Genomic DNA, 177,722 nt, shown 5'->3' with positions numbered 1-177,722 from the left:
GCGAACTGGTTGAGTTTGCAACTAAATCGGACATGCCGGTGATCGAGAACGGTGTGTATAACGAACTGTATTTCGGCAATGCGCACCCGAGCGCGCTGAAGTCCTATGACCGCAACGGGATCGTGTTGCACTGTGCATCGTTCTCGAAGAGCCTGACGGCGGCCTACCGGATCGGCTGGGCGTTGCCGGGCCGGTATCGCGAGCAGGTCGAGAAGCTGAAATTCCTGAACACGCTGGCGACGCCGTCGCCACCGCAGCTCGCGATCGCCGAGTTTCTCGAACGCGACGGTTACGAACATCACCTGCGGCGGATTCGCAAGGCGTATGCGCAGCAGGCGAACCTGATGCGCGCGATGGTGTCGCGGTTCTTTCCGGAGGGCACGCGCATCTCGAGTCCGGCCGGCGGTTACGTGCTGTGGGTCGAGTTGCCGGCGCAGGTCGATGCGATGCGGCTGTACCAGCTCGCGCTGGAGCAGGGGATCACGATCGGCCCCGGCTACATGTTCTCGATCGCGGATACCTATCGCAATTTCATCCGGCTGAACTACAGCAGCCCGTGGTCGCCCGGGATCGAGCAGGCGATCGTCACGGTCGGCAAGCTCGCGGCATCCTGCATGGACTGACGGCACGCGGATTGCCCGGGCCGCCAGATACCTCCGCACGCGCATCCCGCGCGTGTTGCACCGCAACGTTGATGACGTCCCATGCCGGTCGTGGACCGCATCCCGGCCACGGTCCGTGTTTGCGTGCGCTGCGGGGGCGTCTGTACCTGTTCTTTTCAGGACGGACGCCGATAATGGGATCGTCACCTCACACCTCGGGAGTCACGCCATGTCAGGAAGCGACGCCTCGTCTTCACGTCCCGATCTCGCGCAGGGCATCGCGCTCGACGACATCGCCGACGGCGCGATGATCGAGGGCCAGGTCGGCGACGCAACGGTGCTGCTGGTGCGCCGCGCCGACGAATTGTTTGCCGTGGGCGCGCAATGCCCGCACTACGGCGCGCCGCTGGCCGACGGGCTGCTGGTCGGCGACACGATCCGCTGCCCGTGGCATCACGCGGCGTTTTGTCTGCGCACCGGGGAACTGCAGCGTGCGCCGGCGCTCGACGGCCTGCCGTGCTGGCGCGTCGAGCGCCGCGACGGCCGCGCGGTCGTGCTCGATGCGCGGCCCGCTGCATCACCGCCCGCATTGAAGACGGCCGGGCTGCCCGACTCGGTGGTGATCGTCGGCGGCGGCGCGGCCGCGATCGCGGCGGCCGTGACGCTGCGGCAGGAAGGCTATCCGCACACGATCACGCTGCTGAGCGCGGACAGCGAGCCGCCGTACGACCGGCCGAACCTGTCGAAGGATTATCTGGCCGGCACGGCCGAAGCCGACTGGCTGCCGTTGCGCGGCGCGTCGTTCTATACCGGCCAGCGCATCGACGTGCGCTGCGGCACGCGCGTCGCGCGGATCGATCCCGCGCAGCACGCGGTCGAACTCGCGGACGGCAGCCGGGTCGGCTACGGCGCGCTGCTGCTTGCGACCGGGGCCGAGCCGAACCGGCTGACCGTGCCGGGCGCCGATCTGCCGCACGTGTGCGTGCTGCGCTCGCGCGCCGATTGCGATGCGCTGATCGGCAAGCTGAAGACGGCGCAGCGCTGCGTCGTGGCCGGCGCGAGCTTCATCGGCCTGGAAGCGGCCGCCGCGCTGCGTACGCGCGGGCTTGACGTGCAGGTGGTCGCGCCCGATGCGCATCCGATGGCGCACGTGCTCGGCGAAGCGCTCGGCGACACGATCCGCGTGCTGCACGAGTCGCGCGGCGTGACGTTCCATCTCGGCGCGACGCTCGCGCAGATCGCACCGGACAACGTGTCGCTGTCGAACGGCGACGTGCTGCCGGCCGACGTCGTGGTGGTCGGCATCGGCGTGCATCCGAACGTCGCGCTCGCGCAGGACGCCGGCCTGGCCGTCGATCGCGGCGTGACGGTCGACCGTTTCCTGCAGACGAGCGCACCGGACATCTATGCGGCCGGCGACATCGCGCGCTGGCCCGATCCGTTGACGGGCGAGCGCATTCGCGTCGAGCACTGGGTCGTCGCGCAGCGGCAGGGCATCGCCGCGGCGCGCAACATGCTCGGCCAGCGGCGGCCGTTCGACGCGGTGCCGTTCTTCTGGACCCAGCACTACGACCTGACGGTCCGCTATGTGGGGCACGCGGAGCAGTGGGACCGCGTCGAGATCGACGGCGACCTGCGCGCGCATGACGGTTCGGTGACGTACTGGCGCGGCAATGCGCGGCTCGCGGTCGCGACGATCGGCCGCGATCTCGACTGCCTGCGCGCGGAAGAGGCGCTCGAACGGCAGGGTGCGGCGCATGAGTGAATCGGGCGCGATGGTGCGCCGCAGCGTGGTCGCACGGCGGGAGTGTGCGCCATGCGCGCATGTGCGCGCGCTGCGCGTTGGCATCAGCGGCTACGGCGTGCCGTGAACCTTGCGCGCGACGCGCTGCAACAGCGCGTCGAGCACCGCCATCTCGACCGGCTTCACGAGGTGATCGTCGAAGCCCTCGCTCGAGGTGCGTGCAAGGTCGGCAGGGCGCGCATGACCGGACAGTGCGACGCAGGTCATGCCGGCCAGCGCGTCGATCGTGCGGAGTTCGCACAGCAGCGTGAAGCCGTCGACGTCGGGCATCGACAGGTCGATGAGCATCAGGTGCGGAATGGTGTCGCGCGCGAGCGCCAGCGCATCCTGCGCGTTGTACGCGACGCGCGGCGCGTGGCCCTTCACCTGCAGCAGCACGGCGAGCGTGTCGGCGGAGTCGCAGTTGTCGTCGACGACGACGATGCGCAGCGGCGCACCGGCCGGCTGCTCGGGGGCGCGCGGCACGGGCGTGTCGACGGGCGTCATGCGCGCCGCGTGCTCGATCGGCAACCGCACCGTGAACGTCGCGCCGCGGTCGGGGCCGTCGCTTTCGGCGGAAATCCTCCCGCCATGCAGCTCGACGAACGACCGGCAGATCGCGAGACCGAGGCCGAAGCCGTCGGACGGGCGCCGGCCCGGCACGCCTTCCTGCTCGAACAACTCGAAGATCGATTCGAGCGAGCCGGCGTCGATGCCGACGCCGTGATCGGTTACGCGAATTGCGACGACAGCGCCTTCGACACTGGCGCCGATGTCGATGCGCGCGCCACACGGCGAGCATTTCGACGCGTTGTCGAGCAGGTTGTGCAGCACCTGCACGAGCCGCACGGCGTCGCCGCGCACCACCACCGGATTGGCCGGCAGGTCGACGCGAATGTTCTGTTCGCGCGCGGCCAGCGTCGGCTGGATGCCCTCCACACCGCGGCACACGACGTCGCGCACCGTCACCGGCGCGTTGTCGAGCTCGACCTTGCCGGCCGTGATGCGCCCGACGTCGAGCAGGTCGTCGACGAGCCGCGTCAGTTGTCCGACCTGGCGATGCACGGCGTCGCGGCATTGCGCGAGTGGCGGCGCCGGATCGGGCAGGCTCTGCAACACGCCGACCGAGTGGCGCAGCGGCGCGAGATGGTTGCGCAATTCGTGCGCGAGCATCGCGATGAACACGCTCAGCCGGTGCGTCGACGCTTCGAGTTCCGCGAGCCGCTTGCGCTCCGTCATGTCGCGCGTGATCTTGATGAAGCCGGCCAGCGCTCCCTCCTGGTCGCGCACGGCCGTGATCGTCACGTTGGCCCAGAACAGCGTGCCGTCCTTGCGCACGCGCCAGCCTTCGTCCTCGAAGTGGCCATGCGTGACGGCCTGCCGGAGCCCGAACGCGGGCCGGCCGGCCAAGGCCAGGTCGGGCGGGTAGAAGCGCGAGAAATGGTTGCCGACGATCTCGGCGGCGCGATAGCCCTTGATGCGTTCCGCGCCGCGGTTCCACGTGGCGACGTTGCCGTGCGGGTCGAGCATGAAGACTGCGTAATCGCTGATTGCGCCCACGACGGTTTCGAAGCGGAACTCGGCGAAGCGGTGTAGCAGGTCCCGCGCGTCGGCTGGCCCGAGCGGCGGGTGAGGATCGGAAGTGGCGTCGTCTTTTTTCATCGGAACGGCCAGTCAAATGCGGGCGCACGAAGCGCGCCCTGCCGCCGCCACTGGCCGAGCCGGCGGCGACGATGCTGATTCAAATCGGATGGATCCCTTCGAACGCTTCGCAAGCGTAAGGGAACTCGATTCGCCTGATCAATGGGTGCGCATTGCCTGTGCCGAGCGTCACCCGGATCGGATCCGGCTCCGACCGGGCAGATCGCGACGCGATTGCCGGCCGCCTGGCATGTCGATTGCCCTGTCGCGTGACGCGCACACGCCGCAGCCCGCCAGGCGCGGCGGCTTGACGCCACACGAGGACCCCGCCATGAACAGCACACTGAGCCCTGACAGCGAACCGGCCGGCCCGGACGATGACAACACACGCCGCGGCCGCGACGGGCGCGCGCTGGGGCCGAGCGACTCGTCAGACAGCGGTAGCGACACGGCCGGCGCGCGGCGCTATCCGTTCGACGTCGATTCGCCGCTCGACGCGCACGCGCTGGAGCGCGGCGACGCATCGCTCGACAGCGATACGGACCGAGCGGGCACCGGCGAGCGTGCGTCGGCGGACGGAGATGCGGGGCTCGAGGAGGGGGCCGACATCGAGCCGGACCGCACGGAACGGCTGAGCGAACCAGGCGGCACCGACGAACCGGACGCCCCCGAAAAACGGGGTGCGGGCGACGTGTAGCGTCGCGGCGCGGCCGCGATCTGCGCAAAAACTGCAATCGCGTTGCAGATAGGAGCACCCGGCCAGGGACGCTTGATCGCGTGCACGGAATCAGGACGTTCGACGACGGCCCGCCCTCGCGTCGCACGCGAGCTCGCGCCGATTCCGCACGCGGCACGCGATTTGCAACGACTCGACCGACGCGCGCCGCGACGCGGCATCGGGCGGTGCGCGGCACAGGTGAGATCGAGGAGAGACATCATGCAACGACGATATCCCGGACGGCAAACCGAACGGAGCGGCTCGCCCGACTGGCAGGAACGCAGCGAACGCGCGTACCGGGGCGCCGGCGTGCGCGAGTATCGGGGCGACGAATCCGGGCGGCTCGATGCCGACTATGCATCCGCCTATCGGCGTTTCGCGAGCGAGGACGTCGGCCCGGAGGACTGGGGTAGCGAGTGGAGCGAACGTTCGGCACGCTCGTTGGCCGAGCAGCGTCGGCGCGATCCCGCGTGGGAAGCCGAGCGAGGCTACGGCAACCCCGGTCGTCAGGGTGAAGGCCGCGAAGGACGCTACGGCGGCGACCAGCCGGGGTTCCGCGGCCATCACCGGATGGCGTGGTACGGCGGCGAGCGCGACGATCCGCACGGCCCCGACGCGGCCGCCCCGTCGCGCGTCGGTGGCGATCCGCGGCGCGAGGCAATGCGCCATCGCAGCGGGCCGAAGGGCTATACGCGCACGGACGAGCGGATTCGCGAGGACGTCTGCGAGCGGCTCACGTATGCGCTCGACATCGACGTGAGCGACGTTACCGTGCAGGTGCACGACGGCTGCGTCGAACTCGACGGTACCGTGCCGTCGCGCTGGATGAAGTACGACATCGAGGACATCGCCGACGGCTGCATGTGCGTGCGCGACGTCGAGAACCGCGTGCGCGTGCGCCGCGACGACGAGCACGCTACGGGGTTGGTGCTGCATCCGGAGCAGCGGACCGTCACGCCGACGCAGCCACCCGCGCGCGATCCCGAACCCGGCAGCGGCTCAGGCCGCGACCGCAAGTCGCGCCATTGACGGCGCGATGCACGGGACGACCCGGCCACCGGCACGAGCCGCGCGCGCTTGACGATCGGCAACGACGACACGCGACAGGTTCGACAGGCGCGGCAACCGCGCATGCCGTGCGGCCGTCCCGGTGCCGCGAGCGCTTGGCGCAGTACACGCCTGACGCCGTCGCATGTCGTCGCATGTTGCCGAGATGATCGTCACGTCGATCGCGATTCCGCCCATGTCGCTGTACTGGCGCTTGCGCGGCGCGCTTCACTTACGGGTGTTCTTGCCATGATGCTCGATTCCGCTCCGTCGTCCGCTCCGATGCGCATCGCGGTATTCCGCGCGCTGCAGCTCGGCAACATGCTGTGCGCGGTGCCCGCGCTGCGCGCGCTGCGGCGCGGCGAACCGGATGCGCGCATCACGCTGATCGGGCTGCCGTGGGCGCGCGAATTCGCGTCGCGCTTCTCGGACTACATCGACAACTTCATCGCGTTTCCCGGCGCGCCGGGCCTCGGCGAACAGCCGGGAGCCGACCCGGCAGCACGGGAAGCGTTCGTCGCGGAATGCCGTGCGCGCGACTTCGATCTCGCGATCCAGCTGCACGGCAGCGGCGCGCGGACCAACGCGATCGTCGCATCGCTCGGCGCGACGCGCATCGCCGGCTTCGTGCCGCCCGACGGCGGCACGACCGCGCTCGACTGTTCGGTCAACTGGCGTGACGGCGAATCCGAGGTCACGCACTGCCTGTCGCTGACGCGCAAGCTCGGCTATCCGGACTGGGGCGACTATCTGGAATTCCCGCTCGGCGGCCTCGACTACGCGCTCTGGCATGTGCTGTGCGATGAGCACGCGCTCGATCCGGGTCGCTACGTGATCGTCCATCCGGGCGCGCGGATGGCGTCGCGGCGCTGGCCGGTCGAACGCTTCGCGCGGGTCGCGCGACAGCTTGCCGACGATGGCTGGCAGATCGTGCTGACCGGCACGCGTACCGAACTCGCGCTGGCCAGCGCATTCACCGGGCAGCTCGGGCGGCCGTGCGTGAATCTGTGCGGCCGCACGCCGCTCGGTGCGCTGGCCGCGCTGATCGGCCGTGCACGGCTCCTGTTGTGCAACGACACGGGTGTGTCGCATGTCGCGGCGGCGTTCGGCACGCCGAGCATCGTCGTCGCGTGCGGCAGCGACACGGCCCGCCGGGCGCCGCTCGACACCGACCGTCATCGCGTGCTGGCGAACGACCCGGCGTGCCGGCCGTGCCGGTTCGACACCTGCCCGTACGGGCACGAATGCGCGACGGCGATCGGCGTCGACGACGTGATCGGGCGGGCGGGCGAACTGCTCGCGAAGGAGAGACGTCATGTCACGTGAGCGGTTGCGCGTGCTTACCTGGCACGTGCATGGCAACTATTTGTATTACCTGTCGCAGGCGCCGCACGATTTCTACATCGTGACGAAACCGCAGCATCCGCCCGGCTATGCGGGGCGGGGCGGCCACCTGCCGTGGGGCGGCAACGTGCACGAGGTGCCCGTCGAGTGCGTGCGCGACACCGAGTTCGACTGCGTGCTGTACCAGCATCACCGTCACTACGAACACGACCGGATGCGGCTCCTGAGCGATGCGCAGCGCATGCTGCCGGCGCTGTTCGTCGAGCACGATCCGCCGCGCGAGCATCCGACCGACACGCTGCATCCGGTACAGGACCCGAACGTGTTGCTGGTGCACGTGACGCCGTTCAACGCGCTGATGTGGGACAACGGCGTCACGCCGACGCGCGTGATCGAGCACGGCGTGCTGCTGCCCGACGGTATCGAGTATCGCGGCACGCTGCCGAAGGGCGTGACGGTCGTGAACCACCTCGCGCGGCGCGGGCGGCGTCTCGGCGCGGACCTGTTCGAGGTCGTGCGTCACAGCGTGCCGCTGGACCTGATCGGGGTGGGCTCGACCGAACTCGGCGGCATCGGCGAAGTGCCGAACCCGGCGCTGCCGCAGTTCCTGTCGCACTACCGGTTCTTCTTCAATCCGATCCGCTATACGAGCCTCGGGCTCGCGGTGATCGAGGCGATGATGATCGGGATGCCGGTCGTCGCGCTCGCGACGACCGAGATGGCGCAGCTCGTGCGGAGCGGCCACAACGGTGTCGCCGATACGCGGCCCGCCGCGCTGATCGACGCGATGCGCCTGTTGATTCGCGATCCGGAACTGGCGCGCGAGTGGGGCGCGGCGGCGAAGCGCGACGCGTGCGAGCGGTTCGGGATCGAGCGGTTCGTGCGCGACTGGGACAGTGTGTTGCGCGACGTCGCGTCGTAGACGACGCGGCTGCCGACGTGCCGCGCTTACGGGTTCGGTGCGCCAGGCGCCGCGGGGCTGGCGGCATCGGCGGTGCCACTGGCGCCCGGCGTCGGCGCGGCCGCGCCGCTCGCCGCGTTGCGCTCGTGTTCGGGCAGCAGCGCGAGGCGGTTGTACAGCGTCTTCAGGCTGATGCCGAGCGCCTTCGCGGTGCGCGGCTTGTCGCCGTTGAAATGTCGCAGCGACGCGACGATGAAGCGCTGCTGCGTATGCGCGAGCGTCGTGCCGATATGCAGCGTCATCGCGTTGTGACGCACTTCCTCGCGAGGCGGCAGCCGGCGCGGCAGTTGCAGCTCGATCTGTTCGTCCGCGAGGATGAACGCGCGCTCCAGCGTGTTGCGCAACTCGCGCACGTTGCCGGGCCACGTGTACGCGCGCAACGCCTTCATCGCCTGCATCGACAGGCGCTTGCGCGTGCGGTGCCGCGCGTTCAGCCGATCGACGATCTGCAGCGCGATGTCGCCGACGTCGTCCTCGCGCTGCCGCAGCGCGGGGACATGCAGCGCGATCGTCGCGATCCGGTAGAACAGGTCTTCGCGCAGCCGTCCGCTGCGCACGGCCTCGACCGGATCGTGATGGGTGGCCGCGACGATCCGCACGTCGAGCGGAATCGCTTCGTGGCCGCCGACGCGCATGATCGTGTTCGATTCGAGCGTGCGCAGCAGTTTCACCTGCAATTCCGCCGGCATTTCCGCGATTTCGTCGAGAAACAGCGTGCCGCCGCGTGCGGCCTCGAACATGCCCACGTGTTGCGCAACGGCACCGGTGAAGCTGCCTTTTTCATGTCCGAACAAATGCGATTCCGCGATGTCCTTCGGGATCGCACCGCAATTGACGGGCACGAACGGCCCGCGCCGGCGCGGGCTCATGTCGTGGATCAGCCGCGCGACGATGTCCTTGCCGGCACCGCTTTCGCCGACCACCAGCACACTGACGCGCGTCGCGGCGACGCGTGACACTTTCAGCAGCAATTCCTGGATCGTTCGCGAGCGGCCGAACAGTCGCGTGCCGTCATCGTCTGATTTCGACATGAGTGGGATCGTGTTGGGGTGTTTTGACCGAAATCGGCGAGGCAAGATGAAAAAATGACGTGGTGCGCGCCGTTTTTCACGTAGAAAGCATACCTTTTACACCGGTCCGGCCGGATTGAATCTGGCAATGTGACCCGCGCGAACGGATAGATTTATTCGATGAGCGGCGGATGCGCGACACGCTTCTTCTATACTGCTAATCATTCGCTGATCAAGGGCAGGACAGCTTGTCTGCTCATTCGTGTGCCATGCGGGGTCTCGCTGAGTGCCCGGCGTACCCCGCATCGCATACCGTCCGCGGTTCCGGCCGATGCTTGCGCCGGGCCGCACACCAGGAGCCTCGATGCCTTACGTCCTGATCGTCGAAGACGATGCCGATACGCGCGCGATGCTCGCGGCGCTCGCGCAAGCGCAGCAGCTTACGTGCGACACGGCCGCGACGCTCGAAGAAGCGCGCACGCTCGTCTCGACGCACACTCCCGATCTCGTGCTGTGCGATCTCGTGCTGCCGGACGGCAACGGGATGGACCTGTTCGATGCATTGCCCAAGCGCGGGCATTGCGAAATCGTGCTGACGACCGGCCATGCGAGCCTCGAAACCGCGATCGACGCATTGCGGCGCGGCGCGACCGACTACCTGGTGAAGCCGATCAACATGCAGCGGCTGAACAGCATCTTCGCGCGGGTGCCGCGCACCACCGCGCTGCACGAGGAAATCGCCGAACTGCGCTCCGAGCTGAAGCGCCTCGGCCGTTTCGGCCGGATGCTCGGCAACTCGCCCGCGATGCAGGCCGTCTACGACGCGATCGGCCGCGTCGCGCGTACCGAAGCGTCGGTGCTGCTCACCGGCGAATCGGGCACCGGCAAGGAGCTCGCTGCCCAGACGGTGCACGACCTGAGCCTGCGCCGCCGCGGCCCGTTCCTCGCGGTGAACTGCGGCGCGATCGCCGCGAACCTCGTCGAAAGCGAGATGTTCGGCCACGACCGCGGCAGCTTTACCGGCGCGGAGCGGCAGCACAAGGGTTTCTTCGAACGCGCGGACGGCGGCACGCTGTTCCTCGACGAAATCACCGAGATGCCGGTCGAATCGCAGGTCAAGCTGTTGCGCGTGCTCGAAACCGGGCGGCTCACGCGGCTCGGCTCGACACGCGAGATCGACGTCGACGTGCGCATCGTCGCGGCGACCAACCGCGATCCGGAAGCCGCGATGGCCGACGGCAAGCTGCGGCCCGACCTCTATCACCGGATCAACGTGTTTCCGATTCCGCTGCCGTCGCTGAGCGAGCGCGGCGACGACATTCCGATGCTCGCGGACGCCTTCCTGCAGGGCTACAACGAGGAAAGCGGCCGCAACCTGCGCTTCGCACCGGCCGCGCGCGAAGCGCTGAGGTCCTACGCATGGCCCGGCAACGTGCGCGAACTGCGCAACTTCGTGCAGCGCGCGAGCATCTTCAGCGACACCGACGTGATCGACACGCTGCCGCCGCCGATCATGGACGAGCTGTCGAGCATGGTCGATTCGCATGAAGATCGCGTGACGGTGCCGTTCGGCACGCCGCTCGAGGAGGTCGACCGCAAGCTGATCCTCGGCACGATCGCACAATGCGGCGGCGTGAAGGCGCAGGCGGCCGAGGTGCTCGACGTCAGCCTGAAGACGATCTACAACCGGCTCGCGCAACTGGAAGACGAAGCGGAGAAGCCGGATACCTGATGGCGCGCCCGCCGCGCTCATGCGCGCCCCCCGTTGCGTGCCGGTTCGTCAATCGGCATGTCGGCACTCCGCGCGGGAAGCAGCACGCCGGTGCACCGAAAAATTTACAAAGGGTTGGATGAAAGAGCGTCCGGTCGCCGTGCTGCGCGACCGCGCGGCGTGCTGCGCGCGGCACGCGACTTGCGCCATGCGGATACCGCCGGCCATGCCGGCCTCACGAAAGGAGGTCACGATGAAGGTCTTTCCGCTGCAAGCCCGCGCATCGCGATTCCGTCGTCATCCCGCGAAGCGTGTCGGCATGGCGGTCGCGATCGCCGCGGCCGTTGCGTGCCTGGTCGTCGCGCCGAACGTGTTTTCCGCCGGCGACGACGGCTCGTCATCGTCATCCATGTCATCGTCGTCGTCGCATTCGAGCACCGGCACGAAGATCCGCGACGCGACCATCACGACCAAGGCGAAGGCCGAACTGGTCGGCACGAACGGCCTGTCGGCCGGCGACATTCACGTGAAGACGCGTCACGGCATCGTGATGCTGACCGGTAGCGTGCCGGACGAACGGCAGCGCACGCAGGCCGTCGGCGTCGTCAAGCGCATCGAGGGCGTCCAGGACGTACGCGACCAGCTGACGATCCGCCCGGAATAACCGCGGCGCCGGAAGGAGTCCAGTGATATGAACCGCATGCTCAAACCGGTCGGCGAGCAGACGATCGTGATCACGGGCGCCACGAGCGGCATCGGCCTCGTCACCGCGCGCAAGGCGGCACGGCGCGGCGCGAAGCTGGTGCTGTTCGCGCGCAACGAGGGCGCGCTCAATACGCTGTGCGAGGAAATACGCCAGCATGGCGGCCTCGCGGTGCCGGTCGCCGGCGACGTCGGCAACATCGAGGATCTGCAGCGCGCGGCCGCGAAGGCGGCCGATACCTATGGCGGCTTCGATACCTGGGTCAACAACGCGGGCGTATCGATCTTCGGCACGGCGGCCTCGGTGCCGCTCGAGGATCAGCGCCGATTGTTCGACACCAACTACTGGGGCGTCGTGCACGGCTCGCTCGTCGCGTCGGACCATTTCCGGCGCAAGAGCGATTTCCACGGCGGCGCGATCATCAACATGGGCAGCGAGGCGTCCGATGCGCCGGTGCCGCTGCAAAGCGCGTACGCGGCATCGAAGCACGCGGTGAAGGGCTTCACCGATTCGCTGCGGCTCGAGCTGGAGTCGGATCACCTGCCCGTGTCCGTCACGCTGATCAAGCCGGCCGCGATCGACACGATGTTCGTGATGCACGCGAAGAACTACATGAACGTCGAGGCGAAGCTGCCGCCGCCGATTTACGACCCCGATCTCGTCGCCGACGCGATCCTGTTCGCGGCCGCGCATCCGCGCCGCACACTCTTCGTCGGCGGCGCGGCGAAGCTCGCGTCGGCCAGCGCGTATCACGCGCCGCGGCTGTTCGATCGCGTCGCGGCCACGCTGTTCTCGCGCGGCCAGCGCACGGTGCGCCCCGCGCGGCCGCGCGATGACAACGCGCTGTACGAATCGCGCCACGCGCTGCGCGAGCGCGAAGGAATGGAGGGGCCCGTGCTCCGCGGCTGCGCGTACAACGCGATGGTGCAGCGGCCGAAGCTCGCGGGCGCGGTCGCGCTGGGCGCAGCGGCGCTGGTGGTCGCCGCGCTCGCGCGCTCGCGCCGCACATCGACGTGATCGCATTCCGTTGCGTTTTTCATTCGAAGGAGGCTTCCATGTCATCCCGACAACATACGGGGCATGAATACAGCCACTCGCGCGCGCACGAAGGCGAGCGCGTACAGCAGGACCACGACAAGGGCGGCCACCAGACGGGGCACGGCAAGGCGCCAAGTCCGTTCGACGTGCAGAAGGCGCTGAAGGGGATGGACTATCCGGCGAGCAAGTCGGACGTCATCCAGTGCGCGGAACGCTCGCATGCGGACCCGGGCATGCTCGACATGCTCCGGCAGATCCCCGATCGCGAGTACAGGACGCCGGCATCGGTCTCGAAGGAACTCGGGCGGCTGATGTGAGCGCCGCCCGTCACGCCGTGCGCGTCGTCGCGTGCACGGCGCGTCACCGTCACGAGGAGCACGAGCATGGCGATGATCGTCGCAGGCCGTTTCACGACGTTCGATGAAGCGGAAGATGGAGCGCGCCACCTTTACGAGCGCGCGTTCGGCCCGGATGACGTGTCGATCTTCTTCCTGAACCCGGGCGGCCAGCACGCGCGCTTTCCGATCGGCGGCGACGTGTATGCCGATACGGCCGCGAAGCCGGGCGGCCGCGGCGCGATGATCGGCGCGCTGCGCGGGCTGCTGATCGGCGCGATCGTCGGATGGATCGCCTATGCGATCGGCGTGCGCTACTGGTTCGTGCCGGCCGCCGGCGCACTCGCCGGCGCCTATCTCGGCGCGTTCGGCGGTGCGCTCGGCCGGATGCGCGGCGAGCAGGCCGAAGGCACGGGCACGCTCGCGCACACCGAAACCGGCGTGATCCTGGCCGCGCGCGTGACGGCGACGACCGCGGCAGCCGCGGAAGACGTGCTGCGCACGACCGGCGCGCAATCGATCGAGCGCGTCGAAGGCGACTGGCAGGACGGCGAATGGCGCGACTTCGATCCGGTGCGCCGGCCGGGCGGCACCACGCGGGGCCGCCCGCGCTGAGCACGCCATGTCCGCACGGGCCGACAACGTGGTGTGCGGCTCGACCCGCGTAAGCGCGGCCGGGCCGCACACCGCGCGGCGTGTCGTTTGCGACGTCTCGCGGACGCCCGTTGAAGGAGGAACCCGGCCGGCACGGTCGCGCTCGTGACGATGGGCGACAGCGGGTTCGGCCGCGCGGCCGCGATCGGCTGCACGACGGAGGACGCGGATGTCGTGCCCGTATGCCTGAACGAAGCGAAGCGCCTGATCGAGCAGGCCGGCCGCCGTTGCGAGGCGTGTCGCGTGCGACGTTGCGCGATGACGTGCGGCGGACGGGTGTATTACCTGGTGCTTGAAAGACGGTGCCGTGCGGCGCGTCCGGCCGCGCACGCCAGCGCGCCGGCGACGGCGAGCAGCGCCGCGCTCATCGTGAACGTCGCGCGATAGCCATGCAGGTCGTACAGCAGGCCGCCCGTCGTCGCGCCGAGCGCGATCGCGAGCTGCACGACCGCGACCATCAGCCCGCCGCCGGCTTCCGCGTCGTGCGGCAGCGTGCGCGCGAGCCATGTCCACCAGGCGACGGGCGCGGCCGTTCCGGTCAGGCCCCACAGTGCTAGCAGGCATGCGGTCGCCGCGGTCGATGCGCCGCCCCCTGCGAGCGCGACGGCGATCGCCGCCATCAGCAGGGGGGTGACGACGAGCGTCCGATACAAGCCGTTCTTGAGGAACGCGCCGATCAGGATCGTCCCCGCGACCCCGGCCGCGCCGATCGCGAGGAGCATCAGCGACAGCGCGGCATTGCCGACGTGCGTCACCGTTTCGAGGAACGGGCGCAGGTACGTGAACAGCGCGAACTGCCCCATGAACAGCAGGCTGACGGCGGCCATGCCGAGCGCGACCGGCGGGCGGGCGAGCAGCTTGAGCGCATGGGCGGGCGCCGCGTGTGACACGGCCTTCATCGGCGGCAGGCTCACGAGTTTCCAGCCGAACGCGATCGCCGCGACCGGCACGACGCAGAAGAACGCCCAGCGCCAGCCGACGATACCGCCGAGAAAGCTGCCGAGCGGCGCGGCGACGACGGTCGCGAGCGCATTGCCGCCGTTCACGATCGCCAGCGCGCGCGACACCTGGGCAGCGGGCACCAGACGCATCGCGGTCGCGGCCGACATCGACCAGAAGCCGCCGATCGCGACGCCGATCAGTGCGCGTCCCGCAATGAAGGCGAGGTAATTCGGCGCACATGCGACGACCGTTCCGGAAACGATCATCACCAGCGTCAGCACGAGCAGCAGCCGTTTGCGGTCGCGCCTGCCGGCCAGCGACGCGATGAACAGGCTCGTCACGAGCGCGAAGGCGCCGGACACGGAAATGGCCTGGCCCGCCTGGCCTTCGCTGACATGCAGGTCACGCGCGATCGGCGTGAGCAGGCTGACCGGCATGAATTCGGACGCGACGAGCGCGAACGCGCCGAGCGCCATCGCGACGACGGCGCCCCATGCGGCGCGGTAAGCGGGTGCGTGGCCGAGATCGGAAGTGGAAACGGCTTGCATCGATGGAATCGGGGTGGGTGGGGTGGAAGCGTGGCGCAAACGCGCGTCAGTCGCAGCGGGCGCCGGCCGTGCCGCGATCGGCCACCTGGGCGCGACCGTCGGCATCGCGTGCGGCCGTCACACGTGCGGATGCTGCCTGCACATCGTCGACCCACGTGCGCGGATTGGCGCGCGCCGGATTGAAGCCGGCGGCTTCGTAGCGGATCATGTCCTCGCGTACCTGCTCGCGCGTCAGGCCCTGCGCGTGGGTGAGCAACGGACTGGAAACCGCAAGTGCGACGACGAACGGGCGAAGAAGGGATTTCACGAGACGGGCTCCGGGAAGAACGCATGGAGGGTTCCCGAGGCCGGCGGCCGCGTGGGAACCTGAAGGCTTCGCAGTCTATCGGCGCGCAATCGATCGATTAAGTCGCCCGGCGCGCTTGGACTTATAAGCTGGGGCGATGAATCGACGCCGGCCGCACCGGGCGGCGCGGGGCGGTGCCGGTGCTAGGATGGGCGTCCGTTTCGACAGGAGCCGCCCGACATGCCGCGCGAAAACCTCAACGATCTGCTCGTGTTTCTCGCGGTGGCGCGCGACCGGAGCTTCACGCGCGCGGCGGCGCGCCTCGGCGTGTCGCAATCGGCGCTGAGCCAGACGGTTCGCGATCTCGAAACGCGCCTCGGCGTGCGGCTGCTGACGCGTACGACGCGCAGCGTGTCGACGACCGAAGCGGGCGAAGAACTGTTTCAGGCCGTCGCGCCGCGCATCGACGAGATCGAGATGAAGCTCGCCGCGGTGTCCGATTTCCGTGACAAGCCAGCCGGCGTCGTGCGGATCACGGCCACCGAGCATCCGATCGACACGATCATCTGGCCGAAGCTCAGGAAGGTGTTGCCCGATTACCCCGACATCCGCGTCGAGCTGTCGGTCGACTACGGGCTGTCGAACATCGTCGAGGAGCGCTACGACATCGGCGTGCGCTACGGCGACCAGGTCGCGAAGGATATGATCGCGGTGCGCATCAGCCCGGACATCCGGATGGCGATGGTCGCGTCGCCGGCCTATCTCGACGGCCGCAAGCCACCGAAGACGCCGCAGGACCTGCTCGATCACGACTGCGTGACGCTGCGGCTCGCGACCGCGAAGGGCATCTATGCGTGGGAACTGAAGAAGGGCAGGAACGAGATCCAGGCGCGCGTGAGCGGCCGGATCACCTGCAATACGCAACCGCATCTCGTGCAGGCGGCGCTCGACGGATTCGGGATCGCGTTCGTCACCGAGGACATCGTACTCGACCACGTGCGCAGCGGGCAGCTGCGGATCGTGATGCCGGACTGGTGCCCGGTGTTTCCCGGCTATCACGCGTACTACCCGAGCCGCCGCCAGGCATCGCGCGCGTTCTCGATCGTGATCGATGCGCTGCGGCATCGGGCGTAGCGGAGCGTCGGAGCCGGGCATCTCCCGGCTGGGTGTGCTTGCCCGGATCATGCAAAATACGCGGCATCTGAGATGCGGAGACTTGGCCCGTGGGAATCAACTTCGATTTGACCGACTTGCAGGCGTTTCGCGCGGTGGTGGAGCTGGGAAGCTTCCGAAAGGCCGCCGAGGCGATCAGCATTTCGCAACCCGCGTTGAGCCGCCGGATCGACAAGCTGGAGGAAGCACTCGGCGTGCGCCTGTTCGAGCGCACCACGCGCAGCGTCACGCTGACCACGGTCGGCCGCGTGTTCGCGCCGAGCGCCGAGCAGTTGCTGGACGATCTCGACGTGGCGCTGCTCGGCATCCGCGACGTTTCGTCGAGCCGTCTCGGTCACGTGACGATCGCGTGCGTGCCGTCGGTGGCGTACTACTTTCTGCCGAACGTGATCGCGAGCTACCATCGCCGCTTTCCGCGCATCAGGGTCAAGCTGCTGGATGCGAGCGCGAACGAGGTGCTCGGCGCCGTCATCAGCGGCGAGGCCGATTTCGGCGTGAGTTTCATGGGCAGCCAGGAGCCCGAGGTCGAGTTCAAGCTGCTGCTGCAGGAGCGGTTCGTTGCCGCGTGCCGGCGCGACCATCCGCTCGCGCGCAAGAAGCGCGTGACCTGGAACGAGCTTTACGAGTACGAGTATGTGTCGGTGGACAAGACTTCCGGCAACCGCCTGTTGCTCGACCAGGCGCTGACGACCGTCGCGCCGCGTGCGCCGAGCGTGTGCGAGACGCGCCACGTGACGACGATGCTCGGGTTGATCGAGGCGGGGCTCGGCGTCGCCGCGGTACCGTCGATGGCGATGCCCGGACATGACCATCCGCTGCTCACGAGCGTGCCCCTCGTCGAACCGGTGGTCAAGCGCCGGGTGGGCATCGTGAAGCGGCGCGGACGCCCGCTCACGCCGGCCGCGGAGGCGTTTCACCGGGCGGTCGTCGACGCGAAGCGCGGCGGCGCCGCACCCGGCGACGCGTCGAAGTGACACGTCCAGGTGACGCATACGACGAACACAACGAACACAATGAACCCAACAGGACCATCGAGGAAGACCGCATCGTGAGGCTGGCAAGACCGCTTCGTTCGCTCTACGTGCAGGTTCTGCTGGCGATGGTGCTCGGCGTGGGCGTCGGCCACTTCTGGCCGTCGGCGGGCGCGATGCTCAAGCCGCTCAGCGATGCATTCGTCGGTCTCGTGCGGATGATGATCGCGCCGATCGTGTTCTGCACGATCGTCTCGGGCATCACGTCGCTCGCGAACGGAAAGGCCATCGGACGCACGATCGTCCGCGCGCTGGTGCTGTTCTATCTGCTGACCGCCGCCGCGCTCGCATTCGGGCTCGTCACCGCATTCGTGCTGCGGCCCGGCGCCGGCATGCACGTCGACGTGCGTCATCTCGATTCGAGCATCCTGGCGCAATACGTGCAGCATGCGCAACCGCACGGGCTCGTCGAGTTCGCGCTGAGCGTGATCCCGGACACGATGCTCGGCGCGTTCCAGAAGGGCGAGGTGCTGCCGGTGCTGCTGCTGTCGCTGCTGTTCGGCTTTTCGCTGAACGCGTATCCGCAGGCCGGGCGGCCCGTGCTGGCGCTGATCGACGGGGTCGCGCAGATCGTCTTTCGCGTGCTCGCGATGATCATGCGGCTCGCGCCGCTCGGCGCATTCGGCGCGATGGCGTTCACGGTGGGCCGCTTCGGCATCGGCTCGGTCGGCTCGCTTGCGCGGCTGATGGCGTCGTTCTACGTGGCCTGCGTGCTGTTCGTCGCGCTGGTGCTCGCGCCGCTCGCACGGCTGCACGGCTTCTCGCTGTGGCGGCTGTTGCGCTACATCCGCGAGGAATTGCTGATCGTCCTCGCGACATCGTCCACGGAGCCGGTATTGCCGCGGCTCATCGTCAAGCTGGCGTCGCTGGGTTGCGACAAGGGCGTCGTCGGGCTCGTGCTGCCGGCCGGCTATTCGTTCAACCTGGACGGCACCGCGATCTACCTGACGCTCGCGGCATTGTTCATCGCGCAGGCATGCGACGTGCCGCTTTCCGCACCGCAAGTCGCGGCGATGCTGGCCCTGATGCTGCTGACGTCCAAGGGGGCGGCCGGCGTGTCCGGCAGCGGGCTCGTCGCGCTCGTCGCGACGCTCGCGGTGATGCCCGACCTGCCGGTGGCCGGCGTCGCGCTTCTGGTCGGCATGGATCGCTTCATGTCGGAGGCGCGCGCGCTGACGAGCGTGATCAGCAATGCGTGCGCGGTGATCTTCGTGTCGTCGTGGGAAGGGGCGTGCGATCGTGCGCGTCTCGCACGGATGTTGAGCGCGGCCGGGCCGGCGGGCCTGGACGGTATCGACGACGCCGGGCGCGACGGGAAGGCTGTCTGACGCACGCCTTCCCGGGGTTCGTGCTCAATGAGCGGAGACTGAATCCAGCCCGGTCGATTTCACTTCCGCCTGCACGTCGGGCGATGCGAGATAGTCGAGGAGCGCCTTCGCTTCCTTCGGATGTTGCGCGCCGACAGGAACGCCGGCGGCGAAGCGCGTGATGGACTGCAGCGATTCGGGAATCTTGCCGACGAAGGTCGCGCCCTTCACGGGCAGCAGTTCGCTCACCTGCTGGAAGCCGATTTCGTAGTCGCCGTTCGCGACCACGGATGCGACGGGAATCCGCGGAATCATCTTCGCCTTCGCGCTCACCTGCTCGTCGATGCCGAGCTTCCTGAACAATTCCCGCTCGATGTAGACGCCGCTCGCGCTGTCCGAGTAGGCGATCGACTTCGCATGCAGCAGCACCTGCCTGAGGCCCTCGGCCGTGCTGATGTCGGGATTCGCCGCGCCGTCGCGCACGACCATGCCGATGCGCGAATCGGCCAGCTCGACGCGCGACCCGGCGATCACCTTGCCTTGCCTGATCAGTTCGTCGAGCGCGTAGCCGACCATGATCACCGCGTCGGCGGGCTCGCCGCGCGCGAGCCGGTTCGGGATCGCTTCGGGCGACTTGCCCATCGACGGGCCGAGCGCGGTGTCGAGCGTGTTGCCGGTGTGCGACGCGAACTGCGGGCCGAGCAGCTTGTAGGCGGCGGTGAAGCCGCCCGAGCTCATCACGTGCAGGTCGGCGGCCTGCACGTTCGCGGTGACCGCGGCGGTGGCGACGAGCGCGGTCGCGCACAGTTTCAGAAGCAGTTTTTTCATGGTCGTGATCTGGTCGTGCGATGTCGGGGCAGGTTGTTCGGCCTGACGCTTTAGTGCGCTGGCGTCAGCGTCACCGGCCGGCGGCGATAGAGCGCGAACGTCGCCAGCAGCGCGCACACCGCGGCGAGGCTCATCCAGTAGCCCGGCGCGGCCTTGTCGCCGGTCATATGAATGAGCGCCGTCGAGATCGCGGGGGTGAAGCCGCCGAACACGGCCGTCGCGAGGCTGTAGGCGAGCGAGAAGCCTGCCACGCGCACCTCCACCGGCATCACGTCCGTCAGCGCGACGACCATCGCGCCGTTGTAGATCCCGTACATGAACGACAGCCACAGGAGCACGAGGAGCATGTTGGTGAACGACGGCGCATGAGCGAGCAGCGACAGCGCGGGATAGGCGGTCGCGATCGCGAGCAGCGTCATGCCGACGAGCAGCGGCCGGCGGCCGATGCGATCGGACAGCGCACCACCGATCGGCAGCCACACGAAGTTCGACACGCCGACGCACAGCGTGACGAGCAGGCTGTCGGCGGTGCTGAGGTGTAGGACCGTCTTGCCGAAGGTCGGCGCGTAGACGGTGATCAGGTAGAAGCTCGTGGTGGTCATCGCGACCAGCATCATGCCGGCGACCACGACGCCCCAGTTCCGCAGCAGCGTGCCGAACACTTCCTGCATGCCCGGACGATGCCGGCGCGCCTTGAACTCCTGCGTTTCCTCCAGGTTGCGACGCAGCATGAAGATGAACGGCACGATCATGCAGCCGACGAAGAACGGCACGCGCCATCCCCACGCGGCGATCGCCGATGCGCTCAGCCAGTGATTGAGCGCGAAGCCGAGGCCGGCCGCGACGACGATCGCGACCTGCTGGCTGGCGGACTGCCAGCTCGTGAAGAAGCCCTTGCGGCCGGGCGTGGCCATCTCGGCGAGATAGACCGACACGCCGCCCAGCTCCGCACCCGCCGAGAAGCCCTGCAGTAGCCGCCCGATCAGCACGAGCGCGGGCGCGAGCAGGCCGATCGTCGCGTAGCCCGGCACGAACGCGATCAGGATGGTGCCGCTGGCCATGATGGCCAGCGTGACGATCAGGCCCTTGCGGCGGCCGACGTCGTCGATGTACGCGCCCAGCACGATCGCGCCCAGCGGCCGCATCAGGAAGCCGGCGCCGAATACGGCGAACGTCATCATCAGCGAAGCGAACTCGCTCGCGGCGGGAAAGAACACGGCCGCGATCTGCGTCGCGTAGAAGCCGAACAGGAAGAAGTCGAACTGCTCGAGGAAGTTGCCGGCCGTTACGCGGAATACCGCGGCGGCCTTCGAACGTCCGGTCGGAAGGCTGGGCGAGGGGTGCATCAGGGTGTCTCCAGGGAATCGGAAAATGCGCGGGGAGCGGTCGATTGTCGTTTCGGCAATGGTCGCCCGGAGACGGAGAAACGATAAGTGCAATTTTTGGAAGGATTGATGTTGTCTGGTTATCAATGAGAGCGAGTCCGCCCCGGCACGCGGAATGGGGCGGATCCGGGCACGGGGCGAGTGGCGGCATCCGCGGCGATTCGTCCGGAAGCAAAAAAAGCCCCGCATTCGCGGGGCCCGTCGGCCAAACCACCACCGGCAAATCGTGATCGATCAATGATGCCCGCGCGTGCGCGGATCGTTCAGCTCCTCGGTCGGGTCGGTCAGCCCGACCTCGTCGCCCGCGCTCCAGTACGGCGCGCTGCCGTAGTACTCGTGCAGCGGCTCGGCCCATTGCGGGTCGGCCATCGCCGGCCAGTGGTCCCTGTCGAAGCCGGGCGCGTTCTTGATCCGCTCGGACGACACCGACAGCAGGAAGCACTTGCGTTCGGTATCGAGCGTGAGCGCGCTCCATGGAATCGCGAGCAGCTTGTCGCCGATGCCGAGCAGGCCGCCGCTCGACAGCACGGCATACGCGATGCGGCCCGAGCGCACGTCGAGCATGATGTCCTTGATCTTGCCGACGTCGTCACCATCGGTCGTATAGACCTTGTCGCCTGCCAGCGTGTCGGCCGCCATCACGTCCGGGCCGGGCCCGGCTGCCGTCGCGGCGCCCTTGCCGATGATGCGGGTTCGTCCTTGATCGGGAGTCTGCATGGTTGTCCTCCTGGCTGCGTGGGTGCGACCGTGCCCGGGATGGGCCCTGCGGGTCGCGCGGGTTGTCGGGCGGGGCGCGGATCGCCCCGTCACGTCCGCTTCGGTTGCGACACGCCTTCGAGCGTGTTCGCGACTTCGTCGCGCGCGGGGCCGGTCGTGCGCGTCGCGATGTCCGCGAGCGACAGCATGCCGACGAGGCGATTGTCGTGATCGACGACCGGCAGGCGGCGCAGTTGCGCGTCGGCCATGTAGTGCTGGATCTCGTCCAGCGAATCGTCCTCGAAACACCATTCGATCGGGCTCGACGCGACTTCGTGGATCCGCGTCTCCGGCGGCTTGCCGGCCGAGATCGCGCGCACCGCGAGGTCGCGGTCGGTGACCATGCCGATCAGCCGGTCGTTGTCGCACACGGGCAGCGCGCCGATGTCGTAGCGCTCCATCAGTTGCGCTGCATGACGGATCGAGTCGGTCGGCGCGATGCGCACGACGTCCTGCGACATGATTTCGTTGACGCGAGGCATGAAGTCCTCCTTGCGGGTTGAAGCGGGGCCGTCCGGTTCAGCAAGCAGCGTGCCGTATCGGCCGTCATTCGTCGTGGCGTTTGGCCGGGTCCTGCCACGGGCCGTCGTCGTGCGTGCCCGGCGGCGTGTCGGGCTCGATGCGCGTGACGCGGCCGGTCGCGGGCGGATCGCTTGCGGGGAACGTGTCCTCGAGCTGCTTGTCGATATGGCGCTCCGAGTGGCGCGTCTTCGTCTGGTCCTGGTGCTTCAGCGGCGGCGACGGGGCGGGAGGCAGTTCGTGCGCCGGCGCATTGCGGCCGGACCGGGTCGAATCCTTCATGGCGAGCCTCCGTGTCGGTGACGATGATGCGCTGATCGCGCAACGACCATGCCCGCTGCGTGCAGGCGGCACGCGACTTGCCGCTTCGGTGGACGACGACGACAACGCGCGGCGCAGCCCGCCGCACGCACACGCAGATCAAGCGGGAGGCACGATGACGATTCCGAAACGACGGCCTGGAGTGCGCTATGAAGTCAACGTATGCGGCGGCGGGTTCGATTCGGTGAAGAGCCATTTCCGCGCGTGGAAACAGGAGCCGCTGATCTACCGGCCCGATCGCCGGATGTTCGATGGCAAGGCCGACGTGCGACCGCTCGACGAGACATTCGGCTCGACCGAGCGGGCGCGGTTCGCGCTGCAGCGCGCATGCGAGCCGGCCGATCCGTATGCGCTCGCCGCGCGGGTGCGCGACGACGGCCGCGAGCTGTGGCTCGTGATGGCCGCATACGAAGGGTAGCGCCATGCCCTTGAAAGAATTGCAGCGCGCGGTGTAGCGAAGGCACGGCGCACCGCGCGTCGGCGTGCGCGGCCGTGCGGGGCGGGGCCGTACACGGACGGCACGCGTCTTGCTGCCCATGTGTTCGTCGACCACCGAGCGGCCCATGCGCGCCGCGCAGCCGCCCCGATCCCGTGAGGATACCGCAACGATCGCATGCCCATGAACCCGCACCGCACCCAGTCGCTGCACCGGCCCGAACCGCCGGTGCCGCCCGACGTCAACCCGGATTCCGAGCCGCCCGTGCCGGACGACTTGCCGCCCGGCACGCCGGAACCGTATCACGATCCGGAGGGCGACCCGCCGGAGCGGCCGCCACCGGAACGCGAGCCGCCGACGCGGGAGCCGCCGATTCACGCGCCGCCGACGGGCGTGCCGCCGGCGGCGTTCATCCCGTCCACGGAGGGCCCACGATGAGCATCAGCGTGAAACCCGGCATGCTGCGCGACGTGGCCGAGACGCTCGGCCGCCATTTCGAGGTGCGCGCGCTGCCGTTCCATGTCGAGGAGCAGCCGGCCGGCGCACTGCATTTCGGCTTCCGCGTCGACGGCCATCCGGCGTCGCTGACCGTCACGTTCGACGCCGACGCGTTCGCGGCGCTCGAACAGGCCGATGTCGAGCGGCAACGCGACGCATTGACGCGCGTCGCGGCCGAGTTCGACACGATGATGGCGCACCGCGCGCCGACCGCGTATGCGGGCGATTTCCATTTCAAGCGGCTCTGAGCCGTGCCGCCACGACCGGGCCCGGCGCCGCCGACCCGACGGAGGATTTCGATGAAACCGATCCAGACGATACGCGTGGGCGCCTGTGCGTTCGCCGCCGCGTGCGCGCTGGGCGCATGCACGCAACCGCAGGCCACCTACGGCGCACGCGGTGCACCGCCGGCGCCGCCGGACGGCCATGGCGCGTCGCCGACCACGACGATGCCGGACGCGAACACGCGCTACGACACGCGTCGGTCGCCGTACAACACGCTGCCGGCGGACGCAGGCGGCGGCGAACCGGTCGACGTGCCGCCGCCGGGCACGCCGCCGCCGATGCAGTACTGACGCGCTGCCGCGGCGTGACGTGGCAGGAGGACCGCGATGGCGAACCCGCACGCACACCTGGAGGACTGGCTGCGCGATGCGTATGCGATGGCACGCCAGGCCGAGACGCTGCTCGATGCGCAGGCGAAGCGCGTCGCCCACTATCCGCAGTGGCAGGATCGCCTGCGCCTGCATCTCGACGACACGCTCGGCCAGCAGGCGCTCGTCGAGGCGTGCCTGCAGCGGCTCGGCACGACGCCGTCCGCGATCAAGGATCTCGCGGGACGGATCGCGGCGTACCGGCAGGTGGCGGGCGAGATGCTGGCGAGCGACGAGGTCGTGAAGGGCGCGATGGCCGTCTACGCATTCCAGCAGGTCGAGATTGCCGCCTATACGGCGCTCGTCGAGGCCGCGCGCGCGACCGGCGAGGAAGAAATCCGCGCATGCTGCGCGCGGATCCTGCAGCAGGAGCACGACATGGCCGCGTGGCTGCTGCATCATCTGCCGGCGCTGACGACGGCGTTTCTCGATCGCTCGGCCGTCGATCGCATCGATGCGAAACGATGAGCGCGGAGGCCGCCCGTGCGCAGGCGGCGACAACGTGTCGACGCCCGGACACCGCGCGGCCCTGCGCGAATTTCGTGCCCCCTAACTTTCCGCCGCTTGTAAAAAAGCGGTCCTGACGCCCCCCGATAACGGGGTGCGAATCTGCGGGAACCGCGCCGGACGGCAATTCGCCGTCTTGGCATGGAAGCTGCATCGATTCCCGCATACGCATTCCGCACACCGTCAGGAGGGCATCGATGTCCGTTACGCTTGCGCTCCAGATGCGACAGCATCTGGCACTCACGCCGAGGCTTCAGCAGTCGCTTCGCCTGCTGCAGTTGTCTTCGCTCGAATTCCAGCAGGAATTGCGGCAGGCGCTCGACTCGAATCCGTTTCTCGAAGATGGCCAGGGCGACGACGAGGCCGCCGCCGACGACGCACCCGAACGCGCGGCCGAAGCCGCGACGCCCGAGCCGGAGCCCGAGCGTGACGACGTGCGTCCGCCGGAGGGCGACGTGTCGTACACGGCCGCCCCGGCGCAGCGCGGCACGGGCCACCAGGCCGACGACGCGAGCGACCTGTCGCCCGGCGAATGGATGGCGGCGGAACCGTCGCTGCACCAGCAACTGCACGACGCGCTGCGGCTCTATCCGCTGAACCGGCGCGACCGCGAGGCCGCGCGCATCGTGATCGACGCGCTCGACGAAGACGGCTACCTGCGCCAGGAACTGGCGGAGCTGCTGGTCGCGGCCGATCCGGCGCTGCTGCTGTCGGAACAGGATCTCGTGGTTGCGCTGCGGCTCGTGCAGATGCTCGACCGCCCGGGCATCGCCGCGCGCTCGCTGTCCGAATGCCTGGTGCTGCAGCTCGACGCGATTCCGGCCGGCACGCCGGCGCTCGCGGAAGCGAAGGCGATCGCGCGCGAACACCTCGAACGGCTCGCGCGGCGCGAAACGGCGGAGATCCAGCGGCGCGTCGGCTGCAACCAGGCGACGATGCATGCCGCGTGCGCGCTGGTACGCGGGCTCGATCCGCGTCCCGGCAACCACTACGGCAGCACGCGCGGCGACTACGTGGTGCCCGACGTGATCGTGCGCCAGGTACGCGACGAATGGATCGTGACGATCAACCCGGCCGTGCTGCCGCGCGCGCGGCTGCACGAACGCTATGCGACGCTGTTCGCGCAGTCGAGCGGCGAGCGCGATTCGCCGCTCGGCCAGCAACTGCAGGAAGCGCGCTGGCTGATCCGCAACGTGCAGAAGCGCTTCGACACGATCCAGCGGGTCGGCGAATGCATCGTCGCACGGCAGCGCGATTTCTTCCGCTACGGCGAGATCGCGATGAAGCCGCTCGTGCTGCGCGACATCGCCGAAGCGCTCGACCTGCACGAATCGACCGTGTCGCGCGCGACAGGCAACAAGTACATGGCCACGCCGCACGGCACGTTCGAGTTCAAGCACTTCTTCCCGCGCAAGCTCGAGGCGGCCGGCAAGGGCGTGTGCTCGGCGTCCGCCGCGAAGGTGCTGATCCGCGACATGATCGCGGCCGAGCGCCACAGCGAGCCGCTGTCCGACGTCGCGCTCACGCAGAACCTCGCGGGGCGCGGCATCCTTCTTGCGCGTCGTACGGTGACCAAGTATCGCCAGGCGATGAAGATTCCGCCGGCCGAACTGCGCCGGCGCGACGCCGCATGACGATACGGTCCGAACCGCGCGCGGCCCGCGAGCCGCGGTGCTCGCGCGCGCCACCGAGAGGAGGAAAGCCATGCCCGCCAAGTCCCAGGCACAGCAGCGCGCCGCGGGGGCCGCCCTGTCGGCCAAGCGCGGTGAAACGAAAATGAAGGACCTGAAGCCGCCTTCGAGGTCGATGGCGAAGTCGATGAGCGAGAAGGCGCTCGAGAAAATGGCGTCGACGCCGGTCCGCGGCAAACCCAAGCACAAGCACGATTCTTGATCGGCGGCGGCACGCGTCGACGCTCGCCGTTCTCCAGGACCCAGGAGGAATTCATGCTTCGATACGCCATCATCTTCTTCGTCATCGCGATCGTCGCCGCCGTGCTCGGCTTCGGCGGCATCGCGGCCGGCGCGGCCGAGATCGCGAAGATCCTGTTCTACATCTTCGTCGTGATCTTCCTGGTCACGCTGCTGCTGGGTGTCGTGCGACGATGACGGTCACCCCCGACCGTTCGCAGCGCATCGCGGAACTCGAAAATGCGCTCGCGAACGGATTTCCGTCGCAGTCGACCCTCGTCGTGCATGCGGACGACGCATCGGGGCGGCTGACGATCCAGGTGTCGTGGGTGCGCGTGCCGGCCGATGAAAGCGCGCGCACGTGGCGTTGCGCGGTCGACCTGCGCTTCGACCCGGACGTGCTCACGCGCTATGGGTCGCTGGGCGCGGCCGACCGGCTGCGCGTGCGCACCCGGCTGTGCGACCTCGCGCGGCGCGCGGTGGACGAACAAAAGCCGCGCGTCGAGGACGCCGGGATCGAATGCAGCGTCACGCTCGACGTGACGCGCGCCGAACTCGATCGCGCATTGCGCGCGCCCTGACGCAACTGCCGCAGCCTGCAGCGACACCGCGGCCGGGCCGCGTCGGCACGCCGCGCGGCGCGTCCGTTTCCCGTGACGGCGCTGGGGCCCCGCAACGCGCTCGCGCACGCCGCCGCCCTTCACCGACCCGATGCGAGGACGTGCCGGCGTAGCGCCGCGCGGGGCGTCCGCCGCTTCGGGCGGCGGGCACACACGCAGCAAAGGAGGACAGGCATGGCACCCCGGATGATATGGAAAGGCGCGATCAGCTTCGGACTCGTTCACGTGCCCGTGCAGCTGTTCCCGGCGACGCGCACCGTGAAGCCGTCGTTCCGGCTGCTCGACAAGCGCTCGATGGATCCGGTCGGCTACCGGCAGATCAACAAGCGCACCGGCAAGGAAGTCATGCGCGAGGACATCGTGCGCGGCTATGAGTACGAGAAGGAGCGCTACGTCGTGCTGACCGACGAGGAAATCCGCGCGGCGAACCCCGAGTCGACGCAGACCGTCGACATCCTGACCTTCGTCGACGAGGACGCGGTGTCGTTCCTGTATCTCGACACGCCGTACTACCTCGTGCCGGACCGCAAGGGCGAGAAGGTCTACGCGCTGTTGCGAGACGCGCTGAAGGACAGCGGCAAGATCGGCATCGCGCTGGTCGTGATGCGCGACCGCCAGCATCTCGGCGCGCTGATCCCGGTCGGGCCGCTGCTCGCGCTCGACACGCTGCGCTGGCAGGAAGAGTTGCGCCCGCTCGACGAGCTGTCGGTGCCGGCCGGCGATGCGAAGCACGCAGGTGTGACCGCGCGCGAACTCGGGATGGCCAGGAAGCTGATCGACGACATGTCGGGCACATGGACGCCCGACGAGTATCACGACACGTTTCGCGACGACATCCTCGAGCTGGTCGAGCGCAAGGTGCGCGCGGGCAAGATCGAGGAGATCGAGGAACGGCCTGCGCTGACGGCACGCACCGCGACCAACGTGGTCGACCTGACCGAGCTGCTGAAGCGCAGCCTGAAGGGCGGTGGCGGCGCGCGTGCTGCGGACCTGCGCGATGCGGGCGAGGACGATGCGGATGGATCGCCCTCGACGTCGCGCGGCGGCGGGCGCCGCAAGCCGGCTGCGAAGACGGCTGCGAAGACGGCGCCGAAGGGGGCGGCCACGAAGACCGCGGCGAAACGGCTGGCCGCAAGACGTGCCGCGGCGGGCACGCATGCGGAGAAGAAAACCGCCGTGTACCGCAAGCACGCCGCATGATGCCGCGCGATGCGAGGTGACGCGATGGCCGCCAAGCTCGATCCGTATCGCCGCAAACGCCACTTCGGCGCGACGCCGGAACCCGAAGGGGCGCATGGGTGGCGGCGTGCGAAGGCGGGCGCGAAGCCCGACGCGCGGCCGGCTTCGCACGCCCGTCATCCGCTGCGCTTCGTGATCCAGGAACACCACGCGCGGCGCCTGCATTACGACTTCCGGCTCGAACTCGACGGCACGCTGAAGTCGTGGGCCGTACCGAAGGGGCCGAGCGTCGATCCGTCGGTGAGGCGCCTCGCCGTGCATGTCGAGGATCATCCGCTCGAATACGCGTCGTTCGAAGGCGAGATTCCGGCCGGGCACTACGGCGCCGGGTCGGTCGTCGTGTGGGACGAAGGCACATGGACGCCCGACGGCGGCGTCGCGCAGGCGCGCGACGGCTACCGCGCGGGCAAGCTGACGTTCCGGCTCGATGGCGAGAAGCTGCACGGCGGCTGGGCGCTCGTGCGCACCGGCCGGCAGCAGGGACGGCAGGAGCAGTGGCTGCTGATCAAGGAGCGCGACGACGATGCGCGCGGCACGGCTGAATTCGACGTCGTCGGCGAGCGGCCGGGGAGTGTGCATGACGGCGCGGCAACGTCGGCGCGGGCGCGTTCCGACGGCGGTTCGACGCGTGCGCGCGGTACGCCGCGCGACCGGGGCGACAAGGCCGGCGAACGTGAAAAACGCGGCAAGCGAGACAAACACGGCAAACGCGCCGCACGACATGACGACCCGGCCCGCCCGCCCGCCGATCCTTCCGATATCGAAGGCGCGGTGCGCGCTGCGCTGCCCGAACGCGTCGCGCCACAGCTCGCGACGCTGGTCGACGGTCCGCCGACGCAGGGCGACTGGCGCTACGAACTGAAGTTCGACGGCTACCGGATCCTCGCGCGCATTGCCGGGAAGGGCGCGCGCCGGCATGTGAAGCTGATGACGCGCGAAGGCCGCGACTGGACCGCGAAGCTGCGCGCGCAACGCGACGCGCTCGCGGCGCTCGACGTCGACGGCGCCTGGCTCGACGGCGAGGCCGTCGTGCTCGGCGCGAACGGTCTTCCCGATTTCCAGGCGCTGCAGAACGCGCTCGGCGCAGGGCATTCGGACGCGGTCACCTGGTTCGTGTTCGACTTGCCCTATCTCGACGGTTACGACCTGCGCGACGCACCGCTCACCGCGCGCCGCGCGTTGCTCGAACCGCTGCTCGCCGACAGCGACCCCGCGCGGCTGCGCTTTTCGCCCGATCTCGGCGACGACGTCGCCTCGCTGATCGCGAGCGCATGCGATACCGGCCTCGAAGGGCTGATCGGCAAGCGCGCGGAGTCGCGCTATCGCGCCGGACGCTCGCCGGCCTGGATCAAGCTCAAATGCCGGCGCCGGCAGGAGTTCGTGATCGGCGGCTATACCGAGCCGTCCGGCAGCCGCCACGGTTTCGGTGCGCTGCTGCTCGGCGTGCATGAACCGGCGCCGGACGGCAAGCGGCGGCGCGGGCCGGTGCCGCTGCGCTACGTCGGCCGTGTCGGCACGGGCTTCGACACGAGGATGCTCGACCGGCTCGCCGCGATCCTGCGCAAGCACGAGCGCGACACGACGCCGTTCGATCCGCCGCCACGCGAACGCACGCGCACGCGCGTGCACTGGATCGAGCCGACGCTCGTCGCCGAATGCGCGTTCGCGGAATGGACCGGCGACGGCATCGTGCGGCAGGCCGCGTTCATCGCGCTGCGCGACGACAAGCCGGCGGCGCAGATCGTCCGTGAAGTGCCGAAGCAGACGGAAACGGAGGTGACGATGGAGCAGCGTCAAACCGCGCACCACGACAAGCGCAAGCACGCGTCGCCCGCCGATCGCGATACGCGCGGCCGCAAGCACCACGCGCGTTCACGCGCATCCGCCCGCGCCGCGGACAACGATAGCCCCGGCCTGCTCGGCCGCGTGCGCATGACGCATCCCGATCGCGTGCTCGATCCGCGCAGCGGCACGCGCAAGATCGATCTCGCGCATTACTGGCAATGGGTTGCGCCGTGGCTGCTGCCGGACCTGAAGGGCCGGCCCGTGGCGCTCGTGCGCGCGCCCGGCGACATCGCGGGCGAGCTGTTCTTCCAGAAGCACGCGAAGCGCCGCGAGATCCCGTTCGTCACGCAACACGCGGGGCTCGATCCGGGCCATGGCCCGCTGCTGTCGCTCGACAATGTCGACGCGCTGCTCGGCGCCGCGCAGATGGGCACGATCGAACTGCATACGTGGAACGCGCACGCGTCGAACATCGAGCGACCGGACCGGATCGTGTTCGACCTCGATCCCGATCCGGCGCTGCCGTGGAGCGCGATGATCGAAGCCGCGCAACTGATGCGCGGGCTGCTCGACGAACTCGGTCTCGCATCGTTCTGCAAGACGAGCGGCGGCAAGGGGCTGCACGTCGTCGTGCCGATCGCGCGGCACACGGGATGGGACGACGTGAAGGACTTCTCGCGTGCGGTCGCGCAGCATGTCGCCAATGCATTGCCCGATCGCTTCACCGCGACGATGGGGCCGAAGCACCGGCGCGGCAGGATCTTCATCGACTATCTGCGCAACGGCCGCGGCGCGAGCACGATCGCCGCGTATTCGGCGCGCGCGGCCCGGGATGGGCGTATCGGTGCCGCTGCGCTGGGACGAGGTGCCCGACACGACGGGCGGCGCGCAATGGACGATCGACACGCTGCACGAACGCCTCGACCGGCTCGAGCGCGATCCGTGGGAAGGCTATGCCGGCACGCGCCAGCGGATCACCGCGCGGATGCGCGCGCGGCTCGGCTCGACATGACATGACATGACACCGTCAGCGCCGGTGCTGCAGCCGGTAATACCAGTCCATCAGCGGCGTCGCCGATATGCCATGCGCGATCACCGATGCCGACACGACGGCGAGCACCGGTGCCGCGAGCGGCCGCACCGCGCTGGACGGCCCGTGTTCGAGCGCGAACAGCAGGTAGTAGAACGAGCCGATTCCGCGTATGCCGAACCAGGCCATCAGCCGCCGTTGCGCATGCGTCGCGCGCGAGCCGGTGAGCGTCAGCAGCACCGCCGCGGGCCGCACGGCCAGGAACAGCACGACCGACAGCGCAACCGCGCCCCACGTGACGAGCGGAGCCGACAGCGTCCCCAGCACGCTGCCGATCATCGTCATCACGAGCGCTTCCGCGATCCGTTCGAGCTCGATCGTGAAATCGAGCACCGATTCGGCCATGAACGCGTGGACTTTCTCCGGATGTTTCTCGGTTGCGGCCACGTCTTCCGAATCGATCCGGCCGATCACTTCGCGCGGCCGGCGCTCGCCGCTCGCGCGATGCTCGACGCGTCGCATCGCGACGCCCGCCGCGAACGTCGCGATGAAGCCGAACGCATGCGCGCGCTGCGCGGCGCCGAACGACAGCACGATCAGCGCAAGCGCGAAGAAGCCTTCGAAGCCGAGCGCCTGTGCATGGCGTGTGCGCAGCCAGCCGATCGCCTGGGTGGTGGCCGCGCCGAGCACGCCGCCGATCGCGGCCGCGCCCGCGATGCCCCACAGCGCGGCCAGCGCGAACGTGCCCGACAGCGCCGGCCGCACGTGCGGCGTGTCGGGCGCGCCGCACAGCGCGAGGCCCGCGAGTGCGAACGGCAGCGCGATCCCGTCGTTCAGCCCGCCTTCGCCGGACAGCGCGAAGCGCACCAGGTCGCGGTCGCCGGGATCGTGCACCTGCACGTCGTGCGCGAGCACCGGGTCGGTCGGCGCGAGGATCGCCGCGAGCAGTAGCGCGGGACCCCAGCCGAGACCGAGCGTCAGCACCGCGCAGCCGGCGAGCAGCGGCACCGTGACGATCATCGCGAGCAGGCCGAGCCGGCACGGCACGAGCCACAGTGCGTCGGACAGCGGCACGCGCAGCCGCAGCCCGATCGCGAACAGCGACACCAGCAGCGCGACCTCGACGATCTCGCGCAGCAGTTGCGCGTCGCGCGCGATGTCGAGATGCAGGAGGCCGGCGCCGGACGGGCCGAGCGCGATGCCGAGCGCCAGATAGACCATCGCGGTGCTGCACGGCAGGTGACGCAGCGCCGAGGTCGCGACGCCCATGGCCATCAGCACCGCGCCGACGATCAGATACCACAGCGTTTCATGCATGAGGGCGGGCGGAGCAGGTCGATACGGAGCAGGCGGGTGCCGTCATGGCTTGCGGCCGAACGCCTCGCGCAGTTTGCGCTTCGCGCGTTCGAGCGTCGCACGGCGCGTTTTCGGCAGGTTACGGCCCGCGCGGTTCACGTAGAAGTTCAGCATCGACATCGCCGACTGGAACGGCGACGCCTTGCGGCGGCGGCTGCGTTCGGCCGAGCGCTTGAGGGAGGCTGCGATCGCGCCCGGATCGTCGGACTTGAAGATCTCGGGCTCGAGGTCGAGCGCATCGCTTTTTTGCATCACGTCGGCGGACCAGCGCTTGCGGTGATGCGGATCGTTGCCGCGCGCACGGCCCGGGCGGCGTGTCGCGCGTTTGCCTTGCGGACGGGAAGCGGAAGCTGACGACATCGCAGGACTCCGTACGGGATCGGGATGGGGCGTTGGTCATGGGCGCCGCAAGCCGCATGCCGCGCATCGCTGACGGCACGGGCCTTGCTGAACCGTACGCGCGGGAAATGCCACGACCGCGGTTCCATTGAGGGAGAACGTTCCATGAAGGCAGCATCCGAATCGAAATCCGTCGCGCGCCGGATCCTCGCGTGCGCGGCCGTCGCGGCCGTCGCGCTCGTCGCCGCGGCGCCGGCCGCGTGGGCACAGAACTCGCAGCGTCCGGACGAGGGCACCGGCGCGCCGATCCTGTCGCCACCGGATACGTCGGCACAGGGCACGGGCGGCCTGTCGAACGGGAATGCCGCAGCACCGCCGCCCGCGACCCGCATGCGGGAGCCGCGCGGCCCGCGCCCGCCCGTGCGGACCAAGCCGGGTGGCCCGACCGGTGCCGGGACCGGCGGCAGCGGTAGCGCCGGCAGCGCCGGAAATGGCGGCATGGGCGGTGCCGGCGGCACGGGTTCCAGCGGTTACTGACGATCTCGGTGTCGCGCCGGCACGGCCGGCGCGGCGCGATGGCGGCCGCCGCATGCCGCATGCCGGGTGCCGGGTGCCGGGTGCCGGCCGCCGGCCGCGGGGCCGGCACGCCGCCACCACGCAGGAGGACATCATGCAATCGAATTCCCGGATCTCGCTCGACGACAGCGAGCTGGACACCGAAGCGGTCGATACCGACGATCTCGATACGACGGTGCATCTCGACGTCGCGACCGGCAGGATCACGTTTCATGCGGCGTGGGCGCGCGCGTCCGATGCGCCGCCCGATGCCGCGCGGCACGCGGTCGTGCTCGCGCTGGACTGCGACACGATGGAGCGCTATGCGGACCTCGACGACGGCGCACGGATGCGCGTGCATGTGATGCTGCACGAAAGCGTGCAGGCGACGCTCGACTCGCTGCCGGACGTGACCGAGGACCTGACGCTGACGGTCGAGTTGACGGACGCGATGCTCGACGCCGCGCGTCACCTGCAGTGAGCGTGGCGTGGCAGCTCGCGCGCGCAGCCTCGCACGAAGCCCGCCGGCGGTTCCGCTGAATGCGGACGCGTTACACATCCCGTTGAAATCTTTGCAGACGCCGCGCGGCGCGGTGTGACGCGGCCCGCCGCGCGCACCACGTGGCGGCACACGTACGCGCCATCGTCTGGCGATTGCGGGTCGCGCCCCGCCGAAACGGGGTCGTACGGCATGAATCCATCGAGGCGCGGCACGCCGATTGCTGCGCGACGGGCATGGCACGACCGGTGCCGCAACGACAGGGAGCGTTCCATGATCGGCAAGCTGGATCGATGCAAGGTAGCGATACTCGCGGTCGACGGCTTCGAGGAAGCCGAACTCGTCGAACCGCAGCGCGCGCTGACGGCCGAAGGCGCGCACGTCGACGTGATTTCGCAGAAGCGCGGCGAGATCCAGGGATTCAGGCACGTCGACAAGGGCGATCGCGTGAAGGTCGACCGCACGTTCGACGACGCACGCGAAGGCGATTACGACGCGGTCGTGCTGCCGGGCGGCGTCGTCAACGGCGACGCGATCCGGATGCTGCCGGCCGCGCGCGAGTTCGTGACCGCGGCCGTCGGCGCGGGCAAGCCCGTCGCGGCGATCTGTCACGGCGGCTGGCTGCTCGTCTCGTCCGGGCTGGTGGACAGCCGCACGATGACGAGCTGGCCGAGCCTGCAGGACGACATCCGCAACGCGGGCGGCAAGTGGGTCGACCAGGAGGTCGTGCGCGACGGCAACCTGATCACGAGCCGCAAGCCCGCCGACCTGCCCGCCTTCAACGGCGCGCTGGTGCAGTGCCTCGCGTCGCGGGGAGCGTGAGCGATGCCGGCCGATTCCGTTCATCACGTGACGCTGACCGATGCTCCGCCCGAGTTCGACGGCGCGGTGCTGCAGATGCGCTTCGTCGTCGAGGTCGACGGGAAGCCGCTGATCTGCGCGATCACGGTCGAGGCGCTCGAGGATCATTTCGGCGCAAGCTCCGCGCTGGAAGCCGATCTGCGCGACGCGTTCGACCGCGGCCGCGCGCGCATCGAGGCCGCGTGCGAGGAAGTGCTCGCCGACGGCAAGGGCGGCGTGGAACTGCAAGCGGCTACTTCCGGGTGCGCGACAAGGCGGCGGGCAAGACAGCGCGCGCCGGGCTGCTCCGCTCGCGGAAGTCGTGATTCGCGCGGCGCGGGTGGCGCGCGTGCCGCATCGTGCCCCCTTGGCGCGCCATTACACGCCGTTGAAAACTTTGCAGCACCTCCCGCTCGGCCTGAAGTGACACATCGCGCCGCGCGCCGGCTGCTCACGGGGCTTCTTCGTCCCACATACCGGCACGCTCCCTGCATGTATCCCTTATTGCGGCGCACGATTCGCACCCGCGCCGTCGCGATGCCCCGCCGCATCGCGTCAAGCCGTCAATGGGAGGAGACAACATGCTGACAGCACATGAATTTGCCGCACTGTTCCTGGTACATCGCGCACCGGAACAGATCCAGCCCGACAGCGACGACGTCGTCGCCCTAGTCGAACAACAACTGATCGAGATGCGCCTCGACGCGTCGGGCGCGAGCCGTCCCGCGCTGACCGCCGGCGGACTGTCCGTCGTGCAGTGCATGCAGCGGCACGGCGGCGGCCGCGGCTTTGGAGGCGCCGACGCGTGACACGCTTGCGAGCCGTCCGGATCGCTGTCGCGGCTCAGTGCGCGATCGCGACCGACGCGTTGACCTGCACGACCGGCGTATTGCCGTCGAACGGCGGCGCGGACAGGAAGCGCTCGATCACGCCGGGCTCGAACAGCAGGCAGCAGGTCGAGCCGCCGTACTGGAAACGGCCGATCTCGTCGCCCTTGTCGACGCGCTGCCCCGGCACGACCTCGATCACGCACGACGACACGTCGCCCATCCCGACGAATACGGCGGCCACCGTGCCGATCCCCGGATCGTCACAGTCGATCGCGACCACCGCGCGCGTGGCGACGGCCGTCATGTAACCCTGCGAGTCGTTGAGCCCGGCCGGGTCCGGGCCTTCCGCCTCGGCGACCGAGTAGTAGGTGCCGTCGACCCGGTACGCGTGCGTGACGGTGCCGCGCACCGGCGCATGCCAGCGGTGATAGTTGTACGCGCTCAGGTACGCCTGGTACAGGTCGCCGCCGACGAAGCGTTCGGCGAGCGGCAGCCGCGCGGGCGTGAGGATGTCGCGCAGCGAATACGGTTGGCCCTTGATCCAGAACGTGTCGCGAATCCTCAGGTTCGATTCGGTGTGATACGGCGCGGCTTCGCACGCGCTGACGATCACGTGCGGATCGTCAGGCGCCGCGACCGGCCGCGCATCCGCGCGAAAACGCCGCGTGAAGAAGTCGTTCCACGAGTCGAAGCCCCAGTGCGGCTGGTCCTCGCGATACTGGAACTGCGCCAGGCCGAGGCGCTGCCGCGCGGCTTCGCAGAACCAGCCGTCGGGCGCCGACGTGTCCAGATGCGCGCGCGAATGCGGGCCGCCGAGGAAGTCGCACCACACGTTCAGCACCTGCTTCAGATGCGCGTTGACCGCCGCGTCGCGAAACACCGCATGGCCCGACGGCATGCACATCGGCCAGTCGAGGAACGCGTTCAGCGGGCACACGATCAGGCTCGTTTCGCTGAATGGCGGCGTATAGGCCATCAGGTGATCGATCACCGTCATCAGCTCGCCGATCGATGTGTAGCCGAGCGTGCGGCCCGCTTCGCGTGCCTCGTCGATCGCGCGCGTGAGGCACATGTGCAGCACGGCGTTGTCGTCGAACAACTGCGCGAGTGCCTGCACGGCCGGCGTGCGCAGCCGTTCGCCGGCCTGCGCGCGCGCTTCGTTCGTGATTTTTTCGCGGTACGCGGCCATGTGCGATTCCTCGCGGGCCATCCATTCGCCGAGGCGATGGCGTGTCCCGGGCGGCGTGCTGCTGTCTGTCGGCATGGTCGCCTCCGGCAACGGTTGCGGTACGAATGCGGGCAGCAAGGCGCTTGCCCGGCGCGCGGCACCGAAATTGCTGCATTCCGGCGATCAGCTTTTTCAATCACACGGAGCATGAAATGAACGCAGCTTCGAATGCGCGACAGATCCAGGATGCGGCTTCGACCGGCGAGGGCCGCGGCGACGAGCAGCGAACCGTGGCGCCGACGCGCACGCGGGCACGCGTGCGTGCGACGACGTCGCGCGGCGGCACGCGGCGGACCGGACGCGGCCGCACGAACGCGCCTGTGACGACGCACGGGAGTGCGGAGACGGGCGAGCCGCATTGGGAGGATGACGACGGGGCGATGCCGCCGGAGGAGTGGTCGTGACGTCGCGCGACGTCGCGCGCTTACTGCTGGCCCGCTGGCCGCTCCGGCCGATAGCGATCGACGACCGCAGGATCGGTCGATTCCTCGTCGCGGAAGGCCGAAGATACGGCGTCCACGATGGCGGGCCAGACGCCGGTTTGTTGCAGGACAGGCATCTCCCTGGCCAGAACGTTGCTGAGTTGCCCCTGGTTCTGCTCGATCGAGCGGAGCACGCGGTCGGCCTGGTGGTCCGGCATTTCCACGATTTCCTTGACAGCCTGCCGAGCCCGCGCGTGACTGCGCAGATAACGCGACTCTTCGCGCATGTGTTCGGTCAGCGTGCGCTTGACGATATTGGCGAGATACTGCACGTGCGGGCCAAGGTCCGGGTAGCGCCATAGCGGCTGCGCCTGTTGTTCGCCGTCGAACGCGAAGTTGGAGACGACACCGTCAGGATAGGCAGTCTGAGCCGCTTCGAACGACACACTCCCGCGAATGTGCGCCATCAGCGGAGCGGACACGTGGTCCAGGACTTTGTCATAGCCGCGGCGTTCGCCCGCATCGTCCATGATGACCGCGGATACCGGGAGGATCACGGGCTCTGGAATGGCGCCGTCCCGCCGCAGGACATCGTTGATCAGAAAGCGATGGACCCGGCCGTTTCCGTCAGCAAGCGGATGAATGTAGACAAAGCCGAAGGCCGCAACGGCGCTGCGCATGCTTCGGTTGCGCGGCGTCCTCCGCAGCGGCTGATGACGGGGAGTCGTGCCATGGGGTGGACATCGCAATGTGCCATTAGCCAGGCGGCACCGATCGGATTGTCGGGCAGTTCGGCCATATGCAGCTCCTGTCAGTCGGGTCGGCTACCGCGCAAAATCGATTATTTGCGGTCGTTCAGTGCACAAATCGATTACGGGCGTACAAAAACGATTATACGTGGGGCGATTTGCACAAAATCGATTATGCGGAAGGGATCAAGGGTGCGATCGTCGGCGGCCGGTGCCAGCTTCCATCGTTTCCATATTTCGAGTATTATCGAACAATGGAAACGAACCAGACCATCGCCGCCCTGTCGGCCCTCGCGCACGAGTCGCGCCTCGCCGTCTTTCGCGCGCTCGTGCAGGCCGGCCCGTCGGGCCTGGCGGCCGGGCAAATCGCGACACTGCTCGACGTGCCGCCGTCGTCGCTGTCGTTTCATCTGAAGGAACTGGCCCACGCGCAGCTCGTCACGAGCCGCCAGGAAGGCCGCTTCGTGTTCTATTGCGCGAACTTCGCGACGATGAACGGACTCATCGGCTACCTCACCGAGAACTGCTGCGGCGGCAATCCGTGCTCGCCGGTCTCCGCCTGTTCGACCTCCTGCTCCGACCCGACGTAAGCACGCATTCACGCCCCCGCCGATGACCACCAACGTCCTGATCCTCTGTACCCACAACTCCGCGCGCAGCGTGCTCGCGGAAGGGATGCTCAACCACTGGGCCGCGAAGCTCGGCTGCGACGTGCGCGCCTACAGCGCCGGCAGCGCGCCGAGCGGCCGGCTCAATCCGTTCGCGCTGGACGCGCTGACGCGCGCCGGCGTCGACGTCAACGGATACCGCAGCAAGAGCTGGGACGAATTCGTCGGCGACGGCGCGCCGGCAATGCGCATCGTCATCACGGTCTGCGACAGCGCGGCCGCGGAGACGTGCCCGTACTGGCCCGGCAGTCCGGTGAAAGTGCATTGGGGCTACGCCGATCCGTCGAACGCGGCAGGCGGCGACGCGGGCAAGCGGCTCGCGTTCGAACTGACACGCGAGGCGCTCGGCTATCGGATGCTGCAACTGCTGGCACTGCCGCTCGAGCGCATGAGCAACGCCGAACTCCAGACGGCATTGACCGCCATCTCGCGAAACTGAGCGCGCGCACGGCGGCTTGCATGAACCGGTGTGCCGCGTGCGTTTCTCCAGCCCGAATCCTTCTGTCCGATGAACACGTCCAACGTCATCCCGCCCCGCGACGCCGTCGTCAAGCCCGCGATCAACTTCTTCGAACGCTACCTGACGGTCTGGGTCGCGCTGTGCATCGTCGCCGGCATCGCGCTCGGCCAGGTGCTGCCCGGCCTGTTCCAGCGGATCGGCCGCATCGAGTACGCGCAGGTCAACCTGCCGGTCGGGCTGCTGATCTGGGTGATGATCGTGCCGATGCTCGTGAAGGTGGACTTCGGCGCGCTGCATGAAGTGCGCCAGCATGTGAAGGGGATCGGCGTCACGCTCGTCGTGAACTGGCTCGTCAAGCCGTTCTCGATGGCCTTGCTCGGCTGGCTGTTCATCCGGCAGTTGTTCGCGCCGATGCTGCCGGCGGACCAGCTCGACAGCTACATCGCCGGCCTGATCCTGCTGGCCGCCGCGCCGTGCACGGCGATGGTGTTCGTGTGGAGCCGGCTCACGGGCGGCGATCCGCTGTTCACGCTGTCGCAGGTCGCGCTGAACGACAGCATCATGGTGATCGCGTTCGCGCCGCTGGTCGGGCTGCTGCTCGGGATGTCCGCGATTACCGTGCCGTGGGCGACGCTGCTTACGTCGGTGGTGCTCTACATCGTGCTGCCGGTGATCCTCGCGCAGATCTGGCGCAAGCGGCTGCTGCGCGACGGACCGGCCGCGTTCGATGCCGCGATGGCGAAGATCGGCCCGTGGTCGATCGCCGCGCTGCTCGCGACGCTCGTGCTGCTGTTCGCGTTCCAGGGCGAAGCGATCCTGAAGCAGCCGCTGGTGATCGCACTGCTCGCGGTGCCGATCCTGATCCAGGTGTTCTTCAATGCGGCGCTCGCATACTGGCTCAATCGCGCGGTGGGCGAGAAGCACAACGTCGCGTGCCCGTCCGCGCTGATCGGCGCATCCAATTTCTTCGAGCTCGCCGTCGCGGCCGCGATCAGCCTGTTCGGTTTTCACTCCGGTGCGGCGCTGGCGACTGTCGTCGGCGTGTTGATCGAGGTGCCGGTCATGCTGCTGGTCGTGCGCATCGTCAACCGGTCGAAGGGCTGGTACGAGCGCGCTTGAGCCAACCACGGAATCCCTTCATGACCGACCGACTGACCGACCTGCCGCAACTCGACCCTGCACTGTTCCGCGTGCCGGACGCGAGCCGCTTGCGGCCGGCGTCGCCGTCCACGCATCCGCCGCGCTTCCTGCTGCTGTACGGCTCGCTGCGCGAGCGTTCGTTCAGCCGGCTGCTGGTCGAGGAAGCCGGGCGCCTGCTCACGGCGATGGGCGCCGAGGTGCGCGTGTTCAATCCGAGCGGCCTGCCGCTGCCCGACGATGCGCCGGAGAGTCATCCGAAGGTCGTCGAGCTGCGCGAACGGGTGATGTGGTCCGAGGGGATGGTGTGGTGCTCGCCGGAGCGGCACGGCGCGATGACGGGGATCATGAAGTCGCAGATCGACTGGATCCCGCTGTCGGTCGGCGCCGTGCGGCCGACGCAGGGCAAGACGCTCGCGGTGATGCAGGTCAGCGGCGGCTCGCAGTCGTTCAACGCGGTGAACCAGATGCGCGTGCTGGGGCGCTGGATGCGCATGCTGACGATCCCGAACCAGTCGTCGGTGGCCAAGGCGTTCATGGAATTCGACGAAGCGGGTCGGATGAAGCCGTCGGCCTATTACGATCGCGTCGTCGACGTGATGGAGGAGCTGGTCAAGTTCACGCTGCTCACGCGCGACATCGGCCCGTATCTGGTCGATCGGTACAGCGAGCGCAAGGAAAGCGCGGAGGCATTGTCGAAGCGGGTGAATCAGCGCGGGATCTGAGGTTTGCAGGCGTGGGTTCGCCGACCTCGGCGCGAAATCGATTAGGCAAGGCTGTTTTGTACGAAATACGATTCCGGCGGTACAAAAACGATCATCTGCGGGCCGGTCGGCACAAATCGATTACGACTCCCGGCTCTTTGGACGCTGGTTGTCGGCCGCCACCAGCACCGCAACCGGCAACGCGGCAAGACAACGATCGAGCCGCATCGCGCCGTCCGGCGCCTCGGCCTCGCTTCCTTGGTTCAGCCAGTCGATCCACCGCTCGCCGGCGCCGCGCGGCAGCACCACGGCCGTATCGCCCCATTCCCGAGGCTCGACGCGCGGCAAGCCCGGTACTTCGCCAAGCAACCGGCACGCGAGCCGCGTCGCAATCACCACGATCGTCGCCGTTTCGTCGCATCGCGCGAACGCCACCGCATGCCGTCCGAGCCTGCCGCGCACGCGCAGCGGCACATACGCGCCATCCGCGAACGTCGCCGGCCAGCGCGTGCGCAGCGCGAGCATCCGCTCGACGAGCGCGCGCTTCACGCGCGCATCGGGCCAGTCACGCAGATACGCGGCGACAGGTTCATCGACCCGCTCGGCCGCGAGTGCGGCAAACGGCACGTCGCGCCGGTTGTCCGGATCGACGAGCGAGTGATCCCATGACTCGGTACCTTGATACAGATCGGGTACGCCCGGCGACGCCATCCGCAGCGCCGCCTGCGCGAGACTGTTGACGACACCGGCCGGCGCGATTCGCGTGACGAACGCATGCAGCCGGTGCACGAAATCGCCCGCGCCGCGCGGCGTCAGGATCGCGCGGACGAACTGCTCGCAAGCGCGTTCATGGCCGGCGTCCGGCGCGAGCCAGTCGGTATGCTGTTTCGCTTCGCGCAGCGCCTTCGTCTGCCAGCGCACCACGCGCTCGGCAAGCATCGCGAGCCCGGCCGCATCGTCGGGCGCGAGCCCCGGCGGCCAGCAGCCGACGAGCGTCTGGTACAGCATCGCTTCCGCGGCCGGCCCCGGCGCCCACGCGAGATCGCGATGCGCACCGCCACGATGCGGCTGGTTCAGCGCGGACCAGTCGAGCGACACCGCGCGCCACGCGTCGGGTACTTCGCTCAGCACCGCGAGCCGCGCGCGCGCATCCTCGCCGCGCTTGTGATCATGCGTCGCGGTCGCGACGAGCGTATGCGGCACGGTGCGTGCGCGGCGCCGGTTGCGCGCATGGAATGCGCCGCGCGACAGGCTGAAGTCGCCGGCATCGGCGCCGACCTCGTTGCGCGACAACAGCCGCCCGTAACGGTAGTTGGCCGTGTCCTCGACACCCTTCGCGGCGAGTGGCGCGGTGAGCTGTGCGAATGCGACGCGTGCCGCGTGCAGTGCCGCGGTATCCGCGCGCGGCACGCGCGTGCCCGGCACCCCGAGCCAGCCGGCGACGCGATCGAGCGCGTAGCGATCGGACGGGTCGATCGCGGCGCACGCCGCGTCGTACGCGTGCGCCAGCACGCGACGGTCGGCGGCGCTCGGCTCGTCGCCGGGTGTCGGGTACATCCGGTACACGGGCAGGTGCACGGCGAGCTCGCCCAGCACGCGCTGGATCGCGATCCGGCTGATGTCGCGCGTCGCGGGCGCCGCGCGCGCGATGCGGTGGAACGCTCGCGCGACGCGTTCGTGCTCGCCGGCGAACTGCCGCATCAGCACGCGCCGCTTGCCGGCCACCGCGTCCTGCGCGAACGACCGCGCCGACCCCGACACGGCCGCCCAGTGCGCGGCGAGCGGCGCGGCGCCGGCCGGGTCGTGCAGCAGCGCGGCGACGTCGTTCATGAAGTCGTAGCCGGTCGTGCCGTCGACGCGCCAGTCGTCGCGCGGCGTCTCGCCCGGCGCGAGGATCTTCTCGACGACGATGTACGGCCGCTCGTCGCGCTGCGCGGCGAGCCGCGCATGCAGGCGCCGGCAGTACGCGCGCGGATCGGCGAGGCCGTCGACGTGATCGACGCGCAGACCGTCGATGCAGCCGGCCGCATGAAGCGCCAGCGGCAGCGCGTGCACCGCGTCGAACACCGCTGCGTCCTCGACGCGGACGGCCGCGAGCGTCGCGATGTCGAAGAAGCGCCGCCAGTTCAGTTCGTCGGCGGCCGTGCGCCACCACGCGAGCCGGTAGTGCTGGCGTTCCAGCAAATGATGCAGGCACGCGCGCGAGCGTGCGCGGCGCGGATCGGCGCCGCGCAATATCGCATCGAACGCATGCGGCCCCTGTGCGGCGGCATGGTCGCGCAGCGCCGTGTGCGCGGCCGCGAGGCGCGCGCTGCCGCGCACCGTCGGGGCGGCGAAGCGTTCGGCGAGCGCGTTCAGGTCCGCGCGGTTCGCGATGCGCAGGATCTCCGCGTAGGTCGCCGCCGCGATTGGCAGGGTTCTGCCCGGGCAGGCGATGAAGAAGCGTCCCGTCGACGGATCGGCGCCGAGCGTGATGTCGCCGGCCGCGAGCGCGTCGCCGTATGGCGCGCCGAGGCAGGGCAGCAGCACCTTGCCGTCGAGCGCCGCATCGGGCGGATGCCAGTCGATGTCGAAATGGCGCGCATACGGGCTCGCCGGCCCCCATTCGAGCACGTCGTTCCACCAGCCGTTCGACGCGCCGCCGACGCCCATGTGGTTGGGCACGATGTCGACGATTACGCCGAGGCCGCGCGCACGCAGCGCGTCGAGGAGGCGCCGGAAGCCGGCTGCGCCGCCGAGTTCCGCGCTGATCGCGTGATGGTCGACGGTGTCGTAGCCGTGCAGCGAGCCGGGCTCGGCCGTCGTGATCGGCGACAGGTACAGGTGGCTCACGCCGAGCCGCGCGAAGTAGTCGGCGTGCGCGGCCGCGTCGTCGAACGTGAAGCCCGCGTGCAGCTGCAATCGCAGGGTTGCGCGCGGCGTCATGCGTCGTCCTCCGCGGCGCGGCGCGCGCGCTCGATCGCCGCGATGCGCTTGCGCACGTGGGCGTCGAACAGCGCGTCGACCGTGCGCGGCAGCCGGCGCAGCCAGTTCGGATGGCCGCACGGCGGGCCGGGGAGATTCGGTTGCTCGTCCAGGGCGAGCAGATCCTCGAGCGGCACGATCGCGAGCGGCGCCGGGCTGCGTGCGACGCATGCAAGGATCGCGCCGACGGGCGGCGTGTCGGCGGACGGGATGGGCGCGCCGGCCGGTGCGCAGCCCGCGTGCTGCAACGCGCGCCACAGCGCCGCGCGGTCGGCGGCGCGTTCGGCCTGCGCGGCGATGAGGTCGGGGGCGGGGGGCGATGTGTCGGGTGCGGGAGGCCTGTGGTGGCCGTCGTCCGTGGCGGGGGTATCGTCACGCGGGCCCGGATCGTTGTGTTCATCGCGGCCCGAGCCGTGTGCGGCGGCAGCGCGACCGATGTCGTCGTCGGCATTGCGCGCACTCGCGGCGCGTTGCGCCGGGTCGCGCTCGTCAGCCGCGCGCGCATGCCTGGCCGTATCCGCATCCGCACCAGCCACGACCCGCCGCCACTCGAGATCGACACCACGCCACCAGCCGGCCACCGTCGGCAGGTCATGTGTCGAGGTCATCGCGATCGTGTCGCGATCCCACGCGGACGGCGGCCGAAACACGCCATTTGCGTCACGTTCGAACCACAGCACGCGCATTCCCGCGATGCCCTGCGCGCCGAGCCGCTCGCGAAAGCCCGCCGGTACCGTGCCGAGATCCTCGCCGATCGCGACGGCGCGATGCCGTGCCGCCTCCAGCGCGACGAGCCGCACGAGATCGTTGACCGGATAGCGCAGGTACGCGCCGTCGCGCGGCGACCGGCCGTCCGGCACGATCCACGTCCGCGCGAAGCCGAGCACATGATCGATGCGAATCCCGCCCGCATGCGCGAAGGCCGTGCGCAACAGGTCGACGAACGGCGCGAAGCCGTTCGCGCGCAGTGCGGCGGGCGTCCACGTCGTCACGCCCCACGCCTGACCGTCCGCATTGAACAGGTCGGGCGGCGCGCCGACCGACACGCCGCGCAGCAGCGCGGCGCCGTGCGCCCACGCGTCGCTGCCCGCGCGATCGGAGCCGACCGCGAGGTCGGCGATCAGCCCGATCGTCATCCCCGCGTCGCGCGCCGCAAGCTGCGCGTGGCCGAGCGCGTCCGACGCGCACCATTGCAGGAACGTGTGGAACGCGATCGTCTCGGCATGCGCATGCGCGAAGGCGTCGACCTCGGCCGAAGCCGGCATCTGCCACTGCGCGGGCCATTGCCGCCAGTCCGCGCCGATCCCGTTGTCGATGCAGAACGCCTGCAGCGCGTCGAAGCGCGCATGCGCGTCGAGCGATGCGCCGCCCGTCGCGCGAAACCGTTCGAGCGCGTCGCGCGACGGTTCGCCGTTTGCCCGCCACGCATCGAAGCATGCGTGCAGCCGACGCAGCTTGAGCGGCAGGACGTGCGGCCAGTCGATCAGCGGCGTATCCGGCGCAGGCACCTCGTGCGCCGCCGGGCCGCTCGTCCGCCGCACGCTATCGGCGCCCGGCACCGCATCGCAGTCGAGATACGCGACGTTGTGCCAGCGGCGCGACGACGGCGAATACGGGCTGTCGTGCTCGGGCAGCGCCGGATAGCCGGCGTGCGTCGGGCTGATCGCGACCGCGTCCGCGCCATGCCGTGCCGCGCACGCGGCGAGGCCGGCGAGCGCGGTGTAGTCGCCCGCGCCGTCGTCGCCCGTGCGGCGCAGGCTGTAGAGCTGGGCCGCGATGCCCCAGCGGCGCCGTGCTTGCGGCACGCCGCCGCCGGCGTTGAACGGCCGCGCACGCGGCGGCGCGATCGCGAGCCCGATCCGTCGTGCTCCGATGTCGAGTGCGTGATAGCCGGGCAGCGCGAGCGGCGGCAGCGTGCCGTGTTCGCCCGCATCGGCCACGTGCCCGTCGACGTACTCGCCCGATTCGAGCGAGATCCGGAAGCGCGTGCCCGGCGGCGCGATGCTGCGCGGCAGCGTCAACGGCACGCCGGCGTCACCGGTCACGACACGCGGCGTCGCGTCGCGCGCGCCGGCGAGCGCCGCCGCGCTGTCGACCCGCTCGCTCGGCGTGCCGCACGGCCAGCCGAGCGCATCGACGAGCGCGACGAGCGCGTCGTCGTCCACCCGCCGCGCGACGCCGCCCGCATCGATCCAGTCCGGCTCCAGCCCGGCCGCGCGCGCGAGTTCGGCGATCGGCACGTCGGTCGTCATGGCCGCGTATGTCCGTTCGCGCGGTGATTCAGCGCATCGCGGTTGACCGCGCCGTCGCGCCACGCGATGCAGGTGCGTGGGGGCAGGCGCTGGTCGGCGAGCCGGTCGCGCGCCCGCGCCGGCGTCTCGAACACGATCTTGCCGACCGGCAGCGCGGGCAGCACTGCATCGCGCGAGCCGGGATTGAACGCGAGCGTCAGCGTGCTGCCGTCGCCGAGCCGCCAGCGCGCGACGAGCGCGGCCGCATTGCCGTTGCCGTCGCTGTTGCCGTGGGCGGACAGCAGATCGACGCCGAGCGCACGGGCGCCGGCCAGGTGCGGGGTCACGAGCGCCGCGCGTACGGCCAGCGCGCTGTGGTAGAAGTGCCGCCACGCGTCAGCGTCGGGCCATGCTGCGTCGTCCGCGTGGCCCGGCGACGAGCGCACGAACGTGCCGACGTCGTTCGGATCGGGGATCGCATGGCGATGCGCGGGATCGGCGAACGCGGGGAATGCCGCGAACTCGCGGCGCCGGCCTTCGCGCACCGCATCGGCGAGTTCGCCGCGATAGTCGGTGAAGAACTGGAACGGCTGCGTGCTGCCGGCTTCCTCGCCCATGAACAGCAGCGGAATCTGCGGCGCGAGCAGCATCAACGCGGTCGCCGCGCGCACCGCGTCGTCGTTCGCGAGCGCGCGCAGCCGCTCGCCGAACGCGCGATTGCCGATCTGGTCGTGGTTCTGCAGGAACGTGACGAACGCGGTCGGCGGCAGGTGCGCGCTCGGCTCGCCGCGCGGCGCGCCGTCGTGCAGCGGCGACGGCTCGCCCTGGTACGCGAACCCTTCGCCAAGCGTGCGCGCGAGATGACGGAGTGGCGCATCGGCGTATGCGCGGTAGTAGCCTTCGCGCTCGCCGGTCAGCAGCACGTGCGCGCTGTTGTGGAAGTCGTCGTTCCACTGCGCGTCGAAACCGTCAGGCCCGAGCAGGCTCGCCGCATTGCGTTCGTTCTCGAGCACCAGGTGCACGTGGCGCGCACCGCCCGCATGCGCGCGCACGCGGCGTGCGAGCTCGCGCAGCCATGTGTCGTCGTCGATCGCGTGCGCGGCGTCGATGCGCAGGCCGTCGAAGCGGAATTCGTCGAGCCAGTACAGCGCGTTCTCGATGAAGAACGCGCTCGTCTGCGCACGCGAGAAGTCGATCGCGGGCCCCCAGGCGGTCTGCCGGTCCGCGCGGAAGAATTCGGGCGCATAGCGCGGTAGCAGGTTGCCTTCGGGGCCGAAGTGGTTGTAGACGACGTCGAGAAACACCTGCAGCCCGAGCCCGTGCGCGGCGTCGACGAGTGCCTTCAGTTCCTCGGGCCGTCCGTACGACGCAGCGGGCGCGAACGGCAGCACGCCGTCGTAGCCCCAGTTGCGCGCGCCGGGGAACGCGTTGACGGGCATCAGCTCGAGCGCGGTCACGCCGAGCGCGGCGATGCCGGGCAGGCGCCGCTCGACCTTCGCGTAGCCGCCGCACGCGCCGACGTGCAGTTCGTACAGCACCGTCTCGTGCCACGGCCGGCCGCGCCACGCGTCGTGGCGCCAGCGGTACGCGGCCGGATCGACGACCTGGCTCGGGCCGTGTACGTCATCCGGCTGGAAACGCGATGCGGGATCGGGCACCGCGAGACCGTCGTCGAGCAGGAAGCGGTACAGCGTGCCCGGACCGCACGGCGCGACGATCTCGAACCAGCCGTCGCCGGCGGCCCGCATCGCGACGCGCCGTTCGCCGTGCAGTTCGACCGCGGCCGTGCGGCTCGCGGGCGCCCACAACCGGAAGCGCGTGTGCGCCGCGTCGAGGCAGGCCGCGCCGAACGACGAAGCGAATGCGTGCGTGCCGGGCGGATGGGCAGTGCGTGACGTCATGGCGGCTCCTCACGAAGACAGGTCTGGCGGCACGGCCGCGACCGCGATCGCGGCCGCATGCGCGGCGACGTCGAGACCGGCGTTCGGCCACGAGCGCGGGCCGGTGTCGGGCGTCGCCGTGTCGAGCAGCACGCGGTAGTCGAGCACGGGCGCCGGCAGCTTGAACGTGATCGTGGCGGCCGACGCATTCAGCATCACGAGCAACGCCTCGATGCGCCCGGTGCGGCCGGTGCCGACGCGCCGTATCGTCAGCGCACGCCGTTCGCCGTCTTCCCACGCGGGCACGGTCAGCGGGTCGCCGCGCTCGTCGAACCAGTCGATCTCGTGCATGCCCGCTGCACAGTCGCGGTCGCCGGACGGGTAGTGCGGCGCCGACATCACCGTGTACATGCGTCGGAGTGCCGCGAGCCGCGACACGAAGCGCATCATCTGCACGCCTTCGTCGGTGCGCGCGAGATCCCAGTCGAGCCATGACAGTTCGTTGTCCTGGCAATAGGCGTTGTTGTTGCCGTGCTGCGTCCTGCCGAATTCGTCGCCGGCCACGATCATCGGCGTGCCGAGCGCGGTAAACAGCGTCGCGAGCATCGAGCGCGCGACCCGCGCGCGCAGGTCGTGGATCGACGCATCGTCGGTGGCGCCTTCGACGCCCCAGTTCGCGCTGCAGTTGTCGCCATGGCCGTCGTGGTTGTCCTCGCCGTTCGCGTCGTTGTGCTTGTGCGCATACGACACCAGATCGGCGAGCGTGAAGCCGTCGTGCGCGGTGATGAAATTGACCGACGCCCACGTGCGGCGCCGCTGGTGATTGAACAGGTCGGCCGAGCCCGCGAGCCGCGCGGCGAGTTCCTGGCGCTGGCCCGCGTCGCCGCGCCAGAAGCGCCGCACCGTGTCGCGAAAGCGGTCGTTCCATTCGGCGAAGCCGGGCGGATGGCGGCCCAGCTGATAGCCGCCGGGGCCGAGATCCCACGGCTCGGTGATCAGCTTGCGCTGCGCGAGCACCGGGTCCTGCCGCAACGCGTCGAAGAACCCCGCGCCGGGTTCGAAGCCGTGATCCTCGCGGCCGAGCGTCACGCCGAGATCGAAACGAAAGCCGTCGACGTTGAACGCGCTCGCCCAGTAGCGCAACGAATCCATCACCATCTGCACGACGCGCGGATGCGACAGGTTCAGCGTGTTGCCGCAGCCGGTCTCGTCGACGTGGTAGCGCGGATCGTCCGGCCGCAGCCGGTAGTAGCTCGCGTTGTCGAGGCCGCGCCAGGACAGCGTCGGGCCGAGCTCGTTGCCTTCGCACGTGTGGTTGTAGACGACGTCGAGCACGACTTCGATGCCGGCCGCATGCAGCTGGCGGATCGCGATGCGCATTTCGTCGAGCCGCCGCGTCGACAGGTACGACGGCTCCGGCGCGAAGAACGCGGCCGTATCGTAGCCCCAGTAGTTGCGCAACCCGCGTTGCACGAGCGCGCGCTGCTGCAGGAACGCATGCACCGGCAGCAGCTCGACCGTCGTCACGCCGATCGACAGCAGGTGATCGATGAATGCCGGGTGGGCGAGCGACGCGAACGTGCCGCGTTCCGGCGCGCGCAGCCCGGCGCGGCGCATCGATGCGCCGCGCACGTGGGTCTCGTAGATCACGGTGCTGCGCCACGGGACGTTCGGGCGCCGGTCGGTACGCCAGTCGAACGCCTCGTCGACGACCACGGCCTTCGGCATCGCAGGGGCCGAGTCGCGCCGGTCCATCGACAGGTCCGCGCGGTTCGAATGCACGCGATAGCCGAACAGCGCGTCGGACCAGCGAAAGTGGCCGACCAGCTTGCGCGCATACGGGTCGAGCAGCAGCTTGGTCGGATTGAAGCGATGGCCGTGCTGCGGCTGGTACGGGCCGTCCGCGCGAAAGCCGTACACGGTGCCCGGATGCGCGTTCGGCAGGTAGCCGTGCCACACCTCGTCGGTGCATTCGGGCAGGTCGAGCCGTGCGAGCTCCTTGCGGCCGGTCGGGTCGAACACGCACAGCTGGATGCGCTGCGCATGCGCGGAAAATACCGCGAAATTAGTGCCGAGACCGTCCCAGGTCGCGCCGAGCGGATAGCAGCGGCCGGGGTCGAGACGGGCAGGCAGGGCGGTCGGCATGGGGATCATTTCCGTGTCGAGGGCGCCGGGAGTCAGGCCGGGCTCAGCCATAGGGTTGCGAGCGGCGGCAGGCGCAAGCTGGCCGACCACGATTCACCGTGCGTGGGGCCGTCCTCCGCCCACACGACGCCGTCGTTGCCGGCGTTCGTGCCGCCGTACGTGGCCGCATCGGTGTTCATCAGTTCGCGCCACCGCCCGGGCGCGGGCAGTCCGATGCGATAGCCGGCGCGCGGCACCGGCGTGAAGTTGCAGACCGCAACGACGAGGCGCCCCGTGTCGTCGCGGCGCGCGAACGCGAACACGCTGTTGTCGCGATCGTCGCCGATCAGCCAGGCGAAGCCGGCCGCGTGGCAGTCCAGCGCGTGCAGTGCCGGCTCGGCCGCGTACGCGCGGTTCAGGTCGCGCACGAGCCGCTGCACGCCGCGATGCGCGGGCGCGTCGAGCAGGTCCCAGTGCGGCGTCGCGTCGTGCGCGAATTCGGCCCATTGCGCGAATTCGCTGCCCATGAACAGCAGCTTCTTGCCCGGATGCGCCCACATGAAGCCGAAGTACGCGCGCAGCGTCGCGAGCCGCTGCCATGCGTCGCCCGGCATCTTCGCGGCGAGCGAGCCCTTGCCGTGCACGACCTCGTCGTGCGACAGCGGCAGCACGAAGCGCTCGGAGAACGCATAGACGAGCCCGAAGGTCATCCGGTCGTGGTGATAGCGGCGATGGATCGGATCCTCGCGCAGATACGCGAGGGTGTCGTGCATCCAGCCCATGTTCCACTTGAAGTCGAAGCCGAGCCCGCCGTCGACGGTCGACGCGGTGACGCCCGGCCACGCGGTCGATTCCTCCGCGAAGGTGACGACGCCGGCGGGCGCGAGCGCACCGTGCAGCGTGTCGTTCAGCGCGCGCAGGAACGCGACCGATTCGAGGTTCTCGCGCCCGCCGTAGATGTTCGGCACCCAGTCGCCTTCCTTGCGCGAATAGTCGCGGTACAGCATCGACGCGACCGCGTCGACGCGGATTCCGTCGACGTGATAGCGGCGCGCCCACGCGAGCGCCGACGCGACGAGGAACGCGCCGACCTCGTTGCGCCCGAGGTTGAACACGCAGGTGTTCCAGTCCGGATGCATGCCTTCGCGCGGATCGGCGTGCTCGTACAGCGCGCTGCCGTCGAACTGCGCGAGGCCGTGCGGATCGTTGGGGAAGTGCGCGGGCACCCAATCGACGATCACGCCGAGGCCGGCCGCATGCGCGCGGTCGACGAAGCGCGCGAAGCCGTCGACCGGCCCGAAGCGCGCGGACGGCGCGAACTGCGCGAGCGGCTGGTAGCCCCACGAGCCGCCGAACGGGTACTCCGAGATCGGCATGAATTCGACGTGCGTGAAGCCCATGCCGTGCGCGTACGGGATCAGCCGCTCGGCGAGTTCGTCCCAGGTCGCGCTGCGGTCCATCTCCTCGGGCACGCGCTGCCACGACTCCGGATGCACCTCGTAGATCGACCACGGGATGCGAAAGCGGCGGTCCGCATGCGGCCGCGCGTGGATCCAGCCGTCGTCGTGCCACGCGAACGCGTCGAGCGCCGCCGTATCGGCGACGACGGACGCGGTGCGCGGCGGCGCCTCGGTCGCGCGTGCGCACGGGTCGGCCTTGTGCGGCAGCACGTGCCCGTCGGCCGCGCACAGCTCGTACTTGTAGTGCTCGCCGGCGCCAATCCCCGGCACGAACAGCTCCCACACGCCCCATGGCCGCCGCAGCCGCATCGGATGACGGCGGCCGTCCCAGGTGTTGAACTCGCCGACGACCGACACGCGCTGCGCGTTCGGCGCCCATACCGCGAAGCGCACGCCGTCGATCCCGTCGACGCGCGTGGGCGTTGCGCCGAGGCAGTCGAGCACGGCGGCCGGGTCGCCCGCCGCGAACCGTGCGAGCGCCGCGTCGTCGAGCAGCAGGCCGAACGCATACGCGTCGTCGGTCACCTGATGCGTGTCGGGCCACTCGATCGCGAGCCGGTAATGGCCGTTGCGTGCGATCGTCCCGGCGAAGCAGCCGGCATCGTCGACACACGCGAGCGTGCCGAGGTCGTCGCCGTCGGGCGTCACCGCGCGCACGCGCCGCGCGCCGGGCAGCAGTGCGCGCACGACGATCCGCCCGGTATCGCGATGCGGGCCGAGGCACGCGAACGGGTCCGGATGGCGACCGGCGAGCAGCGCATCGATATCGCGGCGGTCGAACAGTGTGTCGGTCATCGGGTGCCTCCATTGTCGGGCTCGCCGTTCGTGTCGAGCAGGCGTTCGACGAGCGCGGCGAGCCCGCCGACCGGCACGCCGAGCCAGTCGGGGCGGTTGGCGGCTTCGTAGCACAGCTCGTACGACGCCTTGTCGATCAGGAACAGCGCGAGCAGGCGATCGGCGTAGCGCGGATCGACGAAGCGTTCGGGCGCCTGGTCCGCGGCCGCGCGATAGCATTCGACGAAGCGGTCGGCGGCGGCCTGCCCGAAGCGGTCGAACAGCGCGCGCTTGCGGCCGGCCGCCTGCGGCGGCGCCTTCTCGATCACGAACTGCGCGGCCGCGCTCACGTACGACAGCGAGCGCAGGAAGCCGGCCACGTCGCGCAGCGGATGCGACTTCGCGCGGCGCCGCTCCAGCGGACGCGCGGGCTCGCCCTCGAAGTCGATCAGCAGCGCATCGCCCTGCACGTCGAGCACCTGGCCGAGATGGAAGTCGCCGTGAATGCGGATGCATTGTGCGTCGAGCATGCGCGGCACCAGCCCGCCGAGCGCCTGCACGGCCGCGTCGCGCGACGCGAGCAGCGTGTCGGCCGCGGCACGCGCGGCCGGGTCGAGCGTATCGAGCCGCGTGGCCAGCACGTCGAGCGCGTGCTCGAACGATGCGACCGCATCGACGCGCCAGCCATCGATGTGTTCGGGCGTCGCGCGCTCCGGCATGAACGCCGGGTCGTCGGACGGCTGTGCAAGCGCGACGTGCAACTGGCCAAGCCGCGTGCCGACGATCCCCGCGAACGCCGCGTAGCCGAGCAGCGCATCGGGTTCCTCGTCGGGCTCGGCCGCTTCGCCATCGTCGATGGCGGGCAGCGCGAGCTCGTCGACCGCACGCCTCAGGAAGTCGAACGAGCGCGTCCACGCGTCGCCCTGATTGTCGACGTAGCGCTGCAGGATCGCGACCGTATGCGGCGTGCCGTCCGGATCGACGTGCACGACTTCACCGGCGAGCGTCGCGGTGTTCGCATAGCCGATCCGCGTCAGGTACCGGCTCATTTCCGCTTCCGGGTGGATGCCGTGCGCGACCTTGCGCACCAGTTTCAGCACGATGGCGTCGCCGATCACGAGCGAACTGTTGCTCTGCTCGGCCGCGAGCCAGCGCACCTCGACGTCGTCGCCGGGATCGAGCCCGGCGAGCGCGAACTCGGGCAGGAAGTCGAGGCGGCCGCCGTCGGACGTCGGCACGGTCGCGCCGTCGCGCAGCTTGCGCAGTATCCCGCGCGCGAACGAGGGCAGCGCGAACGCGTCGGTCAGGTAGCCGACCGTATGGCCGCGCCGCACGCGCGCGAGCGCGAGCTGCGCGAACAGCGGGTGCGATGTCTCGCCGCCCCATGCGGCGGCCAGCGGCACGACGTAGCGTTCGACGCCGCCGTCGCTCGCGGACACCCAGGCCTCCGCGTACTGGAACGGTTCGTCCGGCATCGGCGTGACGATGTTCAGCCACGCGTCGCCGATCGCGCGATCCTTCGATGCGAACCAGCGCCGCCGCGCGAGCCACGACGCGAGCGCATCGTGCGCGAGCGTGTGCAGCTGCCCGACGTCCGGACGCACGTCGCCGCGCCGCATCACGATCGTCACGTATTCGGGCAGCGGCTCCGCATGCGGTTGCCGCCACGACGGCTCACGGCCGTGCTCGGACAGCACGAACCACAGGAACCCGTACGGCGGAAAGGTGAGCAGGTACGTGAGCTGCCCGATCGGCGGGAACGCCGAGTCCGACGTCATCTCGATCGGCACGCGGCCCGCGAATTCGGACAGGTCGAGCTCGACCGCCTGCGACGCGCGCGACAGGTTCGCGACGCACAGCACCGTCTCGTGGCCTTCCAGCTCGCGCAGGTACGCGAGCACCTTGCGGTTCTCCGGACGCAGGAAGCGGATCGCGCCGCGACCGAACGCCTGCGTCGCGCGGCGTGTCGACAGGATCCGGCGGGTCCAGTTCAGCAGCGAGTGCGGGTCGCGCGTCTGCGCCTCGACGTTGACCGCGTCATAGCCGTACAGCGAGCCCATCACGGGCGGCAGCACCAGCAGTTCCGGGTCCGCGCGCGAGAAGCCGCCGTTGCGGTCCGACGACCATTGCATCGGCGTGCGCACGCCGTCGCGGTCGCCGAGGTGGATGTTGTCGCCCATCCCGAGCTCGTCGCCGTAGTAGATCACCGGCGTGCCGGGCATCGACAGCAGCAGCGAGTTGATCAGCTCGATGCGGCGCCGGTCGCGCTCCATCAGCGGCGCGAGGCGGCGCCGGATGCCGAGATTGATCCGCGCACGCCGGTCGGACGCATAGGTCTGCCACAACAGGTCGCGCTCCGAGTCGGTGACCATCTCGAGCGTCAGCTCGTCGTGGTTGCGCAGGAACACGGCCCACTGGTTGCTCGGCGCGAGCGCCGGCGTCTGCCGCATGATGTCGACGATCGGGAAGCGGTCCTCGCTCGCGATCGACATGTAGATGCGCGGCATCAGCGGGAAGTGGAACGCCATGTGGCATTCGTTCTCGTTGCCGAAGTATTCCTGCACGTCCTCGGGCCACTGGTTCGCTTCCGCGAGCAGCATCCGGTTCGGATACTCGGCGTCGATCGTCGCGCGGATCCGCTTCAGGATCGCATGCGTCTCGGGCAGGTTCTCGTTGTTGGTGCCTTCGCGCTCGACCAGGTACGGCACCGCGTCGAGCCGCAGCCCGTCGATGCCGAGATCGAGCCAGAAGCGCATCACCTGGATCACCTCGCGCACGACGGCCGGGTTGTCGAAGTTCAGGTCCGGCTGGTGCGAGTAGAAGCGGTGCCAGTAGTACTGGCCGGCGACGGGGTCGTGTGTCCAGTTCGAGGTTTCCGTATCGAGGAAGATGATCCGCGTGCCCGCGTATTTCGTGTCGGTGTCTGACCACACGTAGTAGTCGCGATGCATCGAGCCGGGCTTCGCGCGCCGCGCGCGCTGGAACCACGGATGCTGGTCCGACGTGTGGTTGATCACGAGCTCGGCGATCACGCGGATGCCGCGTGCATGCGCCTCGCGGATGAAGCGCCGCACGTCGGCGAGGGTGCCGTAGTCGGGATGCACGTCGCGGTAGTCGGCGATGTCGTAGCCGTCGTCGCGCCGCGGCGACGGGTAGAACGGCAGCAGCCAGATCGTGTCGACGCCGAGCTCGGCGATATAGTCGAGCTTCATGATCAGGCCCGGGAAGTCGCCGATCCCGTCGTTGTTCGAGTCGTAGAACGACTTCACGTGCACCTGGTAGATGATCGCGTCCTTGTACCACAGCGGATCGTCCGCGCAGAGCGCGGGCGCCCGGCGCCGCGAACGGCGCCGGCGCGGGGTGCCGGCTGGTGCGAGCGACGGAAACTGCGCGCGGCGCACGTCGTCGAGGGAATCTTCGCGTTTCATCATCCGTGGGCTCCGGAAGGGCCCCGGGCATCGCCCGGGTCGGGCGCCGCCGCTCGCGCGGCGCCGGGAGACGGCGCGAGCCGCCAGATCGCATACGGCCGCACGTGCGGGTCGAGCGAGACGTACTGGCGATGCCCGCGCCAGGTTTCGGCCTGCGCGGCATCCTGTTCGAACGCGTCGAGCGGTTCGCCGTCGGCGAGCCCGAAGGCACGCCACAGCGACGCGTCGAGCGTGAAGTTCGCGGCCTGCGGATGCCACGGGTCGAGGCTGATCGCGACCGCGACGACGCTGTCGTGCGCGGGCGTCGCCTTCACGAACACGAGCACCTGGTCGTTGTCCGCGTCGACGAACGTGAGGCCGAGGTGCGTCTGCAGCGCCGGATGGTCGCGCCGCGCGCGGTTCAGCCGCGCGACTTCGGCGCCGATGCGCGCGGCCTTGCGCCAGTCGCGTGCGCGCAGCTCGTATTTCTCCGCGTCAGCGTATTCCTCGCTGTCGGGCAGCGGCGCCGACTCGCCGGTCTCGAAGCCCGAGTACAGGCCCCAGGACCCGGCGAGCGTCGCCGCCAGCGCCGCACGGATCACGAATTGCGCGTGCGGCGCGTTCTGCAGGTGGCGCGGATTGATGTCGGGCGTGTTCACGAAGAAGTTCGGCCGGAAGAACTCGCGTGCGGGGCCGGCCGTCAGCTCGGTCAGGTAGTCGATGAATTCGTGCTTCGTCTCGCGCCACGTGAAATACGTGTACGACTGCGAGAAGCCGACCTTCGCGAGCCGGTACATCATTCCCGGCCGCGTGAACGCCTCCGACAGGAACACGACGTCCGGATGCTTGCCGCGCACGTCGGCGATCATCCACGCCCAGAACGGCAGCGGTTTCGTGTGCGGATTGTCGACGCGGAAGATCCGCACGCCCGCGTCGACCCAGAACAGCACCGCGTCGCGCAGCGCGAGCCACAGGCCGGGCAGCGCGTCCGGCGCATAGAAATCGGGGTTCACGATGTCCTGGTAGCGCTTCGGCGGATTCTCCGCATAGCGCAGCGAGCCGTCGGGCCGCCACGCGAACCAGCCCGGATGCGCGGCGAGCCACGGGTGGTCGGGCGAGCACTGGATCGCGAAATCGAGCGCGATCTCGAGCCCCTGCGCGTGTGCCGCGTCGACCAGCACGCGGAACGACGCGAGCGTGCCGAGCTCCCGATGCACGGCCGTGTGGCCGCCGTCGGGCGCGCCGATCGCATACGGGCTGCCGACGTCGTCGGGGCCCGCCTTCAGCGAGTTGTTGCGGCCCTTGCGCGCGGTCGTGCCGATCGGGTGGATCGGCGGGAAATACAGCACGTCGAAGCCCATGTCGCGGATGCGCGGCAGTTGTGCGATCACGTCGTCGAACGTGCCGTGCCGGCGCGGGTCGTTGCTCGCCGAGCGCGGGAACATCTCGTACCAGCTCGAGAAGCGTGCGGCGCGGCGTTCGACCTCGACCGGGTAGACGGCGTCGTCGTGCGTGACGAACGGCCGGTAGCGCAGCGCCGCGTACGCGTCGGCGAGTGCCGGCGCGTCCAGCAGCGCGAGCCGGCCGTCGAGCGACGCGTCCCTGAAGTCGGCGGCCAGCCGTTCCATGTGCGCGACCGCGCGCGGATCGGCCGGATCGGCGCGCTTCAGCGCGGTCGCGAGCAGCAGTTGCGCTTCGCGTACTTCCAGCGTCACGTCCTGGCCGGCCGCGCGCTTCTTCGCGACGTCGGTGACGAGCGACGCCCAGTCGTCGCGCCACGCGATCACGCGGAACGCGTGGCGGCCGAGCCGGTCGAGCGCGATGCGCGTGTGCCAGCGGTCGTTCGGCTGCGCGACGAACGGCACTTCGCGCCATGCGTCTTCGTCGTCCGCGCGCCATTGCAGCGCGGCCGCGAGATGCGCATGGCCGTCCGAGAAGATCGATGCGTGCACGACCAGCGTTTCGCCGATCACGCGCTTGATCGCGAAGCGGCCGCCGTCGACCGTCGGCTCGACGCGTTCGATCGCGATCCGGTCGCCCGCGAGCGCGGCGGACAGGGCGGCGTGCTCGCGGGCGGCATCGGCGTGCGTGGTTGCGGGCGGCGCGCGCCACGCGTCGAACAGCGCATGGCCGCCGGGCTCGAGCGTGAAGGCCTCCAGCGCGACCGGCGCGTGCTTGTACGTGCCGTCCGGCGTCGCGACGTGCGTGAAGCCGCCCGGCACGCCGGGCAGGATGGCGGCGGAATCGACGCGCGCTGGGGTAGCGAGATCGGGATTCAGTGCGATCAGCAGCGCGGTGTCGTCGTGTTCGAGCGACGGGCCCGTGCCGCGCAGCAGCGCGGTCGCGGCCGCGCCGGGCGCGCTCAGTTGCGCGATTTCGCCGCGCTCGGCCGCGAGCGGTGTCGCGCGGCGCCACGCGTTCGCGTCGGCGATCGCGCCGGACAGGTCGAAGCGCGCGCCGTCGAACGCGGCGCGGTAGCGCGCGGCGTCCGCGTCGCGTGCCATCAGCGGCAGCGCGACGCCGCGCTCGAAGCCCATCGGCACGAGCCAGCCGGTGCCGACCGCGGCCGCGGTCCACAACGCGCGGTGGTAGGCGCGGGCGACCGTCTCGTCCGGCGCGGTGCTCCAGTCGTCGGCGAGACGCGGGCCGTCGAATGCGTCCGGAAACGCGATCGGCGAGCCGATGCGGCGCAGCAACCGGTGTTCGTCGACGAACCAGGGCGCGCGCAGATCCCACCAGCGTGCCGACGAGAACACCGCGTCGAAGCCGGCCGCCTCGAGCTGCGCGAGCGCGTCGCGCGCATGGCCGGGCACACCGGCCAGCACCGCGACGTCCGGGCGCGCGCGACGCAGCGCCGCGCGCCAGCCGGGCCACCACGCGGCCGGCAGGCGGTGCGGCGCGTCGATCAGGAAACCGGCCGCGCCGGCATCCGCGAACGCGGCGAGGTGCGCGCACCACCACGCGGACAGTGCATCGTGCGTCGCGTCCTCGCCGATCTGCGCATGCGCGACGTCCAGTTCGTGTGCGGCGCAGCGCGGATCGATCAGCGCGTCGTCATGCGAGCGCACGACGTACCAGTCCGGGTGCTCGGCGCGCAGCGGATTGTCGCGGGCGATGCGGTCCGGCACCACTTCGAGCAGCACGCGCAGCCCGTGACCGTGCGCAAGCTGCGCGAGCCGCGAGAACGTCTCGAGCGCGCCGGCGCGGGTCGCGAACGTCGCGGCCGGCCGGTGGAAGTCCGCGACGTGGCGCGGAAAGCCCGCGACGCTGGCGGCCCAGAAGCCGCCGATCAGTACGTGGTCGAAGCCCATGCCCGCGACGTGCGCGAACGTGTCGGGCCACGCGTCGAGCGGGCCGATGAGGCGAGCGTCGCAGAAGTAGAGGTGCGGGGCGAAGGGCGGTGTGGCGTTCATGGGATGGCGTGTGCGGGCGGTGGCGAACGGTGACTGCGGTTCGTCGCAACGCGCGTGCCTGCTGGGCGGCGCCCGGTGCGGCAAGCGCCCGCAGGGCTTTCGACGGCTCCGGACTGTCGTTTTTGCATGGCGGGGGAACGGTCGCCGCATTTTTGCGCGGGTTGGTGTGGCCGCGGAGTGGTCCGGCGTCGTGAAATTTTTGCCAAAGACGTCGAGTCACTGATGAAAACCTCGACGTCCGGACGGGATGGGGCGTTTGTCGCTGCAGGTCCGGTACGCAAGAACCGATCCCGATGAAACGGTCGCATCGATATGCGCGGCAAATTCATACGGGTCCTATGGTCTCGTTGCCTCCCGGACGGTTAGGATCGCTCGCGATATTCCAAAAACGTTCGACGGGGGCGCCTTGACCACAAGCACGGCAATTTCCGATACAACCGCGCGTGCGGGCATCGACATCCATCAGTTCTACCGCCTCGATATCAAGGGTGCGCCGGCAGCCGCGCTCGCGGACGTGTACGAGTTCGAAGGCACGCGTGGAATCGGTGAGCCGACGAAGTATGCGATTCAGTTCACCCATCCGCGGCATGATTTGTCGCGCGGCGAATTCCTGAATCGAATGGGTGCATTCGTCATCCAGCCGCCGCCGCGTGACCGCTGGAGCCAACCGGAAAAGGCGCGGCGAGTGCAAGGTATCGTGACCGGCTTCGCGCTGAAGGCGACCAACCGCGACCAGTCGCTGTACGAAATCGTGCTGGAATCGCGTCTGGCGCTGCTACGCAATGCGCCCAAATGCCGGTTTTTCCTCGACATGAGCATTCCCGAAATCATCGAGCAGATTCTTCGGGAACATGAGTTCAACAAGATCTTCGCGCGCTTTGAATTCCAGCTGTACCGGACCTATCGCAAGCGCAGCTTCGTGATGCAATGGGGCGAGGATGACCTTGCGTTCATTACGCGCTTGTGCAGACGCTCGGGTATCTGGTTCGTGTGCGAGGAAGGCGAACGTTGCGAGCGCATTCGTTTCGGCGACGACTATGCGCACTATCGCCGCGACCCGGACAGCTTGACGGTTGCGTACCGGCCGCACAGCGGACTGGAAGCCGGAGGCGTCGAGTCGGTCGGCGTGCTCGAAATGCACGCGAAGACCTTGCCGGCGGCCTACGCGGTACGCACGTTCCATACCGAATCGGCGATATCGAAGCCGATCGAGGCGGTCAGCTCGATTCGCGACGATCGCACGACGTATGGTGAAACGTATACCTGGGGGGCGCCGAGCCCCAGCGAGGACGAGGCGAGGGAGGAAGCGCAACTGCGCCGCGAGGCGGCGCTGGCCGGACAGGTCGAGTACCGCGGCGAGTGCGACATGCTGGACCTCACGCCCGGCTCGGTGCTGAAACTGTCGAACCGGCCATTGCCGGATGCGAAGCATGGCCTGCTCGTGGTGAGGGTGACGTGCCGCGTGAGCCGGAAGAAGGCATATCACGTGGCGTTCGACGCGATTCCGTCCGATCGCCAGTATCGACTGCCGTTGAAGGAAGAAACCTGGCCGCGCATCGACGGCGTCATCACCGGGACGATCGCGTCGTCGGGCGGCTGGCGGGATCCGTATCTGGATGGTCAGGGCGAATACATCGTCGATCTTCATCTGGATCGCGACACGCGGACGCCCGGTCTGCAGAGCTGCCCGATGCGGTTGGCCAAGCCGTTCGCGGGGCCGAACCAGACCGGTTTTCATTTCGGGCTCGTCGAGGGTACGGTGGTCGGCGTGAGCTTCCTGTGGGGCTGCGTGGATTTGCCGTTCATCAGCCACGTGCTGCATACCGCCCAACACACGGATCCGATCGTCGCGGGCGTTCCCTGGGGCACGCGCAACACGATCCGCACGCGCTCGAACAATACGCTGGAGATGGATGACGGGGAACGGCGCGAGCACATCAAGGTCGCGACCGAGCATGGCAAGTCGCAACTCAATCTCGGGCATATGGTAGACCGCGCCCAGAGCGAGCGGGGTAGCGGTGCCGAACTGAGATCGGATGGGCCTGCCGCGCTGCGAGGCGGCGGTGGTGTGCTGGTGTCGGCCCATGCGCGACACGGCGCGTCCGGCAAGCAACTCGACATGCAGGAAACCGTTGCACAGCTCGAGGATGCGCTGGCACTGGCGAAAGCGCTGGCGTCGTCCGCTCAGGCGTCGAAGGCCGAGGCGGCCGATATCGACCGTCAGCGGGCCGCGAACGAGGCGTTTGACCAGCTTCAGCAGTCCGGTGTGCTGGTGACCGCGCCGGCATCGGCCGGCGTCGTGGCGGGCAAGAGCGTGCAGGTCGTCGCCGGCGAAAACATCACGGGCATCGCCAGGGGCGATGCGAGCTGGAGCGTCTGGAAGCGCTTCACGGTGGCCGCGCACGACATGGTGTCGCTGTTCACGCAGAAAGGCATGAGCCTGATTGCGGCGGCGGGCGCGGTCGTGATGCAGGCACAGCGCGGTCGCATGCAGCTTGCGTCGCAGGAAGACATGACGGTCGAGACGGTGAACGGCGTGCTCCACGTCAAGTCGTCCAGGGAAATCGTGATGAACGTTGGCGGCTCGTATTTCCGCATGACGCCAGGCGGCATCGAAATGGGGACGCGCGGCGGTGTGTTGTTCAAGACCAGTAGCCTGAAAAAGACCGGGCCGGCGCAGATGGATCTGGGCGGCGCGGCATTTGCGCCGCAGTTCGTGCCGTATACGACGGGCTGCGAGGTCTGGCGCACCAATCCGAACTTCGTTCCGCCGGCATCTCCTGCGTCCGTGACGGATGCGTCGGCAGATACCGGCGCCGCGGCGCCGTCGTTTCTCGGTGGCTTGTTCGGTGGGAAGTCGGGTGCGGGTTCCAAAACGCCAGGCAATGGCGGTTTGACGGTGAACGACGCCGAAAACGAGAAGTCAATCTGCGTTCCGCCTGATCCCATTGAGTTGCAGAGTCCGGCGCCATGCAACTGGCAACTGGCCGATTTTGTTGAATCGGCAACGATGATGCGGGAGACGCCGCCGTATCAAAAGTATGGCTGGGCGAGGACCGAGCGTCTTACGGAGGACGGCCAACCTGTCATGTGTGCAGGGACGGCGCCGACCACATGCCAGTTCACCTACGATTCGGTCAGTAAAACGTTGACGGCGAAGGTGGTTATCGCATTGGTGCCGCGACTGCTGGTGAAAATGAATCGAGCGACCGGGGAGCCGTTGCGGGACGCGAACAATGACTACGTTGTTGTTCAGTATGAAACCTTCCGGAACGGAGCAAATTCTCCCAAGACCCTCGCGGAGCAGGGGCTGATGCTGGTGGAGCGCGACCCGAAGGAAGTTGGCGCTTCCACCTACAAAAACCAGATTGAAAAGACCCTGAATCAGGGCAACTACAAGCTGATTCTCGACGGGTGCCAGAAGGGCGGTGCCTGCGGTTGTCGAATCTCCGTCAAATTCTGCGCCGACGTGCATGTTGCCCGGGCGGCTGACGCTCCGACACTCAACCCGAACATCACCATCAATCTATATCCGACGACCGAGCGAGCCGACGCGCTGAATTGGCCGGAGGACGACTATGAACCAGATAACAGTGGGGCCGGAAAGAGAAAGATTGTGACCCAAACGAAGGCACATGAAACCGGACATCTGTTTAATTTTCCGGATGAATATTGGGAGCAGGGCGGATTTGTGCATTCGATTTACATAAGAAATGGTATGGATATAGATTTTTCGCTCGCTGATTCCAATAAATCCAAGAACAATTTCTGGATTATAGAGACTGCAACCAATCTAATGGGTGGTGGATGTCTTCGGCCGACGGCGACGACATCACCGTACTACCTCGAATATATTCGAAGATGGTTTTCCGCTAAAACCAACAAGTTGTGGAGGGTCGGCTATGAGGCATCGCAGGGTAAATTTTGAGAGGTCGGCAACGACTTGTAAGAAGAGAGGGGAGATTCTTGCGGTCGAATGTGGTTTTCAATATTCGAATATCGTAGGAAGGCTGGTTCTATTTGCATTTTTTACATTTGTATGGGGTGGTTGTGTTATGGCAAATGATTTTAAAAATGGCACTTCGAAGCCCGGCGCGTTTTCTCTTTCCTGGTCCGGCGGTCTTCAATATGGATCGAGAAAGATGACTTACGATGGTGAAGGAAAATTTCATTTTGCCAAAGGGGATACCATCAATGACGACCACGAAACCGGCGTGGGGGTTTTTTCTCTAAGCCTGCAGAATAGTGACGTGCTACAGCTGAACGACGTGGCTCGTACCTTATGTGACAAGGAGATTCAAACTGGCGGTCCCGAAACGCATGATCCTGCGGCGATGTTCAGCGTAGTCTGTCTGGAGGAAGGAAGCGTCATGCGGAGGTCGGGTTCATTGCGCCTCATTCCTGAGCGCTTCAGACATCAAGTGTTTGATGCACCGTTCAGGCTATCCGATCAGGCGCGCTCGGATGGAAAGAAGATCATTAAGTTGGATTTTTCAACCGTGGGCATCGAGCGTAAAGGAAATCACTACATTGTTTCGGTAAGATTTATTAATTCTGGAGCTCGGTGGATTAGATTCAAGACGCCGGATCAGTGGGGCGGGACGACTGTTGGTGGGCGCCTGGGGGTCGGCGCTGTCGGAAAAATTTCTCAGCGTGGCGGCATCGAAGCGAGTCCCAAGTCGTGGGCATTTGGGTTGGGCGCAAAGAATCTGATTAATCGGGGTGAGTTCCCGGATGGAATCGTTACTCTGCATCCAGGACAAGACAAAGTACTCAAGATCGAGACGACGCCGGATTACATTGCTGAAAAAGGGCAATACGAATTTTCCGGTATTGTCTTTATGAGGATCGAGTACGAGGGGCACGGGTGGGGGCTATCACCGCAAGTAGATTTTAAGCCGATCAAAAGCCGTATAACTTTCGACCACGACTACCCGTCGACTTCACAGGATCGTGAACAATGGGAGGCAACGCAACGAGCCACGATGTCATCCCGCCCGGTCAACCCGGGCGAGACGTTCGCGGAAGACGGCCTATACCGGGCCCTGCGAACGACCGGCAACGGTGCCTATCGCAGCCTCCAGCTCAGACCGTTCAAGGCCGGGGACGTTGCTCCGACGGGCAACGTGAGGATGCTCCAGGAGGCCGCCGACGGCATCGAGCTCGACGGCCCGGTGCAGTGGCTGTGGGAAGGCAGCGCCCCGACCCCGGTCAAGCCGTATTCGTTCGACACCATCGACGAGACCCGGCAGTTCAGCGAGCCTGGCACGCCTTGCCCGCGTAGCGGCCGATGGCTTCCGCGCGTGCGTGAAGGCTGGAATTCCACGCGCTACGACGTGGCGGGCATCGTCACGCTACGCCACGGAGACACGATGCCGGCAGCAAAACATACCGGCGGTGACGCCGACTGGGAATGGATCGGCGTGTGACATGGCCGAACGCGCCTGCATCTTCCAACAGGACCGAACCACCGCGAATGGCGTCGTGCTTGACGGTCTCGATGACATCGGTCTCGACGATCGAAAATTGAGTTATCTGGGAGCGAGGGTCCGATGCCCTGCATGCAACACCATCGGTTATATCGAACCCGACGGCGCGAGACCACGAGAGGATGATTTCAACGGCAAGCAGCATGCGCTCGAGGGTGATCTTTGCCGGTGCGCCTGCAATCCGCCGCCACGCCTCGTCGCTTCGCAGCGCGACTGGATTGTTGAATAACGCAACGTGCTCATCATGGAGGCACGATGAAATTTCGCTGGACCCCGCCTGCCCACGGCGAGTGGACGGCGGGCAAACCGCCGCCCGTCTGGCTATATGTCGCACTGTTTGTCCTGATCGAGTGCGCGTTTCTGGCCGGCACTGTCGCCGTGTGGCCGCCCGGAAAGTCCATGGCTTCGGACGACTTCATGCGAACCGCGCTGGCCGCGCCATTTGCGCTCTGGATAGCGGTCAGCTTTGTGCTTTATGCGTCGATGTACGACAGTCGCGCGTTTGAAGCGGCGGTCAGGAATGCGGCGCGCTGGCATTTGCTCACGAGATGGCAACGCCAGGTTCGTTCGGGCCTGGCCGTTCTCGACAACGTGATTCTTGCGCCGGAGCCGAACCTTGCCGAGCGCATGTTGAAGCTTGAAGGGAGTCCGCCGGAAAATCCCGGCGGAGCGATGCGACTCGATGGTATCGAAGGAGCGGACGGCGTGTCCCGAGAGCGCGCGGTGATCGAAAAGCTGCTGACGCCACTGGCGGCGCGGCTCACGCAGGCGACGCGCAGCGGTTCGTTTGACATCGTGATGCAGTGCGAGCGTGCCGAATCGTATGTGGACGTGCAGGCCGTGTGGACGCAACTGCAACTACCCGGGAAACCTCGCATCCGGTGGTTGAGCGACGACAAGGATCCGGGATTTGCGGACATCTGGTTCGAGGATGACACCGGCACGGCCCATGCGGATTCATACGCGCCAGCCCGGAGCCCAAAATACCGCCTGATGCTGGCGTGGCATCTCAACGGCGCGGAGCCGGATGTCCAGCCGGACACGTCCGAGGCAGCAGTTGCGTTGCTGCTCGGTTCGCCTGAGCTCATGCGGGAAAAGCCGCAACTGAAATGTCAGGCCTGGCTGTTCCGCCAGATCGTCGCGGATGCAGACGAAGTCGACAACGCGCTCGCACGGCTGCTCGGCGCGGAACAGGTGCCGCGTGAGCGAATCCGCCATTTCTGGTATAGCCGCCTGAAGGGACTGGGGCTGCACACGACGCTGGGAGCCGTGAAGGACACCGAGCTGAAAGTGGAGAAACATGCGCTCGATCAGGCAGTGGGTCCGCAGGCGCCGGCAGCACGGTGGCTCCTTCAGGCGCTGGCGGCGAAGATGGCGCATTTCGGTCAGGGTGCGCAACTCGTCGCACTGCCCAGGCCGAATGGCGTCGCGCTGAATGTCGTCGTCAAGGATAAACCGGTGGCGGACGTACCGTGGAAGTCCGAATACGAATACGCGCTGTTCCCGTGGGCCGAGTTGACCGGCTTCATGGGTCTGTGGACGTTCTTGATCCTGATGTCGCCCAATCAGGCGTGGAGCACCTCCGAGACCGTGTTGACGGTCGCGATCGGCGGCGGCGTCTTGCTGAGCTTCGCGTGGCGCCTTTTTTGGGGACCGCGCCTCTATACGAACGATGTTTTGCGCGAGTACGGATGACTCGTGCCGGACGTTGTCGTTTCTACGTGTGCGTCGCATGGTCGTGGCCATTCGAGGCTGACGGACTGCCCATGCGGAGCAGCCTCACATCCGCGGAATCGACCGAATATCCGAACTCTCGCCGGTAGCCGAATCGTCGTCCACGCACCACGCGCGCGCGCACCAGTAATCGAGGGCCGTTCCGGCGAGTTCGTCGGTTCGCATCGGCAAGCTCCGTCAGGTTCCATCAGGCCGGGGTGTTCAGCGTGCAAGCGGCGTGCCCGGCATTGCACGCATCCGCGCGACGAGCGGATAGTGATCCGACGCGTGCCGCGCACGCGCGCTGCGATGCACGTTTACATCGACCAGCAGCTCCCCCGGATGGATCCGGATCCGGTCGAGCGAGAACACCGGGCACCGCGTCGGGAACGTGCGCGGCGCCGGCGCGCGGCTCACGCATGGCGCTACCGGACGATCAGGAACGGCACGAACCCGGGCACGAAAGGGCTGAATCCGCTGAAGACGCTTTCGGAAACCCGGACGATGCAGGTCAGGCGGACGGTTCGGGCATCACGGCCGCGCCGCGATCTCGTCCAGATGCCACAGCAGATCCGCCGGGTCGTCATACACGCGCAGCGCCCCCGCGCGTTCCAGCTCGTCGCTGCCGTAACCGCCCGACAGCAGCCCGACACCCAGCGCACGGCAGCGGCTCGCGGCGAGCATGTCCCAGATGCTGTCGCCGACCACGACCGTATGTTCGATCGGCACGTTCAGTTTCGCGGCAGCGGTCAGGAACAGGTCGGGATCCGGCTTCGCATACTTGACCTGGTCGCGCGTGACGACCACGTTCCTCGCCGGATCGACGCCGAGCGCCTCGAGATTGATCGCGGCGGTTTCCATCCGCCCGCTGGTCGCGATCGCCCAGCGAATGCCTGCATTCGACAGCGCGGCCAGCAGCTCGCGCGCGCCCGGCAGCGGCCGGACCTGCGCGCGCAGCCGCTGGTACGCGGCCGCATGCAGCCGTGCGAGCCGTTCGACGCGCTCGGCGTCGATGTCGCCGGCCGTCTCGCGCAGCAGCTGGTTCAGGAACAGGCCGCCGCTCATCCCGATCTTGCGGTGGATGCGCCACACCGACAGCTCGATGCCTTCGGCATCGAGCGCCTCCTTCCACGCGAGCACGTGCTGGTAGACGCTGTCGACGAGCGTGCCGTCGAGATCGAACAGAAACGACGTTTCAATGCGCATGTAAATCTCCCGGCCCGAGGTCATTCGGGCGAATCGTTCGTGAAAGCTGCTTCGACACATCGGACATTATCGACGCACGGCCGTGTCATCGCCATGTCCCCGCATCGCGGCCGGCAGCAGCGTGTCAAGCGCCGCTGATACAATCGCGCCGATGCGCCGGGCCGGCTGCCCGCGCCCCCAACCTTTGTCGAATTCCCGTATGGCAACCCCGGACGCCGTCAGTTCCGAACAGTCGTGGTGGGGCGTTCTGGCCCTGGCACTCACTGCCTTCATTTTCAATACCACCGAGTTCGTGCCCGTCGCGTTGCTGAGCGCGATCGGCGACAGCCTGCAGATGCAGCCGACCGCCGTCGGCCTGATGCTGACGATCTACGCGTGGGCCGTCGCCGTCGTGTCGCTGCCGCTGACCTTCATCACGCGTCACGTCGAGCGCCGCAAGCTGCTGAGCTGCGCGCTGCTGGTGTTCATCGGCAGCCATGTCGTGACCGGCGTCGCGTGGAATTTCACGGTGCTGATGATCGGCCGGCTCGGCATCGCGTGCGCGCACGCGGTGTTCTGGTCGATTTCCGTCCCGCTGGCCGTGCGGCTCGCGCCGAGCGACCGGAAAAGCCGCGCGCTCAGCCTGCTCGCGATGGGCTCGGCGATCGCGATGGTCGCCGGCATTCCGCTCGGGCGCGTGATCGGCGAGGCGCTCGGCTGGCGTGTCACGTTCCTCGTGATCGGCGGCGCGGCGGCCGTCGCGCTGCTGATGCTGCGCGTGACGCTGCCGACGCTCCCGAGCCAGGGCGCCGGCTCGCTCGCGAGCATCGGCACGTTCCTGCGCAAGCCGGCGCTGGTGGCGCTGTACGCGATCACCGTGCTGGTGGTATCCGCGCACTTCACGTCGTACACGTACATCGAGCCGTTCGTGCAAAGCGTCAATCATGCGAGCAGCAGCCGGATCACCTACGTGCTGATCCTGTTCGGCGTCGCCGGCATGCCGGCCGCGCTCTGCTTCAACCGCGTGTTTCCGGAACGGCCGGCCGATTTCCTGCTCGCGTCGATCATCGCGCTGTCGGCCTGCCTGCTGATCCTGTTCCCGAGCGCGCTGAACATCGTCACGCTGTCGGTTCACACGCTGGTGTGGGGCGGCGCGATCGTCTGCTTCGGTCTCGCGATGCAGGCGTGGGTGCTGAAGCTGGCACCGGAGGCGACCGATCTCGCGGTGTCGATCTTTTCCGGGCTCTACAACGTCGGGATCGGCGCCGGCGCGCTGCTCGGCAACCATATCGCCGGGGATTTCGGGCTGCCGTGGATCGGCACGTTCGGCGGGGTGGTCGGGATCTTCTCGGCCGGGATCGCGTGGGCCGCATTGCGGCTGCATGAGCGGCGGGCGGTGGCGTAGCTTACCGCCTCATCCGCCATGCCGGCGATAATGCCGTGATGGCGGCGTCAACCCGTCGCGCTCCGCGGCCGCGGCGCCGGATTCGCGTTGCCGCGCACCTCGTTCGGCGTCATGCCGGTCCAGCGCTTGAATGCATGCCGGAAACTCGCGGCGTCGCTGAATCCCAATACCGATGCGATCTCTTCGATGCTCAACGCGGTCGTGCCGAGATAGTCGATCGCCAGTGCCCTGCGCACGCCCGTCAGCAGTTCGTTGTAGGACGTGCCCGCGGCGTCGAGCTTGCGGCGCAACGTCCTTGAAGTCATGTGCAGGGTCCCGGCGATCGCGTCGATGTCCGGGAATCTGCCGGGGATGCACGTCAGTTCGTCGTAGACGCGCAGCGTGATTCCGGAGCGATCCTGGAGTTCGTCGAGCAGCTGCGCGCAGTGCCGCGAGACCTGGGCCGCCGTGATCGGGTGGGCAAGCTGCGGCGCCTGCGACAGCCACGCGGCGGGATAGCTCAATGCATGGCATTCCTGATCGAATGCAACCGGACAGTCGAGCGCTTCGGCAAGCAGTGCCGCATGGGCCGGTCGCCCGCAGGCAAACTGCGCGCGAGCCGGCACGCACCACGATCCCATCACGTCCTTGACGAAGGTCGCGTGCAGAACGAACTGCATGTCGAGCAGGAAGGCGTACAGCCGCGCGTCGAGTTCAGGCAGCGCCACGTCTTCGCGGGCGGGGAAATGCCAGGACGCCCGATCGTCTTCCACGACCCAGCGAATGCCGAGCAGGCCGTTCGCGAGCCGGTGAAACCGGACCGCCGCGTCGAACGCCTCTCCCAGCGTTTCGGCGCACAGCGTCGCATATCCGTACATCCCGTAGCTCGACGCATGCAGCAACCTGCCGACCCGCACACCCAGGTCGGAGCCGGGATAGTGCCGGAGCGCATTGCGCACGGCCGTCAGGAATTGTTGCGCCGACGTGAGCGTGAACGGGTCCGACACGTCGCTCGGGGCGAGATCGGTCCCGGCGAGCACCGCGGACGTGTCGAGTTCCAGATGCGCCGCGACTTCCATCAGCGCCGCGAGCTTCGACGGGGACGCGCGCTTTTCCGACAGGGTGGCCAGATCGACGGGCGACGACGGCAGGCCGGCGCCAGGGCCGGCTTGCGTCGGGTTCAATCGCATGGTGCTGCTCATCTCTGAATCAGGTCGTCGGTTCTCGTCGCGGCGCGGAATCGGGCAATGCCGTGCATCGATGCTCCGCAGGCTGCGTCCGTAGTGACGACCTTACGTCAATCCGCCGGTTCCGTGTGGTAGCGAGCGCGGACAATTTTCGCGTCCGTTTCAAACATTTCCAAAGCCCCGGTCGCCCGCCATAGTGGCGGCACGCCACGGCCGGCAAACGCGCCCGTGTCGAGAAAATAAATATGGAGATACCGTTCAATGAAGTCGATGAAACTGGCGGCGGCTGCCGCCATGCTGGTTGCGAGTGCGGCAGCGCATGCGCAGTCCGCGGGAAGCAACGTGATGGGAGTGGGCTGGTTGAGAATCGCCCCGCAAACATCGAGCGATCCGCTCGAGATCGGCGGGCACGCCGTACCCGATACGGGCGCGAGCGTCGATAACGCCGACACGCTCGGCATCACCTTTACGCATTTCCTGACCGACAACATCGCTGTGGAGACGGTCGCCGGCGTTCCGCCGAAATTCAAGTTCTCGGGAACCGGTGTGCTTTCCGCCGCGGCGATCAATCCGCTCGGCGATGTCCGCCAGTGGAGTCCGGCGCTGCTGCTGAAATACTATTTCGGCCGCGCGGATGCCCATTGGAGACCCTATCTCGGCATCGGCGTCAGCTACATCTGGTTCACCAATGCGCATGTCGGTCCCGCGTTCCAGCAGGCGTTGAGCGCGCAATTGACGCACGGGGCGACGACGGGCCTGTCGACGAGCGCGGACGTCGACAGTGCATGGTCGCCGGTCTTCAACGCGGGACTGAATTACCAGTTCGACAAGCATTGGTCGGCCGGGCTGTCCGTCTCGTACCTGCCGTTCGGGACGAAAGCCAATTTGACCACCCGGCTGCCGAACGGTGCGGTGGTCAAGAGCGTCGCGAAGATCACGCTGGATCCGCTCGTCACGCTGGTGTCGGTGAACTACGCATTCTGACCGGACGATGCGGCGGCGGCGATCCGGGCCCGCTGCGTGTGCGCTGCCGATCCGGTTGGCAAGGACGGGCGGCAGGGTGGCGACATGACCGCCATCGCTGCACACCGATCGCCGCACGTCGCACGCCGCACGCCGCACGTTGCACGTTGCACGCCGCGTCAATGCGGCCCGTCGTTCCTGAGCCCGGCCGCATCGAGTTGCCTGAGCTTCGCGTACAGCGTCGTGCGTGAAATGCCGAGTTGCCGTGCGGCCGCCGACACGTTGCCGTCGTGCGCGTCGAGCGCCCGGCGGATCGCGTCGAGCGACTGTTCGTGCAGGCTCGCCTGCGGGCTGGCGGCCGGCGCCGCGTTGCCGGTGTCGCCGGGCGGGGCGCATCGGCGACGCACGTCGATACCCGCATACCGACTTCGTTCCGGTCGTTCATGGAAACCGACGCAGGCGCCGAAAGCAGGCTGGCCAACCCACCGTTTTCCCTCAGGAAAACCCTGATCACCCCCCGGCAGACCGCCGGTTTCAGCCGGATTCCCCACCCCGAAAGCAGCCGCATCGCGCCCCCGCCCAAGCCACACCCCGAACACGCGCGCCCCCGCTCCAGCAAGCATCTCAGCCCGCATACCTAGCCAAAAAAGGTATGGCGCACCGCAATATTCCGTGTCTTAAGCTGAATTCCAATACCTGTCAGGTATTGAAAAGCGAGGTCAAAAGTATTGGACGCTCCATTTCCCCGCCGCGTATAAATCCGTCCCATGAACTCCCCACACGCAGCGTGCCCCATGTCTCCAGTCACCATCGAACGCATTGAAACCCGCCTCGTCGACCTGCCGACGATCCGCCCGCACAAGCTGTCGGTCGCCACGATGCACGGCCAGACGCTGATGCTGGTGAAGGTGACCTGCAGCGACGGCGTGACGGGCGTCGGCGAAGGCACGACGATCGCCGGGATGGCCTACGGCCCGGAAAGCCCGGAAACGATGAAGCTCGCGATCGACGCGTACCTCGCGCCGGCGATCATCGGCCGTGACGCCACGCGCATCCAGACGCTGATGGCGTTCCTCGGCAAGCTCGCGAAGGTCAATCACTTCGCGAAGAGCGCGCTCGAGACCGCGCTGCTCGACGCGCACGGCAAGCGCCTCGGCGTGCCGGTCAGCGAACTGCTCGGCGGCCGCCGGCGCGATCGCCTGCCGGTCGCGTGGACGCTCGCATCGGGCAACACGGCCACCGATATCGCGGAGGCCGAACTCATGCTCGACCTGCGCCGCCACAACGTGTTCAAGCTGAAGATCGGCGCGAAGGCGCTCGCCGAGGACATCCGGCACGTGGCCGAGATCAAGCGGGCGGTCGGCGAGCGGGCGTCGGTGCGCGTCGACGTGAACATGGCCTGGAGCGAAACGCAGGCCGCGCGCGCGATTCCGGCGCTGGCCGATGCCGGTTGCGAACTGGTCGAGCAGCCGGTCGCATCGGCCGCGGCGCTCGCCCGGCTGATGCGCCGCTTCCCGGTCGCGCTGATGGCCGATGAAATCCTGCAGGGCCCGGACAGCGCGTTCGAGATCGCGAAGCAGCACGGCGCGGACGTGTTCGCGATCAAGATCGAGCAGAGCGGCGGCCTCTTTGCCGCGCAGCGCGTCGCGGCGATCGCGGATGCGGCGGGCATCGAGCTGTACGGCGGCACGATGCTCGAAGGCGCGTTCAGCACGGTCGCGTCCGCGCACCTGTTCGCGAGCTTCGCGAACCTGCAGTGGGGCACCGAACTGTTCGGACCGCTGCTGATTACCGAGGAGATCCTCGCGACCCCGCTCGACTACAGCGATTTCGAGCTGACCGTGCCGAGCGGCCCGGGCCTCGGCATCGAGCTCGACGAAGCGACAGTCGCGCGCTTCACCCGCGACGGGCTGACGAAAGTCTCCCGCTAACCCGCTTACGTACCAGGACATCACGATGCTTTTCCACGTACGCATGGACGTCAACCTCCCGGCCGACCTGCCGGCCGGCGTGGCCGACGAGATCAAGACCCGCGAGAAGGCTTACTCGCAGGCGCTGCAGCGCAGCGGCAAGTGACGTCACATCTGGCGCATCGCCGGCGAATACGCGAACACCAGCGTGTTCGACGTGTCGGGCAACGCCGAGCTGCACGAGATCCTGACCGGCCTGCCGCTGTTCCCGTACATGAAGATTTCGGTGACGCCGTTGTGTCGCCACCCGTCGTCGATACACGACGGCGACGTTTGAGCCACGGAGCCGCCTGTTCTCGGACAGCGAGCACCCCAGGTCACTATTCCCCCAATACACGTGGAGACACCATCATGAGCGTCAAAGTATTCGAAACCAAGGAAGTGCAGGATCTGCTGAAGGCCGCGTCGAATGCGGACGGCAACGGCGGCAACGCGCGCACGCAGCAGATCGTCCAGCGGCTGCTCGGCGATCTGTTCAAGGCGATCGACGACCTCGACATCACGCCCGACGAAGTGTGGGCCGGCGTGAACTACCTGAACAAGCTCGGCCAGGATGGCGAGGCGGCGCTGCTCGCGGCCGGCCTCGGCCTCGAGAAGTATCTCGACATCCGGATGGACGCCGAGGACAAGGCGCTCGGCCTGGACGGCGGCACGCCGCGCACGATCGAGGGCCCGCTGTACGTCGCCGGCGCGCCGGTGCGCGACGGCGTCGCGAAGATCGACGTCGACGCGGACGAAGCCGCGGGCCCGCTCGTGATCCACGGTACGGTCACGGGGCTCGACGGCAAGCCGGTGGCCGGCGCGCTGGTCGAATGCTGGCACGCGAACTCGCACGGCTTCTATTCGCACTTCGACCCGACCGGCAAGCAGAGCGATTTCAACCTGCGCGGCGCGGTGAAGACGGGCGCGGACGGCCAGTACGCATTCCGCACGCTGATGCCGGTCGGCTACGGCTGCCCGCCGCAGGGCGCGACGCAGCAGCTGCTGGACCGCCTCGGCCGTCACGGCAACCGCCCGGCGCACGTGCACTTCTTCGTGACCAGCGACGACCACCGCAAGCTCACGACGCAGTTCAACATCGAGGGCGACCCGCTGATCTGGGATGACTTCGCGTATGCGACGCGCGAGGCGCTGATTCCACCCGTCACCGGCAAGACCGGCGGCGCCGCGCTCGGGTTGAAGGCCGATGCGTACCAGGACATCGAGTTCAACTTCGTCCTGACGCCGCGCGTCGAGGGCAAGGACAACCAGATCGTCGAACGCCTGCGCGCTTCCGCCACGGCATAACCGCCCGACGGCGCGGCGGCGCGCATGCGCCGCCGCCGGCCGGGTCCCCGCGAGATTCAATCGATACCGATGCGAGCGTGCTTGCAGGACCCGGCACGCGCACAGGAGGAACCAACATGTCCGCCACGATCGACCCCACCACCGAACTGGACCACCTGCTCGCCACCGCCGTGCAGGACGACAAGGAGGCCGGCGTCTTCCGCTGCCGCCGCGACATCTTCACGAACGAGGCGCTGTACGAGCTCGAGATGAAGCACATCTTCGAGCGCAACTGGGTGTACCTCGCGCACGAGAGCCAGATCCCGAACAACAACGATTACTACACGACGTGGATCGGCCGCCAGCCGGTCGTCATCACGCGCGACAAGACCGGCGAGCTGCACGCAGTGATCAATGCCTGCGCGCACAAGGGCGCGATGCTGTGCCGCCGCAAGCACGGCAACAAGGGCAGCTTCACCTGCCCGTTCCACGGCTGGACCTTCTCGAACACCGGCAAGCTGCTGAAGGTGAAGGACGAGAAGACGACCGAGTATCCGGTGCAGTTCAACACGCACGGCTCGCACGACCTGAAGAAGGTCGCGCGCTTCCAGAACTATCGTGGCTTCCTGTTCGGCAGCCTCGGCGACGACGTGCTGCCGCTCGAGGACTACCTCGGCGAGGCGCGCGTGATCATCGACCAGATCGTCGACCAGGCGCCGGACGGGCTCGAAGTGCTGCGCGGCAACTCATCCTACATCTACGAAGGCAACTGGAAGATGCAGATGGAGAACGGCTGCGACGGCTATCACGTGAGCACCGTGCACTGGAACTACGCGGCGACGATGGGCCGCCGCAAGGAAGACGGCACCAAGGCCGTCGATGCGAACGGCTGGAGCAAGTCGGTCGCGGGCGTGTACGGCTTCGACAACGGCCACATCCTGCTGTGGACCAAGACGATGAACCCCGAAGTGCGGCCGGTGTACCAGCACCGTGACGAGATCAAGGCGCGCGTCGGCGACGTGCAGGCCGACTTCATCGTGAACCAGACCCGCAACCTGTGCGTGTACCCGAACGTGTTCCTGATGGACCAGTTCAGCACGCAGATTCGCGTGGTGCGCCCGCTCGGCGTCGACAAGACCGAAGTCAGCATCTTCTGCTTCGCGCCGAAGGGCGAGAGCGAAGCCGACCGCACGACGCGGATTCGCCAGTACGAGGATTTCTTCAACGTGACCGGGATGGGCACGGCCGACGACCTCGAGGAGTTTCGCGCATGCCAGGCCGGCTACGCGGGCATCACGGCGATGTGGAACGACCTGTCGCGCGGCGCGCCGCTGTGGATCGACGGGCCGGACGAGAACGCGAGAAAGATGGGGCTGAACCCGCGCATGTCGGGCGAACGCAGCGAGGACGAAGGGCTGTTCGTGTGCCAGCACGAACACTGGGTGCACGTGATGCGCGATGCGCTGAAGCAGGAACGCGGGGAGGGACAGGCATGAACATCGATTACCGGACCATTTGCGCGGCGCTGTATCGCGAAGCGCGCCTGCTCGACGATCGCGAGTGGGACGCGTGGCTGACCTGCTACACGGAGGACGTCACGTACTGGATGCCCGCATGGGACGACGACGACCGGCCGACCGACGATCCGCACAGCCAGATCTCGCTGATGTACTACGCGGATCGCGGCGGCCTCGAGGATCGCGTGTTCCGGATCAAGACCGAGCGCAGCGGCGCGTCGACGCCCGAGCCGCGCACCAGCCACAACGTGACGAACGTCGAGGTGCTGGCCGAGCGCGACGGCGAGGTGGACGTGCGCTACAACTTCCACACGCTGAACCACCGCTACCGCGTCACCGATCACTTCTTCGGCACGATGTTCGTCACGCTGCGCCGCTCGGGCGACGCATTGCTGATCTCGAACAAGAAGATCGTGCTGAAGAACGACTACATCCGGCAGGTGCTCGACGTGTACCACGTCTGACGCCGATTGTTTCGACAAGTCACACAGGGAGACGATGTCATGTCCGCCTACAAGATTGCACTGAACTTCGAGGACGGGGTGACCCGCTTCATCGACTGCAAGGCCGGCGAGAAGGTGCTCGACGCCGCATTCCGCGCGAAGATCAACCTGCCGATGGACTGCTCCGACGGCGTGTGCGGCACCTGCAAGTGCCGCGCGGAAAGCGGCCGCTACGACCTCGGCGACGACTACATCGACGACGCGCTCACCGAGGACGAGAAGGACGGCGGCCTCGTGCTGACGTGCCAGATGGTGCCGCAAGGCGATTGCGTGATCGCGGTGCCGACGTCGTCGGTCGCGTGCAAGACCGGCCACAGCGCGTTTGCCGCGACCGTGACGAAGGTCGAGCAGCACAACGATGCGGCGATCGTGCTCGAGCTCGACGTCGACGCGGCCGCACCGGCGTTCCTGCCGGGCCAGTACGTGAACATCGGCGTGCCGGGGAGCGGCCAGCACCGGTCGTACTCGTTCTCGTCCGCACCGGGCGACGCGAAGGTCGGCTTCCTGATCAAGAAGATCCCGGGCGGCGTGATGAGCACGTGGCTCGAGACGGCCGCGCCAGGCGACACGCTGGAGCTGAACGGGCCGCTCGGCAGCTTCTACCTGCGCGACGTGGCGCGGCCGCTGCTGTTCCTCGCGGGCGGCACCGGCCTCGCGCCGTTCCTGTCGATGCTCGAGGTGCTCGCGCGCGGCGGCTCGCAGCAGAAGGTGCACCTGATCTACGGCGTGACGCGCGATCTCGACCTCGTGCTGGTCGACGCGATCGAGGCGTATGCGGCGAAGCTGCCGAACTTCAGTTACGCGACCGTCGTCGCCGATGCGGCGTCGAGCCACGCGCGCAAGGGCTGGGTCACGCAGCACATTCCGGCCGATGCGCTGAACGACGGCGACGTGGACGTCTATCTGTGCGGCCCGCCGCCGATGGTCGACGCGGTGCGCCAGTACTTCGACGACGCAGGCGTGAAGCCCAACAGCTTCCACTACGAGAAGTTCACGCCGAACGTGACGGCGAAGGCGGCATGACCATGCAACGATTCTCCGGAAAGGTCGTCGTCGTCACCGGCGCGGCGCAGGGCATCGGCCGCGGCGTCGCGCTGCGTGCGGCCGCCGAGGGCGGCAGGGTGCTGTTCGTCGATCGCGCGGACTTCGTGGCCGAGGTGGCTGCCGGAGCGCCGGGCGGCAACACGGCCGGCTTCGTCGCCGATCTCGAGACCTACGACGGCGCGCACGCGGCGATGGCGTGCGCGGTCGCGACGTTCGGCCGGATCGACGTGCTGATCAACGGCGTCGGCGGCGCGATCCGGATGCGGCCGTTCGCCGAGTTCGAGCCCGCGCAGATCGACGCGGAAATCCGCCGCTCGCTGATGCCGACGCTCTATAGCTGCCACGCGGTGCTGCCGCATCTGCTGGCCGGGGGCGGCGGCACGATCGTCAACGTGTCGTCGAACGCGACGCGCGGGATTCGCCGCGTGCCGTACTCGGCCGCGAAGGGCGGCGTCAATGCGCTGACGGCGGCGCTCGCGATGGAATACGCGGAGCACAACATCCGCGTGGTCGCGACCGCGCCGGGCGGCACCACGGCGCCGCCGCGCCGCGTGCCGCGCAACGCGGCCGGCGACAACGAGCAGGAACAGGCGTGGATGGCCGAGGCGGTGAAGCAGGTGACCGACTCGACGTTCTTCAAGCGCTACGGCAGCCTCGACGAACAGATCGCGCCGATCCTGTTCCTCGCGTCCGACGACGCGAGCTACATCACCGGCACGGTGCTGCCGGTCGCGGGCGGCGATACGGGTTGAGCGACGGCGGCTTGCCGAACCCTGTGCCTCGGGCGTGCACGTGGCGCAGCCGTGCGTGCACGCGATTCGACAATCACACAACCGGCCGGCGCCGCGAGCCCGGCCACGGAGACACTCATGCACAAACGCGAAGCGATCATTCCGGCCGGCATGGAAGCCGTGTACGAAAAAATCGGCTATGCGCCGGCGATCAAGGTTGGCGATACCGTGTACGTGTCCGGCCAGATCGGCCGTGACGCGGCGATGCAACTGGTGGAAGACCGCGAGGCGCAGATCGTGCAGGCGTTCGAGAACCTGAAGCGCGTGCTGGAGGCGGGCGGTGCGTCGCTCGACGACGTGGTCGACCTGACCACGTTCCATACCGACATGCGCGACCTGCCGCTGTTCATGCAGGTGCGCGACCGCTACCTCGGCGCGCATCCGAAGCCGGCGTGGACGGCGGTCGGCGCGCACATGCTGGGCGGCTCGCCTGGCTATATCGTCGAGATCAAGGCGGTGGCGGTGCTGCAACGGTGATCGCCCTGCATCGCGCGAGCGATGCGCGCGGGGAGCGGCGGCGGCTACCGCGGGACGCCCGGGCGTTCCATTGGGCGCGCCGAGTTCGGCGAGCGAATAGGCGAGGATGTTGTTGAACGCCTTGACGACGCGACGGCCCGGTCGTTCCGATACCCATGCGCTTTCGGGCATGTCGCCGTCGATTTCGGGGGGCAAAGTCATTTCGCCGACCCGACGCGTCACGCGAGCCGGAATTTTTTCCGCAGGCTCGAATCGACCGGGCCGGCCGGCATGAAGCGCCGCAACTTGCGCAACAGCGACGCCTCGCCGGTCGGCGTCCGTCGCATCCGCCATGCGCCGAGCGCTGCGTCGACGAGGGTGGCGGCCACGCCATCGGGGGCCGGCGCGGTTTTCACGCTGTCGACGACGGCGCGCGACGCAAGCATTCGCTCGCGGTCGTAATCGGCGATCGGCGCGCTTGCCTGCGGCGCATTGACGTCCAGGTTGGTCCGCGTAAACGACGGTTCGACCAGCGTCGCGCGAATGCCGAACTGGCGCAGCTCGTGATCCAGCGATTCGGTCAAACCCTCCACCGCATGTTTGGATGCCGAATAGAGTCCCATATAGGGCGCCGGCAGGAGGCCGAGCACCGAGCTGACATTGACGATCCGTCCGCGCCGTTGTGCCCGCATGTGCGGAAGCACCGCATGGGTCGTACGCAGGATGCTGAATACGTTGGTGTCGAACAACGCCGCGGCTTCCGTCACGGAGGTTTCCTCCACCGCGCCGATCAGGCTCGTGCCCGCATTGTTCACGAGCACGTCGATACGCGCGGCGCGATCGATGATCGTTCGAATACCTGATTGAACGGACGCGTCGTCACGAACGTCCATCTCGATCAGCTCGACGCCGGCGACGGGCGCCGTTCGCGCGATACTGCGCACGGTGCCGAATACGCGGCACCCGCGCCTGGCAAACTGCTCTGCGGCGGCGCGCCCGATGCCCGACGACACGCCGGTCACGACGACAACGGTGGAATTCGACATGGCTGTTTCCTTCGATACGGTGAATGGGGGTGTCAATCGCGCGCGTCCAGCGCGGGCTGAAGTGCAGGCTCCGCACGCGAGGCCGGTTCATGCCGGCCGTGGCGCGAACCGGCGGAATGGCCGGGCCGGATCCTGTACCAGATCGCGTACATCGCCGGCAGGAACACCAGCGTGAGGATCGTCCCGGCGAACGTGCCGCCGATCAGCGTGTACGCGAGCGTTCCCCAGAACACCGAATGCGTGAGCGGAATGAACGCGAGCACGGCCGCCATGGCGGTGAGGATCACCGGGCGCGCCCGCTGCACGGTCGCTTCGACCACCGCATGGAACGGATCCAGCCCCGCCTGTTCGTTCTGATGGATCTGTCCGATCAGGATCAGCGTGTTGCGCATCAGGATGCCCGACAGCGCGATGAGGCCGACCAGCGCATTGATGCCGAACGGCTGGCGGAACAGGATCAGCGTCGGCACGACGCCGATCAGCCCGAGCGGGCTCGTCATGAACACCATCACCATCGCGGAGATCGAGCGCACCTGGAAGATGATGATGACGAGCGTGATCGCCAGCATGATCGGGAACAGCGGCAGCATCGCCGTCGTCGCCTTGCCCGATTCCTCGATGGAGCCGGCCTGCTCGATCCGATAGCCGCTCGGCAGCTTGTCGACGATCGGCTGAAGCTGCTTCGTGATGGCGGCCGATACGTCAGGCGGCTGCAAGCCGTCGGCGATGTCGCCGCGCACCGTGATCGTCGGCACGCGATCGCGCCAGCGCATGATCGGCTCCTCCATCCGCACGTCGACCTTGCCGACCTGCGACAGCGGAATGCGCTGCCCGTTCGCGCCGGCCAGCGTGAAGTCGTCGAGCCGCGCCGGGTCGAGCCGCGCATCGCCGCCCGAACGTGCGATCACCTGCACGGTCCGGATATCCTCGCGCACCGCGGTGACGGGCACCCCGGTAAGCAGGAACTGCAGTTGCTGCGCGACCGCGCTGGACGTCAACCCGACTGCCTGCAAGCGGTCCTGTTGCAACGTGAAGTGCAGCGTCGGCGCGCGCGTGCCCCAGTCGGCATTGACCGTGCGCATCATCGGGCTGCCGGTCATCACGCGCTCGACGTCGGCCGCGATGCCGCGCAGCTTGTCCGGATCGGGGCCCGTGACCCGATACGCGACCGGAAACGGCGAATACGGACCGAACACGAGCTGCGTCACGCGCACGCGCGCTTCGGGCGCGAGGCCGTCGGCGATGGCCCGCCGCAGGCGCGCCTTCAACGCGTCGCGCTCGTCCTGGCTGTCGGTGCGCACGACGATCTTCGCGAACGACGGATCGGGCAGCTCCGGCCCCATCGCCAGATAAAAGCGCGGCGCGCCCTGGCCGACATACGCGGTGACGATCCGGGCTTCCTTCTGTCCGGCGAGCCACGCTTCGACCTTCGACGTGGCGGCGCCGGTTTGCGAGATCGACGTGCCGTACGGCATCTGCACCTCGATCAGCACCTCGGGCCGATCGGAGATAGGGAAAAACTGCTTCTTGACGATCGCCATCCCGAGCATCGCGAGCACGAACAGGCCGACGACCGACCCGGCGACGAGCCATTTGCGGGCGACCACGCGCGTCAGCAGTCGGCGGAAGCGGTTGTAGCGGGGCGTATCGTAGATCGCGTCGTGACCGCCTTCGACCTTCTTGAAGTCGGGCAGCATCTTCACGCCGAGGTACGGCGTGAACACCACCGCCACGACCCATGATGCGATCAGCGCGATCCCGACGATCCAGAACATGTTGCTGGTGTATTCGCCCGCGGTGGAGCGCGCGAAGCCGTTCGGCATGAAGCCGACCGCGGTCACCAGCGTGCCGGCCAGCATCGGCGCGGCCGTATGGCTCCACGCATAGGCTGACGCGGCCACGCGGTCGTAGCCTTCCTCCATCTTCACGACCATCATCTCGATCGCGATGATCGCGTCGTCGACCAGCAGGCCGAGCGCGAGGATCAGCGAGCCGAGCGTGATGCGGTCGAAGTTCTTGCCGGTCGCGGCCATCACGACGAATACCACGGCGAGCGTCAGCGGCACGGCTGCGGCGACGACGAGGCCCACGCGCCAGCCCATGCTGACGAAGCTCACCAGCATCACGACGAGCAGCGCGGCGAAGAACTTGACCATGAATTCGTCGACGGCCGAGCTGATGTTCACGGACTGGTCGGTCACCTTGGTCAGGCTCATGCCGAGCGGCAGCCCGGTATTGATCGCGCCGACTTCGTGGTCCAGCGCGCGGCCGAGGTCGAGCCCGTTCCAGCCGTCGCGCATGACGACGCCGAGCAGCAGCGCGGGTTCGCCGTTGTTGCGGATCATGAACGTCGACGGGTCTTCGTAACCGCGCTCGACGGTGGCAATGTCGGACAGTTTCAGCGTGCGGCCCTGCGCGACGATCGGCGTGTCGCGAATCTTCTGCAGCTTGTCGAACGCGCCGTCCACGCGAATGAAGATCTCCGGCCCGCGCGTCTCCACGGAGCCGGCCGGTGTCAGCGCGTTCTGTCCGTTGAGCGCCGCGAACACGTCCTGCGGGCTCACGCCGAGCGTCGCGAGCCGGTCGTGCGACAACTGCACGTAAATGCGCTCCGCCTGCTCGCCGATGATGTCGACCTTCTTCACGCCCGGCACGTGCAGCAGCCGCTGACGCAGCATCTCCGCATCGCGCACCAGCAGACGCTGCGGTTCGCCCTTGGCCTTCAGCGCGAACAGCGCGAACGTGACGTCCGCGTATTCGTCGTTGACCATCGGACCGATCACGCCGGCCGGAAGATCGTTCGCCACGTCGCCGATCTTCTTGCGCGCCTGATAGAACTGCTCCTGCACCTCGGACGGCGGCGTGCTGTCGAGTAACGTCAGCGTCGTGAACGCCAGGCCGGGGCGCGTATAGGTTTCGGTCCGGTCGTACCAGCGCAGTTCCTGCATGCGCTTTTCGATCTTTTCGGCAACCTGGTCGTGCATTTCCTGCGCGGTGGCGCCTGGCCATGCGGTGACGATGGTCATCACCTTGACGGTGAACGCGGGGTCCTCCGCGCGGCCCAGCTTGAAGAACGACACGAGCCCGGCGAGCGAAATCAGGCAGATCAGGAACAGCGTGATCGCGCGCTCGCGCACCGCGAGCGCCGACAGGTTGAATCGGCGCTCGCTCACGGCCGTGCTCCTTCGCTTGCGACCGCGACGGCCGGCGGGGACACGCGGACCGGTTCGCCTTCGCGCAGCAATTGGGCGCCGAGCGCGACGACCTGGTCGCCTTGCTTCAGGGCGCCGGATACGCGGGCGCTGTCGTCGTCCAGATGCTCGAGCCTGACCGGCCGCCACGCCACCCTGGCCGGATTGCCGGCGACGACCCAGACGCCGGGCCCTTTGCCTGCGTCCAGCAGCGCGCCGATCGGCACCTGCAGGCCGGTTGGCGGCGCCGCGCGCGCGTCGTCCGCGATCCGGATCGTGACGGTTGCGCCCAACGGTGCGCCGGCCAATGCACCTTGCAGCACATAGCGTGCCTCGAACGTACGCGTTCTGGCATCCGCGGTATCGGAGAGCTGGCGCAGCGTCGCGGGAACGCCCGCGTCCTGCTTGCCGAACAGCTCGGCCTGCGCAATCGACCCGAGCGCCGGGCGCACGGTTTCGGGCAGTTGGATCACGGCCTCCCGGCTGCCGGCGTGCGCGAGCCGCACCACCGGCTGGCCCGCGCTGACGACCTGGCCGGGTTCCGCGAGCGTTTCCATCACGACGCCGTCGCCGTCCGCGACGAGTTCCGCATAGCCGGTCGCATTGCGCGCGACGCCGGCGTCGGCCTCGGCGGCGCTCAACTGCGCTTGCGCGGCATCGGCCGCCGCCTTGATCTGGTCATAGGCCGATGCCGAAATCGCGCCGGTGCCGCGCAGGTCGCGGTAGCGGGCTTCGTCCTCGGCGGTCTGCCGCGCGCGTGCCCGTGCGGCGGCCACGGCTTCGTCGCGTGCGCGGGCCGCGAGCTTCAGGTCGACGGGATCGATCCGCATCAGCGGCTGGCCGCGCCGGACGGTTTGTCCGGCGTCGACGAGCCGCTCCAGCACCTTGCCGGACACCCGGAACCCGAGGTCGCTCTGCACACGTGCGGCGACGGTTCCGGTGAACGAGCGGGACGCGGGAACGGCCGCCTGCACGATGGCGGTCCGCACGAGCGGCGCCTCCGTGCGCGGATCGGAAGGTGCTTTTCCGCTGCAGGCGGCTAGCGCGAGGGGCAGTGCGGAAGCGACTGCGAGGAGAGCGAGGCGACGCCGGACCATGAAAGACCCACTGACGAAGTGATCGGGGCTTTCATTGTGTATCTAGTGACTAAAATAGTCAATGGTCACAAGCGACGTCGATTCAGGGGGCGAGACTGCGCAGGACGAGGCTCGACAGTTGCGTGGGCGCCGCGTCGGTCGTGTCGAGGTTGTACTGCAGCAGCAGCGGATTCAGATAGGGGCGCATCACCAGGTAGATCGCCGTCACGGTTTCGTCCAGCGGCGTCTTGCGCTCGAACTCGCCGCTTTGCCGGCCTTGCTGCAGCACGTCCTGCAGCAGCTTCTGCACGCGTGCTTCATAGGCCTGCACCGCCTGCCAGTTGCCGGTGGCGGCCGACGCGGCGATGTCGTACAGCTTGCGGTCGCGGAAGAACAGCCGCAGGCTCGCTTCGGTAAAGACCTTGAACATCTGCCGCAGCTTTTCTGTCGGCAGCTCGGCTTCCGCGACGGCGGCGCGCACGTCGGTTTCGATCTCGTGCAGACAGTTCGCGCAGATCATCTCGCCGATCGCCTGCTTCGACTCAAAGAACTTGTAGATATAGGCCTTCGAGAAACCGATGGCCTTCGCGAGGTCGGACACGGTCGTCTTTTCATAGCCGTACCGGCTGAAGTGCTCGGTCGCGGCCGCCACGATCTGGTCCCGCACGTCGTGGTCGGCCGGGCCGCGCGCGGGGGCAGGGGAAGGGGGGTTTTTTTTCATGGGCTGCGGGTGACGGGAATGGACAACGAGTGACTATTTGGTATTATAGTCACCATCTGGTCCTTGCTAAAACCGTCATGCTACCCAAACCCATCGTTGCCGCGGTGCTTGCCGCGATCCTGTCGGCGGGATGCGCCGTCGGTCCCGACTACGTGCGGCCGGACGTGGCCATGCCGCAACGGTTCCAGGGCCAGAGCGCCGTGGATCAGCGCCGCGCGGCGGCCGAAGCCGAGCTCGCGACGTGGTGGACGGGCTTCGGCGATCCGCAACTGACACGGTTCGTCACGCTCGCGCTCGCGCAGAACCTCGATCACGCGCAGGCCGCCGCACGCGTCACGCAAGCGCGTGCAGGGCTCGGTGCGGCAAATGCAGCGCTGCTGCCCTCGGGCAATGTGAGCGGGCAGGCAGCACGGGTCTACCAGTCGGTCGAAACGCCGTTGGGACGCGTGCTGAATTCGACGCCCGGTTTCGACCGCCACGGCAACGACTATGAGGGCGACTTCAACGCGAGCTGGGAACTGGACGTATTCGGAGGATTGCGGCGCGGCCGCGAAGCGGCACTCGCCGATTATCAGGCATCTGAAGCGGCGGCAGTCGCGACGCGGCTTGCCGTCGCCGCGCAAACCGCGGACACGTACATCACGATCCGCGGGCTGCAGGGCCGCCTGAAGGTCGCGCGGCATCAGGTGCAGACCGAGCGGGACCTGTTGTCGACCATCAATCTGCTGTATGGAAAGGGGCTCGCGGCGGAGCTTCAGGTCAGGCAGGCCGAAGGCGCGCTTGCCCAGGTTCGCGCAACGGTGCCGGTGCTCGAAGCGGCGCTGGACGCGGCGATGAATGCGCTCGACGTGATGCTCGGTTCGCAACCCGGCACGCATCGCGCGGAATTGCTCGACGGCGGCGACCTTCCGGTTGCCCCGCGGATCGCGGCGACGGGCACGCCAGGCGAACTGCTCAGGCGGCGGCCCGACCTGATCGTCGCCGAGCGGCGCCTTGCGGCGTCGAACGCGCGCATCGGCGTGGCCATTGCCGAGTATTACCCGAAGTTCTCGCTGAGCGGATTGATCGGCAGCGCGACGACGATGGGCGCGGGCAACCTGTTTGCCGGCGGCGCGAACCAGGCTGCCGGCGTACTCGGCCTGCGCTGGCGCCTGTTCGACTTCGGCCGGATCAATGCGCAGATCGCGCAGGCCAAGGGACGGGATGCCGAAATGCTCGCCGCGTATCGGCTCGCGGCGCTGCACGCGACCGAGGACGTCGAAAACGCGTTCTCGGCGCTCGTCAAGCGCGACGAGCAGGCTGCCGTTCTCACCGGCGGCGTGGATTCGCTTGGCCGCGCGAGGGCCGCGTCGTTTGCGGCGTACCAGAAAGGCGTCGTCAGCCTGATCGAAGTGTTGCAGGCCGACGAAAGCCTGCTGCGCGCGTCGGACGAGCGCGTGCAGGCGCAAACCGAATCCGCGCGCGCGGCGGTCGCCGCGTTCAAGGCCCTCGGGGGCGGATGGCAGGCGCCGGAAGCCGAAGCCGTTGCGAGCCGGTAGCGGGATCTTCGGAATGTGGCTGGCTCGGCCGGACATGCGCCAATGACCATCATTGCCAGCCTGAACGGGTGCGTTGCGGTATGCCGCCCACACGAATGACGCGCGCGCAAAGCCGCGCACGGACGCGGCAGCGCCTGCTCGATGCGGCGGCGTCGAGCATCGCGAGAAAAGGATTGGCCGCGACCAGCGTCGAGGATATCGTCGCGCACGCGGGCTACACGCGCGGTGCGTTTTATTCGAATTTCAGCAGCAAGTGCGAGCTCTTTGTCGAATGGCTTCGAATCGATCACCAGCGGATACAGCAGAGCCTTCGTGCGCTTCTGGACGTCGAGACGGTGGTCGCCGACCTGTCCGTGCAGCTCGCCATCGTCCGCGTGCGATGCCATCGCGACCGCGACAGCGACATCCTCTGGGCCGAAGCACGGCTGCACGCGATGCGCGATACGCCGTTCCGGCAGCACCTGGACGCACTATGCGCCGAACGGCGCGCGCTGACGGCACGCCTCATCGAGCGGTGGTGCGAACGCGCGAACACGAACTCGCCCATGCGTTGCGCCGACTACGCACGCGCGGTCATCGCGCTCGTCGACGGCCTGTGCGCGTTGAACATGACGATGCCCGATGCGTTGCCGGACCCGATGGCCGAAGCGATGTCGGGCCACTTCTTCACGGGCCTGTCGTTCCGCCGTCCGGCATGATGGACCCAATGGTGCGACCCGCACGTCGGCGTGCCACACGATGTCGACGAAGTGCCGGTAGAGTCCGCCGACCGTCAGCGCGACGCGCCGCTCGCGGCAGAAGAAGCCGGCGGCCGTCCAGCCGGCGAGCAGCGCGAGGATGGCGAGGCCGGCCACCACGTGCGCGAAGTGGAAGCCGGTGATCGTGAGGTACAGACTGCCGTACAGGTGCGCGGTCGGGCCGTACGGATGGTCGCGCCACTCGTGCAGCTGAACGAGCGCGAACGCGACGCCGAGCACCAGCGCGACGGCGAGCGCGGCCACCGCGCGCTCGGCGAACCACACGAACACGCTGCTCGACAGCAGCACGACGGATTCGACGGGATGACCACCGCCGTTCGCGGCGGAGCAATTTCCGTGCGTGCGCGGCGCGGGCGTTGCGTACGCAACGTCCGGCGTGTTACAGCCTGCTTGTAAATTTGGCGACCGTTCACGGTGCGCGCCCGGATCGGATGGTCGGCCCGGCCTGCGGCACGCCGCTTGCTACGCCGATTGATGGCCAGCATGAAAAAACGGGAGGGATCAACCGTGAAGACCGTCGCGATTACCGGCGTCGGCCGCGCGACCGCTCACGCGTTCGCGCGACACGGCGCGAACGTCGCGCTGATTGCACGCGATCCGCGGGCGCTGCACGACACCGCATGCGAAGTGCGCCGCACCGGTGCCGAAGCCGGGCTCGGCGCATCGCGCGCGATGGCGTGCGGCGCGGTGTTCGCCATGCGCGTGGCTGCTTTTGCCGCCGCGCGCAAGCCCGATCGGTGAGCGCGATGCGGATCGAGGACTACGCGCTGATCGGCGACGGCCGCAGTGCCGCGCTCGTCGCGCTCGACGGCAGCATCGACTGGCTGTGCTGGCCGGACTTCGATTCGCCGCCATGCTTCGCCGCACTCGTCGGCACGCCCGGCAACGGCCGCTTCCGCATCGCGCCGCGCGAGCCGGGCGCCCGAGCGACGCGCCGTTACCTGCCTGCCACCGCGGTGCTCGAAACGACGTTCGAGACGTCATCGGGTTGCGCCGTCATGATCGACTGGATGAGCTGGGCGGCGCCCGACCCGTGCCTGATCCGCAGCGTGCGCGGCGAGCGCGGCACGGTCGAGTTCGACGTCGATCTCGGCGTGCGTTTCGACTACGGCAACGCGCTGCCGTGGTGCCGCCGTTTCGGCCGGCGCTGGCGGATGCTGACGGGCGGCGACGCGATGTGGCTCGATGCCGACACGCGCCTCGACGTGCGGGACGACCGGCTCGTCGGCACGCAGCGCATCGCGGCGGGCGAGCAAGCGGACTTCTGCATCAGCTACGCGCGCTCGTACGACCGGCCGCCGTGCGTGCCGGATGCCTACGCGTCGCTGCGCGACACGCAGGCGTTCTGGCACGTCTGGTCGAAGTGCAACGCGGCGCAGGGCCCGTATCGCGACGCGATCGAGCGTGCGCTGATCACGGTGAAGCTGCTGTCGAGCGTGCGCACCGGCGGCATCGTCGCGGCGCCGACCAGCTCGCTGCCCGAGCACTTCGGCGGCGCGCGCAACTGGGATTACCGGTTCTGCTGGCTGCGCGACGCGAGCTTCACGCTGCGCGCGCTGGTGCGCTGCGGCTACCGCGAGGAGGCCGCGCGCTGGCGCGACTGGCTGGTGCGCGCGATCGCCGATCATCCGGCGCAATTGCAGGTGCTGTACGCCGCCGACGGCGGCCGGCGCGCGGACGAATGGGAAGCCGCCCACCTGGCCGGCTACGAAGGCGCGCAGCCGGTGCGCTTCGGCAACGCGGCGGCCGAACAGCTGCAGCTCGACGTGTACGGCGAGGTGCTGGCGGCGCTGTATCAGGCCCGCCGGCACGGGCTGCCGCCCGACGACGACGCCTGGATGCTGGAACGGCGGCTGCTCGAGCATCTCGCGACGATCTGGCGCGAGCCGGACGAAGGGATCTGGGAAGTGCGCAGCGGCCGGCACCAGTTCACGTCGTCGAAGGTGATGGTGTGGGCGGCCGTCGAAAGCGCGTGCCGTTCCGCGCGCGCGTTCGGCCATCATGCGCCGCTCGACGAATGGCGGCGCTGGGCCGATACCGTGCATGCGGACGTGCTCTCGCGCGGCTATCACGAGAAACTCGGCCGCTTCGTCGACCGCTACGACGGCGACGGGCTCGACGTGAGCCTGCTGCTGATTCCGCTGACGGGGATGCTCGATGCGGCTGACCCGCGCGTCGCCGCGACGGTGGCGGCCATCGAGCGCGAGCTGGTCGAGGACGGCTTGCCGTTCCGTTATCACCCGCCGCGTTTCCGCGATGGTTGCGAGGGCAACGAAGGTGCGTTCGTCGCGGCCGGGTTCTGGCTCGCGCAGGTGTACCGGATGCAGGGGCGCGACGACGATGCGCATGCGCTGTTCAAGCGGCTGCTGGGTCTGCGCAACGATGTCGGGCTGCTGGCCGAGGAATACGACGTGAAGGCGCGACGCATGTGCGGGAATTTCCCGTTCACGCTCGCACAGGTCGGGTTGGTCAACGCCGCGCTGGCGCTGCAGGGCGACGAACGCGAGGACGTCGATATCGGCTGACGCACTGCGCCGCAACGCACCGGCCGGTGGCGGGCCGCCGTCGGGTTTCGTTGCGGCGGGCCGCGTCCGCGCGGATGGCGCAGGCATGACCGAAGATCGGCACGCCGTTTCGGCTTCCCGGACCTCGACGGAACCGCTTAATTGCAACTAACGGTCATTCGCGCTACCGCCCGCAACACGGATGCGCGCGTGCCGCGGTGATGGGAGCCGCCTCGACACACATGGATGAACCTGCTTGCAGGGGGGCGGCCGGCTCCTGCAACGAGGCCGTCAGCGCGAATGCGCCGATGGCCGGGACGTTCGTCGGCGCGGTCGACGCGCTGGCACGCAAAGCGGTGTGCAGAACCTCACAGTGCGCGTGATGGCGCTGTGGCGCATTCCGCCGGAGCAGTTCGGCAACGCCGTGTTCGCGGCGCGTGCCGGCTGCTGCACGACGACGCGCCGCGGGATGCGCTGACGCCGCAGCTCGAAGGGGAGTTGTGCCGCGAGCCGGCGATGCCGCGGCGCCGGCTCGCGGCATCGAGGTTACCGGCACGCGCGCGAAAACAGCAGCGAATCGGTGTCGTTGAAGCGGATCCGCACCGGATCGGCATACCCGGCCTTCTGCGCGACACGGATCGACGCGACGTTGGTCGGCGCGATCAGGCACACGCTGCGTTCGAACCGGTTCTGCGCATCGAGCCAGCCGAGCGCGTACGACAGCGCTTCGGTCGCGTAGCCCATCCCGTGCGCCCAGCTCGCGAGCGCCCAGCCGGCTTCCGGCACGCCGCGAATCGACGGCTCGACCGCTCGGTGAAAGTCGGCGAAGCCGAGATCGCCGACGTAGCGGCCCGATGCCTTCTCGCGAATCGCCCAGTAGCCGTAGCCGAGCAGTGGCCACAGCCCGCGATACGCGAGCAGCCGCATCCACGAGTCGCGCGGCGCCGACGGCTTGCCGTTGAAGATGTGCGCGACGACGGCCGGCTCTGCCCACATCGCGGCGAGCGCGTCGAAGTCGCCGAGCGGATGGCCTTCGAGGGTCAGGCGTGGGGTGTCGAGCACCGGCGGGGACGTGACGGGCGGCAGGGCGCTGGAGGTCATCGGGCGTTCCACGGGGAAAGGAAGGCGAAGGCGGCGCCGTGCACCGCACGCGGGACCCGTACGATACCGCGGAAACCGCGGCGCGGCCGCACATCCCCGCCTGCATCGGGGATTGCGATCGCATCGCCCGGACGGCCGTCCGCGGATTGCTTCATGGAGGACGTCGACAGGCCCGCATGCTTCCCGTGAAGCGGCATCGCGCCCGCGCCGGCCGATCCTACTTCCGGCTCTTCAGGAAGTTGCGCCCGTGTGCCGTGATCGACGCGCCGGAGCGGCCGTTCGCGGCATGGCTGACGAAGCCCGCGCCGACGAGTTCCTGTTCGATCGACCAGCCGAGCGCCGGCGCATCGCGGCCGTAGCGCACATCGGCGAGGCGCTCGAGCGCCCAGATCGCGGAGGCCGACAGGTTGGGGGAGTTGGACATGACGTTGTCGTTCATCGCTTCCTCGGAGAGTGGTGATTCAGGGTGAACGGCACGAGGCCGTGGGAGCGGGCGGCGCTGTGTCAGCCCGCCTGCAGCAAGGGCAGCAGCGCCTGGAGCGCGGCCTCTTCGTCGGGGCCGGTGGCGAGCACCTGCGCGGACGTGCCGCCATGCATCTGCAGCGCCGCGATGGCGATCGCGTCCTTCGCGCTGCCGCTGAGCCCGTTGGCGAGCAGCAGGATGTCGCTTTCGAAGCGGTGTGCCGCCGTGACGATCGCATCGCGGGACGCGATCGCACGGCTGCGGTTCCATGCGGGGCCGATTTCTACGTAGACGACGGTTGCCACGATGCGGATCAGCCTCGGGGAAAGTCGCCGGAACGGCGTGCAATGGGCGGCCGGCAGCACGCCGGGACCGCGCGGAACGCGGCTTCCCGACCGGGCGCCGGGCCTTGCGCGCTCAACGCCGGTACATCATTCATCTCGAACATGTCGACATCCTCAGCGAAACCGCCATCAAGTCCGGCGAATGATCGAAAGTTGATGATTATAATACGGCAACCGGTTTATGTGTATTGCATTATAATGTCGTGTGTGCGTCGCACCGTCTGGTCGATCTGTCGACGAGGCGGTGCGACGCGCGGTCCGGGCCACGTGCTTGCGTGCCCGGCATTTTTTTCGATTGACCCGAACTCCCACCGAATGGAAGCTGCAATGAACGCCGCCCCCGCCTGCCCGCAATGCGCGATGGAAAACACCTACCCGGACGGCACGCTTTACGTGTGCGCGGACTGTGGCCATGAATGGTCGGCCGGCGCCGGCGCCGAAGCGGGCGACGAACCGGCGGGCGACGTCGTCAAGGACGCGAACGGCAACGTGCTGACGGACGGCGATTCGGTCGTGCTGATCAAGGACTTGCGCGTGAAGGGTTCGTCGATCACGCTGAAGATGGGCACCAAGGTCAAGAGCATCCGCCTCGTCGGCGGCGATCACGAAGTCGATTGCAAGACCGACATGGGCGGCTTCATGCTGAAGGCCTGCTATCTGAAGAAGGTATGACCGCGCGCGGTACGAACGACGCTCCGGTCAACCGGGCCTGCCGAGCATGAGCGAGGATCGAACGTCCTATGACGCATTCCTGCGGTTCCTGGCGATGCCGTTGAACGACGGCCGTCCGTTCGTGCTCGAGACGAAGCACGCGGTGTCGCTGCATTTCGACCACTTCGGCACGCAGAGCTTCATGTCGCTGAAGGATCCGGTCAGGCTCGAACTCGGCTATACGCGCGTGATGATGGGTTTCCTGCTGCTGCAGCCCGTGCCCGCGCGCATCTGCATGATCGGGCTCGGCGGCGGATCGATGGCGAAGTACTGCTATCGGCATCTGCCCGACACGGCGATCGACGCAGTCGAGATCAACCCGGACGTGATCGCGCTGCGCGACGTGTTCAGGATTCCGCAAGACGACGCGCGCTTCGCGGTGGTCTGCGCGGACGGCGCCGACTACGTGGCAAGGCCGGAGGTCCGGGCGGACGTGATCCTGCACGACGCGTTCGTCGCCGACGGCATGCCGGGCAGTTGCACGGGTGCGGCCTTTCTCGACGCGTGCCGTGCGCGGCTGAGCGAAACGGGTGTGCTCGCGATCAACTTCATGGACGACGATCCGGCGTTGCCGCGGCATCTCGAGCAACTGCACGCGGTGTTCGACGATTCGTATGCGCTGGTGCCATGCGGTGACGACAACAACTTCATCGCGTTCGCGTGGAAGAACGGCAACCCGTTGCCGTCGCTGCGCATCCTGCTCGAGCGCGCGCTGGGGTTCGGCTCGGCCGGCGAGCTCAAGCTGTCGTCCACCGCCCGGCGCATGAAGGCAGGGGAGTGCATCGATCCCGCGCGGCTCGTCTGGCGCGCGCGTGAACATGCACGATGGGAAATCTGCGCCTGACGGCGCCGGGGGCCGCGCTTACTTCATCCGCTTGCCGAGCGCGCTCTTGGTCTTGTACGTGACGCCGTGTTTGTCGAGATACTCGCGGATCAACTGACGCACGACTTGCGACGGCGTGAGATCCTGCTCCGCGCAGAGCAGGTCGAACGCTTCTTTCTTGGCGGGATCGATCAGGACGGTCAGGCGGGCGGTTTTCGTTTCCATCGTGAGGCAGGGGTGGTCGATATGTTAATCAAATTATAATCCATCCGCTGTCGGCACCCTGTCCGAATGTGCCATGGCGCCATGGCGGTGCGCGCGCGGGCCACCCGTCCAAGGCGCCGGGTTGCTCGAATCATCTGCAAACGTGGTAACGACATTATCATGATCTGTTGGTCGTATTGGGCCTTAAGTACAATGTCGGCCGGCACTGCCGGCCCCGGCTTGCCCGGGCGGCTCCGTCGTCCGCGCGACCGGTTGTCCGGCCGCTTCCGGTTCCACACGGCCCGCGTGCGCCGCCACTTCGCCGCGACTTCGATATCCGCCTCATGACCCCGATCAAGTTCGTTCTCCGCTATACGGCGATTCCCTTCGCAGCCATCGTGGCCGTCGTGATCTGGGCGGTCGTGCCGTCGTCGAAAGAGATCGACGCGCGGCAATATGCGGCGCTGTCGCGCGGATACGCGAGTTTCCCGCTACCGTTTCGACACGAGATATCGGAAGCGATGGAGCAGGGCCGGATCAGCGACCGCCGTTACCAGACGCTCGTGCGCGATTCGCTGGGGAATGGCGTGGCGCTGGACTGGCCGGCGTCGGGCGTCGCCGACGTCGCCGCCGAGCGGCAAAGACTGACCCAACTGCTGAAGGCCGATGCCGGCCTAGAGGAACATCAACAATGAAGATTGCGCTGGTTTCGGCGGCTTTCGTGATGATTATCGGAAGCCTGGTTTTCGCGCTGTATTTCATGAATCACGACCGCGGCGGGAGCAAGCGAATGGCGTGGTCGCTGGCGGCGCGCGTCGGCTTGTCGATCACGCTGTTTCTGTCGCTGCTGATCGCGTACCGGCTCGGGTGGATCGAACCGACGGGGCTGCCGATCGGGCGGTGATGCGCGGCATGTGCGCGGACGTCAACCGGCGCGGCCCGGCGGCAGCGACCTGGATGTTCGATGCGATGCGGGAGAACCGGCTGATCAAGCCGGGCGACCCAATCGCACCGGCCTTGCCGATCTTCACGCCGTAGCGACGGGTCATCTGCACAAGGTGGCCGGTTCGGTCATTGTCGCGACATCGCGCATTTGTGGCGGCGAACCGTCAACCCACGGCCAAATGCACGACGAACAGCAGCAGCGCAATGAATACGCCAAGCGCAACGAGTGCGGCAATGACCACGGCGAACGGGTTGAGCTGCGTTGCATCCGCCTCGAGATTGGCGCGCTTGTTGATTCCGAGAAACGCCAGGAAGACCGCGCGGAACGCGCGAACGATCTGGTCTTTACGATTTTCACTCATACAGTTTTCCTTCGCCTCGATAAGAATTGCAGGGGTCCGTGTTTGCTGCTCGGCGGCAACATCGCCGACGCCGGAGGCCGGCCAGCGAGCCGCATACGAGCGCCTGATACCTCCAGTTCCAGTCATCGATCCGGCCGTGGTTCATCGCGTCCGCGATCGGTCGTGAAACGGGAAGCGGTGTCATTGCGAATAACGTGGGCAGGGCAGCGATCGTCCGGATCGCCGGACCGATGCCAGCCGCGTCGCCGCCGGAGCAAGCGAGGTATCGCCGACGGAAGGATTGCCGCGGGCATCCGCTTCAATCTCCGCGTGATCGGCAAGCTGTCAAAATGCCCCGCAGCAAATCGACCGGCGGGGGCGGACATCCGGGGATGGTCACATCGACGGGCAGGATCGACGCAACGGGACCGCACACCGCATAGCTGTCGGCAAAGATACCGCCCGTGCACGCGCACTCGCCAGCTGCGACGACGAGTTTCGGCGCCGGCGTGGCGTCGTACGCGGCAAGCACGGCTGCCTTCATGTTCAGCGTGACGGGGCCGGTCACGAGCAGCAGGTCCGCATGGCGCGGGCTGGCGACGAATTTGATCCCGAGCCCTTCGATGTTGTAGTACGGGTTGTTCAGCGCGTGAATCTCCAGCTCGCAACCGTTGCACGAACCCGCGTCGATCTGCCGGATGCACAAGGCCCGGCCGAGGAGGTCGAGAATGTCCTGACGAATCTGCTGTGCCTCCTGTCGCCAGGCGGCTTCGGTGGTCGGCACGGGTTCGTCGGGAAATTCGGTGCGCGCGAATTGACGGATGAGTTGCCACATCAGAGATCGTGCCCCGCGTAGTTCAGGTTGAACGATTTATTGATCAGCGGGAAATCGGGAACGATGTTGCCGATGATCGCGTGCTCGAGCGCCGGCCAGTTCTGCCAGGACGGATCGTGACAATGGCAGCGGGCGATGGCATCGCCCGATGCTGTCTCGAGCGCGACGAACACGTCGCCGCGCCAGCCCTCCACCCAGCCGATTCCCCTGGATGGCGCCGCCGCGGGCGTGACGCCGGTGGCGATCGGCCCTTCCGGAAGATGCGCCAGCAGTTCACCGATCAGACGCAGCGATTCGTCGATTTCGGCAAACCGCACGGCGACCCGCGCGGCGACGTCGCCGCGCGCATCGCATGCCGCCTTGACGGCCAGGTCGCGGTAAGGGGCCGGCCGCAGGTTCGCGCGCACGTCGAATGCCTGGCCGCTGGCGCGGGCGGCCATGCCGCGCACGCCGAAATGCGCGACGACGTCGGCATTCAATCGGCCGGTGCCCAGAAACCGGTCCTGCAGCCCGGACTGGTCCTCGTAGATCTTCCGCATCACGTGCACGTCGCGTGCGATGCGTTCGCCCTGTTCGGTGAGGGCGGCCGCGTCCTCCGGCTCGATGTCGACGGCCAGTCCGCCCGGCACGATCCGATCCATCAGGTAGCGATGCCCGAAGATCCCGCCGTTGGTCCGTATCCAGTTCTCCTTGAGCCGCGAGAACTGCGCGAGACCGAACGCGAATCCGGCATCGTTGCCGAGCGCGCCGAGATCGCCGAGGTGATTGGCGATGCGCTCGCGCTCGAGCAGGAGCGCGCGCAGAGACAGCGCACGCGCCGGCACGGCCGTGCCGCATGCCTGCTCGAGCGCCATGCAATAGGCCCACGAGAACGCGACGGTCGAGTCGCCGGCGATCCGGCCCGCAACGCGATGGCCGTTCGATGCGGCCGTCCGTTCGAACAGCCGTTCGACGCCGCGATGCACATAGCCGAGCCGTTCCTCGAGCCGCAGCACCTTCTCGCCGACGACGGAGAACCGGAAATGGCCCGGTTCGATGATGCCGGCGTGAATCGGCCCGACCGCGATTTCGTGCACGCCGTCGCCGGCAACCTGCACGAACGGATAATCCGCTTCGCTCGATTCGAATCGCTCGATTCCGGTTGCCTGCTTCTGCAGCGGAAAGTAGTCGCCGGGCCAGTTGCCGTGATTGAGCCACGGACGCGTGTCGCGCGCATCGCGCTCGCGCAGGCCGGTCAGGTCGAAAATTGCGCGCTGCATGCGCGTTGCGGCGGGAAACACGCCCGCGAGATCGGGATAGTCGCCGTCGGCCCGCGGTTCCTGCCCTGTCGCGAGACGTACCCACAGCACGCCGTCGTCGCATTCGTACGCCGCGTTGACCGAGAAGACGCGCTCGGGCGTTTCGCCGCCCCACATCGCAACGAGCCGGCTTCCCTCCCTCCGCGCGGCCTGCGCGATGTCGAGCCATCGCGGTTCGTCGGCGTCAACCACGGCAGCCGGAACCTGGCCTGCCTCGTGCCGGAGGCGAGTCGAGCCGTCCGGCTGAATCAAGTCGAGTCGCATCGTTTATCCTGCCAGCATCGTTGCAGCCTGGCGGTACCACATCGCCAGATAAGGCGGCACGTACAGGCCCAGCATCAGGCCGAGTCCGAGATGCACGAACACCGGCAGCAGCGCCGGCCGGTGTTCGAGCGGCGTCGCCGTCGTCGTTTCGCCGAACACCATCCGCTGCACGCGCGCGAAGATCGCCGCGAACGCGACGGCGAGCCCGAGCAGCAGCAGCGGCGCGGTCCACGGGAGCGTGTTCATGGCCGTCGTCAGGATCAGGAATTCGCTTGCGAACACGCCGAACGGCGGCAGGCCGAGAATCGCAAGCGTGCCGAGCATCATTGCCCAGCCGACCGCCGGGCTGACTTGCAGCAGCCCGCGAATGCCGTCGATCGCCTGCGTGCCGGCCTTCTGCGCAGCATGGCCGACCGCGAAGAAGATCGCCGACTTGACGAGGGAATGGACCGTCATGTGCAGCAGCCCGGCGAAGGTCGCGATCGGGCCGCCGAGCCCGAACGCGAACGTCATCAGGCCCATATGCTCGATCGACGAGTACGAGAACAGGCGCTTCACGTCCTTCTGCCGGAACAGCGAGAACGACGCGATCAGGACCGACACGAGCCCGAAGCCGACCAGCAACCGCCCCGGCAGGCCATTGCCGAGCGCGCCGTCGGCCAGCACCTTGCAGCGCAGCACCGCATACAGCGCGACGTTCAGCAGCAGGCCGGACAGCACCGCCGAAATCGGCGTCGGACCTTCGGCATGCGCGTCCGGCAGCCAGTTATGCATCGGCACGAGGCCGACCTTGGTACCGTAGCCGACCAGCAGGAACACGAAGGCGATCGACACGATCGTCGGGTCGAGGTGCGTCCTGACCGCGGCCAGGCTTGTCCACAGCAGCGCGTCGCCGTCGGTCAGTTGCCGGCTCGCGGCAAGATACAGCAGGATCGTGCCGAACAGCGCCTGGGCGATGCCGACCCCGCACAGGATGAAGTACTTCCATGCGGCTTCGAGGCTCGCGGCGGTACGGTAGACGCTGACGAGCAGCACGGTGGCGAGCGTGGCGGCTTCCATCGCAACCCACAGCACGCCGACGTTGTCGGTCAGCAGCGCGAGCAGCATCGCGAACATGAAGAGCTGATACATGCTGTGATAGAGCCGCATCCGCGCGGCCGTCATCCGGCCGCGGGCCTCCTCGATCTGCATGTAGGGCCGGGAAAACAGCGACGTCGTCCAGCCGACGAACGCCGTGAGCGCAACGAGATAGACATTGAGCGGATCGACGAAAAACGCGCGTCCGAATGCGAACGACGGGCCGTGCTCGACGGTGCGCGCGGCCAGCACCAACGTTGCCGAGAACGTCAGGAAGCTGAAGCCGATGTTCAGATGGCGCGCGACCCGGCTCGGCCGCACGCAGGCAAGGCAGGCGGCTCCCGCGAGCGGCAGGCCGAGCACGGCGAGCACGACGTCGGCGTCATTCATCTTTGAGTTTCTCGAGGTGATGGATGTCCAGGCTGTCGAACTGCTCGCGAATCTGGAACATGAAGACGCCGAGGATCAGGATGCCGATCAGCACGTCGAGCCCGATGCCGAGCTCGACGATCATCGGCATGCCGTTGGTCGCGGCCGCCGCCGCGAAGAACAGGCCGTTCTCCATCGACAGAAAGCCGATCACCTGCGGAATGGCCTTGGCGCGCGTGATCATCGCCATGAACGACAGCAGCACGCACGCGAGCGCGATGCCGAGCGTGCCGCGTGCGACCGAGGTCGCGAGCTGGCTGATCGGCGCGGCGACGTTGAACGCAACGATCACGAGGACGATGCCGATCAGCAGCGTGGTCGGAATATTGATGAGCGGCTCGACGTCGGTCTTGACGTCGAGCCTGCGAACGAGCCGGTACAGGAACCACGGGATCACGCCGACCTTCAGCACGAGCGTCAGCCCGGCGGACACATACAGGTGCACGTCGTCCGTGACGAAGCCGAGGATCAGGTTCGCCGACACGAGCGCGACGCCCTGCAGCGTATAGAGATGGATCAGGGACAGGATCCGGCGCTGGCTCAGCATCGCGAACGACAGCATCAGCAGCACGGCCGCGAGGAAATTGATCAGTTGTGTCGCGTAGCCGTGCATTCATGCCCCCAGCAGCAGGTGGACGAGCATGCCGATCACGGCCAGCAGGAAGGCGGTCGCCAGGAATTCCGGCACCCTGAAGATGCGCATCTTCGCGTTGGCCGTTTCGACCACGGCGAGCGCGATGCCGCCTGCCGTCAGCTTGATGAAGAGCACCGGCACGGCCAGCAGCAGCGCAACCGGATCGCCCGCATTCGCGATGCCCCAGGGCACGAACAACGCGAGACCGATGCACGAATACGCGAACAGCTTGAGGCTTGCCGCCCACTCCATCAGGGCAAGGTGCCGTCCCGAATATTCGAGGATCAGCGCCTCGTGGATCATCGTGAGCTCGAGGTGAGTGGTCGGATTGTCGACGGGCAGCCGCGCATTTTCGGCCAGCGCGACCAGTGTGAACGCGATGCCGGCGAACGCCAGGCTCGGATAGATCGTGAGCTCGCCGCGGCCGAGCGTCGCGACGATGCTCGTCAGCAGCGTCGACTGCGTAATCAGCGAGGCCGACAGCAGCACCATCAGCAGCGCCGGCTCCGCGAGAAAGCCGATCAGCATTTCGCGGCGGGCGCCGAGCGTGCCGAACGCCGTGCCGACGTCCATAGCCGCGAGCGACAGCGCGACGCGCGCGAGCGCAAACAGGCCGACGAGCGCGATCGCATCGGCGGCGGGCGACAGCGGCAACTCGGTCGACAGCGTCGGTACGATCGCGCATGCGAGCGTCATGGCGGCCCAGACGACATAGGGGGCGCCGCGGAACACGGGGCTCGCGCCGTGCGCGATCACCGATTCCTTGTTGAACAGCTTGTGGAGCATCCGGTACGGCTGCCAGATGGACGGCGCACGCCGGTTCTGAAGCCAGGCGCGGCATTGGTTGACCCAGCCCGTGAGCAATGGCGCGGCCGCGATCGCGATCACGATTTCGAGGGTCTGCGAAATGACGCCGGACGCGGTTACCATCGTCTCACCAACATCAGAAGCAGGATCAGCACGACGAAACTGTAGGTCAGGTAAACCGCGATCTTGCCCGTCTGCAGGCGGCCTGCCCAGTCGGCGACACGTTGCGTCAATGCCGCGATGCGCGCGTAGAGGGCGCTCCACGTGCGATCGGTGACCGACACCCGGTAGGCCGGCTGTGCGTCGAACGGTGACGGCAATTGCCGCTCGATGCGTAGCAGCGGTGCGAAGATCTCGCGGATCGGCTGCCCGAATCCTTCCGCCGTATCCTGCATTCGCGCGGTCGTGAACGGGAAGCCGCAGCTCCACGGAGCCGCGCGGCGGAGCCGGCCGTGATAAAAACGCCGCACCAGCACCCACGCGAGCCCGCAGCATGCGATGAAGAACAGCATGAACGCCGCGGGCATGTAGCTGGCACGAGCGGCCGACACGGGCGCGAGCAGCAGCCAGCCATGATTGTCCGCGCCGACGCCGGCGCCGACCAGCGCGTGCGTGACGCGATCCAGCAGCCTGACGAACTGCGCGGGCATCAGCCCGAGCAGTACGCTGGCCGCCGCGAACCAGCAGAACGCGAGTCGTTCCCACGCGTTCGCGTCGCGGGCGCGATTCAGCTTCGCTTCTCTCGGTTGCCCAAGGAACACGATGCCGAAGAACTTGACCATCGTGTAGCCGGCCAGCGCGGCCGACATGGCGATCAGCGCGGCGGCGATCGGCACCGTCATGGCGAGCACCGAATCCGGCAACCGTGGCGCGAACAGAAAACCCTGCAGCAGCAGCCACTCGGCCACGAAACCGCTCAGCGGCGGCAAGCCCGCGCTTGCCGCGACGCCCGCGAGTACCGCCCACGCGGTCCACGGCATGAAGCGAATCAGTCCGCCGAGCCTGCCGAGGTTGCGCTCGCCGGTGGCGTGGAGCACGGCGCCCGTGCCCAGGAACAGCAAGCTCTTGAATGCCGCATGCGCGACGATCTGGTAGAGCATCGCGGTCAGCGCGAGCGCGGACAGGCTCGTCATTCCGTACGCGCGAAACAGCACCGCGAGACCGAGCGCGACGATCATCAGGCCGACGTTGTCGATCGACGAATAGGCGAGCAGGCGCTTCATGTCGACCTGGATGGTGCTGAACACCACGCCGAGCAGCGCGGTGCCGACGCCCAGCATGAGCAGCAGCACGCCCCACCACGCGACCTGCACGTGCAGCAGGTCGAACAGGACGCGCAGCAGGCCGTACAGGCCGACTTTCAGCACGAATCCGCTGAGGAGCGCCGAGACCGGCGACGGCGCCGCGGGATGGGCCTCCGGCAGCCACACATGCAGCGGGAAGATCCCGGCCTTCGCGCCGAACCCGACGAGCGCGAACAGGAAGGCGAACGACGCGGGGAATGTATCCAGCGACTGCGCGCGCAGGTTGGCGAAGGTGTAGTCGCCGGTGCGCGCCTGCAGAATGCCGAAGCAGAGCAGCAGCGCGAGCGCGCCGACGTGCGAGATCAGGAAATACAGATAACCCGCCCGGCGGATCTCGCCGATCCGGTGGTTGGTCATGACGAGAAACGTCGCGGACAGCGTCAGCGTCTCCCAGGCGACCATGAACACGTATGCGTCGTCCGCGATCAACACCAGCGCGATGCTTGCGAGGCAGACGTGGTACTCGAAGCAGATCAGCCCGGGCGCCGATCCCTCACCCTTGCGGAAATAGCCGGCTGAAAAGGCGCCGATCCCCGCGCTGACGAGGCCGAGCACGAACAGGAAATAGCCGGACAAGCGGTCGGCACGCAGATGAAAGGGCAGGCCGGGAAGCCCGATCGGCAGCACCGCGGTAGACGGTTCGGCCAGGACGCCGGCGAGGCCCGCCGCGCCGACGAGCAGTCCGACCAATGCGCCGAGCGGGAAAAGGCCGTGGGCCACCAGACGCGTACGACTCAACGCCCCGAGCCCCAGCGTGCCGACCGCGAGCCACGCGGCCACGGCCAGCAGGACGAAATGGACGACCGGCACGGGTGCCATCCGGAATGTCTCCAGTACGCTCGGGTTGGACGAGGTGGTTGGAATGGCCGCGTCTCCCGCGACGGATTCCTGCTCGCATTATGACACCGAAAGACGAATCCGGATAACAAGGTATGATAATGAAGTTATCATAAAAATCTCATCACTCCCCGGATGGAACGGGCGGCCGTGGCGGTTTGCCGCGGCGCTCCGGGCTCCACTCAGGGCGTCGTTGTCTCCCGATCCGGGCGAATGAGGGAAGATCCCATGCCAGCGCAGTACTTTCGAAGCCTGACGGGAAAACACCGCAGCGCGGCCGCGAACCGCCAGCTCGGGTTTTCGCTTGCCTTTGTCGCCGGCGCAACCAATGCCGGCGGTTTCCTCGCGGTCAGGCAATACACGTCCCACATGAGCGGGATCGTGTCGGCGATTGCGGATCAGACAGCGCTTGGCGACATCCGGCTCGTGCTGGCCGGTGTCGGTTCGCTCGCGTCGTTTCTGGTTGGCGCCGGCTGCTCGGCGGTGCTCGTCAACTGGGGGCGCCGCCGCGGGCTGCAGAGTCAGTATGTGCTGCCGCTGCTGGTCGAAGCCGCGCTGCTGCTCCTGTTCGGGCTGCTCGGCAGCCATCTCGCGCTGTGGGAGGCGTTCTTCATGCCAGTCACGGTCATCTTGCTGTGCTTCATCATGGGGCTGCAAAACGCGATGATCACCAAGCTGTCGGGGGCGGAAATCCGCACGACGCACATGACGGGCATCGTGACGGACCTCGGCATCGAACTCGGCAAACTGTTTTACTGGAATCGCTCGGGTGCGGATATGCACGCGCATGCGGTGATCGCAAACCGCGCGAAGCTCAGGATTCACGGAACGATGCTGGCGTCGTTCTTCGTCGGGGGGCTGGCTGGCGCAATCGGCTTCAAGCATGTCGGCTACGTGTCGACCGTGCCGCTTGCCGCGGCGCTCGTCACGCTGGCGATCGTGCCCGTGGTCGACGACGTGCTGGACTATCTCTACCGGCTTGACCGCAGGTCATGAGCCGGCATAAGGTGAAACGAAACCCGAGCTCGCCTTGTCGGCGGCGGATCCTGCTTGAGGTGCCGTCGCCGAGCCTGATCGACACGCGTGTGCCGAATGTCTTGCGGCGCTGCGCACAAGGGCCGATGCATTATAATCAAATTAGCATATTCGCCGACTCTGTCCTGCAATGGAAACGAAAACCGCACGCTTGACCATCCTGATCGATCCCGCCAAGAAAGAAGCGTTCGACATGCTCTGCGCGGAGCAGGACCTGACGCCGTCGCAAGTCGTGCGGCAGTTGATTCGCGAGTATCTCGATCAGCACGGCGTGAGCTACAGGACAAAAAGCCCGCTCGGCAAGCGGGTGAATCGAAACGCGGGCTGAGCCCGAAAGCGGTTCAGGCGTCGATTTCCCAGTGTGCATGCCCCTGCGCATGCCAGATCAACCGCTTTGGATCGAGGCGCTCTCCCTCCTTCATGCGCCGGGCGGTTGACGACAGTTTGAGTTCGCCGGCAAACGCAAACGAGAGCACGCGTTCGAACAGAACTCGCCGCGATGGCAAGCGAAGCGGCCCTTTCCAGGCGAACGCGACGAAATTGCTGTCGTCGTCGCATCGGACAACCGCATATGAAGGGCCGAACACGGCGCCCAGTCGCTCGATGTGACCGGGCAGCGACAGGTCGTCGTCCGCCAGATTGATTGCGAGCACCCCGGCATCGCTCAATCGCTCGCGGCAGGCAGTGAAGAACGCGATATCCGCACACCGGCTCGGCATACCTTCCGCGTCGAAGGCATCCACGAGGATCACGTCGGTGTGGACATCCTCCCGCGTCACGTACTCCGCACCATCTGCACGGATCACCTTGAACCGGGCGTCGTCCGCGGGAATCCTGAACACGTCGCGTAGTGCGATCACTTCCGCATTGATTTCGACCGCGTCGACCGTCACGCCGGGCAGATGCCGATAACAGTACTTGGCCAACGAGCCGCCCCCGAGCCCGATCATGCACATATGCCTGGCGGCCGGGTGCAGCAGCAGACATCCCATCATGGTTCGCGTATAGCCGAGCGCAAGTTTGTCCGGCGTGCGCAGCGACATGAAGCTTTGGGTGGCCACGTGATCGAAGTGCAGCGAGATCGCGTGCTGCGTCTCCAATACATACGGGCGCCCGGCGTTCAATGGGGTCGACAGGAATTTGACGAACGCATCGTAGGAAGTTGGATCCCGCTCCATGCTCGATCGATTCAGGTGGGCAAGTTGTTGGTGGGGGTGCGTGCGGCGAACGGCAACGACAAACGGGTTCGCGGCCGCTCGCCGACCGTGCGTGACCGCAGTCCGCACACGTACAGGCCGATCGGGGATCGGGCGCACACATCATTATAATGCTATACACATTTGATTCATGCTGTCTTATAATTCAGTCTTGCCGCCGATCGCTGGAATTGCGGGCGGATTCGCGGAGGTGTCGACATGTTCGATCTGGATGGGATGCTGCTGTTGCCCGATCGGCGGTCCGTATCCCTGCCGGAGGTCGCGGGAAGCAGGGGGCTTGTCGTTGTGGGCGTCGGGCGCGGTGGCGAGCGTGGTTTCCAGATGGTCCACCGCTTCCATGATGCGGGTGAACGGCTCGCGGCAGCCGGTACCCATCTGGCCTTCGTTTATCCGCGGGAGTCGGCTCGGCATGTGATGGATCCGATCTCGGTGGCCAGTGCGCGGTTCCGACACCACCCGCGCCTGCTTCTCGATGCGGATGGCTGCTGTTTTGCGCAGGGTGTGCCGCCTCGATTGCTCAGTGCCGTGTATCTGAGCAGTGAAATGAAGCGTCTCGCCGGTTTCGAAATCGACCTGCGCGACACGGCATGGGAAGGTGAGTTCGAGGCGTTCCTGACGGCCTGCGAGCGCGCTCCGTCCCATTGAATACCAGGATCCCTCTCACGGCACCCGCGAGGAACATGGCGACCGTCGTCTATTTCGAAATGCGTTCCGCCTGGAGCCGGGACGGTGCGAACTGCGTCCGCGATGTGCTCGTGGACACGGCGCGCCGTTTCGACAGCGACATCCTGCTTATCGCGAATGGGCGTCGCGGAAATGCAAAGGACGGCATGGCCATGTCGTCGCTTCAGCTGCGCCGAGGCACGTCCGCGCAAGTCCTTGCAAGCGGTCCGGACGAAGAGGCGGCGCTTCATGCGCTTTTACCCTTGCTGCAGGAAGGCTGAGCCGCGTGCCACCTGTCGATCTCCCGTTCCTGGGTCTGCGCGCGGCTTCCTCGGCCGAACTCGCCGACAAGCCGATCGTCGTGGAAACCGAGCACCTCGTCTCGCTGTGCTTTGACGGCCGTGGCATGCAGAGCACCATGCTACGGGAGGCCCCGGATGCGCTCGCACTCGGCTACACGCGCACGATGATGGGCTTCCTGTTGTTTCAGCCGGAACCCGCGCGCGTGGGCTTGATTGGGCTCGGAGGTGGTTCGCTGGTGAAGTATTGCTATCGGAACCTGCCGAACACCCATCTCACGGCAATCGAAATCAATCCGGAAGTCATTGCCCTGCGCGATCGGTTCCACGTTCCACCTGATGGCGCGCGACTGACGATCATCTGCGCGGACGGGGCGCAGCACTTGTCGACGACCACAGACTCATTCGATGCACTTTTGCTGGATGGTTTCAATGCGGACGGCGCGCCGCCCGAACTCTGCAGCGCAGCCTTCTACGACACCTGTCGGGCGCGACTGAACGACGACGGCGTACTCGTCGTCAATCTGCTCGGCGACGATCCGCGACTGGGTGATTGTCTCGCGAGACTTCGTGACACGTTCGGTCCTTCCGTCGCGATCGCGCCGGCTGAAGACGGTGCGGGTAACGTGATCGTCTTCGCCTGGAAGAGTGACGCGCCGCTACCGTCGCTCGAGGCACTCGTCGAACGCGCGGATCGACACTGTGGGCACCACGGCATCGACCTCGTCGAAGCCGCCATACGCATCGAGGTCGGCGCCAGTTACGACTGGACGCGCCTGAGTGCTTGTCTTGCCATTTGAGCTCGAGACATGCAGCACCCTTGATCATGATCAAATTCCTGGAGACGCCATGAGCGATAACGATACTTCGACCGTTCCGACTATCTCGGCATCCGCGATCTGGGCGCTGGAGCGCATTGCCGATATTCGTTATGGTCGCGATACGCCTGCGCTTGGCTGGTCCGTTACCCGAGAACTCATCGGCGCAGGATTCGTGCGCTATCCGACGAACGGTCGCGGAAGCGTTTCGATTACGGCAGCCGGACAGACGTTTCTGAAGAATCGAAAATAGTTTTCGTCGATGTCGCTCGAGAATCGCACGGTCGCGTTGATCCGGACATCCATGAGGGGTCGTTCATGTCGTGGGTGGTTGCGTTTGATATCGGAAGCGTCAACGCGCAAATGTGCGGCCGCGGATTGCCGTCGCTCACGAGGGTGAAGAAACGGATCGCTGCGGACATGACAAAAGGCTGAACGTGCTTTCCTACCTGCGGTCCGTTTTTGCTCGACGCAAATTTCGCCGGCTTCCCGTGATTCGTTTTCAATCCAGGCCGATCGATCTGGGTATCGACGGTGCCCGGCATTCGGGCTGGGAAGTCGCGATCCTGGAGGCGTCCGGCCGGACCGTTGGCGCGGCGATATACAGCCTGGCGCCTCGAACCGATCGGGTATACGTCCATCGACTGGAAATTCGCCCGCCGATGAGGCGCCGCGGCTATGGTCTCGCATTCCTGTCGTATCTGCATCGAACGTACCAGTTGCCTATTACCGCCATCGACGATGTACCGGATGGCCGGCCGTTCTGGCGTGCTGCGAGAACCTTTCAATCCGGAACATTGCGCGTAACGTCCGAGCAATCACCCGATGCGTTTCGCGACGAGCTGGTGCAATGGCAGCATCGGCGGACGGCCATGCTTGGCTTGCGCCCCCCGTCGGCGGATTCGGCGGATGCCTAGGCGGGGCTTGCATCTCCGATCGCTATCGCCGCATCCGGGCATCCCTCGCGTCAGCGGACTTGCTCGCCGGTCATGCGCGACGTAGATTGTCTTCATCGAAGTCCGATTTTTCGGAGGGGCCATGGAACTGCTCGTCGAACGTGTTGACGTCTGGGCGGCCACCATCGAGGACAAGCCGGGCGGTCTTGCCCACGTGTTGAGCGCGTTGCGCGATGCTGGCGCCGATTTGCAATTCGTTGTCGCCCGGCGCACGCCGGAGGCGCCAGGCAAAGGGGTCGTATTTGTCGCGCCGCTGCAGGGAGATCAAGAGATCCGCGCGGCCACCCAGGTGGGATTCAATCCTACCTCGAGCCTGCACTCCGTCCGTGTGATGGGGCTGGACCAGTTGGGGATCATCGCGGAGCTGACCCGGAAACTGTCGGACGGCGGGATTAACCTGCGCGGCGTATCCGCTGCCGTGCTCGGCTCGCAGTTCATTGCGTATCTCGCGCTCGACTCGCTGGCCGACGCCGAGCAGGCGACCGACCTTTTGCAAAGGGCCTGAATGGCCGTTTCAGTCGCACGTTCCACGGTTGATTCTCGAGTGCGTTGCTTCAGGCGGTCGAAGCGGTCTGCCCGATCTTCAACCTGCTGAGACTGCGGCAGGATATCGGCGGCGAATTGCGGCATACGCGCGGGGGGCGCGCCGGAGCGGCGCTTCATTCGCGCGTTTCGCAGCGTTCGTCTGCCGTCTTCCCGTGTCTTTGGGTTTCGTCGCGCCGTGTGCGGCAAGCACGGTGTCGCGGGCAGGAGGCGATCGAGTCGCCCGGCGTATTTGTTCGCGGCCGAGTTTCGATGAAAAATAAAGGCATTGTGATAGCAGGGTTCTCTCAACTTGTTGAGGCTATCGAAGTGCAGCGCCGACACCTGCGTGCCGGCCGTGTGCCATGGCGCCACGCCCGGGTGACGCTTCGGCCGGGCCGCGCGTGCCGATGACGCTGAACATCAGCTGATCCATCTCCTTGATGATGTCGGCAAGGACTGTCGTGATGACCGCGAACTCGCGGCCATACGAGCCCGCGCGCGCGGCGGCGATGCGCGCATTCAGCGCGACGATGTTGGCTTGCATCGAGATGCTGCCCAATTGTTCGGCGATGCTCGCCTGACGTTTGAGCGCCTCGGCCTCGATGCCGCGCATTTCGTTCTGGTACGCGAGCGTAATCTGCTGCAGCAGTTCGAGCAGCGGAGTGGCCTGCCTAACGAGCGCGTCGACCTGTTCGTCTGCGGCAGCGCTGCCCGATTCGAGACTCGCGAGCACTTTGGCCGTGTGCGCGACGAAGTGCCGGACATGCTCGTCTGCGCGCGGGGTGCCGAAATAGAGTTGCCTCAGCGCGCCGGAGAACACGCCAGGTAACTGCTCGTTGCCATCGACCAGATCGGCGTGTGCATTCGCGAACATCGCCGCACTTTGCTTCGCGACGTCCAGTGCGGCATCGTCTCCGCGCGAAGCGAGCAGCACGTGCAGCACGATACGTTGCGACAGCATCCGCTGCCGGCCGGCCAAATTGATGAGCTCGCCGATCGCTTGCGCCGAGACCGGGGCGTGAGTCGAATGCGTCTGTCGTTTCATGTGTTGGAAGGTGTAGGGCGGAGATCGCCGATGTGTCGAACCGCATGGGAGCCCAGCGCGCATCCCGGCTCCCCCGTCAACGAGACAAAAAAATCCCGGAGCGACGCACGCACGAACCGATCGGCCGATCAGCGCAAGAGTCGCTCCGGGACGCCATTGCCCCGCATCCGCTCGCAAGAGCGTAGGGAAAACTGGTGAAACGCAAAGGCCGCCATTGGCCTCTACCGGATCCAACGCAATACCTGTGCCACTTCGTGCTGCCCCGTGCCCGCAGATCGGCCGACGCTCGCGACTCGGCATGTCTGTATTGCGCAAAGCCATGCCGCCGTTAGCGCATCGGGCAAGCGTACGCCATTTCATTGCCGGCTCTGGGGAGCGGCGGTTGAAAATCGATTGGCGCCGAAGTGAAATGAAGCCGAGCCACGCGTGTTGCGTGCGGTGCAGCAAGAATGGAGATGGTGCAATTCAATGGTGTGCTGCACCACGATTGCACACAGGTTGTCGCGCGCTTCAATTTGCCGGCATGAAGAAAGGGGGATCTCTGCAAGTTATTGCCGAGACATTTGCGGTCGGGTTAGCGCACGTCGAGGTCGCTTTCCACGGCCGGCTGATGGGCGTGCGCGGTTACTGCCAGCGGATGCGTGCTGTCGGCTGCGCCGTCATTCGCGTTTGCCGGCAATCAGACGTTTCGGCGTCCGCTTCGGCTGGGATAAGGGTCGATGCCGGACGTCGACTTCGCGCGGAAGCGCATCGTTCGACGCCCGTCACGGATGGGACCGCACCGATAGACGCAAGAGTTGAATTCCGGTCTTGGTCGAAACAGCGGCCGTCGAATCGTGGAGTAGTATTCCCCCATGTCCGAGTTATTGATCGGCCGCTACGGCGCACAGGACACCCATCCGTGAGGGCGGCAAGCTCGTTAAAGGGTTTGGAAACTGCTTCAACGATACGTGTGGTGGCGCCGGCCGTGATGACGGCATTGATGGGATGCATCATGGCAACCGAGTGGAAGCACCGCGTTAGACTGTTTGCCCAGCGTTTCTGGCAGCCGACCAGTGCGTGCATGACCTGCATGCCGGGGAGCTGGGGAAATATCATGAGCCTCGCCCACTGGACTATTGCATTTCAGACAGGGCTGCTTACTGGACTCCTGGCTGTACTTTTGACTTTCACGCCTGCGGCGAAACTCTACGCGCATCGATACGGCAATGCGCTGGTCGTTGGCGTCCTGACAACGTTGGGCGACGCCTACTCACACACGAGTCACTACCGTATCCCCTATGTCGAACACGTCGCGACGGGTGCAATTTCAGGTCTCTTGACGCTCGCGGCCTCATATCTCTTCGAAGACCGCGCGCGACGCCTTCGGGCGGTATGGGCTCAGGTTTTCCGATAGCTTATCCGCTGACTTTCTGAACCCACCGGGCCAAACGGAAAGAGGCTCCCCGGTGAGGCCACGCTTCATGATTGGGAAGCTGCGCATGGAGAACGGGAACTCGCGACCGTTACATGTCCCAGCGTCAGGAGGCGGCCACAATCTGCCGCTCAGCGAGCGGAGAAATCTGCCGTTGGAGCGGCCGCAATACTTCGGAACCTGACGGAGGGGGTACGTACACAATTCGACCAAAGGCAACGTTCGTCAATCGATGTAGATATGAATCTCTTGATCTAGGAGAGCGAGGGGTTTAGTAAGGCTAGCAAATTATCAACCGCGTGGATAGCCTGTGTTGCTGCGCTTTTGGTCGGAACTTTTCCTTGGTGTATCGCGTCGTTCCGTGGTGTCACCACCAGTTGGCGAAAATCAATGTTCGGCAGCGGGACTGCAAGTGTACGCGCCAGCTCAAGTCGCCCACCGAGTGTCTGGAACCTGTCCGCATTTTTGTGGGCGAGGCGGTTGAACAACGCGTTATCCACGCGCCTGCATAAATCGCTCGCCGAACAGGATAGCAAACTGGTTCATCGCTGATTTCCAGTCGAAGGCGGACCGCACGGTCTTGGCCAGTACATTGCGCAGCGCCAGCCAGAGCAGCTTGATGGCCGCCTCGTCATTGGGGAAGTGACCACGGGTCTTGATGATCTTGCGCAACTGCATGTTCAAACTTTCTATGGCGTTCGTGGTGTACACGACCCGTCGAATCTCCGGCGGGAACACGTAGAACGGTACGACGTGCTCCCATGCTCGCTGCCACGATTGCACGATGGTCGGGTACTTCGCGCCCCAAGGTCCGTCGGCGAAGTCTTGCAGCGCCTGCTGTGCCGCCTCTTCGCTGGCAGCCGCGTAGATCGGGCGCAGCGCTGCGGCCAATGCCTTGCGATCCTTGTAGCTGGCGTACTCGAGACTGTTGCGGATCAGATGCACGATACAGGTCTGAACGGTGGTTCGCGGATAGGCCGTGCTGATGGCCTCGATGAGCCCCTTCAGGCCATCGACCACGGCGATCAGGATGTCTTGGCAGCCGCGCGTCTTCAGTTCGTTGAACACCTTGAGCCAGAACTTGGCGCCCTCGGTCTGCTCGATCCAGAGGCCCAGCACGTCGCGCTGGCCGTCGGCCTGGATGCCCAGCGCCAGATACACGGCCTTGTTGCTGACCACACCGTCGTCGCGGATCTTGACCCGCAGCGCATCGAAGAACACCACCGGATACATCGTTTCGAGCGGGCGACTCTGCCAGCTCAGCGCCTCGGCCATCACCTCGTCGGTGACCGAGCTGATGAAATCGGGCGAGACCTCGGTGCCGTAGTGCTCGGCCAGAAATCCCTGAATCTCGCGCACGCTCATGCCGCGGGCGTACATCGCGATGATGCGTTCGTCGAAGCCGGTGAAACGGCGCTCGTGCTTGGGAATCAGGATCGGCTCGAAGCTGCCGTCACGGTCACGAGGCACATCGACCCGGATCGGACCACGATCGGTGATGACTGTCTTGCCGCTGGCGCCGTTGCGCTCGTTGACCTGACCGGGCGGCTTGGGCTGACCCGACGGGTAGCCCAGATGCAGGTTCATCTCAGCGCCCATCGCGCGCTCGATGATTGCCTTGTTGAACGCCAGCATCAGATCCTGGACCTCGGCCGGCGTCATCGGCCCCTTGACCAACTGGTCCAGCAATTCCTTGGGCAGTTCAGGCAGCGGCCCGCGGGCCGCTGCCTGACGAGCTACAGTTTGCCTTTTCTTCTTCATCGGCATATCCATGATTTTTACACCTCATGATATGCCTCGCCCACGAAATCACGGATAGGTCCAGTGTCTGGGTATGACGTTATTTCAGAAGCTTTCCAGCGTCTTTGCCAGTCTCGTTGCATAGCTTAACGATGGCTTTCGTGAGTACCACTTCTGCTGCGGTTGCTGAATCGACAACCACCTTACGATAATCCGCCCTTCGCAGTGCCCTATACGCATCTAGCTGGAGCGAATATTCCAACGATGGTCGCACGTGGGACGAACACAGGCTACATATCTGTTTCAGTTGCGTCAGCTTCAGACGCGTGTCTTCGCGCGAGCTCGTGATGGTGACGTGGATAATGTCGTCATAGGCCCAGACATGTTTATCTTCTGCATCCCGATAGAACAAATGCAGTCCGGAAACCTCCCCCGTGACTTCGATAGCGCGGATTCGTCTTTGCTTGGTGATCAACTCCAGAAATTCATCGAACGTTGAGCGCCACAGCATGAACGCATCACGGATCTGGATTCCGGCGGACTGCAGTTCCGATTCCTGAATCACGAATTCGAGCAGCACACAGTTAACGCTGGCGTTCCCAGCCGGATAACTCGTTGGCCGCCCCCACCAGATCGGTTTGCCACCGCGCGTCCAATCTTTCGCTATCTCGGGGGAGACTAGAGGCCCGTTCAGGGGATCGCTCTCAGTGGGCGACCAATCGGGCAGGCTGGGAAACTCAACCGTTCCTTGTACCCCGCCAACGGAAATTACTTCCCTATGTCCTAACACGTCACGCGCGCATGCAATCGCTTCTTCAAACCACGCAATCCCGTAGACGGTACGTGTGGAAGTCGCCAAAGACGGTTCTATTGTCATTGTGATTTTTTCGCGTAACCGCGGTAGGCGAGGATTCTACGCGATGCACGAAGCCGGTTCCGAATGCAGCAATGGTCGACAACTTGCCGGCCGACGTGCCGCGCGAAATGGCCGTTTCAGTTTGAAACCCGTCATATCCCTCGCATTGGGTCGAAAGGCGGTTGTGGCCGGCTACGGCCCACCGTGTCGGACGGCTCGCGGCTATTTGCCGCCCGCATGTCCCGATGTTGGAACGTCGGCAACACCTCGAAATCTGTAGTACGGATCCCGCGGCACCCAATGGTCGGAGCAGAACGCTTTCGGCTCGCATCGGTATATCCGGATCCGGCTCAGATTGTCGCCACGTCCTTGTGAATGGCTGTCTCCGTCGACCAAACTCATGACGCGAAAAATGTTGGCCATCCGTCAACACTTCCGCGCACCAACCGGAACGAAGCAATTGACGCGTCCGCCGGATTACGGCGTTCGCGCGATGGCATGATAGATGCGTTAGTACAGCCGTCCAAGTCGTAAACGTCACTAGCCTTGGTTAAATTGGAGGGCATCATGTCAAGTGCTAACTTTGCCGGGTCATCTGCTGGAAAGGTGCTCGACGAGTCTGAACGAATGCTGGCATATGCGGCTCGCGCCGGAAAAAAGATCGAGCCGGATATACCAGAAACGATTGCGAAGGCTCGCAAAGCCCTGACCAGCGGCGAATTGCCGGCTGAACTCGAGGTGGCCGTGTATTGCGCGCAAAGTCGTTTGGCGAATGTAATAAGACCAGTTAGCGCAGAGACGCTCGATCCGAAATCACTGAAAGTGGCGAGGAACGAGACCCGACGCTATTTCATGTTCACAACCATACTCGCTATGTTCCTCGTTCCCGTATCGATGTTCATGTTCGTCAACTCGAAGCTGTCGGAGAACGGGAAAGCACTGGTCGAAGAGAACGACAAGATCGCGATTCCTCTCCACGAGGCGCTTCAGGCGCAGCGAAACCTGCTTGTCTCACTCGAAATGCGACGTGATGCCCACCATTCCGATAGTGCATCGGTTCGAACGCGCGCACACGCCCCATACCCCCCAACTGCCCAAGGCATAGTGCCCGTGGCGAATGAAATACCCGAGATCGAATACGAACAAGCGCTGACACCGAATGCCCTCGAGATAAAGAAACAGCTTCAGATCTTCGCCCGCAACAATCGCCAACTCTACGCGGAAACAATTTGGTTGGAACGACTCTCGCTTCATGGTAGCGAGAACCCCTACGCATCGCCGTGGATGCTGAACGCGTGGACCCGGAGAGAAAATCTGGAAGTGAACCTGCCGATGCTGGTGCGTCACGTTCAGCCAAGTGATGGCAGTAAGGGCGACCAACAAACCCAAGGGGCCGAGCACTCGATAGACGATGGCCTCCAGAAGCTTGCGGTGTATCAGGACATTCGGGCGATGGCACAGAATGCTCAACATACCAGCGATTTTCTTTGGAGTGCCATCGCCGCCTATATGCTGCCGGTCCTATACGCGCTCCTTGGCAGTTTGGCCTTTATTCTTCGAGACTTGTGTGCCCGGACTCGAAATCAGACGTACCACGCATCACATGCTCGATGTGCTTACTGCGGACGCGTGGTTGTCGCCGTGATTGTAGGGACAGTGATTGGGCTATTCGACAAGTTCATCGACGGTTCTGTTTCGGCATCGCCTCTCGCAATCGCATTCGTGGCGGGCTATGCGGTGGACCATTTCTTTGCGTTGATTGATCATATCTCCGCTGCCGGACGAACTCCGTTGGCCTCTGCTGGCAGCAGCGGAGATAGCCCGAATGGCAGGTAGCCACACGCCGCACGCGCGGGATTCGGGACAGGCACGGGCGACTCGGCGAAGTCGGCGTCGGGTGCCCAAACGTCCGGGAGGGCCAAACTCCGGCCCTTCCCATTGCGGGGGCTCCGCGACTGCCTCGGGTTGCAAGCGGCCGGCCAGCTTGTGTGAGCCGAGCTGGCTGCGCCGGATCCGTCGAGCTGGACCTCGGCGCTTAAAAAAATCGACCGCCCCGTATACGTCGTCAGCCACTCCAGCGCGAGCGTGCTTGCGCTCTGGAAATATAAACTCGCATGTGATTCCTTCGACACCGACCGGACGGATGAGCGCCACGCCGACTTTGACGTCCAGGATCAGCCATGAAGCGTCATTCGCCCGTCGCGTTCTCGGACGTTCTGGCGTCGGCTCAGCCAAGTAAGCGGCCTTCCAAAGAATCTGCTCGCGATCAAGAGATGCTTTTCAAAACATTTACTCAATTTCACGACAATTCAGCGCGCAGTTTGGCCATGACCTAAACGCCTGAGCGGAAGGGCATACCGTTTCAACCTACCCATCTTGGAGGTCGATTACCCATCGAAACCGTCAAGCGCACATGACATAGTGGACTTGACCGGCGAGATCGTCGTAAACCCGCCACGAACAGCCGTTCACATGCGTCGACGGTTGGACATTCAGGCGTCGGCTCCGCCCCGTCAACATCCCGCAGGACATCAAGGATGGTCTGAAAATCTACTACCCCGTCTTGAGGAGAACACCCCAAGGAATGGTGGTAGTCACAGGCTGCTTTGTAAAACCCCTTCAAGACTCTGTCGTCCAACTGACTCAGACAGTGCCTGCCGCGTAACTGCCCATCACAGAGGAACCCGGATAGCCGAAAAACATTTATCCAGCTGCGACACCAGTATCCGAGGAAGTGAACAGTGTGGTGCGGTGGAAGTTCGAGGTACGACTGGGGAACAACGCAAGAAAGGAGCAATGGATCATGGCCAACAACACTCACGTCATCCTTCCGGGTAGCTACCGGGCGGCTGCTAAGGGTGCGACTCGTGTCGGCGACGTCGATCCCGATCGCCGTATCGAATTGATTCTCGACCTGAAGTCGCGGGAGGCTCTGCCTGAAGGGGCAGTCACATCAACTTGGTCGCCGGAAAAACTTGCGGCGACCTATGCGGCAGATCCCGATACGATCGCGAAGGTCAAGGAGGTACTCAGTCAATATCACCTGCAGGTGGAGCAAAGCCCGACTCACACGCCTTCGCTATATGTCTCGGGGCGTGCTGCCGATGTCGAGAGCGCGTTTCGGCCGGGGCTGTCCATCTACCGCGAAGCCGGCCAGGGTGCCTACGTCGGTCGACGCGAGGGGGCGTATTCGATCCCAGCCGAATTGAAAGATCTCGTGCTGGGCGTGCACGGCTTGGACGGCCGCCGGGTATTCCGGCGTACTACAAGGCCGCGCCCTTCTGCAGCGGCAGCCGTAGAAGCCCCAACGATCCCGGGCCTGTCGCCGGCGCAGTTGCAGCAACACTACAAGTTTCCCGACGGGGATGGCAATGGCCAGCGCATCGGCATCGCGGAGTTCGGCGGGGCCGTCTTCAAGCAGGACCTGGCCACGTTCGCTCAGCGATTTGGTATTGCTACTCCAAAGATCGAGATCAAGGCCTTGCTCACGAAGCAGGACCCAACCGACCTGGACACCAGTTCGGAAGTCAACATGGACGTCCAGATCGTCGCGGGCCTGTGTCCCGCAGCGGAGATTACCGTCTATTTCGCCACGTTCACGCAGGAGGGATTCATCCGGATGATGGACGCGGTGATCGCTGATCGACCGGTGGTGCTGTCGGTTAGCTACGGGGTTTCCGAGGATGATCTTCACACTTGGTCGGCCACTGCCCTCGGCGCCATCGACCGACGCCTGAATGCCGCTCGCCTGATCGGCATCACGGTATGCGTTTCCACGGGCGACGACGGGACCGGTTGCGACATGTTCGACGGCGGCGTCCATGTCGAGTTTCCCAGCACGAGTCCGCATGTACTCGCCGTCGGCGGAACAATGATCAAGGACGGCGTGGAATCGACCTGGTGGGACGCTCCCGGCACGCGCTTCGAGCCAAATAGCCAACAGCAGACAGGCGGTGGGTCGACTGGCGGCGGTGTTAGCGATCGCTTTGCGCGGCCTGACTGGCAGAGCGGGATCCAGGTAACTTCGCTCAATCCTGTCAGCGCGAATGGCCGCATCGTGCCTGACGTCGCGGCGCTCGCGGGAGATCCAGGGTCGAGTTGCTTGATGCGGTTCCAGCAGCAGGATGGCAGCATAGCCGTGGGATGGGTGCCCGGCGAGGGCACCAGCGCGGCGACGCCGATGTGGGCCGCACTGATCGCACGCACGAATGCTAAGCTGCCGACGGGCAAACAGCAGCGCTTCCTCGCTCCGCTGCTGTACAAGTTGCTCCCCGGCGGCGGCACGGTGGGTGGCACTGCCTGTACGGCGGTCAATTCAGGCCATAACAACGACTCGGACCCCGATCCCGGCATCGGATATCCGCCGGTCGCCGGAGGCTTCAGTGCCGTCACGGGCTGGGGTATCCCTGACGGCCAGAAGCTGCTCGCCACGCTCACCCAGGTGGGCTAGGGCTGAGGTCGCCGCGCCGCAGTTCGGCGCCCGACGTATACCGGCGGCGCTGGCGTCGTGAGGCCCTTCGGAACAAGCTGTCGGATTCGAAGGGCCGGCCAATTCCAGGCGACAAGCCTGTGACATGAACTGCCTATTGGCTAGCGTTCACGTTCAAAAAAAATCATCAGTACTTCGTAGCAAAACAAAAAGAAGGTGAGAAATATGGCGCACCCTGACAACCAAAATAGACGGACAAATTCGATTGGTGACCGAGCTGATCGTAGGTCGCCTGTACTTTCATAACTGCCGTTCGGTTTCGGGCCCCTGTAAGACCGGGAAGGGTCGACATGAGCCCGTCGGACGACACACGCGCAGGGCGCTCAAATGTGCAGCGCAACAGAAAACGCGCGCATCAACCGGGAAATACGAATACCCAAGATAGACTGACCTGACGCGCTCCTTAGTACCGTTCGCCGGCCGACGCGATGAGGCCGGAGCGGTGCTTCTTGCCCCACGACTTGCCGCCGCGCAGGAAGTGCAGCCAGCCGAGCACCGCGCCGACGTGGCGTAGCAACTGGAACGTGAACGGCTCCGCGATGGCCGCCGCCACGGCCATCCAAAGGCTCGATCCGGCGCGCAGGCCGGTCCAGCGCCGGTAAAGGTGGATGCTCCACACGTAGAACGCCAGATCGACTACCGTCTTCAGAAAAATGACGCTGAAGATCGACACGACGATCGCGTCGTGGCGGCCGAGCAGAAACGCGACCAGCAGGCCGAAGGCGGTCAGTCCGTAGACTGGCTGCATCGTATCGAACGCCTTCACGGGCAACATCAGCGTGCCGAGCGTTCCGTACCGCCGGTTGCCCGTCATGTCGCTATTCCAGGATTGGGTCTCGAGGAAACCCGCGAACCAGCGGCGGCGTTGCCGCAAAAAACTGGCGAGCGTGCCCGGCGCGTCGGTGCGCGCGTGCGCGTCGCCGACCACGCGCACGTCCCAGTCGAGCCGTCGGTCTGCCGAATAGCGGCGCAGCCGGTGGATCAGCTCGTAGTCTTCAACGAGGCATTGCGGATCGAAGCCGCCGACCGCGACGAGAGCGTCCCGCCGGAACGATGCGAACGCGCCCGACACGAGCAGCAGGCTGTCCGCTCGCATCCACGCAAAGCGCGCGATGAAGTTGCGCATGTATTCATATGTCTGGAACCACTGGAACATGCGGCCGCCCACGGACTTGCTGCATACCGGCACCAGAATGCCCGCGGCCGCCACGAGCGTCGGTCTTCCGGCGAAGGCCACGCGCATTGCGCGGGTGGCGTCGGGCGCGAGCAGCGTGTCGGCGTCAACGGTCATCACGGTCTCGGTCGTCGTCGCCGCTATCGCCGCGTTCAGCGCGCGCGCCTTGCCGCCGTGCGGCACGCGCAGCCAGTAGAGGTTCGGGTGACGAGCGCTCGGCGCGCTCAACTCGCCGAGTGCAGGCGCCGTCAGGCCGAATCGGCGGGTGAGCAGCTCGGCGGTGCCGTCGGTGGAGCCGTCGTCGGCGATCACGATCTGCGCCGGACCGTCGACCTGTTCGAGCAGCGCGGCGAGCGTCACCGGCAGCACGGCCGCCTCGTCATGCGCCGCGACGATGACACCCATCTCCGGCAACGGTCGCTCATGCTGCGCCGCGCGCGTCGATACGATTCGCCGTGCGAGCGGCAGCGTTTTTGCCGTAACGAAAAACAGCAGCAGCGTGTCGTAGAAGACATAGATGATGCCGCTCGACCATGCGACGACGCCGTGGAGAAAGAACGCTCGCGCGAACAGCAGCAGCCACAGCACCGTGACGCCGCCGTGAATCAGCCTGCTGGTCCACGTCGCCGGGCGCGGCACGATACGCGGAGACACGCTCGCCAACGCTTCATCCAGCAACTTCTTCCGCGCGTCTGCCGAACCGGTCGATCGTGCCGCCGGGCGCACGGCGTCAATGACGATATCGGCGTCCATCACGGCGCCATCCGTTTGAAGACCGACTGACGATCGAGCCATTGATGCTTGAGCGCGCCGCCGATGTGCATCGCGAGCAACGCATACAGCGCATAACCGAGCCACGTATGCAATGTGCCGAGGCCCGTGTGCAGCGGTTCCTTGACGGACGGAACGAGGTTCATCACGAAGCCGATGCGCGGCCACGGGAACAGGTTGAAAAGCCGCATCGGATGCGTGAGCGCATCCTTCCATGCGGAGTCGTGCGCCCATCCCGAGAGCGGCAGCGCGATCATCAACAGGTATAGCAGGAAGTGCGCGACGTGTGCGGCCACGCGCTCCCACGACGGGAACTCGCGCGGCAGCGGCGGCGGCCGGTGTGAAACGCGCCACAGGATGCGCATGAGCGCAAGGCCGAGCACGGTGATGCCGATCGACTTGTGCGTGTCGATTACCGGACGCACCCAGCCATCGGACAGTGAGTCCGCGCTCAAGCCAAGGGCCGCGTTACCGATCATCAAAACGGCGATGGTCCAGTGAAGGACCATCGCCGTGCGTGTGTACTGCGACGGCGCCTGCGCGCCGTCGAGCGCGATAGGTGGCGATTCGATGCGTGTCGTCATCAGTTGATTGATGGGGTAAAAGTTTGGGGTCGAAAGCGTTTTGAAAAGCGCGTCTGAAAGTACGACCCATCCATCTCGGAGAACGTTCCGGTGCGCCGTTTTGTTCCCTTGCTTCGTGTATAAAGGAAGCGACCTTGGACGAACAGAGCCCGCCGTGTCCGAAACACCACCCTCAAGCACAAAGCCCACTTCTGCAGGCTTGCGCACATCGGTCTGGCGCCGTGCCAGGCCATGGGCCATTGCCGGCGGCATCGGCCTTTTGCTTGTGAGCCTGTTGGTGGTGTTGAGCCCTTTTCGGGAAAAACTGGATGAACGGGCGCTGATCGATCTGGGATTTTACGCGGGCGCCTGCAATGACAGCAGCGATTCCGCTACGACACCCGAGTCGGGATGCCTGGCATTGCGGGCAAAGCCGGCATTGACGACCTCGCAGCTCGACGCGGCGCTCCCGCATCTAATCAAGCTCCGCCTCAGACTCGAGTTGAATCTGGCAGACACCGAAGTCGATAACGTCGACTCGCTTGACGGACTGGGCGGTCTTCAATCGCTCGACCTCACGGGGACTCCGGTCTGGCGCATCGACGCGCTCAAGGGCATGCGTTCCCTGAAACGACTCGTGGTCCACCGCACCCAGGTCCAGAACATCGATGCGCTTCGAGGACTGACCGGCCTGCAATCGCTCAATCTGTGGGAGACCCGGGTCTCGAACCTCGATGCGCTGAAGGGCTTGACTGACCTGCGGGAACTCGATCTCCGGGACACGCAGGTTCGGGACCTCGACGCGTTGGAGAAATTGCCTCACCTGGAAACACTCAAGCTGGGTGGCGCGAGGAATGTCCGGAACATCAAGCCGCTCAGCCAGCTGACCGCGTTGAAAACGCTCGATCTCAACGAGACGCAAGTCGAGCGCCTCGATGCGTTGAAGAAGCTGGACGATCTGCAGGCGCTCTATCTCGCCAATACTCCAGTTCGGAACCTCGATTTGCTAACGGGAATGCCCACCCTGAAAACGCTCGTGCTCGACGGCTCCAACGTCGAGAACATCGATGCGATGAAGGGATTGCGCCAGTTGGAAACACTCGTGCTTGCGCGTACGCAAGTCAGGAACATCGATGCGCTGAAGGGCCTGACGGACCTGCGAAGGCTCAATCTCGCCGACACCAGGGTCGAGAACATCGATGCGCTGAAAGACCTGACGGGCCTTCGAACGCTGAATCTCTTTCGCACCGACGTTCAAAACATCGATGCGCTGAAGGGCTTGACCGGTCTGCAAGAGCTCTATCTCGCAAACACGCCGGTCCAGGACATCGAAGTACTGAAGGGCCTGACAGGACTCCGAGAGCTGGTTCTCTACGGCACCAGGGCCAAGAACGTCGATGAGCTCAAGGCGGCCCTGCCAAACACTCGAGTTGTCTGGTGACCATTCGAATCGAATCGCAGCGTTGAAAGGATCCAAATGGCTGCCGACCTCGCCCAATCCTGGTTGAACTTCAGCGTGCCTGTGGCCGCCGCACGGGCCGCCGGCCGCCCACTCGTGGCGCTGGAATCGTCGACCATCATTGCCCACGGCATGCCCTACCCGGAGAACGTCAACACTGCGCGCGAAGTGGAGGCCTTGATCCGCGATTTGGGAGCGGATCCCGCGACTATCGCGCTGATCGGCGGGCGCATCCACATCGGCCTGACAGCCGACGAACTCGAACTGCTCGGCCGCTCGGACCAGGTACACAAGGTGAGCCGCCGCGAAGGCTCTAAATCGCTCGCGCTCGGCGACGGTCGGTGGCAAGCTCGAAGCTTAACCGGCAATCGTCTCATGTCGGCGCGCGACCGGACATTCGAAAATCCTGACTGAGCGTCTCACACGGGTCGATCTGCGCCGGTCGCGCGTTGCTGGGTGGTAGCCGGCCGAGTTGGGCCAGGAACGGTCGTCCGACCGAAGTCACAAAGGAACAATCGAGCGTCAGCAGTACGCCCGTGACGTGACGCACGCAGTCGAGATGCCGCGAGCGCTATCGAACCCGCCAGATCGCCGTTCACTGCCGGGTGGAGATGTCTGCCGGCCAAGCCTACACTCATCCATGCCCCGCGCTACCTGAATGCTGGCAGCCACTTCAACCCGATGGGCGCGGGCGGACATGTTCGCACCTCACGGCGCCGCTCGTTCGAGGCAAAGGAAAAGCCATGGATAAGTTCCCAAAAACCACTGCCTTGTTCATCGCAGGCTTTGGCCCGATTGTGATTGAGGCCGAGGCAAGCCGCGAGCTTTACAGTCGGGCCTTCGGTATCCCCTTCAAGGAAGAGACAGGCGGCTACCTCCATACTGAGAGCATGAATGGCGCAAACACTTTCGCCTTGTGGCCGCTCTCTCAGGCCGCTCAGTCGTGCTTCGACACGGATTCGTGGCCTGGCGACGTACCCATCCCGCAAGCCTGGATTGAGTTTGATGTCGATAATGTCGAAGCGGCTACAGCGGAACTTGAATCACGGGGGTATCGAATGCTGGTCAGGAATCGGAGTGAGCCGTGGGGCCAGACCGTCAGTCGCTTCATCGGGCCGGAAGGATTGCTGGTAGGAATTACCTTTACGCCATCCATGCGGGACGAGAAATGATGATGGCCGCAGTGGCAGTCCCTCGTGCGGTGAATGATCTGGCCGACGAGCAGCACACGCCCCTCAGGTGAATGGCTGATGAAGTGCTGAGAACGGTCCGCGCAGTCCGTGTGAACCTGGCGGCAGCAATGGGTCGACAGCACGCATTCACTGGCAGGGACAGGGGGCGACTGCTCCCCCCTTGTCACAGCCAGAGCGGGCTACACGGGTATGGTGTATGGAAATCCAAGGCCCCCCGTGTTGTGCCGCACAATACATTCCGGTATCATGCACGCCCCCCCACAAGCTGCGCATACGGATTTCGCGCGAGGCGTCCCGCCCTCGACTATCTGTGCGTACACGATTCCGTTCGCATCCCGGCAGGCAACCCATTCTGGCGTCATGCTCGCGACGATCGTCGGCTCATCTGTCGAGGAGCATGTATTGGCAATTTCTGATCGGAACGATTCCACATCCCCTGAAATCACAGCCACGGCAAAAGCCGGCCGCCGTGCGTCAAAGGGAAAGGCCCAGGCCCTGACACCGACGGACACCGCGTCGCTGGCACGCCAGAATGAGGAGCGCCAGCACCAGATGCGCGCGTTGATCGCGCTCGGTCGCGAGCGCGGCTATCTCACCCACGCGGACATCAACGATCACCTGCCCGACAACTTTGCCCAAACGGCGGCGATGGACACCATCGTCAGCACGTTCAGCGACATGGGCGTGGCCGTGTACGAGCAAGCGCCGGACGCCGAAGCGCTGCTGTTGACCGACGCTGCGCCGGCCGTGGCATCCGACGATCAGGCGGACGAGGAGGCGGAAGCTGCGTTATCGACCGTCGATTCCGAATTCGGCCGCACCACGGATCCGGTTCGGATGTATATGCGTGAGATGGGGGCCAGCGAACTGCTGACCCGCGCCGGTGAGATCGAGGTCGCGAAACGGATCGAAGATGGTCTGCAGGACATGATTCAAGCGATTGCCGCGTGTCCGTCGATCGTGTCCACGATTCTTGCCGATGTCGACCGCATCGTTGCCGGCGAACTCCGCATCGACGAACTGGTCGATGGCATCAGTGCCGACGCCGATGAAAGCGAAATGACGCCGGAGTCCCAGGAAGAGGACGGGGAAGCACTCGCCGCCGACGATGATTCCGACGAAGACGACGTCGAAACGGACGCCGGGGATTCGGAGAAGGTGAACGCGGCACGCCTCGAAGAACTCACGAACGACAGTCTTGTGATTTTCGCGCGCGTGCGTGCACTGTTCGAGCAGTTGCCGGATGTGCCTGTCACTGGCGCTGCCCGTTCCGCAGCCGCTGCGCAAGTGCGCACGGCGATCCAGCGTGAACTCGCGCCGATCCGCTTTACGGCCAAGACCATCGACCGCCTGTGCGCCATTGTGCATGGACAAGTGACTGAGGTTCGCGCGATCGAGCGCAGCATCCTGGCGATTGCTGTCGACCGTTGCGGCATGCCGCGCGACGCGTTTGTCGAGTCGTTCCCGGGCCACGAGACCGACCTCGAATGGACGAACCGCACGGCGGCGACCTCGCAGCAGTTTGGCGCGGCGCTCGAGCGACATCAGCCGGCGATTCAGGCGGCGCAGCAGAAACTCGTCGACATCGAGTCCCGGGTCTCGTTGCCGCTCCAGCAGCTCAAGCAGATCAACCGCCAGATGAGTGCCGCGGAACTGAAAATGCGGCAGGCCAAGCGCGAGATGATCGAGGCGAACCTTCGTCTTGTCATTTCAATCGCCAAGAAATACGTGAACCGCGGCATGCAGTTCCTGGATTTGATCCAGGAGGGCAATATCGGCCTGATGAAGGCCGTGGACAAGTTCGAATACCGGCGCGGCTGGAAGTTCTCGACCTACGCGACCTGGTGGGTCCGGCAGGCTGTCACGCGTGCGCTCGCCGATCAGGCGCGGACCATTCGCGTGCCGGTCCACATGATCGAGACGATCAACAAGCTGAACCGGATATCGCGCGAAATCTTGCAGCAGACAGGGCAGGAGGCGCATCCCGCAGTGCTGGCAAAGCGCATGGAGATGTCCGAGGAGAAAGTGCTCAGTATCCTCAAGATCGCCAGGCAACCTGTCTCGCTCGAAACCCCGGTGGGTGACGACGCCGATGCAACGCTCGGCGACATGATCGAGGATGTCTCGGCGAGTTCACCGGCTGAGGCGGCGATTCACGCGAACATGCGCGCGGCGATCGACGAGGCACTCAACGGGTTGTCGCCGCGCGAGGCCAAGGTTCTGCGGATGCGATTCGGGCTCGACACAAATTCCGATCACACGCTTGAAGAAGTCGGCAAGCAGTTCGACGTGACCCGCGAGCGGATCCGTCAGATTGAGAGCAAGGCGATGCGCAAGCTGATGCATCCCAGCCGGGCGGACAAGCTCAGGCCCTTTCTTGAGCGCTGAGGCAAGCCGGGCGTCATATCCCATCGACGCCCGGCTCCAGACTTGCAGCGATCACGCGTCGGCCTGATCGTTGCCTGACCGGGCGTGTTCGCTGCGGGGAAAACTTACAGCGGCTTGATGCTGGCGGCCTGCTTTCCCTTGGGACCCTGCTTGACCTCGAAGCTGACCTTCTGGCCCTCTTGAAGCGATTTGAAGCCACTTCCCTGAACCTCGGAGAAGTGCGCAAACAGGTCTTCGCCGCCGTCATCCGGCGTGATGAATCCAAACCCCTTCGTATCGTTAAACCACTTGACGGTACCCGTTGCCATACTCTGAACGCTCCAAGGAAATCGGTTGTAAATGATGCGACTGGCCTGCGCCAGACAGCGGCTACCTTGTATCACGAGGGGGCCGTCATTGACAATCCGGATTTTTGTAAGCCACGCTGGCATAGCCGATGCAAACCCCTCAAAATCTTCGTTGAACCAGACGCGCTGCCTCGTAAGCGATTTCGGCGTCAGCGCCTGGCGAACGGGAAAATTGAGTCGACAGCCTGGATCAGCTCTTTCTTGACGTCTTCGCGACAAATGGCGTCGGTACGTGTTGAACCTGTTCGCTTCCGCAATGAGGGCAAGGCGGATGAGCCGATGCATGTTCAGTGAGATGCTCGACGCTCTCGAACGTTTTGCCGCACTTCTCGCAACGGTATTGGTAGGTCGGCATGGCATTCCTCCGGTATCGATGCTGCCCGAGGATATGAGTATGGTTCGTGGCGGCGCGAACTTGATATTGCAGTGAACCCGCATTAATGCGATGGCGAGGGACTCGAACTGCAACTGCGCTCGATCGCACGAACCTCCGTCACCTGTTCATGCCCCCGGGCACACGGGCGATCGAGCGTTTTGGGGGGAGGCGATGCATGGTGCGCCGAGCCCAGCCCGCCTCGATGCGCTTTATTCGGCATGGCACGAAGGGGCGAGCCAGGCCGCGACGCTGGCTTAGTGGCGTGCACGACGTCAGCCTGCGCTCAACAGAACCTCGATACCCTGAAGCGTCGTTGCGACGCCCATGGCTTCGCGCGCGGAACGCCTGAACATGCCGATTGCGTAAGGAAGCGGGACGCCCGATGCAGAGGTCAGCCGGCCGGCTGGAGATCCTTCAGTGCTTCAGGGTGTTGCACGGCGACGCGCAGCAGCGTCTGCGCTGCACCAGTCGGATTGCGGCGGCCCTGTTCCCCGATCACGGGCACTGGCTGTCGCGCCTGAAGCGAAAAATCTCGGTGGAGTCTGAAACCCGGCAAGCGCTGCCGCCGCGCTGGCAAGGATTAGGATGCCGACCCTATTTATTCGATAACTGCCCCTATGTGAAGCGCGCCCGTTTTGTACTTCCGCGCTGGAGCAACGGTGCGTACTCGTGCAATTCTCGTGGCGCGATGTCGAAGGCGCGACGAAATGCGCGCGTAAAGCTCGACGCATCATTGAAACCCAACCCCGAGGCTACGTCCTGTACCTCCATATGCGGAAAGCGCACCAGCTCATCGGCCGCCATTCTCAGCCTGCGGTTGCGGATATAGGCGGCCAGGCCACCTTCATGCTCGAAGATGCGATACACGCTGGCGCGTGAGAGATGTAGCGATGCCAGCACGCTGTCAGGCGATAAATTCGGATCATGCAGATTTGTCTCTACATGCCGCCGCACCTGCCCGTAAATGGCAGCGCGTACCGCCGCGCGAGCGTTACCGGCAAGACCCGCTTGATGGCTGAAAGCTGCAACGATCAGCTCGACAGCGGTGAGAAAAGACTGATGCGCCTCCTTCTTGCCCAGGCCGACGATTTGTCTCCTGAGCGCCACCACATGCTCAATCAGTATGCGCGTGAGAGGGGTGGTGGCGTGAATCCAGCGGCCATGCAGGGAGGCTGCATCAGGGAATGACCTTTCCACCAAAGCGCGCGGCACAAAAAGGAGAAGTATCCGACCATGAAAACTCCGGATTGTGCACGGCTGATCCATGTCCAGCGCGAGGATACTTGGCAATTGCGGCATGTGCGGCACGTCGGACCGTGGTTTGCCGCCCAGGAACTCGGCCGGCGGCCCTTCAAGGAATACGCTGAACGTGATGTCGCGAACGCTCTCGGTCGAAACCCGACCCAAGGATCGCACGGCCAGGTTCGGCCCGGTGCGAAAGTCGAAGATGCTCAGATTGTCGATTGTGTAACGGGACAGCGATGCATCGAACGTATCCTCGGCTTGCTTTGACGAAGGCCAAATGTCGTAGACAGGACTCATGCGCTCCTGCCAGGCCAGGAAGCTTCGACGGGCGTCGCCTTGAACGCTGAAATGGCTGTGCGCGATGCCAGGCGCGAGCGTCGGCGGCTCCGGCGGCAACAACAAGCGGCCTGGCGGTATCGCCGTGTGTAGCGGGTCGTCGTTCAATGCAGCGGTCATTGCTGATTTTCATCCGGGGTTGATCCGTCCCGCGCGGCCGAACCTTGTATTGTGGAGCCAATGGCCCGCTCAGAACGCGCTGGTGTGGCATGTCAAGCATACAGTACGTACTTTGCCGTAGCGCACCGAGGACGGCTTTCAGCCAACTCGATCGTTTCAGTACCCGGAAACTCCACGCGCTCTTGAACGGGGCGACTATCGGTGGCCGCATCACACTTCAGTTTCGGCTTGTTGGAATGACCGCAAGTCAACCGCAGCCATCCGTTGTCCGGCCGCGGTTGGCTGCAGTCAACTGCATTCCGGTCACGTGTTGGCACCCCTCGACTGTCGGAGCGACGTGCCTGACACAAGCCAAAGATAACCACATCGGCACAGCAATCGTTTGCGAATTGCGGTTCCACCGCATGCGCAAAGCCGGGCCGAATCGCTCGTTTTTCCGACAATTCGACGAGGCCAGGCCCTGCTCGGCTGAAAGTGCGGACCGCACTGTATCTGGCTGACAGCCCATTCCGCCTGGAACGGCACGACTTTCAAGATTTCGATCCAGCGTGCGTATCCGTGCCGATGATCAATGCATTCATGCCGAAGTCAGCCATGCATGGATCGGGACGTCTTTATGCACAAATTTTCGGACACGCGTGAAGTTCGTCATTTTTGAGACGGAGTGTCAAGTCGCCCCGACCGCCCCTCCTAGAATTCTCGGGGCCGTCCGTACATCGATGCTTGCCCGTTTCAGGCGGCCACGGGCTGTTCGATTCTGCCACTCGATCGTGGCCGAGGGTCGCCCGGATAGCTTGCGTCAACGGGTTCGAGTTGCAGAACCCGGAGCGGACCTCTTCCGGTCGACGACATACTTGGGAATAACCGTGGAATTAGAGCATGCCATGCTGACCTGCTCGCGGAAGCCCGCTGCACGGGCACCGACGCGAGTTGACATTGCGCTATCCAATGGATTTGCGCTGCACGATGTCGCGGCGATCATCGAGATTTTTCATAAGGCAAGTGCGCTGACTGCATCTCGTCCTTCCGGCGAGGCGCACTACGACGTAGCGTTGGTCTCCGCCGCTGGCGGCCGCATTGCCACCTCTTCGTTGGTTTTCGTCTGGACGGAAAGGATCGATTCGCGGCGGCGCGTGGACGGCAAGCACATCGTGTTCGTCGCCGGCGGAGCAGCCGCTCATCTGGCTTGTCAGGACAAGCGGCTGATCGATTGGCTGCGCCGCAAGCATCCGTTTTGCGAAGGCGTTTATCCGATCGCCGAAGGAAGGCATCTTCTGGATGCGGCAGGTCTTTCGAGCGAATTTCGTGCCGCCAACGAATCTCCAAGCATATACGCTATCGGGTCGCCGAGCGACGAGCCTGATGCCGTTCGCATGGCGTTGCGAATTGTCGAAGACGACTTGGGTGAAGTCCTCGCGAGGCGTGTGTCCGGATCTCTGGCGGCACCGGCGCCTACACCGTTCGGTTTGCCCGTTGCGGCGAGCATGGCGTCACGCGTGAGCGAGCAGATCACGGCATCCGCGCGCTGGTTGGAGGCGAACGTCGACCGGCCTGTCTCGATCGACGACGCGGCACAAGTTGCGGCCATGAGCGAGCGCAATTTCCTGAGAAGGTTCAAGAGCGAGATCGGCATGACGCCATCCGACTATCTGCTGCGCGCGCGCCTGAACATGAGTTGCAAGATGCTGGTGGAATCGAGTTTGCCTGTCGACAAGGTCGCGCGTCGCTGTGGCATCAACAGTGGCGCGCAACTGGCGAGGCTGTTCCGGAAATACCTGTCGACAACGCCGACCGAATACCGCGCGCGTACCGAAGCGACCACTAGCATCGCGTGAGCCAATCGTTCAATCCCGGCCGTCAAAATCCATGACGGCACATTTCCCGATCAGCGAGTTCCGCATAACGATAGTGCTATTGTGATAAGAATACTTATCTCAATCTGTCGATATATTGCAGTTTCATCGAGATTTTTCAGCACGCGGATTGCCTGGCGCTGCGCGAATCAGAACGCGAACGCGTGGGGGTAGCGCACGCTCATTTTTTGCGGGTAACGCCGGCACGCGACGGATCAAGGCTCGATTTGATCCGGGCGGGGATGAGGTCGCTGCGCGGGCGTGTTTGCCGACGTGCGAGCGAATAGCCCGTAGTCCGTTGTCGAGGAAGCGGGGCGCGAAATCGTGCGCACGACAGTCGATGCCGTCGTGGCGGCGGGCGGCAATATCCGGTCGCCGCAGCCACGAACACCCTCGAGACATCGGCGGGGCGGCTTACCCAATCCTTCAGCGCCACTACCGGCGCTACATACCGGACCTGGTTGGCTCAGGCTTCGATGACCGGGACGTCAAGCGCGTAGCAAGGCAAGGATCGTGCTCATCGAGCATCAGGCGGCAACGTCCGCGGCGAAGTGATCGGCAACGTCAAGATGAATGTGCAGCCTTTACCCGGGCGAGTGTGCAACTCGATGCTACCGCCATATCGCTTGGCAATCGTCTTCACAAAAGCCAGCCCGAGGCCCGTGCCGGGCGGGCAACGAGAAGGCCCCGCCTGAAAGCGTTGAAAGGGTTCGAACAGACGTTGCCGAGCTTCAGCAGAAATGCCGGGGCCATGGTCGGAGACCGTAATGGCATAGCCGTGTTCAACGCGGGACAGACGTACCGTTACCGTGGCATTCCGTGGACTGAATTTGATCGCGTTACTGACGAGATTGACGACCGCACGTACCAGCAGGAAGGGCTCCACATGTGCGACGCAGACATCGTCCCCGATGTTCACGTCGAGCCGGATGCTTCGCGCTTGAGCCAATGCCCACAATTCGTCTGTCGCATCGAGCACCACGCTGCCGATATCCGTTTCCGCCAGGGACCAGGTCGGCGCCTCGGCGCGCGCCAGCAGAACGAAGTCGTCGGCCAACGCCAGCGTTCGGTGCGCATACATGGCAATTCGATCGAGCAGGCTCGGTGTGGCGGTGTGTTGTTCGGCGGTTCGATGAAGATCGATCAACGCAAGGATCGACGCTTGAGGCGAGCGCATGTCGTGGGAAATGAAGTGCAGCCATGCCTCTCGACGACGCTCCGCCAAACGCATCTCGGTCACGTCGAGCACGAACCCGATCGTTCGTTTGGTGACTCCGCTTTCATTCTGCGGATAGACCGTGGACTGAACCCACCGGATTTCACCATTGGGCTGAACAACGCGATACTCGAACCGATCATCCCCGCCGGATGAAATGAACGCTTTCGCAGTCTGCGTGACTTGAATGACCCTGTCGACGTCGTCCGGATGAATAAAGGGGCGAAACTCGTCAATCGAGGTAATCGGATTGCCCGGAGCACGCCCCATGATTCGATACCAGTTCTCGTCGCATTGCAGTGTGTCCGACGCGATGTCGTAGTCCCAGATTCCCAGTCCTCCGACGCGGGTCGCGATAGCGAGCCGCTCCTCATTACGCCGGAGCAGATCGAGCGCGAGGCGCTCGCGCGTGACATCTCTCGACACACATAGAATGGCAGTCGTCTTGCCGTCGGCGTCCAATATTGGCGTCAGCATATTGTCCCAATATTGAATATCGCGTCCCGGGAGCTCGCTTCGCCCAGAAAATCTGCCGAAGACACCGCTCCTGGCGGAATCCAGTGCGCTATTTCCCTCGGGCCAGACGTCTTCGGGTAACAACGGCAGCCACGGCATACCGAATCCAGCGTCTTCATCGACGCCTAATGCCAGGCATCCGGAGCGATTCATGTGCAGCAAATTTCCTGCTGGCGAAATCAGTTTGATGCAATCTATGCTGACATTGAGCATGTCTGATTGTATCGACGCGCGATTCTTCAGTTCGCCTTCCTTGACCTTGAGGTCATGGATGTTCGTACACGTGCAAAGCCACCCGGCGCCAACACGATGAAGATTGACGATGAACCATTGGTCGATGCCGCGGGAACCCACCAGTCGGCACTCCAGCGCCATATGGTCCGAGTCCGGGTGTGCGGCGCGCAGTGCGGATAGAGCAGTGTATCGGTGCTGTGCCTGGATCAACTCTATCCATTGGACGCGATGCAGGGTGCCGATGGGGCGATCCGCGTAGACCAGCCATGCGTCGTTGATGCTTACGACTTCCCCGTTCCCGTCGAAATAGCATGCTGGCGTCTGAAGAACATCGATCAGGCTGATGATCTCGAGCCCGTCTGGGCTTGCGAGGCGAGGTTTGTCTGACGAAACAGCCGAGGATCCTGTTTTCGAACGCTTGGGAGCTGCAAGATCCGGGGCGACTGTACTGCATGCGGCGTGGTTTTCATTTTCAAAACGAAATTCGTTCATTTCAATTGCATCCCATGCGCCGCCGACACGTTTCGAGAATGTCAGATATCGAACAAGGCATCAATGGATGGAAAGCACTATGGACTGCATAGTAATAATTCATATTGCAATTTGCGTGTCGGTTCCAGGTGAGGATGCGGAGATCGTGAAGCTGAATGGGTTGATTGCGTCATTAAATTACTGTAATGGCGGTCGATTTGTTCAAATTAAATTCTGTCGATGTTTAATCGGGCGTGCGGGCGAACGTCTACAAGAATGCTCACCTCGCTTTCGAGCGTCGACCGGAGAGGGTTCGGGAGATCACTGCATTCGGTTCGGGTGTGCCGCAGGCAGTGGATCCCGGGATGACGGCACTGGCCGGTCAGCATCGTTCGCTCAAGTGCGATCGATCACGATACGGCCGGACTGATATCGGGACGGCGACAAGCACGTTACGCCTACCGCTCAGATTCTGGTACGCGCCGAATGACCTTGGCCACCACTGTGCGTTCACATTCGGGCGTCGACCGGGCCGCTTGCTGCGCGGAAACGTTCGCGGCAGTCGCAGTGTGGGCGATGCTCGCGAGCACGACAGGAATGGCAGGCGTGGAGGAAAATCTAATTCATTTGGATTCCTTGGATATGGGAATCAATCCAGGCATGGTATTGAAAATTTAAAACAAAATAAATCCGACATTATTATGTCATCGGCCGATCCCCCTCGCGGCTCGCGGCGCGCGGCGTTGCCGGGTTCCCGCGCGTCGACGTGACCGGTACCTGCACCGCGCGCGATATTGATACAGTGGGCGCCGCGCGAGCGACGGCAAAGCCATCTTGCCGAACCTGCCACCTTCGCCGAGCAGGTGCGGCCAGTGATCGCCGTGCGCCTCACGGCGGATGCCGCCTGTCCGCGCCCATCCCCGCTCAATCGCGCGTCCGCCGAAGCGCGCGCCCCATCTCCGCGATCGGCATCGCCGCGATCGAATGCAGCAACCGCGTCTCCCCGGCGTCCGGCCGCGCGATCTCCCGCACGTCGTCGAGCGTCTGCGCGACATGCCGATCGAGCGGCTCGAGAAAGCGCTGCAACTCGCTCGCGGCTGCCTTTTCCCTGAGCCCGAGCGCCTGACCGAACGCGATCAGCGCGTGCACGTCGATGTCCGCGAAGCGCGTCGCGGTGCCGAGCGGCATCGTCAGCTCGCAATGCGGCCAATGATCGCCGCGATGGTCGGGCCGGTGCGTCGGCGTGTGATACACGACCGTGCTGACGATGTCGTAGAACGGCGCGAGCCGGTAGCCGCGCGCGTCGACGAAGAACGACAGGTTCTTCAGGTGCGCGTCGGCATTGCCGACCACCACGTTGAACACGGTCCAGCGGAACACCGACAGGCGCGCCAGCGCGCGCGTGCTGGTGCGGTCGATCGCGCGGGCGAGCTCCTGCGCGTTCGCCCGCTGGTACTTGAAGCCGCGGTCGTAGTTGAGCAACTGCATCGCGTCGATCGTATGCACGCGCCCGGCCGGCGCCGACGCGACGTCGCGGTCGAACCGGTCGATCACGTAGCACGCGGACGGCACGCGCAGGAAGTGCACGTCGGGCACGTCGAGCCCCATTTTCTTCGCGAGCTTCATGCAGAAGAATTCGTTGATCGCCGAGTGCGGGTAGCCGGCCGCGCGCATGTCCGGCTTGAGCAGGTGCATCGACGGCTCGCTGCCGACCGGTTCGTACAGCGCGTAGTCGGGCGCGTCGCCGCGCAGCACCAGCAGCAGTTTCTGCTGCGCGCCGGCCGCCGACATGCGCTTGGGCGCGGTGGCCGTCAGCGCGCGCTCGGGCATCGCCTGGATCCGGCGCTCGAGCTCGTCGAGCGACAGCGGCTGCAGGCTGCCGGGCGCCTCCTGCTCGCCGTCGGCGAGCAGCGTCAGCGCGCCGGCCGATTCGCGCCCGAAGTACGCGAGCAGGCCCCATGCGTCGGCGGCGTCGACCTTCGCCTCGCGTGCGAGCGACGTGCGCATGCCCTCCTCGGGCAGCAGGTTGTCGAAGAACCACTGGACCGGGCGATCGGTCGACGTGTCGGTGAATGGGCCGGCGCGCAGCGCGAACGCCGGCGACAGCGGGTACGCGGCCGGGGACGCGAGCCATTGCGGGTCGTACGCGAACGACCAGATCCCTTTGTCGTCGGTCAGCGTGCCCATGCGCACGCCGTTCGCGGAGGCAATCAGCGTTCTAGCCGCCATGGCTGCTCCTGCGGCGTTGCGCGGCCTTCAGCGCGGTGGCTTCCGAAATCTCGACCGACGACTCGGCATACAGGCGCACGCCGAGTTCGCCGAGCAGCAGCATGACCTTGCCGATTTGCGCGGTCGGCTTCCCGGCTTCCACCTGGCTGATGAATTTCGGCGACAGCCCGGTCGCGTTCGCGAGCGCGTCGCGCGTGAACCCCTGCTGGAGCCGCGCCGCGCGAATGAGGTGAGCGAGCGCGCCGAGCGTGTCGACGGACTGGGACTCCGACATGACGTTCTCCGTGCTTCGTATCTGATCGGGAACAGTATTGCACAACTCGCTGGCCCGGACATCATTTCGTATCCGTTCAGGAACGGAGAGGGGATCGCGGCAATCGGCGCGCCATTTCGTACCCGATCGGGAACCGAGGCTTGCGCAATCACGGCGGATGGTCATTTCCGTATCCGATCGGATGCGGGACGGGAGGCGACTCGGCGTCGTCGCACCGCACGCGCGAACCGGGCCCGCACCTTGCGTCCCGCCAGCGTCGTCCGCGGTCGTACCGCGACGTATCCCGCATGACGGTTTGCATGGAGGCGCGCATGGAGCCGATGCCGGTCGTACTTGAGTGGAATGCGGTCCTCGTCAGGATCGCGCTCGGGCTCGTGCTTGGACTCCTGATCGTGTGGCCGCTGCGGTTGGTCGAGCAGCGCGTGCGCAGCGCCAGGACCGCGCGGGTCACGGTCGAATACGAACCGGGCTCGACGGCGCACGACCGCCTGACGACCCGGCTGCGCGCCGCGGGCTTGGCGTGCCGGACGCGCGTTTTCGCGAAACGGCCGCGCGTGCGTTGCGTGAGGAGGAACTGTTCGTGCCGTGGCGCGAACCGGCCGACGCCGATGTGATGCTGCCCCAACTGATCCGGATCCTGGAGTCGGCCGGACTGACGTCGGTCCGCTGTTCACCGGAGAACTGAGCCGCACACGGCCGCTCGATCGTCGACCGGCTGCGTGCCCCGTTCCTCGTGCCGCGTTCAGCGTCCGGCCTCCGCACCGGTGCCGTCATGCGCATCGCCGGTCGTCCCGGGCCGGCTCATCGCAAGATGCAGCGCGGCCGGGTCGACCGGCTTCACGAAATGCTGCAGAAACCCGGTGGCGAGACAGCGTTCGCGATCCACGTTTCGGCCATAACCGGTCAGCGCGAGGAAGATGCACGGCGTGACTTCGTTGATCGCCTTCAGCCGGCGCAGCAACTCGTAGCCGTCCATCACCGGCAGCCCGATATCGAGGATCGCGACGTCGGGACGGTACGCCCGGTACGCGGCCAGCGCGGTCACCGGGTCGTGCACGACGGCGACCTCGTGGCCGGCGTCGCGCAGCCACTGCGCGAGCGTCGACGCGGCATCCTCGTTGTCGTCGACCAGCATCACCCGCCGGCCGATGCTGCCCGGCGCCATGGCGCGGATGCCCGGGGGAGGCTGCGGCGCGACCACCGCCACGGCTTTGGGCCGGTACTCGGGCAGCACGATCGTAAACGTGCTGCCGCAGCCGGGGCCGGCGCTGTCCGCGCGCACCGTGCCGCCGTGCAGGTTCACGAGGCTGCGCACGAGCGCGAGGCCGATGCCGAGGCCGCCATGCGCCTGCTTCGCTTCGCCGTCGAGCCGGTAGAACGGCTCGAAGATGCTGTCGAGGCGGTCGGGCGGAATGCCGGCGCCGTTGTCGCAGACCTCGATGGTCGCGGTACCGTCCGTGCCGTGCGTCGCGCGCACGGTGATGTCGCCGCCCGGCAGCGTGTATTTCGCCGCGTTGGTCAGCAGGTTCGCGACGACCTGCGACAGCCGCACCGGGTCGCCGTGGCAGAGCGCGTCCGGATCGGTGTCGAGATGCAGGCGATGGCGGCGCTGTTCGAGCAGCGGGCTGGCGACTTCGACCGCTCGCTCGACGATGTCCGCGAGCCTGACGGTTTCCTTCTTCAGCGTGATTTTGCCGCGCGTAATGCGCGACACGTCGAGCAGGTCGTCGATCAGCCGGACCATGTGGTCGAGCTGCCGCTGGATGATCGCGATCTCGTTCGGCGTCGCCTGGCCGTCGCGGTTGCGGATCAGTTCCAGCGCGAGCGAGATCGGCGTCAGCGGATTGCGCAGTTCGTGGCCGAGCACCGCGAGAAACTGATCCTTCGCCTGGTTCGCGTCGCGCAGTTCGCCCAGCAGCCGGTCGCGCTCGGCGTTCGCGGCGACGAGCTTCTCGCGCGCGGCGACGTGCTCGGTCACCTCGACCGCACTGACGATCACGCCGATTCCCTCCGCAAGCGGCTGCGGATTGAAATGCAGCCGGTACACGCGGGCGCCGTCGTCCGGTTCGGGACGGTCGTGGTGTTCGCCGATCGTCGTCGAACGACCCTGCGCGCGGACTGCGTCGAGCGCACGCACGATCGCGGGCGTATCGCCGCCGGGCAGCACCGCCGTCAGCGGCTGGTCGACGATGTCGGTCCGGCCGCACAGGGCGGAGAAGCGGTGATTCGCCAGCACGATCCGGTGCGCCGGGCCCGACAGCAGCGCGATCGGCAACGGCGCGTGCATCAGGACGCCGTTGCGTTGCTGTTCGGCGTCCTCGCGGCGGCGGATCTCGTCGCTCAGCGCGCGCGAGCGCTGCTGCGACAGCGCCAGCGTCAGGTGCAGCTCGTTTTCGTCGTTGCGCAGCGACGCAGCCGGCAGGATGCGGCGGTGCAGCGCGCACACGTGCCGGAACATTTCCGACTGCTCCGCGCTCGGAAACGCATCGTGCGGATAGCCGCAGTAAAGCGAGAAGCGGTATCGCTCGATCAGCTCGTTCCACAGCGCTTCCAGCCGCAGCGCCCCGGCATACCGGTACTGCGCGCACAGCAGCGCGACCATTTCGTCAAACGCGTGCACGGGCCGGCCCGCGCGGATCGCTGCGTCGACGATCGTGCCGATCGAGCGGCGAAAGCGCACGGGGTCGGGCAGGTCGCCGTCCATGAAGCTGTCGAGCAGCGCCTGCGCGCCGGACATGAAGATCCGGTCGCGGGCCGCGCCGCCGATCGACGCGCCGAACGTGCCCAGGCGTTCGTGTATCGCCGCGAGCCGGTCGGGTCGAGCGATCACGATCGCGCTGCCGCCGTCGCGCAGCGCATCGGCCGCGAACGAGGCGACTTCCGACACGAGCTGCTCGTCGGACTCGTAGAACTGGACGAAGTGATCGGCCCGCATCGGTGCCGATTCCAGCAGGGGAGAGTCAGTTTTCATCGCTCACGACCACGAGATGCCGCTGGCGGCCGGCAATTTCGTGGCGCCGCCCTATCCGGGCCGACGGAAGCAAACGGCGTACCGCGCGCGTGACGAGGCCCGGCGGCCTTGCGGCACGGCCTCGGCCCGCGCGGGCGGTGCCGGGTGATGCCGCGCTTGTAAATTCTGCAGCAACGAGGCGCGCAAGATCGTGCCGGACAACCCGCGCCGGACCGGGCAAGCCCCGCCGCCCGAGCAGCGATCCTTATCGCCGCAGCAGATAAACGTATCGGAATCGCTTCGTTGACGCCGTCCGGCGCGCGCTCGTAGATTCGCACTTTTACCGAATCAAGGGCTGTATCGTGACGACTCCCGCCATCCGCACCGCATCGACGTCCGCCGGCCACCCGCCCGCGTTCGCGCCAGACGCCGGCGCGCAGCGGTTCGACATCGTTCCGTTCGATGCGCCGCTCGGCGCCGAAGTCGTCGGGATCGACCTGTCGCAACCGCTCGGCGCCGCCGATTTCGCGCGCGTCCACCGCGCGCATCTCGACCATCACGTGCTGGTGTTTCGCGACCAGCGCATCACGCCGGACGAACACGTCGCGTTCAGCCGCCGCTTCGGTCCGCTGCAGATCCATGTGCTGCACCAGTTCGCGCTGGCCGCGCATCCGGACGTGCTGATCGTGTCGAACATCGTCGAGAACGGCAAGCCGATCGGGCTCGGCGACGCCGGCCATTTCTGGCATTCCGACCTGTCGTACAAGGAAAAGCCGAGCCTCGGCTCGCTGCTGCACGCGCAGGAGCTGCCGGCCGAGGGCGGCGACACGCTGTTCGCGAACATGCATCTCGCGTGGGACACGCTGCCCGCGCACCTGCGTCGCGCGGTCGAAGGATTGCGCGCCGAGCATACGTATCTCGCGCGCTATGCGGAGCTGCAGGCGCGCAGCCCGTGGCGGCCGAACCTGTCCGCCGAGCAGATCGCGCAGGTCGAAGCGGTGGTGCATCCGGTCGTGCGCACGCATCCGGAAACGGGCCGCAAGGCGCTGTTCGTCAGCGAGCATTTCACGACGCGCATCGTCGATCTGCCCGAAGACGAAAGCCGCGCGCTGCTCGACGAACTGTTCGCGCACAGCGTGCGTGCCGAGCATCTGTATCGGCACCACTGGCGCGCGCACGACCTCGTGTTCTGGGACAACCGCTCGCTGATGCATCTCGCGGCCGGCACGCCCGACCATCTGCGCCGCAAGCTGTACCGCACGACGATCGAAGGTGACGCGCCGTTCTGAGCGTCGCGCGTGTTCGTTCCGCTGCCCCCCATCCTGACTGGAGTTCCGATGTCGTTTCCGCTTTCGCCGGCATTGCGCCGCACGACCCTGTCCGCGCGCCGCGCGCTGGCCGCCACGCTCACCGCCGCGCTCGCATTCGCCGCTGCCGGCACGCCGCAAGCCGCGCACGCGGAAGGCCGCATCCGCATCGCCGAGCAGTTCGGCGTCGTCTACCTGATGCTGAACGTCGCGCGCGACCAGCAACTGATCGAGAAGGAAGGGCGCAAGGCCGGCCTCGACATCAAGGTCGACTGGGTGCGGCTGTCGGGCGGCGCGGCCGTCAACGACGCGCTGCTGTCGGGCGCGGTCGATATCGCCGGCGCGGGCGTCGGGCCGCTCTTGACCGTGTGGGATCGCACGCGCGGCCGGCAGAACGTGAAGGGCGTCGCGTCGCTCGGCAATTTTCCGTACTACCTCGTCAGCAGCAACCCGAACGTGAAGACGATCGCCGACCTGGGCGCGAAGGACCGCATCGCGGTGCCGGCCGTCGGCGTGTCGGTGCAGTCGCGCGTGCTGCAGTACGCGGCCGCAAAGCAGTGGGGCGACAAGCAGTTCGACAAGCTCGATCCGCTCACGCAGGCGATCCCACACCCCGATGCGACGGCCGCGATCCTCGCGAACAGCAACGTGATTACCGGCCACTTCGGCAATCCGCCGTTCCAGGAGCAGGAGCTCGCGGGCAATCCGAACGCACACATCGTGCTGAATTCCTACGACGTGCTCGGCGGCCCGAGCTCCGCGACGGTGCTGTACGCGACCGGGAAATTCCGCGACGACAACCCGAAGACGTACCGCGCGTTCGTCGCCGCGCTCGCCGACGCCGCGCGCCAGATCGCGGCCGATCCCGAGCGCGCGGCCGACACCTATATCCGCGTGAACGGTTCGAAGATCGATCGCGCGTTGCTGCTGAAGATCCTGCGCAATCCGCAGGTGCAGTTCAAGACGGCCCCGGAGAACACCCTGAAGCTCGCGCAGTTCATGTATCGCACCGGCGCGATCCGCAACGAGCCGAAGTCGTGGCGCGACTACTTCTTCGACGATCCGGCGACGGCCGGCGGCAGTTGAGCGGCGCCGCCGCGACGTCGCGATCGACGCTTATGCGTCGACGCGGTTTCGATATGCGCAATCGTTGGTTGGGGCGCGCGCCGCGCCGCCGTATGTTGACGCTTTACCCGCAAGAGTTTCGATCGTGAACGCCACTTCTCCCCGAATCGGGATGCCGCCGTATGCGGCGCGCGGCGCCGCTGCGCCGGCCGCCCAACCCGTCACCGACGCACGCGCCGCGAGCGGGCTCACGCCGACGCCCGCGCCGCAGGCCGCACCGGCCGGCGCGCACAGCGAGCGCCTGCTGGCGATCGACCGTGTGAGCCTCGAATACCGGACCGGCGCGCGGATCGTCCGGGCGACCCATCAGGTCAGCTTCGACGTGTACGGCAGCGACCGTTTCGTGCTGCTCGGCCCGTCGGGGTGCGGCAAGTCCACGCTGCTGAAGGCAATTGCGGGCTTCATCGAGCCCGTGTCGGGTTCGATCGCGCTCGACGGCCGACCCGTGCACGGGCCGGGCCCCGACCGCATCGTCGTGTTCCAGGAGTTCGACCAGTTGCCGCCGTGGAAGACGGTGGTCGAGAATGTCGCGTTCCCGTTGCGCGCGGCCGCGAAGCTGTCGCGCGCCGAAGCACGCGAGCGCGCGCTGCACTATCTCGACAAGGTCGGGCTCGGCGCGTTCGCCGATGCGTATCCGCATACGCTGTCCGGCGGGATGAAGCAGCGCGTCGCGATCGCGCGTGCGCTGGCGATGCAGCCGCGCGTGCTGCTGATGGACGAACCGTTCGCCGCGCTCGACGCGCTCACGCGCCGCAAGATGCAGGAGGAACTGCTGCGTCTGTGGGACGAGTTCCGCTTCACGCTGCTGTTCGTCACGCATTCGATCGAGGAGGCGCTCGTGGTCGGCAACCGGATCATGCTGCTGTCGCCGCATCCGGGCCGCGTGCGTGCGGAGCTCAACAGCCACGACCAGTCGCTCGACAGCGTCGGCAGCGGCGGCTTCCGCGACAGCGTCGCGCGCATTCATCATCTGCTGTTCGATACCGACGCAGTGAACGAAGCGCATGCCGCACCGGCCACGGAGGCCACCGCATCATGAGCACGATCGATCCGGTCCTGCCGCCGCTGCCGCCCGTTCGGGCCGAGTACGTCCGCACGCTCGACACGCCGCCCGGCGCCGAACGTGCGGCACCCGCGCCGCTGTGGCGCCGCATCGTCGGTGCGAGCGGGTTTCGCCGCGCCGTCATCGCGCTCGTGCTGATCGCCGCCTGGGAAATCATCGCGCGCATCGTCGCGAACGATCTGCTCGTGCCGACCTTCGGCGCGACGCTGGCCGCGTTCGTGCAGGGCATCGCGTCGGGCGAACTGCTGGTGAAGACGCGCATCTCGATGTCGGTGCTGCTGCGCGGCTATGCGCTCGGCGTGCTGTTCGCGTTCGTGCTGACCTCGCTCGCGGTGTCGACGCGCATCGGCCGCGACGTGCTGACGATGCTCACGTCGATGTTCAATCCGCTGCCGTCGATCGCGTTGCTGCCGATCGCGCTGCTGTGGTTCGGGCTCGGCGCCGGCAGCCTGCTGTTCGTGCTCGTGCACGCGGTGCTGTGGCCGCTCGCGCTCAGCATGTACACGGGTTTCGCCGGCGTGCCGGCCACGCTGAAGATGGCCGGGCGCAACTACGGCCTCACGGGCCTGCGGCAGATCGCGCTGATCCTCGTGCCGGCCGCGCTGCCGTCGATCCTGTCGGGGCTGCGCGTCGGCTGGGCATTCGCGTGGCGCACGCTGATCGCGGCGGAACTCGTGTTCGGCGCGAGCGCGGGGCAGGGCGGGCTCGGCTGGTACATCTTCCAGAACCGCAACGAGCTGTATACCGACCGCGTGTTCGCGGGGCTCGCGGCCGTCATCGTGATCGGGCTGCTCGTCGAGCACCTCGTGTTCGATGCGCTCGAACGCGTGACGGTGCGCCGCTGGGGCATCCAGCACTGACCGGATCGATGCAAGTGCGTGCGCATTCCCGGCGCACGCATAACCAAAGCTGAAATCGGTTTTTCACGCGCGCCGGATGCGTCCCTATACTTTTCGGTGCTGCCTGCGGGCTGCGGCGACGGCTCGCGCAATCGTGCGCCAGGCCGTCGCTTTTCCTGGATGAGGAACCGCCGAATGAATGCCCGTCATGGCGCCGAAGCGCGCGATGCATTGCGTGCCGCGCTCGCCGCACTGCCCGAACTCGCGACTGCGATCGGGCGCGATGCCGCGCAACGCGAGGCGCGTCGCGAACTGCCGTTCGAAGGTTTCGCGCTGTTTCGCCGCTCCGCGCTCGGCGTGCTGCGGATTCCGGCCGAACGCGGCGGCCTCGGCGGCACGCTGGTCGACCTGTTCGACACGATCGCGACGCTCGCGGCCGCCGATTCGAATCTCGCGCACGCGCTGCGCATCCACTACGATCTGACCGAGACGCTGCGACTGTCGCCGCGCACGCCGTTCAACGACGTGCAGCTCGACCGCGCGCTGGCCGGCGCGATCTTCGGCGGCGCATCGACCGAGCGCGGCACGTCGCGGCCGGGCGAGAACACGACCGTGCTGCGCCGCGACGGCGAGCACCATCGCGTGACGGGCCGCAAGTACTATTCGACGGGCACCGCGTTTGCCGATTTCGCGCGCATCAACGTGGAGAACGAGCAGGGCGACGCGCTCGCGGTGATCATCCCGGTTGCGCGCGACGGCGTGCAGGTGCTCGACGACTGGGACGGCATGGGCCAGCGCATGACCGCGAGCGGCAGCCTGTTGTTGCACGACGTGCAGGTGTTCGCGGACGAAGTCGCGGCGCGCGACGGCTCGACGCTCGTCGGCCGGCATTGCGGCGCGCTGCGGCAGCTTCATCTGGTCGCGACCGGCGCGGGCATCGTGCGCAACGTGGTGGCCGACGCGCGCCGCTACGTGTTGGCCCACGGCCGGCCGGTGCTGCACAGCCCGGCGGCGAGCGCGCGCGACGATCATTTCATCCAGCAGATCGTCGGCGAGCTGTCCGCGCACAGCCACGCGATCGATGCGCTCGTGCGCGACAACGCGCGTGCACTGGACCGCTCCGCGGATGCGATCGAAGCCGGCGATGCGGACGCGCACGACCGCGTGCTCGACAGCGCGCTCGCGACCGCGCGCACACAGCTGATCGTCGGCAAGCTCGCGCTGTACGCGGCCGAACGGCTGTTCGAAGTGGGCGGCGCGTCGGCGACCGCGCGCGTGCACAACCTCGACCGGCACTGGCGCAACCTGCGCACGATCTTCAGCCACAACCCGCTGCTGCACAAGGCGCGGGTGATCGGCGACTACGACCTGAACGGCGTGACCACGCACCTGACCGAAGGACGCGTGTTCTGATCCCGCTGCGCCCGCAGCCCACTTTCCGGGAATCCCCCTGATGACGACCCGCACCGGCCATCTGCACCTCGGCGCGTTCCTGTACCCGACCGGCCATCACATCGCCGCATGGCGCCACCCCGGGTCACAGGCGGACGCCGGCGTCGACTTTCGCCACTACGTGCGGCTCGCGCAGGCGGCGGAGGCGGCGAAGTTCGATCTCGTGTTCCTCGCGGACGGCGTCGGCACGCGCGGCGACGACGTCGAATTCCTGAGCCGCACCGCGCACAGTTACGTCGCGCAGTTCGAGCCGCTGACGCTGTTGTCGGCGCTCGCGGCCGTCACCGAACGCATCGGCCTCGTCGGCACCGCGTCGACGAGCTTCAACGAGCCGTTCCATATCGCGCGCAAGTTCGCGTCGCTCGATCACATCAGCGGCGGCCGGGCGGGGTGGAACCTCGTCACGTCGTCGAGCGCGCACGAAGCGCGCAATTTCAATCGCGACGCGCATTTCGATCATGGCGAACGCTATGCGCGCGCGGAGGAATTCGCCGACGTCGTGCGCGGACTGTGGGACAGCTGGGACGACGATGCGTTCGTGCGCGACCGCGCAAGCGGCCGCTTCTTCGACCCGGACAAGCGCCACGTGCTCGATCATCGCGGCCGCTTCTTCCAGGTGCGCGGGCCGCTGAACGTCGCGCGCGCGCCGCAGGGGCACCCGGTCGTCGTGCAGGCCGGCTCGTCGGCGGCCGGCACGCGGCTCGCCGCGCGCACGGCCGAGGTGATCTTCACCGCGCAGCAGACGCTCGACGACGCGGTCGCGTTCTACGCGGACGTGAAGGGGCAGCTCGCCGCGTTCGGCCGCGACCCCGACTCGCTGAAGATCATGCCGGGCGTCTTTCCGGTGGTCGGTCGCACCGAAAGCGAGGCCAAGGAGAAGTTCGACGCGCTGCAGGCGCTGATCGACCCGAAGGTCGGGCTCGCGCTCGTGTCGGGCCTGACGGGCGGCGTCGATCTGTCCGCCTATCCGCTCGACGGCCCGATCCCGCCGCTGCCGGAAACCAATGCGAGCAAGAGCCGGCAGACGTTGACGCTCGAGCTCGCGCGCCGCGAGAACCTGACGATACGCGCGCTTTACCTGCGGATTGCGGGGGCGCGCGGCCACTGGCAACTCGTCGGCACGCCGGAGCAGATCGTCGACGCGCTCGAGGAACGGTTCGTGCGTTACGGCGCGGACGGCTACAACGTGATGGCGCCGACCTTGCCCGGCGGCCTCGACGATTTCATCGCGCTCGTGCTGCCCGAATTGCGCCGTCGCGGGCTGTTTCGCGGCGACTATAACGGCCGCACGCTGCGCGATCATCTCGGCTTGCGGCGGCCCGCGCGGCGCACGTTCGCCGCGCCCGGTGCCTCGGCCGTCCCGGTTGCCTCAGCTGCCCCAGCCGACTGAATTCAGCGCCGCAGGCCGGCGTCGCGCAGCAGCGGCAGCACGCGCGCGCCGAAGAAGTCGAGATCCGGTTTGAAGTCGTAGAAACTCAGCTGGATGCCGTCGATACCCGCGCGATGCAACCTCACGATATAGTCGACGACCTCCTCGGGCGAGCCCGTGATCGAGATGTTGCCGCCGATCGCGCGCGCGGCCGCCTGCGATCGCTGCCCGAAGCCGCCTCGCCACGCGTGCGCGTCGCTGTCGAAGCTATGGAAGCTGCCTTCGTCCGCGTGCGCGACGATCGCATCGCGGTACGCACGCGCCTCGGCCGCCGTCTCGCGGCAGATCACGAGCGGGTTGAGCAGCGTGCGAATCGCACGCCCGCGCGCGGCCGCCGCCGCCTTCACGCGGGCCGTATGCGCGGGCAGCGCGTCCAGCGCGAGATCGACGTCCGGGCCGGACGGGCTCGTGACGAATACGATGTCCGAATAGCGGGCCGCGAAATCGATACCCGCGTCGGAGCCCGTCGCGTTGATCAGCAGCGGGCGCCCGTAGCGCGGCTTCGGCGTGACGAACGCGCCGGAGAGCCGCCAGCTCGACAGCGCGGGCGCGTAGCTGAAGTTCTCCGGTTGTGCCCACAACTGGCCGACCGCGTCGACGAATTCCGCGGCCATCTCGTAGCGCCGGTCGTGCTCGATCCGGTTCCAGCCGAACATCTCGTGTTCGATCGCGCGGTGGCCGGTCACGACGTTGATGCCCCAGCGTCCGCGCGAGATGTGATCGAGCGTCGCCGTGAACTTCGCGAAATGCAGCGGATGCCACGGCCCGTAGAGCACGTGGCTCGTCGCGACGAGGAGGATCCGGTCGGTGCGCGCGGTGAGCGCCGCGAGCGTCATGAACGAGTCGAGCGCCTGGCCATCGAACACGCCGCCGTAGCCGCCTTTCGGCAACCACTGCGACAGCGCGAACACGAGATCGAAGCCGAGCGCTTCGGCGCGCGCGACCAGGTCGGCGTTGTAGTCGAAGGTCCAGTCGGTCGAGCGCGGCAGCGTCGATGCGCTCCAGCCGCCGGCCTGGATCGGCAGGAACAGCCCGAGCATCAACGGCTGCGCGAGCACGCGCGACACCGGGCTGTCGGGGAAATCTGCCGGAGAACGGACGTCGACGAACGGCGAGGGCGTGAGCGGTGCGTCGACCCGGGCTGACGAGGCGGTGTCGGTCAAGATGGGCTCCCAGCGCGGCGCGCGGGCGCCGATCGAAAAAATCCGGCACGCCGCGCCGGCGGTCGCGGAACGGCGATTTCCGGTTTGCCGGCAAGCGACTCGCGCAGCGTCACAGTCGTCCCGGCCGCGGGTCCGGCACGAAGCCGCCGCGGTTCGGCATCCTTACCCGCGGCAGCGTGCGCGCATCGAGTGTCGCGTCGTCGGGCACGATGCCGTTCAGGTGCAGGACGTACGCGGTGACCGCATAGACTTCGTCCGCGCCCAGCGATTGCGGCGCGTTGTACGGCATCGCGCGGCGGATGTAATCGAACAGCGTCGTCGCATACGGCCAGTAGCTGCCGACGGTCTTTTTCGGTTTCGCGCCGGCGAGCGAGCCGATGCCGCCGACGAGCGGATCGCCGACGCCGCCCTGGCCGCCGGCGCCATGACACATCGCGCACTTGTCCGCGAAGACTTGCGCACCGCGCGCCACCGTGCCCGCGCCGGGCGGCAGGCCGCTGCCGTCGGGCGCGATGTCGATGTCCCATGCGGCGAGCGCCGCGCGGTCGACCGGCTGACCGAGACCGAAGCCTGCGCCGAACGCGGGCAACGCGATCGCGCCGATCATGCCGATCGATCCCGACGCAATCGCGAACGACGCGAGCCGACGCGCAATCGTCTTATGCATTGCGCACCTCGCCGTCCGCGCCGACGCGCCAGTTCTGGATGCCGTTGTAGTGGTATTGCGAATTGACGCCGCGCGCGGCGACGAGCGCGTCGCGGGCCGGCTGCACGTAGCCCGTGTCGTCGGTCGCGCGGCTTTGCAGGTCGGCCGGCTCGCCGTTCCAGACCCAGTCGGCCTCGAAGCGCGTCAGCGCGCGATCGCGCACGTCGCCCGCGAGCCGCGCGGCGCGCCAGGTACGGCCGCCGTCGGTCGACACCTCGACCGCGCGAATCCGGCCGCGCCCCGACCACGCATAGCCGCTGATCGGGTAATAGCCGTGCGCGCCGAGCCGGTGGCCGGCGGACGGGCGCGTGATTACCGATTTCGCGTCCATCTCGAACACGAACTGTCGCGCGCAGCCGTCCGGCAGCAGGCTCGTGTATTTCGACGTTTCCTCGCGCGTCATCTCCGGCGCGCGCACCAGCTTCAGCCGCCGCAGCCACTTGATGTTCGTGTTGCCTTCGAAGCCCGGCACGATCAGCCGCACCGGGTAGCCGTTCTCGGGACGCAGCCGCTCGCCGTTCTGCGCATAGACGACGAGCGCGCGCTCGAGAATCCGCTCGAGCGGCAGGCTGCGCGTCATCGCCGCGCCGTCCGCGCCTTCCGCGAGCAGCCATTGCGCGGCCGGGTCGATGCCCGTTTCGTCGAGCAGCGTCGACAGCCGCACGCCGGTCCATTCGCAGCACGACAGCAGCCCGTGCGTGAACTGGACGGGCAGCCCGCTCGGGCCGTTCCATTCGCTGCCCGTATTGCCCGAGCATTCGAGGAAGTGGATCCGCGATTCGGACGGAAAGCGCAGCAGGTCGTCGAGCGTGAAGCTGCGCGGTTCACGCACGAGGCCGTGCACGACGACGCGATGGCGCTGCGCATCGATATCGGGCACGCCCGCATGATGGCGCTCGTAGACGAGGCCGTTCGGCGTGATGTCGCCGAACAGGTCGGCGAGCGGCGTCATCGACGAGCCGGACCCGGGCAGCGCCGGCGTGCGCGCGCTGCGACGGATCACGTCGCGTTCGTGCGCGCCAGGCACACCATACGGCGGCGACAGCAAGGGTGCGCCTGGCGTGCGTGTCCACGGCGGCACGTCCAGCGGCGCAAGCGGGACAAGCGGCTGGCTTGCGAGCGCGCCGCCTGCCGGCAGCATCGCGGCGGCCCAGCCGCCGGCGAGCTGGCGCAGTGCCGCGCGACGTCCGGCGCGGCGTGGACGGGAAAGGGAGTCGGTCATGATCGAAGCCATGCCGCGCGCGGGCGCGGCAGCATGCGGAAAAACGGACATTCTCGGCAACCGGGCGCGATGCGACAAACAACGATTCCCGCTTTGCTTATCGCGCCGCGCCCGTCGCGCGCGCTCAGAACTTCACGCGCAGCCCGCTGACGAGCGCGACCTGACGATTCGTCGACGATGCGCTGCCGATGTTCGAGATCGCCGCGATCCTGCGATAGCCGCCCGAGGTCGCCGTGCTCGGATCGCCTGCCGCAAGCTGGTAGATGCCGGACAGGTAGATGTCGGTGCGTTTCGACAACGCATAGTCGAACCCGAGCGTGAACTGGTGCCAGCGCGGCTTCAGCGTCTGGCCGCCGGTGCCCGGCAAGCCGCTCGCCCGCCCGTCGGTGAACGTGTAGACGCCGATCAGCGTCGCCGCCGGCGTGATCTGGTAGCGCCCGTTCACGTCGTAGTTGTTGAACTTGCGCGACGAGCCGTCGACGTAGTCGAGCTGCGTGTGACTCCATGCGAAGCCGAGCGTTGCGCGGCCGAGCGAGTAGTTCGCGCCCGCGACGCCGATCTGCTGCTTGCGCACGCCGCCGTTCAGCCCGTAGAAGAACGCGCCGCTGTAGTCGTTGCCGGTCGTCGTGGTCGCGCCGCCCACCGCGCCGCTCGTGTTCGACGTCGCGTTCGGATGATTGAGCCGCACGTAGCCGGCGCCCGCCGACAGCGGGCCGTTCACGTAATTCGCCGACACGCCCCACGCGCTGTTGTTCGAGAAGCCGGTGCCCGCGCCGCCGTTCGCCTGGTTGCTGAACGCGTACAACACGTCGGCCGTGAAGCCGGCGATCGTCGCGCTGCGGAACTTCACCGCGTTGTTGATCCGGAAGCTCTGGTTCATGTTGTCGTTGTCGCCGACATGGGTCGCCGGCGACCAGAAGCCGGACCCCGAGTACTGCGCGACGAGATCGGTGATCGGCTCGTACTGGCGGCCGAACGTCAGCGTGCCGAAGTCGGCCTTGCTCAGGCCCACGTATGCGGAGCGGCCGAACAGGCGGCCGCCCTGGCCGAGTCCGCCGTCGCTGGGCCGGAACCCGCTTTCGAGCGTGAACACGGCCTGCAGGCCGCCGCCGAGATCCTCGCTGCCTTTCAGGCCCCAGCGGCTGCCGCTCAGCTTGCCGCTCGTCTGCTGGAGGTTGCTCGCGCCGCCCTGGTTGTTCGTATAGGCGAAGCCGGCGTCGACGACGCCATACAGCGTGACGGAACTCTGCGCATGCGCGCCGATGGAACCGATCGAAACCAAACCCAGGACTACCGATTGCTTGATCATGAATATCCTCTGTTTCTTATGGGTACGTCTGCGAGGATCACGATGCTATTGAGTCCGGGCCGCGCGATGAACGGCCGATCCGTGGTTTGCAAATCGATGCGTCACCGAATTGCAATGCGGGCTGCCGCGCGGCCGGCGTGTGCGGCGTCATCGCGTCCGCGGTGCCTGCTGGCGCGGACGTATCGCGCGGTTGGCGAACGTCGACGCGCGACGACCGGCGGGCGCGGTCATATCGATCGATGGAATCGTTCGATGGATGCGCGCGGGTCACGGGCGCGACGATGCTTTTACGCAACGGGGTGCTGTGCGGCGCGACGCCGATGCGCTATGCGCTTCGCGCGGTGGCAGCGCGGTATGCCGGTGTCGCGCATCGGGCAACAGCGGGAACGGCCGACGGACGACAAGGACGCGGCGGCATACCGCTCTGGCCCGAAAATATGATCGGACTTCGACCCGACCGGGCGATTGCAATCGAAAGGAATTGCACATCTAATCGATCATGAGTGAATCCGGCCTTCCGGACATCGATGCGGCACACCGGGAATTCGCCGCGGGTGTCGCCCCGCATGATGCGGGTCGGAGCGCCACTGTCGCGCGGCGCTGACGCTGCATGCCGGAGACATGACCGAACCAGGCAGGGTCGCAACGTCGACTTCACGACTGCGTGTCGCACGATCACGGCGGCGACATCGATCGGCACGTCGCGCTGACCTGCATCAATTCAGTGCAGCGAAGCCGCGCCTACCGTTGTTTTTATCGGATGCGGACAGGAGCCGACAGCCATGAAAAGCGACAGCGCGCTGACGAAGGGGGGCGGGCAGGAACCCGAGGGGGAGCCGTCGATCGATGCGGTGCGCATCGGCGCGGACGGTTCCGTTGCGTGAAGGTTCGGGCGGCGACGGACGTCGATCGACGTTCCGCCGCGCCCCGGACGGGAGAATGAACATGAATGCCGCGATGCTGTGTACCCGCGATGTCGCCACGTGTACGACGGGGGCAACCGTCGTCGAGGCGGCCAAAATGATGCGCGACGCCCACGCCGGCGATCTGGTCGTCGTGCAAGAGCAGGAAGGGCGATGCGTGCCGGTCGGGATGGTCACCGATCGGGACATCGTGCTCACCGTGGTCCGCGCTGACGAGGAGGCCGACTCGCTGTTCGTCGGCGACATCATGTCGGCGCCCGTCGCGATCGCGAACGCCGACGACGACATCTGGCTGCTCGCGAAGCGGATGCGCCAGCACGGTGTCCGCCGGTTGCCGGTCGTCGGCGGCGACGGTGAGCTGGTCGGCATTGTCTCGCTCGACGATCTGCTGCGCGCGGCCGCGGCGCTGCTCGACGAGTTGCGCCTCGTGGCGGCCCGCCAGGCGTATTTCGAGGAGAAGCAGCGCAGCTGATCACGCCCGAGCGGCTAGCGCCGGCACGCGTCCGGTACTACTGCAACGATCCGCGCGGATACTATCCGTATGTCGCGTCGTGCAATGGCGTCTGGACCGCGGTTCCATCGACCCCGGACCCGGCGCCGCAATGACGGAGCGACGCTTGTCCGCATCGGAGCGGCCGGGCACCGGCCGCACGATCGCGCGCAGGCGGCGCGGGAGGGCACATGATGAACGGATCCTGGCCGGATGCGGACGTCGACGACGTACTGCTGACGGATTTGTATGAGCTGACGATGATGCAGGCCGCGTTCGATGCCGGAATGAACGAAGCGGCCAGCTTCGAGTTCTTCGTGCGGGCGCTGCCGGAGCAGCGCGCATTCCTGATGGCGGCGGGACTGGAACCCGTGCTTGATTATCTGGAGGGCTTGCGCTTCACTGCCGCCGCGCTTGAACGACTGGCCGCGACCGGGCGCTTTCGCGCGGATTTCCTTGCATCGCTCGCCGGCTTCCACTTTACGGGTGGCGTCGACGCGATGCCGGAAGGCACGGTGTTTTTCGCCGACGAACCGATCCTGCGGATCACGGCGCCGTTTCGCGAGGCACAGTTCGTCGAGAGCCGCGTGATGAACCTGCTCCACTACGCCACGCTGGTCGCAAGCAAGGCCGCGCGGGCCACGCTCGTCGCGCATGGCAGGTTGCTGGTCGACTTCGGACTGCGGCGCGCCCATGGCGCGGAGGCGGCGATGCTGTCCGCGCGTGCCAGCTACCTGGCGGGATTTTCCGGTACGGCGACCCTGCGCGCCGGATTGCGCTACGGCATTCCGGTGTACGGCACGATGGCGCATTCATACGTCCAGGCACACGACGACGAAGCGCTCGCGTTCGAGCACTTCGCGCGATCGCAGCCGGATAACGCGTTGCTGCTGATCGACACGTACGATACCGAGCACGCGGCGCACGAGGTCGTCGAGCTTGCGCGGCGGCTCGCACCCGACAACGTGTGCATCAAGGGCGTCCGGATCGACAGCGGCGATCTGGCCGCGCACGCGTGCAACGTTCGCGCGATTCTCGACCGCGGCGGCCTGACCGATGCGACGATCTTCGCGAGCGGCAATCTCGACGAAATCCGGCTGCAGGCGCTCGTTCGCCAGCACGCACCCATCGACGGTTTCGGAATCGGCACGCAGATGAGCACATCGGCGGACGCACCGTGCCTCGACTGCGCGTACAAGCTCGTCGAGTATGCGGGCCGGGCGCGCTGCAAGCGCTCGGAGGGCAAGGCGACGCTGCCCGGCCGCAAGCAGGTGTTCCGGCAGTACGCCCCGGATGGGCGAATCGCCGCCGACTGCGTCGGTCTCGCCGGCGAGCGCATCGACGGAACGCCGCTGTTGCGTCCCGCCATGGTCGCCGGCGTGCGACTCGCGGCGCCCACGCTCGGCGAGAGCCGCATTCACGCATTGCGGGAACTGTCCACGCTGCCCGATCCCATGCATGCGCTGGCGCCCGTCATGCCGGTGCAGCCGGTGATTTCTCCGGCGCTGGCGGCACTCGCCGCGCAGGGGGGCGGGCACGCGGGGCAGCAAGCGGCATGAACGATACCCGTATCCCGGACGGCACGCGATCGGCCGAGGCCGTGGAGACGCACATGTCCCGGGTATGCCTGACGGACCGGCACGCGTGGAAGCCCAGGAAACCCGTGCGCGCGCCGCAACTCGATTTCCGGACGCCGGCCGCGCGCCACCGCTTCTGTTGCGAGGCGGTGCGTGCGAACCGCCGCCTGGCGGCCGACGGATCATGACGCGCTTTGACGTGTTCAACGGCGATGCGGACGGCATCTGCGCGCTTCAGCAGCTCCGGCTCGCGCTGCCGGCCGAGTCGGTGCTCGTGACGGGGCCCAAGCGCGACATCGCGTTGCTCGCGCGCGTGCCGGCCGCCCGCGGCGACACCGTCACCGTCCTGGACGTTTCGCTCGACGCGAACCGCGCGGCGCTCGATGCACTGCTGGCGCGCGGGGTCGACGTCGATTATTTCGATCACCACATGCCGGGCGCCGTGCCCGCTCATCCGCATCTTCGCGCGCATATCGATACTGCGCCGGACACCTGTACGAGCGTCATCGTTGATCGGTACCTGGCGGGCCGGCAGCGGCGCTGGGCGGTGGTCGGCGCATATGGCGACAATCTCGTCGGCGTGGCCGGCCGGCTCGCCGCCGCCTGCGGCCTGACGGATGCCGATGCCCGCCGTCTGCAGGTGCTCGGTGAATCCGTCAACTACAACGGATACGGCGATTCGCCCGACGACCTCTTCATGGCGCCGCTGGCCGTGTATGCGGTGCTGCGGCAGTATGCGAACCCGCTCGATTTCGCGGGGTCGCCGCTCGCGCGGCGGCTCGACGCCAACCGGCGACGCGATATCGCGCGGGCGGAGCGGCAGCGCGCGACCATCGCGCTGCCCGCGGCGGATGTCTATATCCTGCCCGACGCGCGCTGGGCGCGCCGCGTGCGCGGCGTTTTTGCCAACCGGCTCGCGCGTGGGGACGCGGCACGTGCTCATGCGGTGCTGACGTTGTCGGCGGCGGGCGGTTACACCGTCAGCGTTCGCGCGCCGGTCGCCGCGCCGTACGGCGCCGATCGTCTGTGCCGCGCATTTCCGGAAGGCGGCGGCAGGGAAGGGGCGGCCGGCATCAACCGGCTCGCGCCGGATCGTCTCGACGCGTTCGTCGAGGCGCTCGCGAACGCATATCCCGCCGAGTGAGCCGACGCAGGCGCGCGTATCGGTGCGATGCGGCGCGGCCGGAATCGAACGTCACGACATACCGTCAACTTGGCCGTGACCCGGGCAGGGCCATTGCGGCAAATCATGGACGGCCGCGGCCAGGCCCATTCCGGTCGAGCCCGGCCGCCCATTCGTCGTCGGCCGCGCTTGCGAGCGGTACGTTGACGTGCGTCAAGCCTGCCCGGGACGCCGGTGCGCCGGTCGGGCATTCGGAGGCTGCCGGTCGTCGACGACGCAGGCCGCCTCGTCGGCATCGTGACGCTCGACGATATCCTCGGGCATCGCACGGGGCTGCTCGCCGGCGTCGCGGAAGTCGGCAAGCTGCAGCAAATCGACGAGCAGCGTTTCCGCGCATGACGTCGCGGGCGTGGCGCCCGGCACAGGCGGCCGGGCCGCTTGCCCGTGGGGCCCGCGTCACCGGCTTACATACGCAGCGCGGCGAGCAACGGCGTCCAGAACGCATGGCTTCCGTACGCAGCGGCCTCGCAATCGGTGTCGAAACGAATCGCGATGGCCGTCTCCGGTTCGGTCAGCGGGTCGGCATGCTCGATCTGTCGGGCCAGCACGGCGGTATCGGCATCGGAGGCATCGCGTCCGCGTGCCGCCCGGGCGGCGACACGCGCGGCGAGCGTCGCCTGACTCGCGGCGAAATCGAGAATCGCGACGGGCACGCCGATACATGCGCCGAGCGAGAGGAACGCGGTGCGGTTGCGTTCGCGCAGGAACGTCGCGTCGACGATCGCCGTGTAGCCGCTGTCGAGGACCTCGCGAGCCTCCGAAAGCAGTCTTTCGTAGATCCGGTCGATCGCCGCGTCCGAATAGGCGCCGGGCGGCAGGCGAGCGTCCCCGGGTACACCGGCACAACGCTTGCGCTCGACATCGCTGGACAGCCGGATCGCACCGAGCCGCTCGGCCAGTGCGCGGCTGGCCAGCGATTTGCCCGAGCCGGACACCCCGTGACACAGGAGCAGCAGCGGGTGCGCGTCGCGTCGTGCATCGGCCATGGCCGACGCAATGCGCAGATAGCGGGCGCGCGCCGCTTCGTCACCGCGCAGTCGCGCGGTCAGCGCGCGAACCAGCGCCCGATAGACGAAGTAGCACGGCAGCACGCCCAGTGCCGCATGGTCGCCTGTGCGTGCCAGCCATCCGGAAAGGAGGCGGTGGGCGCAATCCTCGCGTCCGTGGGCGGAGAAATCCATCAGCGCGAACGCGAGATCGCTCGCCACGTCGATCCAGCGCAGCGCGTCGTCGAATTCGATACAGTCGAACATCAGGATCCGGTTGCGCCAGCGGACGATGTTGTCGAGGTGCAGATCGCCGTGGCACGCGCGCACGAAACCGTGCGCATGCCGATCGGCAAGCAGCGGTGCGATACGGGTCAACTCGGCGTCGTACCAGGCGCGCAGCGCGGCTTCGTCCGGCACGGTGACGTCGAGCGTGTCGAGCAATGACCGGCACTGGGCCGCGACGCTCGCCGCGCTGCCGGGATGGCCGCGCGGTGCACGGCGCGGCGCGTGCAGATGATGGCGGGCCAGCGTATCGGCGAGGGCGTCCGCATCCGCCCGCCCTTCGTCGTGTGACGCGCTGCGAACCGACAACATGGCACGCGCGTCGAACCGGCGCATGCGCACCACGTACTCGCCCGGTGCCGTCTGCTGCCGATGCCGGCGCCCGCCGGTCCGCACCGGCGCATCGAACGCGCATCGCCGGCCGCGTGCGACGAGCGGCCAGACGCCCAGGTACAGCGGGCCGGCGAACGGTCGATTGAGCATGCACTCCGCCAGCGCGCAGCGGCGCCGCTGCGCAGGCGGCACGAGATCGACGAACGCGAAGCGCACCGGCTTGATACGCTTGTACGCGTAGCGCCCGGCCAGATAGACGACGGACAGATGGGTTTCGATCCGCTCGATGCGGCCCGCGGGGTGCGGATACGTGACGGGCCGGCTCAATGCGCGATCGGCGCGATCGAACTGCATCGCCTTTCGTCGTGCATTTCCGCGGGCCGGTGCGAACGGTACGTGAGGCTTTCGGGACATGATGAACGGATCCGTGAGACGGGGCGCGCGTCCTCGTTGCCGCACCCCGCGGGTTGGGTTCGAACGAGAACGGCGCGATCTCGTTCGCTCGATGCAGCCGGATCGGTGGGGCAAGCCAGGGATCACCGACTCGACGGGCTCTATTGCAGCCGAGCAATCGTCGTACCGACTTGATACGAGTCAAGCCTGCCGCGCAGGAGGACGCTTGACGCAGGTCAACCGCGCTCGCGCAAGCGGCAATACAGTCGGTTCCAGCACCCGATAACGCGGACAGCGTGCGGCATGCAGCCTGCGCGCCGCAACCTGGCGGGATTGACGTCGGGCGCGGTCACATCGCTCGATTGCGGGCGGAACTCACGGCCTGACGAGGCATTCACGATGAAACGACGGGCGTTGATGGTCGGTGTGCTGCTCGCGTTGGGCGCATGTGCCGGAGCAGAGCGGGCCGGGACATTCAGGACGACGGAAACGCAACTGCTTGCGATGCGTCAGGCTGCATCGCTGCAGTGTTCGACGCCGCCGGAATGCGATCGTGCGTGGAGTCGCACGCGGCGCTACGTCGAAGCCCGTTCGTCAACCCGAATCACGCGAGCGAGCGCCGACCTGATCGAAACGGCGCAACCCTATCTGGCGGGAGAAGTCTATCTCTGGGCATCGCGCACGGCATCGGGCGACGGTGGCGCCGTGATCCGGCTCAAGGCGATGTGCAGGGGCATGTACGACAGCAATGGCGGCCCGGGGTGGCAATACGATGCGTGCGCCAGGAAAATCCTCGACATGGAGAACGGTTTCCAGTCGTACGAGAACCCGCCCCGTTAGCGGCAAGTGCCGCCGCACCTCGACAATGCGGCCTCTCACGTCTCGGTTGCCCGGCTCACGGCTCACGGCAGACGGCTTCGGCCGGCATGCGGTGCTGGCCGCCCGTGTGGTCGCGCGCCGATTTCGATGCGGTTCCAAACCGTTGACCTCGGTCAACGCGGGCTTGCGGCGAGTGCCGATGATGGAAACGAATCCGGACGCCGCAAACGCGTCCGTTCCTTCAGCGAGGCTCGCATGTACACGAATATCATGGTCGCAACGGACGGCAGTCCTTCCGCGCAACAGGCGCTCGACGAGGGTCTCAGGATGGCCAGGGTATGCGGTGCCCGGCTGTTCGCCGTCTTCGTCGTCGATAAATCGACCCTGTTCGCCTACGGCGGCCGCATGGAGCCCGAAGCCTTGCTCGACGCGATCCGGCAGCATGGCGCGACGATACTGCGGGATGCCGGCCGGACGATCTCGCGCGCGGCAGTCAACGGCGAGACGGAAATCATCGAGACCGATTTCGGCCAGGACGTCGCGGAGCGCCTGCAGCAATACGCCGTCGACCATTCGATCGACCTGGCCGTGCTCGGCACGCACGGTCGACGCGGTGTCCGGCGGCTGGTGCTCGGCAGTGTCGCCGAACGCTTCCTCCGCACAACGAGCCGCCCGGTCCTGCTCGTGCGCGGCGAGGACGCCGCGCACGCCACCGTCGCGGCGGCCTAGCTGCCGCGCCACCTGCCCAAGTGATCGTCATGCAGATCTCGTTTCCTTCCGAACATCCGACGTATTGCGGCCTCGATCCCGCGCTGAGCTTTCCGGCGCTCGTCGAAGGCCGCCGCGTGCGCTGCGCGATCACCGCGGAAGCACTGGAGGATCACTTCCGCGCGGCGTCGCCTCGCGAGCAGGATCTCGTCGACGCCTTTGCGCGTCATCGTCCCGCCATCGAACGTGCGGCGCGCTGCCTGCTTGAGGAAATCGGCGGGCGGCCGGTCCTGCTTCACAGCGGTTACTTCCGGTTCTGCACGTAATCGTGCCTCCGCCTTTGACGCGCATCAAGCGCGTGCCCGGGCGAGCGGGTACGCTGGATTTCAAAAGACCACTCGTCCCTTGCGCGGCCTGCGGCGTCGCGCCATCCGATCTTCATTGCAGCCGATGCCGTCGGGACGAAGGCGACGGCCGCAGGTCAACAGTTGAAGGAGTACGAACCATGAGCAACATGACGCGTTACGATCCGTTTTCGATCGAACCCGTTTCCGAGCTGTTCCAGGGGCTGTTCAGGCCGCTGCGCGGGATGGCACTGGCAGACGAACCCGATCTTGCGTCGATGAAGATCGACGTCACGGAAAACGACAAGGCGTATACGGTCAACGCGGAACTGCCCGGCGTCGCCAAGGATGACATCGACGTCCAGATCACGGGCAATACCGTATCGATCAACGCGAAGATCGAGCGCAACACCGAGCTGAAGGATGGCGAGCGCGTGATCCGGCGCGAGCGCTACAGCGGTGCGATCAGCCGCTCGTTCTCGCTGGCAGGCGACATCGACGACGCGAACGCGACGGCGACGTATCAGGATGGCGTGCTGTCGCTGACGTTGCCGAAGAAGGCACCGGTCGGGCAGAAGAAGCTCACGATCAGCTGATCGGACGGCGGGCGATGCCGGCACGCATCGCCCATCGTGAGGATCCGGCGCGCGGCGCGGTCCGCGCGCCGTCTCATTGAAGCCGCCGTATTTGCACCCACGCATGCGACGGCGTGCTGCCGATCCGACAGCCGACCGTCCGCGCGAGGCTCGGCAACTCGTCCTCGTTCAGCCGCAGCGCGTCGGCGAGCATGCGGTGATTGATCCAGCCGCGCACGACCGTGCCGAGGCCGGCCGCCGCGCAGTACAGCGAGACGTTCTGCACGATGGCGCCGGCCGCGCTTGCCGAGAACACGTCGCGTTGTTACACCGGCCTGTCGAGTAACGCGGAAGTCCGGACGACGTGGACGAGATCCAGCGGCGCGCGGCCGATGAAGTCCTGATAGCCGGTCCGGTTGCGCGCATCGACCGCGGCAGGTCGACGATCGGCGGCGACTCGCCCTGGGGCGACGCCGGCTGCACCGCGGGCGCCGGCGAATAGGCCAACAACTGCCGTTCGGTCATTCGAGTCTCCTTGAAGCGCAACTGCGCGTGCCTGGAACGTCGCGCATCGGCGATCTCGCGATAAGGCGGCCGGGCCGCATCGGGTTGAACGCCGTCAAGCGACGCATCGGCCGGCCACGCCGCGTGGCGCGAGGCATCCGTTGACCTGCGTCAGCGATCCGGAGCCGCGCGTGTGCAAATCTGACTGTGTGCGGCGAACAGGCGCGCCGCGGCTCACAGGAGAGCAGACGATGAAAACCGACAAGCAGTTGAAGGTGGACGTCCAGGATGAACTGGAGTCCGACCCGGCGATCGACGCGACGCGCATCGGTGTCGAGGTGGCCGACCGGATCGTGACGCTTTCGGGTCATCCGCCGAGCTATGCGGAGAAGCTGGCGATCGAGCGCGCGGCGAACCGGGTGGCCGGCGTCAAGGCGCTCGTCGTCGACATGACCGTGCATCTGCCGGACGACGACGTGCGCACCGACGAGGACATCGCGAAAGCAGTGCGCTCGGTGCTGCACTGGACGGTCGGACTGCATGACGACGCGGTCAAGGTGCAGGTCGAACGCGGCTGGATCACGTTGTCCGGCAAGGTCGACTGGGCGTACCAGAGCCACCTGGCCGTGCGGTCGATCTCGCAGATGCGCAGCGTGACCGGCGTGACCGACCACATCGCGGTGCAGGGTACGGTGGGTGCGTCCGACATCGGCGGCAACATCAAGCGCGCGATCATGCGCCACGCGGAGCGTGAGGCAAAGCATATCGTGGTCGACGTGCACGACGGCACGGTGAGACTGTCCGGCAAGGTCGGCTCGTTCGCCGAACGCAAGGCCGTGCGCGGTGCCGCGTGGTCCGCGCGAGGCGTGCGCGCCGTCGTCGACGACCTGGTGGTCGAGTAAGTCGGGCCGGCGGCGGATGGACGGGCAGCCCGCGCCGCGCCAGGAGGGAAGTCACATGACAATTTCGGGCGAACTTCACGAAGCGGACTGGTCGGTCGCGATCGAGACGACCACGGCCGAAACGGGCGGCTTCCGCTGCCGGATCCACGTCGCGCTCACATCGCCGGACGGCGTCTGCGAGCGGACGTTCGCGCACAGCAGGCTCCATGCAACCGAGCGCGAGGCGGCGATCGACGGGCTGCGCGCCGGGATGACATGGATCGAGATGAGGAAGTCGAACACCTTTACGGTCTGAACCGGCGGGTGTCGCAGGCGGGGCGCGTCGATGACGGCGTCGATCCGGCCGGCGCGCCGCGCGATGCGGCGACTGCCGCATCGATTCGTGCGCCTGTCGTCTACCGCGTCTTTTGCGAGACGTGGCGGCGCGGGACACGCTTTCTTTTGCAGGCACGCGCATGCCGGTGCGGCCATCGCACATGATGGGCAACCGCATCGGTCACGGTCGGAAAGAAACTGGCGGCGCCGAACACGTCGAACAGGCCGTAAGCGCGCAGGCGATCCTTCACCGGCCCCTTCATCTCCGCGAAATTCAATGCGATGCCGCGCGCCCCGAGTTCTTCGTGCAGCGCCACGAGCCGATCCGCGGCGCTCACGTCGATGTCGGTAACGGGCTCGGCCGCGACCACGATGCGCGTGACCGGGCACGCCGATCGCGCGATCGCGGCCTCCAGATGCTCGCGGAAGATCTCGACGTTCGCATAGAAGAGCGGCGCATCCCAACGGAACAGCACGAGCCCGGGCGTTTGCGCCGCGTCCGGATGCCGGGAAATGTCGTGATAGCCGCGCACGCCCGCCAGCCGGCCCAGCACTGCATCGTACGGATGCCAGGCCCGCCAGACGAACGACAGCAGCGACAGCGCGCTGGCGAGCAGGATGCCGGGCACGACGCCCATGCCGATCACGCCGGCGAAGCACAGCACCGAAATCAGGCATTCTCCGCGGCGCATCCGGTACAGCCGCACGACGCCGCGGACGTCGGCGATGCCGAACGCCGCGTAGATCACGACCGCGGCCAGCGCCGTGCGCGGGACGGACGTCAGCAGCGCCGGCGCGGCAACGAGCAGTATCGCGATGCACGCGGCCGCGGCGACATTCGTGACCTGGCTTTGCGCGCCGGCCGCGATCGCAACCGGCGTGCGCGACGCACTGCTGCTGACCGCGCAGCCCTGCGTCACGCCGGCCAGCAGATTGGCGGCACCCAAGGCGATCAGTTCCTGGTTGCGGTCCGGCGCATCGCCCGCGCGGGCGGACAGCGCGCGCGACAGCATGCTGATGTCGGCGAACGACACCAGCGCAACGGCGATCGCGCCGGACGCAAGCGCGCCCACGTCGGCGAGCGAGACGACCGGAAGATGCGGAGCGGGCATGCCGGCCGGCAACGCGCCGACCGTCGCGATGCCGTGCAAAGGCGCGAAGTGAGCGACGAGCGTAGCCGCCAGCACGGCGATCAATACGCCGGGCCGGCGCGGCATCACGCGTCTCATCACGAGAATGGCCGCCAGCACGGCGACGCCGAGGAGACCGGCAGCGGGAGAAAAACGGCCGGCGACGAACGCATGCACGATACGCGGGACGCTGGAAAACACGTCGCCCCCCGACACCGGCATGCCGAACAGCTCGGGCAGCCGCCCGAGCGCGAGTGCGATCGCGATGCCGTTCAGGTAGCCGTACTGGATCGGGCGTGACAGCAGATCGGTGACGAAGCCGAGGCCGAGCGCGCCGAGCAGGATGCAGATCGTTCCTGCCGACAGCGCCAGCGCGCCGGAAAGCGCGATCGCGCGCTGCGGATCATGGCCGGCGAGCGGCGCGATGGCGCCCGCGATCAGTGCCGCGAGCGCGGAATCCGGGCCGAGGACGAGGATCCGGCTCGGGCCGAGCAGCGCATAGGCGAGCATCGCGGCGATCGACGCATAGAGCCCGGTGATGGCGGGCAACCCGGCCGCCTGCGCATAGCTCATGCCGACCGGCACCAGCACGGCGGACAGCGCGATGCCCGCGTACAGGTCGCGCGACAGCCACGCGCGCCGGTAATGCGCGAGCAGCGCAACGCCCGGGAGCATGCGGGCAATCCGTCCGGAAAGGGGCCGGTTCATCGCGGCTTCATCCGGGCGCAATCCGGGCAAAAAGCGGGGCTCGGTCCGGCGGGCGCGTGTTCATCGGGATGCAGCCGGTATCGACCGACGGACGGGACGGCGGTACGCGCGTGACCGCGGCGTCGAATGTCGGGGCGATGCCGCCGCGCCGGATGGCGGCGCCGGTCCCGACATGGCCACGATCCAGTTCATGCGGCCTTGAGCACCGACAACTGCAGCGCCTGGGCGAAGCGGGCCAGCGTGGCGATCGATCCCGTCACGCTTTCGTACCGCTCGCGCCCGATCTGTCCGTCGAGTATCACGAGCATGCCGGCGTCGCGCGCGAGAGCGACGAGTGCCAGTGTGTCGAGTGCAGCGGCGTCGGGCGGGTTGTCGGGGTCGGTTCGGTAGTCGGCGTGTGACATGACGTCTCTCCTCGTGCCTGCGATCGGTATGTCGTGCAACCGTTCTCGGTGATCTCAGTATCGTCGTCGTCACGGGGCGATTCAATCAGCCTTGCCCGAAGCTGCGGTAGGAATCGTGCGGATACCGTCAGCGGATTCCTACACGGAGCGCCGCTTCGGCGCAGGGTCGCAGCGTGCCGGCGCGCGCTGCCGACGCCGCGCATACCAGCATCACGACCGCATGGCCGATGCGTTCATTCTGCAGGCGCGCTTCGGCTTTCCAGTAGTCGAGTTGCAGCCGGATGCCGCGCATGCCCGCGCGCTGCAGCAGCGTCGCGTCTTCGTCGGCAAGGGGGCGGCTCGGGCTTGTGGCGACGCGCCGTGCGCGACGCGGGATGCGCCGGCTGCCGCCGTTGGCGACGATCGCATCCGGCCGTGTCCGCAGCCGTTTGCCGCGCGTCTTTGCTGCCGGTGCGTCGGATACGGTGCGGGCGCGCGCGCTGCCTTGTGCCATGCCGGCGGGAACGCGTTTGACGAGGGTCGACATGAATGAAAGGGCCGAGCGACGGTCACTGGCTCAACACCCATTGCACGAGCCGATGCGCGTCGTCGGGGGACAGCGGCCCGCCGCGATCGACCGCGGACGGCATCGGCGTGTCGCCCCAGTGCACGCGGCCGCCGACGCGCAGCTTGCGTTCCAGTTCCACGGCGGCCTTCGGATCGCCGCGGTACCGTTGCGCAATCTCGTGGAACGACGGCCCGAGGAACGTCACGTCGGGCGTATGGCAGAACATGCAGTGCTGCGCGTCGACGAGTTCGGTCGGCTCGGGCACGGCCGTCTGCGCGGCGGCCATGCCGGCCGTCGCGGCAATCGCGGCAATCGCGCAGGAGGCGGCGCAACGCAGGATGCTCATGTTCGTTTCCTCGTCGAGATCAGGAGAAGGAGATCACTTCGTCGAGCGGGCGACGCGGCGAATGCCGCGTGTGCGGGCCGCGCCCGACGCGCAGCAGCAATTGCGGCTCGCCGCGCAGCCCCAGCATGTGGGACAGGTGGGCACGCAGCCCGGCCGTCTCGATCGGCTGGTTCAGGTACGACGCGGTATAACCGGCGCGCGTCGCGACGAGCAGGATCCGCTCCAGCGCCTGGCCGGCGGCGAGCCACGCTTCGCGATCGTCGCGCACGGTCGCGATGCACACGATCAACGGCGATGCGCCGACGAGCTGGTGATGCAGCGCGGCGAGCCCGTTGCCGAGATCGAAGGTCCGTACCGCCGTCGTCACCACCGGTGCCGCGAAATCCAGCAACGCCGGCATGCCGGCCGCGAATGCGGGCATGCCATCGACGTGCCGGCGCGGATCGATCCAGCTCGCCAGCTCGCGCCGGAAGCGCGGGTCCGCGAACTGCTGGCGGTCGGCCTCCCCAACGAGCTCCGCGACGCGCGCGCGGTGTGCGATCGAGTCGACGCACGCGACGTCGGCACCTTCCGCGACGCCGGCCGCGATCAGCTCGTGCTGGATTGCTTCCGGCACGGGGCTCGATTCGAACGGCGCGCGTGTCGTGACGCGGTCCGGAATCGCATCGAACAGCGCGCCGAGGGACGCGTCGGAATAGCCGTCGTCGCAGACCCGGACGAGCGCCAGGAGATCGGGGTCGACTTCGGAAGGAAACGTGCGGATCGTGTGGGCGAGCCCGGCGTGATTGAGCGCGACACGCAGATTGAGCAACGCCGCCCCGCAGCTGATGATCAGCTCGCGATCGAACGGATCGACCACGGGCAACGCGCGAACGCGGTCCGCGCAGACCGAGATCGTGGTGCCGTTGACCAGGAAGCGCCACGGCTGGGAATTGTGGCTGGACGGAGCCAGCACCGCGTAGCCCAGCAGCGATTTCAGTTGCGCTTCGGGATGGGCGCTTGCGGCAAGGGGGGGAATGGATATCATTCGATTATCTCCAGGGTCGCCGCCTCGGGCGGCGTCACGCCACTTCATCGTGTCAGCAACCGTCCGGCGGCCGTTGACCCACATCAAGCGCCCGTCACCGGGCGGTGCGCGCGCGATGCGCGGCGACTAGCCTTGGAAAGCGAAGCGCGCGAGAGCGATCGCGCGGGGAGGCGAGCATGCTTGCGATGATGTTTGACGGCACGACACCGCATTTGCGCGAAGCGCACGTGCCGGACCCATCGCCCGCGGCGGGCCAGCTGCTGATCGACGTGCACGCGTGCGGCGTATGCCGGACCGATCTCCACGTGGTCGACGGCGAGCTCGCGCACCCGAAGCTGCCGCTGATTCCGGGGCACGAAATCGTCGGCACGGTGCGCCGACTGGGCGCAGGCGTGACGGGCTTTGCCGTCGGCGACCGGGTGGGCGTCCCCTGGCTCGGCTCGACCTGCGGGCATTGCGCGTATTGCCGGTCCGGCCGCGAAAACCTGTGCGACAGCCCGGGATTCACCGGCTATACGATCGACGGCGGCTATGCCGAATGCGCCGTCGCCGATCATCGGTATTGCGTGCACCTGCCGCGGCGTTATTCCGATCTGGAAGCCGCGCCGCTGCTGTGCGCCGGGCTGATCGGCTATCGAACCTTGCGCATGGCGGGCGACGCTCGCCGGATCGGCATCTACGGCTTCGGCGCGGCAGCCCATCTCGTCGCGCAGGTCGCGCAGGTCGAAGGACGCAAGGTGTTTGCGTTGACGAAGCCGGGCGACATCGTGGCCCGGCAGCTCGCGCTGTCACTGGGCGCGGCATGGGCCGGCGGCAGCGACGAGGCGCCGCCGGAGCCGCTCGATGCCGCGCTGATTTTCGCGCCGCTCGGTGCGCTGGTGCCGGCCGCGCTGCGCGCGCTCGACAAAGGCGGGATCGTCGTATGCGGCGGCATTCACATGAGCGACATCCCGGGCTTTCCGTACGCGTGGCTGTGGGGCGAGCGCCGCATCGCGTCGGTGGCGAACCTGACGCGGGCGGATGCGGTCGAGTTCATGCGAACCGCCGACGCGATGCCGCTGCGGGTCGAGGCCGTGCGCTACGCGCTGGCCGATGCGAACCGCGCACTCGACGACTTGCGCGGCGGGCGCGTGTCGGGCGCCGCCGTGCTGGGCATGCGCGGCTGATCCGCCCGACGTTCCCGCGGCGCGCTCAGATCTGCCGGAGGCCTTCCGAATCGACGATCCGGATCTGCTTGCCCTGCGCCGCGACGAGCCCCTTGTGCTGGAACTTCGACAGCATGCGGCTGACCGTTTCGAGCTTCATCCCGAGATATTCGCCGATCTCGTCGCGCGTCATCCGCAGCACGAATTCGGCGGCCGAGTAGCCGCGCGCCTTGAAGCGTGCGGATAGATTCAGCAGGAACGCGGCCACGCGCTGCTCGGCGGTCATCGTGCCGAGCAGCAGCATCTGGGAGGATTCGCGCACGATCTCGCCGCCCATCATCTGGTACACGTGATGCTGCATCGGCCGCACTTCGCGGCACAGCTGCTCGAGCTGGCCGAACGGGATGATGCAGACCGTGCTGTCCTCGAGCGCGATCGCGTCGCCGTTGTGGTGCCCGGTGTGCACGCCGTCGAGCCCGAGCGATTCGCCGACGATCTGGAAGCCGGTGATCTGCTCGTCGCCGTCGCGATGCATCACGATGGTCTTGAACGACCCGGTTCGCACGGCATAGATGCTGTTGAATGCGTCGCCCGCGCGAAACAGCGTTTCGCCGCGCTTGACGTGGCGCGTCGTGCAGATCATCGCGTCGACGCGTGCGAAATCGTCGGGCGAAAGGTCGGATGGCATGCAGACGGTACGCAATGCGCACGTCGAACAGCGGGAGGTGGAGCGCTTCGGCTGATCCGCCGGTTCGACGGGATGCAGCGGGATGAACTGGCGTAACGGCAGGTTCGTCGAGACGTTGGCACTGCTCTGCATGATCGGCTCCAGTTGAGGGGCAGCGTCGGCTCGCCGTCGGGCAGGGTCGCGCTGGCCGTTGTACCGGCGGCCTTGGTCTCTGCCGCCTTCCTGATGGAAAAGCCACGCCGGGCGAGCCGGGAGACCGATACGCCAGTCTCGACGGCGATGCAGCCCTTGCTCCGGGAGGCACGCTTGCTTGTCTTTCTCGATGTGCAGTATGGATGTTGCGCGGCGTCAAGAAAATCAGCCGGAATTGAAGTTGCGGTAGGAGAGAGGGAAGTCTTGTAGGTGATTTCCTACACGGGTGCGGCAACTTGTCGCGATCGTCGCGGGCGTGCGCCGGACACGGAGGACGGGCGGGTCGTCGCCGCGCCGGCCTGGCCGTCGTCGCCGCTGCGTTCGGGAAATCCGGGCGGGGGCGGGCACTCGACCCTGCCCGATGCCGCCGTCAGAGTTCGTCCGGGTCGTCGAACAGCTTGTGGCGCATCGCGTAGCGCACGAGTGCCGTGTCGTTCGGCATCTGCATCTTTTCGAGGATCCGCGTCTTGTACGTGCTGACGGTCTTGACGCTGACGCAGAGCGCCTGCGCGATCTCGGCAATCGACTCGCCGGTGGTGACGCGCCGGAAGACGTCGAACTCGCGGTCGGACAGGCGCTGGTGCGGCAGGAGATCGGTCGGCTCGTTCAGGCTCTGCGCGAATTGCTCGGCCATCGCCAGGCTCACGTAGACGCCGCCGCCGGCGATCTTGGTCAGCGCGGCGACCAGTTCCGCGCTGGCGCTTTCCTTGGTCATGTAGCCCGAGGCCCCCGCGCGGAACGCGCGCACCGCATATTGCTGCTCGGCATGCATCGTCAGCACGAGGATATGCAACGCGGGCTTCTCGTCCTTGATCTGCTTGATGAGTTCGACACCGTTGCGGCCGGGCATCGACAGGTCGAGCACCAGCACGTTGGCGTCCGTGCCGCGCATGAGCGCGATCGTCGAAGCACTGTCCTGCGCTTCGCCGACGACGTCGAAACCGCTGGCGCTCCGCAGGATGTGCCGCAGGCCGTCCCTGACGAGTGCATGGTCGTCGGCGATGAGTACCCTGATCATGACAGCGCATCTCCTGGCTGGATGGCGTGCAGCGGCAGCGCCACGGTGATCGTGAATCCTGCTCCCGGCCGGTTGTCGATCGTTACCGTCCCCTCGAGCATGTGCACGCGCTCGCGGATGCCGATCAGGCCGAACGACGGGCGATCCCGCACGTTGCCGGCGTCCTCCGCCGCGCCGTGACCGTTGTCCGCGATGCGCAGCATGCAACAACCGTCTTCCACTTTCAATGCCAGCTTCACGTTCGTCGCGTCCGAGTGCCGCGCGACGTTGTTCAGCGCCTCCTGCACGATGCGGAACAGCGTGGTTGCGCCGGCACCGGTGAACGCGGTACCGACGGGCGCGATGTCGCGGTCGACCGTGATCTTGTAGCGACGCGTGAAATCGTTTGCAAGCCATTCGATCGCCGGGACGAGCCCAAGGTCGTCGAGCATCACCGGCCGCAGATCGGCCGCGATGCGCCGGACCGACGCAACGGTCGAATCGATCAGGCGATGCATGCCGCCCAACTGCTCGCGCACGCCGGCGTCGGCGGCGACGACACCGGCGAGCCCCCGTTCGACGGCGGAGAGGTCCATCTTGAGCGCGGTGAGCTGCTGACCGAGGTCATCGTGCAATTCGCGCGCAATCCGCGTTTTCTCTTCCTCCCGCACGTTCTGCAGGTTGGCGGACAGCTCGCGCAGTTCCTCGCGCGACTGCTTGAGGGCGTTTTCCGCCCGCACCCGCTCGGTGACGTCGCGCAGCACGACCGTGTACAGCTTGCCGGTGCCGTCGCGGATCTGCGAGATCGACGCCTCGATCGGAAACTCCGTGCCGTCGCCGCGCAAGCCGGACAACACGGGTTGCCGCCCCATCTGGCGCTCCGACACGCCGGTCACGCCGAATTGCTCGACGTGCCGCGCATGCGCGGCGCGGAAGCGCTCGGGGATGAAGCGGGACAGCGGCGCACCGATCGCCTCCGTCGCGGAGACGCCGAACACGCGCTCGGCCGCCGGGTTGAAGATCACGATCGTCTGGCTTTCGTCGACGGTGATGATGGCCTCCATCGATGACCGGATGATGGCCATCATCCGGTCATCGGTGGGCGGGCTGTCGACGGCGGCCCCGGCGGGAGGCTCGCGCTCCGCGGCGATCTGCCGCACGCGCGCGGCCAGCGTCAGCGACAGTGCGAGGCCGGCCAGCAGCACGGCCATCGCGGCGCCGGACATGGCCGCGCGCGGTGCGCTGTAGCGCAGCGAGAGCGGCGTGCCGCCGAAGCTCAGCGCATCGGTTCGCGTGAACGTATCGCGGCGCGCGCTGGCGTCGCCGCCGTCGAAGCCGCCTGAATAGACGGGCGCCGCCGGATTGTCGGCCATGATGTCCATGTGCAGCCGGTCGAGCACGGCCGAATCGACGAGACGATCCGGATTCAGCGACGCGTAGACGTATCCGGTCGCGCGCGCGTGCCGTGGCCCGGACAGCGCCCCGTCTTCAGCACCCGCATAAATCGGCAAGTACAGGGTCAGTTCCGTCCGGGATTTCGTCGCACCGGTGCTGTCCTGGATCGCGTTCGCGGCCATCGCGACCTTGCCGGTTTCCGCCGCCCGCTGCAGTGCCAGCCGGGTCGGCTGATCGTCCGCGGCGGCGCTCGGTTCGATTCTTCCGAGCGTGCGGACGGGGGATTGCAATCCGTCCAGATCGAGACTGGCGAGATAACCGCGCCACGCGGCCCCGGATTGCGGCGCTGCCAGTGTCGACGCGAAGCCGCGCGCGCCGCGCAATACGGCCGTGGCGCCGAGGAGGCTGCGCCGGAGCTCGGCCGTCGCGCGTGTCGCGGCTTGCTCGAACCTTGCCTGGTCGGCTTGTCGGGCCGCGATCTGCAGTGACCGGGAAGCCGCAAACGTGGCAGCCAGGCCAAGCGCCAGCGTCAGCAGCGCGGCCATGGCTGCGTATCGGGCGGGCCGAATCCGGTGCGGAGCCGGCCCGCCCTTGAAGGAGGGCGCATTCACTGTCATTGCCGTTCATCCTGACGGATTTCGCCGGCGGCGGGCCGGGCGCGACGCACGCAAAGCGCTGCGGGCCGGAACCGCGATGTCACCCGAAATTGTGCGCGTTCCAGCAACGTTCGCCAATCGGTGCCGATGCATACGGTCGGCGCCGTGCGAGCTTGACCCGCGTCAACGGCAAGGCGTCCGTCGGGATCAGACTGGCTTGAGGAACCGATCGAACCCGGACGACGGCAGGGAGGCATCATGTACCAAAGGATCTTCGCGGCACTCGACGGCAGCCGCAGCGCGCGGCTCGCGCTCGACGAGGCGATTTCGCTCGCCCGCGATTCGGGCAGCCTGATCATCGCCGTGTGCGTGGTATCGGATGCGCCCCGGCCGGTCGACGTCGACAGCGGCTACATCGACCAGCGCGACCGGGCCGGACTGGACGCGGACCAGGCCGCGATCGCGGTCTCCGACGCGGAAACCGCGTTTCGGCTGTCCGGGGTGCGCGGCATCGCGCAAACGATCGACGCAGGCGGAGAGGACGTTTCGGACGTGCTGGCGCGCGCCGCCGCCGAATGCGATGCGGACCTGATCGTGATGGGCACGCATGGCCGCCGCGGCGTGCGCCGTGCGTTGCTCGGCAGCGTCGCCGAATCGCTGGTGCGCATCGCGAACCGGCCGGTGCTGGTCGTACGGGAGGGGCCGGGCGCGTGCGCCGGCATGTTGTGACGGTCGTGACAGGAAGCGGGCCGCCGCTTGCGGCTGCCGGCTTTCACTCGCTCAGTGGGACAGCAGGACCGGCACCGTCATCGTCTCGAGGATCGTGCGCGTCGCACCGCCCAGCACGCGTTCGTGCATGCGGGCATGACTGTACAGGCCCATCACCAGCAGGTCCGCGTGCAGGTCGGTCGCCCGGTTCAGCAGCGTCGCGCCCACGCTCACCGACCGTTCGCGCGGCGTGGTGGAGAACGACGCGCGAATGCCGTGACGTTCGAGATACGCGGCGACATCGACACCCGCCGGCGTCTTGTCCGGATCGGGATGCCCGCGGGACACCGTCTCGACGTTGACGAAGCGCGCGCGGGCGAGCAGCGGCAGCGCATCGGCCAGCGCGCGCGCGGCTTCGCGTCCGCCGTCCCAGCCGATCAGCACGTTCTCGCCGAGCGTTCGCACGTCGCCCGCGTAGGGCACGACGATCGCCGGACGTCCGCTGCCCATCACGACATCCTCGATGAAATGGCGGGCCACGTAGGTCATGCGGTCGTCGGGATCTTCCTGGCCCAGCACCAGCAGATCGGCGTGGCGCGCATGCAGGATCGCGGCATCGGTCGCGTCGCCGGCCGGCGCCTGCCATTCGACGCTGCGTCCGGCGCGTTCGGCAGCCGTCAGGAATCTTTCTTCCGCGTCCTTGCGCCGCTGCTCGCACAGGCGTTCATAGACGGCGAGCTTGAGCGGCTCGTCAGGCCGCCGCAACGGCTCGAAGAGGTCCTGGCAGACCACGTAGAGGCCGATCAGGTGGGCATTCCAGCGTCCCGCGAGTTCGAGCGCGAGGTCGACGCGCGTCTTGCAGCGCTCGCTGTCGTCGAGGTGGACGAGCAGGGTCTTGTAGCTCATGACGGCTCCTTTTCGGTTGATGCCGCGGCGGTCTCGGCGGATGCCCCGGATGCGCAGCTCGCCGGAATCATCAGGACCGGGCACCTGGCATGACGCAGCACGCGTTCGGCCACGCTGCCCAGCACGAGGCGGCGAAAGCCGCGCCGGCCGTGCGTGCCGAGCACGATCAGGTCGGCATCGAGCTCGCCGGCGAGGCCGGCGATCCGTTGCGCGACGTCCTCGCCCGCCGGCGCGACATTGGAAATCTGCGGGGTGCCGGCCACGTCGCGCGCCTTCATGCGTCGTGCCGCGTCCTCCGTGACGCGCAGTCCTTCCTCGCGGAATGCATCGATCAGGATCGACGGATCGTATCCGTACGCGTCGTAGGCCGGCACGAGCACATCGACGACATAGACCGGGGTCAGCCGTGCACCCGTCTCCGCCGCGAGGTTCAGCGCGGCGTCGAGTGCGCGGGACGACGTGTCACTGCCGTCGAGCGCAACCAGAATGTTCGAGTACATGGCGTTTCCCTTGAAACGAGGTCGATGCAATCATCATCGGCGCATGCGGGCCGATCGCGCTGATCTGGATCAACCGTCGCGGTTGCCGCGAAGCACGCGCGCCGCGGCGCGCGCGGCGACCCACGCTTCGTTGGTCGGCTCCACGACGACCGTGACCGCGCTCGACGGAGACGACACGACATGCGCATGGTCGGCATTCGCGTGTGCGTCGAGCGCGATGCCGAGCCAGCCGAGCGACGCGCAGATCCGCGCGCGCAATTCCGCCGAATGCTCGCCGATGCCCGCCGTGAAGACCAGCATGTCCAGGCCGCCGAGCAGTGCGCTCAGCGCACCGGTCTCGCGCACGATGCGATGGACGTACAGTGCCAGCGCATCGCGGGCCCGCGTGTCGCCGGCCGCTTCGCACGCGAGCAGCACGCGCGGATCGCCGGACGCACCCGAGACGCCCTTGAGCCCCGACTCGTGATACAGCAGGTGCCCCAGGTCGTCGCCCGACAGCTTCGCGACCTCGAGCAGGTGCAGGACGACGCCCGGATCGAGCGTCCCGCAGCGGGTGCTCATCATCAATCCGTCGAGCGCGGAGAAGCCCATGGTCGTCGCGACGCTGCGGCAGTCGCGCAGCGCGCACAGGCTCGCGCCGCTGCCGAGATGAGCCGCGATCACCCGGCCGTGCGCGCGCGCGCCGAACGACTCGTCGAGCGCGACGGCCAGGTATTCGTACGACAGCCCGTGGAACCCGTAGCGGCGCACGCCCTGGTCGAACCACGCATGCGGCAGAGGCAGCAATTGCTCGACACGTGGCAGCGTGCGATGAAACGCCGTGTCGAACACCGCGATTTGCGCGACGTCCGGAAACGCGTCGCGCAGCGCGTCGATCGCGTCCAGGCTGTGCGGCTGATGCAAGGGCGCCAGCGGCGTCAGCGTGCGAAGCGCGTCCAGCACTGTGTCGTCGACGACCACCGGCTCCACGTACTGCGCGCCGCCGTGCACGACGCGATGCGCGATCGCGCCGAGCGTGACGTGCGGCAGCTGCACGCGGATCCACATCGCGATCCGCGCGAGCACGGCGCGGTAGGGATCGCCCGCGACCAGCGGCAGCGAGTCGCCCGGCTCGGCATCGAAGCGGATCGACACGCCGTTGCCGGTCGCGACCGCTTCGCCGTCGTGCAGCGGCCGCCGCGCGGGATCGCCGTGCGGCGGATACGCAAAGACGGCGAACTTCACGCTCGACGAACCGGCATTGACGACGAGGAGCGCCAGCGTACGCATCGGCCGGCTCAGTGCGACATCAGCACCGGCAGCGTCATCGACGCCAGCACCGTGCGCGTGGCGCCGCCCATCACCAGCTCACGCCAGCGCGGATGACCGTAAGCGCCCATCACGAGCAGGTCGGAACCCGTTTCATACGCCCGTGACAGCAGCGTGTCGCCGGCCGACGAACCGGGGCCGGCACCGATGTCGAGCACGGTCACGTCGGGCGCATGGCGCGCCAGCATCAACGCGGCATCGGCGGCCGGGATCCGCGTGGCCGCCGCTTCCGAGTCGCCGTCCACCACGGCGACGACCGTCGTGCGCTTGGCATGCTCGAGAAAGGGCATCGCGTCATGCGCGGCGCGGGCGGCTTCCCGGCTGCCGTCCCAGGCGACGAGCACCCGTTCGCCGATCGACGGGAATTCCCCGGTGTACGGCACGAACAGCACCGGGCGGCCCGCGGACAACACGAGGGTCTCCGGAAACTGGTCGTCGATGTAGGTCTCGGGATCGTTCGGGTCGCTCTGGCCGGCAATCACGAGGTCGGCAAGACGTGCGGCGCGCGGCACGGCCAGGTTCGCGCGCTCGTCGGCACGAACCCAGGCTGCCGGCACTTTCGCGCGTGCCGTCTCGGCATGGAACAGGCGCTCCAGCGCGGCGAGCCGTTCGTCGCGCTGTTCGCGGTGCGCGCGGAAGTAATCGGCGGACCCGGCCATCACGTAGAACGAATGCGGCTCCGGCGTGTAGACCGCGAACAGGCCGGTCAGATGCGCACCGAAGCGCCGGGAGAGGCGCAACGCGAGCTCGAGGCGCGAATGCGCGCGGACGCTCGTATCGAGGTGCACGACTATGCTCTTGTAGCTCATCGGAATCGCTCCATCGACGGGTGATCCGCCAGTGCAATCCAGTCTACGGAGCAGGGTTTCCTCGCACTTGACTCAGATCAACGGCAGCCGCGCGCGATGCCCGCACAGTGAAGCAGTCGCGATGCCGGTCACGGGCAGGCGGCATGAGGCGGGATGCCAACCCATGGATCGGATCGAAGGAGGGAAGCCGATGAGCACGTACGCTTTGACGACACCGAACGACGTTTGCCGCGCGGGCTGCGATCTCGCGCTGCGCACGGTCGAGCTGAACCGCGACTGGCAGCATGAATGGCATGCGCTGGCAGGGCGGCGCATCGAGCGGGACCGCCACGCGGTGCGCCAGCTGCAGCAGGCGCTTGCGGATACGAAAGAGTGGACGGCCTTCGGCGCGGCAACCCGGCAGGTGATGCGCGACTATGCGATCGCGAGCGTCGCGATCTGGCAGGACGCCGCCGAGCTGTGCATGCGTGCGCAATACGAGAGCGCCGGCGCGTGGCGCAGCTGGCTGCGCGAATACGGCACGGGCGTGCTGTCGGGTTATCAGACCGACTGGCTGCCCGACCTGGAGCGGCTGGCCGTGGTCAACGAGGCCAGCATGCCGTGGGCCGACTGGATGGCGGCACTGGAGCGCGGGATCGAGGACGCGGCCGCCGCGTACGACGGGGCGCCGGTCGCGCCGCGGCGCCTGAACGGCATCACCGACGCACGGGAGAACGGTCATGCGCGCTGAGCGTGTCGCGTTCGTCACGGGCGGAATGGGCGGCCTCGGCGCCGCGATCAGCCGGCGGCTGCACGATGCCGGCATGACGGTGGCCGTGTCGCACACGGAACGCAACGACCACGTCGCGACGTGGCTCACGCAGGAACGCGACGCGGGCCGGACGTTCCACGCGTTCGAGGTCGACGTTGCCGACTACGATTCGTGCCAGCACTGCGCGGCACGCGTGCTGGCCGAGTTCGGGCGCGTCGACGTGCTCGTCAACAACGCCGGGGTCACGCACGACGCCACCTTCGTGAAGATGACCAAGAGCATGTGGGATGCGGTGTTGCGCACCAATCTCGACGGCATGTTCAACATGACGAAGCCGTTCGTGCCGGGCATGATCGAAGCCGGCTTCGGGCGGATCGTGAACATCGGCTCGGTGAACGGCTCGCGCGGCGCATACGGGCAGGCGAACTACGCGGCCGCGAAGGCCGGCATCCATGGCTTCACGAAGGCGCTGGCGCTCGAGCTCGCGCGCCACGGCGTGACGGTCAACACGGTCGCGCCCGGTTACCTGGCGACCGCGATGCTCGAATCGGTGCCGAAGGAAGTGCTCGACACGAAGATCCTGCCGCAGATTCCGGTCGGCCGCCTTGGCGCCCCCGGCGAAATCGCCGAGCTCGTCGCCTTTCTGTGCGCCGACGCGGGGGCATTCGCGACCGGCGCGGAATTCGACGTCAATGGCGGGATGCACATGCGATGAAAGCGTCCGTCATGCGCGCGCCGTTCGGGCGCGAGTCGAGGCGGCCGCCGCGCGAGGATGAGTCGGCATCGCGCGTGACCGAATGCTCGCGCGCCGGTACGACGCCCGCCGAACAATGGAACCGCGCGGCGCATGCGAACGTGGCGGCGATGACGTTCGGGCTGTCGCCCGTGTCGATGGCGCTGGCGATGTTCGACTGGAGCGCGCATCTGGCGGTGGCGCCCGGGAAATGCTTCGAGCTCGCGACCCAGGCGTGGCTGGCCGCCCTTGCGCCGTCGGCGCAGCAGGGCGACGCCGACGATGCGGACGCGAGCGGCCTGGCCGTGCACGCCGGCGAGGCCGATCCCCGCTTCGCCGCACCCGCGTGGGCCGGATGGCCGTTTCGCGCGTATCGCGACGGCTTCCTGTCGATCCAGCGCTGGTGGCACGACGCGACGCGCGATGTGCCGGGCGTCGAACGGCATCATGAGGAACTGGTCGGGTTCGCCGCGCGACAGTGGCTCGATGCCTGCTCGCCGGGCAATTTCCTGGCGACCAACCCGGTCGTGCTCGACGCGACGATGCGCAGCGGCGGCATGAATCTCGCGGCAGGCTTCCGGCACTGGCTGGACGATGCGAATGCGTTGTTCGATCGCGCGAGCGGCACGCGGGCCCGCGACGCGCGCGGCTATCTGCCGGGGCACGATGTGGCGATCACGCCGGGGCGCGTCGTATGGCGCAACGCGTTGTGCGAACTGCTGCAGTACGACCCGACGACGGCGGGCGTCGCACGCGAGCCGATCCTGATCGTGCCGTCATGGATCATGAAGTACTACATCCTCGACCTGCAGCCGCACAATTCGCTGATCCGCTTCCTCGTCGATTCCGGCTACACGGTGTTTGCCGTCTCGTGGCGCAATCCTGGCGCGGAAGCGCGCGAGCTCGGGCTCGACGATTATCTGCGTGACGGCTGCATGGCGGCGCTCGACGCCGCCCGTTCGATCTGCGGCGAAGCCGTCCACGCGGTCGGCTATTGCCTCGGCGGCACGCTGCTGGCGATCGGCGCGGCGGCGCTCGCGCGCGACGGTCGGCAACACGACGCGTTGCGGTCCGTCACGTTGCTGGCGGCCCTGACCGATTTCAGCGAACCCGGCGAGCTGGGCCTCTTCATCGACGCCAGCGAACTGTCCGCGCTCGATGCGCTGATGTGGCGGCAGGGCTACCTGGACGGCGCGCAAATGTCCGCCGCGTTCGAACTGCTGAACGCGCGCGACCTGATCTGGTCGCGGATGATGAGCGAATACCTGCTCGGCACGCGTACGAAGCCGAACGACCTGATGTCGTGGAATGCGGACACCACGCGCATGCCGTATCGCATGCATACGGAATACCTGACGCGGCTCTTCCTCGACAACGATCTCGCGGCCGGCCGCTACTGCGTCGACGGCCGGCCGGTCGCGCTGTCGGATATCGACGTGCCGACGTTCGTGGTCGGCACCGAGCGCGATCACGTGTCGCCCTGGCGTTCCGTCTACAAGCTCCATCTGCTCACGCATCACGCGCTGACCTTCGTGCTCACGTCGGGCGGCCACAATGCCGGCATCGTGTCCGAGCCCGGCCATCCGGGACGCCACTATCGCTGCGCGACGCGCGAGCCCGGCGCGCCTTATCGCAGCCGGCACGACTTCGTGCGCGAAACGCCGGCGGTCGATGGATCGTGGTGGACATGCTGGCGCGACTGGCTGCGCGCGCATTCGTCGGGTGACGTGCCGGCCCGCGTGCCGGCCGCCGGCTTCGCCGCGGCGCCCGGCCACTACGTGCTCGAGAAATGAACGCGAACCTGCATCCGGATACACCTGACAGCGCGCGCCTGCCCGGCCTGTTGCCGCGTGCGGACGGCGCGCTGCCCGACCTGATCGCGCGTGCGCGCCATGCGCCGCCGCTCGCCGTCGCCGTCGTGCATCCGTGCGATGCGGCGAGCCTCGCCACGCTTGCCGCGATCGACGCATCGCCGTTGGGCGCATCGATCGAGCCGTTGATCGTCGCGCCGCGCGCGAAGGTGTTGCGCGTGGCGGACGAGGCGGGTGTCGATCTGGCGAAATGGACGATCGAGGACGTCCCGCACAGCCATGCGGCAGCGGCCCGCGCGGTCGAACTCGCGGCGTCCGGCCGTGCCGGCGCGCTGATGAAGGGCAGCCTGCATACGGACGAGCTGATGGGCGCGGTCGTCGCCGCGGCATCGGGCCTGCGCACGGACAAGCGCGTGTCGCACTGTTTCCTGATCGAGGCACCGGCGTATCCACGGCCGTTCATCCTGACGGACGCGGCGGTAAACATCGCGCCGGATCTTGCGCAGAAGGCGGCCATCACGCAGAACGCGATCGACGTCGCGCATGCACTGGGCGTGGCGTGCCCGCGCGTGGCCGTGCTGTGCGCGGTCGAGACCGTCAATCCGGCGATGCGTTCGACGCTCGACGCGGCGGCACTCGCGAAGATGGCCGAGCGCGGCCAGATCACGGGGGCGATCGTCGACGGCCCGCTCGCGTTCGACAACGCGATATCGCAGCGGGCCGCGCGCGACAAGGGGATCGATTCTCCGGTCGCCGGCCGCGCCGACATCCTGGTCGTGCCCGATATCGAAGCGGGCAACATGCTCGCGAAACAGCTCGAATACCTGGGCGGTGCCGCGAACGCAGGCGTCGTCGTGGGCGCGCGCGTGCCGATCGTGCTGACGAGCCGCGCCGACGGCGTGGCCGTGCGGGTCGCGTCCTGCGCGCTCGCGGTGCTGCTGGCACAGGGCCGGCATGCGTCCGTGTCGCTGAACGAACAGGCCAACCTTTCAATGGAGGAACAGCGATGAAAGCACTCGTGTATCACGGCCCCGGGCGCAAGGCGCTCGAACGGCGGCCCAAACCGGAACTGCAGTCGCCGACCGACGCGATCGTGCGCGTGACGCGCACGACGATCTGCGGCACCGACCTGCACATCCTCAAGGGCGACGTGCCGACGTGCGAACCGGGCCGCATTCTCGGCCACGAAGGCGTGGGTGTCGTCGAGCAGGTCGGCGCCGCGGTCGACTCGCTGAAGCCGGGCGATCACGTGCTGATTTCCTGCATCTCGTCGTGCGGCCGCTGCGAGTACTGCCGCCGCGGGCTGTACTCGCATTGCACGACGGGTGGCTGGATTCTCGGCAACCGGATCGACGGCACGCAGGCCGAGTACGTGCGCATCCCGCATGCGCAGACCAGCCTGTACCGGATTCCGCCGGGCGCGGACGAGGACGCGCTCGTGATGCTGTCCGACATCCTGCCGACCGGATTCGAATGCGGCGTGCTCAACGGCAAGGTGCAGCCGGGCTGCTCGGTCGCGATCGTCGGCGCAGGGCCGATCGGGCTGGCCGCGTTGCTGACCGCGCAGTTCTATTCGCCGGCGCGGATCATCATGATCGACCCGGATGGCAACCGCCTCGAGATCGCGCGGCGCTTCGGCGCGACCGACTGCCTCGACGGCCGCACCGGCGACCCGGTGGCGGACGTGATGCAGCTGACCGACGGCGTCGGCGTGGATTGCGCGATCGAAGCGGTCGGCATTCCGGCGACGTTCGAGATGTGCACGTCGCTCGTGGCACCCGGCGGGGTCGTCGCGAACGTCGGCGTGCATGGCGTCAAGGCCGACCTGCACCTCGAGAAGCTGTGGGATCGCAACATCTCGATCACGACGCGGCTCGTCGACACCGTCAGCACACCGATGCTGCTGAAGACCGTGCGCGCCGGGCGCCTCGATCCGAAGCGCCTGATCACGCACCGGTTCTCGCTCGACGACGTGGAACGCGCGTACGACACGTTCGGGCGCGCCGCCGAAACCCATGCGTTGAAGGTGATTATCGAAGTGGGCTGATGGCCGGGCGGGGCGTGACGGGCGCCGCGGGGGGGGCGGGGGCGCGCCCCCCCCCCCCGCGGGGGGGGGGGGGGGGGGGGGGGGGGGGGGGGCGGCGGGGGGGGGGGGGGGGGGGGGGGGGGGGGGGGGGGGGGGGGGGGGGGGGGGGGGGGGGGGGGGGGGGGGGGGGG

The 177,722-nt window shown here is 67.1% G+C and carries 163 protein-coding genes and 12 pseudogenes; 102 read left to right on the top strand and 73 right to left on the bottom strand.

Features of this window, described 5'->3' with window-relative positions:
• Together DIE21_RS11295 and DIE21_RS11290 are read left to right on the top strand one after the other, a co-directional pair.
• The coding region (locus DIE21_RS11295; protein WP_148092753.1) for a PLP-dependent aminotransferase family protein at nt 1-623 on the top strand (623 nt) is incomplete at its 5' end.
• Nucleotides 624-831: 208 nt separating this feature from the next.
• On the top strand, nt 832-2,367 hold the full coding sequence (locus DIE21_RS11290) for an FAD-dependent oxidoreductase (protein WP_124497768.1): 1,536 nt from the start codon (nt 832-834) through the stop codon (nt 2,365-2,367).
• Between the two features lie 90 nt (nt 2,368-2,457).
• Here DIE21_RS11290 and DIE21_RS11285 read toward each other — a convergent pair whose 3' ends face one another.
• Nucleotides 2,458-4,047, bottom strand: a complete 1,590-nt coding sequence (locus tag DIE21_RS11285; protein WP_124497767.1) for an ATP-binding protein — start codon at nt 4,045-4,047, stop codon at nt 2,458-2,460.
• A 310-nt stretch (nt 4,048-4,357) separates the two neighbouring features.
• On the opposite strand from DIE21_RS11285, the gene DIE21_RS11280 reads away from it, so the two are divergent.
• The 5 genes and pseudogenes from DIE21_RS11280 (at nt 4,358) to DIE21_RS11260 (ending at nt 8,057) form a co-directional block, all read left to right on the top strand.
• On the top strand, nt 4,358-4,723 hold the full coding sequence (locus tag DIE21_RS11280) for a chemotaxis protein (RefSeq protein ID WP_124497766.1): 366 nt from the start codon (nt 4,358-4,360) through the stop codon (nt 4,721-4,723).
• 240 nt (nt 4,724-4,963) lie between these two features.
• Entirely contained in the window at nt 4,964-5,773 is an 810-nt protein-coding gene (locus DIE21_RS11275) for a BON domain-containing protein (RefSeq protein ID WP_124497765.1), read from the top strand.
• A gap of 169 nt (nt 5,774-5,942) precedes the next feature.
• Nucleotides 5,943-6,044 (top strand): annotated as a pseudogene (locus DIE21_RS11270) (glycosyl transferase family 2); the annotation flags it as partial.
• Nucleotides 6,041-7,117 carry a glycosyltransferase family 9 protein gene (locus DIE21_RS11265; protein ID WP_124497764.1) on the top strand — a complete coding sequence of 359 codons (1,077 nt, stop codon included), beginning with the start codon at nt 6,041-6,043 and terminating at the stop codon, nt 7,115-7,117. The pseudogene DIE21_RS11270 and the gene DIE21_RS11265, both read left to right, overlap by 4 nt.
• Nucleotides 7,107-8,057, top strand: coding sequence for a glycosyltransferase family 4 protein (locus DIE21_RS11260; protein ID WP_124497763.1), 951 nt, complete (start codon nt 7,107-7,109; stop codon nt 8,055-8,057). The genes DIE21_RS11265 and DIE21_RS11260 overlap by 11 nt, the downstream gene beginning before the upstream one ends.
• 26 nt (nt 8,058-8,083) lie before the next feature.
• On the opposite strand, the gene DIE21_RS11255 is transcribed toward DIE21_RS11260, so the two are convergent.
• Nucleotides 8,084-9,127 (bottom strand): sigma-54-dependent Fis family transcriptional regulator, encoded by a 1,044-nt coding sequence (locus tag DIE21_RS11255; RefSeq protein ID WP_124497762.1) that lies wholly within the window; start codon nt 9,125-9,127, stop codon nt 8,084-8,086.
• 343 nt (nt 9,128-9,470) lie between these two features.
• On the opposite strand from DIE21_RS11255, the gene DIE21_RS11250 reads away from it, so the two are divergent.
• The 5 genes from DIE21_RS11250 (at nt 9,471) to DIE21_RS11230 (ending at nt 13,508) form a co-directional block, all read left to right on the top strand.
• Nucleotides 9,471-10,838: a sigma-54 dependent transcriptional regulator gene (locus DIE21_RS11250; RefSeq protein WP_124497761.1), complete on the top strand. Its 1,368-nt coding sequence runs from the start codon at nt 9,471-9,473 to the stop codon at nt 10,836-10,838.
• Nucleotides 10,839-11,070: 232 nt separating this feature from the next.
• A complete protein-coding gene (locus DIE21_RS11245; RefSeq protein WP_124497760.1) occupies nt 11,071-11,481 on the top strand; it encodes a BON domain-containing protein in 411 nt (136 codons plus the stop codon).
• 27 nt (nt 11,482-11,508) lie between these two features.
• Nucleotides 11,509-12,537 (top strand): SDR family oxidoreductase, encoded by a 1,029-nt coding sequence (locus DIE21_RS11240; protein ID WP_124497759.1) that lies wholly within the window; start codon nt 11,509-11,511, stop codon nt 12,535-12,537.
• Between the two features lie 38 nt (nt 12,538-12,575).
• Nucleotides 12,576-12,875 (top strand): DUF2795 domain-containing protein, encoded by a 300-nt coding sequence (locus tag DIE21_RS11235; RefSeq protein WP_124497758.1) that lies wholly within the window; start codon nt 12,576-12,578, stop codon nt 12,873-12,875.
• Between the two features lie 66 nt (nt 12,876-12,941).
• Nucleotides 12,942-13,508, top strand: a complete 567-nt coding sequence (locus DIE21_RS11230; RefSeq protein ID WP_124497757.1) for a hypothetical protein — start codon at nt 12,942-12,944, stop codon at nt 13,506-13,508.
• A gap of 320 nt (nt 13,509-13,828) precedes the next feature.
• Here the strand turns inward: DIE21_RS11230 and DIE21_RS11220 are convergent, their stop codons facing one another.
• Together DIE21_RS11220 and DIE21_RS11215 are read right to left on the bottom strand one after the other, a co-directional pair.
• Nucleotides 13,829-15,037 carry an MFS transporter gene (locus DIE21_RS11220; RefSeq protein WP_124497756.1) on the bottom strand — a complete coding sequence of 403 codons (1,209 nt, stop codon included), beginning with the start codon at nt 15,035-15,037 and terminating at the stop codon, nt 13,829-13,831.
• 46 nt (nt 15,038-15,083) lie between these two features.
• Nucleotides 15,084-15,344 carry a DUF4148 domain-containing protein gene (locus DIE21_RS11215; RefSeq protein WP_124497755.1) on the bottom strand — a complete coding sequence of 87 codons (261 nt, stop codon included), beginning with the start codon at nt 15,342-15,344 and terminating at the stop codon, nt 15,084-15,086.
• Nucleotides 15,345-15,563: 219 nt separating this feature from the next.
• Here DIE21_RS11215 and DIE21_RS11210 point away from each other — a divergent pair, with 219 nt between their 5' ends.
• The 3 genes from DIE21_RS11210 to dctA all read left to right on the top strand — a co-directional run bounded on the left by DIE21_RS11210 (nt 15,564) and on the right by dctA (nt 18,855).
• Nucleotides 15,564-16,457 carry a LysR family transcriptional regulator gene (locus tag DIE21_RS11210; protein WP_124497754.1) on the top strand — a complete coding sequence of 298 codons (894 nt, stop codon included), beginning with the start codon at nt 15,564-15,566 and terminating at the stop codon, nt 16,455-16,457.
• An 89-nt stretch (nt 16,458-16,546) separates the two neighbouring features.
• On the top strand, nt 16,547-17,470 hold the full coding sequence (locus tag DIE21_RS11205) for a LysR family transcriptional regulator (RefSeq protein WP_124497753.1): 924 nt from the start codon (nt 16,547-16,549) through the stop codon (nt 17,468-17,470).
• A 74-nt stretch (nt 17,471-17,544) separates the two neighbouring features.
• The gene (gene dctA, locus DIE21_RS11200) at nt 17,545-18,855 is read left to right on the top strand and encodes a C4-dicarboxylate transporter DctA (RefSeq protein ID WP_124497752.1); all 1,311 of its coding nucleotides are present in this window, start codon (nt 17,545-17,547) and stop codon (nt 18,853-18,855) included.
• 24 nt (nt 18,856-18,879) lie between these two features.
• Here the strand turns inward: dctA and DIE21_RS11195 are convergent, their stop codons facing one another.
• From DIE21_RS11195 to DIE21_RS11175, 5 genes are all read right to left on the bottom strand, one after another.
• The gene (locus tag DIE21_RS11195; RefSeq protein WP_124497751.1) at nt 18,880-19,662 is read right to left on the bottom strand and encodes a substrate-binding domain-containing protein; all 783 of its coding nucleotides are present in this window, start codon (nt 19,660-19,662) and stop codon (nt 18,880-18,882) included.
• 50 nt (nt 19,663-19,712) lie between these two features.
• Nucleotides 19,713-21,008 carry an MFS transporter gene (locus tag DIE21_RS11190; RefSeq protein ID WP_124497750.1) on the bottom strand — a complete coding sequence of 432 codons (1,296 nt, stop codon included), beginning with the start codon at nt 21,006-21,008 and terminating at the stop codon, nt 19,713-19,715.
• Between the two features lie 273 nt (nt 21,009-21,281).
• Nucleotides 21,282-21,764 carry a PRC-barrel domain-containing protein gene (locus DIE21_RS11185; RefSeq protein WP_124497749.1) on the bottom strand — a complete coding sequence of 161 codons (483 nt, stop codon included), beginning with the start codon at nt 21,762-21,764 and terminating at the stop codon, nt 21,282-21,284.
• Nucleotides 21,765-21,853: 89 nt separating this feature from the next.
• Nucleotides 21,854-22,285, bottom strand: a complete 432-nt coding sequence (locus tag DIE21_RS11180; protein ID WP_124497748.1) for a CBS domain-containing protein — start codon at nt 22,283-22,285, stop codon at nt 21,854-21,856.
• Nucleotides 22,286-22,349: 64 nt separating this feature from the next.
• The gene (locus tag DIE21_RS11175; RefSeq protein WP_124497747.1) at nt 22,350-22,604 is read right to left on the bottom strand and encodes a hypothetical protein; all 255 of its coding nucleotides are present in this window, start codon (nt 22,602-22,604) and stop codon (nt 22,350-22,352) included.
• A gap of 154 nt (nt 22,605-22,758) precedes the next feature.
• Here DIE21_RS11175 and DIE21_RS11170 point away from each other — a divergent pair, with 154 nt between their 5' ends.
• From DIE21_RS11170 to ligD, 11 genes and pseudogenes are all read left to right on the top strand, one after another.
• The gene (locus DIE21_RS11170; protein ID WP_124497746.1) at nt 22,759-23,061 is read left to right on the top strand and encodes a hypothetical protein; all 303 of its coding nucleotides are present in this window, start codon (nt 22,759-22,761) and stop codon (nt 23,059-23,061) included.
• A 195-nt stretch (nt 23,062-23,256) separates the two neighbouring features.
• Complete coding sequence (locus DIE21_RS11165; RefSeq protein WP_124497745.1) at nt 23,257-23,517, top strand: hypothetical protein; 261 nt, start codon at nt 23,257-23,259, stop codon at nt 23,515-23,517.
• The gene (locus DIE21_RS11160) at nt 23,514-23,825 is read left to right on the top strand and encodes a hypothetical protein (protein WP_124497744.1); all 312 of its coding nucleotides are present in this window, start codon (nt 23,514-23,516) and stop codon (nt 23,823-23,825) included. Before DIE21_RS11165 ends, DIE21_RS11160 begins: the two co-directional genes overlap by 4 nt.
• A gap of 51 nt (nt 23,826-23,876) precedes the next feature.
• A complete protein-coding gene (locus tag DIE21_RS11155) occupies nt 23,877-24,152 on the top strand; it encodes a hypothetical protein (RefSeq protein WP_124497743.1) in 276 nt (91 codons plus the stop codon).
• 36 nt (nt 24,153-24,188) lie between these two features.
• A complete protein-coding gene (locus DIE21_RS11150; protein ID WP_124497742.1) occupies nt 24,189-24,698 on the top strand; it encodes a ferritin-like domain-containing protein in 510 nt (169 codons plus the stop codon).
• Between the two features lie 236 nt (nt 24,699-24,934).
• Nucleotides 24,935-26,371 carry an RNA polymerase factor sigma-54 gene (locus DIE21_RS11145; protein ID WP_124497741.1) on the top strand — a complete coding sequence of 479 codons (1,437 nt, stop codon included), beginning with the start codon at nt 24,935-24,937 and terminating at the stop codon, nt 26,369-26,371.
• A gap of 70 nt (nt 26,372-26,441) precedes the next feature.
• Nucleotides 26,442-26,630 carry a DUF3008 family protein gene (locus DIE21_RS11140; protein WP_124497740.1) on the top strand — a complete coding sequence of 63 codons (189 nt, stop codon included), beginning with the start codon at nt 26,442-26,444 and terminating at the stop codon, nt 26,628-26,630.
• 53 nt (nt 26,631-26,683) lie between these two features.
• Nucleotides 26,684-26,845, top strand: a complete 162-nt coding sequence (locus DIE21_RS11135) for a DUF1328 domain-containing protein (protein WP_124497739.1) — start codon at nt 26,684-26,686, stop codon at nt 26,843-26,845.
• Nucleotides 26,842-27,228, top strand: a complete 387-nt coding sequence (locus tag DIE21_RS11130) for a DUF3022 domain-containing protein (protein ID WP_124497738.1) — start codon at nt 26,842-26,844, stop codon at nt 27,226-27,228. The genes DIE21_RS11135 and DIE21_RS11130 overlap by 4 nt, the downstream gene beginning before the upstream one ends.
• Before the next feature lie 213 nt (nt 27,229-27,441).
• A complete protein-coding gene (locus DIE21_RS11125) occupies nt 27,442-28,467 on the top strand; it encodes a Ku protein (RefSeq protein WP_124497737.1) in 1,026 nt (341 codons plus the stop codon).
• Between the two features lie 9 nt (nt 28,468-28,476).
• A pseudogene (gene ligD, locus DIE21_RS11120) lies at nt 28,477-31,303 on the top strand (DNA ligase D).
• A 15-nt stretch (nt 31,304-31,318) separates the two neighbouring features.
• Here the strand turns inward: ligD and DIE21_RS11115 are convergent.
• Nucleotides 31,319-32,638 carry a sodium:proton antiporter gene (locus DIE21_RS11115; RefSeq protein WP_124497736.1) on the bottom strand — a complete coding sequence of 440 codons (1,320 nt, stop codon included), beginning with the start codon at nt 32,636-32,638 and terminating at the stop codon, nt 31,319-31,321.
• A gap of 42 nt (nt 32,639-32,680) precedes the next feature.
• Complete coding sequence (locus DIE21_RS11110; protein WP_124497735.1) at nt 32,681-33,037, bottom strand: DUF3175 domain-containing protein; 357 nt, start codon at nt 33,035-33,037, stop codon at nt 32,681-32,683.
• Between the two features lie 144 nt (nt 33,038-33,181).
• Between DIE21_RS11110 and DIE21_RS11105 the strand changes: the two genes are divergently transcribed.
• The 5 genes and pseudogenes from DIE21_RS11105 (at nt 33,182) to DIE21_RS11085 (ending at nt 35,719) form a co-directional block, all read left to right on the top strand.
• Nucleotides 33,182-33,553, top strand: coding sequence for a hypothetical protein (locus tag DIE21_RS11105; RefSeq protein WP_124497734.1), 372 nt, complete (start codon nt 33,182-33,184; stop codon nt 33,551-33,553).
• 133 nt (nt 33,554-33,686) lie between these two features.
• Nucleotides 33,687-34,052 (top strand): DUF3022 domain-containing protein, encoded by a 366-nt coding sequence (locus tag DIE21_RS11100; protein WP_124497733.1) that lies wholly within the window; start codon nt 33,687-33,689, stop codon nt 34,050-34,052.
• Nucleotides 34,053-34,343: 291 nt separating this feature from the next.
• Nucleotides 34,344-34,892 carry a type 1 glutamine amidotransferase domain-containing protein gene (locus DIE21_RS11095; RefSeq protein ID WP_124497732.1) on the top strand — a complete coding sequence of 183 codons (549 nt, stop codon included), beginning with the start codon at nt 34,344-34,346 and terminating at the stop codon, nt 34,890-34,892.
• A 3-nt stretch (nt 34,893-34,895) separates the two neighbouring features.
• Nucleotides 34,896-35,236 (top strand): annotated as a pseudogene (locus DIE21_RS11090) (DUF1488 domain-containing protein).
• A gap of 255 nt (nt 35,237-35,491) precedes the next feature.
• Nucleotides 35,492-35,719: a hypothetical protein gene (locus DIE21_RS11085; protein ID WP_124497731.1), complete on the top strand. Its 228-nt coding sequence runs from the start codon at nt 35,492-35,494 to the stop codon at nt 35,717-35,719.
• 34 nt (nt 35,720-35,753) lie between these two features.
• On the opposite strand, the gene DIE21_RS11080 is transcribed toward DIE21_RS11085, so the two are convergent.
• Nucleotides 35,754-37,004, bottom strand: coding sequence for a phosphatidylserine decarboxylase family protein (locus DIE21_RS11080; protein ID WP_124497730.1), 1,251 nt, complete (start codon nt 37,002-37,004; stop codon nt 35,754-35,756).
• Nucleotides 37,005-37,120: 116 nt separating this feature from the next.
• Between DIE21_RS11080 and DIE21_RS11075 the strand changes: the two genes are divergently transcribed.
• Nucleotides 37,121-37,372 carry a hypothetical protein gene (locus tag DIE21_RS11075; RefSeq protein WP_124497729.1) on the top strand — a complete coding sequence of 84 codons (252 nt, stop codon included), beginning with the start codon at nt 37,121-37,123 and terminating at the stop codon, nt 37,370-37,372.
• A gap of 20 nt (nt 37,373-37,392) precedes the next feature.
• On the opposite strand, the gene DIE21_RS11070 is transcribed toward DIE21_RS11075, so the two are convergent.
• Nucleotides 37,393-38,070 carry a Fic family protein gene (locus tag DIE21_RS11070; protein ID WP_311767444.1) on the bottom strand — a complete coding sequence of 226 codons (678 nt, stop codon included), beginning with the start codon at nt 38,068-38,070 and terminating at the stop codon, nt 37,393-37,395.
• A gap of 323 nt (nt 38,071-38,393) precedes the next feature.
• Between DIE21_RS11070 and DIE21_RS11065 the strand changes: the two genes are divergently transcribed.
• The 4 genes from DIE21_RS11065 (at nt 38,394) to arsH (ending at nt 41,129) form a co-directional block, all read left to right on the top strand.
• Entirely contained in the window at nt 38,394-38,729 is a 336-nt protein-coding gene (locus DIE21_RS11065; protein ID WP_124497728.1) for a helix-turn-helix transcriptional regulator, read from the top strand.
• A gap of 22 nt (nt 38,730-38,751) precedes the next feature.
• Entirely contained in the window at nt 38,752-39,246 is a 495-nt protein-coding gene (locus DIE21_RS11060) for an arsenate reductase ArsC (protein ID WP_124497727.1), read from the top strand.
• A 69-nt stretch (nt 39,247-39,315) separates the two neighbouring features.
• Nucleotides 39,316-40,386 (top strand): ACR3 family arsenite efflux transporter, encoded by a 1,071-nt coding sequence (gene arsB / locus DIE21_RS11055; RefSeq protein ID WP_124497726.1) that lies wholly within the window; start codon nt 39,316-39,318, stop codon nt 40,384-40,386.
• Between the two features lie 20 nt (nt 40,387-40,406).
• A complete protein-coding gene (gene arsH / locus DIE21_RS11050; protein WP_124497725.1) occupies nt 40,407-41,129 on the top strand; it encodes an arsenical resistance protein ArsH in 723 nt (240 codons plus the stop codon).
• Between the two features lie 120 nt (nt 41,130-41,249).
• On the opposite strand, the gene treY is transcribed toward arsH, so the two are convergent.
• The 7 genes from treY to DIE21_RS11015 are packed head-to-tail and all read right to left on the bottom strand — an operon-like array spanning nt 41,250 to nt 59,361.
• The gene (gene treY / locus DIE21_RS11045; RefSeq protein ID WP_124497724.1) at nt 41,250-44,033 is read right to left on the bottom strand and encodes a malto-oligosyltrehalose synthase; all 2,784 of its coding nucleotides are present in this window, start codon (nt 44,031-44,033) and stop codon (nt 41,250-41,252) included.
• Nucleotides 44,030-46,324: a 4-alpha-glucanotransferase gene (malQ, locus tag DIE21_RS11040; protein ID WP_124497723.1), complete on the bottom strand. Its 2,295-nt coding sequence runs from the start codon at nt 46,322-46,324 to the stop codon at nt 44,030-44,032. Before malQ ends, treY begins: the two co-directional genes overlap by 4 nt.
• Entirely contained in the window at nt 46,321-48,204 is a 1,884-nt protein-coding gene (treZ, locus tag DIE21_RS11035; protein WP_124497722.1) for a malto-oligosyltrehalose trehalohydrolase, read from the bottom strand. Before treZ ends, malQ begins: the two co-directional genes overlap by 4 nt.
• A 9-nt stretch (nt 48,205-48,213) precedes the next feature.
• Nucleotides 48,214-50,328, bottom strand: coding sequence for a glycogen debranching protein GlgX (glgX, locus tag DIE21_RS11030; RefSeq protein ID WP_124497721.1), 2,115 nt, complete (start codon nt 50,326-50,328; stop codon nt 48,214-48,216).
• A 32-nt stretch (nt 50,329-50,360) separates the two neighbouring features.
• Nucleotides 50,361-52,562 carry a 1,4-alpha-glucan branching protein GlgB gene (glgB, locus tag DIE21_RS11025; protein ID WP_124497720.1) on the bottom strand — a complete coding sequence of 734 codons (2,202 nt, stop codon included), beginning with the start codon at nt 52,560-52,562 and terminating at the stop codon, nt 50,361-50,363.
• On the bottom strand, nt 52,559-55,969 hold the full coding sequence (treS, locus tag DIE21_RS11020) for a maltose alpha-D-glucosyltransferase (RefSeq protein WP_124497779.1): 3,411 nt from the start codon (nt 55,967-55,969) through the stop codon (nt 52,559-52,561). Before treS ends, glgB begins: the two co-directional genes overlap by 4 nt.
• Entirely contained in the window at nt 55,969-59,361 is a 3,393-nt protein-coding gene (locus tag DIE21_RS11015) for an alpha-1,4-glucan--maltose-1-phosphate maltosyltransferase (RefSeq protein WP_124497719.1), read from the bottom strand. Before DIE21_RS11015 ends, treS begins: the two co-directional genes overlap by 1 nt.
• Before the next feature lie 406 nt (nt 59,362-59,767).
• Between DIE21_RS11015 and DIE21_RS11010 the strand changes: the two genes are divergently transcribed.
• The 4 genes from DIE21_RS11010 (at nt 59,768) to DIE21_RS10995 (ending at nt 66,545) form a co-directional block, all read left to right on the top strand.
• Complete coding sequence (locus tag DIE21_RS11010) at nt 59,768-63,289, top strand: type VI secretion system Vgr family protein (RefSeq protein ID WP_124497718.1); 3,522 nt, start codon at nt 59,768-59,770, stop codon at nt 63,287-63,289.
• A gap of 127 nt (nt 63,290-63,416) precedes the next feature.
• Nucleotides 63,417-64,790 (top strand): hypothetical protein, encoded by a 1,374-nt coding sequence (locus DIE21_RS11005; RefSeq protein ID WP_124497717.1) that lies wholly within the window; start codon nt 63,417-63,419, stop codon nt 64,788-64,790.
• 1 nt (nt 64,791) lies between these two features.
• Nucleotides 64,792-65,079: a PAAR domain-containing protein gene (locus DIE21_RS11000; protein WP_124497716.1), complete on the top strand. Its 288-nt coding sequence runs from the start codon at nt 64,792-64,794 to the stop codon at nt 65,077-65,079.
• Between the two features lie 26 nt (nt 65,080-65,105).
• Nucleotides 65,106-66,545 (top strand): hypothetical protein, encoded by a 1,440-nt coding sequence (locus DIE21_RS10995; protein WP_124497715.1) that lies wholly within the window; start codon nt 65,106-65,108, stop codon nt 66,543-66,545.
• A gap of 240 nt (nt 66,546-66,785) precedes the next feature.
• On the opposite strand, the pseudogene DIE21_RS10985 reads toward DIE21_RS10995, so the two are convergent.
• Nucleotides 66,786-66,974, bottom strand: a pseudogene (locus tag DIE21_RS10985) (endonuclease); the annotation flags it as partial.
• Between the two features lie 120 nt (nt 66,975-67,094).
• Nucleotides 67,095-67,769, bottom strand: a complete 675-nt coding sequence (locus DIE21_RS10980; protein ID WP_124497714.1) for an HAD family hydrolase — start codon at nt 67,767-67,769, stop codon at nt 67,095-67,097.
• 199 nt (nt 67,770-67,968) lie between these two features.
• On the opposite strand from DIE21_RS10980, the gene DIE21_RS10975 reads away from it, so the two are divergent.
• Entirely contained in the window at nt 67,969-69,153 is a 1,185-nt protein-coding gene (locus DIE21_RS10975; protein ID WP_124497713.1) for a sugar transporter, read from the top strand.
• A gap of 47 nt (nt 69,154-69,200) precedes the next feature.
• Here the strand turns inward: DIE21_RS10975 and DIE21_RS10970 are convergent, their stop codons facing one another.
• Nucleotides 69,201-70,334, bottom strand: a complete 1,134-nt coding sequence (locus DIE21_RS10970; RefSeq protein ID WP_260432414.1) for an AraC family transcriptional regulator — start codon at nt 70,332-70,334, stop codon at nt 69,201-69,203.
• Nucleotides 70,335-70,429: 95 nt separating this feature from the next.
• On the bottom strand, nt 70,430-70,615 hold the full coding sequence (locus DIE21_RS37180; protein ID WP_185642755.1) for a hypothetical protein: 186 nt from the start codon (nt 70,613-70,615) through the stop codon (nt 70,430-70,432).
• Between DIE21_RS37180 and DIE21_RS10965 the strand changes: the two genes are divergently transcribed.
• Complete coding sequence (locus DIE21_RS10965) at nt 70,581-71,303, top strand: OmpW family protein (RefSeq protein WP_124497712.1); 723 nt, start codon at nt 70,581-70,583, stop codon at nt 71,301-71,303. The two genes, DIE21_RS37180 and DIE21_RS10965, sit on opposite strands and share 35 nt — an antisense overlap.
• Nucleotides 71,304-71,461: 158 nt before the next feature.
• Here the strand turns inward: DIE21_RS10965 and DIE21_RS10955 are convergent, their stop codons facing one another.
• A complete protein-coding gene (locus tag DIE21_RS10955; protein ID WP_409364629.1) occupies nt 71,462-71,689 on the bottom strand; it encodes a helix-turn-helix domain-containing protein in 228 nt (75 codons plus the stop codon).
• 387 nt (nt 71,690-72,076) lie between these two features.
• Between DIE21_RS10955 and DIE21_RS10945 the strand changes: the two genes are divergently transcribed.
• The 8 genes and pseudogenes from DIE21_RS10945 (at nt 72,077) to DIE21_RS10910 (ending at nt 78,850) form a co-directional block, all read left to right on the top strand.
• Entirely contained in the window at nt 72,077-73,213 is a 1,137-nt protein-coding gene (locus DIE21_RS10945; protein ID WP_124497711.1) for a muconate/chloromuconate family cycloisomerase, read from the top strand.
• A 25-nt stretch (nt 73,214-73,238) separates the two neighbouring features.
• A pseudogene (catC, locus tag DIE21_RS10940) lies at nt 73,239-73,529 on the top strand (muconolactone Delta-isomerase).
• A 74-nt stretch (nt 73,530-73,603) separates the two neighbouring features.
• Nucleotides 73,604-74,539, top strand: coding sequence for a catechol 1,2-dioxygenase (gene catA / locus DIE21_RS10935; protein ID WP_124497710.1), 936 nt, complete (start codon nt 73,604-73,606; stop codon nt 74,537-74,539).
• A 116-nt stretch (nt 74,540-74,655) separates the two neighbouring features.
• Nucleotides 74,656-76,014, top strand: a complete 1,359-nt coding sequence (locus DIE21_RS10930; RefSeq protein WP_124497709.1) for a Rieske 2Fe-2S domain-containing protein — start codon at nt 74,656-74,658, stop codon at nt 76,012-76,014.
• Nucleotides 76,011-76,499 (top strand): benzoate 1,2-dioxygenase small subunit, encoded by a 489-nt coding sequence (benB, locus tag DIE21_RS10925; RefSeq protein ID WP_124497708.1) that lies wholly within the window; start codon nt 76,011-76,013, stop codon nt 76,497-76,499. The genes DIE21_RS10930 and benB overlap by 4 nt, the downstream gene beginning before the upstream one ends.
• Before the next feature lie 39 nt (nt 76,500-76,538).
• On the top strand, nt 76,539-77,561 hold the full coding sequence (gene benC / locus DIE21_RS10920) for a benzoate 1,2-dioxygenase electron transfer component BenC (RefSeq protein ID WP_124497707.1): 1,023 nt from the start codon (nt 76,539-76,541) through the stop codon (nt 77,559-77,561).
• The gene (benD, locus tag DIE21_RS10915) at nt 77,558-78,334 is read left to right on the top strand and encodes a benzoate diol dehydrogenase BenD (protein WP_124497706.1); all 777 of its coding nucleotides are present in this window, start codon (nt 77,558-77,560) and stop codon (nt 78,332-78,334) included. The genes benC and benD overlap by 4 nt, the downstream gene beginning before the upstream one ends.
• 117 nt (nt 78,335-78,451) lie before the next feature.
• The gene (locus DIE21_RS10910) at nt 78,452-78,850 is read left to right on the top strand and encodes a RidA family protein (protein WP_124497705.1); all 399 of its coding nucleotides are present in this window, start codon (nt 78,452-78,454) and stop codon (nt 78,848-78,850) included.
• 218 nt (nt 78,851-79,068) lie between these two features.
• Here the strand turns inward: DIE21_RS10910 and DIE21_RS10900 are convergent, their stop codons facing one another.
• The 4 genes from DIE21_RS10900 to DIE21_RS10885 form a co-directional block, all read right to left on the bottom strand.
• Nucleotides 79,069-79,875, bottom strand: coding sequence for an oxidoreductase (locus DIE21_RS10900; protein ID WP_124497704.1), 807 nt, complete (start codon nt 79,873-79,875; stop codon nt 79,069-79,071).
• 32 nt (nt 79,876-79,907) lie between these two features.
• On the bottom strand, nt 79,908-83,048 hold the full coding sequence (locus tag DIE21_RS10895; protein WP_124497703.1) for an efflux RND transporter permease subunit: 3,141 nt from the start codon (nt 83,046-83,048) through the stop codon (nt 79,908-79,910).
• On the bottom strand, nt 83,045-84,163 hold the full coding sequence (locus DIE21_RS10890; RefSeq protein ID WP_124497702.1) for an efflux RND transporter periplasmic adaptor subunit: 1,119 nt from the start codon (nt 84,161-84,163) through the stop codon (nt 83,045-83,047). Before DIE21_RS10890 ends, DIE21_RS10895 begins: the two co-directional genes overlap by 4 nt.
• A gap of 82 nt (nt 84,164-84,245) precedes the next feature.
• Nucleotides 84,246-84,863, bottom strand: a complete 618-nt coding sequence (locus DIE21_RS10885) for a TetR/AcrR family transcriptional regulator (protein ID WP_124497701.1) — start codon at nt 84,861-84,863, stop codon at nt 84,246-84,248.
• 77 nt (nt 84,864-84,940) lie between these two features.
• On the opposite strand from DIE21_RS10885, the gene DIE21_RS10880 reads away from it, so the two are divergent.
• Nucleotides 84,941-86,401 (top strand): efflux transporter outer membrane subunit, encoded by a 1,461-nt coding sequence (locus DIE21_RS10880; protein WP_124497700.1) that lies wholly within the window; start codon nt 84,941-84,943, stop codon nt 86,399-86,401.
• Between the two features lie 80 nt (nt 86,402-86,481).
• Nucleotides 86,482-87,099 carry a TetR/AcrR family transcriptional regulator gene (locus DIE21_RS10875; protein ID WP_260432413.1) on the top strand — a complete coding sequence of 206 codons (618 nt, stop codon included), beginning with the start codon at nt 86,482-86,484 and terminating at the stop codon, nt 87,097-87,099.
• Between the two features lie 33 nt (nt 87,100-87,132).
• Here the strand turns inward: DIE21_RS10875 and DIE21_RS10870 are convergent.
• A pseudogene (locus DIE21_RS10870) lies at nt 87,133-87,459 on the bottom strand (cytochrome c oxidase subunit 3); the annotation flags it as partial.
• 207 nt (nt 87,460-87,666) lie between these two features.
• Here DIE21_RS10870 and DIE21_RS37175 point away from each other — a divergent pair.
• Both DIE21_RS37175 and DIE21_RS10860 read left to right on the top strand, forming a co-directional pair.
• Nucleotides 87,667-87,810: pseudogene (locus DIE21_RS37175) on the top strand (short-chain dehydrogenase); the annotation flags it as partial.
• Nucleotides 87,811-87,905: 95 nt separating this feature from the next.
• Nucleotides 87,906-89,684, top strand: coding sequence for a glycoside hydrolase family 15 protein (locus DIE21_RS10860; protein WP_124497699.1), 1,779 nt, complete (start codon nt 87,906-87,908; stop codon nt 89,682-89,684).
• 525 nt (nt 89,685-90,209) lie between these two features.
• Here DIE21_RS10860 and DIE21_RS10850 read toward each other — a convergent pair.
• From DIE21_RS10850 to DIE21_RS10840, 3 genes are all read right to left on the bottom strand, one after another.
• Nucleotides 90,210-90,764 carry a GNAT family N-acetyltransferase gene (locus DIE21_RS10850; protein WP_124497698.1) on the bottom strand — a complete coding sequence of 185 codons (555 nt, stop codon included), beginning with the start codon at nt 90,762-90,764 and terminating at the stop codon, nt 90,210-90,212.
• Between the two features lie 217 nt (nt 90,765-90,981).
• On the bottom strand, nt 90,982-91,203 hold the full coding sequence (locus DIE21_RS10845; RefSeq protein ID WP_124497697.1) for a hypothetical protein: 222 nt from the start codon (nt 91,201-91,203) through the stop codon (nt 90,982-90,984).
• A 65-nt stretch (nt 91,204-91,268) separates the two neighbouring features.
• Nucleotides 91,269-91,532, bottom strand: coding sequence for an HPr family phosphocarrier protein (locus tag DIE21_RS10840; RefSeq protein WP_124497696.1), 264 nt, complete (start codon nt 91,530-91,532; stop codon nt 91,269-91,271).
• Between the two features lie 366 nt (nt 91,533-91,898).
• Between DIE21_RS10840 and DIE21_RS10835 the strand changes: the two genes are divergently transcribed.
• A complete protein-coding gene (locus DIE21_RS10835) occupies nt 91,899-92,243 on the top strand; it encodes a zinc ribbon domain-containing protein YjdM (RefSeq protein ID WP_124497695.1) in 345 nt (114 codons plus the stop codon).
• 46 nt (nt 92,244-92,289) lie between these two features.
• A complete protein-coding gene (locus DIE21_RS10830) occupies nt 92,290-93,126 on the top strand; it encodes a spermidine synthase (protein WP_124497694.1) in 837 nt (278 codons plus the stop codon).
• An 18-nt stretch (nt 93,127-93,144) separates the two neighbouring features.
• On the opposite strand, the gene DIE21_RS10825 is transcribed toward DIE21_RS10830, so the two are convergent.
• Entirely contained in the window at nt 93,145-93,330 is a 186-nt protein-coding gene (locus tag DIE21_RS10825; protein WP_124497693.1) for a ribbon-helix-helix protein, CopG family, read from the bottom strand.
• A 323-nt stretch (nt 93,331-93,653) separates the two neighbouring features.
• Between DIE21_RS10825 and DIE21_RS10820 the strand changes: the two genes are divergently transcribed.
• The gene (locus tag DIE21_RS10820; protein WP_124497692.1) at nt 93,654-94,004 is read left to right on the top strand and encodes a hypothetical protein; all 351 of its coding nucleotides are present in this window, start codon (nt 93,654-93,656) and stop codon (nt 94,002-94,004) included.
• Nucleotides 94,001-94,213 carry a DUF2909 domain-containing protein gene (locus tag DIE21_RS10815; RefSeq protein ID WP_044843449.1) on the top strand — a complete coding sequence of 71 codons (213 nt, stop codon included), beginning with the start codon at nt 94,001-94,003 and terminating at the stop codon, nt 94,211-94,213. Before DIE21_RS10820 ends, DIE21_RS10815 begins: the two co-directional genes overlap by 4 nt.
• A 205-nt stretch (nt 94,214-94,418) precedes the next feature.
• Here the strand turns inward: DIE21_RS10815 and DIE21_RS10810 are convergent, their stop codons facing one another.
• From DIE21_RS10810 to hyfB, 7 genes are all read right to left on the bottom strand, one after another.
• Nucleotides 94,419-94,616, bottom strand: coding sequence for a DUF2970 domain-containing protein (locus tag DIE21_RS10810; protein ID WP_124497691.1), 198 nt, complete (start codon nt 94,614-94,616; stop codon nt 94,419-94,421).
• A 298-nt stretch (nt 94,617-94,914) separates the two neighbouring features.
• The gene (locus DIE21_RS10805; protein ID WP_124497690.1) at nt 94,915-95,430 is read right to left on the bottom strand and encodes an NADH-quinone oxidoreductase subunit B family protein; all 516 of its coding nucleotides are present in this window, start codon (nt 95,428-95,430) and stop codon (nt 94,915-94,917) included.
• Entirely contained in the window at nt 95,430-96,992 is a 1,563-nt protein-coding gene (locus DIE21_RS10800; RefSeq protein ID WP_124497689.1) for an NADH-quinone oxidoreductase subunit C, read from the bottom strand. The genes DIE21_RS10805 and DIE21_RS10800 overlap by 1 nt, the downstream gene beginning before the upstream one ends.
• 3 nt (nt 96,993-96,995) lie before the next feature.
• On the bottom strand, nt 96,996-98,459 hold the full coding sequence (locus tag DIE21_RS10795; RefSeq protein ID WP_124497688.1) for a hydrogenase 4 subunit F: 1,464 nt from the start codon (nt 98,457-98,459) through the stop codon (nt 96,996-96,998).
• Nucleotides 98,452-99,111: a formate hydrogenlyase gene (locus tag DIE21_RS10790; protein ID WP_124497687.1), complete on the bottom strand. Its 660-nt coding sequence runs from the start codon at nt 99,109-99,111 to the stop codon at nt 98,452-98,454. Before DIE21_RS10790 ends, DIE21_RS10795 begins: the two co-directional genes overlap by 8 nt.
• Complete coding sequence (locus DIE21_RS10785) at nt 99,112-100,062, bottom strand: respiratory chain complex I subunit 1 family protein (protein ID WP_124497686.1); 951 nt, start codon at nt 100,060-100,062, stop codon at nt 99,112-99,114.
• Nucleotides 100,056-102,062, bottom strand: coding sequence for a hydrogenase 4 subunit B (hyfB, locus tag DIE21_RS10780; protein WP_124497685.1), 2,007 nt, complete (start codon nt 102,060-102,062; stop codon nt 100,056-100,058). Before hyfB ends, DIE21_RS10785 begins: the two co-directional genes overlap by 7 nt.
• Before the next feature lie 246 nt (nt 102,063-102,308).
• Here hyfB and DIE21_RS10775 point away from each other — a divergent pair, with 246 nt between their 5' ends.
• Nucleotides 102,309-103,076 carry a YoaK family protein gene (locus DIE21_RS10775; protein ID WP_124497775.1) on the top strand — a complete coding sequence of 256 codons (768 nt, stop codon included), beginning with the start codon at nt 102,309-102,311 and terminating at the stop codon, nt 103,074-103,076.
• A 169-nt stretch (nt 103,077-103,245) separates the two neighbouring features.
• Nucleotides 103,246-103,443, top strand: coding sequence for a ribbon-helix-helix protein, CopG family (locus tag DIE21_RS10770; protein ID WP_124497684.1), 198 nt, complete (start codon nt 103,246-103,248; stop codon nt 103,441-103,443).
• 13 nt (nt 103,444-103,456) lie between these two features.
• Here the strand turns inward: DIE21_RS10770 and DIE21_RS10765 are convergent, their stop codons facing one another.
• A complete protein-coding gene (locus tag DIE21_RS10765; RefSeq protein WP_124497683.1) occupies nt 103,457-104,293 on the bottom strand; it encodes a spermidine synthase in 837 nt (278 codons plus the stop codon).
• Between the two features lie 237 nt (nt 104,294-104,530).
• Between DIE21_RS10765 and DIE21_RS10760 the strand changes: the two genes are divergently transcribed.
• From DIE21_RS10760 to DIE21_RS38145, 7 genes and pseudogenes are all read left to right on the top strand, one after another.
• On the top strand, nt 104,531-104,977 hold the full coding sequence (locus DIE21_RS10760; RefSeq protein WP_124497682.1) for a hypothetical protein: 447 nt from the start codon (nt 104,531-104,533) through the stop codon (nt 104,975-104,977).
• A 35-nt stretch (nt 104,978-105,012) separates the two neighbouring features.
• On the top strand, nt 105,013-105,276 hold the full coding sequence (locus DIE21_RS10755; RefSeq protein ID WP_124497681.1) for an HPr family phosphocarrier protein: 264 nt from the start codon (nt 105,013-105,015) through the stop codon (nt 105,274-105,276).
• 5 nt (nt 105,277-105,281) lie between these two features.
• Nucleotides 105,282-106,094 (top strand): fused MFS/spermidine synthase, encoded by an 813-nt coding sequence (locus DIE21_RS10750; RefSeq protein ID WP_124497680.1) that lies wholly within the window; start codon nt 105,282-105,284, stop codon nt 106,092-106,094.
• Between the two features lie 49 nt (nt 106,095-106,143).
• Nucleotides 106,144-106,365 (top strand): hypothetical protein, encoded by a 222-nt coding sequence (locus DIE21_RS10745; protein ID WP_124497679.1) that lies wholly within the window; start codon nt 106,144-106,146, stop codon nt 106,363-106,365.
• A gap of 184 nt (nt 106,366-106,549) precedes the next feature.
• Nucleotides 106,550-107,029, top strand: coding sequence for a GNAT family N-acetyltransferase (locus DIE21_RS37735; RefSeq protein ID WP_260426695.1), 480 nt, complete (start codon nt 106,550-106,552; stop codon nt 107,027-107,029).
• A gap of 121 nt (nt 107,030-107,150) precedes the next feature.
• Nucleotides 107,151-107,573 (top strand): amino acid-binding protein, encoded by a 423-nt coding sequence (locus tag DIE21_RS10735; protein ID WP_124497678.1) that lies wholly within the window; start codon nt 107,151-107,153, stop codon nt 107,571-107,573.
• Nucleotides 107,574-107,614: 41 nt separating this feature from the next.
• Nucleotides 107,615-107,701: pseudogene (locus tag DIE21_RS38145) on the top strand (OsmC family peroxiredoxin); the annotation flags it as partial.
• A gap of 211 nt (nt 107,702-107,912) precedes the next feature.
• On the opposite strand, the gene DIE21_RS10725 reads toward DIE21_RS38145, so the two are convergent.
• On the bottom strand, nt 107,913-108,638 hold the full coding sequence (locus DIE21_RS10725; protein WP_124497773.1) for a type IV pili methyl-accepting chemotaxis transducer N-terminal domain-containing protein: 726 nt from the start codon (nt 108,636-108,638) through the stop codon (nt 107,913-107,915).
• Between the two features lie 994 nt (nt 108,639-109,632).
• Between DIE21_RS10725 and DIE21_RS37730 the strand changes: the two genes are divergently transcribed.
• Nucleotides 109,633-110,034, top strand: a complete 402-nt coding sequence (locus tag DIE21_RS37730) for a hypothetical protein (RefSeq protein WP_124497677.1) — start codon at nt 109,633-109,635, stop codon at nt 110,032-110,034.
• Nucleotides 110,035-110,544: 510 nt separating this feature from the next.
• Here DIE21_RS37730 and DIE21_RS10715 read toward each other — a convergent pair.
• Both DIE21_RS10715 and DIE21_RS10710 read right to left on the bottom strand, forming a co-directional pair.
• Complete coding sequence (locus DIE21_RS10715) at nt 110,545-111,819, bottom strand: IS256 family transposase (protein ID WP_409364630.1); 1,275 nt, start codon at nt 111,817-111,819, stop codon at nt 110,545-110,547.
• Between the two features lie 73 nt (nt 111,820-111,892).
• Nucleotides 111,893-112,669 (bottom strand): hypothetical protein, encoded by a 777-nt coding sequence (locus tag DIE21_RS10710; protein WP_124497675.1) that lies wholly within the window; start codon nt 112,667-112,669, stop codon nt 111,893-111,895.
• 546 nt (nt 112,670-113,215) lie between these two features.
• Here DIE21_RS10710 and DIE21_RS10705 point away from each other — a divergent pair.
• Together DIE21_RS10705 and DIE21_RS10700 are read left to right on the top strand one after the other, a co-directional pair.
• Nucleotides 113,216-114,484 carry a hypothetical protein gene (locus DIE21_RS10705; protein WP_124497674.1) on the top strand — a complete coding sequence of 423 codons (1,269 nt, stop codon included), beginning with the start codon at nt 113,216-113,218 and terminating at the stop codon, nt 114,482-114,484.
• Nucleotides 114,485-115,451: 967 nt separating this feature from the next.
• Nucleotides 115,452-117,098 carry a protease pro-enzyme activation domain-containing protein gene (locus DIE21_RS10700; RefSeq protein ID WP_124497673.1) on the top strand — a complete coding sequence of 549 codons (1,647 nt, stop codon included), beginning with the start codon at nt 115,452-115,454 and terminating at the stop codon, nt 117,096-117,098.
• 442 nt (nt 117,099-117,540) lie between these two features.
• Here the strand turns inward: DIE21_RS10700 and DIE21_RS10695 are convergent, their stop codons facing one another.
• Nucleotides 117,541-119,064 carry a glycosyltransferase gene (locus DIE21_RS10695; RefSeq protein WP_124497672.1) on the bottom strand — a complete coding sequence of 508 codons (1,524 nt, stop codon included), beginning with the start codon at nt 119,062-119,064 and terminating at the stop codon, nt 117,541-117,543.
• Nucleotides 119,064-119,666, bottom strand: coding sequence for a cytochrome b (locus DIE21_RS10690; RefSeq protein WP_124497772.1), 603 nt, complete (start codon nt 119,664-119,666; stop codon nt 119,064-119,066). Before DIE21_RS10690 ends, DIE21_RS10695 begins: the two co-directional genes overlap by 1 nt.
• Nucleotides 119,667-119,931: 265 nt before the next feature.
• Here DIE21_RS10690 and DIE21_RS10685 point away from each other — a divergent pair, with 265 nt between their 5' ends.
• The 4 genes and pseudogenes from DIE21_RS10685 (at nt 119,932) to rpoD (ending at nt 124,685) form a co-directional block, all read left to right on the top strand.
• Nucleotides 119,932-121,086, top strand: coding sequence for a leucine-rich repeat domain-containing protein (locus tag DIE21_RS10685; protein ID WP_260432406.1), 1,155 nt, complete (start codon nt 119,932-119,934; stop codon nt 121,084-121,086).
• Between the two features lie 36 nt (nt 121,087-121,122).
• Nucleotides 121,123-121,437, top strand: a pseudogene (locus tag DIE21_RS10680) (pseudouridine-5'-phosphate glycosidase); the annotation flags it as partial.
• 410 nt (nt 121,438-121,847) lie between these two features.
• On the top strand, nt 121,848-122,276 hold the full coding sequence (locus tag DIE21_RS10675; protein WP_124497670.1) for a VOC family protein: 429 nt from the start codon (nt 121,848-121,850) through the stop codon (nt 122,274-122,276).
• 381 nt (nt 122,277-122,657) lie between these two features.
• Entirely contained in the window at nt 122,658-124,685 is a 2,028-nt protein-coding gene (gene rpoD, locus DIE21_RS10670) for an RNA polymerase sigma factor RpoD (RefSeq protein ID WP_260432404.1), read from the top strand.
• Nucleotides 124,686-124,789: 104 nt separating this feature from the next.
• Here rpoD and DIE21_RS10665 read toward each other — a convergent pair whose 3' ends face one another.
• Together DIE21_RS10665 and DIE21_RS10660 are read right to left on the bottom strand one after the other, a co-directional pair.
• Nucleotides 124,790-124,993, bottom strand: a complete 204-nt coding sequence (locus DIE21_RS10665) for a cold-shock protein (protein ID WP_057926883.1) — start codon at nt 124,991-124,993, stop codon at nt 124,790-124,792.
• A gap of 229 nt (nt 124,994-125,222) precedes the next feature.
• A complete protein-coding gene (locus DIE21_RS10660; protein WP_124497669.1) occupies nt 125,223-125,387 on the bottom strand; it encodes a zinc ribbon domain-containing protein in 165 nt (54 codons plus the stop codon).
• On the opposite strand from DIE21_RS10660, the gene DIE21_RS37165 reads away from it, so the two are divergent.
• Nucleotides 125,316-125,462, top strand: coding sequence for a hypothetical protein (locus DIE21_RS37165; RefSeq protein ID WP_185640633.1), 147 nt, complete (start codon nt 125,316-125,318; stop codon nt 125,460-125,462). The genes DIE21_RS10660 and DIE21_RS37165 overlap by 72 nt on opposite strands.
• Nucleotides 125,463-125,799: 337 nt before the next feature.
• On the opposite strand, the pseudogene DIE21_RS37725 reads toward DIE21_RS37165, so the two are convergent.
• Nucleotides 125,800-125,898, bottom strand: a pseudogene (locus DIE21_RS37725) (transcriptional regulator); the annotation flags it as partial.
• 125 nt (nt 125,899-126,023) lie between these two features.
• Nucleotides 126,024-127,109, bottom strand: a complete 1,086-nt coding sequence (locus tag DIE21_RS10650; protein WP_124497668.1) for a helix-turn-helix domain-containing protein — start codon at nt 127,107-127,109, stop codon at nt 126,024-126,026.
• Nucleotides 127,110-127,993: 884 nt separating this feature from the next.
• On the opposite strand from DIE21_RS10650, the gene DIE21_RS10645 reads away from it, so the two are divergent.
• Nucleotides 127,994-128,944 carry a GlxA family transcriptional regulator gene (locus DIE21_RS10645; RefSeq protein ID WP_124497667.1) on the top strand — a complete coding sequence of 317 codons (951 nt, stop codon included), beginning with the start codon at nt 127,994-127,996 and terminating at the stop codon, nt 128,942-128,944.
• A gap of 535 nt (nt 128,945-129,479) precedes the next feature.
• Here DIE21_RS10645 and DIE21_RS10640 read toward each other — a convergent pair.
• From DIE21_RS10640 to DIE21_RS10630, 3 genes are all read right to left on the bottom strand, one after another.
• Nucleotides 129,480-131,420 carry an ATP-binding protein gene (locus tag DIE21_RS10640; RefSeq protein ID WP_124497666.1) on the bottom strand — a complete coding sequence of 647 codons (1,941 nt, stop codon included), beginning with the start codon at nt 131,418-131,420 and terminating at the stop codon, nt 129,480-129,482.
• A gap of 903 nt (nt 131,421-132,323) precedes the next feature.
• Nucleotides 132,324-133,628 (bottom strand): HipA domain-containing protein, encoded by a 1,305-nt coding sequence (locus DIE21_RS10635; RefSeq protein WP_124497665.1) that lies wholly within the window; start codon nt 133,626-133,628, stop codon nt 132,324-132,326.
• Nucleotides 133,618-133,902 carry a helix-turn-helix transcriptional regulator gene (locus DIE21_RS10630; protein ID WP_124497664.1) on the bottom strand — a complete coding sequence of 95 codons (285 nt, stop codon included), beginning with the start codon at nt 133,900-133,902 and terminating at the stop codon, nt 133,618-133,620. The genes DIE21_RS10635 and DIE21_RS10630 overlap by 11 nt, the downstream gene beginning before the upstream one ends.
• 362 nt (nt 133,903-134,264) lie before the next feature.
• On the opposite strand from DIE21_RS10630, the pseudogene DIE21_RS38265 reads away from it, so the two are divergent.
• A pseudogene (locus DIE21_RS38265) lies at nt 134,265-134,587 on the top strand (MgtC/SapB family protein); the annotation flags it as partial.
• Between the two features lie 57 nt (nt 134,588-134,644).
• On the opposite strand, the gene DIE21_RS10620 reads toward DIE21_RS38265, so the two are convergent.
• Nucleotides 134,645-136,837 (bottom strand): ATP-binding protein, encoded by a 2,193-nt coding sequence (locus DIE21_RS10620; protein WP_124497663.1) that lies wholly within the window; start codon nt 136,835-136,837, stop codon nt 134,645-134,647.
• A gap of 377 nt (nt 136,838-137,214) precedes the next feature.
• Here DIE21_RS10620 and DIE21_RS10615 point away from each other — a divergent pair, with 377 nt between their 5' ends.
• From DIE21_RS10615 to DIE21_RS10590, 6 genes are all read left to right on the top strand, one after another.
• On the top strand, nt 137,215-138,141 hold the full coding sequence (locus DIE21_RS10615) for a TauD/TfdA family dioxygenase (protein ID WP_124497662.1): 927 nt from the start codon (nt 137,215-137,217) through the stop codon (nt 138,139-138,141).
• A 48-nt stretch (nt 138,142-138,189) separates the two neighbouring features.
• Complete coding sequence (locus DIE21_RS10610) at nt 138,190-139,245, top strand: ABC transporter substrate-binding protein (RefSeq protein ID WP_124497661.1); 1,056 nt, start codon at nt 138,190-138,192, stop codon at nt 139,243-139,245.
• A 64-nt stretch (nt 139,246-139,309) separates the two neighbouring features.
• A complete protein-coding gene (locus DIE21_RS10605; protein ID WP_124497660.1) occupies nt 139,310-140,323 on the top strand; it encodes an ABC transporter ATP-binding protein in 1,014 nt (337 codons plus the stop codon).
• Complete coding sequence (locus DIE21_RS10600; protein ID WP_124497659.1) at nt 140,320-141,207, top strand: ABC transporter permease; 888 nt, start codon at nt 140,320-140,322, stop codon at nt 141,205-141,207. The genes DIE21_RS10605 and DIE21_RS10600 overlap by 4 nt, the downstream gene beginning before the upstream one ends.
• A gap of 174 nt (nt 141,208-141,381) precedes the next feature.
• The gene (locus DIE21_RS10595; RefSeq protein WP_124497658.1) at nt 141,382-142,599 is read left to right on the top strand and encodes an acyl-CoA dehydrogenase family protein; all 1,218 of its coding nucleotides are present in this window, start codon (nt 141,382-141,384) and stop codon (nt 142,597-142,599) included.
• A gap of 40 nt (nt 142,600-142,639) precedes the next feature.
• A complete protein-coding gene (locus DIE21_RS10590; RefSeq protein WP_124497657.1) occupies nt 142,640-144,028 on the top strand; it encodes an LLM class flavin-dependent oxidoreductase in 1,389 nt (462 codons plus the stop codon).
• 2 nt (nt 144,029-144,030) lie between these two features.
• On the opposite strand, the gene DIE21_RS10585 is transcribed toward DIE21_RS10590, so the two are convergent.
• The 4 genes from DIE21_RS10585 to DIE21_RS10570 form a co-directional block, all read right to left on the bottom strand.
• Nucleotides 144,031-145,230, bottom strand: a complete 1,200-nt coding sequence (locus DIE21_RS10585; protein WP_124497656.1) for an LLM class flavin-dependent oxidoreductase — start codon at nt 145,228-145,230, stop codon at nt 144,031-144,033.
• A gap of 109 nt (nt 145,231-145,339) precedes the next feature.
• On the bottom strand, nt 145,340-145,897 hold the full coding sequence (locus tag DIE21_RS10580) for a c-type cytochrome (protein ID WP_124497655.1): 558 nt from the start codon (nt 145,895-145,897) through the stop codon (nt 145,340-145,342).
• On the bottom strand, nt 145,890-147,158 hold the full coding sequence (gene soxC / locus DIE21_RS10575) for a sulfite dehydrogenase (protein ID WP_185642752.1): 1,269 nt from the start codon (nt 147,156-147,158) through the stop codon (nt 145,890-145,892). Before soxC ends, DIE21_RS10580 begins: the two co-directional genes overlap by 8 nt.
• Nucleotides 147,159-147,282: 124 nt before the next feature.
• The gene (locus DIE21_RS10570) at nt 147,283-148,467 is read right to left on the bottom strand and encodes a porin (RefSeq protein ID WP_124497653.1); all 1,185 of its coding nucleotides are present in this window, start codon (nt 148,465-148,467) and stop codon (nt 147,283-147,285) included.
• A gap of 945 nt (nt 148,468-149,412) precedes the next feature.
• Between DIE21_RS10570 and DIE21_RS10560 the strand changes: the two genes are divergently transcribed.
• The 5 genes from DIE21_RS10560 (at nt 149,413) to DIE21_RS10540 (ending at nt 152,979) form a co-directional block, all read left to right on the top strand.
• Nucleotides 149,413-149,862, top strand: coding sequence for a CBS domain-containing protein (locus DIE21_RS10560; protein WP_124497651.1), 450 nt, complete (start codon nt 149,413-149,415; stop codon nt 149,860-149,862).
• Nucleotides 149,863-150,074: 212 nt separating this feature from the next.
• Nucleotides 150,075-151,439, top strand: a complete 1,365-nt coding sequence (locus tag DIE21_RS10555; RefSeq protein ID WP_124497770.1) for a nicotinate phosphoribosyltransferase — start codon at nt 150,075-150,077, stop codon at nt 151,437-151,439.
• 53 nt (nt 151,440-151,492) lie between these two features.
• Nucleotides 151,493-151,645 carry a hypothetical protein gene (locus DIE21_RS10550; RefSeq protein ID WP_185640632.1) on the top strand — a complete coding sequence of 51 codons (153 nt, stop codon included), beginning with the start codon at nt 151,493-151,495 and terminating at the stop codon, nt 151,643-151,645.
• Nucleotides 151,642-152,601 carry an acetyltransferase gene (locus DIE21_RS10545; protein ID WP_124497650.1) on the top strand — a complete coding sequence of 320 codons (960 nt, stop codon included), beginning with the start codon at nt 151,642-151,644 and terminating at the stop codon, nt 152,599-152,601. Before DIE21_RS10550 ends, DIE21_RS10545 begins: the two co-directional genes overlap by 4 nt.
• A 213-nt stretch (nt 152,602-152,814) precedes the next feature.
• Nucleotides 152,815-152,979 carry a CBS domain-containing protein gene (locus tag DIE21_RS10540; protein ID WP_260426689.1) on the top strand — a complete coding sequence of 55 codons (165 nt, stop codon included), beginning with the start codon at nt 152,815-152,817 and terminating at the stop codon, nt 152,977-152,979.
• Between the two features lie 65 nt (nt 152,980-153,044).
• Here the strand turns inward: DIE21_RS10540 and DIE21_RS10535 are convergent, their stop codons facing one another.
• The gene (locus DIE21_RS10535; RefSeq protein WP_124497649.1) at nt 153,045-154,658 is read right to left on the bottom strand and encodes an AAA family ATPase; all 1,614 of its coding nucleotides are present in this window, start codon (nt 154,656-154,658) and stop codon (nt 153,045-153,047) included.
• 282 nt (nt 154,659-154,940) lie between these two features.
• On the opposite strand from DIE21_RS10535, the gene DIE21_RS10530 reads away from it, so the two are divergent.
• The 4 genes from DIE21_RS10530 (at nt 154,941) to DIE21_RS10515 (ending at nt 157,104) form a co-directional block, all read left to right on the top strand.
• Nucleotides 154,941-155,477, top strand: coding sequence for a hypothetical protein (locus DIE21_RS10530; protein ID WP_260432396.1), 537 nt, complete (start codon nt 154,941-154,943; stop codon nt 155,475-155,477).
• A gap of 234 nt (nt 155,478-155,711) precedes the next feature.
• The gene (locus DIE21_RS10525) at nt 155,712-156,185 is read left to right on the top strand and encodes a universal stress protein (RefSeq protein WP_124497648.1); all 474 of its coding nucleotides are present in this window, start codon (nt 155,712-155,714) and stop codon (nt 156,183-156,185) included.
• Between the two features lie 29 nt (nt 156,186-156,214).
• Nucleotides 156,215-156,490, top strand: a complete 276-nt coding sequence (locus DIE21_RS10520; RefSeq protein WP_124497647.1) for a DUF1488 domain-containing protein — start codon at nt 156,215-156,217, stop codon at nt 156,488-156,490.
• Between the two features lie 179 nt (nt 156,491-156,669).
• Nucleotides 156,670-157,104 (top strand): Hsp20/alpha crystallin family protein, encoded by a 435-nt coding sequence (locus tag DIE21_RS10515; RefSeq protein WP_124497646.1) that lies wholly within the window; start codon nt 156,670-156,672, stop codon nt 157,102-157,104.
• 73 nt (nt 157,105-157,177) lie between these two features.
• Here the strand turns inward: DIE21_RS10515 and DIE21_RS10510 are convergent.
• A pseudogene (locus tag DIE21_RS10510) lies at nt 157,178-157,516 on the bottom strand (nitroreductase family protein); the annotation flags it as partial.
• Here DIE21_RS10510 and DIE21_RS38260 point away from each other — a divergent pair.
• The 3 genes from DIE21_RS38260 (at nt 157,448) to DIE21_RS10500 (ending at nt 158,784) form a co-directional block, all read left to right on the top strand.
• Nucleotides 157,448-157,585, top strand: coding sequence for a hypothetical protein (locus DIE21_RS38260; protein WP_409364628.1), 138 nt, complete (start codon nt 157,448-157,450; stop codon nt 157,583-157,585). The pseudogene DIE21_RS10510 and the gene DIE21_RS38260 sit on opposite strands and share 69 nt — an antisense overlap.
• 253 nt (nt 157,586-157,838) lie before the next feature.
• A complete protein-coding gene (locus tag DIE21_RS10505) occupies nt 157,839-158,489 on the top strand; it encodes a BON domain-containing protein (protein ID WP_124497645.1) in 651 nt (216 codons plus the stop codon).
• Between the two features lie 55 nt (nt 158,490-158,544).
• Nucleotides 158,545-158,784: a hypothetical protein gene (locus tag DIE21_RS10500; protein WP_124497644.1), complete on the top strand. Its 240-nt coding sequence runs from the start codon at nt 158,545-158,547 to the stop codon at nt 158,782-158,784.
• 100 nt (nt 158,785-158,884) lie between these two features.
• Here DIE21_RS10500 and DIE21_RS10495 read toward each other — a convergent pair whose 3' ends face one another.
• The 5 genes from DIE21_RS10495 to DIE21_RS10475 all read right to left on the bottom strand — a co-directional run bounded on the left by DIE21_RS10495 (nt 158,885) and on the right by DIE21_RS10475 (nt 162,966).
• A complete protein-coding gene (locus DIE21_RS10495; protein WP_124497643.1) occupies nt 158,885-160,642 on the bottom strand; it encodes a SulP family inorganic anion transporter in 1,758 nt (585 codons plus the stop codon).
• A 188-nt stretch (nt 160,643-160,830) separates the two neighbouring features.
• Nucleotides 160,831-161,046 carry a hypothetical protein gene (locus DIE21_RS10490; protein WP_124497642.1) on the bottom strand — a complete coding sequence of 72 codons (216 nt, stop codon included), beginning with the start codon at nt 161,044-161,046 and terminating at the stop codon, nt 160,831-160,833.
• Between the two features lie 127 nt (nt 161,047-161,173).
• The gene (locus DIE21_RS10485; RefSeq protein ID WP_311767441.1) at nt 161,174-161,539 is read right to left on the bottom strand and encodes a hypothetical protein; all 366 of its coding nucleotides are present in this window, start codon (nt 161,537-161,539) and stop codon (nt 161,174-161,176) included.
• 55 nt (nt 161,540-161,594) lie between these two features.
• Complete coding sequence (locus tag DIE21_RS10480; RefSeq protein ID WP_124497641.1) at nt 161,595-161,939, bottom strand: c-type cytochrome; 345 nt, start codon at nt 161,937-161,939, stop codon at nt 161,595-161,597.
• A gap of 19 nt (nt 161,940-161,958) precedes the next feature.
• The gene (locus tag DIE21_RS10475; RefSeq protein ID WP_124497640.1) at nt 161,959-162,966 is read right to left on the bottom strand and encodes an Acg family FMN-binding oxidoreductase; all 1,008 of its coding nucleotides are present in this window, start codon (nt 162,964-162,966) and stop codon (nt 161,959-161,961) included.
• A gap of 176 nt (nt 162,967-163,142) precedes the next feature.
• On the opposite strand from DIE21_RS10475, the gene DIE21_RS10470 reads away from it, so the two are divergent.
• Nucleotides 163,143-164,132, top strand: a complete 990-nt coding sequence (locus tag DIE21_RS10470; RefSeq protein WP_124497639.1) for a zinc-dependent alcohol dehydrogenase family protein — start codon at nt 163,143-163,145, stop codon at nt 164,130-164,132.
• A 25-nt stretch (nt 164,133-164,157) separates the two neighbouring features.
• On the opposite strand, the gene fnr is transcribed toward DIE21_RS10470, so the two are convergent.
• The 3 genes from fnr to DIE21_RS10455 all read right to left on the bottom strand — a co-directional run bounded on the left by fnr (nt 164,158) and on the right by DIE21_RS10455 (nt 168,000).
• Nucleotides 164,158-164,931, bottom strand: coding sequence for a fumarate/nitrate reduction transcriptional regulator Fnr (gene fnr, locus DIE21_RS10465; protein WP_124497638.1), 774 nt, complete (start codon nt 164,929-164,931; stop codon nt 164,158-164,160).
• A gap of 430 nt (nt 164,932-165,361) precedes the next feature.
• A complete protein-coding gene (locus tag DIE21_RS10460; protein ID WP_124497637.1) occupies nt 165,362-166,009 on the bottom strand; it encodes a response regulator transcription factor in 648 nt (215 codons plus the stop codon).
• Nucleotides 166,006-168,000 (bottom strand): PAS domain S-box protein, encoded by a 1,995-nt coding sequence (locus DIE21_RS10455; RefSeq protein ID WP_124497636.1) that lies wholly within the window; start codon nt 167,998-168,000, stop codon nt 166,006-166,008. Before DIE21_RS10455 ends, DIE21_RS10460 begins: the two co-directional genes overlap by 4 nt.
• 237 nt (nt 168,001-168,237) lie before the next feature.
• Between DIE21_RS10455 and DIE21_RS10450 the strand changes: the two genes are divergently transcribed.
• A complete protein-coding gene (locus DIE21_RS10450) occupies nt 168,238-168,708 on the top strand; it encodes a universal stress protein (RefSeq protein WP_124497635.1) in 471 nt (156 codons plus the stop codon).
• Between the two features lie 51 nt (nt 168,709-168,759).
• On the opposite strand, the gene DIE21_RS10445 is transcribed toward DIE21_RS10450, so the two are convergent.
• The 4 genes from DIE21_RS10445 to DIE21_RS10430 form a co-directional block, all read right to left on the bottom strand.
• Nucleotides 168,760-169,593: a universal stress protein gene (locus DIE21_RS10445; RefSeq protein WP_124497634.1), complete on the bottom strand. Its 834-nt coding sequence runs from the start codon at nt 169,591-169,593 to the stop codon at nt 168,760-168,762.
• Nucleotides 169,590-170,093, bottom strand: a complete 504-nt coding sequence (locus tag DIE21_RS10440; RefSeq protein WP_124497633.1) for a universal stress protein — start codon at nt 170,091-170,093, stop codon at nt 169,590-169,592. Before DIE21_RS10440 ends, DIE21_RS10445 begins: the two co-directional genes overlap by 4 nt.
• Nucleotides 170,094-170,162: 69 nt before the next feature.
• Nucleotides 170,163-171,362, bottom strand: a complete 1,200-nt coding sequence (locus tag DIE21_RS10435; protein ID WP_124497632.1) for an acetate/propionate family kinase — start codon at nt 171,360-171,362, stop codon at nt 170,163-170,165.
• 8 nt (nt 171,363-171,370) lie between these two features.
• The gene (locus DIE21_RS10430) at nt 171,371-172,210 is read right to left on the bottom strand and encodes a universal stress protein (RefSeq protein WP_124497631.1); all 840 of its coding nucleotides are present in this window, start codon (nt 172,208-172,210) and stop codon (nt 171,371-171,373) included.
• Nucleotides 172,211-172,400: 190 nt separating this feature from the next.
• Between DIE21_RS10430 and DIE21_RS10425 the strand changes: the two genes are divergently transcribed.
• The 5 genes from DIE21_RS10425 to DIE21_RS10405 are packed head-to-tail and all read left to right on the top strand — an operon-like array spanning nt 172,401 to nt 177,552.
• Complete coding sequence (locus tag DIE21_RS10425; protein WP_124497630.1) at nt 172,401-172,940, top strand: hypothetical protein; 540 nt, start codon at nt 172,401-172,403, stop codon at nt 172,938-172,940.
• Nucleotides 172,930-173,676, top strand: coding sequence for a beta-ketoacyl-ACP reductase (locus DIE21_RS10420; protein ID WP_124497629.1), 747 nt, complete (start codon nt 172,930-172,932; stop codon nt 173,674-173,676). The genes DIE21_RS10425 and DIE21_RS10420 overlap by 11 nt, the downstream gene beginning before the upstream one ends.
• Nucleotides 173,673-175,487 carry an alpha/beta hydrolase gene (locus tag DIE21_RS10415; RefSeq protein ID WP_124497628.1) on the top strand — a complete coding sequence of 605 codons (1,815 nt, stop codon included), beginning with the start codon at nt 173,673-173,675 and terminating at the stop codon, nt 175,485-175,487. Before DIE21_RS10420 ends, DIE21_RS10415 begins: the two co-directional genes overlap by 4 nt.
• Nucleotides 175,484-176,515: a bifunctional enoyl-CoA hydratase/phosphate acetyltransferase gene (locus tag DIE21_RS10410; RefSeq protein ID WP_124497627.1), complete on the top strand. Its 1,032-nt coding sequence runs from the start codon at nt 175,484-175,486 to the stop codon at nt 176,513-176,515. Before DIE21_RS10415 ends, DIE21_RS10410 begins: the two co-directional genes overlap by 4 nt.
• Nucleotides 176,512-177,552, top strand: coding sequence for a zinc-dependent alcohol dehydrogenase family protein (locus DIE21_RS10405; RefSeq protein WP_124497626.1), 1,041 nt, complete (start codon nt 176,512-176,514; stop codon nt 177,550-177,552). Before DIE21_RS10410 ends, DIE21_RS10405 begins: the two co-directional genes overlap by 4 nt.
• Nucleotides 177,553-177,722: the final 170 nt, after the last annotated feature.

This window comes from Burkholderia sp. Bp9140, assembly GCF_003853425.1.
GTDB lineage: Bacteria > Pseudomonadota > Gammaproteobacteria > Burkholderiales > Burkholderiaceae > Burkholderia.
Note: the sequence above shows the minus strand (reverse complement) of the source record. Positions and strands in the feature narration are given on the sequence as shown.

Bases quoted from the DNA above. Each gene is read 5' to 3' on its own strand.
- DIE21_RS11130 (WP_124497738.1), top strand. From the start codon at position 26,842: ATGACGGTCACCCCCGACCGTTCGCAGCGCATCGCGGAACTCGAAAAT.
- DIE21_RS10825 (WP_124497693.1), bottom strand. From the start codon at position 93,330: ATGGAAACGAAAACCGCCCGCCTGACCGTCCTGATCGATCCCGCCAAG.
- DIE21_RS37165 (WP_185640633.1), top strand. From the start codon at position 125,316: ATGTTCAGTGAGATGCTCGACGCTCTCGAACGTTTTGCCGCACTTCTC.
- DIE21_RS11170 (WP_124497746.1), top strand. From the start codon at position 22,759: ATGACGATTCCGAAACGACGGCCTGGAGTGCGCTATGAAGTCAACGTA.
- DIE21_RS10700 (WP_124497673.1), top strand. From the start codon at position 115,452: ATGGCCAACAACACTCACGTCATCCTTCCGGGTAGCTACCGGGCGGCT.
- DIE21_RS10815 (WP_044843449.1), top strand. From the start codon at position 94,001: ATGAAGATTGCGCTGGTTTCGGCGGCTTTCGTGATGATTATCGGAAGC.
- DIE21_RS10890 (WP_124497702.1), bottom strand. From the start codon at position 84,163: ATGGTCCGGCGTCGCCTCGCTCTCCTCGCAGTCGCTTCCGCACTGCCC.
- DIE21_RS10725 (WP_124497773.1), bottom strand. From the start codon at position 108,638: ATGAAACGACAGACGCATTCGACTCACGCCCCGGTCTCGGCGCAAGCG.
- DIE21_RS10800 (WP_124497689.1), bottom strand. From the start codon at position 96,992: ATGCGACTCGACTTGATTCAGCCGGACGGCTCGACTCGCCTCCGGCAC.
- benB (WP_124497708.1), top strand. From the start codon at position 76,011: ATGAACATCGATTACCGGACCATTTGCGCGGCGCTGTATCGCGAAGCG.
- DIE21_RS11235 (WP_124497758.1), top strand. From the start codon at position 12,576: ATGTCATCCCGACAACATACGGGGCATGAATACAGCCACTCGCGCGCG.
- DIE21_RS10885 (WP_124497701.1), bottom strand. From the start codon at position 84,863: ATGAAAAAAAACCCCCCTTCCCCTGCCCCCGCGCGCGGCCCGGCCGAC.
- DIE21_RS11105 (WP_124497734.1), top strand. From the start codon at position 33,182: ATGAAGGCAGCATCCGAATCGAAATCCGTCGCGCGCCGGATCCTCGCG.
- DIE21_RS10415 (WP_124497628.1), top strand. From the start codon at position 173,673: ATGAAAGCGTCCGTCATGCGCGCGCCGTTCGGGCGCGAGTCGAGGCGG.
- DIE21_RS11150 (WP_124497742.1), top strand. From the start codon at position 24,189: ATGGCGAACCCGCACGCACACCTGGAGGACTGGCTGCGCGATGCGTAT.
- DIE21_RS10445 (WP_124497634.1), bottom strand. From the start codon at position 169,593: ATGAGCTACAAGACCCTGCTCGTCCACCTCGACGACAGCGAGCGCTGC.
- DIE21_RS11110 (WP_124497735.1), bottom strand. From the start codon at position 33,037: ATGTCGTCAGCTTCCGCTTCCCGTCCGCAAGGCAAACGCGCGACACGC.
- DIE21_RS10610 (WP_124497661.1), top strand. From the start codon at position 138,190: ATGTCGTTTCCGCTTTCGCCGGCATTGCGCCGCACGACCCTGTCCGCG.
- DIE21_RS10470 (WP_124497639.1), top strand. From the start codon at position 163,143: ATGCTTGCGATGATGTTTGACGGCACGACACCGCATTTGCGCGAAGCG.
- DIE21_RS10550 (WP_185640632.1), top strand. From the start codon at position 151,493: ATGTCCCGGGTATGCCTGACGGACCGGCACGCGTGGAAGCCCAGGAAA.
- DIE21_RS10850 (WP_124497698.1), bottom strand. From the start codon at position 90,764: ATGACCTCCAGCGCCCTGCCGCCCGTCACGTCCCCGCCGGTGCTCGAC.
- DIE21_RS10660 (WP_124497669.1), bottom strand. From the start codon at position 125,387: ATGCCGACCTACCAATACCGTTGCGAGAAGTGCGGCAAAACGTTCGAG.
- DIE21_RS11160 (WP_124497744.1), top strand. From the start codon at position 23,514: ATGAGCATCAGCGTGAAACCCGGCATGCTGCGCGACGTGGCCGAGACG.
- DIE21_RS10500 (WP_124497644.1), top strand. From the start codon at position 158,545: ATGACAATTTCGGGCGAACTTCACGAAGCGGACTGGTCGGTCGCGATC.
- DIE21_RS10515 (WP_124497646.1), top strand. From the start codon at position 156,670: ATGAGCAACATGACGCGTTACGATCCGTTTTCGATCGAACCCGTTTCC.
- DIE21_RS10595 (WP_124497658.1), top strand. From the start codon at position 141,382: ATGAATGCCCGTCATGGCGCCGAAGCGCGCGATGCATTGCGTGCCGCG.
- DIE21_RS10490 (WP_124497642.1), bottom strand. From the start codon at position 161,046: ATGTCACACGCCGACTACCGAACCGACCCCGACAACCCGCCCGACGCC.
- treS (WP_124497779.1), bottom strand. From the start codon at position 55,969: ATGAAACGCGAAGATTCCCTCGACGACGTGCGCCGCGCGCAGTTTCCG.
- DIE21_RS10760 (WP_124497682.1), top strand. From the start codon at position 104,531: ATGTTCGATCTGGATGGGATGCTGCTGTTGCCCGATCGGCGGTCCGTA.
- DIE21_RS11015 (WP_124497719.1), bottom strand. From the start codon at position 59,361: ATGAACGCCACACCGCCCTTCGCCCCGCACCTCTACTTCTGCGACGCT.
- DIE21_RS10485 (WP_311767441.1), bottom strand. From the start codon at position 161,539: ATGGCACAAGGCAGCGCGCGCGCCCGCACCGTATCCGACGCACCGGCA.
- DIE21_RS10835 (WP_124497695.1), top strand. From the start codon at position 91,899: ATGAACGCCGCCCCCGCCTGCCCGCAATGCGCGATGGAAAACACCTAC.
- DIE21_RS11115 (WP_124497736.1), bottom strand. From the start codon at position 32,638: ATGCATGAAACGCTGTGGTATCTGATCGTCGGCGCGGTGCTGATGGCC.
- DIE21_RS10475 (WP_124497640.1), bottom strand. From the start codon at position 162,966: ATGATATCCATTCCCCCCCTTGCCGCAAGCGCCCATCCCGAAGCGCAA.
- arsB (WP_124497726.1), top strand. From the start codon at position 39,316: ATGAACACGTCCAACGTCATCCCGCCCCGCGACGCCGTCGTCAAGCCC.
- DIE21_RS11080 (WP_124497730.1), bottom strand. From the start codon at position 37,004: ATGCCGACAGACAGCAGCACGCCGCCCGGGACACGCCATCGCCTCGGC.
- DIE21_RS10875 (WP_260432413.1), top strand. From the start codon at position 86,482: ATGCCGCCCACACGAATGACGCGCGCGCAAAGCCGCGCACGGACGCGG.
- DIE21_RS10600 (WP_124497659.1), top strand. From the start codon at position 140,320: ATGAGCACGATCGATCCGGTCCTGCCGCCGCTGCCGCCCGTTCGGGCC.
- DIE21_RS11085 (WP_124497731.1), top strand. From the start codon at position 35,492: ATGCTGACAGCACATGAATTTGCCGCACTGTTCCTGGTACATCGCGCA.
- DIE21_RS11275 (WP_124497765.1), top strand. From the start codon at position 4,964: ATGCAACGACGATATCCCGGACGGCAAACCGAACGGAGCGGCTCGCCC.
- DIE21_RS10705 (WP_124497674.1), top strand. From the start codon at position 113,216: ATGTCAAGTGCTAACTTTGCCGGGTCATCTGCTGGAAAGGTGCTCGAC.
- DIE21_RS11260 (WP_124497763.1), top strand. From the start codon at position 7,107: ATGTCACGTGAGCGGTTGCGCGTGCTTACCTGGCACGTGCATGGCAAC.
- DIE21_RS10900 (WP_124497704.1), bottom strand. From the start codon at position 79,875: ATGTCGAATTCCACCGTTGTCGTCGTGACCGGCGTGTCGTCGGGCATC.
- DIE21_RS11135 (WP_124497739.1), top strand. From the start codon at position 26,684: ATGCTTCGATACGCCATCATCTTCTTCGTCATCGCGATCGTCGCCGCC.
- DIE21_RS11180 (WP_124497748.1), bottom strand. From the start codon at position 22,285: ATGCCTCGCGTCAACGAAATCATGTCGCAGGACGTCGTGCGCATCGCG.
- DIE21_RS11060 (WP_124497727.1), top strand. From the start codon at position 38,752: ATGACCACCAACGTCCTGATCCTCTGTACCCACAACTCCGCGCGCAGC.
- DIE21_RS11255 (WP_124497762.1), bottom strand. From the start codon at position 9,127: ATGTCGAAATCAGACGATGACGGCACGCGACTGTTCGGCCGCTCGCGA.
- rpoD (WP_260432404.1), top strand. From the start codon at position 122,658: ATGCTCGCGACGATCGTCGGCTCATCTGTCGAGGAGCATGTATTGGCA.
- DIE21_RS10755 (WP_124497681.1), top strand. From the start codon at position 105,013: ATGGCGACCGTCGTCTATTTCGAAATGCGTTCCGCCTGGAGCCGGGAC.
- DIE21_RS10425 (WP_124497630.1), top strand. From the start codon at position 172,401: ATGAGCACGTACGCTTTGACGACACCGAACGACGTTTGCCGCGCGGGC.
- DIE21_RS10970 (WP_260432414.1), bottom strand. From the start codon at position 70,334: ATGAGCAGCACCATGCGATTGAACCCGACGCAAGCCGGCCCTGGCGCC.
- DIE21_RS10805 (WP_124497690.1), bottom strand. From the start codon at position 95,430: ATGTGGCAACTCATCCGTCAATTCGCGCGCACCGAATTTCCCGACGAA.
- DIE21_RS10945 (WP_124497711.1), top strand. From the start codon at position 72,077: ATGTCTCCAGTCACCATCGAACGCATTGAAACCCGCCTCGTCGACCTG.
- DIE21_RS10785 (WP_124497686.1), bottom strand. From the start codon at position 100,062: ATGGTAACCGCGTCCGGCGTCATTTCGCAGACCCTCGAAATCGTGATC.
- DIE21_RS11095 (WP_124497732.1), top strand. From the start codon at position 34,344: ATGATCGGCAAGCTGGATCGATGCAAGGTAGCGATACTCGCGGTCGAC.
- DIE21_RS10880 (WP_124497700.1), top strand. From the start codon at position 84,941: ATGCTACCCAAACCCATCGTTGCCGCGGTGCTTGCCGCGATCCTGTCG.
- DIE21_RS10635 (WP_124497665.1), bottom strand. From the start codon at position 133,628: ATGGCGGCTAGAACGCTGATTGCCTCCGCGAACGGCGTGCGCATGGGC.
- DIE21_RS10455 (WP_124497636.1), bottom strand. From the start codon at position 168,000: ATGACAGTGAATGCGCCCTCCTTCAAGGGCGGGCCGGCTCCGCACCGG.
- DIE21_RS10560 (WP_124497651.1), top strand. From the start codon at position 149,413: ATGAATGCCGCGATGCTGTGTACCCGCGATGTCGCCACGTGTACGACG.
- DIE21_RS10745 (WP_124497679.1), top strand. From the start codon at position 106,144: ATGAGCGATAACGATACTTCGACCGTTCCGACTATCTCGGCATCCGCG.
- DIE21_RS11190 (WP_124497750.1), bottom strand. From the start codon at position 21,008: ATGCACCCCTCGCCCAGCCTTCCGACCGGACGTTCGAAGGCCGCCGCG.
- DIE21_RS11165 (WP_124497745.1), top strand. From the start codon at position 23,257: ATGCCCATGAACCCGCACCGCACCCAGTCGCTGCACCGGCCCGAACCG.
- DIE21_RS10420 (WP_124497629.1), top strand. From the start codon at position 172,930: ATGCGCGCTGAGCGTGTCGCGTTCGTCACGGGCGGAATGGGCGGCCTC.
- DIE21_RS10640 (WP_124497666.1), bottom strand. From the start codon at position 131,420: ATGAACGAATTTCGTTTTGAAAATGAAAACCACGCCGCATGCAGTACA.
- DIE21_RS10695 (WP_124497672.1), bottom strand. From the start codon at position 119,064: ATGGACGCCGATATCGTCATTGACGCCGTGCGCCCGGCGGCACGATCG.
- DIE21_RS11280 (WP_124497766.1), top strand. From the start codon at position 4,358: ATGAACAGCACACTGAGCCCTGACAGCGAACCGGCCGGCCCGGACGAT.
- DIE21_RS10650 (WP_124497668.1), bottom strand. From the start codon at position 127,109: ATGACCGCTGCATTGAACGACGACCCGCTACACACGGCGATACCGCCA.
- treZ (WP_124497722.1), bottom strand. From the start codon at position 48,204: ATGACGTCACGCACTGCCCATCCGCCCGGCACGCACGCATTCGCTTCG.
- DIE21_RS10535 (WP_124497649.1), bottom strand. From the start codon at position 154,658: ATGTCCCGAAAGCCTCACGTACCGTTCGCACCGGCCCGCGGAAATGCA.
- catA (WP_124497710.1), top strand. From the start codon at position 73,604: ATGAGCGTCAAAGTATTCGAAACCAAGGAAGTGCAGGATCTGCTGAAG.
- DIE21_RS11265 (WP_124497764.1), top strand. From the start codon at position 6,041: ATGATGCTCGATTCCGCTCCGTCGTCCGCTCCGATGCGCATCGCGGTA.
- arsH (WP_124497725.1), top strand. From the start codon at position 40,407: ATGACCGACCGACTGACCGACCTGCCGCAACTCGACCCTGCACTGTTC.
- DIE21_RS10810 (WP_124497691.1), bottom strand. From the start codon at position 94,616: ATGAGTGAAAATCGTAAAGACCAGATCGTTCGCGCGTTCCGCGCGGTC.
- DIE21_RS10410 (WP_124497627.1), top strand. From the start codon at position 175,484: ATGAACGCGAACCTGCATCCGGATACACCTGACAGCGCGCGCCTGCCC.
- soxC (WP_185642752.1), bottom strand. From the start codon at position 147,158: ATGACCGACTCCCTTTCCCGTCCACGCCGCGCCGGACGTCGCGCGGCA.
- DIE21_RS10690 (WP_124497772.1), bottom strand. From the start codon at position 119,666: ATGACGACACGCATCGAATCGCCACCTATCGCGCTCGACGGCGCGCAG.
- DIE21_RS10460 (WP_124497637.1), bottom strand. From the start codon at position 166,009: ATGATCAGGGTACTCATCGCCGACGACCATGCACTCGTCAGGGACGGC.
- benD (WP_124497706.1), top strand. From the start codon at position 77,558: ATGACCATGCAACGATTCTCCGGAAAGGTCGTCGTCGTCACCGGCGCG.
- glgX (WP_124497721.1), bottom strand. From the start codon at position 50,328: ATGCCGACCGCCCTGCCTGCCCGTCTCGACCCCGGCCGCTGCTATCCG.
- DIE21_RS11290 (WP_124497768.1), top strand. From the start codon at position 832: ATGTCAGGAAGCGACGCCTCGTCTTCACGTCCCGATCTCGCGCAGGGC.
- DIE21_RS10860 (WP_124497699.1), top strand. From the start codon at position 87,906: ATGCGGATCGAGGACTACGCGCTGATCGGCGACGGCCGCAGTGCCGCG.
- DIE21_RS10405 (WP_124497626.1), top strand. From the start codon at position 176,512: ATGAAAGCACTCGTGTATCACGGCCCCGGGCGCAAGGCGCTCGAACGG.
- DIE21_RS11000 (WP_124497716.1), top strand. From the start codon at position 64,792: ATGGCCGAACGCGCCTGCATCTTCCAACAGGACCGAACCACCGCGAAT.
- DIE21_RS10910 (WP_124497705.1), top strand. From the start codon at position 78,452: ATGCACAAACGCGAAGCGATCATTCCGGCCGGCATGGAAGCCGTGTAC.
- DIE21_RS11075 (WP_124497729.1), top strand. From the start codon at position 37,121: ATGAACGCAGCTTCGAATGCGCGACAGATCCAGGATGCGGCTTCGACC.
- DIE21_RS11195 (WP_124497751.1), bottom strand. From the start codon at position 19,662: ATGAAAAAACTGCTTCTGAAACTGTGCGCGACCGCGCTCGTCGCCACC.
- DIE21_RS10930 (WP_124497709.1), top strand. From the start codon at position 74,656: ATGTCCGCCACGATCGACCCCACCACCGAACTGGACCACCTGCTCGCC.
- DIE21_RS11140 (WP_124497740.1), top strand. From the start codon at position 26,442: ATGCCCGCCAAGTCCCAGGCACAGCAGCGCGCCGCGGGGGCCGCCCTG.
- glgB (WP_124497720.1), bottom strand. From the start codon at position 52,562: ATGACCGACACACTGTTCGACCGCCGCGATATCGATGCGCTGCTCGCC.
- DIE21_RS11285 (WP_124497767.1), bottom strand. From the start codon at position 4,047: ATGAAAAAAGACGACGCCACTTCCGATCCTCACCCGCCGCTCGGGCCA.
- DIE21_RS11005 (WP_124497717.1), top strand. From the start codon at position 63,417: ATGGCAAATGATTTTAAAAATGGCACTTCGAAGCCCGGCGCGTTTTCT.
- DIE21_RS10505 (WP_124497645.1), top strand. From the start codon at position 157,839: ATGAAAACCGACAAGCAGTTGAAGGTGGACGTCCAGGATGAACTGGAG.
- DIE21_RS10980 (WP_124497714.1), bottom strand. From the start codon at position 67,769: ATGCGCATTGAAACGTCGTTTCTGTTCGATCTCGACGGCACGCTCGTC.
- DIE21_RS11070 (WP_311767444.1), bottom strand. From the start codon at position 38,070: ATGCGCAGCGCCGTTGCGGCCTTCGGCTTTGTCTACATTCATCCGCTT.
- DIE21_RS10710 (WP_124497675.1), bottom strand. From the start codon at position 112,669: ATGACAATAGAACCGTCTTTGGCGACTTCCACACGTACCGTCTACGGG.
- DIE21_RS10570 (WP_124497653.1), bottom strand. From the start codon at position 148,467: ATGATCAAGCAATCGGTAGTCCTGGGTTTGGTTTCGATCGGTTCCATC.
- DIE21_RS37180 (WP_185642755.1), bottom strand. From the start codon at position 70,615: ATGGCGGCAGCCGCCGCCAGTTTCATCGACTTCATTGAACGGTATCTC.
- treY (WP_124497724.1), bottom strand. From the start codon at position 44,033: ATGACGCCGCGCGCAACCCTGCGATTGCAGCTGCACGCGGGCTTCACG.
- DIE21_RS10555 (WP_124497770.1), top strand. From the start codon at position 150,075: ATGAACGGATCCTGGCCGGATGCGGACGTCGACGACGTACTGCTGACG.
- DIE21_RS10965 (WP_124497712.1), top strand. From the start codon at position 70,581: ATGAAGTCGATGAAACTGGCGGCGGCTGCCGCCATGCTGGTTGCGAGT.
- malQ (WP_124497723.1), bottom strand. From the start codon at position 46,324: ATGACGACCGACGTGCCGATCGCCGAACTCGCGCGCGCGGCCGGGCTG.
- DIE21_RS10770 (WP_124497684.1), top strand. From the start codon at position 103,246: ATGGAAACGAAAACCGCACGCTTGACCATCCTGATCGATCCCGCCAAG.
- DIE21_RS11145 (WP_124497741.1), top strand. From the start codon at position 24,935: ATGTCCGTTACGCTTGCGCTCCAGATGCGACAGCATCTGGCACTCACG.
- DIE21_RS10440 (WP_124497633.1), bottom strand. From the start codon at position 170,093: ATGTACTCGAACATTCTGGTTGCGCTCGACGGCAGTGACACGTCGTCC.
- DIE21_RS10450 (WP_124497635.1), top strand. From the start codon at position 168,238: ATGTACCAAAGGATCTTCGCGGCACTCGACGGCAGCCGCAGCGCGCGG.
- DIE21_RS11125 (WP_124497737.1), top strand. From the start codon at position 27,442: ATGGCACCCCGGATGATATGGAAAGGCGCGATCAGCTTCGGACTCGTT.
- DIE21_RS10520 (WP_124497647.1), top strand. From the start codon at position 156,215: ATGCAGATCTCGTTTCCTTCCGAACATCCGACGTATTGCGGCCTCGAT.
- DIE21_RS10545 (WP_124497650.1), top strand. From the start codon at position 151,642: ATGACGCGCTTTGACGTGTTCAACGGCGATGCGGACGGCATCTGCGCG.
- DIE21_RS10430 (WP_124497631.1), bottom strand. From the start codon at position 172,210: ATGAGCTACAAGAGCATAGTCGTGCACCTCGATACGAGCGTCCGCGCG.
- DIE21_RS10620 (WP_124497663.1), bottom strand. From the start codon at position 136,837: ATGCGGGCCGATCACTTCGTCCAGTTCTACGAGTCCGACGAGCAGCTC.
- DIE21_RS11065 (WP_124497728.1), top strand. From the start codon at position 38,394: ATGGAAACGAACCAGACCATCGCCGCCCTGTCGGCCCTCGCGCACGAG.
- DIE21_RS10975 (WP_124497713.1), top strand. From the start codon at position 67,969: ATGGCAACCCCGGACGCCGTCAGTTCCGAACAGTCGTGGTGGGGCGTT.
- DIE21_RS10590 (WP_124497657.1), top strand. From the start codon at position 142,640: ATGACGACCCGCACCGGCCATCTGCACCTCGGCGCGTTCCTGTACCCG.
- DIE21_RS11155 (WP_124497743.1), top strand. From the start codon at position 23,877: ATGAAACCGATCCAGACGATACGCGTGGGCGCCTGTGCGTTCGCCGCC.
- DIE21_RS10765 (WP_124497683.1), bottom strand. From the start codon at position 104,293: ATGGAGCGGGATCCAACTTCCTACGATGCGTTCGTCAAATTCCTGTCG.
- fnr (WP_124497638.1), bottom strand. From the start codon at position 164,931: ATGCAGAGCAGTGCCAACGTCTCGACGAACCTGCCGTTACGCCAGTTC.
- DIE21_RS10735 (WP_124497678.1), top strand. From the start codon at position 107,151: ATGGAACTGCTCGTCGAACGTGTTGACGTCTGGGCGGCCACCATCGAG.
- DIE21_RS10630 (WP_124497664.1), bottom strand. From the start codon at position 133,902: ATGTCGGAGTCCCAGTCCGTCGACACGCTCGGCGCGCTCGCTCACCTC.
- DIE21_RS11100 (WP_124497733.1), top strand. From the start codon at position 33,687: ATGCAATCGAATTCCCGGATCTCGCTCGACGACAGCGAGCTGGACACC.
- DIE21_RS10645 (WP_124497667.1), top strand. From the start codon at position 127,994: ATGCTGACCTGCTCGCGGAAGCCCGCTGCACGGGCACCGACGCGAGTT.
- DIE21_RS10790 (WP_124497687.1), bottom strand. From the start codon at position 99,111: ATGCACGGCTACGCGACACAACTGATCAATTTCCTCGCGGCCGTGCTG.
- DIE21_RS10795 (WP_124497688.1), bottom strand. From the start codon at position 98,459: ATGAATGACGCCGACGTCGTGCTCGCCGTGCTCGGCCTGCCGCTCGCG.
- DIE21_RS10715 (WP_409364630.1), bottom strand. From the start codon at position 111,819: ATGCCGATGAAGAAGAAAAGGCAAACTGTAGCTCGTCAGGCAGCGGCC.
- DIE21_RS10580 (WP_124497655.1), bottom strand. From the start codon at position 145,897: ATGCATAAGACGATTGCGCGTCGGCTCGCGTCGTTCGCGATTGCGTCG.
- DIE21_RS11240 (WP_124497759.1), top strand. From the start codon at position 11,509: ATGAACCGCATGCTCAAACCGGTCGGCGAGCAGACGATCGTGATCACG.
- DIE21_RS11230 (WP_124497757.1), top strand. From the start codon at position 12,942: ATGGCGATGATCGTCGCAGGCCGTTTCACGACGTTCGATGAAGCGGAA.
- DIE21_RS10775 (WP_124497775.1), top strand. From the start codon at position 102,309: ATGCCAGCGCAGTACTTTCGAAGCCTGACGGGAAAACACCGCAGCGCG.
- DIE21_RS11210 (WP_124497754.1), top strand. From the start codon at position 15,564: ATGCCGCGCGAAAACCTCAACGATCTGCTCGTGTTTCTCGCGGTGGCG.
- DIE21_RS10995 (WP_124497715.1), top strand. From the start codon at position 65,106: ATGAAATTTCGCTGGACCCCGCCTGCCCACGGCGAGTGGACGGCGGGC.
- DIE21_RS10820 (WP_124497692.1), top strand. From the start codon at position 93,654: ATGACCCCGATCAAGTTCGTTCTCCGCTATACGGCGATTCCCTTCGCA.
- hyfB (WP_124497685.1), bottom strand. From the start codon at position 102,062: ATGGCACCCGTGCCGGTCGTCCATTTCGTCCTGCTGGCCGTGGCCGCG.
- DIE21_RS10435 (WP_124497632.1), bottom strand. From the start codon at position 171,362: ATGCGTACGCTGGCGCTCCTCGTCGTCAATGCCGGTTCGTCGAGCGTG.
- DIE21_RS11250 (WP_124497761.1), top strand. From the start codon at position 9,471: ATGCCTTACGTCCTGATCGTCGAAGACGATGCCGATACGCGCGCGATG.
- DIE21_RS11220 (WP_124497756.1), bottom strand. From the start codon at position 15,037: ATGCAAGCCGTTTCCACTTCCGATCTCGGCCACGCACCCGCTTACCGC.
- DIE21_RS11175 (WP_124497747.1), bottom strand. From the start codon at position 22,604: ATGAAGGATTCGACCCGGTCCGGCCGCAATGCGCCGGCGCACGAACTG.
- benC (WP_124497707.1), top strand. From the start codon at position 76,539: ATGTCCGCCTACAAGATTGCACTGAACTTCGAGGACGGGGTGACCCGC.
- DIE21_RS10845 (WP_124497697.1), bottom strand. From the start codon at position 91,203: ATGAACGACAACGTCATGTCCAACTCCCCCAACCTGTCGGCCTCCGCG.
- DIE21_RS10530 (WP_260432396.1), top strand. From the start codon at position 154,941: ATGCAGCCTGCGCGCCGCAACCTGGCGGGATTGACGTCGGGCGCGGTC.
- DIE21_RS10495 (WP_124497643.1), bottom strand. From the start codon at position 160,642: ATGAACCGGCCCCTTTCCGGACGGATTGCCCGCATGCTCCCGGGCGTT.
- DIE21_RS11185 (WP_124497749.1), bottom strand. From the start codon at position 21,764: ATGCAGACTCCCGATCAAGGACGAACCCGCATCATCGGCAAGGGCGCC.
- DIE21_RS10830 (WP_124497694.1), top strand. From the start codon at position 92,290: ATGAGCGAGGATCGAACGTCCTATGACGCATTCCTGCGGTTCCTGGCG.
- DIE21_RS10480 (WP_124497641.1), bottom strand. From the start codon at position 161,939: ATGAGCATCCTGCGTTGCGCCGCCTCCTGCGCGATTGCCGCGATTGCC.
- DIE21_RS10525 (WP_124497648.1), top strand. From the start codon at position 155,712: ATGTACACGAATATCATGGTCGCAACGGACGGCAGTCCTTCCGCGCAA.
- DIE21_RS10675 (WP_124497670.1), top strand. From the start codon at position 121,848: ATGGATAAGTTCCCAAAAACCACTGCCTTGTTCATCGCAGGCTTTGGC.
- DIE21_RS37730 (WP_124497677.1), top strand. From the start codon at position 109,633: ATGGCAACCGAGTGGAAGCACCGCGTTAGACTGTTTGCCCAGCGTTTC.
- DIE21_RS11245 (WP_124497760.1), top strand. From the start codon at position 11,071: ATGAAGGTCTTTCCGCTGCAAGCCCGCGCATCGCGATTCCGTCGTCAT.
- DIE21_RS10665 (WP_057926883.1), bottom strand. From the start codon at position 124,993: ATGGCAACGGGTACCGTCAAGTGGTTTAACGATACGAAGGGGTTTGGA.